The organism is Paenibacillus radicis (ex Xue et al. 2023) (assembly GCF_024722015.1).
Lineage (GTDB): Bacteria > Bacillota > Bacilli > Paenibacillales > NBRC-103111 > Paenibacillus_S.
This window is the reverse complement of the sequence record NZ_JANQBD010000008.1, coordinates 1-230,686: the sequence shown is the minus strand read 5'-3', so window position 1 is coordinate 230,686 and position 230,686 is coordinate 1. Positions and strand designations below refer to the sequence as shown.

At 43.3% G+C, this 230,686-nt stretch carries 204 protein-coding genes, 9 pseudogenes and 1 riboswitch (1 of these 214 cut by a window edge); of the genes and pseudogenes, 175 read left to right on the top strand and 38 right to left on the bottom strand.

Going from position 1 to position 230,686, the window contains the following annotated elements; all coding sequences use genetic code 11:
- The 4 genes from NV381_RS13175 to NV381_RS13160 form a co-directional block, all read left to right on the top strand.
- Positions 1-212, top strand: partial view of a carbohydrate ABC transporter permease gene (locus NV381_RS13175; RefSeq protein WP_258213746.1) — the final stretch only. Its footprint begins 658 nt before the window's first position; 212 of the gene's 870 nt are visible here — the last part of the coding sequence; the start codon falls outside the window, past its left edge; it ends in the stop codon at positions 210-212.
- A gap of 131 nt (positions 213-343) precedes the next feature.
- Positions 344-1,357, top strand: coding sequence for a helix-turn-helix domain-containing protein (locus tag NV381_RS13170; RefSeq protein ID WP_258213745.1), 1,014 nt, complete (start codon positions 344-346; stop codon positions 1,355-1,357).
- A gap of 8 nt (positions 1,358-1,365) precedes the next feature.
- Positions 1,366-3,177, top strand: coding sequence for a sensor histidine kinase (locus NV381_RS13165; RefSeq protein WP_258213744.1), 1,812 nt, complete (start codon positions 1,366-1,368; stop codon positions 3,175-3,177).
- 21 nt (positions 3,178-3,198) lie between these two features.
- Positions 3,199-4,983, top strand: a complete 1,785-nt coding sequence (locus tag NV381_RS13160) for a sulfatase (protein ID WP_258213743.1) — start codon at positions 3,199-3,201, stop codon at positions 4,981-4,983.
- A gap of 321 nt (positions 4,984-5,304) precedes the next feature.
- Here NV381_RS13160 and NV381_RS13155 read toward each other — a convergent pair.
- Positions 5,305-5,555 (bottom strand): annotated as a pseudogene (locus NV381_RS13155) (PadR family transcriptional regulator); the annotation flags it as partial.
- Between the two features lie 454 nt (positions 5,556-6,009).
- On the opposite strand from NV381_RS13155, the gene NV381_RS13150 reads away from it, so the two are divergent.
- From NV381_RS13150 to NV381_RS13060, 19 genes are all read left to right on the top strand, one after another.
- Positions 6,010-12,861 (top strand): S-layer homology domain-containing protein, encoded by a 6,852-nt coding sequence (locus tag NV381_RS13150; protein WP_258213742.1) that lies wholly within the window; start codon positions 6,010-6,012, stop codon positions 12,859-12,861.
- 721 nt (positions 12,862-13,582) lie between these two features.
- Positions 13,583-13,780 carry a hypothetical protein gene (locus NV381_RS13145; RefSeq protein ID WP_258213741.1) on the top strand — a complete coding sequence of 66 codons (198 nt, stop codon included), beginning with the start codon at positions 13,583-13,585 and terminating at the stop codon, positions 13,778-13,780.
- 66 nt (positions 13,781-13,846) lie between these two features.
- On the top strand, positions 13,847-14,887 hold the full coding sequence (locus NV381_RS13140; RefSeq protein ID WP_258213740.1) for a zinc-binding dehydrogenase: 1,041 nt from the start codon (positions 13,847-13,849) through the stop codon (positions 14,885-14,887).
- 18 nt (positions 14,888-14,905) lie between these two features.
- A complete protein-coding gene (locus NV381_RS13135; protein ID WP_258213739.1) occupies positions 14,906-15,580 on the top strand; it encodes an orotidine 5'-phosphate decarboxylase / HUMPS family protein in 675 nt (224 codons plus the stop codon).
- Positions 15,581-15,597: 17 nt separating this feature from the next.
- Positions 15,598-16,500, top strand: coding sequence for a sugar phosphate isomerase/epimerase family protein (locus tag NV381_RS13130; protein WP_258213738.1), 903 nt, complete (start codon positions 15,598-15,600; stop codon positions 16,498-16,500).
- Positions 16,501-16,533: 33 nt separating this feature from the next.
- The gene (locus NV381_RS13125) at positions 16,534-17,565 is read left to right on the top strand and encodes a zinc-dependent alcohol dehydrogenase (protein WP_258213737.1); all 1,032 of its coding nucleotides are present in this window, start codon (positions 16,534-16,536) and stop codon (positions 17,563-17,565) included.
- A 37-nt stretch (positions 17,566-17,602) separates the two neighbouring features.
- On the top strand, positions 17,603-18,673 hold the full coding sequence (locus NV381_RS13120) for a Gfo/Idh/MocA family protein (RefSeq protein ID WP_258213736.1): 1,071 nt from the start codon (positions 17,603-17,605) through the stop codon (positions 18,671-18,673).
- A 91-nt stretch (positions 18,674-18,764) separates the two neighbouring features.
- Complete coding sequence (locus NV381_RS13115; protein ID WP_258213735.1) at positions 18,765-19,637, top strand: sugar phosphate isomerase/epimerase family protein; 873 nt, start codon at positions 18,765-18,767, stop codon at positions 19,635-19,637.
- Positions 19,638-19,741: 104 nt separating this feature from the next.
- Positions 19,742-20,476 (top strand): PHP domain-containing protein, encoded by a 735-nt coding sequence (locus NV381_RS13110; protein ID WP_258213822.1) that lies wholly within the window; start codon positions 19,742-19,744, stop codon positions 20,474-20,476.
- A gap of 289 nt (positions 20,477-20,765) precedes the next feature.
- On the top strand, positions 20,766-21,665 hold the full coding sequence (locus tag NV381_RS13105; RefSeq protein WP_258213734.1) for a dihydrodipicolinate synthase family protein: 900 nt from the start codon (positions 20,766-20,768) through the stop codon (positions 21,663-21,665).
- A 64-nt stretch (positions 21,666-21,729) separates the two neighbouring features.
- Positions 21,730-22,455 carry a histidine phosphatase family protein gene (locus NV381_RS13100; protein WP_258213733.1) on the top strand — a complete coding sequence of 242 codons (726 nt, stop codon included), beginning with the start codon at positions 21,730-21,732 and terminating at the stop codon, positions 22,453-22,455.
- A gap of 82 nt (positions 22,456-22,537) precedes the next feature.
- Positions 22,538-24,100, top strand: a complete 1,563-nt coding sequence (locus tag NV381_RS13095) for an extracellular solute-binding protein (RefSeq protein WP_258213732.1) — start codon at positions 22,538-22,540, stop codon at positions 24,098-24,100.
- Positions 24,101-24,207: 107 nt separating this feature from the next.
- Positions 24,208-25,113, top strand: a complete 906-nt coding sequence (locus NV381_RS13090) for an ABC transporter permease (protein WP_258213731.1) — start codon at positions 24,208-24,210, stop codon at positions 25,111-25,113.
- Positions 25,114-25,122: 9 nt separating this feature from the next.
- Complete coding sequence (locus tag NV381_RS13085) at positions 25,123-25,989, top strand: carbohydrate ABC transporter permease (RefSeq protein ID WP_258213730.1); 867 nt, start codon at positions 25,123-25,125, stop codon at positions 25,987-25,989.
- 42 nt (positions 25,990-26,031) lie between these two features.
- Positions 26,032-26,988, top strand: a complete 957-nt coding sequence (locus tag NV381_RS13080; protein ID WP_258213729.1) for an ABC transporter ATP-binding protein — start codon at positions 26,032-26,034, stop codon at positions 26,986-26,988.
- Positions 26,972-27,835, top strand: a complete 864-nt coding sequence (locus NV381_RS13075; protein WP_258213728.1) for an ABC transporter permease — start codon at positions 26,972-26,974, stop codon at positions 27,833-27,835. The genes NV381_RS13080 and NV381_RS13075 overlap by 17 nt, the downstream gene beginning before the upstream one ends.
- A gap of 2 nt (positions 27,836-27,837) precedes the next feature.
- Positions 27,838-29,277: a GldG family protein gene (locus NV381_RS13070; RefSeq protein ID WP_258213727.1), complete on the top strand. Its 1,440-nt coding sequence runs from the start codon at positions 27,838-27,840 to the stop codon at positions 29,275-29,277.
- Positions 29,278-30,753, top strand: coding sequence for a DUF4340 domain-containing protein (locus NV381_RS13065; protein ID WP_258213726.1), 1,476 nt, complete (start codon positions 29,278-29,280; stop codon positions 30,751-30,753). It begins immediately after the preceding gene.
- Positions 30,754-30,769: 16 nt separating this feature from the next.
- On the top strand, positions 30,770-31,489 hold the full coding sequence (locus NV381_RS13060) for a metallophosphoesterase family protein (protein WP_258213725.1): 720 nt from the start codon (positions 30,770-30,772) through the stop codon (positions 31,487-31,489).
- 332 nt (positions 31,490-31,821) lie between these two features.
- On the opposite strand, the gene NV381_RS13055 is transcribed toward NV381_RS13060, so the two are convergent.
- Positions 31,822-32,562 (bottom strand): class I SAM-dependent methyltransferase, encoded by a 741-nt coding sequence (locus NV381_RS13055; protein ID WP_258213724.1) that lies wholly within the window; start codon positions 32,560-32,562, stop codon positions 31,822-31,824.
- A 525-nt stretch (positions 32,563-33,087) separates the two neighbouring features.
- Between NV381_RS13055 and NV381_RS13050 the strand changes: the two genes are divergently transcribed.
- The 4 genes from NV381_RS13050 (at position 33,088) to NV381_RS13035 (ending at position 35,773) form a co-directional block, all read left to right on the top strand.
- Positions 33,088-33,510 carry a VOC family protein gene (locus tag NV381_RS13050; protein ID WP_258213723.1) on the top strand — a complete coding sequence of 141 codons (423 nt, stop codon included), beginning with the start codon at positions 33,088-33,090 and terminating at the stop codon, positions 33,508-33,510.
- A 435-nt stretch (positions 33,511-33,945) separates the two neighbouring features.
- Positions 33,946-34,164, top strand: a complete 219-nt coding sequence (locus tag NV381_RS13045) for a hypothetical protein (RefSeq protein WP_258213722.1) — start codon at positions 33,946-33,948, stop codon at positions 34,162-34,164.
- Positions 34,165-34,446: 282 nt separating this feature from the next.
- On the top strand, positions 34,447-34,740 hold the full coding sequence (locus tag NV381_RS13040; RefSeq protein ID WP_258213721.1) for a hypothetical protein: 294 nt from the start codon (positions 34,447-34,449) through the stop codon (positions 34,738-34,740).
- 460 nt (positions 34,741-35,200) lie between these two features.
- Positions 35,201-35,773, top strand: coding sequence for a beta-class carbonic anhydrase (locus NV381_RS13035; protein ID WP_258213821.1), 573 nt, complete (start codon positions 35,201-35,203; stop codon positions 35,771-35,773).
- A gap of 642 nt (positions 35,774-36,415) precedes the next feature.
- On the opposite strand, the gene NV381_RS13030 is transcribed toward NV381_RS13035, so the two are convergent.
- Positions 36,416-36,904, bottom strand: a complete 489-nt coding sequence (locus tag NV381_RS13030; RefSeq protein ID WP_258213720.1) for a hypothetical protein — start codon at positions 36,902-36,904, stop codon at positions 36,416-36,418.
- A gap of 539 nt (positions 36,905-37,443) precedes the next feature.
- On the opposite strand from NV381_RS13030, the gene NV381_RS13025 reads away from it, so the two are divergent.
- The 3 genes from NV381_RS13025 (at position 37,444) to NV381_RS13015 (ending at position 41,228) form a co-directional block, all read left to right on the top strand.
- Positions 37,444-38,283 carry a sugar phosphate isomerase/epimerase family protein gene (locus NV381_RS13025; protein WP_258213719.1) on the top strand — a complete coding sequence of 280 codons (840 nt, stop codon included), beginning with the start codon at positions 37,444-37,446 and terminating at the stop codon, positions 38,281-38,283.
- Positions 38,284-39,063: 780 nt separating this feature from the next.
- A complete protein-coding gene (locus NV381_RS13020) occupies positions 39,064-40,032 on the top strand; it encodes an aromatic ring-hydroxylating oxygenase subunit alpha (protein WP_258213718.1) in 969 nt (322 codons plus the stop codon).
- A 422-nt stretch (positions 40,033-40,454) separates the two neighbouring features.
- Complete coding sequence (locus tag NV381_RS13015; protein ID WP_258213717.1) at positions 40,455-41,228, top strand: HAD-IIB family hydrolase; 774 nt, start codon at positions 40,455-40,457, stop codon at positions 41,226-41,228.
- A 179-nt stretch (positions 41,229-41,407) separates the two neighbouring features.
- Here NV381_RS13015 and NV381_RS13010 read toward each other — a convergent pair whose 3' ends face one another.
- From NV381_RS13010 to NV381_RS12990, 5 genes are read right to left on the bottom strand one after another with little or no spacing between them, the layout of a single operon-like run.
- The gene (locus NV381_RS13010) at positions 41,408-43,093 is read right to left on the bottom strand and encodes a sensor histidine kinase (RefSeq protein ID WP_258213716.1); all 1,686 of its coding nucleotides are present in this window, start codon (positions 43,091-43,093) and stop codon (positions 41,408-41,410) included.
- A gap of 44 nt (positions 43,094-43,137) precedes the next feature.
- Positions 43,138-43,908 (bottom strand): response regulator transcription factor, encoded by a 771-nt coding sequence (locus tag NV381_RS13005; protein ID WP_258213715.1) that lies wholly within the window; start codon positions 43,906-43,908, stop codon positions 43,138-43,140.
- 20 nt (positions 43,909-43,928) lie between these two features.
- Positions 43,929-45,044 carry a peptide-methionine (R)-S-oxide reductase MsrB gene (msrB, locus tag NV381_RS13000; RefSeq protein ID WP_258213714.1) on the bottom strand — a complete coding sequence of 372 codons (1,116 nt, stop codon included), beginning with the start codon at positions 45,042-45,044 and terminating at the stop codon, positions 43,929-43,931.
- 29 nt (positions 45,045-45,073) lie between these two features.
- On the bottom strand, positions 45,074-45,628 hold the full coding sequence (locus NV381_RS12995; protein WP_258213713.1) for a redoxin family protein: 555 nt from the start codon (positions 45,626-45,628) through the stop codon (positions 45,074-45,076).
- Positions 45,629-45,660: 32 nt separating this feature from the next.
- Positions 45,661-46,371 carry a cytochrome c biogenesis CcdA family protein gene (locus tag NV381_RS12990; protein ID WP_258213712.1) on the bottom strand — a complete coding sequence of 237 codons (711 nt, stop codon included), beginning with the start codon at positions 46,369-46,371 and terminating at the stop codon, positions 45,661-45,663.
- Positions 46,372-46,778: 407 nt separating this feature from the next.
- Between NV381_RS12990 and NV381_RS12980 the strand changes: the two genes are divergently transcribed.
- Together NV381_RS12980 and NV381_RS12975 are read left to right on the top strand one after the other, a co-directional pair.
- Complete coding sequence (locus NV381_RS12980; RefSeq protein WP_258213711.1) at positions 46,779-47,600, top strand: SDR family oxidoreductase; 822 nt, start codon at positions 46,779-46,781, stop codon at positions 47,598-47,600.
- Positions 47,601-47,722: 122 nt separating this feature from the next.
- Complete coding sequence (locus NV381_RS12975) at positions 47,723-48,313, top strand: TetR/AcrR family transcriptional regulator (RefSeq protein ID WP_258213710.1); 591 nt, start codon at positions 47,723-47,725, stop codon at positions 48,311-48,313.
- A gap of 288 nt (positions 48,314-48,601) precedes the next feature.
- Here NV381_RS12975 and NV381_RS12970 read toward each other — a convergent pair whose 3' ends face one another.
- Entirely contained in the window at positions 48,602-48,721 is a 120-nt protein-coding gene (locus NV381_RS12970) for a YjcZ family sporulation protein (protein ID WP_258213709.1), read from the bottom strand.
- Between the two features lie 318 nt (positions 48,722-49,039).
- A complete protein-coding gene (locus NV381_RS12965) occupies positions 49,040-49,945 on the bottom strand; it encodes a TetR/AcrR family transcriptional regulator (protein WP_258213708.1) in 906 nt (301 codons plus the stop codon).
- Positions 49,946-50,098: 153 nt separating this feature from the next.
- On the opposite strand from NV381_RS12965, the gene NV381_RS12960 reads away from it, so the two are divergent.
- The 3 genes from NV381_RS12960 (at position 50,099) to NV381_RS12950 (ending at position 53,746) form a co-directional block, all read left to right on the top strand.
- The gene (locus tag NV381_RS12960; RefSeq protein WP_258213707.1) at positions 50,099-50,827 is read left to right on the top strand and encodes an MBL fold metallo-hydrolase; all 729 of its coding nucleotides are present in this window, start codon (positions 50,099-50,101) and stop codon (positions 50,825-50,827) included.
- Positions 50,827-51,954: an AbrB family transcriptional regulator gene (locus tag NV381_RS12955; RefSeq protein ID WP_258213706.1), complete on the top strand. Its 1,128-nt coding sequence runs from the start codon at positions 50,827-50,829 to the stop codon at positions 51,952-51,954. Before NV381_RS12960 ends, NV381_RS12955 begins: the two co-directional genes overlap by 1 nt.
- A 601-nt stretch (positions 51,955-52,555) precedes the next feature.
- Positions 52,556-53,746: an oxalate decarboxylase family bicupin gene (locus NV381_RS12950; protein WP_258213705.1), complete on the top strand. Its 1,191-nt coding sequence runs from the start codon at positions 52,556-52,558 to the stop codon at positions 53,744-53,746.
- 253 nt (positions 53,747-53,999) lie between these two features.
- Here NV381_RS12950 and NV381_RS12945 read toward each other — a convergent pair whose 3' ends face one another.
- From NV381_RS12945 to NV381_RS12935, 3 genes are all read right to left on the bottom strand, one after another.
- Positions 54,000-55,373 (bottom strand): hypothetical protein, encoded by a 1,374-nt coding sequence (locus tag NV381_RS12945; RefSeq protein ID WP_258213704.1) that lies wholly within the window; start codon positions 55,371-55,373, stop codon positions 54,000-54,002.
- A 160-nt stretch (positions 55,374-55,533) separates the two neighbouring features.
- The gene (locus NV381_RS12940) at positions 55,534-56,394 is read right to left on the bottom strand and encodes a carbohydrate ABC transporter permease (RefSeq protein ID WP_258213703.1); all 861 of its coding nucleotides are present in this window, start codon (positions 56,392-56,394) and stop codon (positions 55,534-55,536) included.
- 19 nt (positions 56,395-56,413) lie between these two features.
- A complete protein-coding gene (locus tag NV381_RS12935; protein ID WP_258213702.1) occupies positions 56,414-57,376 on the bottom strand; it encodes an ABC transporter permease in 963 nt (320 codons plus the stop codon).
- A 216-nt stretch (positions 57,377-57,592) separates the two neighbouring features.
- Between NV381_RS12935 and NV381_RS12930 the strand changes: the two genes are divergently transcribed.
- The 25 genes and pseudogenes from NV381_RS12930 to NV381_RS12815 all read left to right on the top strand — a co-directional run bounded on the left by NV381_RS12930 (position 57,593) and on the right by NV381_RS12815 (position 79,813).
- On the top strand, positions 57,593-59,737 hold the full coding sequence (locus NV381_RS12930) for an AraC family transcriptional regulator (protein WP_258213701.1): 2,145 nt from the start codon (positions 57,593-57,595) through the stop codon (positions 59,735-59,737).
- Positions 59,738-59,884: 147 nt separating this feature from the next.
- Positions 59,885-61,426, top strand: coding sequence for an extracellular solute-binding protein (locus NV381_RS12925; RefSeq protein ID WP_258213700.1), 1,542 nt, complete (start codon positions 59,885-59,887; stop codon positions 61,424-61,426).
- A gap of 43 nt (positions 61,427-61,469) precedes the next feature.
- Positions 61,470-62,855 carry a hypothetical protein gene (locus NV381_RS12920; protein WP_258213699.1) on the top strand — a complete coding sequence of 462 codons (1,386 nt, stop codon included), beginning with the start codon at positions 61,470-61,472 and terminating at the stop codon, positions 62,853-62,855.
- A gap of 279 nt (positions 62,856-63,134) precedes the next feature.
- A complete protein-coding gene (locus tag NV381_RS12915; RefSeq protein WP_258213820.1) occupies positions 63,135-63,455 on the top strand; it encodes a PadR family transcriptional regulator in 321 nt (106 codons plus the stop codon).
- A 4-nt stretch (positions 63,456-63,459) separates the two neighbouring features.
- Positions 63,460-63,816, top strand: a complete 357-nt coding sequence (locus NV381_RS12910) for a DUF1048 domain-containing protein (RefSeq protein ID WP_258213698.1) — start codon at positions 63,460-63,462, stop codon at positions 63,814-63,816.
- Positions 63,817-63,952: 136 nt separating this feature from the next.
- Positions 63,953-64,123, top strand: a complete 171-nt coding sequence (locus NV381_RS12905) for a hypothetical protein (RefSeq protein ID WP_258213697.1) — start codon at positions 63,953-63,955, stop codon at positions 64,121-64,123.
- Between the two features lie 234 nt (positions 64,124-64,357).
- Positions 64,358-64,504, top strand: a pseudogene (locus tag NV381_RS12900) (glycoside hydrolase 43 family protein); the annotation flags it as partial.
- A gap of 6 nt (positions 64,505-64,510) precedes the next feature.
- Positions 64,511-64,660, top strand: a complete 150-nt coding sequence (locus tag NV381_RS12895) for a hypothetical protein (RefSeq protein WP_258213696.1) — start codon at positions 64,511-64,513, stop codon at positions 64,658-64,660.
- 142 nt (positions 64,661-64,802) lie between these two features.
- Complete coding sequence (locus NV381_RS12890; RefSeq protein WP_258213695.1) at positions 64,803-65,771, top strand: ABC transporter permease; 969 nt, start codon at positions 64,803-64,805, stop codon at positions 65,769-65,771.
- Between the two features lie 13 nt (positions 65,772-65,784).
- Entirely contained in the window at positions 65,785-66,645 is an 861-nt protein-coding gene (locus tag NV381_RS12885) for a carbohydrate ABC transporter permease (protein WP_258213694.1), read from the top strand.
- A gap of 77 nt (positions 66,646-66,722) precedes the next feature.
- Entirely contained in the window at positions 66,723-68,327 is a 1,605-nt protein-coding gene (locus NV381_RS12880; RefSeq protein ID WP_419182267.1) for an extracellular solute-binding protein, read from the top strand.
- Positions 68,328-68,654: 327 nt separating this feature from the next.
- On the top strand, positions 68,655-70,100 hold the full coding sequence (locus tag NV381_RS12875; protein ID WP_258213692.1) for an MFS transporter: 1,446 nt from the start codon (positions 68,655-68,657) through the stop codon (positions 70,098-70,100).
- A gap of 272 nt (positions 70,101-70,372) precedes the next feature.
- On the top strand, positions 70,373-70,993 hold the full coding sequence (locus NV381_RS12870; RefSeq protein WP_258213691.1) for a nitrite reductase: 621 nt from the start codon (positions 70,373-70,375) through the stop codon (positions 70,991-70,993).
- A gap of 105 nt (positions 70,994-71,098) precedes the next feature.
- Positions 71,099-71,587: a DinB family protein gene (locus tag NV381_RS12865; protein WP_258213690.1), complete on the top strand. Its 489-nt coding sequence runs from the start codon at positions 71,099-71,101 to the stop codon at positions 71,585-71,587.
- A gap of 334 nt (positions 71,588-71,921) precedes the next feature.
- Positions 71,922-72,326 (top strand): NUDIX domain-containing protein, encoded by a 405-nt coding sequence (locus tag NV381_RS12860; protein WP_258213689.1) that lies wholly within the window; start codon positions 71,922-71,924, stop codon positions 72,324-72,326.
- A 44-nt stretch (positions 72,327-72,370) separates the two neighbouring features.
- The gene (locus tag NV381_RS12855) at positions 72,371-72,916 is read left to right on the top strand and encodes a 5' nucleotidase, NT5C type (RefSeq protein ID WP_419182264.1); all 546 of its coding nucleotides are present in this window, start codon (positions 72,371-72,373) and stop codon (positions 72,914-72,916) included.
- Between the two features lie 125 nt (positions 72,917-73,041).
- Positions 73,042-74,328 (top strand): IS110 family transposase, encoded by a 1,287-nt coding sequence (locus tag NV381_RS12850; protein ID WP_258213687.1) that lies wholly within the window; start codon positions 73,042-73,044, stop codon positions 74,326-74,328.
- Positions 74,329-74,945: 617 nt separating this feature from the next.
- Positions 74,946-75,254 (top strand): hypothetical protein, encoded by a 309-nt coding sequence (locus tag NV381_RS12845; RefSeq protein ID WP_258213686.1) that lies wholly within the window; start codon positions 74,946-74,948, stop codon positions 75,252-75,254.
- Positions 75,244-75,600, top strand: a complete 357-nt coding sequence (locus NV381_RS12840) for a CPBP family intramembrane glutamic endopeptidase (RefSeq protein WP_258213685.1) — start codon at positions 75,244-75,246, stop codon at positions 75,598-75,600. Before NV381_RS12845 ends, NV381_RS12840 begins: the two co-directional genes overlap by 11 nt.
- 257 nt (positions 75,601-75,857) lie before the next feature.
- Positions 75,858-76,403 carry an AraC family transcriptional regulator gene (locus NV381_RS38195; RefSeq protein WP_308861841.1) on the top strand — a complete coding sequence of 182 codons (546 nt, stop codon included), beginning with the start codon at positions 75,858-75,860 and terminating at the stop codon, positions 76,401-76,403.
- 8 nt (positions 76,404-76,411) lie between these two features.
- Positions 76,412-76,837, top strand: coding sequence for an AraC family transcriptional regulator (locus NV381_RS38190; RefSeq protein WP_308861839.1), 426 nt, complete (start codon positions 76,412-76,414; stop codon positions 76,835-76,837).
- 119 nt (positions 76,838-76,956) lie between these two features.
- Entirely contained in the window at positions 76,957-77,616 is a 660-nt protein-coding gene (locus NV381_RS12830; protein ID WP_258213684.1) for a peroxiredoxin-like family protein, read from the top strand.
- 294 nt (positions 77,617-77,910) lie between these two features.
- Positions 77,911-78,366 (top strand): GNAT family N-acetyltransferase, encoded by a 456-nt coding sequence (locus NV381_RS12825; protein WP_258213819.1) that lies wholly within the window; start codon positions 77,911-77,913, stop codon positions 78,364-78,366.
- 111 nt (positions 78,367-78,477) lie between these two features.
- A complete protein-coding gene (locus tag NV381_RS12820) occupies positions 78,478-78,828 on the top strand; it encodes an MmcQ/YjbR family DNA-binding protein (RefSeq protein WP_258213683.1) in 351 nt (116 codons plus the stop codon).
- A gap of 421 nt (positions 78,829-79,249) precedes the next feature.
- A complete protein-coding gene (locus NV381_RS12815; RefSeq protein WP_258213682.1) occupies positions 79,250-79,813 on the top strand; it encodes a dihydrofolate reductase family protein in 564 nt (187 codons plus the stop codon).
- A 449-nt stretch (positions 79,814-80,262) separates the two neighbouring features.
- On the opposite strand, the gene NV381_RS12810 is transcribed toward NV381_RS12815, so the two are convergent.
- From NV381_RS12810 to NV381_RS12800, 3 genes are read right to left on the bottom strand one after another with little or no spacing between them, the layout of a single operon-like run.
- Positions 80,263-80,775, bottom strand: a complete 513-nt coding sequence (locus NV381_RS12810; protein WP_258213681.1) for an SRPBCC family protein — start codon at positions 80,773-80,775, stop codon at positions 80,263-80,265.
- 44 nt (positions 80,776-80,819) lie between these two features.
- Positions 80,820-81,158, bottom strand: coding sequence for a DUF1801 domain-containing protein (locus NV381_RS12805; RefSeq protein ID WP_258213818.1), 339 nt, complete (start codon positions 81,156-81,158; stop codon positions 80,820-80,822).
- Positions 81,158-81,781, bottom strand: coding sequence for a TetR/AcrR family transcriptional regulator (locus NV381_RS12800; RefSeq protein ID WP_258213680.1), 624 nt, complete (start codon positions 81,779-81,781; stop codon positions 81,158-81,160). The genes NV381_RS12805 and NV381_RS12800 overlap by 1 nt, the downstream gene beginning before the upstream one ends.
- A gap of 522 nt (positions 81,782-82,303) precedes the next feature.
- Here NV381_RS12800 and NV381_RS12795 point away from each other — a divergent pair.
- The 3 genes from NV381_RS12795 to NV381_RS12785 all read left to right on the top strand — a co-directional run bounded on the left by NV381_RS12795 (position 82,304) and on the right by NV381_RS12785 (position 84,117).
- Positions 82,304-82,741 carry a GNAT family N-acetyltransferase gene (locus NV381_RS12795; protein WP_258213679.1) on the top strand — a complete coding sequence of 146 codons (438 nt, stop codon included), beginning with the start codon at positions 82,304-82,306 and terminating at the stop codon, positions 82,739-82,741.
- Positions 82,742-83,142: 401 nt separating this feature from the next.
- Entirely contained in the window at positions 83,143-83,514 is a 372-nt protein-coding gene (locus NV381_RS12790) for an iron chaperone (protein ID WP_258213678.1), read from the top strand.
- A gap of 189 nt (positions 83,515-83,703) precedes the next feature.
- A complete protein-coding gene (locus NV381_RS12785; RefSeq protein ID WP_258213677.1) occupies positions 83,704-84,117 on the top strand; it encodes a hypothetical protein in 414 nt (137 codons plus the stop codon).
- Positions 84,118-84,603: 486 nt separating this feature from the next.
- Here NV381_RS12785 and NV381_RS12780 read toward each other — a convergent pair whose 3' ends face one another.
- A complete protein-coding gene (locus NV381_RS12780; RefSeq protein WP_258213676.1) occupies positions 84,604-84,981 on the bottom strand; it encodes a MerR family transcriptional regulator in 378 nt (125 codons plus the stop codon).
- 182 nt (positions 84,982-85,163) lie between these two features.
- Between NV381_RS12780 and NV381_RS12775 the strand changes: the two genes are divergently transcribed.
- The 3 genes from NV381_RS12775 to NV381_RS12765 all read left to right on the top strand — a co-directional run bounded on the left by NV381_RS12775 (position 85,164) and on the right by NV381_RS12765 (position 88,296).
- Entirely contained in the window at positions 85,164-86,012 is an 849-nt protein-coding gene (locus NV381_RS12775) for an SDR family oxidoreductase (protein WP_258213675.1), read from the top strand.
- 218 nt (positions 86,013-86,230) lie between these two features.
- Positions 86,231-87,175 carry an alpha/beta hydrolase gene (locus NV381_RS12770; protein ID WP_258213674.1) on the top strand — a complete coding sequence of 315 codons (945 nt, stop codon included), beginning with the start codon at positions 86,231-86,233 and terminating at the stop codon, positions 87,173-87,175.
- A gap of 164 nt (positions 87,176-87,339) precedes the next feature.
- The gene (locus NV381_RS12765; RefSeq protein ID WP_258213673.1) at positions 87,340-88,296 is read left to right on the top strand and encodes an MBL fold metallo-hydrolase; all 957 of its coding nucleotides are present in this window, start codon (positions 87,340-87,342) and stop codon (positions 88,294-88,296) included.
- An 858-nt stretch (positions 88,297-89,154) separates the two neighbouring features.
- On the opposite strand, the gene NV381_RS12760 is transcribed toward NV381_RS12765, so the two are convergent.
- Positions 89,155-89,553, bottom strand: coding sequence for an SRPBCC family protein (locus tag NV381_RS12760; RefSeq protein ID WP_258213672.1), 399 nt, complete (start codon positions 89,551-89,553; stop codon positions 89,155-89,157).
- Positions 89,550-89,868, bottom strand: a pseudogene (locus NV381_RS12755) (ArsR/SmtB family transcription factor). The gene NV381_RS12760 and the pseudogene NV381_RS12755 overlap by 4 nt, the downstream one beginning before the upstream one ends.
- 319 nt (positions 89,869-90,187) lie before the next feature.
- Between NV381_RS12755 and NV381_RS12750 the strand changes: the two are divergent.
- The 7 genes from NV381_RS12750 to NV381_RS12720 all read left to right on the top strand — a co-directional run bounded on the left by NV381_RS12750 (position 90,188) and on the right by NV381_RS12720 (position 93,685).
- Positions 90,188-90,517: an ArsR/SmtB family transcription factor gene (locus tag NV381_RS12750; RefSeq protein ID WP_258213671.1), complete on the top strand. Its 330-nt coding sequence runs from the start codon at positions 90,188-90,190 to the stop codon at positions 90,515-90,517.
- Complete coding sequence (locus NV381_RS12745; RefSeq protein WP_258213670.1) at positions 90,514-90,915, top strand: SRPBCC family protein; 402 nt, start codon at positions 90,514-90,516, stop codon at positions 90,913-90,915. Before NV381_RS12750 ends, NV381_RS12745 begins: the two co-directional genes overlap by 4 nt.
- Positions 90,916-91,030: 115 nt before the next feature.
- Entirely contained in the window at positions 91,031-91,498 is a 468-nt protein-coding gene (locus tag NV381_RS12740) for a phage tail protein (RefSeq protein WP_258213669.1), read from the top strand.
- A gap of 183 nt (positions 91,499-91,681) precedes the next feature.
- Positions 91,682-91,852, top strand: a complete 171-nt coding sequence (locus NV381_RS12735) for a hypothetical protein (protein WP_258213668.1) — start codon at positions 91,682-91,684, stop codon at positions 91,850-91,852.
- Positions 91,852-92,223: a DMT family transporter gene (locus tag NV381_RS12730; protein ID WP_258213667.1), complete on the top strand. Its 372-nt coding sequence runs from the start codon at positions 91,852-91,854 to the stop codon at positions 92,221-92,223. Before NV381_RS12735 ends, NV381_RS12730 begins: the two co-directional genes overlap by 1 nt.
- Positions 92,224-92,393: 170 nt before the next feature.
- Entirely contained in the window at positions 92,394-92,945 is a 552-nt protein-coding gene (locus NV381_RS12725) for a dihydrofolate reductase family protein (RefSeq protein WP_258213666.1), read from the top strand.
- Positions 92,946-92,989: 44 nt separating this feature from the next.
- Positions 92,990-93,685, top strand: coding sequence for an aspartate/glutamate racemase family protein (locus NV381_RS12720; protein WP_258213817.1), 696 nt, complete (start codon positions 92,990-92,992; stop codon positions 93,683-93,685).
- A 429-nt stretch (positions 93,686-94,114) separates the two neighbouring features.
- Here the strand turns inward: NV381_RS12720 and NV381_RS12715 are convergent, their stop codons facing one another.
- Complete coding sequence (locus NV381_RS12715; protein ID WP_258213665.1) at positions 94,115-94,732, bottom strand: SCO family protein; 618 nt, start codon at positions 94,730-94,732, stop codon at positions 94,115-94,117.
- A 251-nt stretch (positions 94,733-94,983) separates the two neighbouring features.
- Between NV381_RS12715 and NV381_RS12710 the strand changes: the two genes are divergently transcribed.
- From NV381_RS12710 to NV381_RS12700, 3 genes are all read left to right on the top strand, one after another.
- Entirely contained in the window at positions 94,984-95,370 is a 387-nt protein-coding gene (locus tag NV381_RS12710; RefSeq protein ID WP_258213664.1) for a DUF6262 family protein, read from the top strand.
- Between the two features lie 154 nt (positions 95,371-95,524).
- A complete protein-coding gene (locus tag NV381_RS12705) occupies positions 95,525-96,868 on the top strand; it encodes a c-type cytochrome (RefSeq protein ID WP_258213663.1) in 1,344 nt (447 codons plus the stop codon).
- Positions 96,869-96,896: 28 nt separating this feature from the next.
- Positions 96,897-97,925 (top strand): cytochrome c class I, encoded by a 1,029-nt coding sequence (locus NV381_RS12700; protein ID WP_258213662.1) that lies wholly within the window; start codon positions 96,897-96,899, stop codon positions 97,923-97,925.
- A gap of 71 nt (positions 97,926-97,996) precedes the next feature.
- On the opposite strand, the gene NV381_RS12695 is transcribed toward NV381_RS12700, so the two are convergent.
- Positions 97,997-98,362, bottom strand: coding sequence for a c-type cytochrome (locus tag NV381_RS12695; RefSeq protein ID WP_258213661.1), 366 nt, complete (start codon positions 98,360-98,362; stop codon positions 97,997-97,999).
- Between the two features lie 207 nt (positions 98,363-98,569).
- Here NV381_RS12695 and NV381_RS12690 point away from each other — a divergent pair, with 207 nt between their 5' ends.
- From NV381_RS12690 to NV381_RS12675, 4 genes are all read left to right on the top strand, one after another.
- Positions 98,570-99,391 (top strand): sensor histidine kinase, encoded by an 822-nt coding sequence (locus tag NV381_RS12690; protein ID WP_258213660.1) that lies wholly within the window; start codon positions 98,570-98,572, stop codon positions 99,389-99,391.
- A gap of 23 nt (positions 99,392-99,414) precedes the next feature.
- Positions 99,415-100,047, top strand: coding sequence for a response regulator (locus NV381_RS12685; protein ID WP_258213659.1), 633 nt, complete (start codon positions 99,415-99,417; stop codon positions 100,045-100,047).
- Between the two features lie 20 nt (positions 100,048-100,067).
- On the top strand, positions 100,068-100,415 hold the full coding sequence (locus NV381_RS12680) for a c-type cytochrome (protein ID WP_258213658.1): 348 nt from the start codon (positions 100,068-100,070) through the stop codon (positions 100,413-100,415).
- Positions 100,416-100,733: 318 nt separating this feature from the next.
- Positions 100,734-101,525 carry a hypothetical protein gene (locus tag NV381_RS12675; RefSeq protein WP_258213657.1) on the top strand — a complete coding sequence of 264 codons (792 nt, stop codon included), beginning with the start codon at positions 100,734-100,736 and terminating at the stop codon, positions 101,523-101,525.
- A 53-nt stretch (positions 101,526-101,578) separates the two neighbouring features.
- Here the strand turns inward: NV381_RS12675 and NV381_RS12670 are convergent, their stop codons facing one another.
- Both NV381_RS12670 and NV381_RS38445 read right to left on the bottom strand, forming a co-directional pair.
- Complete coding sequence (locus tag NV381_RS12670; protein WP_419182266.1) at positions 101,579-102,067, bottom strand: DMT family transporter; 489 nt, start codon at positions 102,065-102,067, stop codon at positions 101,579-101,581.
- Positions 102,044-102,238 (bottom strand): annotated as a pseudogene (locus NV381_RS38445) (EamA family transporter); the annotation flags it as partial. The gene NV381_RS12670 and the pseudogene NV381_RS38445, both read right to left, overlap by 24 nt.
- Positions 102,239-102,808: 570 nt before the next feature.
- Between NV381_RS38445 and NV381_RS12665 the strand changes: the two are divergent.
- Entirely contained in the window at positions 102,809-104,548 is a 1,740-nt protein-coding gene (locus tag NV381_RS12665; protein WP_258213655.1) for a Rieske (2Fe-2S) protein, read from the top strand.
- A gap of 418 nt (positions 104,549-104,966) precedes the next feature.
- The gene (locus NV381_RS12660; RefSeq protein WP_258213654.1) at positions 104,967-105,929 is read left to right on the top strand and encodes a right-handed parallel beta-helix repeat-containing protein; all 963 of its coding nucleotides are present in this window, start codon (positions 104,967-104,969) and stop codon (positions 105,927-105,929) included.
- A 531-nt stretch (positions 105,930-106,460) separates the two neighbouring features.
- Here NV381_RS12660 and NV381_RS12655 read toward each other — a convergent pair.
- The gene (locus tag NV381_RS12655) at positions 106,461-107,207 is read right to left on the bottom strand and encodes a class I SAM-dependent methyltransferase (RefSeq protein WP_258213653.1); all 747 of its coding nucleotides are present in this window, start codon (positions 107,205-107,207) and stop codon (positions 106,461-106,463) included.
- A gap of 626 nt (positions 107,208-107,833) precedes the next feature.
- Between NV381_RS12655 and murD the strand changes: the two genes are divergently transcribed.
- The 3 genes from murD (at position 107,834) to NV381_RS12640 (ending at position 111,108) form a co-directional block, all read left to right on the top strand.
- Positions 107,834-109,165 (top strand): UDP-N-acetylmuramoyl-L-alanine--D-glutamate ligase, encoded by a 1,332-nt coding sequence (gene murD, locus NV381_RS12650; protein WP_258213652.1) that lies wholly within the window; start codon positions 107,834-107,836, stop codon positions 109,163-109,165.
- 649 nt (positions 109,166-109,814) lie between these two features.
- A complete protein-coding gene (locus tag NV381_RS12645; RefSeq protein WP_258213651.1) occupies positions 109,815-110,255 on the top strand; it encodes a GNAT family N-acetyltransferase in 441 nt (146 codons plus the stop codon).
- A gap of 322 nt (positions 110,256-110,577) precedes the next feature.
- Positions 110,578-111,108 carry an NUDIX hydrolase gene (locus NV381_RS12640; RefSeq protein WP_258213650.1) on the top strand — a complete coding sequence of 177 codons (531 nt, stop codon included), beginning with the start codon at positions 110,578-110,580 and terminating at the stop codon, positions 111,106-111,108.
- Between the two features lie 162 nt (positions 111,109-111,270).
- On the opposite strand, the gene NV381_RS12635 is transcribed toward NV381_RS12640, so the two are convergent.
- Positions 111,271-111,675, bottom strand: a complete 405-nt coding sequence (locus NV381_RS12635) for a VOC family protein (protein ID WP_258213649.1) — start codon at positions 111,673-111,675, stop codon at positions 111,271-111,273.
- Between the two features lie 502 nt (positions 111,676-112,177).
- Here NV381_RS12635 and NV381_RS12630 point away from each other — a divergent pair.
- The 4 genes from NV381_RS12630 (at position 112,178) to NV381_RS12615 (ending at position 116,051) form a co-directional block, all read left to right on the top strand.
- The gene (locus NV381_RS12630; RefSeq protein WP_258213648.1) at positions 112,178-113,173 is read left to right on the top strand and encodes an aldo/keto reductase; all 996 of its coding nucleotides are present in this window, start codon (positions 112,178-112,180) and stop codon (positions 113,171-113,173) included.
- The gene (locus NV381_RS12625; protein ID WP_258213647.1) at positions 113,170-114,075 is read left to right on the top strand and encodes a creatininase family protein; all 906 of its coding nucleotides are present in this window, start codon (positions 113,170-113,172) and stop codon (positions 114,073-114,075) included. Before NV381_RS12630 ends, NV381_RS12625 begins: the two co-directional genes overlap by 4 nt.
- 221 nt (positions 114,076-114,296) lie before the next feature.
- Positions 114,297-115,013, top strand: coding sequence for a phytanoyl-CoA dioxygenase family protein (locus tag NV381_RS12620; RefSeq protein WP_258213646.1), 717 nt, complete (start codon positions 114,297-114,299; stop codon positions 115,011-115,013).
- A gap of 186 nt (positions 115,014-115,199) precedes the next feature.
- Positions 115,200-116,051, top strand: a complete 852-nt coding sequence (locus NV381_RS12615) for an AraC family transcriptional regulator (protein WP_258213645.1) — start codon at positions 115,200-115,202, stop codon at positions 116,049-116,051.
- Here NV381_RS12615 and NV381_RS12610 read toward each other — a convergent pair.
- Positions 116,046-116,900, bottom strand: a complete 855-nt coding sequence (locus NV381_RS12610) for an AraC family transcriptional regulator (RefSeq protein WP_258213644.1) — start codon at positions 116,898-116,900, stop codon at positions 116,046-116,048. The two genes, NV381_RS12615 and NV381_RS12610, sit on opposite strands and share 6 nt — an antisense overlap.
- Positions 116,901-117,126: 226 nt before the next feature.
- On the opposite strand from NV381_RS12610, the gene NV381_RS12605 reads away from it, so the two are divergent.
- The 19 genes from NV381_RS12605 to NV381_RS12515 all read left to right on the top strand — a co-directional run bounded on the left by NV381_RS12605 (position 117,127) and on the right by NV381_RS12515 (position 140,602).
- Positions 117,127-118,161, top strand: coding sequence for a Gfo/Idh/MocA family protein (locus NV381_RS12605; protein WP_258213643.1), 1,035 nt, complete (start codon positions 117,127-117,129; stop codon positions 118,159-118,161).
- A gap of 104 nt (positions 118,162-118,265) precedes the next feature.
- A complete protein-coding gene (locus tag NV381_RS12600; RefSeq protein WP_258213642.1) occupies positions 118,266-119,627 on the top strand; it encodes an ABC transporter substrate-binding protein in 1,362 nt (453 codons plus the stop codon).
- 92 nt (positions 119,628-119,719) lie between these two features.
- Positions 119,720-120,664, top strand: a complete 945-nt coding sequence (locus tag NV381_RS12595; RefSeq protein ID WP_258213816.1) for a carbohydrate ABC transporter permease — start codon at positions 119,720-119,722, stop codon at positions 120,662-120,664.
- A gap of 1 nt (position 120,665) precedes the next feature.
- Complete coding sequence (locus NV381_RS12590; RefSeq protein ID WP_258213641.1) at positions 120,666-121,505, top strand: carbohydrate ABC transporter permease; 840 nt, start codon at positions 120,666-120,668, stop codon at positions 121,503-121,505.
- A gap of 509 nt (positions 121,506-122,014) precedes the next feature.
- Positions 122,015-122,986, top strand: a complete 972-nt coding sequence (locus tag NV381_RS12585; RefSeq protein WP_258213640.1) for a helix-turn-helix transcriptional regulator — start codon at positions 122,015-122,017, stop codon at positions 122,984-122,986.
- Between the two features lie 92 nt (positions 122,987-123,078).
- Positions 123,079-123,597, top strand: a complete 519-nt coding sequence (locus NV381_RS12580; protein ID WP_258213639.1) for a DinB family protein — start codon at positions 123,079-123,081, stop codon at positions 123,595-123,597.
- A gap of 291 nt (positions 123,598-123,888) precedes the next feature.
- Positions 123,889-124,866, top strand: a complete 978-nt coding sequence (locus NV381_RS12575; RefSeq protein ID WP_258213638.1) for a hypothetical protein — start codon at positions 123,889-123,891, stop codon at positions 124,864-124,866.
- Between the two features lie 713 nt (positions 124,867-125,579).
- Complete coding sequence (locus tag NV381_RS12570; RefSeq protein ID WP_258213637.1) at positions 125,580-126,719, top strand: WD40/YVTN/BNR-like repeat-containing protein; 1,140 nt, start codon at positions 125,580-125,582, stop codon at positions 126,717-126,719.
- Between the two features lie 210 nt (positions 126,720-126,929).
- Positions 126,930-127,571, top strand: coding sequence for an NUDIX hydrolase (locus tag NV381_RS12565; protein WP_258213815.1), 642 nt, complete (start codon positions 126,930-126,932; stop codon positions 127,569-127,571).
- A 598-nt stretch (positions 127,572-128,169) separates the two neighbouring features.
- Positions 128,170-130,452 carry a helix-turn-helix domain-containing protein gene (locus tag NV381_RS12560; protein ID WP_258213636.1) on the top strand — a complete coding sequence of 761 codons (2,283 nt, stop codon included), beginning with the start codon at positions 128,170-128,172 and terminating at the stop codon, positions 130,450-130,452.
- Positions 130,453-130,603: 151 nt separating this feature from the next.
- Positions 130,604-132,121, top strand: a complete 1,518-nt coding sequence (locus NV381_RS12555) for an extracellular solute-binding protein (protein ID WP_258213635.1) — start codon at positions 130,604-130,606, stop codon at positions 132,119-132,121.
- Between the two features lie 15 nt (positions 132,122-132,136).
- Positions 132,137-134,272 (top strand): alpha-amylase family protein, encoded by a 2,136-nt coding sequence (locus tag NV381_RS12550; protein WP_258213634.1) that lies wholly within the window; start codon positions 132,137-132,139, stop codon positions 134,270-134,272.
- A 107-nt stretch (positions 134,273-134,379) separates the two neighbouring features.
- The gene (locus NV381_RS12545; RefSeq protein WP_258213633.1) at positions 134,380-135,933 is read left to right on the top strand and encodes an extracellular solute-binding protein; all 1,554 of its coding nucleotides are present in this window, start codon (positions 134,380-134,382) and stop codon (positions 135,931-135,933) included.
- Positions 135,934-135,954: 21 nt separating this feature from the next.
- Positions 135,955-136,782 carry a phytanoyl-CoA dioxygenase family protein gene (locus NV381_RS12540; protein ID WP_258213632.1) on the top strand — a complete coding sequence of 276 codons (828 nt, stop codon included), beginning with the start codon at positions 135,955-135,957 and terminating at the stop codon, positions 136,780-136,782.
- A 131-nt stretch (positions 136,783-136,913) separates the two neighbouring features.
- On the top strand, positions 136,914-137,864 hold the full coding sequence (locus NV381_RS12535; protein ID WP_258213631.1) for an ABC transporter permease: 951 nt from the start codon (positions 136,914-136,916) through the stop codon (positions 137,862-137,864).
- A 16-nt stretch (positions 137,865-137,880) separates the two neighbouring features.
- Positions 137,881-138,762, top strand: coding sequence for a carbohydrate ABC transporter permease (locus NV381_RS12530; protein ID WP_258213630.1), 882 nt, complete (start codon positions 137,881-137,883; stop codon positions 138,760-138,762).
- A 310-nt stretch (positions 138,763-139,072) separates the two neighbouring features.
- Positions 139,073-139,612: a hypothetical protein gene (locus tag NV381_RS12525; protein WP_258213629.1), complete on the top strand. Its 540-nt coding sequence runs from the start codon at positions 139,073-139,075 to the stop codon at positions 139,610-139,612.
- A gap of 278 nt (positions 139,613-139,890) precedes the next feature.
- Entirely contained in the window at positions 139,891-140,373 is a 483-nt protein-coding gene (locus NV381_RS12520; RefSeq protein ID WP_258213628.1) for a DUF2975 domain-containing protein, read from the top strand.
- Positions 140,374-140,383: 10 nt separating this feature from the next.
- A complete protein-coding gene (locus tag NV381_RS12515; protein WP_258213627.1) occupies positions 140,384-140,602 on the top strand; it encodes a helix-turn-helix domain-containing protein in 219 nt (72 codons plus the stop codon).
- Between the two features lie 166 nt (positions 140,603-140,768).
- Here the strand turns inward: NV381_RS12515 and NV381_RS12510 are convergent, their stop codons facing one another.
- Positions 140,769-141,545, bottom strand: coding sequence for a lipase family protein (locus tag NV381_RS12510; RefSeq protein WP_258213626.1), 777 nt, complete (start codon positions 141,543-141,545; stop codon positions 140,769-140,771).
- 629 nt (positions 141,546-142,174) lie between these two features.
- Positions 142,175-142,357: riboswitch (cyclic di-AMP (ydaO/yuaA leader) on the top strand.
- Positions 142,358-142,476: 119 nt separating this feature from the next.
- On the opposite strand from NV381_RS12510, the gene NV381_RS12505 reads away from it, so the two are divergent.
- The 10 genes from NV381_RS12505 to NV381_RS12460 all read left to right on the top strand — a co-directional run bounded on the left by NV381_RS12505 (position 142,477) and on the right by NV381_RS12460 (position 155,536).
- Positions 142,477-144,303 (top strand): APC family permease, encoded by a 1,827-nt coding sequence (locus tag NV381_RS12505; protein WP_258213625.1) that lies wholly within the window; start codon positions 142,477-142,479, stop codon positions 144,301-144,303.
- A 613-nt stretch (positions 144,304-144,916) separates the two neighbouring features.
- A complete protein-coding gene (locus NV381_RS12500) occupies positions 144,917-145,282 on the top strand; it encodes a hypothetical protein (protein WP_258213624.1) in 366 nt (121 codons plus the stop codon).
- 353 nt (positions 145,283-145,635) lie between these two features.
- A complete protein-coding gene (locus NV381_RS12495) occupies positions 145,636-146,301 on the top strand; it encodes a MerR family transcriptional regulator (protein ID WP_258213623.1) in 666 nt (221 codons plus the stop codon).
- 559 nt (positions 146,302-146,860) lie between these two features.
- A complete protein-coding gene (locus tag NV381_RS12490; RefSeq protein ID WP_258213622.1) occupies positions 146,861-148,765 on the top strand; it encodes an ATP-dependent nuclease in 1,905 nt (634 codons plus the stop codon).
- A gap of 301 nt (positions 148,766-149,066) precedes the next feature.
- Positions 149,067-149,474 carry a DUF7674 family protein gene (locus NV381_RS12485; RefSeq protein ID WP_258213621.1) on the top strand — a complete coding sequence of 136 codons (408 nt, stop codon included), beginning with the start codon at positions 149,067-149,069 and terminating at the stop codon, positions 149,472-149,474.
- A gap of 254 nt (positions 149,475-149,728) precedes the next feature.
- Positions 149,729-150,181 (top strand): DinB family protein, encoded by a 453-nt coding sequence (locus NV381_RS12480; RefSeq protein WP_258213620.1) that lies wholly within the window; start codon positions 149,729-149,731, stop codon positions 150,179-150,181.
- A gap of 177 nt (positions 150,182-150,358) precedes the next feature.
- Positions 150,359-152,185, top strand: a complete 1,827-nt coding sequence (locus NV381_RS12475; RefSeq protein ID WP_258213619.1) for a copper amine oxidase N-terminal domain-containing protein — start codon at positions 150,359-150,361, stop codon at positions 152,183-152,185.
- Between the two features lie 432 nt (positions 152,186-152,617).
- Positions 152,618-153,250 carry a LysE family translocator gene (locus NV381_RS12470; protein ID WP_258213618.1) on the top strand — a complete coding sequence of 211 codons (633 nt, stop codon included), beginning with the start codon at positions 152,618-152,620 and terminating at the stop codon, positions 153,248-153,250.
- Between the two features lie 198 nt (positions 153,251-153,448).
- A complete protein-coding gene (locus tag NV381_RS12465; RefSeq protein WP_258213617.1) occupies positions 153,449-153,997 on the top strand; it encodes an aminoacyl-tRNA deacylase in 549 nt (182 codons plus the stop codon).
- A gap of 288 nt (positions 153,998-154,285) precedes the next feature.
- Positions 154,286-155,536, top strand: a complete 1,251-nt coding sequence (locus NV381_RS12460) for an ankyrin repeat domain-containing protein (RefSeq protein ID WP_258213616.1) — start codon at positions 154,286-154,288, stop codon at positions 155,534-155,536.
- Positions 155,537-155,918: 382 nt separating this feature from the next.
- Here NV381_RS12460 and NV381_RS12455 read toward each other — a convergent pair whose 3' ends face one another.
- Positions 155,919-156,533 (bottom strand): isochorismatase family cysteine hydrolase, encoded by a 615-nt coding sequence (locus tag NV381_RS12455; protein ID WP_258213615.1) that lies wholly within the window; start codon positions 156,531-156,533, stop codon positions 155,919-155,921.
- A 317-nt stretch (positions 156,534-156,850) separates the two neighbouring features.
- Here NV381_RS12455 and NV381_RS12450 point away from each other — a divergent pair, with 317 nt between their 5' ends.
- The 5 genes from NV381_RS12450 (at position 156,851) to NV381_RS12430 (ending at position 161,143) form a co-directional block, all read left to right on the top strand.
- A complete protein-coding gene (locus tag NV381_RS12450) occupies positions 156,851-156,985 on the top strand; it encodes a hypothetical protein (RefSeq protein WP_258213614.1) in 135 nt (44 codons plus the stop codon).
- A gap of 68 nt (positions 156,986-157,053) precedes the next feature.
- Complete coding sequence (locus NV381_RS12445) at positions 157,054-157,476, top strand: MerR family transcriptional regulator (RefSeq protein ID WP_258213613.1); 423 nt, start codon at positions 157,054-157,056, stop codon at positions 157,474-157,476.
- A gap of 187 nt (positions 157,477-157,663) precedes the next feature.
- Positions 157,664-159,094: an aldehyde dehydrogenase family protein gene (locus NV381_RS12440; RefSeq protein WP_258213612.1), complete on the top strand. Its 1,431-nt coding sequence runs from the start codon at positions 157,664-157,666 to the stop codon at positions 159,092-159,094.
- A 26-nt stretch (positions 159,095-159,120) separates the two neighbouring features.
- Complete coding sequence (locus tag NV381_RS12435) at positions 159,121-160,212, top strand: MBL fold metallo-hydrolase (protein WP_258213611.1); 1,092 nt, start codon at positions 159,121-159,123, stop codon at positions 160,210-160,212.
- A 121-nt stretch (positions 160,213-160,333) separates the two neighbouring features.
- A complete protein-coding gene (locus tag NV381_RS12430; protein WP_258213610.1) occupies positions 160,334-161,143 on the top strand; it encodes an SDR family NAD(P)-dependent oxidoreductase in 810 nt (269 codons plus the stop codon).
- 188 nt (positions 161,144-161,331) lie between these two features.
- Here the strand turns inward: NV381_RS12430 and NV381_RS12425 are convergent, their stop codons facing one another.
- Positions 161,332-161,733 (bottom strand): VOC family protein, encoded by a 402-nt coding sequence (locus tag NV381_RS12425; protein ID WP_258213609.1) that lies wholly within the window; start codon positions 161,731-161,733, stop codon positions 161,332-161,334.
- A 245-nt stretch (positions 161,734-161,978) separates the two neighbouring features.
- Between NV381_RS12425 and NV381_RS12420 the strand changes: the two genes are divergently transcribed.
- The 12 genes from NV381_RS12420 (at position 161,979) to NV381_RS12365 (ending at position 183,661) form a co-directional block, all read left to right on the top strand.
- Positions 161,979-167,672 carry an S-layer homology domain-containing protein gene (locus NV381_RS12420; RefSeq protein WP_258213608.1) on the top strand — a complete coding sequence of 1,898 codons (5,694 nt, stop codon included), beginning with the start codon at positions 161,979-161,981 and terminating at the stop codon, positions 167,670-167,672.
- A gap of 526 nt (positions 167,673-168,198) precedes the next feature.
- Positions 168,199-168,666 carry a DUF2691 family protein gene (locus NV381_RS12415; RefSeq protein WP_258213607.1) on the top strand — a complete coding sequence of 156 codons (468 nt, stop codon included), beginning with the start codon at positions 168,199-168,201 and terminating at the stop codon, positions 168,664-168,666.
- Between the two features lie 147 nt (positions 168,667-168,813).
- Positions 168,814-169,395: a hypothetical protein gene (locus NV381_RS12410; RefSeq protein ID WP_258213606.1), complete on the top strand. Its 582-nt coding sequence runs from the start codon at positions 168,814-168,816 to the stop codon at positions 169,393-169,395.
- A 542-nt stretch (positions 169,396-169,937) separates the two neighbouring features.
- Entirely contained in the window at positions 169,938-171,473 is a 1,536-nt protein-coding gene (locus NV381_RS12405) for an extracellular solute-binding protein (protein ID WP_258213605.1), read from the top strand.
- A gap of 26 nt (positions 171,474-171,499) precedes the next feature.
- Complete coding sequence (locus tag NV381_RS12400) at positions 171,500-172,462, top strand: ABC transporter permease (protein WP_258213604.1); 963 nt, start codon at positions 171,500-171,502, stop codon at positions 172,460-172,462.
- A 1-nt stretch (position 172,463) separates the two neighbouring features.
- Complete coding sequence (locus tag NV381_RS12395) at positions 172,464-173,333, top strand: carbohydrate ABC transporter permease (protein WP_258213603.1); 870 nt, start codon at positions 172,464-172,466, stop codon at positions 173,331-173,333.
- Positions 173,334-173,390: 57 nt separating this feature from the next.
- Positions 173,391-174,407, top strand: a complete 1,017-nt coding sequence (locus tag NV381_RS12390; RefSeq protein ID WP_419182263.1) for a LacI family DNA-binding transcriptional regulator — start codon at positions 173,391-173,393, stop codon at positions 174,405-174,407.
- Between the two features lie 67 nt (positions 174,408-174,474).
- Positions 174,475-176,652: an ADP-ribosylglycohydrolase family protein gene (locus NV381_RS12385; RefSeq protein ID WP_258213601.1), complete on the top strand. Its 2,178-nt coding sequence runs from the start codon at positions 174,475-174,477 to the stop codon at positions 176,650-176,652.
- Positions 176,639-178,186: a sulfatase-like hydrolase/transferase gene (locus tag NV381_RS12380; RefSeq protein WP_258213600.1), complete on the top strand. Its 1,548-nt coding sequence runs from the start codon at positions 176,639-176,641 to the stop codon at positions 178,184-178,186. Before NV381_RS12385 ends, NV381_RS12380 begins: the two co-directional genes overlap by 14 nt.
- A gap of 71 nt (positions 178,187-178,257) precedes the next feature.
- Positions 178,258-179,715, top strand: a complete 1,458-nt coding sequence (locus tag NV381_RS12375) for a sulfatase-like hydrolase/transferase (protein WP_258213599.1) — start codon at positions 178,258-178,260, stop codon at positions 179,713-179,715.
- 81 nt (positions 179,716-179,796) lie between these two features.
- Positions 179,797-181,710, top strand: a complete 1,914-nt coding sequence (locus tag NV381_RS12370) for a X2-like carbohydrate binding domain-containing protein (RefSeq protein ID WP_258213598.1) — start codon at positions 179,797-179,799, stop codon at positions 181,708-181,710.
- A 4-nt stretch (positions 181,711-181,714) separates the two neighbouring features.
- Entirely contained in the window at positions 181,715-183,661 is a 1,947-nt protein-coding gene (locus NV381_RS12365) for a hypothetical protein (RefSeq protein WP_258213597.1), read from the top strand.
- A 380-nt stretch (positions 183,662-184,041) separates the two neighbouring features.
- Here NV381_RS12365 and NV381_RS12360 read toward each other — a convergent pair whose 3' ends face one another.
- The gene (locus NV381_RS12360; protein WP_328517113.1) at positions 184,042-184,248 is read right to left on the bottom strand and encodes a hypothetical protein; all 207 of its coding nucleotides are present in this window, start codon (positions 184,246-184,248) and stop codon (positions 184,042-184,044) included.
- Between the two features lie 324 nt (positions 184,249-184,572).
- Between NV381_RS12360 and NV381_RS12355 the strand changes: the two genes are divergently transcribed.
- The 7 genes from NV381_RS12355 to NV381_RS12325 all read left to right on the top strand — a co-directional run bounded on the left by NV381_RS12355 (position 184,573) and on the right by NV381_RS12325 (position 192,808).
- Positions 184,573-185,079 (top strand): SRPBCC family protein, encoded by a 507-nt coding sequence (locus NV381_RS12355; protein ID WP_258213595.1) that lies wholly within the window; start codon positions 184,573-184,575, stop codon positions 185,077-185,079.
- 574 nt (positions 185,080-185,653) lie between these two features.
- The gene (locus tag NV381_RS12350; RefSeq protein ID WP_258213594.1) at positions 185,654-187,234 is read left to right on the top strand and encodes a multicopper oxidase family protein; all 1,581 of its coding nucleotides are present in this window, start codon (positions 185,654-185,656) and stop codon (positions 187,232-187,234) included.
- Positions 187,235-187,465: 231 nt separating this feature from the next.
- Positions 187,466-189,805 carry a xanthine dehydrogenase family protein molybdopterin-binding subunit gene (locus tag NV381_RS12345; protein ID WP_258213593.1) on the top strand — a complete coding sequence of 780 codons (2,340 nt, stop codon included), beginning with the start codon at positions 187,466-187,468 and terminating at the stop codon, positions 189,803-189,805.
- Positions 189,792-190,625: an FAD binding domain-containing protein gene (locus NV381_RS12340; RefSeq protein WP_258213592.1), complete on the top strand. Its 834-nt coding sequence runs from the start codon at positions 189,792-189,794 to the stop codon at positions 190,623-190,625. The genes NV381_RS12345 and NV381_RS12340 overlap by 14 nt, the downstream gene beginning before the upstream one ends.
- Before the next feature lie 3 nt (positions 190,626-190,628).
- The gene (locus NV381_RS12335) at positions 190,629-191,099 is read left to right on the top strand and encodes a (2Fe-2S)-binding protein (protein ID WP_258213591.1); all 471 of its coding nucleotides are present in this window, start codon (positions 190,629-190,631) and stop codon (positions 191,097-191,099) included.
- Between the two features lie 42 nt (positions 191,100-191,141).
- The gene (locus tag NV381_RS12330; RefSeq protein WP_258213590.1) at positions 191,142-192,182 is read left to right on the top strand and encodes an XdhC family protein; all 1,041 of its coding nucleotides are present in this window, start codon (positions 191,142-191,144) and stop codon (positions 192,180-192,182) included.
- The gene (locus NV381_RS12325) at positions 192,179-192,808 is read left to right on the top strand and encodes a nucleotidyltransferase family protein (protein ID WP_258213589.1); all 630 of its coding nucleotides are present in this window, start codon (positions 192,179-192,181) and stop codon (positions 192,806-192,808) included. The genes NV381_RS12330 and NV381_RS12325 overlap by 4 nt, the downstream gene beginning before the upstream one ends.
- Here the strand turns inward: NV381_RS12325 and NV381_RS12320 are convergent.
- Together NV381_RS12320 and NV381_RS12315 are read right to left on the bottom strand one after the other, a co-directional pair.
- On the bottom strand, positions 192,766-193,803 hold the full coding sequence (locus tag NV381_RS12320; RefSeq protein WP_258213588.1) for an FUSC family protein: 1,038 nt from the start codon (positions 193,801-193,803) through the stop codon (positions 192,766-192,768). The two genes, NV381_RS12325 and NV381_RS12320, sit on opposite strands and share 43 nt — an antisense overlap.
- Positions 193,804-193,875: 72 nt before the next feature.
- Positions 193,876-194,121, bottom strand: a pseudogene (locus NV381_RS12315) (SDR family NAD(P)-dependent oxidoreductase); the annotation flags it as partial.
- A 268-nt stretch (positions 194,122-194,389) separates the two neighbouring features.
- Between NV381_RS12315 and NV381_RS12310 the strand changes: the two are divergent.
- The 8 genes and pseudogenes from NV381_RS12310 to NV381_RS12280 all read left to right on the top strand — a co-directional run bounded on the left by NV381_RS12310 (position 194,390) and on the right by NV381_RS12280 (position 199,875).
- Positions 194,390-194,899 carry a GNAT family N-acetyltransferase gene (locus NV381_RS12310; RefSeq protein WP_258213587.1) on the top strand — a complete coding sequence of 170 codons (510 nt, stop codon included), beginning with the start codon at positions 194,390-194,392 and terminating at the stop codon, positions 194,897-194,899.
- A gap of 299 nt (positions 194,900-195,198) precedes the next feature.
- Positions 195,199-195,537, top strand: a pseudogene (locus NV381_RS12305) (NUDIX hydrolase); the annotation flags it as partial.
- A 30-nt stretch (positions 195,538-195,567) separates the two neighbouring features.
- Positions 195,568-195,680: pseudogene (locus NV381_RS12300) on the top strand (GNAT family N-acetyltransferase); the annotation flags it as partial.
- Positions 195,681-195,847: 167 nt separating this feature from the next.
- Positions 195,848-196,453 (top strand): DUF1349 domain-containing protein, encoded by a 606-nt coding sequence (locus tag NV381_RS12295; RefSeq protein WP_258213586.1) that lies wholly within the window; start codon positions 195,848-195,850, stop codon positions 196,451-196,453.
- 454 nt (positions 196,454-196,907) lie between these two features.
- Positions 196,908-197,096 carry an immunity protein Imm33 domain-containing protein gene (locus NV381_RS38440; RefSeq protein WP_419182262.1) on the top strand — a complete coding sequence of 63 codons (189 nt, stop codon included), beginning with the start codon at positions 196,908-196,910 and terminating at the stop codon, positions 197,094-197,096.
- An 86-nt stretch (positions 197,097-197,182) separates the two neighbouring features.
- Complete coding sequence (locus NV381_RS12290) at positions 197,183-197,647, top strand: hypothetical protein (RefSeq protein ID WP_258213585.1); 465 nt, start codon at positions 197,183-197,185, stop codon at positions 197,645-197,647.
- 583 nt (positions 197,648-198,230) lie between these two features.
- Complete coding sequence (locus tag NV381_RS12285; RefSeq protein WP_258213584.1) at positions 198,231-198,794, top strand: ATP-binding cassette domain-containing protein; 564 nt, start codon at positions 198,231-198,233, stop codon at positions 198,792-198,794.
- A 619-nt stretch (positions 198,795-199,413) separates the two neighbouring features.
- Positions 199,414-199,875 carry an NUDIX hydrolase gene (locus NV381_RS12280; RefSeq protein ID WP_258213583.1) on the top strand — a complete coding sequence of 154 codons (462 nt, stop codon included), beginning with the start codon at positions 199,414-199,416 and terminating at the stop codon, positions 199,873-199,875.
- 12 nt (positions 199,876-199,887) lie between these two features.
- Here the strand turns inward: NV381_RS12280 and NV381_RS12275 are convergent, their stop codons facing one another.
- Complete coding sequence (locus tag NV381_RS12275) at positions 199,888-200,769, bottom strand: DMT family transporter (RefSeq protein ID WP_258213582.1); 882 nt, start codon at positions 200,767-200,769, stop codon at positions 199,888-199,890.
- Between the two features lie 129 nt (positions 200,770-200,898).
- On the opposite strand from NV381_RS12275, the gene NV381_RS12270 reads away from it, so the two are divergent.
- The 3 genes from NV381_RS12270 to NV381_RS12260 all read left to right on the top strand — a co-directional run bounded on the left by NV381_RS12270 (position 200,899) and on the right by NV381_RS12260 (position 203,547).
- Complete coding sequence (locus tag NV381_RS12270) at positions 200,899-201,777, top strand: AraC family transcriptional regulator (protein WP_258213581.1); 879 nt, start codon at positions 200,899-200,901, stop codon at positions 201,775-201,777.
- Positions 201,778-202,374: 597 nt separating this feature from the next.
- Entirely contained in the window at positions 202,375-203,082 is a 708-nt protein-coding gene (locus NV381_RS12265) for a DNA alkylation repair protein (RefSeq protein ID WP_258213580.1), read from the top strand.
- A gap of 201 nt (positions 203,083-203,283) precedes the next feature.
- Positions 203,284-203,547 carry a hypothetical protein gene (locus NV381_RS12260; RefSeq protein ID WP_258213579.1) on the top strand — a complete coding sequence of 88 codons (264 nt, stop codon included), beginning with the start codon at positions 203,284-203,286 and terminating at the stop codon, positions 203,545-203,547.
- Between the two features lie 120 nt (positions 203,548-203,667).
- On the opposite strand, the gene NV381_RS12255 is transcribed toward NV381_RS12260, so the two are convergent.
- Complete coding sequence (locus tag NV381_RS12255) at positions 203,668-204,072, bottom strand: VOC family protein (RefSeq protein ID WP_258213578.1); 405 nt, start codon at positions 204,070-204,072, stop codon at positions 203,668-203,670.
- Positions 204,073-204,698: 626 nt separating this feature from the next.
- Between NV381_RS12255 and NV381_RS12250 the strand changes: the two genes are divergently transcribed.
- The 3 genes from NV381_RS12250 (at position 204,699) to NV381_RS12240 (ending at position 206,675) form a co-directional block, all read left to right on the top strand.
- A complete protein-coding gene (locus NV381_RS12250) occupies positions 204,699-205,352 on the top strand; it encodes a zinc dependent phospholipase C family protein (RefSeq protein WP_258213577.1) in 654 nt (217 codons plus the stop codon).
- A 209-nt stretch (positions 205,353-205,561) separates the two neighbouring features.
- Positions 205,562-206,110: a hypothetical protein gene (locus NV381_RS12245; RefSeq protein ID WP_258213576.1), complete on the top strand. Its 549-nt coding sequence runs from the start codon at positions 205,562-205,564 to the stop codon at positions 206,108-206,110.
- A gap of 166 nt (positions 206,111-206,276) precedes the next feature.
- Positions 206,277-206,675 (top strand): NUDIX domain-containing protein, encoded by a 399-nt coding sequence (locus tag NV381_RS12240; RefSeq protein WP_258213575.1) that lies wholly within the window; start codon positions 206,277-206,279, stop codon positions 206,673-206,675.
- A 126-nt stretch (positions 206,676-206,801) separates the two neighbouring features.
- Here the strand turns inward: NV381_RS12240 and NV381_RS12235 are convergent, their stop codons facing one another.
- The gene (locus NV381_RS12235) at positions 206,802-207,728 is read right to left on the bottom strand and encodes a helix-turn-helix transcriptional regulator (protein ID WP_258213574.1); all 927 of its coding nucleotides are present in this window, start codon (positions 207,726-207,728) and stop codon (positions 206,802-206,804) included.
- 100 nt (positions 207,729-207,828) lie between these two features.
- On the opposite strand from NV381_RS12235, the gene NV381_RS12230 reads away from it, so the two are divergent.
- The 3 genes from NV381_RS12230 to NV381_RS12220 all read left to right on the top strand — a co-directional run bounded on the left by NV381_RS12230 (position 207,829) and on the right by NV381_RS12220 (position 210,145).
- Positions 207,829-208,293: a VOC family protein gene (locus NV381_RS12230; RefSeq protein WP_258213573.1), complete on the top strand. Its 465-nt coding sequence runs from the start codon at positions 207,829-207,831 to the stop codon at positions 208,291-208,293.
- A 65-nt stretch (positions 208,294-208,358) separates the two neighbouring features.
- Entirely contained in the window at positions 208,359-209,534 is a 1,176-nt protein-coding gene (locus NV381_RS12225) for an MFS transporter (RefSeq protein WP_258213572.1), read from the top strand.
- Positions 209,535-209,575: 41 nt separating this feature from the next.
- Positions 209,576-210,145, top strand: coding sequence for a YdeI/OmpD-associated family protein (locus NV381_RS12220; RefSeq protein WP_258213571.1), 570 nt, complete (start codon positions 209,576-209,578; stop codon positions 210,143-210,145).
- A 606-nt stretch (positions 210,146-210,751) separates the two neighbouring features.
- Here NV381_RS12220 and NV381_RS12215 read toward each other — a convergent pair.
- The gene (locus NV381_RS12215) at positions 210,752-212,437 is read right to left on the bottom strand and encodes a M56 family metallopeptidase (protein ID WP_258213570.1); all 1,686 of its coding nucleotides are present in this window, start codon (positions 212,435-212,437) and stop codon (positions 210,752-210,754) included.
- Between the two features lie 2 nt (positions 212,438-212,439).
- On the bottom strand, positions 212,440-212,847 hold the full coding sequence (locus NV381_RS12210) for a BlaI/MecI/CopY family transcriptional regulator (RefSeq protein WP_258213569.1): 408 nt from the start codon (positions 212,845-212,847) through the stop codon (positions 212,440-212,442).
- Between the two features lie 105 nt (positions 212,848-212,952).
- Here NV381_RS12210 and NV381_RS38435 point away from each other — a divergent pair.
- The 11 genes and pseudogenes from NV381_RS38435 to NV381_RS12155 all read left to right on the top strand — a co-directional run.
- Positions 212,953-213,152, top strand: a pseudogene (locus NV381_RS38435) (N-acetyltransferase family protein); the annotation flags it as partial.
- Positions 213,153-213,335: 183 nt separating this feature from the next.
- Positions 213,336-213,758: an arsenate reductase ArsC gene (locus NV381_RS12200; protein WP_308861817.1), complete on the top strand. Its 423-nt coding sequence runs from the start codon at positions 213,336-213,338 to the stop codon at positions 213,756-213,758.
- 19 nt (positions 213,759-213,777) lie between these two features.
- Positions 213,778-214,089, top strand: a complete 312-nt coding sequence (locus NV381_RS12195) for an ArsR/SmtB family transcription factor (protein WP_258213568.1) — start codon at positions 213,778-213,780, stop codon at positions 214,087-214,089.
- Between the two features lie 13 nt (positions 214,090-214,102).
- Positions 214,103-215,514: pseudogene (locus NV381_RS12190) on the top strand (arsenic transporter).
- Positions 215,515-215,553: 39 nt separating this feature from the next.
- On the top strand, positions 215,554-215,979 hold the full coding sequence (gene arsC, locus NV381_RS12185; protein ID WP_258213567.1) for an arsenate reductase (thioredoxin): 426 nt from the start codon (positions 215,554-215,556) through the stop codon (positions 215,977-215,979).
- Positions 215,980-215,989: 10 nt separating this feature from the next.
- Positions 215,990-216,460, top strand: a complete 471-nt coding sequence (locus NV381_RS12180) for an ArsI/CadI family heavy metal resistance metalloenzyme (protein ID WP_258213566.1) — start codon at positions 215,990-215,992, stop codon at positions 216,458-216,460.
- A gap of 3 nt (positions 216,461-216,463) precedes the next feature.
- A complete protein-coding gene (locus tag NV381_RS12175; protein WP_258213565.1) occupies positions 216,464-216,907 on the top strand; it encodes a protein-tyrosine phosphatase family protein in 444 nt (147 codons plus the stop codon).
- A 509-nt stretch (positions 216,908-217,416) separates the two neighbouring features.
- Positions 217,417-217,638, top strand: coding sequence for a site-specific integrase (locus NV381_RS12170; RefSeq protein ID WP_258213564.1), 222 nt, complete (start codon positions 217,417-217,419; stop codon positions 217,636-217,638).
- Between the two features lie 256 nt (positions 217,639-217,894).
- Positions 217,895-218,536 (top strand): pentapeptide repeat-containing protein, encoded by a 642-nt coding sequence (locus NV381_RS12165; RefSeq protein ID WP_258213563.1) that lies wholly within the window; start codon positions 217,895-217,897, stop codon positions 218,534-218,536.
- A 33-nt stretch (positions 218,537-218,569) separates the two neighbouring features.
- Positions 218,570-219,517 carry a DMT family transporter gene (locus NV381_RS12160; protein ID WP_258213562.1) on the top strand — a complete coding sequence of 316 codons (948 nt, stop codon included), beginning with the start codon at positions 218,570-218,572 and terminating at the stop codon, positions 219,515-219,517.
- A 160-nt stretch (positions 219,518-219,677) separates the two neighbouring features.
- Positions 219,678-220,640 carry a DUF2167 domain-containing protein gene (locus NV381_RS12155; protein ID WP_258213561.1) on the top strand — a complete coding sequence of 321 codons (963 nt, stop codon included), beginning with the start codon at positions 219,678-219,680 and terminating at the stop codon, positions 220,638-220,640.
- Between the two features lie 383 nt (positions 220,641-221,023).
- On the opposite strand, the gene NV381_RS12150 is transcribed toward NV381_RS12155, so the two are convergent.
- A complete protein-coding gene (locus NV381_RS12150) occupies positions 221,024-223,306 on the bottom strand; it encodes an Ig-like domain-containing protein (protein WP_258213560.1) in 2,283 nt (760 codons plus the stop codon).
- Positions 223,307-223,722: 416 nt separating this feature from the next.
- On the opposite strand from NV381_RS12150, the gene NV381_RS12145 reads away from it, so the two are divergent.
- The 5 genes from NV381_RS12145 (at position 223,723) to NV381_RS12125 (ending at position 230,484) form a co-directional block, all read left to right on the top strand.
- A complete protein-coding gene (locus NV381_RS12145) occupies positions 223,723-224,400 on the top strand; it encodes a helix-turn-helix domain-containing protein (protein ID WP_258213559.1) in 678 nt (225 codons plus the stop codon).
- Positions 224,358-225,278, top strand: a complete 921-nt coding sequence (locus NV381_RS12140) for an IS3 family transposase (RefSeq protein WP_308861851.1) — start codon at positions 224,358-224,360, stop codon at positions 225,276-225,278. The genes NV381_RS12145 and NV381_RS12140 overlap by 43 nt, the downstream gene beginning before the upstream one ends.
- Positions 225,279-225,994: 716 nt before the next feature.
- Positions 225,995-226,273 carry an S-layer homology domain-containing protein gene (locus NV381_RS12135; protein ID WP_258213558.1) on the top strand — a complete coding sequence of 93 codons (279 nt, stop codon included), beginning with the start codon at positions 225,995-225,997 and terminating at the stop codon, positions 226,271-226,273.
- Between the two features lie 319 nt (positions 226,274-226,592).
- Positions 226,593-228,905 (top strand): hypothetical protein, encoded by a 2,313-nt coding sequence (locus NV381_RS12130; RefSeq protein WP_258213557.1) that lies wholly within the window; start codon positions 226,593-226,595, stop codon positions 228,903-228,905.
- Between the two features lie 952 nt (positions 228,906-229,857).
- Positions 229,858-230,484 carry a histidine phosphatase family protein gene (locus NV381_RS12125; RefSeq protein ID WP_258213556.1) on the top strand — a complete coding sequence of 209 codons (627 nt, stop codon included), beginning with the start codon at positions 229,858-229,860 and terminating at the stop codon, positions 230,482-230,484.
- Positions 230,485-230,686 lie beyond the last annotated feature (202 nt).

Sequence of the window (230,686 nt, the reverse complement as noted above, 5' to 3'; positions counted from 1 at the left end):
GTGATTCTCAAAAAATGCCATTACAAGTATTTTTAAGACAAATTATTTTGGAGTCGAGCAATTCTCTCGAAACAACAATAAATGGGTATGAGTATGGACAGCCCGTGCAGATGGCAGTTGTTGTCGCAGCTTCAATCCCGATGCTGATCATGTATCCATTTTTCCAAAAATATTTCGATAAAGGCATGCTGGTCGGCTCCGTAAAAGGATGATCCATAGAGAGCCAATGACATGACATGGTATACTTAAATTGCGTGTTCAAAAGAGTTTTTTTGAACAACCTCTAAACATATAGTGTCGGAGGTCACGGAGCCAATTCATTAAATTACTGGATGGTGTATCTATGTATCAGATCATGGTTGTCGAGGACGAGCACTGGATTCGAGCTGCAGTCGGAAAAATGGTTGAACAAAAAGGGGAAGCCTATCAAGTAGTGGCGGAAGCTGGAAATGGGGAAGAGGCTCTTGAGCTTATTTATACGGTTTGGCCAACCATTGTTATTACCGATATTAAAATGCCTGTTCAAGACGGGCTCTGGCTGGTTCAAGAGATCTTCGAGAGGCAACTGCCGATCATATCCATCATTCTATCTGGTTACAATGAATTTGAATATGCCCGACAAGCAATAAGGTATAACGTAAGTGATTATTTACTTAAACCTGTATTGGAGGAAGAGCTTAGCAAGGCGTTGGATCAAGCTCGAGAAAGGGTTCCGCAATTCGAAAATTTAAGAAGCTTCTTTTTAATGATTCAGCAGTTTTTCGACAAAATTCAGGACATGGGTCCCCAGACGGTTTTTCAAGAGCAAGCTGAAATCGTACAACTGATATCTTGCGCTCCTACATTACAAGACAGTGAGAAGATCATTTTATTCAAAACGTTTTCCAATAAATATAATGATTTGATTCAAAGTATGAATCCTTCTTATGAACGCCTAACAATCGCTCAAAATAGAATGGAGCATGTAAACCTTCATTTTCTTAGTTTGACGGAGCACTGGCTGACATGCTTTAAGACTCTATTAAATGGAGGGATGCGTCAGATCATCCGTAAAGCATGCGAATACATGCAATCCCATTTTTTTGAAGATTTATCTGTCTCCGATATGACAAGTCGCTTCCACATTAGCGTTTCTCAGTTTAGCTTGCTATTTAAAAAATATACAGGACAATCATTTATCATTTATTTAAATACGTTGAGGATAGAAAAAGCTAAGCATCTATTGATGAACGGTGACCTGAAGATCTATGAAGTAGCGGAGAAGGTTGGGTTTAATTCACTGCCACACTTTAATCGTGTGTTCAAACAATTCGCAGGAGTTTCGCCTAATGAATACAGAAAGTGTATGAGTATATGAGACTGACCATGAAACAAAGAATAGCTAATATTCACTCCCGATTTTCAATCAAAACAAAGTTGACAGTTGCTTTTCTTCTGGTGGGTCTTCTCACCATTTTAATAATGGGTTATTTATCATACACCTATTACACCATTGGTATTAAGCGAGATTTTTACCGCATCTCTCAAGAAGCAACGATTCGTCTTAATCATCATATCGAGTTTTATATTTATCAGCTGGCGAAATCGACCTCGTCCGTTGCAAAAGATGAATTAATTCAGAAGTGGCTGCAAGGCGAACAGGCGCTTTCCCTGGAACAAATAGCGGATGTTCAAAATCTACTGCGAAAACATGTGGCGCTTAATTACTCCGAGATCGTTGGGATTTTTCTTCTGACTCCGGATGGACGCAAGTTGGCTATGTCTACTTTGGCATCGACATCCATGGATCTATTTAACGATGAACCTTGGTTTAATAATGGATTTCCGGAAAAAATTTCGGTTCTTTCGACACATACGGTAAAGTATTATCCCGGTGACGTGCGTGTCCTTTCGTTAGAGCTACCGATATATAGTATCGCAAATATGGATTTTTTAGGGAAGATGGTCATTGATTTTCATTTAGACGAAATTCAACGTACATTCGAAAAGACTAACTTGGCTCCAAAGGGCCAATTCTTTATCGTCTCAGATCAGGACTCGATCGTCTATCATCGAGAATATAAATGGCTAGGGGTTGCCCGCAATGAAACAGAGCTTGGGAAATTGGATCTTTCGGATAATGAAAGTGCATCTATCCAACAATGGGACGGTAAAAAGACCCTAGTTGCTGTGACAAAATCGGCTGAAATCGGCTGGAATTTCGTGTCTATCGTTCCATTTGACGAGATGGCGTCAGCCACAAAAAATACCCCTAATGCTATGCTAATTGCTTTTATGATTATTGCTGTATGTATTATTTCGACCGTTCCGTTTTTATCTGGAGCTTTCATGAAGCCGATTGTCCATCTTCGACAAGTCATGGGAAGTGTGGAGCGGGGGGATCTAACCGTTCGGGCTTCCTATATATCGGGTCAAGATGAATTTCAATATTTAAACCGCAGTTTTAACAATATGATTGATAGAATCAATGACTTGCTGGAGACTGTTTCCACCCTGAAGTTGAAAGAAGTAAGCCTTCAGCTCAGGGAAAAGGAAGCTCTGGTTAAAGCGTTACGAAACCAAATTAATCCTCATTTTTTATATAATTCGTTGGATATTATTAAAAGCATGGCTTATTTGGAGGATATGCCGGAAATTGTAAAGATGGCCCGCAGTCTAGCTGATTTTTATAGGTATACCGCACAGGATACGAATGGGATTGTAAAACTTGAAGAGGAATTATCTCAATTAAAAGATTACTTATCGATTATCCACATTCGTTTTCCAGGGACTTTCCGGAGTAAATTTAGTGTAAATGAAAAATTCATGAATTGCCTGATACCCAAATTAATCATTCAACCTATTGTAGAAAATGCCGTTAAGTATGCAATCGAACCTAAAGAGGGACAAGGGACTATTATTATTAATGCATTTGATGACCGCTCCGATCTTGTCATAGAAATAGCAGACAACGGGCCGGGGATCGAAAATAATCGGCTGATCGAGATTGAAAAATCACTTTCTCAGTTTAATGAAGGCTCTCATTTCGTAAATGGAATACAGCAATCACTGGGTATAGCTAATGTGCATGCACGTATAGTTTTAATGCATGGAACAGATTATGGCTTGAGGTTGGATTCTTTCGAGGGTCGCGGGACCGTTGTGTCCATTCGTTTGCCGTTAAATTTCATTAAATAATATAATTGGAGGTAGAACTTTATGCGCGCTATCATGGTCATGTTTGATTCACTGAATCGCCATATGCTCCCAAATTACGGATGTGACTGGACACATGCACCGAATTTTAAACGACTGGCAGAGAAAACGGTAACCTTTGATAATTGCTACGTCGGCAGTATGCCCTGCATGCCAGCTCGAAGAGATTTGCAGACAGGACGTTACAATTTCTTACATCGGAGCTGGGGACCGATTGAGCCTTTCGATGACTGTATGCCTGAGAGGCTTAAGAATAACCAGGTGTATACACATCTTGTGACCGACCATCAGCACTACTGGGAAGACGGGGGGGCTACTTACCATACTCGGTACAGCTCCGTGGAATTCGTCCGTGGACAGGAAGGCGATCCTTGGAAAGGTGAGGTTAAGGACCCTGATATGGCAGAAACGGAAATTCCCCGTCTCAAGGCTCCTGTGTTTCAGAAAATGGCTCGGCAGGATACGATTAACCGCAAGTATATAGAGGCGGAGGAAAACTTCCCTCAGGCGATGACCTTTAATCTGGGTTTGGAATTTATGGAGAAGAACAAGGAGGAGGACAAGTGGTTTTTGCAAATCGAAACGTTCGATCCGCATGAGCCTTTCTTCAGCTGCCAGCATTACAAGGATTTATATCCTCACCCCTATAATGGGAAGCATTTCGACTGGCCGCCTTATTATTTTGTACAAGAATCCGAGGATGTCGTTCAGCATGGCAAATATCAATATGCGGCACTGCTTAGTATGTGCGATCATTACTTAGGACGTGTACTCGATCTGATGGATCAACATGATATGTGGAAGGATACCATGCTGATTGTCAATACTGATCACGGCTATCTACTCGGTGAACATGGCTGGTGGTCAAAGTCGGTGATGCCGCTGTATCAGGAAATTGCCTACATACCGTTTTTTGCTTGGGATCCTCGATTGGGTATTAAAGGGGAGAGAAGATCGGCTCTTGTCCAAAATGTCGATGTAGCCCCAACGCTGCTTGAATTTTTCGGGGTACCGCTTCCGGAAGGGATGAGTGGAAAGCCGTTGAAGGATACGATCCTGACGGATGCTAAAATCCGGGATGCAGCTCTGTTCGGCTTCCACGGCAGCAGTGTTAACATTACAGACGGACGGTATGTGTATATGAGAGGCCCGGTATCTCCGGACAATGGTCCTTTATTCGAATATACGCTTATGCCTACGACCATGAGGAGCTTTTTTGCCTTGCAGCAGCTTCAAAATATTGAACTGCAGGAGCCATTTGCTTTTACCAATGGCTGCCAAACCATGAAAATTCGTGCAGGGTCAGGCAGGGTGAGTCCTTTTCAATACGGTTCGAAACTGTTCGATCTAGCGAGTGATCCGCAACAAATCCAAGAAGTGGAAGATAGCGACACCGAATTGCGACTGATTCACAGGATGGCCGAGCTGATGAGTGAAAATGATGCTCCGCTGGAACAATATGAGCGGTTGGGCATACCTAGGGATGGAATCTTGAGCGTCTCCCAATTAACAGAGCAGAAACAAGAAGTAGAGCAAGCCATCGAGATTCCGGTCCTACAGGAGCGTTCTTGGACGCGGGGGGCTCAGCTTCAAATGTGGACGCTTCTTAATACGATACCAAAGGAAATGCGAGATCAGACTCTAGAGAGCTTCAAGCAATATGTAACCGGTTTAGCCCTTATGAACATTGAAGAAGAAGCTATTCTTGGCTTTATCAACGTGATGCTGCCTTCTGAAAGAAGAGAAATGGCCTTATACTTTATCAGGCTGGCGGGGCGAACTAGTTAGGTTAATTATGGGATTAAAGGGATAATCTAGGTTAAAGTCGTGTAGATGGTCTGTCGTACGAGTTGATATTGCTAAACATGGAGTAGTTTGCTGTAGCAGCGGACTGCTCCTATTTTATTGAATATACGAGCGCATTGTCTTCAATAGATCATTCTGCAAAACTCGTACTAGCGACAAAGGCTCTGATTCAGGGCTAAGCGAGCTTCTAAACTATGAGGATAAGTACTAGTTGCATTGCCACGACGCTTTTTACCCCATCGTACGGTACGAAAACGCCGTTCAAATAGTTGTTCAATTTCTCATTCATAACATCAAACCTCCCTATAATAAGTTTTCAAGCACGCGTTTTGTATACCCCAATTGCTATTGTTGCGGGAGTAAGTCGCCTTACCCTTTTCGGTAATCGTAAAATATTTATGCCATCCGCCTTGAGATTCATCGCCCCAATACCACTCGATATCACCGTCCACCTCAAGCCGCCGGACACTGGAGTACATCGTGGCTTCCTTTAATTCATACTCGTCGCCCGGGCGCTCGGCAATCAGTTTGACAATCTCGTACCCGTAGCGGTCACCTCCGCATTTTTATAATACGAAAGCTACTATGACTATCTAGGTAGTGTGTCAAATGAAATAGTTTGTTTGAAAATTATAGTATCTATTTATAATGATATCTAATAAATTCGGTCTATAATGATTATATTTCTGCTCCATATGGACAAAGGTTAATATATGTATATTGTTTGCAACGACCTAACCCCATATATTTATCTGTGTAAGTGCTTTCATTTTTGCTATGAAGGGGGATGCAATTGCTCGTTATTGGTTATTGATTTTTCCCGAACGTGTTTTCCTACAACAGACAGCCGCAACTGGTGCACTGCCAGATAAAAGACTGCCTAGCTGAGTTTTTATTCTGGTGCCGCCAGTCCACCCGCAGCCACGGCGCCATACGGAAGGGGGAAGCATTTATTATTGCGGGTGTGAAGGGACAGCCTTCAAATATAAAAATATAAGAGGTGTATGTATGATTGTAGTAAAGAGAGTAGTCAACATTCTGATCAGCGTTCTTCTTGTGCTCAGTATGTTCCCGGCAATCGGGTTTGCAGAGACAGGCGACGGTGTAGCTGCACCCACAGGTACTGCGCGCGCAGGCACTTGGTTTGAAACTGCGTATGCCACTTGGACAGGTAAATCCGTCGGTGGATACCGGGCTTACGTCCGGACTTTGGGCGCTAAAGACTGGAGAGATAACAGCCCAATCACAGGCTGGCTTGTGGACTGGAAAGAAGTGGACGCCCAGCTTGTCCGCAAGGTGGATCCTGCCCGCAACACCTGGCGTGTGGATATTCCCGGCCTTCCCAGAGGAGAATACGAAATCCAAGTCAGGGCGACTGACGGGACGACCGTTCTTCACTCATTCACCGAACTTAAAACTTCGTCTTTCCCGCGTAATGGCGCAGCATTTGTGCCTTCCAACGTAAATACTTTCCCTGGAACCCACAATTTTGCTCTCAATGGGGCCATAGGGGGATATTTGCCGGATGGCAGAGAAGATCCTAATGCTAAAATAATCTATGTAACCCATGAAAATGTAAAGACTTCCCTTCCGGCGGATGTATTCACAGCAGGCAGAGGATCTACTGCAAATGCGAGAACACCTCTTGTCATTCGCTTCTTGGGTACTGTCGGCTCTTTTAATGCGGTCACCACAAAAGTTGCCGACTCAGGCCAGGTTGGACCTTCGTGGATGAATGACAGCCGTGAGATTTTGATCGGAGCGGGTAACGGCAATGTAACCTTCGAAGGTATTGGCCCCGACGCTACGATCTTTGGCTGGGGCATATCCACCAACGGTGCCCATAACTTGGAATTCCGCAACCTTCATTTCGACCAGTTTTATGAAGACGCCATAGAGATTCACGGTGGCGGTACAAGTGTAAGGGCTTCTAATGTATGGGTACATCACAATACATTTGGATACGGGCAGAACAAGTATCTCAATCTGAATCAAGACCCAGACCAGGCAAAGGGTGACGGTGCTACAGACATAACCAACCACGCAAGAAACTATACGGTTTCTTACAATAAATATGTCGAAAGCAGCAAGGTCTTGCTGATTGGCGGCGGCACCACTTCTATGAGCAATCACTATGGAACCATAGATCACAACTGGTTCTCTGGCACGGGGGAAAGAACCCCTCGTGTGCGAAACGGCAGGGTGCACGTGTTTAACAACCTGTATGAAGATGTCCAGGGGACAGCATATCATAATCAGCTCTTGGACAGAAGCACGGGGTATGGTATTGGCGGGGCCCACAACGCCACCATATGGGCGGAAGGCAATATCTTTGTCAACGTAAACTACCCTTTCCTTAGAAGCCGCCAGGGCCATGCGAGGGGCTCTCAAGCCATTGATTATATGCCCGGGCCCGGCGAAACCAGCACCGCTAACGCCGGATTTAACCATTTCTTTGGAGACGCTCCCGGCTTTATTATCGCAAAAGAGGATGTAACTGACGGCGACTTTCCTAGTAGTATAGCTGGCTTTAGAAATACCTCAGATTATATGCCCGGTCTTACAGATCAAGGTCTTCAGGACCTTAAGACTGCTGTGCAAAGCCTTCAGCCAAATATTCTTGATGAGTCTTCTCGTATGAACTTTGACCCGAAGCTGGATATTGGCGTTGTAGTTGCTGCGGGTTCGACCACTACGAATCCGGCTATGACCACAAGCCCCGCATCGCAATTGGATTGGTCATTCAGGCCAGCAGATAATAATGTCGTATGGCCGACAGGAACCGTGGAACAAGCGGATGCTTTGAAGAACGAAATTAAGGCCTATGCAGGCGCATTGCATGCAGTAACTCCCGATTCGGCTCCCGCAGCCCCTGTAATTTCAAACGTCAAAGTCAACGACGAAAAGCGTTCTGCTTTCAGCGATGCTGCTGGTACATTTATACCTTCACCCGGAAAGATTGTTGTCTACAAAGACACCTTTACAATCGGTTGGGTCAACAAGGATGTTACGACAGACCATTATGAAATTCAGTGGGATAAGGGAAGTAACAATTGGGAAACCCTTGGAACCGTTACAGCGAATTCCAGGCCAACTACCTTTATCACTCAGAGTATTGACCAATTCGCCAACTTGAAAAGCATTTTGGCACAGGCCGACAACAGGAACGCAACATATGCCTTTAGGATAAAGGCGGGCAATTCCTTCGGAGAAAGTGATTGGTCTAATATTTACGCGATAAGCGGCGATGATCTGTTGGTGACGTTTAACACCGACGGCGGCAGCACGGTTGCTCCGCAACGCGTGCGTGTCGGTGACGCAATCACTGTTCCAGCGCGTCCTAAAAAGGACGGTTGGGTATTTGTGGGCTGGTACACGGATAAAACCACCAGTGTCCATATGTGGGACTTTTTGAACGAAAAAGTGGCTGGTTCCACGGAGCTGCACGCCAAGTGGGTCAAGGTGGACGCGACGCATCGCCTGCTGAACGCCTACGCCTCGGCTGAAGAGCTTGAAAGCCCTTACGTCGCGGCGACGCTGCAGACCTTGGGAACGTTGTCCACAAACGGACGCGATCTGACGCTGCCCGCGGGCACGACAGTGTACGTTGCCCCCGGCGTGTACTGGACAGATTTGACGTATAAGGAAGGCGGCGTGATTGCATCTCCGAATATCGGGCTCAGCATTCAGGGCCAAAACATATCTTTCATCGGCCTTACCGCGGATGCTACTGAGACGATCATCTGCGGCAACCGCGGTGAGGGGGGCGAAACCGGCTTAGGCGCGAATGGCAGCTGGTATTCGCTTGGTATCTCATCTGGCTTCCACAGTGAGAACATCACAATCGCAAACTACGCGCAGCAGGATTTGGTTTATCCGCGCGATCCGTCACAAAATATCAGTAAGCGCATAGACTCCAAAAACCACGCCGAGGTTTTAACGAGAGCCAACGGCACGGGCGCGCCAGACAAGCTGTACTTTAAAAACACGCGGTTCGTCGGCTATTTGAACATGATGCTTAACCTTGCGCCCACCCGCGCGTATTTCTTAGACAGCTTTTTCCAACAGACCGACGACTCCATTTTCGCCGGCGGTGTCAATGTGTACGAGAACAGTACCTTCAACTTCTTCGGCAACCACCCGTCTGTCAGCGGCGCCGGTAGCGGCGGCATCAACGCCCTGCTGGGCAGCACAATCGTCGGAATGCCGCAAATGACGAGTACGGATGTTTATCTTGCGAAGACGTCCAACGCAATCGGCTCTAGCGCGACCGGTATCTACGCCATCATCGATACCAAGTTCACCGGTCGTATTCAATCCGTCGAATGGGAAAACGTGGTGCGCGAGGACGCCCGACACTTTGTGTCGAACAACACAATCGGCGAAGGAAGAACGCCGCTCGTAATCAGCCCGTCCCAGCCGCAAACCTCCGTTTCGCTTTCTGGAGACGCCCTTAAGGCCTTTAAGGTAGGCGAGGAATACAACGTGTATAACCTCTTAAAGGGTACTGACGGTTGGGACCCTAAAGGCCAGAACAACGCTGATTGGGCACCTTACACCAACCTGCCGTATCGATTCTTAATCGGAGCAACGGGTAAAACGATGTATTCCGACAAAACAGACGCCACCAATAAGGCCGTATTGACGCCCGCACCGGCACCGGCGAATTCTGTCGACGTAAAAAATACCGCTTGGTCGTACGATACGAATCTATTGAACGGCACAGTCAATGCCACGACCGGCGTAATTACGCTGACTGCCAAGCCCAACAATACCGGCGCTATCGTTAAGACGATTGTGACAGGCACGCTTCCGAGCGGTATGTCGGCCGGCGCTACGCTGTACATTCGCCCGCTACCCGTCCCTGCGCCTGTAGTTGCAGTGACTGCGATCAATATCAGCGAAAACCTTGCGAAGCTCAGCTATACGCTGGATCAGCTTGGATACAAGGATACGTCCGTCATCGAATGGTACCGCGAGACGGGTCCCGATACTACAAATGGCATTCATATCGGCACGATGCGCAACGACGCTAACGAATTGTTCGTAGACGATCCGTTTAAAAATTACGCTCTTAATAAGTACGACGTAGGTTACTACTTGCGCGCCGTTATCACACCGAAGTATGAGTTCAGCTCCACCGGCGCTCCCATCACGGTATACACTACACGTGCAGTCACGTCGGCCGACGTAACGGAAAAGTCGCTCTATACCGACTTTAAGAATTTGTATGTTACCAATGAAAACAATACCACCACGAAGGGCAGATGGTTCTTTGACCGCGTGAGCGGTACAGCAGTGCCGTGGGGATGGGGTATCGGCAGCAACGGCACGGATAAGATTTGGGGTCTTCAGAACAATTCCGGCGGTACGAGCACCAGATTCGTGTTCGGTCAAACCGGCAGCTACGGTGACATGTCGCTAATCCTGAACTACTCCACAAGCAAGGTAGAGGGCCAGGGCTTCGGCGGCAACACCCAGTTCATGGATATCTATGTTAAATACGATCCGGCGACCCGCACGGGATACTACCTGCACGTAGAACGTACCGCTGCCGGCGGCTCTAATGCTACGATATGGACGCTGTATAAAGATGACGGCACCACTCAGACCGCGTTGAGCGAGCCACTTAAGACAGCCGCGATGATGCCGAAGAGCACCATTACCGTTTCCGTAACGGGCAGCACCCTTCGCGTACAGGCTTCTACACTGTCCGAGAAGACGCCGCTGCAAACCGAACAAAATCTGCCCAATTCGGTTGACATCTCGTGGACGGATACTACCGGCGCATTGGGTAATAACATGTTCGGCGGATTCGGTATCCGCATTAACAACACTGGCAACTCCGCTTACGACTATGGCAACACGGGTACCAATAACACAGTCATGCTGCACAACGTGCGTGTAAACACCACCGAACGTGCTGCAATTGATACGACAGCACCAGTTTGGCCAGTTGGAAGTACTCTTGCCTCAAGTAATACGACACAAACAGGTACAACGCTTACATGGACTACAGCAACAGATAATGTAGGTATTACAGGCTACAAAATATATAATGGTACATCCCTTTTGCAGACAGTAACATCAAATGTATATTCATATGCAGTAACAGGGCTCACCGCAGGTACATCCTATACCTTCAGTGTAAAGGCTGTAGATGATGGTAATAATTTGTCAGAAGCAAAAACGGTTAATCTTACCACACTTGCTTCAACTGATACGACAGCACCGGTTTGGCCTGCTGGAAGTACGTTCACTGCAAGTAACACAACCCAAACAGGGACAACACTTACATGGACTACAGCAACAGATAATGTAGGGGTTACAGGCTACAAAATATATAACGGTTCGTCCCTTTTGCAGACAGTAACATCAAACGTATATTCATATGCAGTAACAGGGCTCACCGCAGGTACATCCTATACCTTCAGTGTAAAGGCTGTAGATAATGTAAATAATTTGTCAGAAGCAAAAACGGTTAATGTTACGACTCTTGCTTCAGTTGATGCGACAGCACCGGTTTGGCCTGCTGGAAGTACGTTCACTGCAAGTAACACAACCCAAACAGGGACAACACTTACATGGACTGCGGCAACAGATAATGTAGGGGTTACAGGCTACAAAATATATAACGGTTCGTCCCTTTTGCAGACAGTAACATCAAACGTATATTCATATGCAGTAACAGGGCTCACCGCAGGTACATCCTATACCTTCAGTGTAAAGGCTGTAGATAATGTAAATAATTTGTCAGAAGCAAAAACGGTTAATGTAACGACTCTTGCTTCAGCTGATACGACAGCACCGGATTGGCCTGCTGGAAGTACTCTTGCTGCAAGTAATACGACACAAACAGGTACAACGCTTACATGGACTGCAGCAACAGACAATGTAGGAGTAACTGGCTTTAAGGTATACCAGGGCTCAACACTGCTTACAACAGTAACGAGCGCAGTAAACAGCTTTAATGTAACAGGGCTCACGGCAGGAACCACCTATACTTTCGCAGTACAGGCAGGGGATGCGGCAGGCAACTGGACTACCAGCGGGCCGAACGTGACAGTGACAACAGAGGTGATCCACCGATCGGGAGGCAGTTCCACAACGTCAGCATCACCATCTTCACCAGGAACACCGGCAGAACCGACAACGCCAGCATCACCATCTTCGCCAGAAACACCGGCATCAGTGGTATCGACTACCCCTGGCCAACCGGTATTCGATCTGAGCAAACCCGAGTCGGTTTCCGTATTGAAGGAGGTTTTGAAAGAAAAATTAAAATCTTCTAATGAGTCTGTAACGTTCAAAGATGTATCCGAACATTGGTCAGCCGAAAGTATAAATGTGTTCTCGAAGCTTGGGCTTGTTAATGGTTACGAGGATGGCACATTTAAGCCGAATGCTCCTATTACTCGCGGAGAGTTTGCTGCTATCGTTGCCAAAACCTTCAATATCGGTACTGGCGAATTGAAGACTGCTCAGTTTAGTGATATCAACGGAAGCTGGGCTAAAGAAGCGATCTTGGCACTTGCATCAAATGGTATCATCAACGGATATGAAGATGGCACATTCTACCCTGAATCTAATATCACCCGTGCAGAAATGATCGCCATTATCGCCAGAATCATTAACCTGACTACAGTTCAAGGAACAAGCAGCACTGCGTTTACCGATATTGGAAATTCATGGAATAAAGGCCAGATCGAAGCAGCAACAAAGGCCGGCATTATTAACGGTACGGGTGAAGGTTCTTTTGCTCCAGACAAAAACTCGACTCGTGCCGAAGCATTGACCGTATTGCTTCGCTCCTTAAAATTGAATCCTGAAATTGCTTCTTTGATTAATTCTTTGAAATAGAAACAAAACAAAAAAGGTGTTGGGGCATTTCATCCCAACACCTTTTTTAAGTACGTCCAGTATGGACGTGAGGAGATGACTTTCGAATCATGGTTGAAACAAGATTTATCATGAGAAGTCAACAGAAGCCGTATTACCTCATAATATTTTTCGCCATTTCATATTACAGAAATAAGTTTAAGATTCCATTTAATGGTATTATTTATCAGGAGAGAAATTTAGCAGTTTACCATGCATGATTCTCGAGCAAAAGTTTTTCCTCAATGTTGAGACCAGCAACATCTGAATGAAAGCGCTTATAATTAAGTTTACATACAAAAAAACGTTTGCTATAATCATATTATCTTAATCATTAAAGTATATAGTGAAGTACGGGAAGCACATCCTTGAAATGCTTGAATTCAATGTTGCTGACTGAGAAGAAGTTGGAGAGACGGATTACGGAAGTGCAGCAATACGGAGTTGGACTGGATGGTTGCACTCGTTGATGTGATTGGTGTCATTGATCAAGTCGATAACGGGGGCGTGAATGACTTAATATTGGAAAGTTTGTAATATTAGTCGGTTCAAGGGAAGCTGATTGTCGTCAATAGCCGCAACAGAATTAGCTTATTTCACGGATTGATTGTAAAAACCAATGAAGTCTAGGTCATGCGAAGTATAAATAAGAATTTCTCTCTCCTACAAGAAAGTCAACACGAATAGTTACAGCAGGGTTCAATTGTCGGATCAAGTGGGCAAACCCTGCTGTATTTGTTTAGGTGATAAAGGCGCAATGTGGATTGAAATTCAATTGTGTACATTTGTTCCGACAGAAGCTGTTGCGCCACCCATCGATATCACTGAAGCCGGAGATTTGTTCAATGCAGCTGTTGGCCGTCCGATTTTGCCGCTTGGCGGAAAAAATCAGAAGCGATAGGTACTTTGATGAATTGCATTTTGTGGTGAGAAACTTTGTTCCTTATTTTTTCAAGGGGGAATTGAAATGAAAGCTGTTGTCAACTATCAATCCGGACCGGGAATGGTTAAAGTATGTGACGTCCCGGCACCTCTCGAACTGAAGCCGAAAGACATATTGATTCAAGTGAAAGCTGCAGGTGTCTGCGGTAGCGATCTGCATATGTATCACGATATACAGGGCTTTCCAGTTAAAAGGCCGGTTACGCTCGGTCACGAATATTCCGGTATTGTATCAGCCGTAGGCTCCGAGGTCACCCAATTTAAACAGGGAGACCGCGTCGTTAGTGAAACTCCTGCCTATATATGTGAAACATGCATTTATTGCCGTACCGGTCAATACAATCTTTGTCCGGATCGTCGGGGGTTTGGCGTACTCGAAGACGGTGCAATGGCTGAATATGTAAAAACAAGAGAAGCCATCGTTCATCATGTGCCTGACAATGTTTCTTTTGAGAAAGCGGCTATGACAGAACCTACCTGCGTTGCTTATAACGCGGTGGCCCATCATTCCCACATTCGCCCCGGCGACTATGTTGTCGTATTCGGGCCGGGACCGATAGGTTTAATGTGTGTCCAAATCGCTAAACTGTTTTCGCCCGGGAGACTGACCGTCGTTGGAACCAGCAAGGATAAAAATCGTCTGGAAATCGCGAAGCAATTCGGAGCGGATACGGTTATTGTCGGCGATGAACAGGATGTGGTCAAAGAAATTCTCTCATTCGGAGACGGATTCGGTCCTGATCTGGTGCTTGATGCTGTGGGCATATCCACAACGCTAAAGCAAAGTATTGAAGTCGTTCGGCCAGCCGGACAAATAACAAAGATTGGATGGGGCCCGGCTCCGATTGGATTTTCCCTGGATTCATTAATTCAAAAAGCGGCTCGTCTTCAGGGCTCCTTCAGCCATAATTATCCGATGTGGGAAAAAGTGCTGTTGATGATGGGCACTGGAGAGATTGATCCGCTGCCTATGACGAAGTCGTATGGTATCGATCAATGGAAAGCAGCCTTTGATGAAATGGATTCCCTAGTACATGCCAAGTCCATCATTTTACCCCATTCATAAAACTTAGGAGTGAAGCAAATGGAGCCTATTGTACAAATTTCACTGGATCTAACCAACATTAAGGATGCACTTGAAATGGCCAAAATCGCCGTGGAAGCCGGTATCGATTGGATTGAAGCCGGCACCCCGCTGCTCCTTGGCGAAGGACTTCACGCCGTAGAGGCACTGAGGAAAGCGTTCCCAAATCACCCAATCGTTGCAGACTTAAAAACGATGGACGGAGGCTATTTGGAAGCGGAGATGATGGCAAAAGCAGGTGCAACCCACGTCGTGGTAATGGGAGTTGCCCATCCAGCTACAATCCGAGCGGTGGTGAAAGCAGCCAGAGATTATAACATCCAAGTAATGGGGGACATCATGGCTAGCCCGGATAAAGTGGCTTGTGCCAAAATGCTTGAAGCGAACGGTGTTGATTATATCATCGTTCATACCGGCTTCGACGAAAGAGGAGAAGACCCAGAACGAAATCCGTTTGATCATCTTCATGAGGTGGTAAATGCCGTCTCCATTCCTGTTCAGGCTGTAGGCGGTCTTTCCGTTGCACAAGCGGCTGAAATGCCTAAACACGGTGCCCCATTGGTAGTTGTCGGTGCTCCTCTTGTCATCGATAAGAAAGAGTTCCGCCCAAGTACAGACAAATCCGAATTAAAAGCCATATTACAGGACCTTGTAGCCAAAGTGAAGACCGCCTAAGAAAAGAGGGGTTGGAAATGAACGCGGGAGATCGAGCGAAAATAGCTGTATTTCCAAAAGGATATATCGAAGAATTATCCAACGGATCCATGTCATTGGAAGAGTGGATTGAAATGGCCGGCACACTCGGTGCAGACGGCTTGGAATTATATCCGCTATTTCTGAAGCGACAAGATGAGGACTATTTGCAATCCGTAAAGGAAGCGGCGGCAAAACAAGGTTTGGACATTCCGATGATGTGTGCCTCACCAGATTTTACCCATCACGATGCCTCATTTCGGACGCAAGAAATCGTCAAAATGAAGCAAATGATCGATGTAATAGCTATTCTCGGTCCGAAGCAATTCCGAAGCTGCCGGGTACTGTCAGGGCAAAAACGGCCTGAAGTGTCTAGAGAAGATGGGATTCGTTGGACAGTTGGGTGCATCGAACAACTGATTCCATATGCTGAAGAGAAACAGGTTTTCTTGGTGATGGAGAACCATTACAAGGACGGATTTTGGATTTATCCCGAGTTTGCCCAACAATCCGATATATATTTGGCGATCATACGGCAAATATCTTCTCCATGGTTCGGCGTCAACTATGACCCTTCCAACGCGATTTTCGCCGGAGAAGATCCATTAAAGCTATTGAATGAAGTTAAACACAGGATGATTACGATGCATGCGAGCGATCGCTACCTGAAGGCAGGGTATACCCTGGAAGATTTGAAGGAGTATTCCTTGCAGGGCTATTCCGAAGCATTGGCTCATGGGGTGATCGGGAAGGGCATGAACGATTACGATGCCATATTCACAGAGTTGCAAAGCGTTCGTTTTCGAGGCTGGATTTCGATTGAAGACGGAGTAAACGGTCTAGAGGATTTGCGCAAATCTGTTATTTTCTTGAGGGAAAAAGTTGCCGAATATTTGATGTAATAACAGTAATCGAGATTGAAAAGGAGAGCAACCATGAAGGCATTTATGATACATGAGCCCCATAAATATTCCATTGTGGAAACACCTGTCCCCGAACCGGGGGATGGAGAGGTGCTTGTTCGTTCCATGTATGCCGGCATATGCGGGACGGATGTGGAGTTGGCTAAAGGGATGGTTCGCGCTGATGCAGTTAACTACCCGTGCATACCTGGACATGAATGGAGTGGAATCATTGAGAAAGTCGGATCTGGTATCACCGGCCTCAAGCGCGGGGACAGAGTCGTTTCTGAAGGCGTGCAGCATTGTGGATATTGCAGGTATTGCAGGCAGGGGCAAAGCAACCTTTGCGAGAATATGAAGGAATTGGGCTTCACCATTCCGGGCGGGTTATCGGAGTTTGTGGTTGCAAATTCCAGGATGGTTCATTGTCTGCCGGATGATTTTCCTTTGGATATGGCCGCTTTAATTGAGCCGACAGCAGTAGTCACCCGAGGGGTGTGGCGCGCAAAACCAAAACCGGGTGAGACGATTGCGGTGATCGGTCCCGGTACCGTCGGTCTCTTGGCAGTTATGATTTCTAAGTTGTTTTCACCGCGTAAAATAATTCTGATCGGGGTTACCGACGAAACCTTAAAGCTTGGCCAAAGTCTGGGTGCTACAGATATCGTAAATTTAACACATGAGGAAGCAGCAGACAGGGTGTCCCAGTTGGAAGATGGATTGGGAGCCGATATCGTGTATGAATGTGCGGGAAAAAGTAGTGCTGTGGGTATGGCCTTCTCCATTGTTCGCAGGGGCGGGAAAGTCGTTCTACTTGGTGCAGCCGGCAAGGATGCGAAAATGGAGCTTTTCAGTGACTTATTTCATGTAAAGGATCTCGAAATCCACGGGATTCTATCTTACACCAAAGAGACCTGGCAGGATGCTGTTAATCTCGTTAGCAATCGCCTGATCCCCGTAGATAAATTGATTCAGCATCGATTTTCGCTTGGAGAGGTTGACAAAGCACTTGATGTTTTGGATTCCGGGAAAGGCATCGGGAAAACGCTGATCGAGCTTACCTAATAATTGAATGATAAATTTGAATCGAGGAGACAGAACCGTGACAAAAACAATTCGTGTTGGAATTATAGGCAGCGGAAGCGTCGCTAGAGCGCATGCGGCCAATTACAAAGCACTTCCAGGAGTAGAGATAGTCGGGGTGGCGGATATTGTTCCCGGCAAAGCGAAGGAATTTATCGAGGTTAGACAGTTGAACGGTGCTTCAGCGTTCGAAAATCATCTCGATCTACTGAACGAAGATATTGATGCTGTCAGCGTATGTACGCCGCATGTCGCGCATCATCGTACAACAGTCGATGCACTTCTCGCAGGTAAACACGTGCTTGTTGAAAAACCGATGTGCTCATCTTTGGAGCAAGCGGTGGAAATGGTTGAGGCCGGCAAAAAGTCCGGGAAAATATTAACGGTTGGCTTCCAACCACGTTATGACCCTAACCATAAGGCAATGAAAGAGATCGTAGAATCGGGGCAGCTCGGTAAAGTGTATTATGTTCAGACTGGTGCCGGTCGCAGACGCGGTTTGCCTGGCGGAACGTTTATAAGCAAAGAAATATCGGGTGCTGGAGCAATATTCGACATTGGCTGTTATTCCCTTGATATGGCACTGAACACGATTGGTTATCCGAAACCGATCACTGTTTCGGCCTATACGTCTAATTACTTCGGAACTAATCCGAAATATCACAATCAATCGGAAAAATTCGAAGTCGATGATTTCGGCGTTGCAATGATCCGTCTTGAAGGAGACATCCTTCTCAACTTCAAAATATCTTGGGCGATGCATGCCGATTCCTTTGGGCCGACTTTGTTCCTTGGTACGGAAGGCGGTTTGAAAGCGAATCCATCGGGGCAGACATGGGATAGTCCGGTTGCAAGCATGACTTTGTTCCACGACCTGCTAGGACACCAAACAGACACTTCGATTCCGGTTAAACAGCATAAAATTGATGTATTCCATGAAAAAATTCGCGATTTTGTAGAGGCAATTCGTGAAAACCGTTCTGCTCCGATCCCGGGTGAACAAATTATGATCAACCAAGCGATTCTTGACGGTATTCTCCGTTCTTCTAAACAGGGCCGGGAAGTTGAAGTTCATATCCCCAATTTTTAATGGCTATTCGATTCGAGTATTTCACATCAAGACGGGATCGCCACGGGCTGAAACCGCTATTCAAATATGACAGATAGGAATGGGTGACCATATGAAATGGAAAATCGGTATGCGTATTCCTAGGATGATTGGGGAGCAAGGTTTTGATAATACCGCGAAATGGGCTGCAGGTGTAGGGCTCGATGTACTGGATATCGGGGGGACCGAATTGGCTGCAAAGAAGGAAATATGCGATCGATACGGTCTGGAGATCGGTTCCGTAGACGCGAGCCTTGTCGGCCATTTGCTGAGCGCGGACGAGAGTAAGCGAGAAAACGCTCTCGAGTCCATCAAGAGACAAATGGATGACATGGCATCTATCGGGGCAAGCGTCATGTTTATGTGCCTCGTTCCAGAAGACCGTAAAATGCCGCGTCACGAAACATTTGCCATTTGGAAGGAAACCTTTCCTGAGGTCATCCGGTATGCAGAACAGAAGGGTGTGTACATTGCCATCGAAGGATGGCCGGGCCCGAGTCCGGAACTTCCTACGATTGGTTGTACTCCGGAGATGTGGCGCGCCATGTTCGAAGCGATCCCTTCCAAGCATTTCGGACTGAACTACGACCCTTCTCATCTCGTTTGGCTTCGCATCGACTATTTGCGGGCTTTGTCGGAATTCGGGGAGCGGGTAAATCACTGCCATGGCAAGGATACGGAAATTTTGTACGAGGAGTTATACAATTCCGGTGTTATATCGCCAACCTTAGGCTCTAAATATCACTATAGCGGCGGCTCCTGGAGGTATACCATTCCGGGCCACGGAACGGTGGAGTGGGATAAAGTAGCGGTTCGACTCGATCGTCTCGGCTACAAAGGAGCGATTTGCATCGAACTTGAGGATCATCGGTTTCATGGTACCATCGAGAACGAACAGCAAGGCATTGTGAAGGCCTACGAACATTTGACGAAATACTTTAAGTGATTTTTATAAAAAGACTCCTAGGTTTTGACATGGTGAGTGTTTTCACATGAAATTATCTTATTGATTAAGTAGAAAGAGTGAAACGAGGCGCGCCTGTGTACAAAATGGAGCAAACCTACGATTTGGAACGATTAATCCAACAAAACCTGCATATTCACACTACGTATTCGCCTTGTGCCAAACCTGAAATGCATGCTCGCGATATCGTGAACATGGCAGTGAAGGACGACATTCGGGTTATCGCGTTCACCGACCATTATAACAGTGTAGATTTTCCGATACTGGATACGAATCGCAAGTTAAAGAAACAAGTGGAGGAATGCGGTACGGATCTAAAAGTTTTGTACGCTGCCGAGTTATCTGCATACGGTGTCGGCAAATTTCTCGATACGCCTGACATTAATGAAGCTTTGGATTACCGCCTTTATGCCTACAATCATTATCACCTCCATTACTGGGAGCACCCCGAAGACAAGTCACCGCGAGGGTATGTGCAGCATGCATTACAAGTACTGGATTCGTTATTTGCTACGAGTCGGGCTGATTGCATCGCCCATCCTTTTATCGGCCGATTTATTCATTGTTTCGAAGACAAGACACTCGTTACGAAGGAAATCACTGATAACGAACTGGGGGATATACTGGAAAAGGGGAAACGAAGCCAGGTTGCCTGGGAATTGAACGTGCCGGCTTTGTTCGCCGATCCGGAATTTTCAAAGCGGTACTGGCGTATAGGCAAAGAGGTTGGCGTTGTGTTCCATTTGGGTACTGACGCCCATTCGATGGCCGCCGTCTCGACGTCCCAGCACTTGGAGCGATTGAAACAGTTATTGGAGTAGACCGAATCAAGCCTCCAGATACGTTGCTCCAGGGGTGGATCATACTGCGTTGAGTGGCTTACTCTAAATAAATTAACTTAATGAATAAGATTACAATGTGGCGACTGAGTAAGAACTATAGGCTGTAACGCGTATATCGGACCGTTTGAAATGAATACGTCCCGAAATGAATTGGATCGTAGCCCGCCAAAGGAGAATCTTTTCTATGTTTATCTGACTTCAGTCAGCTTAACGGGCGGGCGGAGATGCACTTTGCAAGTTAAATTTCGAATATTGAGGGAGTGTTAGTATGTCGAACGTTCATAAATTGAAACATAACCATCCATTCTCCGGTGTATATTCATTGCTTCTTACCCCTTTTCTGCAAGACGGAAGTATAGATTGGAACTGCTACGATAAATATGTTGATTGGCAGCTCTCTATGCAGCCAAACGGCCTATTTGCCGTTTGCGGCAGCAGCGAGATGGGGATGCTGACCTTGGATGAACGGTTGTCCCTTGCGGAAATTGCTGTAAAGCGAGCAGGCAAGATGCCGGTTGTCGCTACTGCCAACGTCAGCCCCGACACCGGCAGCCACGCTGAAGAACTGCTCCGTATGGAGAATGCTGGTGTGTCAGGTGTGGTTTTTATTCCTCCAAAAGGAATGGGTGAAAATCAGGAACGGCTTGGTGCATATTTTGCGGATCTGGCCGACCGATCTTCGGTTCCCGTCGTTTTATACGAGTGTCCGTCAAATAAGCCGCATCTTATCGATCCGCATGTATACAGCAGCCTTGTTGTTAATCATGGAGTTGTAGGGATAAAAGACACGACTTGTACGATCGAAGGTATAGAGGCGAAAATAAAAGGTGCTCCAGATAGTATCGTCTACCAAGCAAATACGCAGCACATGTTGGATGCAATTCATCTCGGTGCAGGAGGCATTATGGCCATTACGGCAACAGCTGCGGCTGACGTCGTGATACAGCTATGGCGCGAAGCGTCATGCCAATCTGACGAGGCTGTCAAGACACATGAGAAGCTTGTAGCTTTAGATAGCGCGCTTGGCTTGGGCTATACAGCAACCGCGAAATATCTTGCAGCCTTACGTGGAATACCCATGAGTAATGTAACAAGGACAAACAAGAGCCTGAGTGAAGAAGCAGCAGCAGCGATACGCGCATGGCACAGTTCAACCATGAACCTATGAAGAAATGGCAAGATGTCATTCGCAGAAAAGTAGGAAAGGTTCGTGAAGGAGTATGACCATAAGGATGTATATAGTCAGGCATGCACAGCCTGCTAATCAAGAGCTGGGCTATACAGGCGGGCCTAATTACCCGCTGGGCAAGCTTGGAATGGAGCAGGCGGCGTGTGTAGGAGAACAATTCGCCAATTGGCTGCCACTGGATGTTATGTATTCCAGCTCCCTACAAAGAGCACTTCAGACCGCAGAAGCAATCCATAAAAGGAGGAGCGTACCTTGGTATGTGTATCCGGCGTTGTCTGAAACCGATCGCAGAGGCTGGCCACTGATGCGTGAATTGGTAGGTGCAGGGAGCTATCAGGTCCATGCTGAAGAAGCGGCTGCCAACAAAGCCGCCCAAAGCGAGCATTACCCGTTATTATCTAAAGTAGGAGAGCTTTTCCCCGGTGTACAAACAGGACGGGATTTCGATTGGCCGGATATTTGGCAGCCTGCGCTAGAAGCGGAAACGAGAGAGAAAACCTATGATCGTGCGAGACGTGTGATGACGACAATCAGGAAAATTCATGAAGGCACAGATGTCACGATTGCTATTGTCTGTCATGCGGCGTTTGGCTCCGTTATGCTAAACGACCTGCTGGGATGCGATCCGTGCGACCATAACCGGTTCAGCTTCTCACATGCAGCCATTGCCAGGGTTGATATCGAGGATGACGATACGGTAAGCCTCCGACTGTTAAATTATGTTGGGCATCTTCGGCCGGAAATGGTCACTGAAGGTCTGGAATTGTAGATGTAAGACGGTTTCAGGAGCCATTGGGAGTAAGTCAAAACAATCGTCAAGCTATAACAAATATATTACTGGAGGAATCAAAATGAGTAAGTATTTCAATTTATTTGGTAAAGTGGCTACGGTTGGATTAACCGTTGCTATGATGACATCATGTTCAAGCTCAGGAGGTACTACAGCTTCACCTGCACCTTCTGGATCATCTTCAACGCCTGCAGGGCCTGCGCCAACAATCAATATAGGTTTCAAAGGGGTGTTTACAGAGGGAGACAGAACCAAAAACCCGGTATTAGACGAATGGATGAAAAAAACCAACACGGTCATTAAAGTTCAAGAGATGCCGGATGACGGTTATGTTCAAAAAATCACTTTGCAATTCAACAGCGGAACCGCGCCTGATGTCGTTCATTCCAGCACTGATACGACAACGATCGGGATGATTAACAATTTTGGTGCCAACGGTTTGTTAAAGAAAATGTCTGATCTATTACCTAAAATGCCTAATGTTCAAAAGTTTTATGACAAAGAGATGCAAAGCAAATTTGTAAATGCTGACGGCAGTTTATATATATTACCTACACCAAGAGATGTTGGTTATGGAGCAGTATTTATTAGACAAGACTGGTTGGATAACTTAGGTTTGAAAACTCCAAAAACATTTGATGAATATAAGGAAGTTTTAAAACAGTTTGCAACAAAAGATCCTGACAAAAATGGCAAAGACGGTGATACTTACGGCGCTGTATTTGATAAATCAGGCAGTTTGGAACCGGCATTAGCACCTTTCGGTGTTCCTACCGCAGATTGGATGAAAACGGCTGACAACAAATTAGTTTGGTCGCAGATCACTCCCGAATATAAGAAAGCTATCGGGTTTGCAAGAGAACTGGTTACAGCCAAAATAGTTGACCCTGAATTTGTGACCTATCAACCCAACAATGGTAAATCTCAACTTATAAGAAACAGCAAAGTTGGGGTGTATCAAGGGGTTTCCTCTGGTGCTGCTGCTGACTTAGCTATTATCCAGGAAAAGGCACCTAATGCTAAAGTCGTTGTTTTAGAGGTTCCACCTGCGCCTGGAATTGCAAAAAGTGTATCAGCTTATGGAAACATTATTAAAAAAAATAAAGATGGTTTGCCTGTTGGCTTCTCTAGCATCTGGGCTGTGAATTCAAAAGTAAATGCCGAAGTTTTAGATGGTATTACAAGAATTTTTGACTTTACAACTAAAGACCAATTAATGACAGTTGGTGTTGAAGGTAAAGATTACACAAAATCAGGTAATGAATATAAATTATCTAAAGACTTAAAAGGTTTAAGACAAGATGGTGCTTGGGACGTATACACCATCGGCAATATGGAGGGGCAAAGAGAGTTCTGGAAAGACCTGTGGCCAGCAGAAACTGCTGCTAACATGGCTAATACAGGATTATCCACTCAGCCAAGGGTCATCTATTTCTCAACTCCTACAACGGATGCACAATTAACACAAATTACAGCAAAGGCAACTGAATTATTTACACAAATTATTTCAGGTAAAGTGGAATTAGAAGCAGGTTGGGCTGAATGGGAAAAACAATTTAAGTTGTTAAAAGGCGATGTCATGACTCAGGAAATAAACGAAAGATATGCTAAAAATGCTAAATAAAGCAAGCGTATTATTTTAAATATTACAAGTGCAAGGATAAGGAATTTCTTTTCCTTGCACTTATTGACAAGATATTAAACTCCGTTTAGTAAAGAGGAGATGCCGAAATGTTTGTTCAAAATATCAAGAAACACTTTTCATTATATATGCTTTTATTGCCTGGGCTTGCATTTTATATCATTTTTAAATACGTGCCTATTGTTGGTTATTTGATGGCTTTCCAAGATTTCAAAATAGGTAAAGGTCTATTCGGGAGTCCGTGGATTGGCTTAGATAACTTTCGCTTTATGTTTCAAGACAATAATTTTGTAAACGCTTTAAATAACACGCTCATAATTAGTGTATATAAACTTATTTTCGGAACTGTCGGACCCATTATTTTAGCATTGTTATTAAATGAAGTAATAAGTACTAAATTTAAAAAAGTAATCCAAACCATATCTTATTTGCCTCATTTTATTTCATGGGTCATCATTGCCGGTATATTGACAGGGATCCTATCTTCTAAAGGTATAATAAATTATGTTTTAGTTGAAATGCTTCATCAAGATAAAATTATATTTTTGGCAGACCCCAATTATTTTAGAAGCATTATGGTCATTACTGAAGTATGGAAAAACCTGGGCTGGGGTACCATTATTTATTTGGCTGCCATATCCGGAATAGATACAGAAATGTATGAAGCGGCAATTGTTGATGGGTGTTCCAGATTTAAACAAGCCCTGTATATAACATTACCTTGTATGATCCCAACGATTATTATACTGTTGATTTTGCATTTAGGAGGTATTCTTAACGCAGGGTTTGAGCAAATTTACTTGTTCTATACTCCACCTGTATATCCTGTTGCGGATATTCTGGATACACTCGCTTTACGTATTGGTATCCAAAATAACTTTAACTATGGAGTTGCAACCGCTATAACCATATTTAAATCAGTTGTAGGTTTACTCTTGATTATTGCAGTAAATAAAATAGTCAAATACGTGGATAAAGATCATGGCATATGGTAGGAGGATAAGATGACAAGACGTACAACAGGTGAGAAAATATTCGGTTACGTTAATGGGTTGCTACTAATCATTTTCAGTATAACAATTTTATATCCATTTATTAATATTATTGCCATATCTTTTAGTTCTACGGCTGCTGCTAACACAGGATCAATAACTATATTTCCTATAGGCTTTAATATAGCAGCATATAAATATCTGGCTAATTACAGTCAACTTTTGACTGGTTTTAATGTAACTATGTTTGTGACGGTTGTAGGTACAGCTTTAAATTTGATTTTTACAGTAGTTACGGCGTATCCGTTATCAAGAAAAGATTTACCTTACAGAAAACCTGTTAAATTTTTCTTATTACTTACTATGCTTTTTCCACCAGGTATTGTGCAGCTCTATATTCTTTATATAAATTTAAACTTAATCGATTCGATATGGGTTTTAATTATACCGGGACTTATTAATACATTTAACGTCATTGTTATGATTAGCTTCTTCGAAACTATTCCACAAGAAATTATTGATGCTTCCAGAATTGATGGGTTATCAGAGATACAAATGATTTTCAGAATTATATTTCCGCTATCAATGGCAGCTATAAGCACAATTGGCTTGTTCTATGCTGTAGATCACTGGAATGCTTGGTTTAATGGATCTATTTTTATAAACACCAAAGACAAATGGCCTTTACAGCTAGTGTTGAAAAATATTTTAAGTACTACGATAGCCGCCGACTCTAATGTTGATACGGGTACAATTCCTCCAGCCTATCAAATTCAAATGGCCATGGTGTTTATTACAACATTACCTATTTTGCTTGTATATCCATTTATCCAAAAATACTTTGTAAAAGGCGTTATGATTGGTGGTATAAAAGGCTAATCTCCATAGTCTATTTCTTAGTGTCTAATTCAGGAGGTACTTATGATAGAAGTGAGAAATCTAACGAAACATTACGGAAAACATGTAGCGGTAGATCATGTAAGTTTTACAATAGCCGATGGAGAAATTGTAGGCTTTCTTGGACCCAATGGAGCAGGCAAATCTACTACAATGAATATAATGACCGGATACATGGCTTCAACAGAAGGAGAGGTTATCATATCGGGACATAATATTTTGGATGAGCCGGAAAAAGCAAAATCCAAAATAGGATATTTGCCTGAACAACCACCGCTCTATTCTGACATGAAAGTAGATGAATATTTAAATTTTGTAGCTGATATAAAAAAAGTCAAGTCAAGTCAAAAAAAGGCAATGATCGAAGAAATAAAAGAAATGGTACGGATTACGGATGTGTCTAATAGGTTAATAAAAAATTTATCTAAAGGATATAAGCAACGAGTTGGTTTAGCACAAGCTATGATAGGTAATCCCGAAATCATTATTTTAGATGAGCCTACAGTAGGTTTAGACCCTAAACAAATTATTGAAATGCGTGACGTTATTAAAACATTAGGTAATAAACATACCGTCATATTAAGCTCACACATACTTTCAGAAGTTAGTGCAGTTTGTGACAGAGTTATAATTATTAATAAAGGCAAAATTGTTACTAGCGAGACTCCTGACAAATTGTCAAACAACTTGATACAAGGGTCTAAATTGTTGTCTCGTATTAAAGGGACAGAAGCAGAAATTAAAAATGCGGTTACTAGTTTTCCATTAATAAAGCATGTAACAATAGTGGGAAGCAAAGAATGCGATACGATAGATGTTCTTTTTGAGGGAGACGGTCACACGGATATAAGAGAATCTATTTTTAATGCTATGTCAAAAAGTAATTTACCGATATTAACACAACAACCTCTTAATCTTTCCTTGGAAGAAATTTTCTTAGAAGCAACAGGGGAAAGGAACAATTATGACAAGCATAATTAAGAAAGAATTAAGAACCTATTTCACTACTATGTCAGGATATATTTTCTTGTCATTTTTATTATTACTTTCAGCGGTATATTTTGTAATTGGAAATATAAGTGCACAATCAGCAGATTTTTCGGGAGTACTAACAAGTATTGCTGTTTATTATTTGTTTTTAATTCCCATATTGACCATGAGGTTATTTTCGGAAGAGGCTAAATTAAAAACAGACCAATTATTATACACATCGCCTGTTTCAATAACGGATATAACTGTAGGCAAATTTATAGCTGCTTCAATTGTATTATGTATAGGTACGGTATTTACATTCATCTTTCCTATAATATTATTACTATTTTCAGATATTAACCTGATGCTCATCGTTGTTAGTTATTTGGGATTTATATTGTTTGGTTTAAGCTTAGTTAGTGTTGGAATGTTTGTATCGTCTTTAACAGAAAACCAAATCATAGCTGCAGTTATAACTTTTGCTACGGCATTTTCGTTCTTTATAATGGACGGTTTAGCAAGAGCGCTGCCAGCTGATAAAATGAGCTCCCTATTTTTTATTACAGCAATAGTAGGTTTATTTGGCATCATCGTGTACGACAGTACGAAAAATAAAGCAGTGGCCGTTTTTATTAGCCTTTTATTCATAGTAGTAGAAGCGGTTTTATATTTCATAAAGCCAACCTTTTTTGAGGGTACAATTGCTTATGCTCTACAATGGTTTTCTGTGTTTAACAGATTTACAAATTTTCAACGCGGCGTTTTAAATATATCTGACATTATTTATAACCTTACATTTATTATTGCGTTCACCTATCTAACCATAAATGGAATTGAAAAGAGAAGATGGAGGTAATAATGAGTAATTTAATTCATGCCCTGAATAGTAAAAAATTTAGATATGGAGCATTTTCAACATTAACAGCAATTGTTGTTATAGCGGTGTTGATCGTTGTAAACTTAATTTTTTCCAGTTTAAATTTAAGCTATGATGTTAGTAAAAACAAATCGTATTCCATATCAAAATATTCAATAGATATTATTAAAAAAGTACAAGATCCAATAAATATTTATGTTTTGGCTAAGACTGGGAGTGAAAATCCTGATTTTAAAGCTATTATCCTCGATTATACAAAATATAACCGTAATATTAAGGTTGAAGTAAAAGATCCCAATTTATATCCGCAGCTTGTGGACAAATTTAAATCGGACCCTTCGCAATCGGTTTCAAGTAACAGTGTTGTGGTGGAAAATGAAAAAACAAAAAAGTTCAAATTAATAGATGCCGGGCAAATGATTACAATAGGATTTGACCAGCAATCATATAAAGAATATGTGCAGTCAATCGATGTTGAGCCTCAAATTACTAATGCTATTGAAAATGTTACAGGTGATAAAACACATAACATTTATAGTATAACGGGTAATGGAGAGCTATCTTTGCCAGAAAAACTCATTCATGCTATTAAACTTGCCAATTATGAGATGAAAGATATAAATGTATTAACAGAAGAGGTTCCAAAAGAGACAAACTTAATATTTGCAACAACACCTGCTAAAGACTGGACACCAGAGATGGCAAATAAAGTGAAAAACTATTTGCAAAATGGCGGACATGCGGTTTTTGCACTTAATTTTACTACTTCTGGTTTTCCTAATTTAATGTCAGTGTTGGGTGCTTATGGAGTGTCTGTAGATAATAAAGTAATAATAGAAGCAAATACAAATAATTCTTTACCAAATCAACCTACGGTATTGCTACCTAACCTGGAAGCAAATGAAATTACAAAAAATTTAGCAGACAAACAATACAAAGTATTGTTGCCGGTAGCAACTGGCATAAAACAAAATAATATTAAAAGAAATTCATTAAGAGTTAATCCGTTATTAACCAGTTCAGCCAAGTCATATGCTAAAAATAGTTCAGCCCAAAGTGTTGAAAAAGTGAATGGCGATATTTCTGGGCCCTTTAATTTGGCAGTAATGATTACGGATTATACGAATACGAAAACTTATTTCGAAACAAAATTAGTCGTTATTGGTACAGATACGTTAATTTCACCTGAATCAAATTCGGTATCCGGAGGAACAAATTATAATTTTATAGTAAATTCAATAAACTGGACTCAAGGCAAAGAAAGCGGAAGCTACATCCCTCCTAAAGCTCCTAATGCTGCTACTCAGTTACAATTAAGTGGCGGACAAGCGGTTATCATAACATTAGTGACCGTAATTATAATTCCTTTGACAATATTAGTTATTGGTATTGTGGTTTGGGCTAGAAGGAGAAATAGCTAAATGAAAAAAAAAATCATATTTTTAAACGCGGTAGTAGTAGTTTTGATAATCCTGCTGATTATTCAATTTGCAATTCAAAATAACAAAATCGAAGGCACTCACGCAGCGGAAACAACCGTATCAACACCTGCATTTTCGATTAGTAGTAGTGAAAGCGAAGTAAAAAAAATCAAAATCGTTAACACAGCTGGTAGGTTTGAATTGGTACCTACTAAGGGAATTTCGGGTAGCGAGAGTATAGATTGGGTTTTGGAAACCAAGCCTGACTTTCCGGTTGACCCGAATTTGTTAAACAATATTGCTGGAAGTGCTACATTAACCAAATTCAATTTGCTTGACGAACATGCAACAAATTTAGAACAATTCGGGTTAAACCCTGCAAATGCTGAAGTGATTGTTACTCTTAATAATGGTAGAGAACATACAATAAGAATTGGTAATCCAACTCCGGATCAGGCGAATTTTTATGTTGCTATTAACAATGAAAAAGCAATTTATTTAATGAATAGCGGCATTGCAAAAAGATTATTGGTAAGTTCAAACGAGTTGTTTGACAACAAAATTCCTGAAATTAATTTGAAAAACTTAAAATCGATTGAGATCCTTAAATCAGGAAAACTTTTTTTAGATCTTAAAGCAAAACAAAATAAAGAGTCTGTACCTGCATCTTTACCTGGAGCACATCTTTTGCCAAGTAACAATTTAGTTATGAAGTATCCTGTACCTGACAGAGATGTTTATATGGAGGATTTTGCTAAAAGTACTTTTGGATTGCCTAAGGGCACTTTCAATTTAACTAATAATACGATAAAAGTATTATCCATAGTTGATGAGAAGCCGTTAGACATGGGACATTACGGACTTTCGGTGCCTGCATTAGAGCTTAAAATTCAAGATGATAAAAAAGATTACCATCTAATGTTAGGTAATGCTAGTGGTGATATCATTTATGCTAAATTTGCTGACAAGAACTATATATTTTCGATAAACAGAGAAAGTATCCATTCAATACTTACATTTGAGCCCATTCAGTTTATAGATCGCTTTTTAGCTTTAATCAATATTGTTGATTGTGATCAAATCTCAATAGAAGCTTCATCTTCGAAATTCAACGTAAAAATTAATCATAAAGAATTACCCTTAGCAAGTGGACAATTAACTCAAAGAGAAGAACAAAGCGGAACATTGAACGGTAAAATGGTCGAGGTTGATCAATTAAGAAAGTTTTATGAAATGATAATAGGACTAAGTTTTGATGCGGTAATAGAACCTGTAGAAAAGCCCGGAAATCCATTAACTACGATAAAATATACAACTAAAAAAGGAGAAAAGACAGTAACTTTCTATACATATAATGATAACTTCTATTTAGTAAAAGTAGGTGATGGACCTGCTCAATATTTAATAAATGAACAAGCAGTTGATGAAGCAATAATGGCCTGCAATGATATTATGTCAGATAGATTTATCAAATAATTAGGAGATGACGCTCGTGAAGGCACTGATTATTTCTGATATCCACGCCAATATTTATGCATTAGAAAACATATGGAAACAAGAAAAAGATAGTGATGTCATTTATTGTGCTGGAGATTTGGTAGATTACGGACCTTTTCCCAAAGAAGTACTACAGTGGATTAGGGAGCATAAGGCTTTGTGCGTGAAAGGTAACCATGACGAGCGTGTAGCTGCCTTATATCGCAACAAAGATCAATTGTGGAATGTTTCACTTGAGGAGCGAACTTGGGCGCATGACAATGCTCAAAAGCTTAGTGAGATGGATATTGAATTTTTGGAAAACCTGCCTTATTCTATGGCATTCACTATGGATTCTATTGGCTATAGCATGCAGCATATGTATAACAATTACGAGACCATTCCTAGTCTCCATCATTATTACAGCTTCTGGGAACAGCAGACCAAGGAACCGATTACGAGCATGAAACATAAACGAATGATATTTGGTCACACACATCGGAGAGCTATTCATTATCTCAGCAACCATGAACTGTGGATGAATCCCGGAAGTATCTCGTATCGCAGACCTGACGATCCATGTAAAGAAGCACATTATATGACGATTACAGATGGACGTATCGATATGAAGAGCTTACAGTACGATCGCGCACCCCTGCTGCAGGCAACCTTGTCCACAACACTTAAGAAAAGAGGAGAACTAGATGTAGCTCTTGTCTTTTTCGGGGAAAACTAGAGGGTAGACAGGTTCTGGAATCTGATCGGGTGACTTGGAAATGGTTAGTCGTCATTGGTCCGATTTGTTCTACTGATCCTCAAGCATTTCAATAGATGCGAACAAACGTTTGATCAACTTTTAATGTGAACACTAGATGTATCCACTTCATGTGAAGAAAACTAAATAACAGAATTTGGAACGGGGAGACCTTTAGTCATAGGGCCTCCTTAGTTTTGGAATATTTTAACATATTTATTGGAGTTGCAGTAGTCAGTAACAGTGAAAATGTTGAATTTGAATGGCGATGTATTAAAAATTTGCTAGTCAAGTCATAATTATGCTATCGGATACTATAGTTTTCTTGCTTTGACTACAAAAGTTACAGGAAGCATCTTTGCTTTTTTTGCAAAATCACTGTTTTCATCCCGCGATTGCATAATTTCATCATCAGATTGCTCAATCATTTGCTCAATTACAAATCCTGCTTTTGCCAACGCATTCACATATGTTGATAGTTTACGATCCGACAATGTTAGCGCGCCTTCATCAAGAGATACCGAATACCAAGATTCATCGAAATAACATTTTTTAAAAGCAAGCATATTATTTTCTGCAACAACACATTTGTGTATAGGATGAGACCAACTGAAAATAAATACACCGTCTTTTTTAAGATAAGAAGCGATTCGGCAAAAAGTACCCTCAAGGTCGGTGGTCCAGCCTATGGCATAAATAGAATAAACAAAGTCAAAATAATCCACGGGTATGCCACATTCTTCTTCCATGGGAGAACAGATTATTTTTGCTGAAAGACCGCATGCCTTCAAATGTTGCGTTGCCTTTTCGATTTGTTTTTCTGATATATCCACAGCCCATAGTTCAGATGCTTTGCGTTCCCCCTGATATTGCAAGGATTGACCATTTCCACAGCCTATTTCCAGCATCTTTTTCCCTGATACATCGCCAAAAAGCTGGCATTTTTCTTCTGAGACAAATGCTCCATAAAAAGGAAGCACGATTGCACCTAAAAAGTCGTTTCCTTTTGTATCCCAATAGAAGCTGTTTGTTTTATAAACAGAATTCTTGTCCATGCCGACGCCCTCCCCAAATATAAATAATATGAGCCTAAACGTATATCCCGACTTGCGCGTTATCTCAATAACACATATCGAACACGAACACTCTGCGCTATTACTCCCCAAATAATATACCGTTTTTCTATAAACAAATCCACCTAAAATCTTCCATCCAGCATCCATTTGATCTCGTAGACATGACCGACCCGGCCTGTGGCATGGTACCGGCCTGCGAGGCGTCCAGCGCCACATGCTGGTAATATGCCATATCGTATTTTTTATCCGATATTAGTCTTTGCTAAGCATTTGTGGCAGAGCGGTGATAGATTGGGAGTTTCAGCCATCCCGCGGCCATAAATAACACGATCATTACCCGTTATTTTACGGCTACAGAGCGGAAGAAAATGTTCGGGTTGTTACATCGGCATTTTCTTTTGGCGTTCTTTTTTTATTATTCATAATTAATGACAATTGCTGTCACTATTATTGGCTAAGCTAAAGTCAGGAACAAATAAAATAAACCTCGAAGGAGAGATCTACATGACAGTGCAGTTGATTCCCTTTTTAATGTTTAACGGTAACGCCAGTGAAGCAATTTCGTTTTATGAAACGGCTCTGGAAGCCACGGTGCTTTTTAAGCAAACGGTTGACGAAGGCCCCCTGAGTCCTGAAGTTCAATTAACAGAAGAAGAGAAGGCACAAATTTCCCATTCCATTCTAAAAATTGGGGAAACTAATGTGTATGCCTCCGATATAATTCCGGGTCAAAAGTTGCAATTTGGCAATCAAGTTACAATATGCATTACCACCAATGATGCTGGAAAGGCTCGCCAATATTATGAAGCTCTGCTGCCAGGCGGGGAGGTGCTGCAGCAGTTAGGAGAAGTTCATTTTAGTCCAGCTTATGGTATGCTAACGGACCAATTTGGTATCACATTTCAAATATTTACTACAAGACATTAAAAAAGCCATGATTTCCAGGGGGAATGGCTCCCTCAAAGGGTTGTTGAGAGTCTGTAGCTGTTCGTTACATGGAAACAGGCATTTTTGTACAAGATACTCGATGCGACCGGTGGAGCGCATTTGTAAACTTGCCGTTACAGACAGCGCGGAGAAGCGTATTGTAGGTTAAAGAATGACGCTCGCTCAACTAACGGAGACTTTAGTAACATGGCAAACAGGCTGCCGGCATCATCGGTAGCCTGTTCAATTTGGGCGGAAATCCTATGCGAATGCGCATATTTTGCAGGAAAGCACGAAAAATGCCCAAGATTGGACAACGGTGTCTAGTATATGTGAGATAAACTTTTAAAACCGTGGGATGGGCAGGATTCTTCTAGGGTTATATTGAAATATTAAAATGAATATTTAGAAGTAGTATGCTAGGAAGGTGAAGAAATGGAGCTATCCAAAGAAATACTAGATTCATTTATTCTTAGTGGGGATATTGTGTCATTGAGTGGTGGTCAAAATACATCAGTAAGAATTAGTAACGCTGTATTAAAGACTGTGGATGACATACATCATTCTGAATGGTTACTGAATATTCTTTACAATTTAAACCCTAAAGGTTATAGGGTATCTAAGCCTATAAGAGTAAATACGGTACTTTTGTAAGCGGAGGATGGGCTTGCACTCAGTATGAGATAGGTAAGGATACAAAAGGGCGAATAGAAGAAAAACTTCAGGTATCGAGGTTATTTCATCGCGATTTATCTTCCATTAATTTTAGGGACTTCCCTCATACGGATAATCCTTGGTCAAAGGGTCATCGTATAGCATGGCAAATAGATGAATTGCCCGGGGAATTGCCAAGAGAGACACAAGAAATAATTAATAATTTACTTAATTGTGTAAGCCTAAAAGAGCAAATATAAGGTACAGATTGTTCATAGCGATTTGTCGGGAAACATTCTTTTTGACCAAGTTTTGAGTCCTTTAGTAATTGATTTTTCTCCAACAATTGCCCCAGTAGAATATGCAGAAGCCATTTTAGTTTGTGATTGTATAGCATGGCAAGGAAGCAAAGTATCTGAGATAGACCTGCTTCCAGATAATGAACTATATAAAGAAATGATTATACGAGCTATTATTTTCCGTTTAGCGGTTTCCGGTATATTTTCAAAAGGCGATTATAATAAATTTTTCCAAGAGTATCAGGCATTCAAACCCATAATAGAATATATAAAGTAGCATTCATGTATTCAGCTAACGGAGAATGATAATGGAGGGGCTTGCTTCGCGGCAGTGAACTTTCCTGTAGGACCTAAAAAATGGTCTTTGTCAAAAAAGGAGCACCTCGATATGATGGGTTTGTCCAAGGGTTTGAACCCCAACACCATCAAGGAGGTGCACTTATTATGAAGTTTTAAGCAATCAGATGAACAAAATTAACGGATAGAACGTAAGAAATGTGCAGATGGAGTAGCTGTTACATACGGAGAATGGGAAAAATTGAACACCCGAGAGTATTAAAATGCCTAGCTTATAAAACTTTGATGTATGAAGCTTATGAAGCACGATGGCAGGTAGCCTACGTACTTGGAGAAATTGATGATACAGGCTTAATAAGAATATAGTTTGGCATGTTGAGGGTTCTTCGTAAGTTATGATAAGATAATAAGATATCAAGAGAGAAATTGAGGTGAGAAGCTTGGATAGACTTTATGATATTTTACACTTTAACTCGGAATTTGTAGAGAAGAAGGAATTTGAAAAATATAAAACATCTAGATTTAAAGATAGAAAGATGGTTGTTGTAACTTGTATGGACTCAAGGCTTACCGACCTTCTTCCCCGAGCATTAAATATAAAGGATGGGAATTCTAAAATAATCAAAGATGCTGGAGCGATTGTTTTGCATCCATTTGGCAGCGTTATGCGCAGCATTATTGTCGCTGTATATGAATTAAATGCCGATGAAGTGTTTGTGGTCGGACATCATGATTGCGGGATGAGCTGTATTGACCCTGGCGAAACCATTAATAAAATGAAGGAGAAAGGCATATCTTCCGAAACTATCGACACCCTCGAAAGTGCCGGAATTAATTTGCAACAGTGGCTACACGGTTTCGATAGTGTTGAAGATTCCGTCAATGGAAGCGTGCAAACGGTCAAGAACCATCCCCTCCTGCCAAAAGACATTCCAGTTCATGGCCTTGTAATCGATCCTGAAACAGGAAAGTTGGATTTAATAGTTGACGGTTATAAACATAAGGAATCGTAGGGAAACCCGAATTGATTGAAGCCTTCCTGGATCACGAAGCGCTATTCAGAGGAATACTTATCTATCGAGAAACTATAGCTCAATGAAGACACGAAGGCAGCCGATAGACGATTGGCTGCCGTTTCCTTTGAAGTGACGGGCAGTTTAGTTAAATATTAAATTCGGTGAACCGTATCACAAATATCGGCAACTTTTTAATGAACAGCGAACGAGTGGGGCGTGTAAGCGAGCCTTTTGGAAATATATGGTGGGTACATCAGCAGCTAGAAGAACTAGATTACGGAGAAATGTCCAAACGTGCTGGGCAAAAAGAATAGATCGAGGCAATAAAGTATGTTCAAGGATCCTAAAAATTGCTTTAAAGGAACACGATATTGAAATTGAGCAGACTGCCGGGGTCCGGGGTGGTCTGCTTCGTCGTTGAAGTAACTGGCACGATAACGTAGGGAAGTGGAATAAAATAAAGGAAAACCTGACTCAGACTGAAACAGATCTTGCAAGACATCAGGGGACTTTCTTGCTGTTAACAAAATCAGGCAAGATCAGACAGTTAAAACAGTAGGGCGCACGTCCCCTTGTGAAACTTCTATTCTCTACTTTACTATATCAAATAAGCATAAATCCTAGTAGGAGAGTTGTGATTCAGCAGTTGCCTTTGCAGTTATTGTAGATGGCTTCTGCTTCCCGCAAACATTCCAGAGCGGGTCTCCCCCTGAGCCTGCAGGCTACGATGTATTGGGAGTATGTCAAGCGGCATAGCGGGATCCTAATAAAGCAAGGCAGTCTTAGCGTAACCGATTTTTTCTTTTCGAATGCGATCAACTCTTTTCTCAGCTTGCCAAAGGCCCGAGCCAAATCTTCGCTAAGTTCGTTAACCTTGTCGCCATCGTAGACTTTGAATTGCTGCTGGATAATTTTCGATTTGCCCTCATATGATTTCGGCATAACGCTGCTCGAAGTGATAAGCAAAGGTTTTCCATTCAAGGAAATCTGCATTACTCCGTTCAAATTTCCGTTAGGAATACGCTGAGTTTCCACGAAACTGACCTCCAGGACGCCATCTTTAGTCTTGACTTCGGCATCCGCGGAGAGTATAGCCGTCTCCTCCACTTTTTTGAAAATAACCGCCATCCTAGTTCCCCTCCCTTATTCATCCATACTTTCATATAATGCAGGACAAGGCGGGAAGAAAACTGGTAAATGATCTATTTTTAAGAGAAAAGGCTTACAACCAGGAGCTATCAATTCCAATCAAGAGGATTCCACAAGTCGTTTAACCAGGTAATAGAAATATGCTGGAATACATTGATGGAAGAAACTATAGTAAAGGGTCATTCCGCTAACTGGTAACGTTAGTTCAACCATATAAATAGGCTACTGGCGTGATCGGCAGCCTATGGGAGTAATTATTAGTTAAGGGGCTAGCTTCGCAGTAAGCTCTCTTTTTGTTTCAAGTAACGGCTAGATTAACGCAACAAGGACAATAACAATCTAATCCATTATTATAGTAAAATAGATGCATACCGTTAAAGTCTGGAGTGGTGCCTAATGTTTGAAATTATAACAGGAACTATGAACCCGGGGACCAAAGTGCATCAAGTATTTCATTAACTGCAGTAGTTTTATTCTGAAGTTTGCGCTTTCTCATAAAACTATTAGGAGGATGTTTTGTGAAAGTTGGATACGGAAACTATGGGATGCCTAAGACACCATACCCGACGGTCGTTCAGCAGGTGAAAGAAATTGGATTCGATGGATTAGAAATTTGTGTGAAGCCCGAGTGGCCTACATCACCTCAAAGATTGACGAAAATGGATCGCACGCAGTTCAGTAGCATGTTAAACGATATTGATCTGGACATCATCGCGTTTATGGGTACACCAGGCAAGCTGACGGAAACAGACCCTGCACAGCACTCCGCCAATCTGGATGGACTGCGGCGGGTTCTGGAGTTAAGCGCGGATATGGGAGTGGAGCGAGCGGTTGTAATCAAAACGGACGATGGAAAAATCGGCGATTGGGATCAGTTACGTAGTCGCACAGCGGAGAATTTATTCGAATGGGTTCAAATATGTTATGAGGCAGGGGCGGTACTTGCACTTGAGCCTCACGTAGGTCAAATGTTGTATAACCCTAATCGATCATTATGGATGTTAAAGGAGGTCAATCATCCCGCTCTTAGGTTGAACTTTGACTTCAGTCACTTTGAGGCTATTGGTGAGTCCTTACAAGAGTCGATTGATAAATTGATCCAATATACGGATGCCACACACCTCAAAGATGTAGTGGGACGTTACCCGAACTCGCGCTTTGCACTCCCAGGTGAGACCGCGTTTGATTATGCTGATTTTGCCCTGCGAATGTATAGAGCAGGCTATAACGGCTATCTTACCTCGGAAGTGTCTATGTTAGTTTCTAAGTCTCCAAACTATGATGCTCTTATAAGTGCTGAGTTCTGTTACAAAACGATTAGTATAGCATTGACCAATGCTGGTATTCCGCGTGGATAGAAACTTGAGACCTTAATGACGCCCAAAGAATCGTCTTGCCCGTATTTTGTTGAGTAGTCACCTAAGACGAGGGATCAAAATCTTAATTTTCAGTCACGGTAAACTACCATTTAGCTTAATGGCCATGTGGATAATACATTACAAATCCAACCTTACTATCACCGCGATTATGCGCATATGTTTGTGTCGGGCCTCGCGACACATGGGAGAGAAACGGTCAGGAAGTCGATTTGTTAAGGCCGTTGAGAATTTAAGAAAACAAAGCAGAATGTGATTTTCAAGTTAAAGTGATGTATTGAAGGGAAGACATTCGTGTTAGAAGCTATGCAATCGAAGATATTGAAAATTGCTACATTATCTTGAAAGTAAAACTTACTGGAGACATGAAACTCTTTAAGAAAAAGCAAGGTAAACAGAAAACATTAGTGTTAAATAAATAATAGCGGCGACAGTCTAGGACTTTATTTCTCGTCCCAGACTGTCGTTGTGTTTTGTCTAAAACTGTATGTTAGGTCAACACTCGACACTAAATTTTTGTAAACAATTCTAATAAATATCTTCGTATTTGGTTGTTCAAACAAAATATCGCCATCTATATTGCTCGTTGAAATAACGCAGTAGTAAGATTTTATTAGTACGTAATGATAATTGACACTAAAATGATTCTTAACCATACGAATGGACAGTGAGGTGAGCTCGATGATGATATCTGAAAACAAGAAAATGAGCGTATAATCCCAACTTCCCCGAGACTGTACGTTCACTCCTCAGGATTGGCATGTGCTGGCCCAATATTGGTATCAAATTGCTCGAGCAAGCGAAGTCACAGAAAAGCCGATTGGTGTAAAGCTATTGGATGTGAAACTCGTTTGTTACCGTAGCAACGATAGAGTGGTCATTGCTCGTGATCTTTGTTTTCATCGAGGTGCTCCCCTTAGTAAGGGCTGGGTTGAGAACGGGGAAATCGTTTGTCCTTACCACGGATTCCGTTACAACTGCGAAGGCAAGTGTACGTCCGTTCCGGCGCATCCAGATGCTAAAATTTCGCCCAAATTAAAATTAATTGTCTATCCGGCAGTTGAAAAATATGGCTTGATTTGGACATCTATTCTATCCAGTGAAGAACAGATACCAGAGTTTCCTGGATGGGATGATCCAGACTATTTAAATGTATTACCCCCGAGTTTCGACATTGCCGGTTCGGCGGGGCGTCAGATGGAAGGCTTTTTAGATGTATCGCACTTTGCTTATGTTCATACAGAAACATTCGGAGATCGTAATAACACCGAAGTACCGCAATACAAAGTCAAGCGGGAAGGGAATGAATTACTTGCCGAGTATTGGAGTACGGTTAGCAATTACGGAAAAGGTCAGGATAATCCTGCACCCGAGGGATTTGAATGGCTTAGAGAATTCCGTGTTTTTCCTCCGTTTGCGGCTTCACTAAGCGTATACTTTCCAAACGATGGAAGGCTGATGATCTTGAATTGTGCAACGCCGGTATCCGCTCGCTATACACGTTTGTTTTGTCCGATTTCACGGAATTTCGATAAAGATGTTCCTATTGAAGATACCATCAAATTTAATTTGCAAGTGTTTCAAGAGGATCGCGAAATGGTCGAAGCACAGACTCCGGAAGATTTACCGCTTGATCTGCAGGCCGAAGCTCATATTCCGGCTGATCGCACATCTATTGCTTATCGGCAACTTCTTAACGAGATAGGACTGGGAAGATCCTACACGGCATAAGGTGCTGCTTCTAGTCGAGAGAGATGCGGTTGCTGATCCTATCATTCAGATTTAGGTTGTGTATAAGTGATAACTTCTGGGAAAATCCTAAAGAAGAGTAAATGAGCTCATTCATAAACTAAGTGATCAAAACTAACTAGCTGCCTTGTATCGGGCAGCTTTTTTAGCTTATGGAAAGTAACTTTTAATGAGTAGGTTTCAGTATCCGAAATAGAGTCTTGAAAAGGGATGCAAATCGAAGTAGTATCATGCTTGTTTCCAGTTATTGAAATATATCATTAAACGATATATATTGTTATAAATAGATTGATTTAGATATAATTGGTACCAAAGAAATCGCAGAAATGATGAAGAGAAACTTGAGATAACCAATAAAATCTATAAAATACATTTAGTACAAAGGATAAGAAAGGGAAAATGAAATGAAATTTGTTTTTGATTTGGATGGTACGATTTGCTTTAAAGGACAGCCGATTTCAGATAGATTGGTACAATGTTTAGAAAAACTAATAGAAGCAGGACATGAAGTTATATTTGCTTCGGCTCGCCCGATCCGGGACATGCTCCCAGTCATTGATGAAAAGTTTCACAATTTCTGTTTAATTGGAGGTAACGGTTCACTTGTAACAATTGATGGTGCTAATGTACAAGTTAATTCTTTTTCAGACGATCAAGTTCAAGCAGTTATAGGACTTATTCAAGAATATCAAGCTACCTATTTAATTGATAGTGATTGGGATTATGCTTACACAGGGCCATCAAATCATCCTATTTTAAATAATGTAGACCCTATGAAATTGGCAAACAGTGTAACACTCGAAACACTTAAACGAATTGTTAAAATACTCATTCTCTCCAGTACAAACATGGAACGAATGTCTGAGCAACTAGTTTCATTAGATTGTGTTGTTCACAGGCATGTAAATGAGAATGTTCTTGACGTCAGCCCCCAAAATATTCATAAGTGGAGTGCTTTGCAAAAAGTAGGCCTCAAAGGAAAAGAGTTCATCGTATTTGGGAACGATGCGAATGATATAAGCATGTTTAAAGAAGTACTTCATTCCGTTAGAATCGGCAATCATACAGAACTGGAGAAATATTGTACTGAGAGCATACCACTAGAAGGTGACTATGAAACCAGCATTATTTGTAAAATAGGTCAATTGTCAAACGTATATCGTCCTAAAGCAATTTAGGCAATCGAGTAGGAGGGGGCGATTAACCCCGGTCCTCTCACACCACCGTACATGCGGATCCGCAATAGGAAGTCGGAAGGGCATTATTTATGTTTCAACATTTGATGCCGAATCAAACCAAGACGCGGCTGCCAGCATTGTTCTGCAGCCGCGTTTCGCTTAAGATTAAATAATCACTCCTACTTCCTAATTTTTGATGGAATCACGACCCTTACTGTTGTCCCTTCTCCCAGTTGGGATTGAATAGCGACACCATATTCCTTGCCGTAATATAGCTTTAAACGATCGTCTACATTGTTGATGCCGACACCACCCAGTTTCGGCAGGGAAGATGGCTGTTCGGGAGCCAAGGCTTGCGAGTGCGAGTCAGGCTCGAATCCGACACCATCATCCTTCACGACGAACATGATGTCACCGCCATCTGTCTTTCCGCACGTAATCTCCAGAAAGCCGGAGCCTTCCTTTTCCCGAATTCCGTGATAAATCGCATTTTCTACAAGAGGTTGCAAAATGATTTTGGGTATCACTTCTGTGGAAAGCAGCGGATCAAAATGGATTTGATAATGAAGCTTTTCTCCATAACGTTCCTTTTGGATATATAAATATTGGGATACATGGTTCATTTCATTTTCAACCGTCGTTAACTCACTTCCGCCACTCAAAGACAATTGAAAAAATTTGGCCAGCGCTTTGGTCATAGAAATGACGCGTTCACTCTCGTTAAATTCTGCCATCCAGACAATTGCGTCCAATGTATTATACAAAAAATGAGGATTGATTTGGCTGTGCAGTACACTTAATTCATAGGTGTGCAGCGCTTTCTCCTTCGTTTCTATCTCCTGCATCAACCTCCGTATCTCTGACACCATCGTATTGAAATGCTGCGCAAGCCCTTGCACCTCCGCCACGCCGGTTTCCGAAACACTGACTTCCAATGTGCCTGTTTTCACCTTTTGCATCGCCTGTTCCAATTGATGGATCGGACGCGTAATACTTTTGGCTATGAAGGGAGACACCACCATAATAAGCAACAGCAGCCCTAAACCGACTACAGCGAACGATTGGAGCAATTGGTAGCGAATTTGCTGTAGGCCATCCAATGAGCTGACACCGACCAGCGACCAATCGGAATTTTTCAGTTCTGTTTTGTACACAAGCAAATTTTGCGAATTGTCGAAGCCTTCCTTCGTCAAGCTTATTTTCCTTAATTGCTCTTGCTTAGCAGGATCGGTAAAATAAGCAGGATCTTTATGGTAAACAATGTTTCCCTTACTATTAATAATAAAAGCAAAACCTTTGCTTCCAAGCTCCAAATCGTTCAAGTAATCCTCGATGCCTTTATATTCGATGTCCAACAGAACAACGCCAAGATTGCGGTTGTCTGCATCTTTAATTTCCTGGCTCATGGAGATGACCCAATTATCTTTGTCCATCGAAAATTTTTGCATCCGGGCAGAGGTCAACACCGGGTTGGTACTATTGATCGCTGCCACATACCAAGGCTCATCCATCATTTTGGAAGAACGCCTCATGTTCAGTTCCTTCTCATTGGAAAGCACATATCCATCTTTGCCGATGACCACAACGGATTTAATATAGGGATCGGACAGCAGCACATTATTGATAAATTGCAGCTCGTCTTTCTCACCGGCCTTCGTTGGAGAGGAGAGGGTTTGGATCGTCTGGGGATTACGGGCAAGCAGGGTGGTTAGAACTTTCAGCCGATCAATATACATTTCAACTAACGTCCCGCTTTTTGATATCGCCATATTGGATGATTGGATCGAATCCTCTAGCACCACTCGGGAAATCCCGACATACAGGACAGCGCCGATGATTCCGATCATTACAAAGCTGATCAGCATATAGATCCATGAAATCCTAGATTGGAGGGAGTGGGTAAATCGTTTCACGAGTGTTTGGTCCTTTCTCTGTATTGCAGGGGGGAGAGCCCGAATTTCTTCTTGAAAGCGGCGCTGAAATAATTCGGATTGTCGAAGCCTACGGCCGATGAGATTTCATATACTTTCAAGTCGGACATCAGGAGCTGAAGCTTTGAGCGCTCCAAACGGGCAGCCAACAAGTAGTCCTGGAACGACACATTGAACAATCTTTTAAACAAGACACTCATGTACCCTGAACTAAACCCTTTCTGACTCGCAAGAATGGCCAGCGAGAAATCCGGATTGGCTATGTTTTCCTCAATGATTTGTGCTATGGATGCCTTATTGCCAGATTCGTCCGTTACTTGCAGCGCAGTTTTATATTCGCTAAAAAGATGCTGCAGCTCTGATTGCTGCAGCTCGCCCTGGAGCTTTTCCACTAATTTCTTCAGCACTTCATACACGTCATTTTTGGAAACCGGTTTTAGAACATAGTCATCGATACCGATTTTCAAGGCAGTAACAGCATAATCATAATAGTCATATCCGGTAATGACGGCAATCTTGACATTTGGCTTCAGTTCTTTGACTTTTCTAGCAAAATCCAACCCGTTCATCCTCGGTATATTAATATCCAGCAGCACGATATCGGGACGGTGGGTGAGGAAAAGCGTGAGCCCTTCCTCACCATTGCCAGCTTCCATGATATTCGTAATGTTAAACGCCTCGAAAGGCACAAACTTTTTGATTCCCTTCCGGACCAGTTCCTCATCCTCTACAATCAGTAATGTGTACATCGGTTTAGGCCCCTTAACATTTATTTGACCGCTGATTGTAAATATCCGTAGCCTTCCCGCTGCATATCGTTTAACGGAACAAATCGGATGGAAGCACTGTTAATGCAAAATCTTTTACCAGTCGAATCTGCAGGTCCGTCATCGAACACATGGCCCAGATGAATATCACCTACACGGCTCCTGACCTCCGTACGGATCATATTATAGCTGGTATCTTTCTTGTACGTCACTACAGCCGGATCGATTGGCTTCGTGAAACTAGGCCACCCGCAGCCGGCATCATATTTATCGCGGCTGGAGAAAAGCGGTTCGCCTGTTGTGACATCGACGTAGATGCCTGGATTGAACGTATCCCAGTATTCATTGGAATAGGCAGTTTCCGTATCTTGAAGGACTGCCACTTTGTATTGGATATCCGTTAATTTCGTTTTCAGTACCTGGTCAGTCGGTCGGGAATACAGGGCAGGGTCAACTTTTGTTGGCTGATCCAGTATCGTGAGATCGACATGGCAGTACCCATCCGGATTTTTTTTCAAATAATCCTGGTGGTATTCCTCAGCCAGATAGTAATTCGTTAACGGCAGCACTTCGGTGACGATCTTTTTTGTATATTTTTTCTGTTGATTGGCCACCACTGCATTAATAACGGAGGCATCGTTGCCATTTACATAATAAATGCCTGTCCGGTAATTGATACCTTCATCATTTCCTTGTTTGTTCACACTAGTTGGGTTGATCACTTTAAAGAAATCGGTCAACAGGTCGGTCAGTTGGATGCGTTCCGGGTCGTATTTCACCTCAACGGTTTCGGCAAACCCCCGGTCTCCGCGAACTACATCTTCATAGGTTGGGTTCACTCCTGTCCCGTTAGCATATCCGGAGGTTACATCCTGTACACCATAAATCCGCGAAATGTAGGCTTCGATCCCCCAGAAGCAGCCCCCCGCCAAATAGATCGTTTGCAAGTTGCTGTGTGAGTAATCTACCTTGTCATTTGGGTTTTCGGATCTCGTAGTCGTGTGTCCCGCGCCAGCAGCTGTTGTCAGGTTGCTTTTGTTAACGATCCCATTTTGACCGCTATAGGCTATAACAAGCAGAAAAAATAGCAAGGAACCTGCATATAAAAGTCGCTTCAAGTCATTCCCTTCCTCTCGGTTAGTAATACTTAAGAAATCACTTTAAATGTATCTTTTATGACATCATTGGGATTGTGGCCTGGCACAGAATTAACCAAAACGCCATCAGAGCCGATGTAAAGCGAGGTAGGATATCCTCTTATTCCGAATTTCTGGGCGAAGGTTCCATTTTCATCTAACAATACTTTTATGTTATTACCTGTATGATCAGCCTGAAGCGCCTTAAACCACTGTACAAAATCTTCTGATGATTGTTCCCCCTTAAAATTAGGACTGACGATCGTGATCACCTTGAACCCATTGCTTTGACCGGCTAATGTGTTTAATTCATCCATCCCGGCCAAACAAATCGGACACCAGGAGGCCCAGTACTTCACATATACCTTTTCACCGGCAAGACTGGCCAATGTGACCTTGTTACCATCCAGATCTTTGAGGTCGAACATCGGGGCAGCAGATCCTTTGTTCAGTGTAGTTTGTCCTGCCTGTGCTGTCAGAGCTGTCTCCTTATTCCCGCAAGCTGCGAGGATCAACAGCAGGGAGAACAAGGTAATAATGGCTATGGGCCATTTTCTTATAAGCATGGGAAACCTCCTTTTATCTTTGCAATTTGCCACTAAAACGCAGGTGTAATCATGTTCAAATTATTCGTCATAAGGAGTACCCCCATAACAACAAGCAGGATACCGGAGATCACTTTTAACATAGGCATATGCCTATTGAATGCTCTCAGACGTCCGATCAAAAGATCTGAAAAGAGCGAAAGGAGCAGGAAGGGAATAGCTAGACCGCTCGCATAAATGAGCATAAAGCCACCGCCCTGTACCGACGAACCTTCACTGGCAGAAAGGCTGAGCACAGCAGCGAGTATCGGACCGATACATGGCGTCCAACCAAAGCTGAACGTGAAACCGAGCAAAAATGAGGCTACAAAGCCCTTTTTTCCCTCCCATTCTATCGTCATTTTTTTCTCTCGTTGCATGAAAAGCAGCTTAACTACACCCGTTTGAAAGATCCCCAATAAAACTACGACTACCCCGCAAATAACGATAAACCAAGAGTTGTTAATAATGCTCCCTAATGCACCCGCACCAAATCCGAGCAACACAAAAACAAAGGATAATCCGAGAATAAAAAACAACGTGTTGCCAATAAGGGACGGATGAATCCGTATTTTTCCTAATTGGATTGCTTTCAACTCACTCCCCGGGGTCGCGCCGCCGAGATGGGCGACATATACAGGCAATAATGGAAAAATACACGGGGAGAAGAAGGAGAGCAGACCTGCAATAAACACGCTTCCAACGAAGACCTGCTCCGTCAACATAGCAACGACCTCCTTGACTACTTCTATTTTACGATTTTTCCGGCAAAAAGAGTATGTACTTTGATGATCAGTTTCTATGAAATGATGATGCCTTGTTATAAAGCTTGAGTAAAAATTAAAAAACTTCAAATGAAGCGGATTATTTGACTAAATAGATCCTTTATCTAGAATTCGCTTTGGGTAAATATAAAAGAAGCCTTTAATCAGCCGATGCAACATTCAATTCGAAGAAGATTTCCTTTGTTTTTTGACGGAACCTTTGAAATTGAATTACATAGGAATCAGGACGATAATCTTTGTCACGTATTTGACAGAAAACAAATCTTATATCATAATAGAATGAACATTCGATCTAAACCATTTAATTGTTATAAATAACGTTCAATTTATAATTTGGAGGTATTAACATGAGTAAAACAGTTTTTATTACGGGAACGAGTTCAGGTTTGGGAAAACTTACGGCGATTCGATTTGCTGAAATGGGCTGGAACGTAGCCGCAACCATGCGTACACCCAATAAAGAAACCGAGCTTACAGGTTACGATAATATCAAAATTTTCAAACTGGACGTCACCAATGTGCATGAAGTTCAAACATCGGTAGATCAAGCCATAGCCGCGTTCGGTAAGATCGACGTCGTCATCAATAATGCCGGTATGGGGACTTATGGTCCGTTGGAATTAGCCCAAGAAGAAGCGATTGACTGGCAATTCGCCGTTAATACGCGAGGACCGATCAATGTCATTCGTAAATTTATACCACATTTCAGAGCCAATGGCGGAGGCATGTTCATCAATATCAGCTCTTTCATGGGAATCACGACAGCGGTGCCACTCGGATCTCTCTATAATATGTCTAAATTTGCTTTGGAAGGACTGACGGAAGGTCTTTATTACGAACTGAAGCCGTTGAATATCGAGCTTAGATTGATCGAGCAGGGAGGTTCTACAGGAAATAATTTCAAGAACAGTATCACTTGGAACCGAGATGATAACATACAGGATTACGAAAATCTGATGACGAAAGTGCAGAATTTAATGAATCATGCAGAATCCAGCTCTTCATTGGATGATCCTCAAATTATCGTGGATGCCATAGCCGCTTTGGCGACTGGAGAGAGCAATAAATTTCGCACTGTCATCGGAACAGCAGGCAATGATCTGATGGCGCTTAGAAATTCTGTGTCCATTGAAGAATATTTGGAGACCATTGCTAAGAATTATATGTAAGCCCATTATGAAACGCTTCGTCATAACGACAGGTCGATCTGACAATCTTGACTACGGATTGCATAAGGTGTATGTTAGATTAGAATGATCATTCGATCTTATGGTGGGAGCGGGATAACCAAATGTTTGAGAACTATAACAGGGTGCAGCAGGCTGTCCTTGAAACAACACTTAATATCATCATCCGAAAGGAATTACAAGCTACCTCAATGGCGCTTATCGCCAAGGAGTCTGGTGTATCGACCGGGAATATTTATCATTATTTCAAAAGTAAAGAAGATATCGTTAACGAATTGTACAAAGCCATTGTTACGTTTAACGGAGAGTATGTGCGAGTAGGCTTGCTAAAGGGCACAACGATTCGTGAAAAGTTTGAATTTGGTTGGAATCGGGTTATCGAATTGGGGAAAAAATATCCTCAGGGCTTTCAATTTATAGAGCAGTATTCGTTCTCGCCTTACATTTACGAAGAGGTAAAGCAAGAAGTTTATACCGGCGGATGGTGTGGGCCAATGAACGAGTTATATCGAGAAGCCATTCAGGAGAAGCTGTTTATACCGATGAATCCGAAAATTATGGTGCAGATGCATTACGGCACATTTGTTTACATGCTGAAGGCCCACCTGCACGGAATCTTCGAGTTAAGCAATGAGAGCGTCAGCGATGCAATCCGTTCGTGTTGGAATGCTGTAACTCTTAGAGATGTAACGTAGATAGATTGCCATAAGCCGCCCTCAAAGGAAGTTCGATAACAACCTTTGAGGCGGCTACTTTTTTATGGGTGAGGGAACGGGAGACCATAGTTGAACAATAATAAGGTTACACAAGATGATTCTATAACCTGATTAAACGAAAAAAGCCCTTAATCCCGAAGGAATGAGGGCATAGCTCTTAGGATATTATGAGGTGTGGGTGGCGAGTCTAATATCCAAAATTAATAGTTACCAAATACGCAGAAAATAATATAATCTTGAGTCCAAGCATAATTCTTTTGGACAATACTAGATAAATGAACGAGAAACAATGACCAACAAAATGAAAAGTACAAGAATCACACCAGTAGATGTAAAAAATCCACCGCAGCTACCTACACCACCAAGTCCTCCAACTCCAAGTCCCATGGTTTCTGCCTCCTTTCGTTTAACCTTCTGTATTTTATGAACAGGTCGAGTTAAAAGATTGGGCTGTCCCAAAATTAGACACTTGCAAGGGAAATATGTCGTTCCAATTTTAATAGAATTTCATATGATATGATGTGGAGCATTCTCCAAGTAATTCCACATCCCATAGTTCTCCTTCTGAATAGACGGTTGCATTTATTGCGCCGTCTATTGTTATTAGGGCCAAGCCCTAGACAACAAGGAGCTCCGGAAGATGTAGTTGATGGTAAAGAGGGTGGGACGTTTGGTAGAAACTTGCGGTGGAGGAACTCACTAGATTTAAGAAATAAGGAAAGTATTAATATTCAGCAAAAGGACGAGCTGGTGTACATAAGGCTTCAAATCGCTGACGGTATCTAAAAAGGTGATGTACACTCTTAAAAGGGTGCCATTCGGCTCAGGTTGCTCAAGCTCACGCTGCAGTAGATCGATTACCTCGAGCAGCTCATTCCGAATACGTTCTGGCTGGGGCAATTCCTCAATCTTAACGACAAAGAATTTTAGAAACTCTTTGAGGTTGGTCTGTCTGGTCTCGTCATTCAATGGGCTGATGTCGTTGAAATAAGCACTCGAAGCCTTGAGTATTGGCTCTGCACTGCTTGTGATCAAATCCCCGACGATCACATCCATCCGATCCACGAGAAATCCGGCCAATTCAGATGTGGGGACCGCAATTACGGCTTGGACCAAATGAGTTAAATATTCTTTCAGCATGCCGCGGAAGATAGCCACCGTATCTCCAAGATAGGGGACAATGGGCTCGCCATACGCTTCATGGAAGCAGTCATGGTGCATGGCTAGCAAAGTAGCTCGTTTTTTACGCCATTCATTCAGGAAGTTCTCGTTGCTTGTAATTGGCAAGTCTTTGAATTCACTGGTGAAAAAGTAGTTTTCGAGCATAAATTGCAGCTGAAAAGCAATCTTGCGACGCAAATTTTCCTTAGGTGGATGACCTTCTAACCTAAGCGTGCGTTCCAGCGAGCGGGATTCTTCGAACAGTGTCCGGTGAACCTCGACGAAGATTCCAGTAAACAAATCCTCCTTCGAGGGAAATACTTTGTAGATGCTCGCTTTGGCCATGCTGCAAGCTTCTGCGATGTCCTGCATGGAGGCTGCGAAATAACCTTTTTCCTTGAAAATGTGCATTGCCGTATCGACGATTTGTTGTCTTTTGAATTGTTCCATCTTTTATCACCTCTACACATTCTGACATGCCCCAGCCTGATGGTCAATAAAGGAATTTACACAAAAAACTTATAAGTCATATAATGAACTCGTGAGTTTTATAAATTATTAAATATGAAGGAGGTGTGCCAGAGCACTAAGCTTTGGCGTAACATGAAAATTAATGAACATATTGAAATGCTGGAGGTCACCATTCAAGTAGGTGCAAACCAAATGGTCATCAACCCTACGGTCATCCGTGACGAACACGCTTACGTATTGGTAGATACCGGAATGCCTGGAAGTTACGGTCTCATTAAGAAGCTCTTGACCCAAGCGGGAATCGATCCGAAGGCACCTTATTCCATTATTCTTACCCATCAGGATATCGATCATGTGGGCGGCCTGCCGGAATTTAAAGGCGAAAGCGTGGACGTATACGCGCACACAGATGACCAACCTTATATCGATGGATTGAAGCCGATGATCAAGTTAAATGAAGAGTTTAAGGAGAGGTTGATTGCTTCTTTGCCGCGTGACCTTGCTTCCGCATTTGAGACCAACTTTTCGGGAAAAGTAAAAAATGTAACTCGCCTTCTGGCTGACAGAGAGAAGCTGCCTTTCGGCGGAGGTCTTACGGTCATTCATACGCCTGGACATACGCCGGGTCATATTTGCTTGTACCATGAGCTAAGCAAAACTCTCATTGCCGGAGATGCGATGGTCATCGAGAAAGGGAAACTCCACGGTCCCAACTCAGCAGTTACGCCTGACATGAAGACAGCCCTTGCATCGCTTCGCAAATTCAAGGATTATTCAATCGACAATGTGATTTGCTATCACGGAGGCGTATTTCAAGGTGATGTCCGAGCAGCAATTGACGAATTGACGGAGAGCCTGTAATGGATGGCACAGAGTATTCACACCAGAGTTCATCCTGGAAAGAGAGCAAGTGGATCCGCTTCTTGACGGCTTGCACCATTGCAGTTTTGGGGGGCTTCTTCTTTCAACTGATCCACATGCCGCTTCCATGGCTATTGGGCTCGATGGTTTTCGTCTTAATTGGCTCCAAAATATTTAGGGGAATAACGTTCTTCTGGCCCGTACAAATCCGCAATACCGGGATGATTATTATCGGTTACACGCTGGGGCTGTCGTTCACCGCTTCGACCTTGGCGCAAATTGGACAACAGTTGCCGACGATGGTTCTGTTTACGGCACTTTTGCTCGTGTGCGCCGGAGGCATTGCATTCATCATCTCGTTGTTGTCTGGCATTCCTTTTCCGACCATCCTTATGGGAAGCATTCCCGGCGGGCTCAGTCAAATGGTCTCGCTGGCTGAGGAAATGAAGGGAATCGATCTGACGATTGTTACCTTTTTGCAGGTATCCCGGCTGATCATGATCATGTTTTGCGTACCACTGCTCATTTTTAGCCCGCTGTTTCACGTTACAATCAACCACAGCGCCGCAATCGCAGCTACCGGATCCAGTGGTGGGTATGCAGCGTTGTTCCCACATATCTGGCTATTCGCTGTCGTATGCGTGCTGTTAGCGCTCATTGGGCAAAAAATCAGGTTCCCGACGGCATTTCTGCTTGGGCCGATGATCGGCACAATGCTGCTGAATTTGTCTGGTTATGAAGGCCATTCGTTACCGATACTCGTACTTGACTTGTCGCAGATCATGATGGGGAGCTACATCGGTCTGCTACTGAAGCCGGAAAACTTGAAGCATAAGCTCAAAATCATTTTGCTGGCGCTATTTAACGGGGTGGCGCTGATTGGGTGCTCGATCTTGTTGAGCCTGCTGTTGACTAGGCTGCATGATATAACTGTAGTCACTTCATTTCTAAGTCTATCGCCAGGTGGCATGGATCAGATGGCATTCATTGCCAAAGATGTGAATGGAGATTTATCGGTGATTACCTGTTATCAGTTGTTCCGAACTTTGTTTATCTTTTTTGCGGTGCCGCCTTTACTTAGGGTAATCTTCCAGTCGGTGATGAGGGAAAAAAGAATGGCCCAGTAGTTGCATGCAAGCCAACGCTTAAATGCCTTCAGACTGTTTAGAAAAGCCATTTTTTCGCCGCTGATTGACAAAGAGAGAAAATAAAATTAAGTCCAAAGCGATTTTCTAAACAACAATCGCCCTTTAATCGGCCTTCTTGGCCAAGTGGAGGGCGATCTTCTTTATGTTTTTGCCGTTGTCAAGTTGTTCTTTAAGATTGGATGGAATTATGAATGAAAAACGGATAAACAGGGACGATTTTTGCCTGTTCAGCCTAAAGACGGTTACCTGTGGTGGTTTGAAAATGATACTTTTTTAGTTATGTAGTTATGAAGTAATTAAATCAACAATCAAAGGGACTCGATAGTCAATGGTCGAATAAGCAAGTAACAGAAACGAGGCTGCCGGAATCAATGGGCATACTTGTTACGTGGGCAGGATAGCGTGGTAACATTCTTGAATAATTGAAGTTTGGAATCAGTACGGTTATTTCAAACAAGGTCGAGAGCAGTTTAAGGTTTAAAGTGGACATGTTTCCAATTCCTGTTTCTATTCATAACTTACATTAGGCATTTACCCAGTCACGATTATGAAGTGAATAGATCGAGGGGAGTAAATAATTATGAAAAACGAAACACGGAATGGAAATATACCACAACCGATAAGAAATGATGGTGCCGGTTGGTGGGATTTAGGACCACGCGACATCATGCGAGACATTGAGAACCCTGACATGCTAGTATCGCCTGCCACCGATGCCGGGTCGTTGTCCAATATGAAGTTCTCTTTCTCCGACACTCATATGCAGTTAAATCATGGTGGCTGGTCGCGGGAAATTACGGTTAGAGAACTGCCGATTTCAACCACGATTGCGGGGGTGAATATGGCTTTGACTCCGGGTGGTGTTCGCGAGTTACATTGGCATCAGCAAGCGGAATGGGCTATCATGCTTGTGGGGCGAGCACGCATTACATCAGTTGACCAGAACGGGAGGAACTTCATTGCCGACGTAGGTGTAGGCGACTTGTGGTACTTCCCTCCCGGAATTCCGCATTCTATTCAAGGGTTGGAAGAAGGTAGCGAGTTTTTGCTCGTCTTCCCTGACGGTAATTTCTCTGACCTCAATACTATAACTATCTCCGATTGGTTCGCACATACACCAATGGACGTACTATCGACGAATTTCGGTGTGCCAACAAGCACTTTTGCCCATATCCCGAACCATCAACTATACATTTATCAGGGAACTGTTCCCGGTCCAATCGAAAGTCAGCAGGTACCAGACCCGCAAGGTACGATACCATTATCCTTTACACATCGACTACTCGCACAAAAGCCGATTGTAACTCCGGGCGGCACTGTGCGTATAGTCGATTCTACCAACTTTCCGATTTCCACTCAAATTGCCGCATCGTTATTGGAAATCAAACCAGGAGCGATGAGAGAAATGCATTGGCATCCAAATAATGATGAATGGCAATATTATATCTCAGGTACGGCTCGTATGACGGTATTCGCAGCCAATGGCACTGCTCGCACTTTCGATTATCGAGCTGGGGATGTAGGATATGTACCGCGTGCATTTGGTCACTATATTGAGAATACCGGTGATAAAACCCTTTGGGCTATGGAGATATTTAAGAGTGACCGCTTTGAAGATGTTTCGCTTAATCAGTGGATGGCACTTACACCTCATCAATTAGTACAGGGGAATCTTAATGTAGGACCAGAATTAATAAACGCATTGACAAAAGAAAAACAATATATAGTAAAAAATCCGGAATTTTCTTACTACCCAAAAACTGATAAATAGATACATCAGCATTGCTAGGCTCCTCAACGAGTACGATAGCTTAATAAAACACCTACCTAAAGGAAACATCACAAAGCTGATATCGGTGTGACCTAGTGAAATATTTCCCTTTATCCAACAATGGGCACACGAATATTTAGACGAAGCTTATTTTTTGGGTTCATGTCGGGTGACAAAAACATTATCATATTAATAGCCGCGAATATCGCGGCTATAATGTTTTATGGGATCAAGCAAGGAGCCGGTAGCCTTTTTATAGCCCGCACATGAGGCATAGATTATAACCGACACCGGTTAACCGTTGGCTGTTGGTATAGAACGGGTCGCGATAACGCCGGAGCGCCCGCTCATTGTCTTTGGCGTTTGCATCGGCCCAGATGCGAATCATGCCTTCCGGGTAGAAGCAGAGCAGCTGCTCACCCGGCAAATCCATGAACCGTGACGCCATGGCCACGGTTCCGCCGACGTGCCCGCAGGAGCGTCCGCTGCGGTCGAGCACTTCGCCGTCGCCGCCAGGCACGCCGCGGACGAGCTCATGGAACCCGTCGCCATTCAGGTCGACGGGGATGGTTTGGTACACGCTGAAGGGCAGCGTGTAGGGCTGGCCGTCTGCGGTATCGAAGACGAATTCATCGCGGTCCTGATGAAAGCGGCCGTCCGGCCCGCAGGTTTTTTTCCCGATGCGGATCGCCATCGCGACATGCCCGCCGTCGTCTTTCAGACGAGCGGTCCAGCCCATGTCCATGTGGCCGTAATCGACGTCGCCCCACAGCCTTTCACCCGCGGTGTCGTACAGAAGCACGCGCGGCGATGCTTCAGGGTCTCCCTCTCGGATCGTATAAAAACTCCATTCACCCGTAATTGGATTGCGCATCGGCTGGATAATATCGGAATGCCCGCGGTAGGTATCGCGGTCGGCGCAGAACAGCTCTTGGCCGGTATCGAGTTCGATACAGCGTTCCCCCCAGAAAATCTCATCAATCCCATCCTGATTGATATCCACCACAGGGCACAGATGGCTCCCTCTGGCACCTGCTTCGTCTTTACCTACCTTGAATTTCCAACGAAGGCTCATGTCCTTATTCCAGCCTTGAAGGTACATATTGCCATAGGTTCCCTGCGCTGTTACTAATATAGGGTCACCGTTCACGTGCCCGCCTGCAATAAAATTGCGGAATTGGGTGGATAACGTTTGCTGGACATCCTGATAGATCCACGGATATTGTCCGATTGTTTCACCAGTCCGTCCATCGAGCCGTTCCAGACAGCTGTTTTGCAGGCTTAGCTGATGCTGCTGGTTCAGGTTGTTGACATACCAGATTTCATCCACACCATCGCCGTCCAGATCGAAAGGAAAGACAGGGCAAAACCAGATGCCCGGAATAACCGTTTTGCCGAAATCACGAGTCCATAATAGATCCCCCTCCTGCGTGAATAGCGTCAGCTTCAAGGTATCCGTTGGAAAGAAAAACATTTCATAATATGGGTCAATATCGAAATCAGCACTGTAAACTACCGCAATGGCATGGTTACCTTCGCCAAGCCGCACTGGGAAAGCACGTAGCATACCGATAGGGGACCCCAGCGAAAGCTCCAGGACTTGCTTTAATTCGATTTCTTTGGTCATTGATTAAACCTCCTACATTTTTTATAAGAGCTAAGAAAGCATAACCTCACCTAAAGTGCATGTTGAGCTTTCTGCTAGCAAGAAAATCTGCATTTGATCTGCGGTCCTTCATCCTTGAGAGATCTCGATATAGCTTTTCTTTACTGCCCGCTTGAATCTTCTATCCTTTAACTGCTCCCACCATGACCCCTTTTACGAAAAACCGTTGGATAAATGGATAAATCACAATGATTGGCAGTGATGCCAGAAAGATTGATGCCGTGCGGATAGAAAGAGATGAAACCTCGCTCATGGCCGACATGTCTCCCATTAAAGCTGCCATTTCCATCTGGATAACCATATCCCGCAGAAAGAGCTGCAGCACTTTGAGATCGGCGGAGCTAGTATAAATGACCGCATCCATAAAAGCATTCCAATGATGGACAGCTATGAACAGACCGATGGTCATAATGGCTGGCAGGGACAAGGGTAAATAAATTTTGGCGAAAATAAAAATGTCGTTAGCTCCATCCATTTTGGCGGATTCTTCTAGGCTGTCCGGTACGTTCTCGAAAAAGGTGCGAAGCAGTATAACGTTCCACGTACTGATAGCTGTTGGAATGACGAGAGCCCAGATCGTATCCATTAATCCAGTTGCTTTGACAATCAGAAAGGTGGGCACGATGCCGCCATTAAACATCATCGTAATGATGATGTAGATCATAAATACTTTTCGGCCCGGCAAATACCTCTTGGAAAGCGCATAGGCTATCGTTAGCTGCAGCAGCAAATTGACTGCAAGCCCAAGCACGGTACGTGTTACCGTCACCATAAAGGAATGCAGAAACTGCGGATTATCGAAAATCAGGCCGTAGGCCTTCAGATTGAAGCCTCTGGGCAGCAGCATAAGCTCGCCTTCTCGAATTAGATTGGAATCACTGATGGACGCCAACATAACGTAATAAAAGGGGAGGAAGGTCAGGATAGCAAAACCGATAAGCACAGCACCGATTCCTGCATTCGCAGATAGCTTCATGGACATGGTGGTTGCTCCTTTCTGTTTACCATAAGGAAACTTCGCTGAATTTTTTTGCCAACCGGTTGGTGCTCCAAATCAGGAAGAAGCCAATGACCGACTGGAACAGCCCGATTGCGGCGGTAATGCTGAATTGGGCGCTTTGCAAGCCGACTCGGTAAATATAGGTGCTTAATACATCGCCGACATCGTACACAGACGGATTGTACAAGATGTAAATTTGCTCAAAGCCTACATCGAGCAGATAGCCGATTTTCAAAATGAGCATGATGAGAATCGTATTGCGTATGCCCGGCAGAGTGATGTAAACCAGCTTTTGCCAACGGTTGGCTCCATCGATGGTTGCAGCCTCGTATTGCTCGGTGTCGATGGAGCTTAATGCTGCTAAATAAATGATAGCCCCCCAGCCCGATTCCTTCAGAATGGATGAGATAACAACAATAGGGCGAAAAAATTCGGACTTGCTCAGAAAAAAGATCGGCTCCATCCCTAAGGAACGCAGCATGTTGTTGACCAAGCCTTCATTCGGGGACAGCAGTTGGATAACAATGCCTCCAAATACAACCCACGACAAGAAATGCGGGAAATAAACGACCGTTTGAATAGCTCTTTTGAACAGCAGATTTTTCATTTCATTCAGTAATAGGGCAAGGATGATGGGGACGGGAAAAGCGAACGCTAGCTCGTATAAATTGATGACCAGCGTATTTCGGACAATGGCATAAAAATCCTGATTGCGAAATAAAAACTCAAAATGCTTAAGTCCCACCCAGGGGCTGCCCCAAATGCCTTTGGAAAAATTGTAATCCTTGAACGCGATCATGACTCCATACATAGGCATATAACGAAAAATGAAATACCACAGCAGCCCGGGAAGCAGCAGTACGTACAAATACTTATGTTTCGTTACGGTCAGCCAAGCGGCCGTTAGCTTCTTGCGTTTAGCTGTTTGCATGACGCGGCTCTGTGACTCCGTCCAAGCTCTCATGATCTATCGCCTCCCTCATTTGATATTGGCTTTATTATAGGAGCGCAGCGGCACCTGGAAAACTTACATTATAACGGATCGTGTATATATTTCTAGCTTTGGACTGAACAAATTTTTGAGTCAAAGAAATGTACCTTAACCGGCATGTATAAAATGTTATAATCGGCATGACAGCGTTTACTTTTAAAAGGACAACATTATCGGGGGGATAGTCAAATGAGGCTCGCAAGGCTGAAGCTGCCGAAAAAGAAGCTTGTGCTGTTACTAATGGTTGTCGTGCTGATGATTGTGCTTTCCTATGGGGTGAATCTGATTAAGGTCCATAGAGATACTTCGGAACGGTTCGTGGAATCGTTTCATGTGACCCATGAGAACCTGGTTTCCCTTTCATTGGTTTTGGAAAAGCAGATTAACTCTATTTATTACCAGCTGACCTTGGAACGCGTCCTCAGAGACTGGTTATCCCAGCCCAAGCCCCTCATTACAAATATGTACATGTTGGGTGAGGTGCAGGAAAACTCGCTCAAAATTATTAACAGTAACCCACTAATCGTTTCCGTGTATATATACAGCAAAGTAAACCGAATGGTACTGGCTTCCAACCATGAATTCACAACCCTTGATCATTTTCCCGAAAAGGAGCTGTTCTCCGAGTTTAATGAAAGAGAAGGTCATTGGGTCGGCAAACGTGAGGAGAAGGCCGGGTATGTCAACAAAAAGAATATTATTACGTTTGTCGGTCCATTAGGGGATACAGGGCTTGTAGCCATTAATGTGGATGAGCAGAAGCTGTTTGCTACAACACCGGATAATTACGCTATGTTTCTGATGGGCAAAGGGGACCGCATTCTTACAATAAGAGCCGGCAAGGATGTGAATGTGGACACACTGCCGCTCGGTCAACTGCCTGATCTGAACAAGATATCGGATAAACCGGTCCAATGGGGGGCCTATTACATGTCCGTTTCCGGGCAGCCGGGCGGCGAATGGAAAATGGTTTCGTTCACACCGCAGATTGAGCTGTCCTCCTCCTGGAAAAACCGCAGGAATATGATATTAGTTGTAGCTGTTTTATTAATAGGATTAATTATTATTATTTACGGATATATTCGAAGATCCTATTTTCAACCGATCGAGAGGCTGGAAGTCTCATTTAATAAAAATCTGGAGGATCTCAAGCATCATCTGGTGCTGAATGTAGTGACTGGAAAGCTGAAGGAAGCCGATATTCGGGATAAAATGACGGAGATGGGGCTGAGATTTCCGACCGATCGGTTTATGGTGATCGTGTTCCAGATTGATGACTTTTACAATTACCTTCTCAGCATGAAGCAGGATGAACGCTTTTTCATGGACAAAACGATCTATAATGCCATTAAGTGGACATTCATGACAACCTATGCCTGCTATCCGGTTAAAGCTGAGCTGGAGAAGATCGCCATTCTTGTTGCTGTCCCGCGGGATGTGGAGGAAAGCGCGATGCTCCAGCGTTTGGAAGGAACGGTAAGATATTTGCAGAATGAAATCCGGGACAGCTGTAATTTAACGATTTGTGCTGGGATCAGCCGGATTCAGGATGGGCTTAATCGTGTGCACCACGGGTATTATGAGGGGCTCCAGGCCGTTGGGTTCAAAACCATATATGGAAAGCACAGCATCATTCATTATCGGGACATTGCCGCCAAAAAGACGGAGGAATCTGCATATGGGGTAGACGATATAAGCAAGCTGTGTCTGCTTCTTAAAGAGGGGCTGACGAACGAATTTGAAGCGCAGCTGCAGCAAATGCTGGATGGACTGGTAAATGAGGAAAGGTTCTCGTTGGATCGTGTAAATGCATTTTTTTCCAATGTTCTGTACGGAATTGTGAAAATGATGCTGGAGCTTAGACTTGAAATGAATGAAATTGTTCAAGGCGATATTTTTATGAATATGTACAGCTATGAATTTGTACAGGATAAAACGGAGTACGTAAAGCAGGTGGCTGGTAAGGTATCGGCTTGCGTGATGTCACGAAAAAATTCCAATAATAAGACACTCCAGCTGATTGTCGACTACATTCATGCCAATTATGACAAGACGATATCGCTGACGACCATATCGGATTCGCTCGGCATTAACTCTTCCTACATTAGTACGCTTATGAAGCACGAGTTTGGCTGTGGTTTTGTTGAGTATTTGAATCAGCTCAGGATCAAAAAGGCTCAGCTTCTGCTGGAAAATCCTGATCTGGCCATTAAGCTCATATCAGAAATGTGCGGCTATGATACGGTTCATTCATTTATTCGCAATTTTAAGAAGCTGAATCTGTTTACGCCTAGTGAATACCGCAGTAAATTGTTGGCCAAGAGGAATGTATAAAAAAATGAACAGAGCTGGTTTCAAAAGTTTATACATGACTCGAAATATTGTAAATTGCGATTCTTTCCAAGGCATTCAACAATAAGGATAACGTTCAGCACTTGTTGACGGACGGATGCATCCTACACTTTTGAAGGAGGAAGTCGCATGAAAAGGAAAAGGGTCTCTTGGCAATCTATCTCGGTCCCCATGCTGCTGATTACCGCTGCGTGCACGGCTATAGCCGGCTGCAGCGCAGGTGGATCAACTACTGGAGGAACAGCCGATACCCCAGACAAAGCAAAGAGCGCGGGGCCGGCCAAGTTCAAGGTTATGTTCGATTATAATGTAGATCCGAAGGGAATGTCTTTGACAGATAACGAATACATTCGGTTTCTTAAAGAAAAGACGGGTGTCGAGGTTGTGCTCGATTCGCCCGGGACCGCCGGATATGTCGATAAGCTGAATGTTCTCATGGCTTCTGGCAGCTACCCGGATGCTTTTGCCGTAGGGGACCGGGACTTAATAATGAAATATGCCAAAGACGATCTGTTGGCTGATCTGAGTCCTTACATCAATGACACCTCCAAGTATCCTAATTTGAAAAAGGTTATGCCTGCTGACTCGTGGCTGCCGGTTACAGAGAAAGGGAAGGTGTTCGCCATTCCTTACAGCCGCCCAGACGGCTTGAGCCAGGTTGTTTATATCAACAAAGTGTGGCTGGATAAGCTGAAGCTGCCCATTCCGAAAACGATAGATGATTTTTATAACGTAATGAAAGCATTTACATTAAATGACCCTGACGGCAACGGCAAGAATGATACCTTCGGCTTACTGACCACTAACAATATAGATAATGGGGCCAGAGCTTTCAAGGCGGCTTATAATGCAGAGGCTTATTCAATTAGAGATGGCAAGGTAACGCCTCCGGAAATTACTACGGAATACAAAGATTTCTTGAAGTTTATGAACAAGCTGGTGAATGAGAAAATTTTAGATCCTGAGTTTCCTACCGTGACGTCGCCGATTTTTCAGCAAAAGTTTAAGTCGCTCAAGTACGGTGTGATCTCCGGCTTTTGGCATTATCCGTCCGGACTTGAAATTCCGAAAGAAGTAATGAGCCAGTATATAGCTTTACCACTGCCACTGCAGCCGGATGGCAAGCCTGCCAGCTTCTCGTACCCGAGCTTGAACCGACATTACGTGGCCATTCCTAAAACAACTAAAAATATCGATCAATTAATGAAGTTTATGGATTGGGCTGTGTCGCCTGAGGGGATGAAATTCTCATTTATCGGCGTACCTGATTTCAACTATAAGGAAGTGGGCGGCAAAATTGAGCTGACCCAGCAGCAGCTGGCTCCTATCCACTGGTCGTTCTCGCTGGTGAGAACAGGACAATTGACCGATGATGTAAAGAAATACATTGGGGTCGTTTATCCGAAGGAAGCGGTAGATAATCTGGAAATGGCGGCCAAAATCGGTAAGGCCGATCTGCTTCGTGCGGCATTGCCATACTACCCGGATTTGATAGGGTTTAATCTAGGTAAAATTACAAGCGAGTATACGACCAAAGCGATTCTTGGCAACGCTGATGTGGATAAAACATGGGACGATTACGTAAAACGGTACAATTCAGCCGGAGGAGACAAAGCCATTCAATTCTGGACCAATTGGTATAACACGGAAGGAAAGACCGTTCTTAAATAGGGCTGCAGCAAATCACGCTATTATAATCGAGGAGGCTTATTAAATGACCAATTCTACAAAACAAGTTAAGCTGGAGAAAATAATACAATTTTCGGTTGGCCAAAAGCTTGGACAGCTTAGAGCTATTCCCGTTCAATTAGGAGGAGGCAAGCAAGCCTTTCTCGCCGTATATTCGGCTGACTTCGATGTGGATCCATCGGTTAATATGTTTTTTTATCCTACGGACACGTTGAAAATGATGTTGTTCGATGAAACAGGGGAAGTGCTGTGGAAGCGGGAGCTGGGGAAGACGGTCGTACCCGGTATTTGGTTTTGTCCGGTGTATCCGTTTGACCTCGATGGAGATGGTGTCGATGAGCTGTGGTTCGTCAACAATTTAAATGAGCAGCATCCGTTTGCCCTTCCTTTTTATCGGCTGGAGCGGTTGGATGCAACGAATGGGGAAACGACCGGACAATGGCAATGGCCAAATGATGGAGGTAAGGAGGAGCCGCTCAGCTGCACCTTCCGTAACTTTATTGTTGGGGGCTATGCCAACGGCGAGCCTGTACTGGTGACGGCACAAGGCACCTATTGGGGCATGCATCTGCAAGGCTGGAAGCCGGATATGTCATCGCGATGGGAATTGAACATCAAGAAGGAGGATCCGGGGGCTCGGGGCAGCCATGTCACTCCGGTCATTGATTTGAACGGAGACGGTGTCGACGAATTAATGTGGGGAGAACGCTGCATCGAGCTCGATACAGGAAAAGAGCTGTTCTGCGCTGACCGGGATGTATATGCGGGCCACTCGGATGTGGTTCAGCCGGTGCTTAATCGGAATAATAACGAGTGGTCTCTGTTTACAGTTCGGGAATCCGAACCGACTGCTACTCCACGTGTGGCCACGTTTGATGATCAAGGGAACCGCAAATGGGGAGATGTGGAGGCAGGACACATGGACATCGGATGGGCGGCCCGGCTTCAGGATGACCGAAGTCACGTGACCATGGCTATTCGGATCGGCGCCAAAACATGTGGACCTGATGGACGTTTTCATCAGAATATGGACGAATTTATATATGATGCGGAGTCAGGCGAGTCTTATGAGCTGCCATTTAGCGTTTATCGCACGATACCAGTTGACATTAATGGTGACGGCTACCATGAGCTTGTACGGGGGATGCCTGCCGGTGATGGAGAGGTGTTCGATCGTCATGGTGTTTCCTATGGGAACGTGGGAGGTACCGTGGCTATGGCATCGAAGCTATTGGATTTGCCTGGCGAGCAAATATTATCGTTCAGTCCTGATGGTACGATCACCCTATGGGCTGACCGAAATGCAGAGGATGGCCCGGAGGCGATGGCCCGGTATAAGGATCCTTATTACAAGGCATGCCAAAGATTGTATGCAGTGGGTTATAATTTATATATTATTGCCGGCTTGTAAGGTGCGGCAAAACACCAAACACCGCGTTCCCAGCCTTGGGCTGAGAACACGGTGTTTGGTTTAGTTTGTTGGACACAAATGTGCCAACATAACATATGGAAGAAAAGCTTGAGGAATCAGGCTTTTTATTTTTTATGTAGTTAGCGGGCGGATTAGTTGAAAATGTAAAATCTGTGTCAGAGCAAACGCTATTGAAAAAGCAGCTATTTAGTGTTACTATATAGCAGTAGTCAGTATTACTGCATACCAGTCATACTAAATAGATAAGGAGGTATTGTTCTGGAAAACCTAACGGAAATGCTCAAAGGCGTGCTTGAGGGTTGTGTCCTTGAAATTTTAAGCCGCAAAGAAGCCTACGGCTACGAAATCACGCGGCAGCTGAACGCCCTCGGCTTCACCGATGTGGTAGAAGGAACGGTATACACCATTCTGCTCCGGCTAGAAAAAAACAAGCTAGTACATGTCGCCAAGAAGCCATCCGACAAGGGGCCAGCACGAAACTTTTTCACTCTCAACGACGCGGGGCACGAGGAACTGCGTCGGTTCTGGAAAAAGTGGGACTTCGTCGCGTCGAAAATTAATCAATTGAGGGAGGAATAATCAAATGTCTGAGTTCTTCGATAATTATTTGAATATCAAAAAAATGATTGAGAGCAAGCGTGAATACAAGCAACAGATGGCAAGGGTGGAGGCTCTGCCGAAAGACTATCAATATGTATTTAAGAAAATACAGGGACACATGTGGATGTTCGCGGCGGGATCCGGATATGACATGATGAAGATCCATTATGGCCTAATAGAACTGTTTGAGGCTGGTGCGGCGGACGGCAAGCATGTTTTGGAGATTACTGGCGAGGACGTGGCCGCGTTCTGCGACGAGCTTTTACGCAGCGCCAGCACATACACGGAAAACTGGCGCGAGGCGTTCAACCGCGACATTCTAAAAAAACTCGGAAAGTAAAAGGATTTAACATGGCAGAAACCGCAATTCAACTTTATGGGAGTAGTTTAGTGTCATTTATTAATGACATTAAATTACTCCCATTCTCCGTTATTGACAACAAAATCCCCCCTTTTCCGCAGCGGAGATTTATTGCTTGAATCCTGAGTTTAAAGCTGAGCTTGATAGCTTAAAGACAGAATATTATGGAAATTCTGATGAAATTAATGCAATGCTAGTCCCTGAATATATATTTTTCGGGGTGGGAGCAATTTGTTTCAAAAAATATACTAGAATACAAGAATACAAGAGGGTTTACATCGGTTAAAATCTGAACTACAATTAGGGTATGAAAACGTAAACAACCCCTCCATAGAATAGGAGGGTGGGCATAGCCTCTGCCATTTAGTTTATTCATTGAATTAACCAAGTGAACTGCGAGAGCGTGATGTCCGTGTCAAACATTCAATATCCGGTACTGGGGGGGAATCCCGATCAGAACTTTTGTAGGGTTGAAGAAGATTATTACATAGCCGTTTTGACTTTCTTCCCGGGTTATGGGCGCGCAGCCACTCTGGCCAGGTCGAAAACGAATGATGATCCTTATGAACTGCATCCGGACAATCCCTCCCTTACGTCATGGCACGTCCCGAGAAATCCGCTGAAAAAGTGCGGGTATGATTCGATTGTGCAAACGCATACAGGAGAATAGTGTTTGGCACATTTTACAGACAGACAGTGGGTGGAAGCCCCTGATATGGAGGAAGTCAATTGCTATCGATTTTTCATAGATCGACCATTCGCGTTCAAAAACTGCAAGGTCAACGATGGCCTGCTCAATGTACTGAAGAAATATACAAATTGAAATAGTCAGGTTGAAAAATGTGCAACCTTAGTTCGTATCGTACCGAGCTAAAACCCATGAAAAAAGACGGTTCATTACCATCCGTTGAACATAACTTTAGTTACGAAGTATAGCGAAGAGCCGTAAATGGAGGTTGTAGTTTATGAACGCAATGAATAGTAGTGTTGCTCTGGATAAAAAGCATAGTGTTGGAAAGCCGCTGAAAAAAAAGAAAGGATTTTTTTACTATATAAAATATGATTTTATACTTTACCTTATGTTGATTATCCCTGTTGCATATTTATTGACATTTAAATATGCTCCCATGTATGGCATACAGATTGCTTTTAAGGATTACAACATTTTTCAGGGAGTCAACATGAGTCCCTGGAATAATTTTGAAACATTCAAGCAAATTTTTGCATCACCACAATTCTTTCAGGTTGTTAGAAACACTTTGATGCTTAACGGTTTGGATTTGCTTGTGGGATTTCCAGCACCGATTATTTTGGCTATTTTAATAAATGAACTGGTATGGAATAAGTTTAAGAAGGTAAGTCAGACAATACTGTATCTGCCGCATTTCCTTTCCTGGGTTATTATCGGCGGGATTGTTGCTCAGTTACTTTCTCCTACAGGGATGTTAAATACATTAATTAGCCATATGGGTGGACAACCGTTACCGTTCCTCACGGACAAATATGCATGGGTTGCAACTTATGCTTTAGTTGGAGTATGGCAGAATGCAGGATGGGGTACAATTTTGTATCTTGCTGCTATGACGGGAATTGACAAGCAGTTGTATGAAGCAGCTGACGCAGATGGTGCAGGAAGATTCAGGAAGATTTGGCATGTTACGCTGCCAGGTATCAGACCAACCATTGCGATCCTTCTGATACTGCAGCTCGGTAATATTATGGCTATTAACTTCGACCGTCCATTTACCATTCAAAACAACCTTGTTATGGACTTTGGTGACGTTATCAGCACCTATGTTTATCGTGTAGGTATCCAATCTGCGAACTTTTCTGTTGGTGCAGCTGTCGGCCTGTTCCAGTCTGTAATTTGCTTAATATTTCTGGTAACTTCCAACTTTATTACACGCAAATTAGGCGAAAATGGAATATGGTAAGGAGGAACTGACAATGTCACAAAATATAAAAAATAGAATTGTTGATTATACAGCAGCATTTGTAGTTTTAATTGCGGTTTTTATATGCCTGGTTCCTTTTCTCTATATTCTTTCGCAATCACTGAGCTCAAATAGGGCAATTATATCCCAGGCAGTTACCATCTATCCTATAGACTTTAATATAGAAGCTTATAAAGTTGTTTTCGGTGATGCCGGTATGTTGTACTCATTGTTTTATACGGTGATCCTGACAGTTGCATTTGTGCTCCTTTCATTGACGGTTACAATATTGGCGGCTTACCCGCTGACTAAAAAAAGACTCAAGGGCAGAAATACTTTATTGCTAATGATGCTGTTTACCATGTATTTTAGCGGTGGTTTAATTCCGGATTATCTGAATGTAAAGAATCTGAATCTTTTAAATACTCCATTTGCACTTATTCTTCCGGGTATGTTGAGCGTTTACTATATGATCATTTTGAAATCGTTCTTCCAGAGCTTACCTGATAGCTTGGAGGAAGCTGCACACCTGGACGGATGCAACGAACTGCAGATTCTGCTTAAGATTGTGCTGCCTCTTTCTAAGCCAGCACTTGCCACAGTCAGTTTACTATATGCGGTATTCAGGTGGAATTATTTTCAGGATGCTCTTTTCTACATTACAGACCAAAATCTGTATACGATACAGCTTAAGCTGTATAATGTCATCAATATTTCGCAGCAAATGTCGGGCGAGAATGTCAATGTAAATCTGCCTTCAGAGGCATTGAAAGCGGCAAGTATTATGTTTGGTACAGTTCCGATTCTTTTAGTATATCCGTGGCTCCAGAAGTACTTTGTATCTGGCATTATGATTGGTGCCGTTAAAGGTTGATGTAGGTAAGTGAAATGGAGTATTTAATCTATTTCGCGAATTTATATAAATTGCTAAATTACAAATTTACAAAAGGAGTGGTTTCTTTGAAGGTAACGGCACAAAGATCTATCTGTGTTTCTTTGGCAGCGCTAACAATTGCGTTGGCCGGCTGTCAGAGTAATTCATCAAGCGGCACACAAAATGGGGCAGCAGTCACTACAAAAGAACATCGAACATTAACTGTCGAAGTTTTCGACAGAGGCAAACCTGGTCAGCCGGATTTGAATAATAACTTCTGGACAAAGTATATCAACGATAATTTCGGCAAGCAGTTTAATGCCACAGTAAACTTTGTTTCAGTACCTAGAGCCCAGGAAGTAGACAAGTTGAACGTATTGATGGCAGCAGGCCAGGCACCTGACATTTCCTACACATACAACCAGGGTGTTGTTTATAATTATGTACAGCAGGGTGGTTTGGCAGAGCTTGATTCAGTACTCAAGCAGCATGGACCTATTCTTACAAAGTATCTTGGCGATGATGTATTAAAGTATGGCAAATTTAATGGCAAGCAGTATTCTGTACCGGGCAAGAGAACTGTTCTCGCAGGTTCAAATACTTTTATCCGTAAAGACTGGCTCGATAAACTGGGTCTTCCTGTTCCCACTACACCGGAACAGTTCTATAACACCATGGTTGCATTCAAAGAGAAAAACCCTGGAAATGTAACCGGTGTTATTCCTTATGGTTATTCCCTACAACCTTTAAATCCCGGATTGAGCTATATCCCAGAAGCCTTTAGACCATCTAACCTTACTGAAGAACAGTTTGCTACACTTCAACCACAACCTATCTGGTTAGCAAACTGGAATATGCCAGGGTTTGATAAAGCTGTTCAATATACGAACAAGATGTATAATGCAGGCTTGGTTAGCCCGAATTTCGCAACTGACAAGGATGGAAAACTGTTGGATGCAGATATTTCCAATGGAAAAGTCGGAGCATTCCAGACTAACTGGGATGGTCCGTACAGGACAGCTCCCGGCACCTATGCCAACCTTGTAAAGAACGTTCCTGGTGCTCAGCTTATTCCTATCGATCCATGGCAGAATGATGCAGGCAAACATCCTAAAAACGGGTACAGCCCAAATGGTGTTTATATGATTATTCCTAAAACAAGCAAGAATATTGACCTTGCAATACAGTACCTCAACTGGATGGCTGACCCAAAGGTAACCCTATTCCTCCAGAACGGTCAAGAAGGCGTGGACTACAACATGGTTAATGGTGTTCCAAAACAGACAGGAACAACAAATACAGGCGATAAGATGATGACTGTTGCAAACAACCTCGACTATGATATTCTTACAAACGGTATCGAACTTGGTGATCAGCAGAAGAATAATGCTGCAATTTCTGCAGGATATCCTGGATATGAAAAGGATGCTGAGAATGCTTTAAAGGTAGGTATGGTGGACTATTATACTCAATACTTCTATTCATTACCGAATGCAGCTGATGCAAAAAACAATGCAGCACTTAAGAATCTTTCAGCTCAAATGCTTGCAAAACTAATTGTTGCTAAGCCAGCCGAAGTGGATAGCCTGTACAAAACATTAGTACAACAGTACATGGATCAGGGTGGCAAGGCAGTTCAAGACGAGTATGTAAAAAATTACAAGGCTCAGAATGGTAAATAATAAGGGCTCTTCGCTATACCTCGTAATTAATAAATACTTTCAATAAATGAATAAGTGATAATAAAGTGGCAGCCAGGGTTTTAATTCCAAGGCTGCCACTGTTTTTTGCTTTCTGCGGAGGTATGCAATTAACTAATTATTTGTCCAATGACACAATTTAGTACAAACTACTCAGTTAATGTGTTGACAATATAGGTAACGGGGGTATACTATATTTAATGTTAATACATGGTTGGAGAGTTGATTAATGGGCTCGGCAGGACGGCCGTCACGAGACTCTGTTGTAAACTCGTAACCCCGTATTGATAAGAAAAGGAGGTAATTATTATGGCGAATCAAGCGCAAGCAGCGGGATTACCTGATCCACGGCGTTGGAGTGCTTTGGCGTTATTATGTCTGGCTAATTTCATGGTTATTATGGATACGTCCATCATCGGGGTTGCATTACCTGCTATTAAAGATGCTCTAGGATATACACAAGCAAGTCTTCAATGGGTTTTCAACGCCTACGTTATTTTCTTTGGCGGATTTCTGTTACTTGGCGGAAGGCTATCGGATTTATTCGGACAACGGCGCATCTTTATGCTCGGCTTCCTGATTCTTACGGTAGCGTCACTATTAGCAGGTGTCGCATGGAATGAAGGATCATTAAATGTAGGGCGTGCTTTGCAAGGATTCGGATCCGCATTGATTGCGCCAGCAGCGCTTACCATTGTGATGATTCTATTTAATGGTAACCCGAAGGAACTAGGTAAAGCTTTAGGGTTTTGGGGTGCTTCGGCAGCAGCAGGAGGAACAGCGGGTGTGTTTTTAGGAGGTATCATCACAGAATGGTTAAGCTGGCAGTGGACTTTCTTAATCAACGTCCCAGTTGGACTTATCGTTCTTTTGATGTCATCCAGACTCTTGTCTGCGGGTGTACGCAGAAAGGGCACTGTTGATATGACCGGAGCTTTATCGGTTACAGGTGCTTTAGTCATGGCGGTATACGGTATTGTTACTGCAGAGCATAATGGATGGAGCTCCTCAACAACCGTTTGGTTCTTAGGGATATCAGTTGTTTTATTCATATTGTTCCTTATTATTCAATCAATAAAAAAAGAACCATTAGTACCTCTCCGTATTTTCTCCGTTCCGAATTTATTGGCGGGTAATCTTGCATTAATCGCACTATCGGGTGCCTGGATCCCGTTATGGTTTTTTCTGAATTTATACTTACAGCAAGTATTAAAGTATTCTGCATTTGCTGGGGGACTCGGTTTACTCCCCATGACGGTCTTCATTATGATTCTCATGGTTGGACTCATGGGCAAAATGATTGCAAAATTCGGATTTAAAATGAACATGGTGTTAGGATTAATTGCACTCTCCGTTTCCTTGTTCATTTTCGCCGGAAATACACCGGTAGGCGGGAATTTTGTTTCTCATGTGTTACTTGCATCATTGCTTGGTGCATTAGGAATGTCGCTTGCTTATATCCCGGCGACGATAGCTGCCATGTCGGGTGCAAAACCGGAGGAAGCCGGTCTTGCTTCAGGTTTGGCGAATACCAGTTATCAAATAGGTTCCGCGATCGGACTGGCAGCTATGGTCGCCATCGCTGGAGCGACTACTGCGACAAACGAAACCTTAGATCAGGTTGTAGCGCTAAACCTCGGATTTCAAGCTGCATTTTTCTGGTCAGGTGTAATAGCAGCAGCAGGAGCCTTGCTTGCCCTATTGTTTATTCGTACTCCGAAACATGCAGATCACAGTACATCCTCAGCGATGTAAGAGTTAACGACTATACTACCGGCCAAACACAAGTTTGGCCGTGTTATAGGATATGGGAGTACACTTGCGGCAATACGAACTCAAAGGAAGGGATGAACGGCATGTGCACCCACTGGAGGAAAAAGCGACGGGGCCTGATGCCAAATTTGCGACATCCTTCCCGAAAACTGGAATTTATAAGATATGGGGACAGTTCCAGCACAATGGGGAAGTTTTCACAGTCAGTTTGTTGTGAATGTGCAATTAATAAATATAAAAAGGAGGATGAACGCATGGGAGAGAAAATAAAAATTGCCGTTTCACCCCCGATTCAAGTCGGAGGAAGCCTGTTTACAGCGGAGCAATTAGCCGCGATTGGTACACTTGCAGGACCCGGCAGCAAGATTGAAATGACTTCATTCAAACAAATGTATGTAGAAGTCGATACCGATAGGGTCGAAGACGTTAAAAATAACCTACAAAAGATCGGATTGGAGATCTACTCTGCAGGTTTTAGTGTTAAAAGTCTAATTGCCTGCAATTTCTGCAGGGGCGCTGAAGAAGCAGGGTTGGAGATGGCACACATACTGAATAAAGCAGTCGCCGGGATCGAAACGCCAATTCCTATCAAAGTAGGCTATGCAGGGTGTGCACTCGGTACAAGCGAACCGATGCTTAAAGATATTGGAGTTGTAAAAATGAAGGAGACCTTTGATGTTTACGTTGGAGGTGAACCTAAGAGCCTAAAAGCATCAGTAGGAAAGCTTCTTTTGTCAGGGATCGCCCAAGAGCAGCTTGTGCAGTCCGTTACCAATATCATTAGTTTTTATAAAGAGAATGCTAAAGGAAAAGAGAAGTTCAGTAAATTTGTGGACCGGGTAACACTGGAGGTCCTTAAGCAAATCGCCGCGTAATCTCAATCTGCTGGAGACGAATTTCGCAATCCGTAAGAAACGTTCGCGCGCATGACGTGATAGGATTGAGGTGATGAACGGCCTTGGCCAGAGGAGGATATTATTATGAATGTTATTGAGGATTGGAGCGGCGAATTGAAAAGGGAAGCCGAATCGACGCGATCGCTTCTCGAAAGGCTCCCAGAAGACAAATTCTCTTGGAGACCGCACCCGAGATCGATGTCTTTAGGACAGCTCGCCCTACACGCAGCAGGCGTGCCCGGAGGGCTGGCTCTATTATTGGACGAGGCGGTCAGCGAAGTTCCGGTCGTTCCGCTGCCGGAGCCGACCACACGGCAAGAACTGCTCGAAGCGCTGGAATGGAGTGTGTCTCTCGCTGAAAGCAAGCTTCGGGAATGGAGAGAAGACGGGCTAAGGGATACCTGGAAGCTCGTCAGCAAGGGGGAGACCGTCTTGGAAGCGCCCCGGATCGACATGGTGCGTACACTGATGTTCAATCACGTTTATCATCATCGGGGTCAGTTGACGGTCTATCTCCGGTTGCTCGGAATACCGGTTCCAGGGATATACGGACCCAGCGCGGACGAACAATAACGGTGATTCAGTGTATGACTCTAAATTAAATCAATAAATCTAAAACTCCTTGCCTAGCAGGGAGTTTTAGATTTATTGATGGCTCGAGAGGTGTCGGACGACTATATATAATACAAGGATTAATTTCATTGGGATTGTCCCGCCAGATGAATATAAAGAAAAAATAGCAGCATATCGTATTCGTTGGCCTAGTAATCGTCTTAACGATGTTGTGGAGCCTCACATTACTGTCAAAGCGCAAGGTACGATAGCACAATCACAGCAGGCTGCCGGTGACAAATCAGTGGCAGTGCATGTTGTTTTTATATTTGCAACTTTGAAGGAGGAGAAGCTTATGAACGGCGAAAGACCCCGAGCATTTGGAGCTATCATCAAAGATAATGATATTCTTATGGTGCAGGAGGTATACAAGGATAGGGAATTTTGGACCCTGCCAGGTGGTGGATTGGAGAACGGTGAGACATTCGAACAAGCCGTTATTCGTGAAGTGAAAGAAGAAGTCAACTTATCTTGTAGAGTAGTGAAGTTTCTATTCACCCATAGATATACTGGAGGAACGGAAAATTGTTATCTGCTTGAATTAATTGATGAAGACGAGTTACCTAGTCTGGGCTTCGACCCCGAATTACCCGTTGATAAGCAAACTCTCAGTGATGTCAGATGGAGATCAATTAATGAATTAAAAGACGACTTGCACGTATCTAAGGTAATCGAAGCTTTAAGCCTTAAAGTCACTTAACTAATGGGACACAGATAGCCTAATTACATCGGTAGCCGCAGGGGGTGTTGACGTTGAAACGGATAGCAATAGATATGGACGAAGTAATCGCAGACTTTCACTTTAAGCATTTGAATTTATACAATAAAGATTTTAGTGAAACTTTGACTAAAGAAGATTTGTATGGAACAAGACTTTGGAACATACGTCCTCATATTTCTAAGGAAATTCTTGCATATGTTGATGACTCAATATTTTTCCGTGATTTGGCCGTCATTGATGGAAGTCAAGAAGTTATCAAAGACCTAAGCGAGCAGTATGAAATTTTTATTGTAACCGCCGCTATGGAACATCCTTCATCGTTTACAGCAAAATATGAATGGCTTAAAGAACACTTTCCCTTTTTAACAGATAGGAATTTCGTGTTCTGCGGTGATAAAAGTATCATTCGTGCGGATTATCTTATTGACGATAGTCCTAAAAATATTGAGCGATTTATTGGACAGGGACTTTTATTTACTGCACCGCATAATATCCATGAAACAAGGTACTTACGAGTTAATAATTGGCAAGAGGTAAAGAAACTTTTGTTAAACGACAAGTCAAAATAGGAGTATGATTCAACTAAACATTCCTGTATAGCCTAAGAAATGGGCTTTGTCAAAAAAGGAGCGCCTCGGTATGATGGGTTTGTCGACGGGTAAATACCCAACACCATTAAGGAGGCGCTCTTATTATGAAGTTTAAACAATCGGATGGACAAAATCAACGGATTGAACGAATTACCACTTCTCATCTTATTGTGGGTATCGATATGGCAAAGGAAACCCATGTCGCTCAAGCAACTAACTACCGTGGAATTGTCCTTACAAACCAGCATCTTTCGCTCAAAAACACAATCCAGGGATTTGAAAAATTACATCGATGGATAGGTGGCTTGCAACAAAAACACCGGCTAAATCGCATCATAATAGGCATGGAACCGACGGGACATTACTGGTATAACTTGGCCAATTGGCTTGCCCAGAAAGGAATACACGTTGTTTTAGTGAATCCTGCAACGACAAAACGAAACAAAGAGAACCGAGATAATTGTCCTTCCAAGAGTGACCCGAAGGATGCTCTTGTTATTGCAGATGTTGTTGGCCGTGGCTACTACTATGAGTACACTCGGCAAGCAACCCATTTTCAACGGTTACGTACCGTTATGAGCGATCGTGAATTTTGGGTCACGAATAGTGTTCGAATGCAGAATCGGATCATCCGATGGCTGGATATTCGCTTTCCTGAGTATGCCTCGGTGTTTAAAGATTGGACTTGTCCGCGATCCATAGCGACACTCAAAGCGTTTCCGTCCCCGTTAGATCTAAAAGGTCAATCAACGGTAGAGACTATTACAGGATGGAGAAAATATATGAAACGAGCTGGTGGATCCACGGGCATTCAGAAGGCAGCAGAACTCCTTGCTAAAGCAGAACAGAGCGTTGGGGAGTCTGTTGCACTCAGTGAGGCCAAGCAGGACCTACAACGCTTACTAGAAGAGTACGAGCGTATTGTCGGTATACTGAACCAGCTAGAACAAGAAATTGCTGGTTTACTTGGTGAGATTCCAATTGCTAGCCAACTTCGATCCGTTAAAGGTCTAGGCACGATTTATATCGCAGCAATTCTGGCTGGTGCAGGGGACTTGAAAAAGTATGTTCACGGTCGTCAGCTTCTACGTAAAGCCGGTTTAAACTTGGCAGAAAGCATGTCGGGAAAGAGGAAAGGGCAGATCGTGCTCTCTAAACGAGGAGATTCCACACTACGAAAATATATGTATCTGGCCACCCTTACATTAGTGGGGACAAACCCAGTTTTTCGGCAATTGCATGAGAATAATGTGCAGATCAAACATATGAGTAAGCAGAAGTCCATATTCAAACTGCTAGGAAAATTGGCACGAATCTTAATCGGAATGGTACAGCATGAGGAATCATTTACTCCAGAAAAAACGGTTCTTACATACGTTCAGGCAGCCTAATATTTTGAAGTAACGTAGATTGATTCATTCGCAGGATTTCGAACAAAGAAAGCACCGAGGACCGAGTTCGTTCTCCAAAAGGGCACAGACCCATCCGCTAAACGCTATCGGTCTCCACACCTTGGATAGGTGTAACGAAGGAATGAAAGGGCAACGACCCGTAGAGCCTTGGGATGGTCAATCTTCAGGGAAATGTGGAGTATGCGTGCAGTAGATTTCTAAAATGGAGAAATGTTCCAACTATTTCTTCTGTTCCCGCATGCCTTAAATGGCCACCTTAGGATCGAATTAGTCCAATTTTATTTCGTTTACGATAACCAAAGTGATGAAATCCTGCGAATGAATGAGTATTCGTGAGATAAATCCTTAATACTGAGGGACGGAGAACTATATCTTAATAAAACAGCGGCATACTTAGACTTTTTTAAAGTCTTAAGTATGCCGCTGTTTTATGTTTGAAGCAAGTCAAATACTACTTTCTAAAGAAACAGATGCCGTTTGTTAATAGGAAAATCTTATCGGTACTATATGATATTAGTACTATACTTGCCGAACAGTTCCCGATATGATATTCCCATCAGAATTTGGAAAATGTCTCAATTAGGGAGAAGATTATTATGAACCGTTATGTGATAGGACTGGCCCCAACTGTATTGGTGGCACTCGGACTGGGGCACAGCGTAGTACTTACGTTTGTGCTCTTTTACAGTTGGTTAGGTACAGTACCGTTTTTAGATTACCTACTGTTTCGAGAACAAAGTCTGACTCATACGATCCGCAGTTGGGGGTTGACTGTAAACGCCCGGCAAACGATAGTCGGACTTGGCTTAGGACTCTCATTTTTGATAGCTCTCCTAATTGGCGCTTATTATTTGCACGACATGTTGTTCGATATCGTGCGATTGAGAAGCTTGTTTGGAGAGTGATTTTTTCGGTGACCAGTCTGTTCTATTGCTGCTCGTATTGGTGTTGCTCAATCCTATTTTGGAAGAAATCTATTGGCGCGGATACTTATACCGCAGGATTGGACAAACCCCAGGTTCTGCGAAAAGCTTGCTTCATGCTTCTTTTTGGTTTACAGCTTATCATCTTGTTGTCATTGTACCGGTTTTCAGTTGGCCGCTTAACGTTATTGCTGCGGTTCCTATTTTTGCAGCAGGTGTACTATGGGGATGGATTCGTCATCGAACGCGATCTATGCTCACCCCAATTGTAAGCCATATGTTTGCCGACCTTGGAATCGTGATTATATATATGCAATACATAAAATAATATCTCTTCAGCAAGCATGATTTGGATCTCAAAGAAGGAGAGTATAGGTATTCGAAGGGCTGAGCGTTCTCCAAACTAGCAGTTTAGTAAAACAATTGGTTAGCGCCGAGCGTCTATTTGAATTATAGAAAGTTGTGTCTATGTCGGTGGAAATGGTTCATCTGAGATAGGTTCGAGCATCACTAAACAGAACTATCTGAAAATCACCCGAACAACACATATAATTAATTATTATTTGCATGAGGGGTGTCTGAGCTATGGGTATTACTGACTTTCATCAGAACTTTAATCTTCTCTTCGACGGTCTTCAAATACACAGGTTTACGTATAACCGGACTGAACTGATGAAGCTCCATTCAAGGATAGGAGTGGGCTCTGTTCACCGATTTGTACCCCGTTCTGATTTAGGGGTGGCTATTGCTGAGTTTAAGCTGCATCACAACAGTAATGTGAATTTTCACACAGATGCACCCATGGTTGAGTTGAGCTACTGCTTAGAAGGTACTAGAGAAATCCAAGTCGCCGGTGTGCAGTACGAGGTAGCCCCTGGTAGCCACACTCTGCAATTTGCTAATCCTGCGGAGGCCAGCATGCATTTTAAAAAAGATCAATCTGTTAAAATGCTGAGTATCGGTATCCCTGTGTCGACCTTTCATCAGTTTATGGAAGAGACTGGCGGTGCTCAATCGGTCGAATTTAATCGAATCATTGGTGAGAAGCCGTACCGCATGTTCCAGGAGACTATAGATCCGGCGACGTTCGTCCTCCTCAAACATATGATGCAGTTCGAAACCTCGAGATAGAGTGTAAAATGCTCGAATTGATGTCTTTAGCCTTCGGCTCCTTCTTAATGGACGATAAGTCAGCATCAACCAAGTTATCCAAGACCGATATGGCAAAAATTGAACAAGCTCGGGCAATAATTTTGGAGCAGATGGTGGAGCCGCCCTCACTTATGGATCTGTCTCGAATGATTGGCCTGAATGACTATAAATTAAAGATTGGCTTCAAAGAAATGTATGGCAAAACGGTGTTCGGTTACTTAAAGGATCAACGTCTGGAAAAAGCGTATCGCTTGCTGCAGAATGGTAGTACCAGCGTGATTGAGGTGTCTTATGCCGTGGGTTATTCGAATCCCAGTTATTTTGCGGAAGTTTTCCGCGAAAAATATGGCGTCAACCCTGGCGAGTTTGTTCGACGTTCGCTAAGTTCTTCCCCTAATCACTCTTTGAAATAGTTTTTTGGATTGTGATGATGCGGATAATCCCGCAAACCAGCACCGGTCTCCGCCCACTGGTAGAGGCTTGGTTATGAGAGTGCTACGATTGTCATATATTAGGGAAGGAGAGATGGACAGTGGCAAACTCGCAATATCTAAAATTACAAGATGAGCTGGATGCACAGGCGAAGCATGGTTTGGAGGTTCTTCCTAAGGAGGTCGTAGAAGCCTTCGTGCATTCGACCCAGGAGCTCCGGGAATCAGGCACTGCTAAAGGTTTGGCTGTTGGAGCAATGGCGCCTGACTTCACCTTGGGTAACCAAATAGGGAATAATATTACCTTGTCGGAAAAAACCGCGAAGGGTCATGTTATCCTTACCTTTTACCGTGGGGGCTGGTGCCCGTTCTGCAATCTAGAATTAAGAGCTTATCAGCGAATCATTGACAACATTCATGAAGCCGGCGCTCAACTGTTGGCTATCAGTCCTCAAACACCGGACCATTCGTTAAGCGTCCATGAAAAGAACGAATTGAGCTTTCATGTCTTGAGTGATTTGCACAATCAGGTAGCGAAGATGTATCAGCTCAAATTCAAGCTCCGGGAAGATCTGCATGATTTTCATCGATCACTTGGAGCTGCATTAGATGAACATAACGGCGACGATTCATGGGAGCTTCCTGTACCTGCAACTTATATTATTGATAAGCAAGGTGTTATCCGTTTTGCGAGCGTTGACCCAGATTACACAAAACGGACGGAGCCAAAAGAAATATTGAACATTCTTCAATCTCTATAACAGCCTGATAATACGAGTTTTCTATGCATCCTTCCAAATAAGTCGGATCGCCTCGGTGTTTAAAGATTGGACTTGTCCGCGATCCATCGCGACACTCATAGAGTTTCCGTCCCCGTTAGATCTAAAAGGTAATCAACGGTAGAGATTATTATAAGATATTTCAGTATTATATAGTTGAGGATCTGCAGCTGTGCAGTTCCTCTTTTCTTTATTGAAGTACATGCAGGATAATTAAGAAAGAATGTGGAAATTGAAACTAGCAAATAAGTAAATACAGGAAATGGAGTGGTATTTCTGATTATCTTATTAGATGATTTAAGTGGACCTGAAGTGGCTTCATTAATCGGCGAACACCTTCAAAGTATGACTCTTCATTCTCCACCAGAAAGTATACACGCCTTAAATCTTGAAGGATTGAAAAAGCCAGATGTTACATTCTGGAGCGCGTGGGAAGAAGATCAATTAGTGGGTTGCGGAGCACTTAAGGAAATTGATGATCAACATGGTGAGGTAAAGTCAATGCGTACTTCTACACAACATCTTAGAAAAGGGGTTGCGAAGGGAATCCTTACACACATCATTGAAGAAGCCAAGCGACGTGGCTACCAACGATTAAGTTTGGAAACGGGATCGATGGAGGCTTTCGAACCGGCTAGAAGACTCTACGAAAGTTTCGGGTTTCAGTATTGTGAACCATTTTCAGATTACATTGAGGACCCCTATAGTGCATTCATGAAATTGGAATTATGAAGTTTGAGGTGACTCTACTGGGAATATTGGCAAACGGTTTGAGTTATAAAATCTACTTCAGTGACAGTAAATTTATTCAAGTTGATTCAGAAGAGAAGAAGAGGTGCTGATTTGAAGAATAAAATCATCGAATACTGTTTAAAGAAGAAAGGAGCGACTAAGGATTATCCCTTCGGACCCGATCCATTGGTGCTAAAAATTTCGGGTAAAATGTTCGCTCTTTTTTTTGAGAATAAAGGGTACTTAAACCTAAAATGTGACCCGGTGATTGCGGAAAACTTAAGAGAGCAACATGAGACCGTTCGACCAGCGTACCACATGAATAAACAGCACTGGAATACAATTACAATCGATGGTTCCTTGCCAGTATCGGATGTCTTTGCAATGATTGATCACTCTTACGATTTGGTTGTTAAAAATCTTCCAAAGAGTCTCCGAGAATCTATATCGAAAATGAACTAGCTGATCAATGGTGTAGCAATCGACCGGGTCTGCAATTGGGTAAGATTACGGAGTACAAAATAGAATTTTTGACTAAGAGGGTCGTTAAGGAACAACTTTCATTTGAAACTGAAATTAGAACTATATTAAACGATGATGGGTATAAGGTATTTGACGCATTGTTTTACTGGGAAGATTAATAAAAAACAATACTGTCTTTTATACAAAAAAAGAAACACAAATTATGGGTTGGTAAGGGATTCTAGCGGGACACGATAGCAGAGGAGCTTGCAGCGATGCGGGGTATTTTTCGATTCTCATTGAAGTAACGGGCAGGATACTTCCAATATTTGTCAATATGGAAATAGATATTTCTTTGTTCAAATTCAGAGAGGCAGGCCTTGGTCTCGTTGGAAACTGAAAATTGGAGGGCGTTATTGAAATGGCTAAACTGATCTACGCTGCTAACGTATCTTTGGACGGTTACATTGAGGACGAGCGCGGCAATTTCGAGTGGACGATCTCTGATGACGAGGTGTTTGCGTTCTGGACTGACTTCGAGCGGCCGATTGGCACCTACCTATTCGGGCGTCGAATGTACGAGTCGATGGTGTACTGGGAGACGGCGAGCGCCAAGCCCGGCGATCAACCGGAGGTAATGCGGGAGTTCGCGCAGATCTGGCGAGCGGCTGAGAAGATCGTGTATTCCAGGACGCTTCAGGCGGTTTCAAGCGCCAGGACTAGGATCGAGCGCGAATTCGATCCTGATGCGATCCGGAGGCTGAAGGAGTCTTCAGGAGCCGACATTACGATTGGCGGCCCCGAGCTTGCTGGGCAGGCGATGAGCGCGGGACTGATCGACGAGTGTCATCTGCTTCTAAATCCGATCGTCTTGGGCGGAGGTAAGCGAGCATTGCCGGACAACCTCCGCATGCGGCTCGAGCTGCTCGGTGAGCGCTGCTTCCGAAGCGGCGTTGTTCATCTTCACTACCGCGTGATCGTCTGAACGCGACGCTAGAGTGAAATTCAGGAGATACATATTCGGGCTTACTATAAACAAGTGAAATTACGGAAGCCGGAAGTTATGAGCCGCTTCCATTTGTTAAAATACATGTGTACCAGTTAACCTCTGAGTCTAATGTGGAGCATTGAAGACTTCTATAAAGTATTTGTAGTGGCATTCTTGGTACTGCACAAATCCATGAATCATTAACCTGTCTAAATGACAGGTTTTTTGCTATATACAAAGAACTTAATAGAAAGAAGGAAATTGTTCAATTCGTCAAACTCCGAAAAATAAGTATTAGACTGACGCGAAAAACGAAACAGCAGTAGCCATGGACGAGAAAATAAAGTCCTAGACTGCTGCTCTTTAATTGAACAAACGTTCCCAGCTGAAACGTAATGCTCAAAGTGATTAAGGTTTTTTTGGCCGATTAACTTTTTTATCGCATTCTACTTCAGGGAGACAAGATAGTCGGCAAGTTGATTGAAAGTACCCTCAAGACCTTGTTGAAGCATTGGAACCATACCGTTGTAGGTTTCTTGTTCCTCAGCGGAAGCGTTCACAGGGCCACCTTTCAGTTTTAAAACAGTTTTACCTTCGTCATCTTCTAGCATGATGATATTCATAATTTCAAGAGGCCAGCTCGCGCTAAAAGGCGCTCGGACCGTATTGCCTTGCTCATCGGAAAAGGATTGGATAAAAGCCACTTTCTCAGGTTCGACAACCTCTTGGTATGCAAATTTTCCCCACATAACGTGATTTCCGTCAGGAGAAGTCTGAAAACCTAAAAACTCGCCACCTGATCGAGCGTCCATTTTAATGACTTCGAGGGTGAACCCCTTTGGTCCCCACCATTTCGCGAAATGCTCGAGCTCTGTCCATGCTTTAAATACGAGTTTGCGAGGGGCATCGAATACACGTGTAAAAGCAATTTCGAATGATTGATTCAGATTGTTATCCATGAAAATCCTCCTTGTTTTTTGAAGGGAACTATTCCCCTAATTTACTACAGAGTGCTTGAAGCCTGAACCAGAAGATCGGCCAGGAGATCGTAATCGGGTGTATCCTCTTTACGGATTTTTAGCCATTTCCTCTCGTCTGGCCCTTCAAATCCTTTCGGAAACGTAAGGCCGGAAGAATTCATGATCATGAATGCAATAGTATCTTTCGATGGTGATATAACCGCCGCATAGTGTCCATTTTTCAGGAAATGGGGCTTCTTGTACTGAATGCGTTCTTCGGCTTCTGGAATAACCTGATGGACCATCTGGCGTAGTTGGTTGCTGACCTCGATTTGCCATGGTTGACTAAGGTTCTCGATAAATGCGGAAACTTCCTGATTCATCATTTCTTTTGCCGCTCCTTTTCACAGCTTGTTTTGGAAAGAGTTAGAGACTGGACGAAGATTATCACGTTCTCTTGTATGAACTGATCGAGACTGATATCAGGATAATTGTTACCAGCTTCCAAATCGTTAATGAACGCGCCATATTGAGCCATCAAGAATGTAAACGCCTGCATGGTGGGGTTCGTACAGACTATTTTTCCTTTTTCGCACATCGTTATAAAGTAATCTGTCAGATACGTCAACAATTGGCGGGGATGTTGCAGTCGACGTTCTTTAAAGCCGGGGATATGGACCTCATCTTTTAAGGCGATCAGAATCAGCTTTCGGTCTCGGTTCATGATGTCATGATATTTTCTGCTGATGGCTAGTAGGTCGACCTCTAACTCCCATACAATCTGCTCGTTGAAGAGTACTCGCATCTCTTCGGCATACTGAAATCGTTCAAGGGCGGCTTCAAGCAAATTTTGCTTGCTACCGAAATGTCGAAAAAGCGTCTTTTCGCTTAAATCGGCATATGAAGCGATTTCCTCTGTCGTGACGCCGTGGTAGCCTTTCTCCGAGATTAGGTCAATCGCAGCCCGTAACAATTTCTCCGCGCTCCCTTGCTTAGTTTGACGCATGATCAACTCCCTCCCTTTCTGTAGAATATGAAATGTCTGTCAGTGGTGACTGACATTATATTATTACAAATTTATCCTCTCGTCAAGAGGCCTGCACCTCGCTTGTAATGAAAAAACCTCCCGCAAATCGTAAAGCTATTAGTAATGGCCTATGTATGCAAGATTTCTCGAAGCATTTGCTGAGAAGGAATAGTGGTAAAGTGGAAAATAGAGTTGAATGTTGAAGTATCGACGTTAGACATTATAGTGGGTGTTTGAGTTTTATGCATTCGACCATGTGGAGACGATAGTGTTGCTACAACGATGAACTATGCAGAAATCCTTAAATTTAGGCACTTTTATAAACATACTGTGTTTATTTTAGATGTTATAAAATACAGATATAAAGTTAAACAAGATTGCATTACCGTTTCTGTAGTAATAGACCTCTTTATCTAGTGGATATATTTTATTTTCTGTATAATAATTCAGTTAGTAGTTAATATTTGAAAATTTATAATTTGAATAGGAAGGAAGTCAATCATGCTGTTTCGAAAAGCTATTACTACCGATATACCGCAGTTAATTAAATTTCGTAAGATATTGCTATGTCATGAGAACAACAGTAGTATGGATGAAACATTTAGAAACTACTTTGATTCTTCATTATCAGACAAGTCACTCGTTGTATGGGTTGCTGATGATGACGGAGTAGTTGTATCAGCAGTATGTTTTTGCTTATGTCGATTTGCACCACGATTTGAAAATCCTTCTGGATTAGTTGCATACATGACTAATGTTTTCACAATCCCAAATTACCGTCGTCAAGGTATAGTATCCAAACTTATTAGTGAAGCAATAGACGATTTGAAGACACAGGGAATTAGAAAAATCCTGCTACATTCGTCTGATATGGCTAAAGCGATGTATGAAAGTCTTGGTTTTGTTGAAGGAAAGAACTATATGTCAATAAATATTTGATCCAGCAGCTCCTTATAGGAATTTAGAGATTCGTCAGAGGAAAATGCTTGCTCAATGGTCTATAAATCATGGATAAGTGGATACCCTTCGGAAAAATAAGACTGAGTTCTAGAAAATAACGTTAAGCTAACAGCTAACGGGAGAACGAGAGTGCAGGAGTTGCTTGTAGTGGCTCCTTTTTTATTTCCGTTGAAGTATGGGCAGGATAGCTGAATGGGAATCGCATGTTTTATGATATATTAATAGAAGATTAGACCCTGAAGAGAATCAGTTGAACGTTGAACATAGAGAGTATTCAATTAACCGGGGGGAAGTGTTTTAGCGTTTCTGTATGGAGTTTTAACGATGGAAGGGATTGAGGAATTTCTCTGAATGACATAGTTATTTTAGGAGGGTACAACGTGGAAGTTTTTTACGAATATTTAGCGCGTATTGATAACTCCGACCATCGCGACCGAACGGAGGAGATTTTGGCGTGGGTCGCCAACAAATTCCCGAATTTGGAAGGGCAAATCAAGTGGAATACGCCAATGTATTCCGATCACGGCACATTTATTATAGGCTTTTCCACAGCGAAGCATCATTTGAGCGTTTCACCCGAAGAAGTATGCATCGCGCACTTTGCCGATAACATTGTACAAGCTGGCTATAGCGCTACCAAAGGATTATTTAGAATACCGTGGAATGAGCCGGTGAAATACGAATTACTTGAGAAAATAATCGAGTTTAATATTTTGGATAAAGCAGACTATTCAACTTTTTGGCGGAAATAAAAAAATGTTATTCAACTAACGAGAAACGGTAGTGGAGGAGTTTGCCGCCAAGCAGCTCCTCTTTTGGTTTATTTAAGTAACGAGTAGTTCTATAACTACATTATGGTACAATTTAGGGATATATATAGAATTCCTGCTCTAATTTTATTGTTCGTGACAGATAGGAGTTTATTTAATATGGAGGTCTTTATGTTTGCAAAACAGCCAAATATGAGTCTTTATTTATTAGCAGTATCCATAGTGATTGTATTATATTTAATCTTCGTAGTAATCCCATATGGGGAACAATATCATTTTTTTAGTGAAGGAGGAGATCCGCAAGAGGATAAAATTTTACCATATTTTTTAATGACTACTCCAATATTAACAGGCTATCTTATCTTAGTAGTTATAAATTTTAAAAAAGTAATATATTTATGTTGTTTGAATTATCCTTTAATTATTTTTAATATATACGTATTCTCATTTATGTGTTTTTCAGTAATAGGCGGTGCAGTTTTATGGCTAATGGTTTTTACAGCTTTAATTCCTTTGATACTGGTTCCTGTTAGTTTTGTATTGGGTTTAATTAAGGATATAAAATATAGCAAGAAAGATTATTAACACTTAGGTGAGCACGGAAACAGTTTAGAGTATTTTGCCCGACAAAAGGATCGTTGTTCTTCTCCACTAAGTATCAGGAATTATAAAGGCAAAGTTTGATGAATTTCATGCACTTTGAGATTGTCCAATGACACAAATAATAACATATGGAAGAAAAGCTTGAGGAATCAGGCTTTTTTTTATGTAGGGAGATTTGTGTCATTTACAAAATGATGATATGGAATTTGCCATAGAATGGCTAGATGAACGCGGTTATGAATGATCAATGGATTTCGATGATGATGTTAACGATGGCTGGAGAAAAGGTGAATTTATACTCAAGTATGATGTGATGGCTGGTAGTTTGGAGTAATAAGCTGCTATTGTTCTGGAGTAAAGGAACTTGGGGTAAGCTCCAGTTTATGCGTTAATTCCAACTAAAGTAGATGAGGTATTTAGGGAGAGAATATCTGATTTAAAAGGATACGATTCAAGCTGCCCTTCATATTACGGCAGCTTTTCAAATTTGTTATCTTGGACATCGATTAACGCCACCTTGTAATTGATCTTTTCCAGTGTTTTCAATAAAAGTGTTATTTGTTCCTCCACTTTGCTTTTCTGGAGTACCAGCAACTTTCTCCTTTCTTGCAATGTACTATCCCCACTCTTATAAAGCTCCACATATTGTTTTATTTCTGCTAGTGGTAAACCTGTTGAACGCAGGGCTTGTACCGTCTCAATACAATCGATGTAGTGTTCACTAAACATGCGGACCCCATTCGCATCTCGTTCAACAATTGGCAACACGCCTTCTTTCTCATAGAAACGAAGTGTATATGGAGTAATGCCCATTTTTTCGGAAATTTCCTTAATAGAATAACCCATAAGATATCATTCACCGCCTGTTTTGATTAGAGTTACTCTAACATATTTTACAATCAGAACTTACATCGAGTCAAATACAATCCTTTACCAATAAGGAGTAGATATATGCAATTGACTTAGAGTCACTTCAACCATGTAAGCTTAGAAAGAAAAACAAAAAATTATTCGAAGGAGATAGTTCTATGACAAAAACCGTATTGATCACCGGGTGTTCGACCGGATTAGGAAATACTACAGCCAGGAAGTTTGCTTATGAGGGATGGAACGTGGTTGCGACGATGCGCAAACCGGACCAGAGCTTGGTAGCGGAAAATCCCGAGCGGATTTTTGTAACGGAGCTCGATGTTACAAATCCTGCGAGCATAGAGGCCGCGATTTCGGCAGGAATTTCCAGGTTTGGCCAGATAGACGCCGTTGTGAACAACGCTGGAATCAGCATCCTCTCGGTGTTTGAAACAACACCTATGAATGCAATCCGCGGGGTTTTCGAGACCAATGTCTTCGGTACCATGAACGTCATTCAGGCGGTTACACCTTATTTTCGCGGGCAAGGCGGCGGAACCATTGTAAATATCACTTCGAACTTGGGCTTTGCGTCAAACCCGCTTCTTACGATCTATGCCGCGACAAAGCATGCAGTCGAAGGGCTTTCGGAATCACTAGCGTACGAGCTTGAATCGCAAAATATTTCCGTCAAACTGGTGGAACCAGGTGCCATGCGAACAACGAGCTTCGCGTCGAACACCATGTCCGCATCCCAAGATGTGTCTGTTCCACAATCGTACAAGCTCTATTTTGATCACATGATGCAATCTATGATGAACTATCCATTTAATAATGCAGATGAAAACCAGGTTGCCGATCAGATTTACGCTGCTGCCAGCGATGAGTCTGAACAACTACGTTTTCTTGCAGGTCCGGATGCGGAAGAAACTGCTAGACTAAGATGGACCACGTCGGAAGAAACGTACATGACTACCATGCGCGAATTGATGGGGCAAACAGCATGGAGAAATATGCAAGGAAAGTAAGGATTTAAATAACCAAAACCAGCACTTGTCCTTAAAATGAAAAGCGATAAATGCCTCAGTGATGTACCACGTGCAGATTCTGAGGGTTTGTTGCTCATTATGAAACATTCGCGTAACAGCAATTTGAGAGTGGACATTTTCAACTATTGCCAACAAGGACAAGGCATGGATCGGACTAAAATTGATGTGTGAAACTATAAACGAAGGATGATTGGATTATGGAGAGTAAACTAAATCCGGAAATTAAAGAAATGTTTTCTTATATACCAGAAGTCATTTATACCCAAGAGAATTTAGGTGCCAAAAGGAACGAGATGAATGAGATGTTTGCTGGTATAGCTGGATCGCTGCCCATTAATGATGCAGTTTTAACATTAGAGAAACATGTTCCAGGAGCAGAAGGGGATTCAGATGTTCGGATCAAAATTTATGAACCAAGAGTGAAGGATGAAACCCTTCCAGGTGTTCTATATATTCATGGCGGTGGCTATATCCTTGGATCTGCTGATATGATGGACCCTGCTTTGCAACAACTAGTAACCGAACTCAATTGCGTCATCGTTTCAGTGGATTATCGGTTGGCTCCAGAACATCCTTTTCCGGCCCCACTCGAAGATTGCTATGCTGCACTCAAATGGTTCTCTGAAAATGCTGAAGAACTGGGGGTTGATTCATCTAGAATCGCAGTAGTTGGTCCCAGTGCCGGAGGTGGATTAACGGCTGCAGTATCCCTTTTGGCAAGAGATCGAAAGGGGCCTTCTATAATATTCCAAATGCCTCTATACCCAATGATTGATGATCGGAACATTACTAAGTCCAGTAATGAAATAACAGATGAAAGAGTATGGAATAAAGCAAAAAACCAATTTGGATGGAAAATGTATTTAGGGGAAATAGATGAAGTATCCCAATATGCTGCTCCAGCACGTGCAAACGATTTGACAGGACTTCCACCCACATACACATGTGTTGGTGACTTAGATCCATTTCGTGATGAAACCATCGATTATGTATTAAGGCTAACGCAGGCTGGTGTGCCAACAGAGTTTCATTTATACCCCGGATGTTTTCACGGCTTTGAAGAATACTTTCCTACTGCTGAAATCAGCCAGAGAATTGTAAAAGGATATACTACGGCTTTAAAGCATGCCTTACACAAATGATCGGTTATCCAATTTATGACTCTTATAGAATTAATATGAACGAAACGACGGTCAATAACTAGTAAAATGATGGAAGGGATGAAGGATAAACAATTCATAGAATAGAAATAAACAGAGTATAGAAATACGTTGCGAAGATAATGATTGAATGAAAGATGATAACCATGAAAAAATATGAAAATCAGATTCCGACCAATATGAGAATGGGTTTAACGAAAATATTCAGTATATTAAGGGATACTCTATTAGGAAGAGCGAAACTAAAGCCTGCAGCTAATGTTGATGTAGAGACTTTTCGGTTAGCTGATGAAATTACTGTTCCGGATGCTGCACGTGTAACGTGGTTTGGCCATTCGGCTTTTCTACTTGAAATAGAGAGTAAAAGACTTCTCTTTGATCCGATGCTAGGCACTCGAATTCCGTGGGCTGGTGCGAAACGATACAGCAAGAATCTGCCTCTTCAGCCAGAGGATTTTCCCGCGATTGATGCGATCATTTTATCCCATGACCACTATGATCATTTGGACTATTCTTCAATTCGTAAACTAAATGACAAAACCCGTCAATTTATCGTGCCATTAGGAGTAGGTCGGCATTTGATTAAATGGGGTGTCGCTCCAGAAAAAATTTCCGAGCACCAATGGTATGAAGAGCTAGTGATCGATGGTCTCACGTTGGCTTGTATGCCGGCGAGGCATTTCTCAGGAAGAGGGTTATTTAATCGTAATTCAACATTGTGGTGCTCATGGGTGATCGTCGGACGTGAGACGAGGGTTTACTTCAGCGGAGATAGCGGCTATGGTCCTCACTTTAAGGAAATCGGTGAAACATACGGACCGTTTGACTTGACCATGATGGAATGTGGGCAATACGACGAGCGGTGGTTGATTCATATGAAGCCTGAAGAAACGGTGCAAGCTCATCTTGATCTTAGAGGACAGCTCTTGATTCCCATTCATTGGGGAGCGTTCACGCTAGCCTTTCACTTATGGACTGATCCTATAGAACGGGTCACGAAAGCGGCTTCAGCACAAAAGGTCATCATTGCAACTCCAAAAATCGGCGAAACTGTTGTGATAGCTTCTAAGGAAATTCCGACGAGCACTTGGTGGAAAAAATAGATCATGTTATGGAACATCACCTTCACATAGCATTTTGTTACGTGGTACTTGTCCACGTACTTGACCAAGCTATTACATATGATACACCATAATTTAATTTAATTAAGAGGGTGTATCAGAATGTCATGTTCGTGTGGATCTTGTGGATGTGGAGGAAGAAAGCGCCGCGAGAAGAGACGGAATAAAATCGTAAAGACTAGTAACATGATTAGTACTCGAATTGGAAATTCAATGCTGTCTGTTCCATCATTTATATGTAAAGGTCGTAAACGTCGTCGCAGAACAGAATTAGATTCTGTAAATTTATTCCACGATCGCCATTTTAGGATCACCCAATTCACAATCACAGGAAGTGCCGAACCATGCACTCCATTAATCACTGTAGGAAAAAGCTTTACCGACGCCAGAAATTATCTGTTGGCAAATGATTTTGTAATACAGGACTCAACAGAAATAAGAATGAGATTTGTAAGATTCCGCTCCAGTATGGGTCGGAAGTGAGATTGAAAACTTGCTGATGCGAATTGGGACCGATCTGACAATCCCATTTACAGAAGTAACGTGGAACCTATGAACGACTACTTTTCGTTCGATGGAGCGCGGAATGCTTTGGAAACTGGCACGCTCCGTGCGGAGCAGGGGAAAAGCTGGCGATTACATCAAAGGATTACCTAAAGCTACAATAACGCAAAAGACTGAATGTATTCATTCAACAAGCATATTGTCCAAAACAAACAATAAACCGACTGCAAACGGCATGCAGCCGGTTTATGTTTTCCAGCAACTACCATGAAAGAACGGACTATCTTTCATGCTCTGTGGTGCAACGCAGAGGATGCATGGGAGGCTAACGGGAGGTTATTCTGCCAATACCTTTTCAAGCGTGCCGCTCATTGCAGCCCAGCCACGCTTCGCGTTTTCGAGTACATACTCATTCGTGATTCCGGATTGTTCGAGATAAAGGTTCACCTTGACGTTCCCCAGGTCCTGCAATGTCCAGGTTACTGTGTTATTCTGTCCACCGCTGACCCAAGTGTAGGACAACCGATTAGGTGCGTCCAAAGTCAGCACTTCGCAGTCAATAATTCCATTCCACCTTTCGGCCGGCTGAGTGCGAAACTGAAACCGATGTCCTACTTCGGGTTTAAAATCATTGTCCATGACCCACTGGGCAAGCTTGTTTGAATCGGTCAAAGCGGACCAAACCTTCTCGATCGATGTGTTGTACTGAAAATCCATGATCAAGGTTTCTCTCATTTTTCTTCATCCTCCAATAATCGTTTCAATCCCAACATGCCTTTGCTCCAGAACTTGTTGTAGGAAGCCACCCAAACCTGAATTTCTTGAAGAGGAGAGGCGTTCAGCCTGAATCGCGTTTCTCTGCCGACTTTTCGATCAAGCAAGCACCAACCTAGCCGCTTTAAGGATTTTAAAATGCTTGGATACCGCAGTACGGCCCATAATAAATTGTGCCGACAATTCATGAAGCGGGATCTCCTCCGCCTCTGCCAGAAAGTATACCGGATACCCTAATATATCCACCGTCTCGAGTGTCCCCCATTGATTGGTTATATCCTCGATTCCTCCGCTCCCAACAACGAATGCAAGCAGCGCCGTTGTAACACAATAAGTGATAACTTTTCCCCGGGAATGGGTTTCTTCTTTCGCGGTTGGTTTCCGCACCGACAATCTCGATCATTTGTTTCCTCCTCACAATAAATATGGATACCATTTGGTGTCGTGTCAATAGTATTTTTTCATCTTCGCATGAAAACGGTTGATTAGCTAAGGAAAGAAGGTGGATGCTTCTTGTTGACAGGACTCTATATAGTGTCATAAAATAAAGACACCATTTGGTGTAATTTCATTTCATGCGAAGGAGTGGATGATGATGAGCGCAGTTGCACAGACACGGGATGTCTATTATGCCGTGGCCGATCCGACCCGGCGTGAAATCATTCGGCTGCTGGCGGATGCCGAAGAATTGCCGCTCAATCGGTTAACTCCGCATTTTGCGATGGGCCGAACCGCAGTCTCCAAGCATTTGACGATTTTGAAGGAAGCCGGCCTCGTGAGTGAGCGTAAAGTTGGCCGTGAGACGCGAAACAGTCTCAATCCCGCACCGCTGAAGGAGCTTCAGGATTGGTTGTCGTACTACGAGAAATTTTGGAAACAAAATATGGTTCGTCTGGATCAACTTCTTAAGGAGGAACAGGAATGAAGCAGGATCTATCGCTCGACTTTCAATTCAAAAGTTCAATCAAGCAGGTGTGGAACGCCTTGACCGACTCCGATAAGCTGGCGAAATGGGTCATGGACAACGATTTCAAACCTATTGTCGGCCACCGTTTTCAGTTCCGAAGGGAGCCGGTCGAAGGGTGGGATGGCATCATCCATTGCGAAGTGCTGGAAGTCGTCGAGCCGCACCGTTTGTCATATACTTGGGACAGCGGCGGAGAGAACACTACGATCATCTGGACATTGCAAGAAAATAAAGACGGAACTGTCCATCTGCATCTTGATCACAACGGCTTCAGCAAAGTTCAAGCGCTCGGAGGTGCAAAATACGGCTGGACGAGCATGTGCGGACAGCTTGAAAAAGTATTGGTTGAATTGTAAAACAATTCTGTTTCAGATATTCAATGCTTTGACTCGAATCAACATAATCCGAACGGCTTAGTTTTTAGTGAAATGTGGATTCCTGTATAAAAAAGTGATAAAAGGAGCGATAAAAATGTCCTATATCGTTGATTTTAAAAATGTGTCTACGGTTGGCTTAGAATCTTCACCTGTAGCAGATGCGCTTGCTGGTTTACGTGCGAATGAAGCTCGTTATTTCATGAACAAATACAAGCATGAATTTACAGTGGTACCAGCTAGTGAAAGCCAGGAGACCCTCGATTATGTGAACCGAATTTTGAAAGAAGAACGTGATATTGAGTTTGCGGCCAAACCTTTAGAAACGACATGTCTTCAAGTGGAAAATATCAAATGGACCTTCGTCTTTTATGAGGATGGTCTAGCGGTCAACGTCCTGTATACCCTTGATAACCCTAAGAAGCGGGCCGTTGGTTTTAAGCTTTCTGAGGGGATGGAGGTACCAAAAGAGTTAGAAGAGAAGAAGTTTAAGTTTGCTAGACAGAAGTCAAAACTAGCTGGAACAATTCGAGGCACGTTTTTTGTAATTAAGCGAGAATATTAAAAGAAGCAAAACGCAAGTGTAGCGGTTGATCCGATATTTCGTTCGCAACGCCGCGCTACACCACATTGCGCTAAACATTCCTGTATAGCCTAAGAAATGGGCTTTGTCAAAAAAAGAGCGCCTCGGTATGATGGGATTGTCGACGGGTAAATACCCAACACCATCAAGGAGGCGCTCTTTATTATGAAGTTTAAACAATCGAATGACGGATTAGACCCTGTTCGATCGACGATGATACGTTTAGCAATAGATGGATTATGGTTTGCTGAAATGTTTGGGCTGGCTCCCCCAAAGGGAGAACTAAGACAAAAAATTATTGATGGACTGAAAGCAAATTTAGAGGAGGAAAAATAATGGCATATTTTTTCTTGGCAATCTCTATCATTGGTGAGTTGATCGATACATCGATGCTTAAGGCATCACAAGGATTCACTAAACTATATCCAACTCTATTCACGCTAGTTGCCTTTGTTACCTCGTTCTATTTTCTCTCGCTTGCACTCAAAGCACTTCCCTTAAACATGACTTACGCTATCTGGTCAGGGGTAGGCGCAGTAGCAACGACGCTTATTTCGGTCCTAATTTGGAAAGAAAAAATAAACACTGGAAGCATTGTAGGTATATCTTTAATCGTAATTGGGGTTGTGATTTTGAACTTGTTCGGTGCAGGACATGGTGAGGCACAAAATGAGAAAGAAACGGTAAGTTCAGTTGTCCAAAAATAAACTCTTGATAGAGTAGATCATTGTGCTAACGGAAAACGATAGTGGAGGACTCGCTTCGCGGCAGTTCCTTTTCCATAGTTGAAAAGTTACCTTTCCGGTACTAATATGACACAAGGTGACATATTTAAGGTCTATAATGAATGGTAGATCAACGAAAGGAGTAACAAATCATGAAACGAAGAATAATTTTAGATTTAGCAGTTACTTTAGATGGTTTTATTGAAGGGAAAAATGGGGAAGTTGATTGGTGCATTATGGACTCTGAGATAGGGTTTATTAATTTCTTGAATCAAATTGATACTATTTTATACGGAAGAAAAAGCTATGATATGTGGGGACAATTTACTCCAGAAATTGAAGATACTGAAACTGAAAAAGAAATGTGGGGATTGGTTCATAGTAAAGAAAAATATGTGTTTTCCAGAACGCAAAAAGGGACTGATACTAAAGCATTATTTATAAATGATAATATTCTTGAAGAAGTAAATAAATTAAAGAATAAGCCTGGTAAAGACATCTGGTTATATGGCGGAGCGAGTCTTATTACAACTTTTATCAATTTAGGGCTTGTTGATGAATTTAGATTATCTGTTCACCCTGTTATTTTGGGAGAAGGAAAACCGTTGTTTATTGATATTAAACAGAGGTTGAATTTAAAAATGGTTAATACAAGAACGTTCTCCTCAGGCGTTGTGCAACTAATCTATCATTTGAATGGGTAATAATGTTAATATGTAATAAATATTTAATTCAGAGGTGTTTAACTATAAAAACAATTGGGCTAATAGGTGGAATGAGTTGGGAGTCATCTTTGCTTTATTACCAAATCATCAATCAGCGTGTAAAGGAAAAATTAGGCGGACACCATTCTGCAAAAAGTCTTATGATTTCGGTGGATTTTCATGAGATCAAGACTCTCCAATATGAGGGAAACTGGGATGAAGCCACAAAAATCATGACTGATTCTGCACAAAAACTCGAATCTGGCGGATCAGATTGCATTGTCATATGCACGAATACCATGCACAAGATGGCAAATGAAGTAGAAGAATCGGTCTCAATACCATTACTGCATATAGCTGATGCAACGGCAAATGAAATTGTTGAATGTGGTATTAAAAAAGTCGCTTTACTCGGTACTGCTTTTACGATGGAACAAGATTTTTACAAGGGTAGACTTATTGAAAAATTTGGACTTGATGTTATCGTTCCAGATGAAGCAGATAGGAAGATTGTACATGATATCATCTATGAGGAACTTTGTCTCGGAATTATTAATGAAAATTCGAAACAGTCCTACTTAGAGATAATTAATAGTCTTGTCCATGACGGGATAGAAGCCGTTATCCTTGGCTGCACAGAAATCACCTTATTAATATCTCAACTGGATTGCAGTGTTCCTATATTTGATACAACGAAAATCCATGCTGAATATGCAGTGGATTTTGCTTTGAAAGATTAAATAGATGATACGTAAAGGAGCAGCGAAGCAGTTTCGTTTTTAGGATTTTGGTTAAAAAATACCTTATATATGTTCCAAGGCAGCCGGCCGGAATTGGATCGGTTGCCTTTTGTGCTAACAGAGGATACTGGTAAACTTTATGCATACTTAATATAGTCATTCGTTCGGTACTGAGTGGAGTCTATTTCCATAGCCACCTCCGACAATATAACAAAGGATAAACCAGATATCTCCATTTCGTGGCTGACTTCGATTATGGATCAGCGACAGGAGGGGTCGTGATTAAGATTGTTCAGGAGATAGCTTACGGTACTATACTTGGCATATGTATTCTTTCAATGGTACAAGAAGGAAAAAGAAGAAGCAGAGGATCCCGAGGACCCTCTGCTTGTATAAGTAAACCTGCTTTGTTATTAAGACAATATTCCGTTACTTGACTGATCCGGCAATTTGCCGGATTTTTTGTAGTATATCCTCATTGTCCATACCTTCGCCCATAGCAAACACTTTTCGAATTTTTCCTGCTCCATCGACGAGAAACAAGGAGGTCACGGTATGGACAAATGAGCCATCCGGCATCTTCTGTACCATGACACCAAAGCTTTTGGCAACCTCTCCGGTTTCTGCCTCAGTCCCAGTCAACAGCTTCCATCCATCATAGTCCATCCCCATACGATCCCCATACTTCTTGAATTCTTCAGGTGTGTCCTTGAGCGGATCAAAGGTAATTGATAAAAATTGTACCTTGTTTCCCCAAATCCCTTCCTTTTTAAGCTCATTCTGCAGCTTCACCATATTGTAAGTGGTCATGGGACAAACGTCCGGGCAACTGGTAAATAAAAACTCGATCAGTCGTACTTTTCCAGCAAAATCGCTTAATTGTACCTTTTCTCCTTTAAGACTGTTTAAAGTAAATGAGGGAGCCTGCTTGATCACGGGCAGCGCGGGACTATCTTGATTAAGCCATGAAATGACACTACCTATAAACAGAGCAAACAGCAATGTAACCAGCAATTTAAATCCATTCTTTCGTAAAAAAGCGTTCATCGTTATCTCCTTAATCGATGTATTCATCGGACTGTTGTAGAATCGGCCTCATTATAGCACAGTCCTTACAGAAGCCCCATAACTCGAAAGGGCTAGATTGTCATTACAAACTTGAAAGTATGTCCAAGAACTCCTTATTTTTGCCATAACTAACCTGGCTTTGACACTTTGTAGTCATTTTAATCATGAAACGTTTGGCTATAATAGGAATGGAGATCGACTATATACATGTCTTGAAGGAGGGTATTAGGATGAATAGAAACATACGACTAAGTCAGGAAGATACGACCGGTAGATCAAAGCGCAAAATAAGAAATACAGATGGTATCAAACAATTCAGCAATCAAAAAACGATACACGCCTTTAAGAAGGCACAAGAAGCTATAGAAAGGCTAATGAAGCGGAATCAAAAAATTAATTTTAATACGGTTTCCCTGGAAGCTGGGGTATCCAAGCCCTTTTTATATACTCAATCAAACCTTCGCCAACAAATCGAAAGCCTTAGAGAACAGACTGATCAAGCACCGCTTCCGGAACTCTCCCTCATGATTTCCTTAAAACAAGAAAATGAGAAGCTAAAACGTGAGGTAGATAAGCTACAGAATCTAGTAAGAAAAACCACAGACATTATCTCTTGACAAAAATATATAGTAAACAGCGTGGCCTGTTCAAATACATTTCATAAATGTAGCTCTAACGAGGCATTTTGAGGAACCACGATTTAGATATAATCATCCTTGTCGTTTACGGCAAGGATTTTTATTTGTTTAAGGAGAGGGGATTGAATGCATTATGGATTTTCCGACAATAGATTTCGGTTGGATCGGAAATGGAAACTTGATTGGTATGATGGCGGTTCTGCACGTCATGATCAATCATGCGGTCGCAATTGGAGGCTCAATACTTATGGTCTCTATCGAATACGTTGCGATTAAACAGCAGAATGAGCGTCTCGAGGCTTTTTCAAGATGGCTTAGCAAATGGGTTTTGATTATTACAACCACACTTGGGGCCATGACGGGGGTAGGCATTTGGTTCACGACGACAATCATTCAGCCTTATGCGATTGGTTCGCTGATCCGTATTTTCCACTGGGCCTGGTTTACGGAATGGCTCGTATTTGTCTCCGAGGTTATTCTGATCCTGATGTATTTCTACACATGGGACCGATGGAGCGGGGATAAGAAGAAGCTGCATTTGCGCACAGGAGTCGCTTTATGCGTAATGTCCTGGTTAACTATGGTACTGATTACGGGTATATTGGCCGCACAAATTAATCCTGGGAATTGGGCCGAAACCTTATCCTTTTGGAGCGCCTTTCTTAACGAGACCTGGATTCCTTCAACTTTGTTCCGAACCTTCACGGCTATAACACTTGGAGTCGCTTTGCTTGCTCCAGTTACGAGATGGTTTGTCAAAAACAGACTGGACCGTGTAACCGTTGCAAAGCTCTTTGGAAAATGGCTGCTCCTTTCAGTTCCTCTTATGCTCGCATCTGGGATCTGGTATCAACGCACTTTACCTGAAAAGGCACAATCGCTCGTTGTGTGGGGCTCCGGTATGAGCGATTTCACCTTCGCAATTATTAACGTAACCGCCTTATTGCTGATTTTTGTGTTAGGGATTATGCTCCTTGATGGAAGAGCGAATTTCCCTATCGGTCTAACTCTATTTACTGCGTTATTTTCCCTGCTGCTGCTGGCCGAATTTGAAATCATCCGCGAAAATATTCGCAAGCCTTATGTCATTTATAATTATATGTATGCCAATGGTGTGTTGAAATCGGACTTGGAACGCTACAAGAAAGAAGGTATGCTAAGAGAGTCTAGATTATCCGGGATTCAAAAGGTAACGGAGACGAACAAGCTGCAGGCGGGTGAGGAGCTGTTTCGGATGCAATGCATTTCTTGTCACAGTATAGACGGAGCACGTCGAAGCAGAGCTATGGCTGTACGTGTCAACGGATGGAGCGAAGACGCCATCGCGTCCTTTATCCCCAATATGCACCAAGTGCGCTCAGCTATGCCTCCGTTTGCCGGCAATGAAGAGGAAGTAAAAGCGTTGGCTGCATATATTCATAGCGTTGTGAATGAGAAACAGGTGCAGGCTGGCAGCAACGCTGCTTCACAAAAATAGAATCAGTAAATGTGAGAGGGGATCATATATGGGGAATCACGCATGGTTACGAATGGAATCGCCTGTACCGAATGATTTGGGTCTGGCTATACCGGGCAATCTGCCGATGTTTGAGGTTATAATCGTTGTAGGCTTTATCCTTCATATCCTGTTTGTCAATCTATTAGTCGCGGGAACCGTATCCGCTGTCTATCTGGAGATTAAAGGAATTGTCAAAAAAGAACGGATCTATGACAGTATGGCTTACAAGCTGGCAACACAAATATCCATCTTTAAAAGCATTGCAGTGGTGCTTGGAGTAGCACCCTTATTAATCATTAGTACGATCTACACGCAGTTCTTTTACCCTTCAACCATATTGATCGGGCATATGTGGCTCATGATGATTCCTCTACTAATCGTCGCTTTTCTGGCCTTGTATGTGTATAAGTTTACATGGGAAGTATGGCGCGATCGTAAAAGGATGCATCTATTTTGGGGTCTGTTAGGTATGGGGATTCTCCTATTTATTCCGCTTTTGTTTATTACTAATGTTGCTTCCATGCTGCAACCAGAGCTATGGGACGTAACAAGAGGTTTCTGGGGGTCGCTGTTTCATTATCCAACTATTTGGCAGCGGTATATGCATTTCATGGCTGCGAGCTTTACCATGACAGGTATGTATATGTATTGGTGGTGGGGAAGATCGCATCGCCATTCCCATGATCCGGTTGCAAGAGAAAACAGACGATTCGGAAAAAGACTTGCAGCGAGCTTTACCTTGCTGCAGGTTGCAGCAGGTCCACTATTGTTATTAAGTATGGATGCCAGTGTCAAGAAGGCTTTCATGGGTGGATCATTATTTCATACAGGTTTGCTCGTTTTGGCAATAGCATTGGCTGTTGTTTTAAGCTGCATGCTTCTCAAATTGATGAAGGCTGATAATCGCCGGCTGTTTGTGTCGTCTTTGGTATTATTGCTAATTGTTTTAAGTTTAATGAGTTGGATCAGGCATGAGGTAAGAGAGCTTTACCTGGCTCCATATGTTAAGGAATCTCCGCGAAATGAACAGAATTAATCAAGCATGTATGTAGATTACAAGTAACAGGCCGCAAAGCTGATAAAGCTTTGCGGCCTGTTTACTTCATGTTATTTTTTCTCGGCCAACCAACGAGCCAGATTGGCTATTTCTTCATCTTTAATCGTTCCTTTAAAAGCAGGCATTCCGCCTCTACCGCTTTGAATGAGCTTGTAGAGCTGTTGATCCGACAGCTTGCCGCCAACCTTCTGGAGGTTGGGACCCATTTTCCCCTCCAAATCCGTTCCATGACATGCGATGCAGGATTGCTTGTAAATCGCCTCTGCCGCCTGGGCATTTAACGGAGCATCCGGCATTGCGGGTGCCGTGGCTGCCTGTTGTATTTCCCCTTGATGGTTGTTCACTTGGATGAACAGTACGCTTATCCCAACCACACAGGCAATGCCGCATAGCAAAGCCATTGTCCACTTGAGCATAGGTAGTCTCCCTTCGGTTTTTTCTCGAATATACTAGCATTTTGCCTGAATGCTTGTATATAGCACTTTTGAGTCAGGTTGAGATGCTATCAGGCCACTTCGTTACAGTCAGGTGAAGAACTCGATAACAGATAGCTCTTACGAGTCATAGGTTTTTATTGAAAATTATGGTTAGATTAAAAAGAAGATTAAGGAAGGAGTAGTACTATGCTGTATAAAAACATTAAAAGTCTTATTCTGATCATACCCACCCTAACGATCGGCTTATGGGAGTATGTACGTCATACGTTTTTATTACCCTATATTTCTATGGAGCTTGGGAACTGGCTGGCTCCCCTGCTTGTATTCGTAGTGACCATGACTTTATTGCGCAAGCTGTTCTGGATGCTGGAGGTTCTTCAAGAAATGTTGCAGCAGGAAAGAAGCGATAAAGCGGCTCTTATGGAACGCGAGAAAATATCTAGGGAGCTTCATGATGGCATTGCTCAATCCCTATTTCTGCTTTCTGTTAAGGTAGACCAAATGGAGCAGGGAAATGAGAAGAGGAAAGAACCGTTAAACAGCTTCCGCAAAACGGTCCATCAAGTTAATGAATATGTCAGACATGCCATTGCCAGCTTGCGTTATCCACCTGTCGCCGATTCCAAGCCATGGGGAGAGTCTATTCACAATCTGGTCCTTGATTTCAAGAAAGATACAGGCATTGCAGCTGAATTGAACTGGCAGCTTCGTGAAGAACGACTTTCATTAAAAGAAAAGGTGGAGCTATACGCAACCTTACGGGAAGCACTCATTAATGTGTACAAGCATGCAAATGCACGACATGCATGGGTAATCGGGGAAGAAGAAGCGGACGGCTGGAGATGCAAGGTTACCGATGATGGAACCGGCATTCAGGTAGACAGCATGGCGAATCCCAAGGGGTTTGGTATTACTATTATGAAGGAGAGAGCACAGGAAATGGGCTGGTTCTTAGCTTTTAAACAAGAGAGTAGTGGAACAACGGTCGAGGTTGGAAGGAGGGGCTAGCTATAATTCAACCCATACGATTGATGTTGGTCGATGATCACGCGCATGCACGTCAAGCCATGCGGGCAATTATTCAGATGGAACCTGAGTTCGATATTGTGTGTGAGGCTACGAATGGTCGGGATGCTATTGCGTTGGCTGAACAGTGGATGCCCGATCTTATATTGATGGATATTAATATGCCGCAGCTAGATGGTTTAGAGGCTACCAAAATTATAAAAGAGCGGTTTCCTTATGTAAAAATTGTAATGGTGACCGTATCTGATGATATTACACACCTTTTTGAAGCCTTGAAGAAGGGAGCACAGGGATATTTATTGAAAAATTTAAATCCTGTATCCTGGCATGAATATCTTCGAGCGGTGGCTATCGATGAAGCTCCCATGTCAAGGGAAGTCGCCGTGCGTCTGCTTCAGGAGTTTTCTTCCATCAAAACAAGCGTTCCCGAGCATTCACCGCTTACAGCGCGTGAAAAGCAAATATTGGAATGTGTGGCCCAAGGCAAAAGCAACCGGGAAATTTCAGAATCACTTGCTATATCAGAGCATACGGTGAAAAATCATTTGAAAAATATTTTACACAAGCTTCACTTGGACAATCGGGTGCAGCTTATGCGATACGCATATGAGAAGGGCTGGTTCAGAGGACGTACCTAAACTAAAGGAGGAAGAGTCTTATGATTAAACAAGTGATGCTAGTTTTAGTCGGATGTATGGTACTTGTCGGAATGACGGCATGTGGTAGCACCCAAGGAAGTACTATGGACAAAAAGCAGACAGCTGCTACTACACAAAGTGGTGCTGCAGATGCAGAGACTATTTACAAAAGCAGTTGTATGGCTTGTCATGGAGTCAATCTGGAGGGCAAAGCTGGACCCGGCTTACAGAAGATAGGGGCCAAGCTTGGTAAAGAGCAAATTGCGACCAAAATTCAAAACGGAGGCGGAGGTATGCCAAGCTATAAAGGCAAATTAAAGGATGAAGAAGTACAGTCGCTCTCGGAGTGGTTGTCGGCGAAAAAATAAGCTCCCATGGCCATGAACGCATTTGCTCATGACGGCTGGACTCAAACCAGCTTACGGGTCAGTAAAGTCCGGATTACTGTCGGGTGACAAGTACTTTATCCCATTCCCGACAATGGTTACATAACGTGGGTATATACTGGCCAAAACAACGCAATCATCAATTGGACAGAGTATTAAGCTAACGGACAGATTTATAAAGGTAAAATAAGGAAATTAAATATTTACATTCACGAACATTTGTTCTAATATTAGATAGACCTATAGTGTGCTCAGAAATAGAATCAACGGTTATGCCATAAATATTGGGAGGTATTTAAAATGAAACGGATTAGCGAGCTTACATTTGTTTTCCCGCAGAACACGGAAGAGGAGCGAGAGTGGGGTACCCATTTTCTCCATCTACTAGAATATATCCCCTCGTTTAGACAGAGCAGTACGGCTTTGCCTAGGGTCGGATTCCGGTGGGACAATGGGACCTTACCCGCCGTATATTGGAGCACTAGTGAAGATTCGGATAGACCTATTCCTCTAGGTTACGGTGTCGAAAGTATCGAGTCCGTACAAGAGGGAGTGCTTTCGATGGAGCAACTGTACAAGATACTTGAAGGTAGGTTGATCGGAATGGATCACGCGGGCGTGAACATCCCTACGGCTTCAATCACACCTTCGGATTGGACGGTATTGTTGTCGGAATTGGCTGAAAGGGCGAATCTTTATCGTTACCCAGGCGAGGACTGGCCGTTCATTCTTCCCGCTGAGGAGGGCGAATTCGAGACTGATATTACCAACTTCTCTGTCAAGAGAACGCCTAAGTTTGAGCTTGTTCACGATAAGTATACGAAAAGTCCGATTTTCCAATTCGCATTGGAGACAGATCTATCGAGGAAGGAGTCCGAGGCGCTTTTCCCTGACCCGATCGGCTTCGCGATCCCAGGGCTGGACGAGATTTTTCGATCATTATTCATTCGTCATCCCTGGGAAAGGGAGATGGCCATCCGGTTCGATTTATACTATAAACCGGCAAGCCTGGAACTGTCGGATTGGGAGACCGGGGAATGGCTGGTTATGAATGGCGGACGAATGGTGGGAGATACCCCTAAGAGCCAATGAATTGGTTAAATCATTTATCGTATTACGCTAACGTGACATTTGTGTGAAAGTGATCATTTAGACTTAACCCAAAAATAAAATCCCATTCCTACTATTGTAAATAATCCTCCAAAGATTTGGAAAGAGCTAACGGCTTCTCCCAAGATAAAGTAAGCAAGAATTATGGCAAGAACAGGTTCACCAATAACACCCACTGAAACAGTAGTTGCACCGATTGATTTTAGCAACAGATTAAATATAAGATGTCCAAATATAGTTGGAATTAAGGCAAGTAATAAAAAGTACATCCAATCAGAGGAACTATAGTCTATTAAAGTAAAATGGTTCATTAGGCTGTATATCAGCATGACGCTACCACCAATGAAAACAATAACGCTGTATACATTAGCTGGAATTTTATGACTCACTTTTTGCCCTGCTAGCATATAAGCAGAAATAGCGACAGTCCCCAATAAGGAAAGTAAATCTCCAGTCAGCGCTTCTCTTGAAACGCCTATATCTCCCCAAGCTATAATGATAGATCCGAAAACAGCAGTTATCATACACAGTACCATTAATTTGTTTACTCGCTCTTTAAATATTAAATAAGATCCAATCATTACGAATAGAGGTTGTAAAGTCAAAATAACCATTGAACTTGCTACCGATGTATAAAATAAAGACTCCATCCAAAATAAAAAATGTAATCCAAGAAAAAAACCAGCCGATAAAACAAGAAGCCAGTCGTACTTAGTTCAAGAATACTGATAAACAGCAAACAATACGGATTGACTGCCACATTTGATTTATTTAGTTTCATGGGTACCTCCACACTTGGATCATGTGTTCAACGTATTCTACAGAGCGGCCTGTCTTCCTTCACCGCAGGGGCAGACCTGGCAACGGTTTTGACAAAATCATAGCAAGCAGAGTCAATTTTTTGCTGCAATACTAGCGAATTCAAAATTGATGAAATTCAACAAATCACATCGGTCATGATAGAAGAGATCGGAACAGTTACTTTCCGCTTGGGGAAAGGGCCGGCTGAGGATAAAGATATTGTTTTAGTTTTGTTTTGTTGATTAAATATTAATTAATATTGTTAAATATTAATCAGACTAAATGCGCATCACTCGTATTGTAGACTAGTAATATTGCCATTTAATGTCGAAGGATGTTTTTCGGTGAAGATACAAAGTAAAAGAGTGATTCGACTTTATAAATATACATATTTATAAAGTATCCAAAGTATGGTATTGTATAAATAAGGAAATTACATTATACCAAGAAATGGAGGCGTTTTCATGAAAGGTTGGATCCAGGCGGGTACAGTAGAGGAACTTCGAGAGCAAGGTCCGAAACTGATCAAGGGGGGCATTGTAGTTTTCTATCACGAGGAGGAAGTGCATGCACTTGACAACCGATGCCCTCACCTCGGTTTTCCCCTCCACATGGGAAGTTTGTGCAACGGAATTTTGACATGTCATTGGCATCACGCGCGATTTGACGTATGCAGCGGTGGAACGCTCGACCCTTGGGCCGACGATGTTCCGGTACACGACATAACCGTTCATGATGGATTAATATGGGTAAACCCGAATTCCCGGAACGGCAATCAAATACAGCTGTATAAAGACCGGCTTCTGAGCGGCCTTGAGCAAAATATCGGCCTTGTCATCGCCAAGGCCATAGTCGGATTAATGGAGGCGGGCGTTCCCGAAACGGAAATCACAGCGATCGGGATCGAATTCGGGGTCAAACAGCGGAGGCAAGGGTGGGGTTCCGGATTAACGATTCTTACCGCGATGGCTAACGTCCTGCCCAAGCTTGATAAACAAGGCCGTATCCTTGCGTTGTTTCAAGGGTTGCTGCGTACGGCGCGTGACTCAGCCGGAAGCGGAACGCGCTACTTGCTCGATCCGCTCCCGAATACGGGCGTCTCCGAAGAACGGTTGTCGGGATGGTACCGCGATTGCATCGAGGTTCGGGATACGCGCGGTGCCGAACGGGTGCTGTTGACCGCCGTTCAGGCGGGGGCGGATGAGAAGCGGTTGTTTTCAATGATGAGCATTGCGGCGACGGAACATTTCTATATTAATGGAGGCCACACACTGGATTTCCATAATAAAGCATTCGAGAGCTTGAAGTATGTCGGGCTTGAGCAGCGAAAATATGTCCTCGCTTCGCTCGTTCCGATGTTTGGAGACGCCTCTCGCAGCGAAGAGCTTCACAGCTGGCAGTCTCCGGTCAATTTGGTTCAACCGTTGAAGGAAGCGTTCGAAGATCTGTCCAATAAGGGTGTTTCGTCAGATAGCGGGGGCTCCGGCTTCGACGACGAGGTGCTTCTCCAAACGCTGCTCGGAGACGAACCGTTGCGGACCGTTCGCGTGCTAAAGGAAGCTTTGCTCGGCGGCGCCTCTCCAGTGCGCATCTCGCAAATTGCAGCATTGGCTGCGGCGGAACGGGTCGTCCGCTTCCATACGCAGAACGATTTCGGGGACTGGATTTCGGTGCTACACACGTTTACACATGCTCACGCCGTTCACGAAGGCTTGATTCGTTCCACCGACCCATGGCTGGTTCGCGGCATTTTCCATACGGCGGCTACGATTTACCTCGACCGGTTTTTGAACATCCCGGCTGCCCCGAGACCGACTGCAACTGGCGCGGCTGAGGAAGTGCCACAGCCCGCGGAGCTGCTTGAGATTCTCGACAAACAGCAGCAGGTGGCACCGGCAGCGGCATGGGTGATCCGCTATCTGCGCAGCGGCGGAAAACCGGAGCCTTTATTTAGCGTATTGGGTCATGCGCTGCTTCGAGAGGATGCGGAATTCCACTCCTTTCAAATGTACGAGGCGGCCGTATCGGAATATGACCGCTGGACTTCCGAGTCGGGTCCGTTCGCTGAGAAAGCCCGGGAAACGCTGATCCTTGCGGTAACCCGTTATTTGGCGGCTCATGCTCCGACTTCCCGCGAGACTCCTCATACGGCGAAAATTGCATGGCGCCTCCATCGCGGCGAGAAACTGTTCGAAGAAGAATAAAGTGAGATAGCCAGGCCGCTGTGATTATTGCAAAAGTATTTTCATTTGTAAAGTGAAATGTTGTCTGTTATTACAATGTAGGGAGATTTGCAAAATAACTGTCCAATGATACAAATGTGCCTACATAACACATGTGCGTGGGCTAACGATCGAGGAGGCTGGATGAGCTGGAGTAGGGATAGCGCTTATGCAGGATGGGCGGGGGCAATGACCTAGCTGACCGACAAACAATACTCCCGGAGCAGCCGCCACAAATAGACGTGCGATGGCTGCAATCGGGAGCGTTTTCTACGAGTTCGAGGTTGTGATATAGACATGAAAATAATTGAAACTCAGTAGTCAATTGTTCGGTGCATAATAACATTGGTTAGAATTTACTGTTACCAGCTAGTAGATTCTAATGAATGGTGGTGATAGAATGGCGATCATTGACGTGTATCCTAACAGTTCGACAGCTATTCAAGATGCTGTTACTTTGTCCAACCCTGGGGACGTTATACGGGTGCATCCAGGTGTTTATCGTGAAGATGTTCAAATTGCTAGTGAGAAAAGCAACATTCGCATCATTTCTAAAATCAGACAGGGTGCGATTTTAGACGGAAGTCATACTCTGCTTGAAGCCTTTGCGCTGAATGACGTGGCAGGTGTCGAAATTGAAGGATTTATAATAAAGAACTATATTTCCGGAGGTATTCGGATCTTTAGTGGAAAATCGAATCGGATTCTTCATAACAAAATCAGTAAGATAGAAGGGACCAGCCAACCAGTTGGTATATTTGTAACGAATTCCGTGGGTAATTTTTTCATGAAGAATACGATCGAGCGAATTGGCAAAGCAGGAACAGGCACTGGGATGAGTTTAAATGTGGTTACAGGAAACTGGGTCATTCAAAACAAACTACAATATAACGCCGCCCACGGGATCGAAGTCCTAGACAGTATTCATGATGCGATAGTAGATAATAAAATTTCCAAAAATAAGGGAGTGGGGATTCAGATCAGAGGATCTGAGAATCACCTAATCCTAAATAATAAGTTATACTCAAATGGATCTAACGCCGTGGATGCACAAAGCACGAATAATTATATTGTGAACAGTAAGATAAAAGGAAATCGCGAGAATGGCTTGTTGCTCTCATTTAATTATAACTTTGCAGGACTTAACGAAATTAAGGATAATCATCAAAGTGGCATTCAAATTGACTCTGATTATAATGACATTCAGGGAAATGAAATTAAGAAAAACATTAACAATGGAGTGATTATTCGAGCATCGCATACTGGGAGCATGGTATTTGGTAATGAGATTAAAAAGAATAAGTCGCATAATATAAAAGACTTAGGGGTAAACAATAACATTTTTCAGAATAGAATCAATTAGCCTCTGAGCGCTCATGTTACTGGTCGGTGAGATTTCACCTTCAGTGACGTGAGCGTTTGGCTGCATAAAGAAGATTTGTGAGAAGCAAGAGATGGTGTCAGGTGACAAGAACATTATTTCATTAATTGCCGCGTAAATCGCGGCTTTTATTAATTTAAGGGATCAAGTTCTTGTCAAAACTGGATTAACTGACATTTCAATTATTGTACAATAACATCCATATTTTACCATATATTTAGACAATAAAATGGCAAATATAAAAACAAGGAGCATCTTGTGAAATGAAATAGGTCTACTCCTTGTTTTTATTGCGTTATTTTTACAAGATTGATTATACTGGACAGTGGAAAGTTCTTGTCGAAAAATAGCTGAATAGAAAATAACCTAATCAAGCGAATAGATGTTTGGCTGACGATGAGAAAGTAATTCCCACCGATGAATTTCTCCGTCGCATTGAACGGGGACACGAGATATTCACTTGGTTTATATAAATCATATCTGTTTCAGGGACATGCTTCCTGTTGTGCTGCATTAGACAGTCTTGGACCCTACCCCATACTGGAAGTACGTAGGGGTACAATGCACATGCAGTTCAATTCCCACTTTAGATGCAATTTGCTGAATATCCTTGTCGCCAAAGAAATTCTTCACTATAATGGCATGATCACCATTGTTAAGTTTCCGAATCATCGTTTGCCCAGATGCCCCCACTACATGAGACTCACGGGTTCCTGCTACTTCTCGATCATCGACAAAGAACATTTTCCCGCCGGTCTTCAAACAGCGTGATACCATGGTGAAGAAGCCAACCAGTCTCTCTCTTGGTAAATGCGATATCCAAAAAGTAAAAGCAACTGAATCATATAACTGATCAGGAGACCAACTGAAAAGGTCAGCAATGATCGTCCTCACATTGGGTTCAGCAACTACCGGATTATGCGAAAGCATTTCTACGGAGCCGTCTACAACTGTCAGTGTCCGGGCTTCTTTTAAAAACAGACAACTCCAAGTGCCGGTCCCCGCCGCAAGTTCAAGGAAGTCACCCTCAAAATGTTCAGCTTTAAAAGATTCCTTAACCATGCTGACCTCATCGAACCAGATTCGGTTGGCTTCGTCTCCGTGATTAAATGTGCCACGACGGTACCACCAGTCGTCATACTCTGGAGCGCGTTCTCGATAATAGTTCAACTGATCTTGAAGCTGCTGATCTGTCACACGTTCGTACGAAGCACCTTCGCGCTCTTTGCTGTTCATGCAAACATCTTTCCTTTCTCTCATCAGGGCCAGAGCCTATGATTTCTCCATTGACCATTATCCCATTAAAATTGAATTCTCACTTGCTTTCGTGGATATCTCCCTACCAAATATACAGCTTCCTATTCGGTAACGGCGTAAAGCGTCCAACTGGAAGCAACCACTTCTGGTTCGAGTTTGATCCGTTCTCTCTGTAACGCTAGCGAATTATCCAGATCACCCTCTTGCTCCAATTCCCTGCTCTGATACTCTGTAAAGCATTGTTATTATTGTAATCTATGTATAATCGTAGATATAATATATCTTTATGAACTATCCATATATTTAATATATAAGTGACCACAGTTGCCGCTCATATTCGCGTAATTTTTGCTTGAATAGTTTTTCATATGGACAAGCATCCGCTCGATCCATAAAAGGGAAGGAACCACTCAAGATCATTTCGTGGAGGTTCACGAACTTACTTCCGCTGTACAGGGAAAGAAAATGGCGGGTTAAACTGATGTAGCTTACTTTTTTGATCTTTTATATTGTATCCCGCAATTGAGGAATCATCTCAAAATGATCAGTTATTCATTGAGCTAACAGGCAGGATCGTTCCAATATGTGGTATATTTGATTAAAATGACATTTTCTAAGCGGAGGTACCTATGAATCCTGCTTTTGACATCTATATCCAATCACTGGCCGGTCGGGACGTAACCGTCATCGGCGCCGGTGTTAGCAATTCACCCCTGATCCGCATGCTGTGCTCGGCAGGGGGGCGCGTCACCGTGCGTGACCGCAATCCGGCCCTGCCCCGGGAGGAGTGGGACAATCTAGGCGTCGTGTTGCACTTAGGGGAAAATTATCTGGATCACGTTGGGGGCGACGTGGTGTTCCGCACTCCGGGCATGCGCCCAGACCATCCGGCGCTGGAATCGGCCCGCGCTGGTGGCAGCCGTGTGACCAGTGAAATGGAGGAGTTCTTTGCGCTGTGTCCTTGTCCTATTTTCGGCGTGACCGGTTCGGACGGTAAGACAACCACCACATCGTTGATTGCAGACATGCTGGCTGACGGAGGGCGTACGGTTCATATGGGCGGCAACATTGGCACTCCACTTCTGACACGCGTGGGAGAGATGTCGTCGTTGGATGCTTGTGCGGTCGAGCTATCCAGTTTCCAGCTGATGGATTTGACGCGCTCTCCCCATGTGGCGGTGATTACCAACCTCTCGCCCAATCACCTCGACTGGCACCGTGACATGGATGAATATACCGCCGCCAAGCGCCGCCTGCTAGATTTTCAGAGTGCTGACGACTTTGCCGTCCTAAACGGCGACAATCCGGCGACCGCCGCACTGCGCGGACGGGGGCAGACCAAGTATTTCGGCAGGCACACTCTCCACGATGGCGTGATCGACGGTCTATTACCCATCAGTGACATTCGTTTGCCGGGTTGGTATAACGTGGAGAACGTTATGGCTGCTATGACCGCCGTGCGGGGGGCCGTGTCTGATGAGGCAATCCTGGAGACGGTGCGCAACTTTGTCGGCGTGGAGCACCGAAACCAGTGGGTGACAACTGTGGGCGGCGTGCATTATTACAACAATTCAATCGGCTCAAGCCCCTCCCGTACCATCGCCACGCTGCATGCGCATGTGGGCCAAGTGCTACTGATCGCCGGCGGGCGAGATAAGAAAGTACCGTTTGACAAGATGGCCAAGCTGCTGCCTGATCATGTCAAGGTGCTGCTGTTGATCGGAGAATCGGCCAGTCAAATCGAGGCAGAGGCGCGCAGAGTACCGAATTGCCCGCCTATTGTCCGCTGTGAAGGCCTGGCCGAGGCAGTGACGCAGGCGCACAAGCTGGCCACACTGGGCGACACTGTGCTGCTGAGTCCTGCATGCACTGCGTTTGACCAATATCGTAACTTTGAAGAGCGCGGGCGTCACTTTGTAGAACTGGTCGGAGCGCTGCACCGGTCAGAGGGAAAGGATTGAACATGACAAGTCGCTTTCCGTGAAAAGCTGATTTCCCTGATGTATTTATAGATAGTTTTTAAGAGAACTGATTGAATGGATTCACTACGCTAATGGAGAAGGGTAGTGAATCCATGAATAGGCTACCGGTGCGATCGGCAGCCTATTCAACTATCGGGCAGAATACTTGAATAAGCTGGAATTATTAAGGAGAAGATTGCAGAGTATAAAATTGAATTTTTGACTAAGAGGGTCGTTAAGGAACAACTTTCATTTGAAACTGAAATTAGAACCATATTAAACAATGATGGGTATAAGGTATTCGACGCATTGTTTTACTGGGAAGATTAATGAAAAACAATACTGTCTTTTATACAAAAAAAGAAGCCACAAATTGTGGCTTGGTAAGAGATTCTAACGGGATACGATAGCAGAGGAGCTTGCAGCGATGCGGCGCCTTTTTGATTCTCATTAGAGTAACGGACAGGTTAGTATCAATGGACGATGTGTTCAAATATAATCATTTTTTATCATGTTAGTTCATACCAAGTGTTGTACTGTTAAGTTATGAATAAGAGTTGAACACTTGTTTTGAAAACGGAGAGCAATTAAAAAAATAAAAAACAAAGGGCTATCCAGTGGATGGCTGCCTTTAAGAAAGAGAGCATTTATGCAAATAGAATCGCTCATTTATAGCGATAAGTTGTGGCAAGTCGTTGCTGAATATGCGCAGAATTGTTCATGGAAGGCAGGATCCAATTTAGCGGAACAAATGAAAAAATGCCATTTTTCAGACTGGGAAAGAGTTTTTACAGCACTTGATGGTGATCACATTGCTGGTTATTGCACTTTAGCAAAAACCGACTGCATACCTGATGTTTCCTATACGCCTTATATCGGGTTTGTGTTTGTGGGAGAGCAGTACAGAGGCAATCGATTAAGTGAAAAGTTGATTTTATCTGCCTTGGCATACGCGAAGGAACTGGGTTTTGATAAAGTATACCTTGTTAGTGACCATGTTAATTTGTACGAAAAATATGGTTTCGTGAAGATAGATGAGAAAGAAGCACCTTGGGGAGCAATGGAGACCATTTTTATGCACCTGACCTAACGTGCTGCTATCTAGCAAAAAAGTGAGAGCCTTAAAACTTGCCGTTACATATAGCACGGTGAACCTTATCGAAAATAAGGTAAAGGTCATTCGGCTAACGGGCAGATTTACGTAGGAATTCCGCTTATCCGGTGACTACCCAATATGGTAATATAAACTAAAGATAAAGTCCGCAAATTGGTAGTAAATCTGTGTGAAATATTGGGGAATTTTCGTGAATGTTAGAAGTATCAGTAAAGGTGATTCCGCTTTTTCAACTTCAAAAAGTGGGATTTTTATGTATTCTAAATATCATTGAAACCATCGTTGGGGTGAATTATTCTTGGAAGAAAAATTGATTTTTGGAGAGAAAGTTAAACACCTTAAATATCAAAGAAGAGATGGCAGTTATGCCGTTATTATAAATGCTAATAAACAACAAGTTGCCGCAATTTTTACGACTAAAGGAAGCTGTTTTTTGCCTGGTGGTGGGATTGAAGAAGGCGAGACACCCGAAGAATGTCTAAGACGAGAACTATTAGAGGAAACAGGTTATGAAATATACATTGGTTCTTGTATCGGCAAGGCACAAAGATATTTTATCAGTCCTCAAAATGAATCTTTATTAAGCAATGGAATTTTCTTTTTAGCAGAGTTTATTGAAAAAGTACAAGAACCGATAGACGACGACCATCATTTAAAATGGATAAACTTAGATGAAGTTGATACTATTTTTTTTCATGAACATCAGTCATGGGCAATAAAAAAAGCAATCACTATATTAGGCCAACCAATGATAAATAAACTCGGCAATAAAGTTGGAGAAGGCGGATGTGCAGAAGTAATTGAATGGGAAAACGATAGCAGGATGTAGCAAAGCCCAACACGAGTACTGCCGCCTAAAAAGTACAAAACAAACAAAGCTGACAAAACCGGCACGATCTGCAGCCTATTCAACTATCGGTCAGATTACCGGTGGTAGCAACAAAGCCCCCCGATATTATTTTCGGGCGGGCTTTTGCTCTTGCTCTTATTTTTAGGCCGTCGGTCCCACGGTGGTGATCATCCACATTACGCCGTATTTGTCTTCGATGTGGCCGTACAAGGCGCCCCAGAATGCCAGCTCCAACGGGCACTTCACATTGCCGCCTTCAGCTAACTTATCGAATGCATCGCGGGCATCGGCTTCTGTTGTGAACTCGAGACTCAGATTTATGGCGTTCCCCCGAATGATCGGCTCAAATACGGAATCGGACATTAAGAAGTTAATTCCTCCGGCCATTAGACTCAAGTTAACGACTTTGTCCTTGAGCTCTTCCTTTGCTTCAGGAAGCTGTCCATGCGTCATAATGGACAGGATCTCTCCGCCTAGCGCATAAGTGTAAAACTCAGCTTGAGCTCTTGCGTCCTCCGACATAATATAAGTTGTTTGTTTTGCCATCTTATAACATCCTTTCATCCCTTGGTTTCGACTGTTCGAACTCAGTCTCTATTAAGTCAACGAATGAGAAATAACTAAATCGACAGATTCAAAAAAATATTTTATCTTTTTTAGCATTTCAATTTGGTCTCGAAGATCGGCCTCCAAGGCACATGTTTATGGATTTCGCACCGATTAGTACCATTCCCTCAATCGTTCAAGGAAATGGGGGCTGGCTATAGCGCTACAAAAGATTGGCTGAAATAAAAAAATGTTATTCAATTAACGGAGAACCATAGCTTAATAAATAATAATAAAGACGCGGCTGCTGGCATGGATAGGCAGCCGCGTTGTGCAAACGGGCAGGGAAATGGAGTAATGATCGAGAACCTTCCTTTTCTTCGTGAAGGTTTGCTGAACCTGAACAAAAGTACAACTTTTACTACAGGTTTGGCGATGTTTTCAATTCTTTTCCATGATACAAATAAGTCAGGACTGGATTCGCTTAAGAAGGGAGACATTTATGCAATCGTCCATGTTCGCCCGTTCGGGTGAAACCATTAGCAGGCTTGGCTTTGGCGGTATGGGTTTAAATGGTATTTTTGGGCAGCAGGATGATGCTGCAATGATCCGTTCCCTTGTATATGCACTTGAGAACGGGATTAATTTTATTGACACGGCAAGAGTCTACGGAAGATCGGAAGAGCTCATAGGCAAGGCTTTAAAGGAGTGGAGCGGCGAAAAACCGTTCATTGCAACGAAAGCGGCCGCGTCGGCACCACCTCATTCGTTACCCGGTGCAGGCTTTCACTTTCCGCTGGATGTACAATCCACCTATCCGCCCGGATCGATTCGGGCAAGTGTTGAGCAATCACTGCAGGCCATGGATATAGAGACACTGGATCTGCTCCAGCTTCATGTGTATTGGCCTCAGTGGGATGCTGTAGATTATTGGATGGAAGAGCTCCTTAGGCTGAAAGAGGAAGGGAAGGTTCGCTATTTGGGTGTTTCCCTGCCAGACCATCGGCATGATCATGCGATTTCATTGGTTAGAGCAGGAGTGATCGATTCAGTGCAGACAATCGTCAATATATTTGACTCGGTGGCGCTTGATTGTCTGGTTCCGATCTGTCAGGAAAATCAAGTGGCAGTCATAGCAAGGGTAATTCTGGACGAAGGAGGACTGACCGGATTTTTGAAGGAAGATACAGCCATTCCCGAGTCCGATTATCGTTACAATTACTTTGACTGTCAGCCTAGAAGCGTTTACCTGGACAAGGTGAATCGTCTTTGCCAATATATTCCTCAATATGCAAGCTCATTAACCGAGCTGGCGATTAAATTCGTGCTGAAGGACCCAGGTGTGACGGTTGCGATTTCTTCGATGCAGGTACTGGAATACGCAGTGGAAAATATTGCAGCATGCGACAAAGAAGCGTTGCCGGATGAGCTGTTTGAGCTTATTAAAATACGAGAGCGCTGGATCCGACATTTCTATCATGCAAGGAGACATTTATGAGCTATGCCTCTAAAGCCATGTCCAAGGTTCTGTGGGCCGAGCTGTTCCCAGCTGAATTCATTGCCCGTCAGCAGGAGTGTCCCATCGTGTATGTACCGTTGGGTTTATGTGAGCCGCATGGTCAGATCAGTGCTTTTGGTTTGGATACTTTCAAGACGGAATATTTATGCGCGAAAGTAGCCCGTCAGGTGGGCGGCATCGTCGCTCCCAGTATGGGCTATCATGTGCACGAGGCAGGGCCTTCGGCCAAATTTCTGGAGGAAAACGTTGGAGAGCATAACCCCTTTATGTCTTCGGTTCCTCCGTACGTATTTTATCATTTCTTTTTATATCAGCTGCGCTCGTTCTATAATGCGGGCTTTCAATCGGCAGTGATTTTGTCCGGACACGGTGGAGCGCATGTGCACGATCTTCGACAAATTTCCCGGATGTTTCAGGAGCAGACTGGGATGAGCATTTGGTATGGAACGGATTTTGATCTGGTCGAGGGTATGTATACCGGAGATCATGCCGGAAAATACGAGATTTCCATGTTGATGCACATTCGTCCCGATCTGATTGATCCTTCAAAGAAAGGATTGGAGGAGCTAGACGGGGCTGGTGGACGACTGGCGGCTGCACATGATGCCAATGAGGCGACTCGGGAGTGTGGTGAACAAATTTGCCATGCATGCGAACTTGCTTTAAGTCGCATCGCAGCTGATCTTGGAGAACGATCCCAAGCTGTAACAAATCGAATGCCGCTTCCCTATGAAGTGGTTGAGGATCTATGGTCACAGATTGTACAATCCGCCGAGATGGGTACTGAGCATTGGGCAGCCTTGCAGCCAAGGGCAGGTCAATCCCCTGTCTCCGAGCAATCCCGATGGAAGCCTTACGAGCATATCCGAATGCGTGACTAGCCTGCAATCATTTATAAGCGCAGCGGTACTTATTCACCGGACGGTGGAATACCATACTTTTCTCAGAACGAATGAATATCTATTCACCCATTTGGTTTCGTCAGACAGACTACTAGGGATGGAAGGTTGAACAAATGTACAACTAATTGATTGAAATGAAGCAGTGAAGAAAATGTTTTTTCGATATAGTTATAGCATACCATCCAAGGAGGGCTAAACCCATGTTAATGACCAACACATCGAATTTTGTATTGACTGAAGATATGATTGAAGAATTTTACCGCGAAGGCTATTTCTACGCACCCGGCTTCTTGACCCAGGAAGCGGTAGATAAAATTAACAAAGAGAATACCGAGTTTGCTACCCAGCAATCCAGTGATGGCAAATGGAAGTCCAACGCTACATTGAACTTGGCCAAAAGTCAGGAACAGTTCCCGGAAACAGTCAATTTCCTCAGCAATACAAGGATCATTGAAACCTTTGAAAGCATTTTGGGTGATAACGTTAAGCTATGGATGGGGATGTATGCAGTCGTTCCTCCGCATGGTGAAGGCTTAGCCTGGCATCAGGATAATATGTACACTCATATTCTGGGGCATATGCTCAATGGTTTTGTCGCTCTGGATCACATCACTCAAGAAAATGCTGGTTTGTGGTTGGCGCCAAGATCCCATCGATTGGGTCGTCAAAAGGATCTGAATGAAGTCGGAGAATCGCATCGCCGTGCAGCAGACCCGGACAATGGAGCACCATGCAGACCGATGGCACCCGGAGATGCTGTCATCTTCCATAGGGAAACATTGCATCATAGTAAAACGAATCATACGGATCGGCCAAGAAGAGCGTATGCCTTTCAGGTGGCATCAGCCGTCTGCCGGTATGCCGAGACTGGCAAGTTGTTGACAGACCGCGAAGATCTGTCATCGTACAAGAAATAATGTATACGGTTTGTGGTTGACACAGGGGTGTTTCCATGAATCGGTAATCAACAAGAACCGGAAGCCAAGCGCTCTCGGTTTTTTTAAAAGCTTATATTTGGATCCGCTTTCATAATACTAGGACGTCTGCTATATTAATGGTTGACAAGTATTCCAGGTTCTGCTGGGGAAGACGGAGGGGCAGCTATGTTTTACGATGATATTCGTTTGGACGATGAACTTAATTTTGTCAAGAAAGTCGGTACCTTAACCGAACATGAGATGCATCTTCATGATGCACTTGAGATTAGCATCGTGCTAAAAAATAATGTGAAATATCATCTGTGTGACCGTGATTATCATGGCAAGCCTGGTGACGTATATGTGTTTCGTCCTTTTGAGCCGCACTATAACCTGGCTGAGGATAGCAATAAACCGGTAGAGTGGACGATGGTGTTATTTGCCCCGTCAATTGCGAGGTCGATCCCGGAAGGACATAAGCTGCTGACGCCGTTCTATGCCGCCGACAAGTTCTCACCATTAATTCCTGCTCATACGACGTTTGCTCAAGCTATACAAAATGCTTCCAAGCTGGCCATTGCAGAAGGGGAGCAGCAGCTTCCTGGATGGAGGGCCAAGCAATTTCTTTATTTTATCGATATTCTGGTCATGATCTTCCGATATTATGAGGCTGTGCAGCAGGATGAGTTATCCAATTCCAAAACCGATCAGGGGATTATTAATGTTATTCAATATATGCTGTCCCATTTCTCCGAAGATATCGATACTAATGAGATGATCGTGATGTCCAATCTGCGAAAAACGATGTTTTTTAAAAAATTCAAAGGCATTACGAGTCTTTCACCGAATGAATTTATAAGCCGTCTTCGACTGCAATCTGCAGTTTATCTGCTGGATCATACGACAAAATCGATTACCGATATCGCTTTTGAGTGCGGATTCCATTCGTTGAGCTACTTTAATAAACAATTCAAGCTGTACAGAGGCATTTCGCCAAGAGATCAACGCAATCATTTAAAAATCAGAAGAGAACTATAGGTCCAAAAACTGTTTTCGGTATTGATAAGGCGTAATACTCATTCTTTTTTTGAAAAACTGGCAAAAGTAAGACAAATTTGCGAAACCGCTTTCTAAACAAATCTCACTGATTGTCTTGGAGGAGGTTTTTAATAATAAGCACGCCTGATTCAGTCGCTTGGCCATCAGATAGTCGGTAATGGTTCCTCCGGTTTTTTGCTTGAACAGTGCAGAGATATGCTTGTGGGACAGATGAACCTCTTTGGCCAGCTCGTGGATCGAAAAGGGCTCCTGATAATGCTCCTCGACCCAATCCATAATGCGCTCCGCATGATTAAGCGATCTGATTGAAGCGCCATCGGAGCTATTATATTCCGACCACAGGGGACGGAGCAAGCAAAGAAACCGAACGAAGAACAATCCATACTCCTCAGCCAACGTGTTTCGGGGAACCTTGCTGCAGCGCTCATGAAGCTCCTTATAGAGCAGGACCAGCGGATGCTCTTCACTCAGCTCGAAAATTTGCTTGGTAAGCTGATCCTTCCACAGATGATGGAAAAAGCTGCGTAATACCGGAAACGGCGCCAAATACGTATCAAATAGAGACGGCTCAAATACAACATAGGAACGAATATAATCTGAAGTGTTGTCCTGTCGGATACAGTGAAGCTGAAAAGGCTGAAAAAAAATCAACTGACCGCTTTTAAACTCATACATACGGCTATCCAGCATCAAATGCCCCTTCCCTTTGTATATATACATAAACTCCATCCCTCTGTGGGCATGAAAATGGTTAACCATCTGTTGATCCGCATGATACTTTAGAACAAAGTGGTTATCGGTCAAATCCAAGTGCTCAATAACTGCCATTCGGCACCTCCCATTATCGTACTTTAACAACATTATAACCGTTATTAATGAAAGTTTAACCCATTTTTTTATGATAAGCTTTATGAGTAGACTCAGTATGATTAAGGGAATGAAATGTACTTTGCAAGCGCGTACATGCCGTGGGGACAATGGAATCGCCTGAACGCTTAAGAGCCTTGCTGCATGAACTAACAGGCTCATAGCTTTCTAAAAGGAGGTTAACAGAATGACGGTGCTAAAGGCTGCATTAATCGGTATCGGTGGCATTGCCAAAGCACTTCATCTTCCTGCACATCAAGCGGTGAATGGTTCCAGACTCAAATGGCTGTGTGATCCTAATATCCATAAAGCGCATGCCGCAGCTCAGCAATTCGGTATCCCGTATTGGACTGACGATCCTGATTCCGTATGGTCCGATCCGGAAGTGGATTGGGTGGATATTGCCGTGCCCAATCGTTTTCACGAGGCTGTAACAATAGCTTGTCTGGAATCCGGTAAGCATGTTTTATGTCAAAAGCCGATGGCAGACACCCTAGATGCCGCACGGAGAATGGTGGATGCATCCATTCGCTGCGGACGTCAGCTGGGCATCTATATGTGCTTTCGAGGTGATCCGGGTATTCAGCAGCTAAGGCGGTTGATCCGGCAAGGAAATTTTGGTGAAATGATTTCACTGCGGGGCAGGATGATCTCTTCCAACGGGTTTCACATTCAGAAGGGTCAATGGCGAATGGAGGAGGCTTCAGGAGCTCTGGATTTGCTTGGAGTCCATATGATTGATCTATTTGCCTGGCTACATAGCGATATCGAATGGGTGCAAGCGTACTCCAATACCTTGCATGCCCCGATGAAAGGCGATGATGTGACAACGGCGATATACGGTTTAGCCGGAGGTGTAACAGCGGTCCTTGAAACGACCTATAGCTCGTTTGTTCACACGGATACTCCCTTATACGTGCTGGAGATCAACGGAACAGCAGGCTGGGCCCGATATGTGCTGGATAGTGGGCAGCTGACGATGCAACTACAAGACAGCTATACAGATGGTCAGCTTGTCTATATAGCAGGAACCGTGTCGGAATCAACATTTCCACACACACTATCTGGTGGCGGTGCACTTCCGAATGTGCATCAATCCTTTGTCGATGCTTTGCGAGAGGATCGACCTTTCGAGATCGATGGTCATTGCGGTGCACGAGCCCTTCACGTTATGTCCTGTACAAGGCAAGCGGCGACTGCACATGCGAGGGTTCTTATATAGCCATAATGTAAGGAGAATTAAACGACTTTGTTGTTCATGAACGTTACGTAAGCGCTATCTTGATACACAAATCATTATGTACACAGGAAAAGGGAGGTTTCAATATGAAGCGAAGTATGGTAGCAATGATGTCCATGATAATATTGGCAGGGGGAGTTGTAGGGTGTAGCTCGGGAGCTAACAGCGGTAACAATGCCTTGGCTCCCAAGGCGGAAGCGCCAAAGGCAGATGCTCCCAAAACAGATGCTCCCAAGGCAGATCCTGCAGCCAAGGCCAAAATTCGTGTTGCCTGGTGGGGTTCTCAGGACCGGAACGATAAAACGCTAAAAGCGATCGATTTATTCATGAAAAAAAATCCGAACATTGAGGTGCAATCTGAATTTATCGGGTTTGATGATTACTGGAATAAAGTCAATACGCAGGCTGCCGGAGGCAACTTGCCGGATCTGATGCAAATTCATGAGGGCGTCATTAACGAGTACGTATCCCGTAAATTGCTTGTCGATTTGAATCCATATGTAGACAAGGGAACGATTAATCTTAAAAATGTCGATGCTAACTATTTGCCGGATAAGGTGAATGGCAAGCTGTGGGGCGTCAATCTGGGTACCAATACGATGACAATGGTCTACGATCCGGCTTTGTTCGAGAAAGCGGGTGTCGAAGAATTAAAGCCGGGCTATACGTATGAAGATCTGGCCATTACTTTACGTAAAATGAAAGCTAAGCTGGGCAAAGATTTTTACGGGATTACTCTTGATAACGGTTATGATGGATTCAAGCATTTTGTCAGACAGAATGGAACGATGTTTTACTCAGAAGATGGGAAAAAGCTCGCCTACCTGGATGATAAGGTATTTGTTGAATACTATACGTATTGGCAGAAGCTGATGAAGGAAGGTTTGGCCCCAGGGCCAGAGATTCAATCTGAATTTAAACAGCTGGAAAACTCACTACTTGTTCACGGTAAAGCAGCGATTCAGCCGGTTCAAAGCAACCAGATTGTCGCCTTAGTGGCGGCCTCCAAGCGTCCCTTGAAAATGACCGTTTACCCTACACACCCCGGCGGTAAGGAAGGGCACTTCCTGAAGGCAGCGATGTCATTCGCGATCACCAGCCATTCGAAAAGCCCGGAAGCCGCAGCGAAGCTGATCGATTTTTTCACCAATGATGCTGAAGGTAACGATATTTTGGCGGCAGAACGGGGAATTCCGATCTCTTCTGAAATCCGTAAATCGGTTTCCGCGAAACTTCCGGATACCTCCAAGCAGATGTTCTCCTATGTTGAAGTCGCACAAAAGTATGCTCGTGAAAGTGAAGCGCCATCTCCTGCAGGAGACAACGAAATCAGAACGCTGCTCGGCAAGCTGCAGGAGCAAATCAACTTTGGCAAGCTGACTCCAGAGGAAGGCGCGAAGCAATTCCGTAAGGATGCTGAGCAAATTCTAGCCAAAAGCGCAAAGTAATTAGCAGTTGTTCTGTTATGATTATTTCAAATTAAGTAAACATCAGCCGTTCGGCATCGGACGGCTCATCTTCATATAGGGGGCAATTCGTGATGCGCCAGACAGTAGCAACAGACCGCCATTCTATCGGGGTGAATAAGCTTGCGGCTATACGGGAATGGAAAAAAACGATCATTGGTTATGCTTTTATTTCACCGTGGCTCATAGGCTTTATCGTATTCATTATCGGCCCGATGCTGGCCTCTTTGTATTTCTCCTTTACGCAATATGACATGCTGTCCAACCCCAAATGGATTGGCCTGGATAATTATATCGAGATGTTCACCAGTGATAAGCGTTTCCTTACTGCACTCAAGGTGACCCTGCTGTTCGTGCTTGTATCGGTTCCGCTTAAATTGATGTTTGCCCTGCTGGTGGCGATGATTTTTAACGTGGATCGAAAAGGAGTTACCGTGTATCGCACCTTGTATTACATTCCTTCGATTCTTGGCGGAAGTGTCGCGGTTGCCGTGATGTGGAAGCAGTTATTTGGCTCCAAGGGAGCAGTTAATTCACTTCTTGGCTTAATCGGGATTAAAGGCATGAGCTGGATTGCGAGTCCCGACTTTGCTTTATGGACGTTGATTCTGCTCGTGGTATGGCAATTTGGCTCGCCGATGCTTATTTTTTTGGCTGGACTTAAGCAGATTCCGACTGAATTGTATGAGGCTGCCAAAATGGATGGAGCCGGAGCGGTCATGCGCTTTTTTCGTGTTACATTGCCCATGCTGACGCCTATCATATTTTTTAATCTGGTGATGCAGACGATAGGAGGCTTTATGACCTTCACCCAAAGCTTTTTAATTACAAGTGGCGGACCGATGGATTCAACTTTATTTTATGCGGTATATTTGTACGAAACGGCATTTACGCACTTCCACATGGGTTATGCATCGGCGATGGCCTGGGTGCTGCTGCTCATTGTAGGCCTGTTTACAGCATTGATTTTCAAATCCTCTTCCTCATGGGTACATTATGAGACCGAAGGAGGGAAATAAGATGAACAGCATAATACGTACCTTTTTATTTCATACAGGTGTTGTGCTGCTGGGGATATTCATGGTTTACCCAATACTGTGGGCGATTTCAAGCTCAGTGAAGCCGGAACCGGAAATTTTCCAGAATGCCTCATCGTTGCTTCCTTCAAGCTTTAGATGGGATAACTATGTGAAAGGATGGGCTGGCTTTGGGAACTTCCATTTTGGACTGTTCTTTCAGAATTCCTTAATCGTGACATCAGCGATTGTTGTCGGGACACTTGTTTCCTCGAGTCTGGTAGCCTTCGGTTTTGCGCGTCTGCAATTTAAGCTGCGCAAGCTGCTGTTTGCTTTGCTGTTGATGGCGATCATGCTGCCTGCTCAAGTCACGCTGATTCCCCAATATATATTATTTCACAAGCTGGATTGGGTGAATACGTTCCTGCCACTGATCGTTCCCGCATTTGTAGGAGGAACTCCGTTTTTCATCTTCCTGCTCATTCAATTCATTAGAGGTATTCCCAAGGAGCTGGATGAGTCGGCAGTGATCGACGGCTGCTCAACCTTCGGGGTGTTTTGGCATATGATACTTCCGTTGATGGCTCCGGCTTTGGCGACGGTGGCGATCTTTTCCTTCTATTGGTCGTGGGATGATTTCCTCGGTCCACTCATTTACTTGAATCAAACGAAGCTCTTTACCGTTTCGCTCGGTCTACGAATGTTTGCAGACCCGTCCTCGATGTCACAGTGGGGTCCGCTGTTCGCCATGTCCGTACTGTCGATTGTTCCGCAGCTGCTCGTATTTTTGTTTTTTCAAAAATATTTGGTTCAGGGACTTGCTACAACGGGCTTGAAAGGATAAGGGAAATGGATGCTTAGGTTTGTTTTAGACAATATCAAACTAAAGGAAAGTATCGCTCAGGAGCTGAATTGATGCAGCTCTTTTTTTGATTTCAATGAAGTAATGTGCAGGATAGCGTAACTTTCCAATACATGGAAACGTCTAAAATATAGACTAACGACAAAAGAGGCAGCAGCTTTTCTAGTATGTTTCTTGGGTCTTTCTTTATTTATGTTGTTAATGCAGAAGAAATAAATGATATTAACCGGCTTGGCATATCGCAAGGAAGATTGTAGTCATTGAAGGGACGGGTAGTAGTGTTTGATGTGTATAGATATTTGATACTTATACCTCACAAAAGGAAACGTATGTTCTAAATTATGGAGCGGTGTTATTTCCATTTTATAGGAGGTTCGAATTTGAAGAAAAAATAACTTTTTGCTCCAAATGGAGTGAACATAATCAATCGTCAGGACGTATTTGAAACCTTATGTACAAAATGATATTCACCTAGAAAGAAGGTGCTCTCGATGGCAAAATGGGATAACATGCTGTCCATGCTTTGGATGCTGCGATCCGGAAGAAAGCTTACCGCCGCGCAGATCGCGGACAGTTTGGAGATCAGCGTCCGGACCGTGTATCGGTATATCGACGCATTGTGCGCCAGCGGCGTGCCGGTCGTGGCGGAATCGGGCCACGACGGCGGCATTCGTATTCTGGAAAGCTTCAAGGAGACGCCATTGTTCTTCAACTCCGTTGAGCTAAAGGCACTTGTGGACGCGTTTAAATTTGCGCGAGGCGCTTGTTACCCGTATACAGAGGAGTTGGAAAGCGCGTTGAAGAAGGTGGAGAACGGGCTACACGAAGAGCAGCGCCATGATCTGTCCCATCAGACGAGCGGCATGGATGTGATTTCTCCGTCGCGTCCGCCTTCCGTCGTACCGTTGTTGCGGGAGCTGGAGCAGTCGGCGAAGGAAGGGCGAACGGTCCGCATCGCCTATCGCAAAGCGAATGTGGAGCAGGCCGACGAACGTGAAGTCGATCCGTACGGGTTGGCTTTCGACCGAAACGAATGGTACGCTGTCGCGTTCTGCCATCAATCACAGACGTTGCGGACGTTTCGCGTGGACCGCATTTCGCGGCTGGAGCCAACCGAAGCGCGGTTCGAAAAGCCGGAGCGTTTTTCCACATCCGCCTATTTCCGCAACCAGTCCGAGCGGGAACGAGAAGCGGACGGACCACTGGCGGTCATCCGCATTGAGGGGGAGCCTGATACGCTGAACGCGCTTTGCGGCCACTGGCATTTGCGCCACTATTTGACGGAACGGACCGACCGGGAAGCGCGGTTTCTGATCGACGTCCCGACGATGAACAAGTACCTTCCGATGTATCTGATGACGTTTGGCACGGCCATTCGCATTCGGGAGCCGCTGGAACTGAAGCGTAGGATCCAAGAAATGGCATACGGAATTGCAAAACATTACGAAAACGATCCCGATTGAACTTCACTGACAGCGGTTGTCAGCAAACCCGGTATACGATATAGACAAGGCTGCGCAGTCAAACGACGAATAAAGGGAAGGTGAATTCATCCATGCTTCAACACCCTCATAAAATGTACGACTATCATGTTTGGGCGAATGATCGGCTATTTGCCCACTTGGATCAGCTTCCGAAAGATGCGTTCCACGCGGAAGTGACGAGCGTGTTTCCGTCCGTGTCGCAAACGTTCGGGCACTTGTACTTGTTCGAACAGCTCTTTATGACAGTGCTCGCGGAAGTTCCGAACGAAGACATTTTTCCGAAGATCCCGGGCTGGACGGAGGAAGCGCAGGGCAAAACAGTGGACGAGATGCGGCAACTGTTCGCCGGTGTTGCCGAACATTTCCGCGATTTACTGAGGCGTACGCCCGACCCGGACAAAACTATGACGATCCAGCATCCGCTGTATGGTCGAATCGATACGCATTTCTCCGAAATCCTGCGGCATATAGTTAACCACGGGACGTATCACCGGGGCAATGTGACCGCCATGCTGAGGCAGCAAGGGTATTTCGGAGTCCCGACCGATTATATGTTTTATTTGGTGGAACGGCAGGAAGGTCAGCGATAAACGGATGTGAGGATGTTTCACTATTTAGCAGATGAGAGAATTGATTCGTTCAACTAGCAGGCACGATGGCAATTAAAACGACCGGGTTTCCTTGATAGTTAAGGGGTTCCGGTCTGATACTTTATTATCACCGATTAAAAAGTCATTCTGATAACGGGAAACGATAGCTCAATAACTAACAGGATGAGGCTGCCAACAAAGATCGGCAGCCTTTTCTCATCTAACGAGCAGGATAGATTTGTAGTATGATAAAATTTGGAAAACACTTAAAAACAGTAGGAGGCAATGGACATGCATTGGAAAGCCAAGCTGTATGCAACCGCGAATCACATTGCAGCAAAATATGTTTCTGATCCACGGGTTCTAGGTGTAGCTTTTGGAGGAAGCATCGGGCGCGGTGTTGCCTGGAAGCATTCTGATCTGGAATTATGCCTACTAGTTGAGGAACGAATCGAGGAGTTCCAGCATTTTAACGTGATCGAAGGAATGGGAGTCGAGATATTTCAGTATACGAAACCTCGTTTGGAGAATTTTTTGGCGCAAGTCAATGAACCGGACGAGTCGGTGCTAGAATTTCGTATTCAAATTTACGGGTGCAGGATTGTCTATGATCCAACTAACCTGCTGACTACTTTCAAAGAAAGATTTGATCGGATCCTGTTTCATGAAAAGGTAACTCATATGAAATCTACCCAGGCGCTGGGGCAAGCTGATACCCGACTTGAAAAGGCGAGAGAAATGCTTGAAAAAGGCTGGTTCCGAACAGCTATAGCTCATTTGCGTATAGGATTAAACGATTTAATTTTGGCAACGTATTGGCAACACCACATGCTACCGAGGAGTCAGAACCGTACTGAATATTTTCTTAAAAAGAATATCGGCGTATTTGGGCATGACCAATTGTACAGAGCATTTATCAGGACTTTTTGTCTTGATCAACCGCTTGAGCAGATGAAAAAGCGTCTATTTGCATCTAAAAGTGAGATTCACATACTGGCTGAATCCCGTATGGGGAGCAATTCACCCCATTTTTTTCATACAGCGGTTGATGGAAACTTAGAGTGGGGATATGAAAAGAGCATTCTTTACGTTTACAAATACTGCCTGCATCGTATGCAAGATTCTGACCTTCAGGTGATCGGTCTGCTTGATGAAGATGTTTATTCTAAACAATATGTTAATCTTTATCGCTTTTTAGATCTGGAGGAGATGAATATTCAAGATGTCGAAGAGATGGTATATCTTTTTGAAAAGGCTAGACATGCTTGATGCCTATTCTTCACTCTCAAATGAAAACTAATTTTGAACTTAGTCCACTGGAGAAAGAGTTGATTAGGGGCACGCGCGCGTAAAAAGCAAGCGAGCGGCTTTTTTGTTGTATTATGCTGTCTGTGCAAGAAGTAAGTAACGGGAAGGTTACTTTAGTACAACCTTTGCAGGAAATAGCAGTGCTTATGAAGAAATTGGTAATAAAATAAAGGGGGAGAAAGCTAAATGTCATTTGTTAATGTGCTTAATGAAAAGTGGTGTCCGAGAATCTGGAATTAGGTAAACATTATAGAATTATATTTGAGAATGGATCGAAGATCTCTGGTGAACTTACGGATATTAAACGGATAGGATCGGAGATATTTTCACTCTGGATTGATATAGGAAGGCAACCTGTGTACATTGCTTATCGTGAAGTTAAAGAATTTATGCTAATTGATAATTACGAAAAAGACAAATAATTTGATCAATCGCTCAGCTAACCGGGAACTATAGCTCAATAAGAACGCGGCTGCCGGTATGGATCGGTAGCCGCGTTGTGCTAATGTTTTTTTAACAATCAAATGGGGGTTGAAATCTTTGGTGAATGGAGCAAAACGTTAGTTCAATAAAAAGAAGGGCTGTCCACGTACTCGGAAACCTCTTCAAGTAACACCACTTATTCATTAAATGAAGTTGGAGCGACGAGGCAAATAAAGGAGGACAGGCACGAATTGAAAATACATTTGATCATCCAAACCTTGATGCTGGTTACCATACTTACTGCAGGTTGTGATAATTCTAAACCGGAAAATGTTCAGTCTTCCCAGAAAACTCCTGCGTCAATCGAAACTCTTAGCCAGGATCCTGTCGAAACTCCTGAGACTATGCCTACCCCAGTCGTGTTGAGTGGTTTTCCCATGCCATTAACAAGCGGAAATCGGATATATTTTTATAATGAAGGCGATTTGACAGGATGGACGGTCGACCGACCACCAAATGCCAGCATCAAGACGGGGCTCCAAGTCTATCGTACGGATAACCATGGGAAAAATTGGAACTCCAATCAACTACCAATCGAGCAGGCATGGGAGGCTGAAGTAGATCAAGATCATATCCTGGCATCACTTCATCAAAATGGACCATCTTGGATCATGCTGCAATCGGAGCCAGAAGGGGATTTAGCCAAAAAAACGCTATATTTATCAAAAGACGGCGGAACAACATGGACCTTAAATTGTGACTTAACATCTAGTATCAGCGGGTATGTCACTTCAATGATGATTCAAGAGAATGGGGTAGGTTATATAACTTCTTCCTACAAGAAGAAAGATGTGATTCCCTTCTATCGTACAACTGACAGCGGGAAGAACTGGAGATTGCAAGAGTTTCCACATAAGAGGGACTTTCAATTCGGGATGGCATATCCACCACAAATTAGTAAGGATGGGATAGGAACGGTCAGGGCCGATTTTATAAAGGAAAAGGAATCAGATACCATTTATTACGAAACAACAGACAACGGCTCAAACTGGCATCTCTTCAAAACGGCATCCATCCTGCGATTTCATGGCGATCCAGCGGCTCTTGACATCATAAAACGCTTTGCCGATCACTGGTTAGCTCAAGATGAGCAGAAAATCGGTAAGCTGTTTGTACAGGGGGCATCCGAATCGTGGATTGAGCCAATGAAGAAGCACAGATATACTTTTATCGGAGCATATCCGCCATCAAACGAAGAAGCTACTCAGGATCAGTTTTGTGTGGGGCTTCGATATCAAACGGATGATAAAGATGATCCAATCGGAACTATAGCGGTCTGTGTACGAAAGCAGCAAAGTAGCAAAGAGTGGAGAATCTACATGTTGGATTGATGGGAATATTCTGACCAAATGAAGATTAAGACGATAATTAAATAAGACATGACGGCAGCCGACACCAAACGATCGGCTGCCATTTTCGTTGAAGTAACTGGCAGGATAATGAAGTAATAATATGGAATATAATGGTGATAAAAAATTTACTTGCTTTGATATACAGTCAGAACAAGTTCATCGCGAAATTTTGATGATGATAAGAAACCGATAGGTGTAGCTACTAGAAGTGAAGTTCATAAAATCGGCTACTGGCATGAAACATTCCATTGTTGGTTCATATATAAAGAGGCAGGTCAAGATTATATTTATTTGCAGATTCGTAGTGATACAAAAAAGGACTATCCATCCCTTTTTGATATTACAGCAGCAGGGCATATTTTAGCTCATGAAACGATAGAAGATGGTGTCCGGGAAGTTCGAGAAGAAATCGGCATTAACGTATCCATAACCGAACTTATATCATTAGGGGTTATAAATTATTGTGTTAAAAGAAAAGAACTCATTGATAAAGAGCTAGCTCATGTTTATCTTTTTGAATCAAAAAATTCATTTGATGATTTTACTTTGCAAAAAGAAGAAGTATCAGGAATTATAAAGGCTAACTTTAATGAATTTCATTCACTTTGGAAAAATGACATAGACGAAATTAATATTGAAGGTTTCGTAATTGATGAGCTCGGAAATAGGGTGTGTTTTGATGAAAATGTGGGGAAAGATCGATTCGTTCCGCATGAAGAATCTTATTATGATAAGGTGTTAAGTTTGATTTACAGTCATTTACAATCTCATGAAAGACAATACAAGTTTAATAGCGTTCAATTGGTGTGGGCGTCGCCAAACAAGGGTTAAAGGTGTTAGGGGAGTAGTTTTATATGTAATTGAGAATAAATGGACACGAGATCTGAATAACAACAAGATGAAGCTGCCGGGAAATGACCGGCAGCTTTATTACGCTATCGGGTAGTTTTGCGTAGTTGAAATTACATAAAAAGGAATTTTTTTCTGGTGTCAAATATAATATTGCTACTGATTTTTATGCAACACATCATTATAGAAGATAAGATCACTGACTCGGGGATTAGCCGAAAAATGAAGTAATCAATAAATAAAATATATGGGAAAGCTAATCGCTCTAGGTACTCATTGGAACATACTGACGATTATCATGGGCTATAACGATCCTAAATACTATTTTACATTACGCTAAACCCATAAGGGGAATTAATGAGTGAGCAATAAAGTAAATATTAACAGCCGTTTTCCGCTTGATACGGGGGGCGGCTGTTTTCATTTTATTTAGGCGCCATAAGGTGTAGCCCGGGAAATTTAATAGGACAAGCAGCAATGAGCTTACTTTACAAAATTTTTCTAAACTGGAAAAGGTGATGCAATTAACGACGTGGAAAGTATTAGTAAGACATGTTTTTCTTATGGAGGTATTATGAGTATGAGTCGGTTCGATGCGCTAAGGCAAAAGAAATATTTAAGCCGGATTATTATTTTTGGATGTATTTCGGCCTGCGTTCCTATCATATTAATTGGAAGCGTTTACTATCATTTTGCGATGAAATCTGCTATGGAGAACATTGTTAACGATGCTAAAGCTTCCTTGTTGATTTCCAAGGATCGGGTAGAACGTATATTTCAGAACCTTGAGCTCGATTCCTATTCAATAGCATCCAGTCCTATCGTAACCAACTCTATGTATGATCAAGATTTCACAAACAATGTGCTAGGCCACGGAGAAATTAATGAAATGCTGGACAAAAAGAAAAACTCCAATGACTTCATTGTGGACATTGTTTATTATAACAGCAAAGCAGAGGGAGCTATCTCTAATAACTACGGATATATCCCCGAGCGTTTCTATAAGGATAATCAAGATTTGAGGACAGCTATGAGCTGGGAAGCATCCTCTAAGTGGGGATATTTGCCTTATTCGGGGAAGAAGGGGTACCTGACCTTTGTGAGGCAGCTGCCCGTGGTTAACGGCAATAATAAAAACTTGGGTGCGCTTTTGATTCATGCCGATACTCGTGAAATAGCCAAATATATCGATAGCCCAACGGTGGAATCTGTACTCATATTAGGCCCGCAGCAAGAGGTGCTTCTCAGGACAGGGGAATATGGCGTATTTGATAATATGAGCGCCGCACACTTCATGCAAACCATCAGGGGAATCGAAGACAGCTCGGGGTCCTTTTTCCAGGATGAAGTGCTATACACCTATTTAAAAACCTCCTTTGATCGAACTTATATTTCTATGATTCCCCAGAAGGAAATTGTCAGCAGCATTAGCTGGATACGTTCCTTTGTCATAATTACGGTCACCTTCTTCTTCGTATTAAGCATTTTACTGACGTTGTTAACCTCATTTAATGTGTATAAGCCGATTCGTCGCCTCATGCATTTGGGCAAATCGTTAAATTCTTCCAATGCGAAGTCTATCCATACGAATGAAATCTCATTTATTGAACAATGCATGTCTTATCTAAAGCAGCAGTCCGACCAATTAATTCATGATGTGGACGAGCTGAAGCCGGTTCTTAAAGAAAGGTTTTTCCAACAGTTGGTTGAAGAGAGCTATGTGAATGACAAGCTGATCCGTTCCCATCATCAAATCCATGAAATTATGTCCCATCGAAGCTATCTCGTGTTGGTGGTGACCATTGGTGATCTGCATAAGGATCGAAGGTTTAGCTCTAACGATCGGGCCATTATTGCTTTCATGATGAAGAATGTGATGAATGAGCTTCTGGTAAAGGTCGATCGGTTTCAAGGGGAAGTTATTCAGGACAGCCAGAATCGAGCTGTGGCCGTTATTTTCTCGGATGAGGAGCTATCGGCTTCTGAGCTTCTTGATAAGGTGATGGAATTTGGCCAATTAATTGTGGAGTCTATTCAACATTATTTGAAGCTGTCTGCTTTTGTAGGAATTGGCAGGGTACATTCTAGCTTTACCGATATTTCGTCATCCTACCGGGAGGCTCTGCTGGCTTTGCAAAACCGCACTTATCTTGAAAGTGTTTCCGTTATAAACGCAGAAGAGGCACAACCGGTAAAAAAGCACGGAAATTATTATTATCCATCTCATCTTAAGCAGTCTGTCGTAACGGCATTGTTAAATGGCGATTTAAGTACGGCAAAATCTAATCTGTCCGAATATGTGCGGGCCTTACGTGCTTCCGAGTCGTATATCGTAATAACCCATGGTTATTTTACTTTATTGCACTCACTTATGGAATCCTTAGAACAGCAAGATACCGTCGCATACGTGGAATTGATCGAGCATGATTTAATCGGTCAATTGAAAGAACGGCAAACCCCGGGCGAGGTGTATGATTGGTATGTGTATGAGCTGTTTCCGCTGTTCCAACAAATCCGAAACCGTAAATCCAATGTAGCAAGTGCCATCCAGCTTGTCGTTCAATATATCCATAACCACATCTACGATGATATTTTGCTTACACATATTGCAGAGATAGTAGACATGAGCCCTTCCTATTTAAGCCGTTTGTTTAAGAAAGAGAAAGGAGTCCAGTTTCTGGAATATGTGCAGGAATGTAAAATTAAGGAAGCCAGCCGATTGATGGATGAAACGGGCATGAGCATTGGAGAAATCGCATCCAAGATCGGATATTCGGAAAGGAATCTAACGCGGATGTTTCAAAAGCATACTCATATGACACCTGGACAATACAGAACCAAGCAAAGAGAGTTCGTTAAATGACAGACAATATTTTCCTGAATGGGTCATTACCCCCTAATATCCAGCTTTGCGAGGACAATTTTTGATAAGTCAATGATTGTCTCTTTTTTTATCTGCTTGGTTGCTTATCATTAGGGATAGGCGCCGACAATCCATTAAGCGGAGGGTTAACATGCTAATTAACTCCTATCGAATAAGAATCTGGGTTATCGTATCCGCTTTGGTGCTCTTGATCGGTGGATGTTCACCGGAGCTGCCGCCGCCGAGGACAACGGCTAATGGGGAAGCCGACAACGGTCCCCTACATGTCAGAATCATAGGAGGATTGTACAGCGAATTGCCGGACATGAACAATGCATTCTGGACGGAGCTGCAAAAGCGCCTCCACATTAAGCTGGATCCGGAATGGATACCTTCAGGGGATTTCAATACCAAGATAGACTTGATTCTCGCTTCCGGAAATTTGCCGGATATCATTGCTTATCCAAGCCAGCAGCTGTCCCCTTCAATGCAGAGCGCCATACAAAACAAAGCATTCTGGGATCTAACGCCGTTTCTAGGCGATCTGAGCCAATTTCCTAACATTAAAAACAATACGCCTCCAAATGCTTTGAAGGGTCTATCCATGGACGGGAAAATCTATGCGCTTCCGCGGTCCCGATCAAGAATCGACCTGTCGCTTAACATCCGTAAAGACTGGCTTGATCAATTAAATATCCCTGTTCCAACTACTTTGGACGAATACCGTGATGCGCTAAAAAAAATAGTCGACCATAATCCTTCGAGAGTCGGTACGATTGGCCTAATCGGACATGGCGTCATCATAAATGATGGCGACGGGGTGTTTGAAGCTGCTTTTGGCGCATTCACAGCAACCTACGACCGTGAAGGGGGGATGATCTGGCATCAATTGACGGACTCCTATACGGAAATGGTCGGCTGGTTCCGTCAATTGTACAGCGATGGTATTCTTGCCAAAGAATTTCCTACCATGAAAATCAGTCAGGCGCAGGAGGCTGTTTCAGCTGGAAGGGCGGCGTCTTACGTTCGCGGCACACGTTATCACTACGACTTTGAGACAGCCGCCAAGAAAGTACAGCCAGAGGCTAAATTTATTGCTCTTCCACCGCTCAAGGGACCCAATGGCTACGCCGTTGAGCTGTCGAGCGGGGTTAACGGCGGCTTCTATATTTCAAAGAAAGTCCCGGAAGCGAAGGTGAAGAGGATCTTGAAGTACTTGGAGGCGAGCGCCTCACAGGAAATTACGGATTATGCCTACAACGGTGTTGAGAACGTCCATTATAAAGTGGTGAATGGCCAAAGAGTTCCAACAGAGCTTGCCAGGAGAGAGATCAATACAACAAGTCTTGGAGTGACCGTCCTGGCTTATACCAAGTGGGGCAAGGTAGATAATCCGGCCGCTCCCAAGGAATACAATGATTCCAAACATCGTGAGGTCGCTGATTATGAAAGCTTTGGCTTTGTAAATCCGTTCACAGGTCTTTATTCAAACGGTTGGACGGAGGTCTGGCCTAAATATGCCGATGAATGGAAATCGAATATGACCAAGGCTATTATTGGCAAGATTTCCATGGACGAGTACAGAGCTTACGTAAGCAAGCTGAACAGCATGCCGGAATTTAAGAAAGCCTATCAAGAGCTGGCGAAAGCTTACGAATATATGAAATAGAGGAGATTTGCGATCATGTCTAACGATGCAGCCCTACCCTGGTACCGAAAAACCTATCGCTGGGGCCAAACCAACCTCACGGAAATGGATCCTGTTTACGGTGACTTATCGTGGTGGAAGGAATATTGGCGCAAGACAAGAGTTCAAGGTGTAATCATTAATGCAGGCGGAATTGTCGCCTATTACCCGAGCTCCCTAAAGCTGCAATATCGGGCGGAGGGCTTGGGCGAGCAAGACTTGTTCGGAGATTGGGCAGCTGCTGCCCGTCAGGAGGGGCTCTCTGTTCTCGCCAGAATGGATATTAACCGGGCAACCAAGGAGTTTTACAATGCCCATCCTGACTGGTTTGTCGTCAACAGCGAGGGTGAGCCTTTGATCGTGGAGGGACGTTATTTTTCCTGTATAAACAGCGACTATTATAAAAAGTACATACCGGAAGTACTGAAGGAGATTATTGTCAATTACAGACCGGATGGTTTTACGGATAACAGCTGGACTGGAGTCTCACGAAAAAGTATTTGTCATTGCCTGAATTGCAGGGCTAAGTTTAAGGCTGAGGTTGGGCTTGAGCTCCCCACAGCCTCTAATTGGAATGATCCGGCTTACCGCAAGTGGATTAAATGGAGCTACAGCTGCCGTACAGAGAACTGGGATTTGTTTAATCAGGTTACGCAAGAACATGGCGGGGCCGATTGCTTGTGGCTGGGAATGGTCAATGCCAATCCGGTAAAAACACATGCATCCTTCTGCGATCTTAAAGAAGTTGGGGAAAGATCGGTCATTATGATGTGTGACCATCAATCGCGGGACACCTTGAACGGTTTCGAGCAGAACAGCCTCAACGGCCATTTGCTGCATGGGGTTGCCGGCTGGGACAGCATCATACCTGAAAGCATGTCTAACTATATTCGAGGCGAGCGAAGCTTTCGTCAGGGGAGCAACCCGGCCAACGAAACCAGACTGTGGATGGTGGAAGGTATTGCAGGGGGAATATCTCCTTGGTACCATCACGTCGGTGCGGTTCAGAAGGATAGACGCCAGTTTGACAACGCGCCTCCGGTCATGCAGTGGCATGAGGAGAATGAACGCTATTTATATAATCGACGGCCCGTTGCCAATGTTGGCTTAATTTGGAGTCAGGAGAATATCGAGTTTTATGGGAATGATGATACGTACGAGAAAGTGGAACTTCCTTGGCATGGCTTTGTTAGAGCATTGACACGTGCAAGAATTCCCTTTATTCCCGTACATGCAGATCATATTGCAAGAGAGGCTGCAAATCTTGAAGTGCTGATCCTACCGGATCTGGCTGCGATGACGGATTCTCAATGTCTGGCTGTGCAGAGGTTTGTAGAGTCCGGAGGTAATCTTGTATTTACCGGCGCTTCCGCAACCTTGAACGAGTGGGGCGAAACGCGAGCCCGGTTTCCTCTCCAATCCATAACCGGAATGGAACATTTGTTTAAAGTTGAAGGCGCCGTTGGTAAGCAATCGTCGGATTGGGCATTTTTTAATGCACATAATTATTTCAATCTTCCGGATAATCGGCATGAGGTGTTAGCCGGCTTCGAGAATACCGAAATCCTCCCATTCGGCGGGCAGGTCCATAGGGTTCAGATAGTGGACGAAAGCTTGACAGAGCTTGCGACGTACATCCCGTCCTATCCCATTTATCCTCCGGAATTTAGCTGGGTGAGAACACCGCAGACGGATATTCCCGTTATGCTTGCCGGTCAGCATTCGTCGGGAGGACGCCTGTTTTACTTTGCCGGAGATGTCGACCGTTGTTACGGCCGCACCCATTTGCCGGACCTGGGCGAACTGTTGGCAAACGCGGTAAAGTGGGCTGCGGCGGATAAGCTCCCATTGAAGGTGGAAGGCCCTGGTTATTTGGATTGCAAACTGTATCGACAAGAGAACAGATTAATTCTCCATATTGTGAATCTTAGCGGTGCTAATCAACATCCTGGTTATTTGGAGGAATACTTACCGGTGGGGCCAATTACAGTTTCACTGAAACTAGAGGGCCTACAGCCGAGCAGTGTGCAGTTAAAAGTAGCTGGCCGTGAAGCTATTCCTACTCTTGATGATTCATGGATAACGGTTCGAGTGGATTCAGTAGCGGATCATGAACTAATTATTATCGAATAGCAGCACAGAATCATGAAAGCGCATTTATTTCCTTGAGATTTAAGATGTTTGCAGTGTGTATGTTATTCATTTAACACGAAGCTCATTAAGTTAAGGAGGAGATTGTATTGAATTCAAAGAGGAATTGGCGGAAAAGAACGAATTGGGCGATCACGTTAAGCTGTGTGCTGGCTTTGGCAGCCAGCGGATGCTCTTCAGGCGGCACGGTGGCAACGGATAACGGTGTCGGATCGAAGGATAAGCCGGGCACGGCCCCTGCGAATGACAGCAAACCGTTGCAAATGCAGATATTCGGCGGATTATACAACGAGATGCCTGACATGAACAATGCGTTCTGGACGGAATGGCAAAAGCGGTTAAATGTGAAGCTCGATGCCAATTGGGTTCCTTCGGGTGACGTCATTACCAAGCTGGATCTGGTTCTTTCCTCCGGAGATATCCCTGAAGTTATCGCTTACCCAAACCAAGGCTTAACGGTCACCATGATTAACGCCATTCGTAATGGAGCATTTTGGGATTTGACTCCCTTCCTAGGAGATATGAGCCAGTATCCGAATTTGAAAAACAACACACCTCCCAACTGGCAGAAGTTTCTTGCTGTAGACGGAAAAACATATGCCTTACCGCGATCCCGCTCGCTTATCGATAATTCGATCAATATTCGGAAGGACTGGCTAGATAAGCTGAATATTCCAGTCCCGACAACGTTAGATGAATACCGAGATGCATTAAGGGCCATTTCCAACGGAGATCCGGACGGCAACGGCAAGAAAGACACCATGGGAATTGTAGGAACCAATGAAGGCGTAAGCCCCTTTGAAGCCGGCTTCGGTGCATACTCTCCGCATTACGATAGCGAGGGAGGACTTATCTGGCATGAGTTGACCAATGAATATACAAATTTGGTTGAGTATTTCAGAGGTCTGTATGCAGACGGAAGTATGCCCAAGGAATATATGACGATGAAAAGAACACAGATGGAAGAAGCTATCGGAACTGGAAAAGCGGCAACCTACATGCGGAGCACCCGCTATCATTATGATTTCGAATTACAGGCTAAAAAGGTGCAGCCCGAAGCGAAAATTATCGCATTGCCTCCTTTAAAAGGGCCGGGCGGCTATGCAGTCGATTTGTCAACAGGCGTTAACGGTGGCATTTTTATCTCGAAGAAGGTACCTGAAGCAAAATTGAAGCAAATGCTGAAATATTTTGAAGCAACGGCGTCCCAAGAGATCACGGATTTCGGTTATAGCGGTGTGGAAGGAATTCACTACAAAATGGTCAACGGTCAGAAGGTGCCTACAGAATTGTCAGTAAAAGAAGTCAATACGACAAGCCTCGGGGCCGGTGTATTCGCCTACGTGAAGTGGGGAAAGGTCGATAATCCGGGTGCGCCTAAGGAGTATGTTGAGCAGAAAAGAAAGGAAGTTGCCGAGTATGAAAAGATTGGCGTATACAATATTTTCACTTGGCTGATATCGAATGAGTGGGTAGACACATGGCCTAAGTATTCCAATGAATGGCAGTCCATGATGACTAAAGCGATTGTCGGACAAATATCAATGGATGAATATAAAACGTATGTGAGCAAGCTTAATAATCTTCCGGAGTTTAAGCAGGCTTATAAGGAATTTGCGAAGGCGTACAGCTTCTATAAATAATCAATCGGGAGGGTTTACTATATGGAAACATCAAGTTTGCAGAACAGATTGACTGAAGAGGAACGACGCGCTTTTAATGAGACAGGGTACATTATAGTAGAGAATGCGCTGTCCCCTGAGCAGGTCACTGCACTAACGGCCGAAGTCGACCGGCTTTACGAGAACAAGCTGCAGGAGGGCCATGATCCCCAGAAAGCCTTATTCTATACTGATTTCGTGAAGGATCATCCATTATTCATGGATCTCGTAGATTATGGAAAAATTCTGCCAAAAGTATGGGATATTCTCGGCTGGAATATTTATATGTACCATACGCACATGATCATTACTCCACCCTCAGGACAGGAGAAAAGCGATAAGACCTTCGGCTGGCACCAGGACAGCGGCAGGGTTAATCTGGAGATGGAGTCCCATCCGCGTCCGAGGCTGTCATTGAAGGTAGCTTATTTCTTGTCGGATCTCTCCGAACCTGGACGAGGCAACTTCTGGATCGTGCCCAACAGCCATGTGCAGGATAAAATACAAATTCCCGACAATGGCCATGGCCAGCCGGAGGGAGCTATTCCTGTATGCGTGAAGCCTGGAACAGCCGTGTTCTTTGACCGTCGTCTATGGCATGCGGCCAGCACCAATTGGTCCGATATTACGCGAAAAGTGCTGTTCTACGGCTACGGGTATCGATGGATTCGGAGAAAAGATGATATGACTATGGATGGTCTCTTGGAGAAGTCAGACCCTATCCGCCGCCAGATGCTGGGAGATGGCTTGAACTGCAACGGCTATTATACACCAACCGACGCAGATGTCCCACTTAAGGTATGGATGAGAGAGCAAGGCCTACCCGTTTAATCATAAATTCGTAAACGCACAAACCCTTAGGCTGTCGAGAAGGCTCGGCAGCCAAGGTGCTTTATACGGAGATTACGGAGAACGCTACTTGGAAATAACAGTTCACAATGAGAAGGCAGGTGCTAGACACAATGCAATCCTCTGTTCTAACTAAAGCTGCGGGCAAAACACGCAGGGAGTCCAAGCTGTGGATCCGTGTGCTGCAGCATAAGTACATGTATGTGCTCGCATTGCCCGGGATCCTTTATTTTATTGTGTTTAAATTTATTCCGATGTCGGGACTCGTTATCGCATTTATGAAATACAATCCCTATGCTGGAATTAGCGGCAGTGAATGGATCGGAATCAAAAATTTTATTGATCTGTTTGCTGACAGTAAATTTTATCTCATGCTTAGAAATACATTTGCCATTAATATCTTTGGGCTCATCTTTATGTTTCCGCTGCCGATTTTCCTAGCTCTAATGCTGAATGAGGTCCGGCATGACGTGTTCAAAAGAGTGAATCAATCGATTGTGTATTTGCCCCACTTTCTTTCATGGGTGGTAGTGGCTAGCATGACGTTCTTTATCCTCTCCTCTGATGTCGGAATCGTTAACAAGCTGATTGCCGAAGCTGGCCGCGAACGCATTACCTTCCTATCCAACCCCAATTACTTCTGGGCGCTGCTGACCTCTCAAAATATGTGGAAGGAAGCAGGATGGGGCACCATTATATTCCTTGCGGCAATGGCTGGCGTTGATCCTCAGCGTTATGAAGCGGCCGTCGTCGATGGAGCCAGCCGTTGGAGACAAATTTGGCATATTACATTGCCGGCGATCCGTCCCACGATCATTATTCTACTCATTCTAAGACTTGGGCATATGGCTGACGTTGGCTTTGAGCAGGTGCTGCTGATGACGAACCCTCTGGTTATGTCGGTAGCGGAAGTGTTTGACACATACGCTTACTCGATCGGTATTCTGAAGGGACAGATCAGTGTCGGAGTTACTGTCGGTATGTTCAAGGGCATCGTAGGCTTGGTACTAGTGATGGCTTCCAATTACATTGTTAAGAAAATGGGACACGAGGGCATCTATTAGGAGAGGGGAGCAAGACATGAGTTTGGTAAGCACTAAAAGAATGACAGTATTCGATTACGTCAATTATTCGCTATTGGTACTGATCTCGCTCGTATGTGTGTTTCCGTTCATTTACGTGTTCAGCGTCTCCTTTACAGATCCTAAAGTGTATATCCCGCTAAAATTTTATTTGTTTCCGGAGCAATGGTCGCTTGCGGCGTATAAATACATTTTATCGACCAACAGCTTCCTGAATGCCTTGAAAAGCACGGTGTTCGTAACCTTTATCGGAACGGCCCTCAGTGTAGTTACTTCTTTCACATTCGCTTATGCATTGACTAAGAAAACGATGCCGGGACGTTCGGTGATGCTGAGCGCGGTTGTATTTACTTTGGTATTCCAAGCAGGTATTTTACCAAGCTATATTCTGGTAAAATCGCTTGGCTTGCTCAACTCTTATTGGTCGCTGATTTGGCCAAGCTTAACAAGTGCCTGGAGCTTAATAGTGATTAAAAGCTTTCTCGAATCACTGCCCTCGGAGTTGGAGGATTCCGCGCGTATGGACGGGTGCTCGGACATGGGGGTGTTCCTGAGAATCATTATTCCTTTGTCTATGCCGGCCATTGCGGCGTTCACGCTGTTTTTCGCTGTGTCTTATTGGAATACGTATTTCAACGCGCTTATTTATATATCCGATTCTAAGAAATGGACGCTGCAGGTTTTGGTCAAAACATTGGTAATCGATTCGGACTCAACGGGAGTCGGTCAAGCGGGAGCCGGCGGAGATGATCGTATAGTGCCTCAGGAAACGATACGAATGGCTTCCATCATGCTCGCCATGGCCCCGATTTTGGCCGTATATCCGTTTCTTCAGAAGCATTTTGCTAAAGGCGTCATGCTTGGCTCTATTAAGGGCTAAGGAGGAAATCGGAGTTACTTCCCTATGGATGCTCCTTTTTGTGAATCTCGGTTAATAGATAGCACATAAACTATGTCGAGCAGATGTTTTCAGTCTCAACGGATGCCATTTTTTATAAAATCAAGATGGTAAAGTAACCCCTAAGGTGAAGCTGCTGCGGAAAAGACCGGCAGCTGGTACAGTGAGAAAATATAATAAGCAGAAGCACTCCATCGTGGGTGCTTTTTTATTGGCATTTCAGCAACCTTCCTTGATGCTCAACGTCTAATCATAATAAATAGCCATAAAGAAATGGGAGAGGTTGTGATATGTGAATAGATTTATTGTTATTGTTTTTATCGCATTAGTTTTCATGATTTCTGCGTGTTCTAATCCTAATTCGCAATTACCTAAGGGATTAATAACTAAAGTGAATGGAGAGTCTACTAACGAGATTGTAAACAATCAAGATAGTTTAGCATTATTGAATATTGTGTTACCTAAAGATTGGAAGCTTGATAAAAGTGAAAATGCTGTATATAAATTTTTAGATGAAAATGGCGAGAATAGAGGAACAGTTAGTGCAATTAACTACATGGATAACTTTAATTTTCTTACACAAATGCCTAATCATAGTAGCGTAACTAATAATGAATATATTGATTTACCTTTGGGTAAATCTGGATTAATTACATTAGATTCCGATAATGGTACTGCTGCCTCAGGTATTGCAGGAACACATGATACTTATTATGCATCATTACCTATAAAAGGAAAGGCTATTTATATGTTAAACTTCACAAAAAATGATAAGAAGCCTGAAACTAAAAGTCAATTTATAGAGATATTAAATAAGTTAAGTTTAAAGTAATTGGAAAAGCATTTATAACTCAATCTCAAACTAAAAAGAACTATTACGCTAACGGAGACAGCCGCATTGCGCTAACTGGTAGTTTTGTTGAACAAGATGTAATAACTTTTTAAAGTAAGAGCATTTCTTTGTAATGAGAAATGCTTTTATTTTTTTGCTTAAAATAAAAAGGATATTCCATTAACAATAACAAAGTAATAAATAACGATATTAATTTATTGTAAAACAATAAATTTTCTGTTAAATTCATTTTATATTAAATTAGCGAGGTGCTCTTAATGAAACGGGGAACAACACTCTTTTTGAAGATGGCTGTTATTTTTATTGGAATCCCAATTCTTGCTTTGTGTATATTTTTAGTGCCTAAGATCGGGAATTTTGCTGGAGAATTGTATCCAGATATCGTTTATATGAAATCTCTCGTTTTAATCGATATGTACGCGGCAGCGATACCTTTTTACTTTGCTCTGTATCAAGCTTTTAAACTTTTAAGCTATATTGATAAGAACCAAGCGTTCTCGGAATTATCCGTAAAGGCTTTAAAGAATATAAAATACTGTGCCATCACAATCAGTACCTTGTACCTGCTAGGTATGCCACTCTGCTATCTCATGGCGAGGAGAGTTGACCCTCCAATTATCACAGTCACCGGATTGATCATTATTTTCGCTTCTATTGTGATTGCAGTTTTTGCTGCTGTTCTCCAAAGACTTTTACAAGATGCTATAAATATAAAATCAGAAAATGATTTAACGATCTGAGGTGAATAATATGGCGATTATCATCAATATTGATGTGATGTTAGCAAAACGAAAAATGAGCGTAACGGAGCTTGCGGAGAGGGTTGGAATTACTATGGCGAATCTTTCCATTCTGAAAAATGGGAAAGCAAAAGCGGTTCGTTTTTCAACATTAGAAGCGATATGTAAGACTTTGGATTGTCAGCCAGGCGATATTTTGGAATACAAAAGCGACGAAGACACTCAATAAAAACAGACAACAAATTTATTTAACTAACGGAACACGAAAGTTCAGGGAGTTAGGAGGGCCACCTCCGGGAAGGGCTAACAGCTTCAGGAACGACCAAGCGAGCTCCCTGTTCTCGCAATAATGTGTAACCATATATTTGTCGGGTGACAAGAACATTGGTTTGGAGTTATGGACACAACCCGGGATTGCCCGTGCACAGCAGCTGCGCATAAGTGGGATCCTGCAGTGCAAGCTCGGTGAAGTAGTTGGCAATTTCGTGATTGGCGGCGACAGAGCCCTTTTGGAAAGGCAGCTCACGGCTTTTTTTGGCGTGTAAATAGGTGTAGGTTTGGCCTGTTTTCGGAGATTTATAGAGAATGGGCGGCAGCTGCGGGACGAGATCGAACGGGTTGTGAATTCGATGCCGGTCGAATATTTGGTTGAAGGTGCCGGAAAATTCAGCGTTCCCCACACGTGGTGAAGCATACGTATAAACGATAGGATCGCTGAAGCCGCTATTCACTGCGGTATCAACGGCGCATAGATGGGCAAGCGCACCGCCAAGGCTATGCCCTGTAATATAAAGCGGCTTATGGTGGGAAAGAGACTGTAAGGCTGACAAAACGGGTTGCCGAGCCGATTCGTAAATCCCGAGAAACCCCTGGTGCACGGAGCCGCTGTTCTTCACATAGGGAAACGCGCTCTGTCTGGCGATTGCATCGGATATCCAGTCCGATTTGGTATTCGTTCCGCGAAACACAAGGACGATCCGGTCCGCTGCCTCGGCGATAAAGCCGAACGGTTCTTTTCTGCCTGTAAATGACGCGGCTTTAAATTCCGTAACCAACTGGTAACGACGCGGCAGAACAAATGTTCCATCGGCGCTTTCAAACTGTTGATAGCTTTGGCTGCAAAGTGCGGACAATAAAATGGCGGTCTGGATATCAAACAGATTCTTGCTCATAGATCTCCCTCTTCTGCTCACACATGTTTTATGTATGTATATGAAAATGATGGGCATACGTCCACGGGCATATGCCTAACTTAGTGACACATTTGATTCAAGCCAGGCCGCGTTACCCGTCCCCTCAGCTCCAGAGGAGGAATTTAATTAACAACTCGAACTGATTATTGTCGACCATAATGATGGTAGATTACTCTTACAGGTTGCTGCCCAAAAGGATGGTACTGTGCAGGTGAAGGGCAGCTATGACGGGTTGTCTTGTTCGAGTACTATAAACAAGTGGATTTTGGGGAAATTAGACTCCAGTTGATCGTATCAAAAGTAAAAGTGTAGCTCACTTAACTAACGGATAACGAGAGAGCAATGGACGTACTTAGGAAGCTACTTCTTCCTTCAGTACTTCGACAATTGTAGAACTTGAGTAAATAGTTAACCTTTTTATTAAAAGATTTATGATAGTTGAAGAAAGAACGCGATAAAGTGAGCTTATAGAACCTTGAACACCAAGTAATCGCTTACATGTGGTAAATATAAGATAATCCACCTTTTTCAATCCATATTTAAATTTTACAGTCACTGACAAAAGGAGTATTATTCATTCTTGTATCTATAACTAAATATAGTTTCCAATTCTAATATCGCTGAGTTTTCAGTAAATGAAAAGCGGGGGAACCAAACAGGTGTAGGGATGCCAGTTGTAAAAACTGTTGTCTGCTCACTTGGGGTGAATCCAAGGATTATTAATCCTGGTAGGGCGACTCTCAACGCCCGAATCCGACAGCTAACTTCGTAAGCGTAAATGGAGAGTGGAGGGTGAAGCTTCTGATCCTAGTGACCACAGGGCTGCATGCACCTGTGTTTTTTGTTGTTTACAATTATCAATCTTAATGAAAGAGCCCGCGAATAGGGTGTGAAATGGTGGTGAACACGAGTGTTATCTGCTCTAAAGAGATTTTTAATTGGCCGACCGTTAAAATCAAATGAATTAGGGGAACAAAAACTTAATAAAACTAAAGCTTTAGCCATCCTTTCTTCAGATGCCTTATCTTCAGTTGCTTATGGCCCAGAGCAAATATTATTAGTCTTAGTAACCGTTAGTGCCGTAGCATTTTGGTATTCCATGCCAATTGCCTTTGGAGTATTAATTCTGTTATTAGCTCTTATTTTATCTTACCGGCAAATTATTTTCGCTTATCCTCACGGTGGTGGGGCGTATGTGGTATCGAAGGAAAATCTGGGTATATATCCTGGGCTGATCGCCGGAGGCTCCTTGTTGGTAGACTACATCTTAACGGTAGCAGTAAGTGTGTCTGCCGGCACGGATGCTATTACGTCTGCATTTCCTAGTTTACATGCTCATAATGTAGTCATTGCTAGTATATTTGTCTTGTTTATTACAATCTTGAACTTAAGAGGCGTAACGGAGTCTGCTTCTATATTAGCCTATCCGGTTTATTTATTTGTTTTAGCTTTATTTATTCTAATTAGCGTGGGTATTTACAACATCCTCACAGGACATGTTTCACCTGCTTTACATACACCAATCGGTACACCAGTGGTTGGAATCAGCTTGTTTCTACTTCTAAGAGCTTTTGCCTCAGGTAGTTCTGCTTTAACAGGAGTTGAGGCCATCTCGAATGCCATTCCGAACTTTAAAAACCCTGCTCCTAATAATGCTGCTAAAACGTTAATTGCGATGGGTACTTTATTGGCTTTGTTATTTTCCGGAATTGTATACTTGGCTTATTATTATGGAATTTCTCCGAGATCCGAGGTAACAGTTGTCTCCCAAATAGCTGAACAGACGTTTGGAAGGAACTTTATGTACTTCTTCATTCAAGGAACAACGGCATTGATCTTAATCCTTGCTGCTAACACTGGGTATTCTGCTTTCCCCTTACTTGCCGTGAATCTTGCAAAAGATAAGTTTATACCTAGAATGTTCACGGTTCGAGGGGACCGACTGGGATACTCCAATGGGATCATCATTCTTGGGATTCTTTCAATCGTCTTAATTATTGTTTTTGAAGGACGGACGGAACAACTCATCCCGCTTTATGCTGTAGGTGTGTTTATCCCATTTACCCTCTCCCAAACAGGAATGGTTGTAAAATGGATACGTGAAAGACCAAAAGGCTGGGTTGCCAAACTCATTATTAACACAACAGGTGCTGGGATCAGCTTTATCGTCACCATTATGTTCTTTTTAACCAAGTTCTCACAGGTTTGGTCTGTATTAGTTTTCTTGCCTTTAATCATTTATCTCTTTCATAGAATTAGAAAGCATTATGAAGCAGTTAGCGACCAATTGAGACTTGCAACCTGTGAGCCTGCTGTGCCGATTGAGGGAAATGTAATCATTCTTCCTGTGGCGGGAATTACTCATGTGGTGGAGTACTCATTAAACTATGCAAAATCTCTTTCACCCCACCAGATTATTGCAGTATACGTCCCGTTTGAAAGAGAGGATGAAGCGGCGTTTGAAGAAAAGTGGAACAAGTGGCAACCTGATGTGAGACTGGTGACACTCCACTCTCCTTACAGAAGTATTATCCAGCCACTGACCAAGTTTATTGATACCGTTCAACGTAAAGCGAATGAGTCGAGCTATCAGGTTACGGTTATTATTCCGCAATTTATTCCTAAAAAAGGCTGGCATAATATCCTGCATAACCAATCCAGTTTACTGATTCGTACACACTTGCTATATCGGAGAGATGTAATTGTAACTACTGTACCGTATCATTTAAAGAAATAGAATCAACTAAGTCATCTAATATTATAAATCCATCTCAATCTGATAGAAAAACAGTTGCCTCCTCCAATGACACAATGTGCCTACATAACATATGGAAGAAAAGCTTGAGGAATCAGGCTTTTTATTTTTTATGTAGGAGATTTGTGTCATTTGAAATGCAACCTACATTGTCGACTAGTGACACAAATTCAACCTACATTGTCGCTAATTATAGTTGCACATGTTAATTGAAAATATTGTTGCTGAGTGAGAAAATAAAATATTAGATTGGCTGAGGCATTAAGCTAACTGGCAGGTTAGTTCAACAATAACAGCGTCATAGATGGAACGTGCAGAACCAGCATTACTTTCACTTTTTGTCATCTCAATGTTCTACTATTAACAATCGTCCTGCATTAGATAATAATGCAAGTCTGTTGGTTACGAATTCTGTATTTACTTCAACATAGATTTGGTTAAAGGTGGATTGAGATAACGGAGATCGCTAGCCGCCCTATTCGAAGTATGACAATTCCCACATTATGATACAACATTGCGAGTGAAATCAGGTTCTTAAAGATTTTATCAAGTATCAAACAAAATAATACAGAAACTAAGAAAGGACAGTACTAACATGGAAAATGTATTAAATGTAGATAAATTTGAATCAATAAAATCTTTACAATCGACAATAAGTAAACTCGAGAATGCCTTGTCCCAGATGACTCAAAATGGCGCAAATACTACTCTAGTAAAGAAACGACTCAAAGCTGTTTCCATCGGCTTAGCCATGCTAGAAAACATTTGGAATCAAAGACCCCATTATTACACACAGGAAGATTTAGCAGAAGCTCGCAATGTTATTACTGGTTTATTTCCATCAATTGAAAACAGTTATGCTAAGTCAAAGGCTGATAGCCCCCAAAGAACGCTTTTAGAAAGAAGAATTAAAGCGTTGGAACTAGCTGTCCAAGCGATTGACGATCTTTCCACTAAATAACTCATATTGTAAACGAAGCGTTAGGAGCAACCTTAGTTCACCTTATTGAACAAAAACTAACTGAAGCCTTTTTTAATCGATTCTGGAGTTGTTAAGCCACTCAACTCACGGAGAACGATAGCTTAATAAAGACCTCGAATTGTCTAGGACAAGAACATATATCTTAGCTGATCCGCGGAATTCGCGGATTTCTTTTCTTTAATGATATATGTTCTTCTCCAAAGCAACGGGCAAGAACATGAGAACCTCACATTTATGCAGAAAGTATAGTATGCGATGCAGAACAAATATTAAAAAAGCTTGAGTACGACGCAGCGTCATACTATAAATTGATGTGGAAAGGAGGATGTGGCTTGGATCAAGGCTATTACCATACGAACGAATTTGCCAAAAAAACGTCCGATACTGTTCGTACGCTTCAATATTACGATAAGAAAGGCGTTCTTTCCCCTTCGGAGTATACACAGGCTGGCTATCGATTGTATTCCAACGAGGATCTGGTCAAGATGCAACACATCCTGGCTCTGAAGTATCTCGGCTTCTCTCTCATCCAAATCAAGAACCTGATTCAAACAGGACCACAGCAATTTCCAGCCGCTTTGCAAACACAAAAAGATATGCTGTTGGAAAAACGTGCGCAGCTCGACTCCATCATACACGCGATCCAGGAAACAGAGAAGATGGTGGAGGGCGGCGAGGTCGACTACTACTCAATCGTCAAAATAATGGAGGTTATGCAGATGAAATTGAGACCGGAATGGGTCAATAAATATTTGACCCCCGACGAACGGAAGACGATGCGCAATCTGGCAGTAAATTCATATTCACGGGAGGCATTGAAGAAGCTAGCGGGCCAGGAGTTCGTCGAAGAATCACATCTCCAATATACCCAGTTCAGGGCTGAGCTCAAGCGGCTCGTGGCAACCGATGCCGATCCGGGTAGCCCGGAATCTCAAAGCCTAGCACGGTCCCTAACGGATAAACGCGCGCCGATCGCAGGGAGACCCAGAAATCCTTAAAGGAATGAAACAGGCCTGGGTAGTTTCAACACGCTGCCCGACGATATGAAGCCACAGATGTACACGCTGTCCATGGAAGAGCGGGAATTCATCAAACAAGCGTGTATCATAATGTACAAGCAGTCCGCTGAATATTGATAGCAAGTGCATCCGAACGGCAACTCTCAAAAACCAGTCTGTAGCCCACCTAGGTGTTACGTCCCCCAGAAATAATTATTTATTTTACGGGAATTCAAACGGAGACCATACTGCAATACAAACATGAAGCAGCCGTCCAAAATCAATCGGCTGCCTTTGTATGGATACCGCTATTGCCTTTAATTCATGTAGTGGTTGTGATTCTAGTGGGCTACTTATGGGGTTTCTTAGAAAAACAACTTTCTTGGCATAAAGTAAAGGTAGGGCAATTGCGCTAACGGGTACGATAGCTCGGCAAACCAGTCCTTTTAAAGGACTGGTTTTTTCGATACATAAGATAAGTTATGTGTTGAATCTCTCGTTATGAGTAATAATGTTTACTTCCATATAAAGGAGACAAGTAAAAGAATGTTGGATTATAATGGTAAAGAGAACATTCCATAAAATGGGGGTGCTAGATATTAACAATCAGATGGGTATTTTAGAAGAAGTTGTTACTGCACGACCACGCCTTAAGCAATTAATTATTAGAAATTTTCGAGCGATAGGTAATAAGCCTGTTACAGTTGAGTTGGATAAGATAGTGGTTCTAGTTGGTCCAAACAACGTGGGTAAGAGTTCTATCCTACGCGCATACGAAGTTGCGATGTCGGAAGGCTCTAATGAAGCTATACTATTGCTGGAAGATTTCCCAGGTGGTAATGTCAAAAGTGATGCTTTACCCGAGATAGAACTGCACACAGTTGTTCATGATAATGCACCTGGATCAAGATGGATTTCGATAGATCCCATTACACATGAGAAGGTAGTGATTGAGAAATGGATATGGGCTTCACCTGGTGCTCCTAAGCGGCAGGGATACGATATAAATAAGAGCGTGTGGGCTGATGATGGTGTTCCTTGGGGAGCTGCGAACATAGCCAATTCCTATCGCCCTAAACCGCATCGTGTTGATGCATTTTCAGATCCAAAATTGCAAGCGGATGCTATTGTTAAATTGCTGTCGGATGTTATTAAAGAGAGAGTGAAAAATGTTCAAGAACAGTCTGAGGAAGAATCTCAGTACAAACAACTTCTAAGAACGATAACAACTTTAAGACAGCAAGTGGTTGTTGAATCTAACATTCATATTGAGAAAATAGAACAACAGGTCTCAGAATTACTGAATGAGGTTTTTCCTGGTTACATAGTTAAATTTGATCCTCGAACTGAGGAAGATGCGGAAAATGACCTTAATTTATTTAATAAACTTAGCAACGCACAGCTGAAAATGGGCTATGCTAATAGCGGCTATTTAAGCACACTAGATCGTCAAGGAAGTGGAGCACGACGTACATTATTATGGAGTGCCCTAAGAATGATTGCAGAATCTAACTTAGCAAAACCAATAAAAAAAGGTACAAAGAAAGAATTACCTGAGAATGGGGCAATTCGACCTCATGTTCTTTTGCTAGATGAACCAGAATTATGCCTTCATCCAAATGCAGTAAGGGAAGCATGTCGTGTATTATATGATTTACCAAACGCAGGTAATTGGCAAGTTATGGTAACAACACACTCGCCTGCTTTTATTGACGTCTCTCGAGATAACACGACAATAATAAGAGTTGAACAAAAAAATGGTGATATTTCAGGAACAACTGTGTTTCGTCCAGAAAGAGCAAAATTAGACAATGAAGATCGAGCACGCTTAAAGCTGCTGAATATATTTGATCCATATGTTGCAGAGTTCTTTTTTGGAGGGCGCTGTATAATCGTTGAGGGTGATACTGAGTATACAGCGTTAAAACATGTAATTGCTTCAAAACTGGGGATGTATAAAGATGTACATATTATTAGGGCAAGAGGTAAGGCGACTATTGTATCTCTGATTAAAATACTTAATCATTTCGGTTCCAGTTATTCCGTTTTACATGATAGTGATACCCCAATTACAATGCGAAAAGGTAAACAAATTAAAAATCCAGCTTGGGCTCTTAATGAGAAGATATACAAAGTTGTTACTGATCGACCGGAGTCTTCAAAAGTAAGGCTTTTATCTTCGTTGGGGAATTTTGAGAAGGCTTATTTTGGGGAAGAAGTAAGTAATGAGAAACCTTATAACGCAATTTTGAACCTTCAGCAAAACAGCAGTGCATTCAAAAAAGTTGAGTTGCTTCTTGAGGCTCTACTTGATCACAGCAAGGAGCCACCTCACGGGGCACTTCAATGGACAAGCATTGATCAATTAGAGGAGTTTGTTTCTGCTTTTACGAGTTCAGATTTAGTTGCAGCAGCAGATGAAATTACGCAGGATGATATTGGTTCTGACAAGTTAAGCTACTGAAAGCATAAATCACCAACGGAAATGATAGTGCAATGATAATATCTGCGAACCAGTCCATTGAGGAGCTGGTTTTTTCAGTACATAAGATAAGGTATGTGTTGAAACTATCGTTACGCTAACGGATAACGATAGTGGAGGAGCTTGCCGCGTGGCAGCTCCTCTTTAGTTTATTAAAGTAATGGGCAGGAAAGTATAATTTACTTCACGAATACCTCAGTAATATAAAAGACTTAGCAATTATTTATGAAACAAATACAAACCGAAAATAAAGCTCTTTAATAAACCATAAGGATGAACGATTATGAGTACTTGGAGAAGAAAGGGATTAGAATTATTCTATGATATAAGATTTAGTTTCGTAGGTAAGGATGACACAGTTTACTCTTTAATATTTGAACTTAGACGCAGGGTTATTAAATCTCATTTGAAAAACGATAATGTAGATCTTGATAAGATCTATAATTTCGCAGAATGGTGTTTTTATCAATATCGAAGAAGTAACTATTTAAATAATGCTATATGTGTTGGGTTTTATGAACATTTAGTTGACGATGAAATTACTCGGAGAGAAATACCTTACAGAGTTAAACCAGATATTTTCGAGAGCGTTAAAACTTTATTTGAATGGATGTTACGAAAAAATAAGGGTCTCTATGAAGAATTAATTGAAGAATATAATAGAATTAATAACACCGATTTTGTTAGTTAATTCGAAGAAGTCTAGCCCTTTATTACCGAGAAATTTCGACGCACCGAAAAGCTCTCGTCGGATCGCTATATCATTTAACTAACGAGGAACTATAGCGCAGGAGCTGAGCAGTTCTTTTTTGATTTCATTGAAGTAGCTGGCAGTGATAGTTTAACTTTAACTTAAGGAACAAAAGACAGAACGAGCGTTCTTTACATATATACAATTGATGGATAAAATTAACATATAACCAAATGAGAAATGGAGGTTAATAAATGAGTAATAAAGCAGCTTTGAATTATGGACAGACAGCAGAAGAAATACTAAAGTATAAAGAATTCGATGAACAACGCCTTCACGAGCCGATAAGTGAAGGTAAGTGGTCAGTTAAGGAAATCATAGGCCATCTATATTATTGGGATAAGTTCATTTTAGAGAAGCATGTTCCATTTATGAATGATGGTACAAACTTGAATGCTTTCCCTAATCATGACCTACATAATAGAGAAGCCATCGAATACATAAGTTTTTTTACAACAACAGGTTCTTTAATAGAGGAATTTGTCCTGAATAGAAGACTGTTAATTGAAACGATATCTGGAATCGACAGTAATGTTAAGTTCACAATTGGTTACGGGAAACGCCAATCTACAGTTGATAATTACTTGAAGATATTTATTGACCACGATATACATCACCTCAAACAGATGAATGAACGACTAAGCTAACGGAAACTATAGTTGAACAAAACAAGGAGCAGTACTGTCTCGGCAGCCGCTCCTTGTTTTTATTAAGCTAAGGGCAGTAAGGTTAATCAGGCCAGAATAAGGAAAATATTAGTATTTATCTGCAACTAAATCAAACCAATCACGTCTAAGAGTATAGACAAAATAAGAGGTGCGTTAATGAAAAAATTTGTGTTGGGCTTATGCTGTGGTTTATTCATTGCATGTTCATCTATTGCATTCGCATCAGATTCTATCCAAGCGTTATTATTTCCTGCCCATTTCGAAATAAATGGAAGTAAAATTTTCATGAACGATGAGTATAAAGTACTTAATGTTGACGGTCATGCGTACGTACCAGTTCGATTCGTAGCCGAGCAATTGGGCGCAACGATCGACTATGATCAGGAGCAGCAAAAGATTTTTGTCAAAAATCGAAAGCTTGACTTATCGGATCCGGATTACAACGGGATATTGGTTGGCAATTTAATCTTAACGAAAAACGGCAGCAACACCAAAGTTACCGGTCAGTTGCAAATCGAAGGTGTAGGGAATACAAAAAATACCGTTGAGACAACCCTTGCTTTTTACAATGATAACAGTGAAAAAATTGGCGAAGTTGCGATTCATGGAGATGATTTTGGGGTAGATGCTCAAACGTTCGTTTCAGAGGGCTTAGGGGATTTTAGAGCTTATTCGACGGTTAACCTCCATGTTGGTCATGTAAATGGACATATCATTCCTGCGGTTCCAAGTATCGTGTATGAAAACAGGAAAAACAACTTCACCCTCGATCTTCCTAAGAGCTGGGAAGGGAAGTATGATGCGGTGGAAACCGTAGATAAAGCCTCCAAGTTCGAAACTATTACTTTTATTGACATAGCAAACAAAGAATATGGTGGAGTTGTTTTTTCTATCGGCATATGGACCAAAGATAATTGGAGCCATGATGGTCAAACAGCTATAGAGGTCGGTCATATATCGAAAATTGGAGAACTCGGAGACAGAGTGTTCACAATAAGCACTCCGAGTGATGTACAATATGATCCACACAATGAGAAGTTAACGGCAGAATATAAATCCATGTCGAAATACATAAATACGATTAAAACCAGTTTTCAAGCAAATGTGAATCTCACTGAAAATGAAGTAAAAGATATTCTCAATCAGCTTATACCGAAGGCAGCAGGCGTTTATGGAATGTTTAACGGATCTTCATGGTTTGCAGAAGATGCGACGAAAACGATTCCGGGTGATGAAGAGTACTTACTTGTAACTGGGCCAAGAGGGAAATCGTCACTGAATACCGAGAACGTCAAATCCATAGCGGATTTAAAAAAAGTAGTAGAGGATGTATTTACAAAAGATATGGCTCAAAAGCTATTTTATAATGGTTATTTGGAAACGAAAGATATACGTCTTCCTCTTTATAAGGATTATGAAGGGCGGCTTTACGTAAATACATATAATGGAGGACACGGGTCGGCATCAAAGTATTTCATTGATACCGCCAAGATCATCAGCCAAGAGGGTAATGTTGTTGTCGTTGAATTTATTACGACTGAATATGATTTTCCGTACAAAATGACCGTAAAAATAGAAAAGGTAAACGGCAAATGGTTGCTTGCATCGGGAGCTAGCTTTAATAATGAAGTGGAAATAAAATATGATTATATTTTGAAATACCAAGGTGAAAGTAGTCTCTGGTCTGCTGCGTTAGAAGATACGGTTTGGGACTTCGGAAATGGAACAAATAAGGTTCACAGCAGGATTGTACTAACTTATAAAGGTTCCGATATCAATAATGTTGGCAAAGTAGACTTTACTTATGGGAACGAAGCGAATCGCAATAAATGGACTTTTATAGGATCTAACTATTCCGAAGGAATAATCATATATGATGAGTTTGATGATAATATCGTATTACCTGCAAAAGATGACGTTGTGAAGGTAACATTGGAATGGGATGGAAAACAAGATTCTTTTGTTATGAGCAATTCTAGGTAAAACAATTTAACTAATTTGGAAAATCAACCGAATATCACTCAATAAATAACGTAAGTCAATCGGTAGGCCGTTGAACTACCATGAAAAAACGGATTAACTTTCATGCTCTGTGGTGCAACGCAGGAGGATGCATGGACGGCTAACGGGAAACGATAGTTCAATAAACAACCACGACGCGGCTGCCGGCATAGATCGGCAGCCGCGTTGTAATAACGGGCAGTTATGTGCAAAGAAACTCAAAAAAAGATTTGTATAAAAATTCAATGTTGTGTATATTTATGATGCGTAGGTACGAAAGGAATCGTCCGTGGGAAAGTGGTGACGACTATCGGAATGAAAAAAGCGCTGAAGGAAATGTTCTGTCATGTTGAGATTCTTCCACATATTGTTTAAGGCCAATTCTACGGCCTAGCCTGAGAGGAGTAATGTACTTTGGTAACTTCCGGTACTTTGATTGCTTTTGCAGTAGTTTCGCTCGGCATGGTTTGTTCTCCGGGTCCTAACATGATTTATCTGATTTCTCGTTCCATTTTGCAAGGACGCGCAGCGGGGGTGATTTCGCTTCTAGGCGTTATTCTTGGATTCTTGATTTACATTGTCGCAACCATGTTCGGTCTTTCAGCGCTCTTCCTAACCGTCCCTTTTCTTTACGTATTAGTAAAATGGGCGGGGGCCGGCTACTTGCTTTGGCTTGCTTGGAAAGCAATCAAACCGGGAGCCGTTCCGATTTTTGCGCCTAAGCAAAGTCTTTCCATTGATCCTCCGAAAAAGCTGTTTTTAATGGGATTGATGACAAATCTGCTAAACCCCAAAATTGCTCTTTTATATGTATCACTATTGCCTCAATTTGTGGATCCTACCCGGGGTTCGGTGCTGCTCCAAAGTGCAGCTTTAGGTCTGACACAAATTACCGTCAGTTTTACGGTAAACCTGCTTATTGTTCTTGCGGCTATCAGAATTGCTGAGTGGTTCGGCACACGCCCAACGTGGCTGAGGCTGCAACGCTGGTTGATGGCAAGTGTGTTAACAGGACTTGCTGCTCGTCTCGCATTTGAGCGCAAATAGCGAATCATTCGCTAAGCTAACGGGACACGATATCGCGGCGATGGAACCGATCCATCGCTTATTTTCTTCGTTTCGGTGGTTTTACACAAACTGGTAGGAAAGTGTAAACAAGCTTGTACTATAAAAAGGAAATCGTCTATTGCTGACGAATAGTTTTGTATGAAGGTAGCCAAATTTCAGTATGAATGAGGGAAGTATATGGAGGAACTAATATCCATTTTAAATAATGAGCAAATTGAATATGAGATCATTGAACATAGCATACCAATTAACACAGCACAGGAAGGTGCAGATTATTTTGGTATTCAGATTGGACAAACTGCCCCAACACTCATACTGAAGACCGAAAAAGGCTATTATTCGTTGATAATTTCTGGAGATTATGGTCGAGTGGAGTTTGATTCGTTGAAAGAGATATTAGAAATTCAAGAAATCAAATTGGCAAAGCCTAAAGAAGTAGAACAAGTAACTGGCTGTAGGATTGGTAATGTGCCATTAATAAATCCAAATATCCCAACAATTTTAGATAGAGAGTTATATCGATTTCCTTTTGTTTATGGTGGTACAGGGTTATCGCAAACGACTTTGAAGATTCAACCACAAGATATAGAAAAATTGTTACTTAAGGTAATGAAGATGAGCTTGATGAAAGGATTTATCGCTAAATGCTCAACTAACGGGACACGAATGTTAAATAGCAACAAAAAGAGCGGGGGCCGGGGCATCCTGTTTTTTTGTTTAAACTAAGGATAATTAAACGCTTATATGGAATATAACTGGAAACGAGGACACTATAGCGCAGAAGCCGCATTGTAGCAACTCTTTTTTAAATTCCATTTAAGTAAAATAGCCACTTTTAAAAATGTCATAATTTGCTATGTAGTGGAAATTTTCATACTTTATTTTGGTGGAGCGTTATTATGTTTAACTTTAAAAACACGACAACAAGGTATCATTTATAAAACTACCTATCTACAAGAAACAAAGTTTGGAAATTTTAGTATAACTAAATGAGAATCTAAAGGGGGGTACGCATTGAAAAAATTAGTGATTGGCATGATTTTGGGTGCCGGTTTGACCCTATCAACGGTAGTATATGCGTCAGATACGATACAAGCTATCAAGTTTCAGGTTAGCTTTTTATTTAATGGTGTCTCTAAACAGGTAGATAGTGAATACACAGTTTTGAACTATAACGGGCATGCTTATGTGCCCATTCGGTTCGTTGCTGAAAGCATGAGAGGGCAAGTCGAGTACGACGAGACGAAGCAGCAAATATCGATTAAGTATGGGACACCGACCGAGCAGAAACAAACAAGAGTCGAAATGACGGCTCTCCAATTATTTGATGTAGCTGGACATGGCGATTTAATAGAAACAAAGAAATACGTAGATGCTATAGCTCCAGAGGATCTTAACCCTATTTTTCTCCAAATTCTAAAAATTGCTCATATGTTTCAAGGGAAGCCGCACGTTGCTGATTTAGTTGATCTATTAATTGGGAAGAAAGTTGACCTCAATATGGTAGATGAATCAAATGGGTATACGCCACTGCATTATGCAGCGGAACGAGCCATTGATTTAACGGGAAATCTATTGGATGCCAAAGCCAACGTGAATGTTAGTGCCAATGGAATGACACCGCTTATGCAAGTAGCAAGCAAAAAAAAACTAGGGTTAGTCAACAAGATGCTTGCTATGGGAGCGGATCCGAATCTAGGTGGAGGGGCTCTGCTTTCAGCGCTTCATCCTTTCGCTCATTCGGGATTAACCGATGAGAGCGTAGAAATTGTAAAGTCTCTACTCGCGAACAAAGCTGATGTGCATACTGCTGGTTTTGAGGGGGAAACGCCGCTGTTAGCAGCTGTAGATATGAGCATGCCGCAAAATCTGCAAATTGTGAGGATACTGATCGAGCACGGGGCAGACCCTAATCAGAAGCCCAAAAGTAATTGGAACGGTACCACTCCATTAATGAGAGCAGTTAATCCTTTCGGATATGACACCCTCCAAGGTGTCTACGAAATGACCGAGTTGTTGATCGATGCGAAGGCGGATGTCAATGCAGTAGATGAGAAAGGAAATACGTCACTCTCCTATGCGGTTGAGTTTAATCAGCATGCGCTAGCAAGTAATGAAGAGGTGACTAAGGTGATTCAATTGTTGTTGAGAAAAGGCGCTAATAAGGAAATGAAAGACAATAATGGCCTCACACCGCTCGATAAAGCGAAGGAAATTGTAGATGAGAAGAAAAGATCAGAAATTCTAAAACTCTTAGAGAAGTAAATGAAGTGGAAACGAGCAAGTATTCTAAATAGAGAGGAGGGGCATGATGGAGTGACATCATGTCTCTTTTGTTTGTCGAGTTTTTTGATTCTGCTAGGCGACATTTATACATATGTCTCATAAATACCCCCTAGTAATTTCGTTCTTGTATTTCAATGTAAGAGGACTAGAACGTATATCTATAGAAATCCACGTGCTGCGCGTTTTTATTATTTTATGAATGTAAGTTCTTGTCCCGCAAGAAAAGAACTTACATCCTTTACTGATACTGGACAAGAACATTATCCTTTGCCATGGTTAGTTCAACACATAATATTTTGCATTTAAAGAGTGTTATGAAAGGAAGTCATTTTCGAGCCGATTGACGGGTAGATCAACAACCTCACAGTTGAGCAAGAAGTTCTTCCGTTGATACAATAACGTGAGCAAACGTAGGCCCATTAACTTCATGCGCCGAGTGCATAGCCTCTTTACTATAAGCCGCTGTAGCATCTTTAACCAGAGTAACATGGTAACCCAACTCCGAGCCGAAGCGTGCGGTCGCTTCGATGCATGTGTTGGCTAACAAACCGATAATGATAACCTTTTGTAAGCCATGCATTTTCAGCTGATAATCCAAGTCTGTGTTCGCAAATCCGCTGCTAGACCAATGCTCTTTGATAATCACGTCGCCCTTTTGAGGTTGAAAATCGGGATGAAATTCCCCACCCCAAGTACCTTTTGCAAATATTTGTGATTTTTTGGCTCTGACCTGATTGGGATTTGGATACAACCAAGTATCGAAATCATCCGGTTCAGATCGGTGATGGGGAACAAAAAAAACACGGATGCCGGCTTTTCGAACCTTATCAACGATCGCTTTTAGATGTTCGAGCAGGTTTACGGATTCCGATATTTCTTTGTGACGAGGATAAGCTTTACCTTCCGTAGATAAGAAATCATTATAGGGGTCAACCAATAATAAGCCCGTAATTCCTTTATCGTAGGTTTTTGTCATCAAGGCAACATTCCACACTTTCCTGTCAGAAGTACATTTCGTTATAAGTTTCGTCAATTTACCATACTTTATGCACTTGACGGCCGTGTGGAGAAACTAGAGTGGCTTTTACTGTATCAAATCGGTATGACCCTCAGTTGAGCCGATAGGCGGCGGTCTCCAAAGGTCCGATTTTAAGCGGGCCTGTTGGAACAGAGAAGTCGTTAACAGCCGATCTTGCTTTCTGAAATGACATGCAATATTATCATTTTGCATAGTAAACAAAGGCTTGCCCGAAAATAATTTAAGGTTCTATATTGTAAAGGAGAGCTGCGAAAATGAATAAAATGGAAAAGAAATTGTCGGGAGATCAGGTGAGTTCGCAGCGTACTCGTTTTTCGTTCAGCTCCTGCAGGTCATGCAGCAACGGGAAGAGGGAGCCAATCAGCTTGTCGAACAGCGCATTTGACTAACTGACCGCTTATGTTATAATTGCGAAATCCAAAGGTGAATAGACGCTTGGGAATGGGGGGAGAGCGAATTGTTTACAATAAAGGAAGCATCGGAAAAATTAAATTGCCCTGCACATACAATACGATTTTATGATAAAGAAGGACTATTGCCGAATATTCGCAGGGATGACAACGGCAACCGCCTGTTTGATAAAAAGGATTTGGACTGGATTCGATTAATGACTTGTTTTCGCGCAACAGGAATGAGCATAGCGGGTATAAGAGAAATTGTCGAGCTTGCCCAGCAGGGAGAAGCGACGATTGCGCAGAGAAGGGCCATATTAGAAGAGCATCAAGCAGAAATCGTAAAAAAGCAGCAGGTGCTGAACGATGCTTTTGAAGCGGTGAGTCAAAAGCTGGAGGTGTATAATAACCTCCAAAATGGCAATCCGGAGGATAGCTTTCTCGAATATATTAATAAGTTGGATGAGCCAACGAATGAAGGTTTCTAGTGAATACGAGCGAAATTCTGCTTTGAAATTGTATAAGCGAAGCCCTGATCCATTATTTCTATCGATAGAAATAATGGATCAGGGCTTCGCCAATTTTATGTAAAGCTATTGACTTAAAGTGGACTTTAACGTTTACAATATAAATGATTTACGCTAAATAATCTGAAAGGATGGGGAGGAAACACTAATGAATGTGTACGATAAGATTTATATAAATGGACAATTTGTCAAACCGGTGGGTACGGAAGAGCTGGAGCTGATCAATCCCGTAAACAAGCAACCAGCCGGCAAAGTCGTGCTCGGAAACGTTGAGGACACTCGCAAGGCAATAGAGGCAGCTAAAGCTGCATTCAAAACGTACTCTAAAACGAGCGTTGAGGAACGCTTGGAAATGCTTTCGCGGCTGCATGAATCGCTGTCGCAACGATTCGACAGATTGACGGAGGCGACTGTTTCGGAATACGGCGCGCCGGTTACAGTGGCTAAAATGCTGACCCAACTTGCGATCAACGCCTTTTTGCATATGAAGGAAACGGCCCAATCGTATCCCTTTATACGAGCGGCCGGCACAGCAAAGGTCCGAATGGAGCCGGTTGGCGTTGTGGGAGTCATTACGCCTTGGAATGCCAATGCAACGCATCTTGCCAATAAAATTGCGCCGTCGCTTGCAGCGGGCTGCACCGTGGTTGTCAAACCGAGCGAGTTTAGCGCGGCGCAAACGGAACTATTTATGGAAGCCGTCCATGCGGCGAATATCCCGGCTGGCGTTATCAATATCGTTAACGGCAAGGGAGAAGTAGTCGGCGAAGAGTTGACTCGCCATCCGGACGTTACCGGCATCACGTTTACAGGCTCCACAGCAATCGGAAAACGAATCGCGGCAGGCGCGGCGGCTAACTTAAAAAGGGTTACGCTCGAGCTTGGAGGAAAATCGCCTACCGTCATTTTGGATGACGCCGATTTAACGAAAGCCGTTCCGCTTGCGGTAAGGGCTGGATTCATCAACAGCGGTCAGGCTTGCCTTGCCGGTACTAGGGTGCTCGTTCCGGAAACGCGTCTAGAGGAGGTCAAACGTTTAATGGCTGCAACCGTCGAGGCGTTAAAAGTGGGCGACCTCTGGAACGAAGCCTCTGTTATTGGGCCAATGGTGAATCAAAAGCAGTTCGAAAGGGTTCAGCACTATATTACCCAGGCGATCAATGACGGAGCTGAAGTGGTTGTTGGCGGCGCAGGCAGTCCTCAAGGGCTCGAAGACGGTTACTATGTTAAGCCGACGGTTTTTTCCAATGTGACGAACGATATGACTATTGCGCAGGAAGAAGTATTTGGTCCTGTCCTATCGATTATTACTTATAAGACGGAAGAGGAGGCTATTGAAATCGCGAACGATACACCATATGGCTTGCAAGCATTCGTCTTTTCCGGAAGCACGGAGCGGGGCAATCCGGTCGCCGAGCAAATCATGGCCGGACGGATATCAGTCAACGGCTTACACGACGAACCGAAAGCGCCGTTTGGAGGGTTTAAAAGCTCAGGCATAGGCAGGGACCACGGCACGTACGGAATCGAAGAGTATTTGGAGCCTAAGGCGATTCTGGGTCACAGTTCCGTTATGTAATGAAGAGAAAGTTGGGAACAAACAGAATGAAATTATTAATTCTAGTCGTTATAGCAGTTCTAGTCATCTTTTTGATGCTGAAATATTATCCTCCGCTTGGCGGCAAAAGCTCGGCGGAAAGTCAGAGAAGAATTCAGGCTTCCCCTCAGTTTATCGACGGGAAGTTTCGCAATCAAATTCCAACGCCGATGGATTACAGTTTAAAAGATACCGCTGATGCGCTGATAAAAACAATAAAAGGGACTCCGAACAGCAGGCCGAAGGGGAGCGTGCCGGTTGATTCTTTTGATTTGAAAGCTTTTAAGGAAAATAAAGAAGATCAAGTGATCTGGTTTGGTCATTCGACGCTATTGCTGAAAGTAAATGGGGTGAAGCTGTTAATAGACCCCGTATTTAGCGATTATGCTTCACCTGTTCCTTTCTTTGGTCCCAAACGTTACAGTGACAAGCTGCCGGCAGAAATACAGGATTTGCCTGAAATAGACGCTGTTATTATATCGCATGATCATTATGATCATCTGGACTATGGATCGATTCGCAAGCTGAAAGGAAAGGTAAAGCAGTTTATAGTTCCCTTGGGGGTTGCCGGTCATCTGACGAAGTGGGGAGTCGAACCTGAGTTCATTAAAGAGCTTGATTGGTGGGATAAGGAGTCCGTTGAAGGACTAACGTTAATCAGCACGCCGGCAAGACACTTCTCTGGTCGGGGCGGAAGCAGCGGCATGTCTACCTTATGGAGCTCCTGGGTCATTGTTAGTGATCAAATGAAAATATATTATAGCGGGGACAGCGGATACGGGCCGCATTTCAAGGAGATTGGCGATAAATACGGACCGTTTGATCTCACGCTTATCGAAACGGGTCAATATGATGAAAAGTGGGCAAATATTCATTTGACTCCTGAAGAGTCGGTGCAAGTTAACCTAGATGTGCAAGGTAAATTGATGATCCCTATACACTGGGGAGCTTTTACGTTAGCGTTGCACAGTTGGACAGACCCTATTGAACGGGCAAAATTAGCGGCAGAGCAGCTGAATGCAGCTTTGGCGACACCTAGAATAGGAGAAACCGTAACAATAGGAGCTACGAAATACCCTTATGGAAACTGGTGGGAATAACTTTTAGGCGTATTGTAAAAGAATGATTTTTTTCTATAAACTAGCACTTGACTTAAAGTCGACTTTAAGATTTAAGATCATTCTCGAGCGACGCTCAAAACACTATCGGGAGGCAATACAGATGAGTAAAACGATTTTAATTACTGGCACGTCAACAGGCTTCGGCAAGGAATTGGCCCTTCAATTCGCCAAGCGTCATTGGAATGTAGTAGCAACCATGCGAGATCCGCAGAAAGCCGGTCCTGCATTTGATCAATACCCTAACATTCAGGTGCTGGCATTAGATATAACGAATCAGGAAATGGTTCATCAGGTTGTCCACACGGTAACGAGTCAATATGGGCGAATTGATGTTTTGCTCAATAATGCGGGATACGCTCAGGCGGGCGTTTTTGAAGAAGTAACAGTCGAACAAGCTCGCTGGCAATATGAAACGAATGTATTTGGCGTCATGGGTACGATTCAAGCTGTGCTTCCGCAAATGAGGAAAAATCGTTCCGGACATATTATCAATATATCATCTATGGGTGGCGTACAAAGCTTGCCGACCTTGCCTATCTATTGCAGTTCAAAAGCGGCTCTTGAAAATCTTAGCGAAGGTCTGGCTGCCGAAGTGAAGGAACTCGGGATCAATATCACGCTTGTCGAGCCGGCAGGCTTCAAAACAGGCTTTCAAGGAAATACGCAAGAAGTTAAAAGCGATATACCCGATTATCAAGCGGCTTATGATTGGTACAATGAGCTTGCCAAAACCGCGCCTTACGGCGATGTAGAAAAAGCAATGTCTGCGGTCGCCGATATTGCCGGCACAGACAATCCGCCAAGAAGACTGGCTTTGGGGAGCATGGGACTCGTAATGGCTCGCACTCAGCTCAATTCCATGCTGGAGGAATATGAAAAGTGGGAGCATATTACCGCAAGCGCAGATTAATTTAAATATTTTCAAGCCTAGGAGAACTTGCTCTTCACACGCAGGAATGAGCAAAATCATGGAAGAATCGCCATGATTTATGGTGATGATAGGCTGCTCACCCAGATTTTGATTTGAATGACAGATATGAGATTATACGGGGTGTAAAAAACGCCGGTGACCTTAAGCAGGTGACCGGCGTTTCCATATTAGCGTTTCGGCATTTTGCTCTCATCCATGTACAGCAGGTTCCAGCGGTGACCGTCCAGGTCGGCAAATCCTGCGCCGTACATCCAGCCGTCAATTTCGCTCGGCTTGCCAAAGATACTTCCTCCGGCAAACTCTACTTTTTTAATAAACGCATCTACTTCTTCTCTGCTTTTCGCACCAATGGAAAATATTACTTCTGCGCTATGGGAAGTATCTGCGGTTTTTGAACCTGTAAATTTCTCAAACGCCGCATCCGGGAACAGTAGAATCGTTGTTTGTCCTATGGCAAGCTTGGCTCTCTCGATACCAAAGCTCACTGCATGGAATCCAATCTCATTGAAAAAAGCAGTTGACCTCTCAACATCTTTGACCGGCAGGTTAATCCAAATTTCCTGTGACATGACTATAGCCTCCTAGAATATATTTTCAACTATTCCTACTATACTCTACTTCTGGCAGCAGAAGCGAATCTTATAAAAGAAACCACAAGGTATGACATTCCTGTCATGCATCCTGCAGTTTCTTAGTAAACTTATTTACTTGCGATACCAGATGATTAATCATTTCAAAGCTCCAATTTTCCATTGACTATCATGGATTTTATGTTACTATAATGTGAAAACGCTTTCTTGAAGGAGGTTGTCAAATGAAACTAAAAAGAAGTATGGCGCTACTATTAGTACTGGTAATGATCGTATCGCTTATACAAGTTCCCGTATTTGCTGGTACGGGCGCACTAAGCGGACATCCGCAACCGAATATCACCATTTCTGGTGGCAACACATTTGTCAAAGGAGGTTCCTTCTCCTTTGGCGTAACCAGTGATATGGGCGGTTCTTTGACCGTATCAGTCGGCGGTTTAGCCGGCATGGCGGTGGAATCACAGCCGATAACGGCTAATTCCGAATTCACAGTCAATGTCCCAGCAATGCCGGATGTTTCCTCGTCTGAAATCGCAGTAATAGTTCGTCCGGACAATCCATTGGATGTTGACCTAGAAAAAGCTGCTGTTACAGGAATGAAGATATTCACTGTGACTGCAAGAAGTGGCGGAGTGGCAAGTAGGTTATTCAGCCTTGCTGCTACTCAAACGGTGGCTTCACTAGTAAAATGGACAAGTATGGTTTTTGGCCAAAGTGTTGAGAATTCTGGTAAAGATGCAGGTAGTGTTACTAGCTCTGTTTACAATCCCAATAATACTCTTGCAATTGATCAAAATACTGGTAATATTACACTTTCTTCATTGAATGACAAAGGCAAGATTCAAAGTGCATCGGATGGTATTAATTATTACTATACGACGGTAGACAGCTCTAAAAATTTCCGTATTTCAGCAATTATGAACGTTAGCGATATAAGCTTGAGTAATCAGAGTGCAGCAGGCTTAATGATACGTGACGCATTTGGGGCTAGTGCTACACCACCTTATGATGGTGCATCAAAGATGTTGATGGGTGGATGGCTCCAATTCAGTACTACAGGTTCAGTATCCGGAGATAATAATTCAGCTAATCCGGCTGTTTACAGGGGTGCCTCATTTGCAAGGGGGTCAACCATTAATATGAAAACAGGTGTAGATTATAGGGTCGAGATTGTCAAGGTTGGCAATAGCTATACTGTTTATGTTTCTTCCGGAAATAAAAAGGATTCAGCAACAATGGTTTCTACTATAGGCCTCCCAAATAGTTCAGGAAAGGACCTATATGTGGGGGCATTTACTTCTCGTACTGCAACAGCAACATTTAAAGGCCTTACATTTGAGGAGTTGACCGATTCAACAACTCCTGCGAGTCTTACTATTACACCTCCAGCAGCAGCATCTTTCATACAGAATACAACACCTGACTGGTCGGATATGGTGGTTAAATACAACACGGTTTCAGATGCAACATACTACGCAGCACCTTCTACTGACTACTTTATCTCCGGATATGATAATCTTGCTGTAGGCACAAACAAAAGTGCAACAGTTTATTATCGTGGGGTATCTGCAATATTAACTTATACAGTTAGATATGACTATAGTGTTAACATGTATGTTTCCATTCCACCTCTGAAAAATACTTATGCTGTTGGAGAGGCATTTGATAGAACCGGACTTGAAATAAGGTCCAATAATGCCTCAGGCATGCAGCCAGTAATGAACGAAGGTTCGGCGCAAGGAAATTACACTTTAAACGTACCTGCCTTCGATACACCTGGAAAGAAAACAATCACTGCTACAAGAAGTGGGGCTAATACCGGTGGTGTTAATCCGTTGACGGTAACCTTCGATGTGGAAGTTAAGGATCTTACCGTAAATAGTCTAGAGATTTCTCAACCGCCATTAAAAGCTTCTTATTATGTAGGTGATACATCATTTGACGCTTCAGGCACTGCAGCTGCAACTAAAAAGCTCCTCTCAGGTATTATTGTCAAAGCGGTTTTATCTGATGGTACAAAGAAAATAATACCTACGGATACTGGAAATGGGGCTGGCTATACTGTCAGTTACACTACCCCAAGTACAGATTTCGTAAAGAATGCCGGCACAAGCAAAGTAACTTTATCCTATGCAGGAAAGAGCATTGATGTAGACTTCAATATAATCAGTGTTGCTAAATCAAAGCTTGTTGCTACTGCCTATCCTAAAACAACCTACAACATTGGTGATACTATAGATCTCACCGGTCTGGTTGTCAAAGCGCAAAATAACGATGGCACCTACGGCTCGGTGCTTGCAGCCGGAGCCGACTACAATGCTGTTACAACGGCGGTAGATATGAGTAAAGCAGGCCTGTACAATATCACTCTTCAGGGAATTGGTTCATACCAAGGCGTAACTGGTACTGTACCGGTTTCTGTGAGGGTGGCGCAGGATTATACAAAAGGCTGGAAGCAGGTTACATTCGGTCAGTCCGCTGGTAAGGGACCTAATAACGTGTATACCGTAACTCCGAAAGCTAATGACGGAACCATTTCACCTGGTACTACTATAGATCTTGAAACTAAAAACGGCGCAGGTAAGGTCGCTGACGGACATGACGGTATAAATTATTATTATCAAAGACTAAGTAAGGATGATAACTTTAAGCTGACCGCGGATGTAAAAGTTATTACGTTCAGTAATCCGGATGGAGTAACTGCCATTTATGGTCAGGAAGCCTTTGGACTTATGGCACGTGACCGAATTGCAACAGATGGCGATACAAGCGTTTGGTCGTCTTCCATGTTTATGGCCGGTGCGAGGGGCAGTACTTCCTGGAATGCTCTCTACCGTGACAATCGGACGGAATATATCGAAGGAGCTACTGCTACTAACCAGAACATGCCAACCGATAACGTCACTCTTAGTCCGTTTGATAGATCAGGGAAGACAGGTACTGGTAATACATCTACTATTACTATTGAGCGTAAGAATAATATCTGGTCTGCAACCATTAAACAAGGTACGAATGTGAAGACCTACTCAAAAGAGAACGACATCCCGCTGGACTATTATGATCCGGATTACATTTATGTTGGATTCTTTACAGCACGTAGCGCTCATATAGAGTTCTCCAACATAGAATTATCAGTAACATCATCAGCAGCTGATATACCAGGTCCGATTATCGCTCAGGCAGCTGTTACTCCTGCGATAACAGTTCGCTCGGCTGCCAGCACTACATCCTCAGACTATAACTTGGTTTATACCTCCACTGCGGAAGGTACAGCTAATATTTATTTGAACAGTAATCTCGTTGCGTCGCAGGAAGTTAAGGCTAATGTTCCAATGACTCAGCCGGTGAAACTAAGCGGTGTAGGTTCTACAAATGGTATTATTGTAGAGTTCTTCCCAAGTACTTCTAAACAATATTCTAGTTATGACAGAATCGTTTCACCAATTCCGGTATCTGTAGTACAGGGCTTTGACACGCTTTATGTCTCACCTGCAGGGGGAGGAAATGGGCAGACCTCAGCAGCGCCTACTACTTTTACAGATGCGGTATCAAAGCTGGCCCCAGGCGGGACCATTTACCTTTTGTCGGGTAATTACGGTGGGTTAACTCTCCCGCGTTACAATGACGGTACAGCGAAGGCCTATAAAAAGGTTATAGGACAGGCTGGAGTTAAAGCTACATCTCTCGCTGTCCAGGCAAACTTCTGGCACGTGAAAAACTTTGAAGTCGCAGGCGGAAGTGTATCTATCAGCGGTAATGACAATATTATTGAAATGATTAGTCAGCACGGCTCAACAAATGCAGGTATACAGATTTCACGTGGAGATGCAGCCACACAGCCTTCACTGGCATATTGGCCTTCACGAAATGTTATATTAAACTGTGAAGCATATGACAACAGGGATGCATCCGAAAACGATGCTGACGGGTTTGCTGCCAAGCTGACCAGCGGAAGTAATAACAGATTTATTGGAGATGTAGCGCACCATAATATTGACGACGGATGGGACTTATATGCTAAGAGTGTTCCCATAGGTCCCTCTATTTTGGACTTCTGTATTGCCTATGCTAACGGGCATACCTTATCGTACCCGGATACAGACGGGGGAGATGGAAACGGATTCAAGCTTGGTGGTGAAGGCGTTCCGGTCGCACACTCCATTTCTAACTCAATAGCTTTTGGAAATAAAAGTGCGGGCTTCACATCTAACTCAAATCCGACGTTGATTGCAACAAATAACGTATCCTTCGACAATAAGGGAGCTAATATTAACTTTGTAAGCTATAGTAATGTCCCAGTACGCGGATATGTCATAAATGGTTTCTACTCATATCGCAAGGACACTGCTTCTACTGTAACTACGAGTGATGTTATTGAGTCAATGAAAGATTCGGCTATTGTAAAAACCGATGGCAGAAAGCAGTATACAAACAATCCCCATTCAATATATTTATGGGATGGAACTACGAAAACATCAACAAACGATATAGGCCGTAAAGCTTCAGATAATTTCTTTGTTAGCTTAACAATGCCGGTTGGTTATCAGACAGCAGCACCGTCAGTGTTTGAAAGAGATAAAAATGTGAAGAATGAGGTTCCGTCGGGAACTTATTCATCCAATCTACTATTTGGGGATTTCTTAAAGCTTACTTCTCTTGCTAAAGACCATACACATGTAGGTGATGTCACATTTGATGCTAATGGTGGTGCCTTTGACGATAGTACAATAAAAGGCAAATCCCTTCCGGCGTATTATGATGAAGCTAGGGCTAATGCTTTTGTAACCCAAATATTGCCTGTTGTGAGTAGACCTGGTTATGCTTTTGCAGGATGGTCTACAAGTCCAGATGGATTAGGAACTCAGTTTACAAGCAGTACACCAGTTAGCAGCAGTGGTCTGGTGGTTTATGCAAACTGGGCACCGGTTGTACCACCACAAGGTCAAGCTCCTACAGCTCCATCGGGACTTACCGCAACTGCAACCGCAGGGAATAATCAGGTTAGCTTAACGTGGAATGCAGTAACTGAGGCGACTGGATATAATGTATATCGATCCGCAAGAAGTGACGGGAATTACGAATTAATCGCTTCTAAAATCAAGAATTTAAATTTCTTGGATACAGGCGTTTCTATCGGGTTGACCTATTATTATGCAGTTACTGCTGATAATGCGTATGGAGAGAGCGCGAAATCCGTTCAGGTAAGTGTAACGCTTCATTCCAACAAAAAGTCGAGTGGAAGCTCTGGGGGGGGCACGACAACACCTGCGACGCCTACAGTACCAACGCCATCGACAGAAACGACACCAACAGAAGCAGCACCATCGAAACCATCGACGAATCCTAGCACACAGCCATCTTCTGAAGGTAAAAAATTCACCGATGTGAGCACAAATTATTCATGGGCAAAAGAAGCGATTGAGTTACTAGCTTCAAAGGGGATCATTCAAGGCACATCTGACACCACCTTTGATCCGGATAAAAAAATAACAAGAGCTGATTTTATCACCTTGTTGGTTAGAGCGCTTGATATGAAAGCTGAGTTTAGCTCTAATTTCAACGATGTGAGCAGTAGTGACTATTATTACCAGCCTCTAGGTATTGCTAAACAACTTGGTATTGCCACTGGAGTAGGGGATAACCTCTTTAATCCAAAACAAGAAATCTCCAGACAAGACATGATGGTACTGTGTGCAAGAGCGCTTCAATTATCAGAGAAGCTCAAGCTTACAGGAAATACCTCGGATCTTGCCAGCTATAGCGATAAAGGATCTGTTGCTTCTTACGCTGAAGAAGGTGTGGCTTCCATGGTGCATCAAGGGATTGTAGAAGGAAATGGAGCTGGCCTCAATCCTCTCGGAAATGCTACAAGAGCGGAAACAGCGGTAATCATCTTTAGAATCCTTAAGAAATTGTAAAAAAGAAAGTTATAAACTGTAAGATTTGTTGTGAATAGGTGTTTGCATGGTTATGGAGGCTGTCCCGCAAGGTTGGTAGGACCTGGGGCAGCCTCTTTGGCTATTTAAAAATAGCAAAGAATTTTATGTGCCGATTTTAGCAAAAATGACTTTTTAATAAAAGAGGATAGCATTGGCCATCTCGATAAAATATTGATGCAAAATTTACTCGACGGGGAACGATAGCTTAATAACTTCGAGCGGCAGCCTAGTTACGATAATTGGAAGTTTAATAAAAAAGTTTCGTTAGGGAGATCCAGTGTAACATTCTTGTTGTATCTGCTATTCACCATAAGGAACATACGTTCTATAATATTGCTATCCATAATTTGTTACAAAATTTTGTTATTAAAAAGGCAGTAGTTGCAGGAGATTATGTATTTATTGGTTTACATCGGGGGTTTTGGGGTAGTTTTACCGAACAAATACATAGTGCATTTTCAGAGTTAAAAGAAACAATAGTTGAATAGTTAAGGTGTGGTATATTATGAAGAGAGGAATTTGTTTCGAGATTCCAAATGAGTACGGAAGTTTTCTTGGAGAGATGTTGGAGCCTTTCGATGTGACAGCATTCAATTGGTATATTGGAGACGAGGAGTCATATTTCGTGGATGACAATACGTTAGGGGAGTCACTTTTTCCTGAAGAGATAAACGGTATGGACGGCTTACTGTTTAAAGGCATTGTAGAAAATAATAAGTATTATGTAATATTTGCAAATTTAAAAGCTTATCCGAAAGACAAGAATGTAATAGATATTGGGACGTATGAGGATTTTTTAATTAGCGACTGTCAACTTGTACTTTTAGTCGTTGATTGTGCCTATGTCACGATTTACTGTAAAAATAAAGACATACTAGAATGCCTGTATCAAAACGCAATAAGGAATGGATATGATGATGTTCAGTTTATTACTGACGAAAATGACGGGCGAACAAGATTATCTGTTTGGTAGAAACGCTGTACTAACGGAGAACTTTAGCTCTATCAATCATATATATTGACAAAGCTAAAAGAAAACCATGGTATGCTCAATCCGGGTTAATTCTTACATTAGATTCTATGTTATCCCCACATCGGGGGCTTCAAGGAGGCGAAAGTGTTGAGTCGCTTTTATTACATCGCATCAAGTGATCCTTTGCCGTTAGGTGCGAGAGGGGAAAAGAAATCGAGTTTAGATCGAAGTGGGGAATTGCCACCAAAAGCTTTTCGATTCCTATCATATGAGTTACCTGATGGGGCAACCTCGTTAGAGGATATCTTTGATCTATCTTCGATCAACGAAGAGGAGACTGCGGTATATGATTCTATGGAGGATGCGGCAGGGATATATATCTACGAGTTGGGGCAGGAATTCGAAGCGATCAGAAGACACTTTTCTCAACCTTCTCAACCGCATGTTTATGGAATTGCCCCTAATTGGGGTAAGTTTTACTTCAGTCCTATGATGAAGGAACAACTACCTGAAGATTATAAAGCATGCGTTAAATGTGTCACTACTCTATTCGATTTACTACGGGAAATTGGCAATGAACACACAAAGTTTGAGTTATACTCTTGTTGGGTTGAAGAAGAACAAGAAGCGAGAAACGACGAGCTTACAATGACGATAAAACTTTCTACCTTTAAATTAGGTGATAGTTTTGAGTTAATGGAACGCCAATACATCTTTATAGAAAAATGATCATAGATAAATTTATTAATGCGGTTATTATATAACAGGCCTTCACCAATTCTAATAGCGGCTGGATTGAAATGAACGCGGCGCGGCCAATGCTCTCGTCGGTGCGGATCGCTCCTTTCCCAGGAGCCTAGCTTGAAGTCGTCTTCTCCTTCAAGCCCCGCTTTTTCACACCCAAACACCCATCGCATAGACGCCAAAAAAACTATTGACGGTTTAAAGAGAACTCGTTACAATAAAACACAGTAACTGGATTGGAATTATAAGCTATCTACATATCCTTGTTGACCGGATCACCGGAGACACGCATGTTTAATTTGCGTAGTCTCCTTTTTTGCGTTTCGGCATCGAAAAGGAAGATGCTACATAGATTAAAATCGAACCGGTTCCAATGTTGCAGCTTTGTTCCATGGAGATTTGACCTCTCGATAGAAACACTCTGTATGCAGTTCTTTTCGCCTTAGCCATCGGCAGCGGAATGAGAAGGAGGCAGCCAGCGGGGGGATTCATATTTTATATTTCAATTTACTGGAGGCGTATTAAAAATGAAGCAGTGGATTCCAATCACTTTAGCTGTTCTGTTCGCGACAGGGGCGGTTGCAGGATGCTCCAGCGGCACAACGGCAAGCCCGGAAGCGGGTAAAGCAGCAGCCGATCAAAGCACCACGGATGATCTGAAGGATAAGCTGGAACTGAATATTATGGCAATCAGCTACGAAGGAGGGGGATGGCCGACCAGCAATCCGATGATCGATTATCTCAATAAGAAATTTAATGTGGATCTTAAGTTCCAGTGGGTTTCACAGGATAACTATAAAGAGAAGATGAACGTGCTGGCCGCCTCAGGGGATTTTCCGGATTCGTTCCTGCTTATGAAAGATGACTTTTTGAAATGGCGGGATAAAGGTGTGTTTCTTGATGTCAAACCGTTTCTCAGCAAATATCCGAACTTGGCCAAACAACTAGGCGGAGAAGAACAGCTGCAGTTTATGAGCCCGAAGGGCAAGTATTACAGCTTTCCTTATTATCAGATCGAAACCCAGACTTCGTTCGGCATTCGAAAAGACTGGCTGGATAAGCTCGGACTCAAAATGCCGACGACGGTCGATGAATTTTACGACGTCACCAAAGCATTCGCCAAGCAGGACCCTGACGGAAACGGGAAGAACGATACGTACGGTTTCTCGGTTTCGCTGGCACCGAATAAAACGGACTTCAAGCATATCGATCCGATTAAGGCGGCATTCGGCCTCGTCAATATTTGGGGGTTGAAGGATGGCAAGCTGATCAGCTGGCATACGCAGAATAAAGAGCTGAAGGACTTTGCCGCCTTTATGAACAAAGCGTATACAGAGGGCGTGATGGACAAAGATTTTGCCATCAATAAGGTGAAGGACCCGCAGGACAAATACGAGGCGGGCAAAGTCGGTATCGATGATGTCGTGCCGAATGTGTTATATCAGACCATTGTACCGAATGTGAAGAAAATTGATCCCAAAGCGGAAACCGTTCAGCTCCTGCCGCCTAAAGGGCCTACGGGACTGCAAGGAACATCGACAAATTCAATAACCCAAAGAATCGTTATTAATTCCAAGATTGATCCGAAGAAACAAGAAAGACTATTGAAGCTGTTTGATTATCTGGTGTCCGATGAAGGGAATATCTTGACGAAGAACGGGATAGAAGGAGTCCACTATAAAAAAGACGGCGACAAATATACGAAGCTGGATGCATTCGATAAGGACCGTCCGATCCTGATTTCAGCATGGTATTTGCGCCGATTCGACCTTAATACGCAAATTCGTCTCTGGGACGATAAAAAGACGGCTGACGACGTCAATCAATGGTTCAAAAATAGCGAACCGTTCAAATGGACGAATGTAGCGGCTGGACTGGAATCACCGACCGATGTCAAAAGCGGAGCGACCATTGATCAGAAATTTATGACCGCTTTAATCAAAGTCATTATGGGCGAGCAGCCGATCGATTCTTTGGATCAAGCTGTGGAACAGTGGAAGAAGGACGGCGGCGACAAGATTGCCCAGGAATATAACGAAGCCTATCAGAAATCTCAGCAATAACATGACATAGTTCAGAGGTAGATGAAATGAGAAGCGTAAAACAAACCAGTGCAGCCTCCCAAGCATATGTCCCCGTTGTAACGAACAGGATTCGGCGGGTGAATTGGAAACGCGGCATTCCTCTATACTTGATGATTTTCCCGGGTTTTTTATACTTTGTTATCTTCAAATACATTCCGATGGGCGGATTGGTGATTGCATTTCAGGAATATGATCCGTTTTCGGGCTTTATTGAAAGTCCCTGGGTCGGTCTGGACCATTTCCAGCGGTTGTTTACGGACGCGGACTTTTGGACGCTGCTCCGCAATACGCTGATGCTGAGCGCGCTGAATTTGTTTTTGTTTTTTCCCGCACCGATCTTGTTCGCCATTCTGTTGAACGAGGTAAGGAAGTCATGGTTCCGAAGGATCGTGCAGACCGTTATTTATATGCCGCACTTTTTATCCTGGGTCGTTGTCGCCAGTATCACGGTGCTGCTGCTTGCCACGCAGGACGGCGCGATCAACAATTTGCTTGCGGATATGGGGTATGAGCGAATCGAATGGCTGACGAGCTCGGATTATTTTCGAGGCGTGTATGTGGCCCAAAATATTTGGAAAGAAAGCGGCTGGAATGCCATTATTTTTCTGGCTGCCCTTGCGGCCGTAGATCCGACACTCTATGAGGCGGCCGTCGTAGACGGGGCAAACCGCTGGAAACAGGTATGGCATATAACGCTGCCGGCGTTAAAATCGACGATTGTCATCCTATTTATTTTGCGTCTGGGGCAGATCATGGATCTTGGCTTCGAACACATTCTGCTGCTACAAAATCCGGTTAATCTGGATGTGGCGGACGTGTTCGATACGTATGTATACCGCAATGGCGTACTGCAGGGCAATTTCAGCTATTCCACGGCGGTAGGCATATTTAAATCGGTGATCGGGCTGCTGTTGATCGTCTTGGCCAACCGTTTGGCCAAAGCGTTCGGTCATGAGGGGGTGTACTAGGATGATGGGCTTTCATATCCGCGATAAAGATCTCATGTTTACCTTCTTATCCAGGGGAATATTGGTGATCAGCCTGATATCCGTGATATTTCCTTTTCTATATGTGGTGCTGACCTCGTTCGCGCCGAGAGAAGAGATCGTTACCCGCGGATTTTTTCTGATCCCTCATCAATGGACGATCAATGCGTACGGCTATCTGATGAACAGCGAGCAATTCATTATATCGTTCAACAATGCGGTATATATCACGCTCGTCGGCACGACAGTGAACATGACGCTGACCTCTCTCATGGCCTATGGGCTTTCCAAGCCATGGCTGGGCGGAAGGCGGGTGCTCAATTTCATGGTGCTGTTCACCATGCTATTCGGGGGAGGAATTATCCCGACTTATCTGGTTGTCAAAAGCTTGCATCTGCTGAACAGCTATTGGGCGCTTTTCTTATCAGGAGCGATCGCGCCGTTTCATTTGATCGTCATGCGCAGTTTTTTTCAGAATATACCGATAGAGCTGGAAGAATCCGCCCGTATCGACGGCTGCGGTGAACTGCGGCTGTTCTGGCAAGTGATCCTGCCGCTTTCTTTACCGGCGGTAGCTACGTTTACGCTCTTCTATGCGGTGCAGAACTGGAACGCCTACTTCAATGCCGTCATGTATTTGAACGATTCGGATAAATGGCCCTTGCAGGTATTCCTGCGGCAAATGATGAACGAAGCTAACGGCAGCATGGAGACTATGGCAACAACCTTTCAGTACAGTCCGGCAGTGAAGATGGCTGCGATTGTTTTGACCGCGTTACCGCTATTGGTCGGCTATCCATTTATGCAAAAATATTTCAACAAAGGGATGCTGATGGGCTCGGTCAAGGGATAGCTCCATCATCATGAATATGAAAATCGAATCGATTCCAAAGCGGGTTCGGGAGGGGGAATGACATTGGAAACTAGACCCAAGGTAACCATTGATGACGTCGCCAGGACGGCGGGGGTTGCCAAATCTACCGTTTCTCGAATTATTAACAACGCCCCCGGGGTAAAACCGGTTACAAGGTTAAAGGTGAACCGGGTGATTGAAGAGCTTGGCTTTACGCCAAATATTGTGGCGCGAAGCTTGAAGACCAAGCTGCGCCGCCAAATTGCGCTCGCCATTGACGATATTCGCAACCCGTATTATCCGGAGCTTGCGTGGGGCGCCGAACAAGTGGCGAAGCAAAACAACTTTCGCTTAGTGCTGATCAATCATTACGGCAACCCGTCCGAGGAGCTGGCAGTCATCAAGGAAGCAAGCGATATGCATGTGGACGGGATCGTCCTGCTGTCGATCAGCCATCCGAAAACGTTAAGCAAGATTATAAAAAAAGCGAACGTTCCCGTTACCCTGATCGGAAATTACGAGGACGATATGCCGGCAGATACGGTGGGGCTGAGAGAAAACGAAGGATACATGGCGATGGATCATCTGATCCGCATCGGCAGAAGGCGCATTGCTTACGCCGGTAACATGACGGTACACCGCGGAGCCCGCTATGCAGCCTACGAGCAGTCGCTTGCCTCCCATTTTATGGAGTTCGACAGCGCTTTAGTTTATACCGGGGAAAGACTGGCCATCGATACCGGCCTCGAAGCAGCCCGTTATTTTTACAATTTGAACGAAATCCCCGATGCGGTGTTCGCAGCCAATGATCTTGTGGCCATCGGTGTCGTTCAAGGTCTGATCGATCTGGGGCTGCGCGTACCGGAGGATGTCGCTGTAGTGGGAATCGATAATATCCCATGGTGTAATTTAACCAGACCTAAAGTGAGTTCGGTTTCCAATTTAGTGGCGGAAATGGGGCGTATTGCAGTAGAGAGGCTGCTGCTCCGTATTGATGATGAGGCTCGAGCCTTTGAGAGAATCACCTTGGAGCCCCGGCTGATTGTCAGGGAATCCACCGTCAAACAGAGGTAGGGCTTACCGCATGGCGGTGGTCGAACCCGCGTTTCCCCAAATCTAACGAGCGAAGGTGAAGTGATTCATGACCATACCAAACGATTACGTAGAAAGAGTGTATGCCAGTTGGCTGGCCAAGGTGATCGGCGTCAGGCACGGCGGAAACATCGAGAACTGGACATATGACCGGATCGAGCGGACGTTCGGCGAAATTACGGAATATTTGCATGAATTTAAAAATTTTGCAGCGGACGACGATACGAACGGTCCGATATTTTTCCTGCGAGCGCTAGAGGATTACGTATGTGGAACGGAGATTACTGCGGAGCAAATGGGGCTGACCTGGCTGAATTACGCCCCGGACGGCCACGGCTTTTATTGGTGGGGGGGCTACGGGAAATCAACCGAGCATACCGCCTACCTTAATTTGAAAAACGGCATCATGGCCCCGCGTTCCGGGTCCATCGAACAAAACGGAATCGCTGTCGCCGAACAGATCGGCGGGCAGATTTTTATCGACTGCTGGGGACTGATCGCCCCTGGAAATCCCCAAATGGCGGCGCACTTTGCGGAGAAAATCGCTTCGGTGTCGCACGATGGGAACGGCAAATTCGGCGGGATGTTCATAGCTGCCTGCATCGCCTCCGCTTTTGTTGAGCGGGATATCGAGCGAATCATCGAGACGGGGCTGGCGCATATCCCTGCGGATTGCGAATATGCGCGAGTGACACGCGACGTCATCGCCTTTTATAAGGCGAGCCCGCACGCTTGGCGGGAAGCGTTTCAATTCGTCAAGGCTCATTACGGCTACGACAAGTACCCCGGACACTGTCACATTATACCAAACTCGGCCGTTATGATTTTATCGCTGCTGTACGGTGAAGGCGACTTTTCCAGGACGATCAACATTTGCAATATGTGCGGCTGGGATACGGATTGTAACGTTGCCAACGTGGCTACCATTATGGGAGTACGCGGGGGGATTGAAGCCATCGATGACAAGTGGCGGAAGCCTATTAATGACTTCCTGTGCTGCTCAAGCGTCATTGGGTCGCTGAATATACTGGATATTCCATGGTGCGCCACCTATATCGCCAGACTTGGCTACAAGCTTGCGGGCGAGGAGGCTCCGGAGCGCTGGTCTGCGATCTTCGCGGAGAAGAGCATGAGGTTCCACTTCGAGTACCCCGGTTCCACGCATGCGTTCCGCCTGGAGCACAACGACCCACTGCCATTGACGGGACGGATCGTGAACACGGATCAGTTTGCCGCTTCCGGCGAAAGGTCCTTAAAGGTGCTTTTTGACTGCGTTCAAGGAGGTTGCGCTTATCGGGTGTATCATCAAACGTATTACCGCCCCGATGATTTCAATGACAGCCGTTATGACCCGAGCTTCTCGCCTATTTTATACCCCGGCCAATCGGTGGAAGCCCAAGTCATGCTGCCCGGTTCCACAAACCAGCGTGTGACGGCTCGACTGTATGTCAAGGATGGGAACAGCGGCACGCGACACTACGGTGACACAGTCTTATTGAGCGCCGGCCAATGGATTCGGCTTGCATTCCAAATTCCCCGATTGAACAATTGCTGCCTGGAGCAGGCGGGGATCGAGTTCATTCCGATGGATGGTAAGGGCGCCAAAGGACCGAGTCTCGTCTGTTATATCGATGACGTAATTTTTGGCGGGAAGCCGGATTATGCTATCGATTTTGCTCAAGAGACGCTCGAAAAGTGGAATGGCTTGCATATCGAAGTCAGCCAAATGACTTATTTGCGAGGCATCTGGACGCTGGAGAACGGCGAATTGAGCGGAAGCTATTTCGGTGAGACGGCGGAAAGCTATACCGGCAGGCTCGATTGGGAGGATTATGCGTTTGAGACGGTTGTCGTTCCACAGCTGGGGGAACACCATCGGATCAATTTTCGCGTGCAGGGAGGCATTCGCTCCTATGCGGTAGGATTTGCCCCGGAAGGCAAGCTGGTGCTGTATAAGAACGATAACGGATACCGGGTGTTGTCCGAGAGCCATTATGATTGGAAATTAGGAATCGCTTCCACCTTATCTGTGAGGACTGAAGGCAATCGATTCCAAGTATCGGTGAATGGCACACCGGTCATCGACTATTCCGATGACGACCGTCCTTATTTGAACGGCATGATCGGGTTTTCGAATGCGGAAGGCAGTCATACCCATTACCGAAGCTTTTCGCTTACGAGTATAGGATCAACCTTGAAAGGGGCATCGACCTATGAGCCAACCTAATATTGTAGTCATTTGCAGCGACCAGCATCATCCTCTGATCATGGGATACCGCGGACATCCGTATATTCAGACGCCGAATCTCGATCAATTGGCTGCAGAGGGGACTTACTTCAGCAGAGCTTACAGCAACTGCCCTGTATGTACGCCAAGCAGAATGAGCTTTGTTACAGGCAAATATCCGAATCAAATCGACAGCTGGTTTCTCGGCTGCCCTCTGGACCGCGAGGAAATGACATGGTCGCGAAAGCTGGATCAGGCTGGAATTCCATCAGCGATGTTCGGAAAGATGGATTTCTGCGGTGACTATCAGGATGGGGGATTCAGCGAGTATAAGATTATCAAGAAACGTCCGGCGTTTACCCCTTATCCGCGGACCACACCGCTGTATTCCAGACTCGAAGGCCATGTAAGGGCTGACAAGCGCAAGACCATTCTCAATGCGGGTATACGCGAAGATATCATCACGGACGGCGACACGGGATACGATAAGGATCTCGGCTTCTACGATCACGACCGGGTGGTCACCGATTGGGCAATCGATTACTTAAAGCGCAAGGGGAAGAACAAGGAACAGAAGCCATGGGCCATGTACGTCGGACTCATGTTCCCTCATTGGCCGTACAGAGTGCCGAAGCCGTATTACGAAAAGTATTTTCCTGACAACGTGGTCATGCCGCATGACGCCCATTTTCCTAACGACCGGCTTCATCCGCAGGTACGCAATATGCAAAATGCTCTCGGTCTCGGGGAAATCACCGAACCTGTGCTGCGCAACCTCCTTGCTTCCTACTACGGGATGATTACTGCATTGGATGACAATATCGGCAGAATTATTGCCGAACTGAAAGCGCAAAATTTGTACGATAACACGTATATCGTCTACATGTCCGACCACGGCGAAAATCTTGGCGAGCACGGGCTCTTCTTTAAACAATGCAGCTACGACGCTTCTGTCGGGGTTCCTCTTATCGTCAAAGGTCCAGGGCTGCCAAGCAGGCAGCGCATCGATCAGCCGGTCACCTTGGTTGATCTGTATCCAACGCTCATGGATATCGCAGGATTGGAGACGGAGCCGGACCGCCCGGGAATGAGCTGGCTTCCTCTAATCAAGGACGGCCGTCAGCAGGGTAGGCACGATTACGCGTTTTCCGAGTATCACGGCAATTTCTTTAAACAGGATTGGTATATGCTCGTGAAGGACGGCTACAAATTTACCTACTACGTCAATGACCGGCCATCGCTGTTTAACCTGGAGGAGGACCCGCAGGAAATGACGGACCTGGCAGGGGAGGAAAGCTACCGGGAGCTTCTCCAACAATTTGAAGCTTTGCTGAGAGAGATTGTCGATCCGGAAGCGGTTTCGCTGAGAGCGAAGCGCGATCTGGGCCTGATCGGCAGCAATGGCGAGGATTATACGCTAACGTTGACGGACCCTGAGTGCAAGGAATGGATTAAGCAGGGCATCTTTCAGGATGAAGCGGAATTTCCGAAGTGGGAAGGGCGTGTGGGGATTCTGCAAAAGGGCGGCGTCTGACGCCGGACTGACTAAGGCTGTGACACTGTGACACGTCCAGCATAAATAAAGGGAGTTTTGGAGGTAATGACATGACCAAAAAGCCGAATTTACTGCTCATTATGTGTGACCAATTGCGTTTTGATGCGCTGGGGTGCTACGGTAATCCACTCGTGAAGACGCCGAACATCGACCGGCTTGCCCGGAGGGGGATATGCTTCGATCAAGCTTACAGCCAAACGCCGGTTTGCGTCCCCGCCCGTCATGGGCTGATTTCCGGTCTCAATCCATTTGAATTGGGCTTGCTCAAAAATGAAAATTTGGCAAAGGAGATCGATCATCCACTGCCCGAGCTCGTTCGTAAGCAGGGATATTTCACATGCGCTGTAGGGAAGATGCATTTTCAGCCGGAAAGAAAGCATTACGGCTTTGACCGCATGCTGCTATCGGAGGAAATTCCTTCCCACTTTGCCGATGATGAGTATTTGCAGTTCTTAAGGGAGCAGGGGTATGGTCATCTGACCGAACCCCACGGCAAACGGAGCGAGCTGTATTACGTTCCTCAAATTTCGGAGCTGCCGGAGCATTTGCATACAACCGCTTGGACGGGGGATACGACGTGCCGCGTCATTCGTCAAAACCAAAACCGGCCGTTTTTCATCTTTTCTTCTTTCATTAAACCTCACCCTCCGTTCGATCCTTGCGTTCCGTACGATACGATGTACGCGCTGGAGCAGGTTCCGCTGCCTGTTCGCAGGGAATTTGAACGTACACCCGACGATTACGCCATCGACGTGATGAACGATTACAAGGTTAACGGCATAGATAGCCTGACGTTGGAAGATGAATTGAAAATGCGGGCCTACTATTATGGCAGCGTATCGCAGGTGGATAAGCAAATCGGGCGCATCCTCGACACACTGGAGTCGTGCGGATTAATCGACGATACCCTCATCGTATTTACATCGGATCACGGAGAGATGCTGGGTGATCATTATTCCTACGGTAAACGCACGTTCTATGAAGCGTCAGCCAAAGTGCCGCTTATTGTCAGCTGGCCGGCGTCGGTGCCACAGGGGGAACGAAGGGAACAGCTGGCGCTGCTTCAGGATATTTACGCTTCCTTCATCGCCGCATCCGGCGGAAGCGTACCGGAAGCTTCTTCGGGATTAAACCTGCTGGCTGCCGCTTCGGACCCGGACCGGCCTTTGCGGGACCGCATCTTCGCTGAGGTCGGCCGCGGCCGAGTGATGAAGATGATGCTGCGCTGGGACAATTACAAATTTATTTACCATACTAATGGCGGCAAGTATAACTTGTTCGATATGGAGAACGATCCGGAGGAATTTACGGATATCTCAGCGGAGCATCCTGAGCTGTGCCTTCAATGCCGCGAAGCCATGGCGCAATATTATCAATCGTATGGATTTACCGAAGCGCTGAACGGCGATCAATTGGTAAGCTATGATGCACAGCGCCACGTGCCGCAGGGCTATCTCGATCAGTCGCCTAAGTGGCCAGGAACCGTTGTTGCTGCAGACGGCGATTGAATGAAACATCCGAGGGGCGTTACTGCATGCTTACATGACGCCTCTCAAGCTTTTTTCTTTTTTATAGTAGGAGGCGAATTTATGTTCAAAAAGTCTTTATGGCTTGCGATGTTCCTATGCATGTTCATGTCAGCTGTGGTTACCGTCAACGCCAATACCTATTCCATAAACGATCATTTTGAAAGTTCCACTTCGGTGGGCGATAGCGGTTGGACAATAACGGGGAATCCTTCTGCGAGTATCACTACGGTTACCGATGGGAGTAATAACGCAGCTAATCATGCGTTAAGTATGGTTCATCCGGCTGGCGGAAGCTTCACTGCCAAAAAAATGTTACCGGCTGCCATTACATCAGGCGAGGCTGTAATCAGCTTCGACATCCAAAGAAGCGCTCAAGTAGCGGATTATTTTTACGTGTATAATTCGGATGGCAGCGAGAATTTTCACATACTCATTCAAGGCTCTAATGGTAAGGGATTTAACATGTCAGCCCCTTCTGCAACAAGAGTAAGTCCAGACGTCACGGCCTTTAGAGATCAGACGAATACCGCTATACAATCCGTGTTTGGAGTGAATACCAATATACCTGCTACATGGATTCATCTGATGTTGAGTATCGATATGACCAACAAGCAGGTTCGAGTATCTGCCAGCATCGGCAATGATCTTACGCCGCATCCGGTGAAGCTGATGACATCCGCCGGTGAGCTTGCCAATGATACCTATCTGCTGAATAGTCAGTCAAGTATAGGCTCCATTGCCTTTAACAGTACAGCAGTCAATGCACATGTATTCCATATAGACAACGTACAAGTCAGTACTCCGGCAGGTCTGTCGATTAGCGGTCCAAGCCCTGTGTTTATCCCTGCTTCAGACACCGCAACATTCCAGTATACAAGCGCCTATACGAGCGGTTCGGGAGCCGTTGACAACTCCCCGTCCGTGACATGGTCTACTATTCCAGCTGTCATAACGGGTGTCACGATGGATTCAAACGGTATGCTGAGTGTGGACAGTACCGCTTCGCCAGGAAACATCACCGTCCAAGCAGCCTTAAATTCAGACCTCACGGTTACGACTGAGAAGACCGTTACCGTATCCGGTTCCGGGGATGCGACCACAAATTATATGGCATTTAGCTATAGTAAAGCAAACGTATTGACGAATATACCGGTCACTTTGACCCCGAACGGCAACACGCTCTTATCGGTTCTTCATGGCTCAACGCCGTTGAATCCAAATACAGATTATACATTTGAAAACAATATAGTAACGTTTTCATCGGCCTATCTGAACAGCTTCCCATCAGGCTCATTTCTTACCTTTACACTGAATATGAGCGGTGGATCTGACCCCACCGTGATAGTTTCGGTACTTGACCCTGGCGCTTCGCCGTCTATGGCAACCATCAGCAATGCTATGGCAGCAGTAGATACGGCCTCAGGTCAAATAAAGCTTACCGGTAACCTAACTTCTGGAAGCGGCGTCGAAGTTACTGCCCGCGGAGTGAATCCGCTAGGTAAGCTTGACTATGCCAATCAAATCACCACGACAACACCAACCGGTGAGATTTCTTTTAGCTATACACCTGCATCCATCCCATCAGGCAAATACAGCTTTGGACTTGGCGGGACCCAAACTTCTGAAGTGACGATACCAGTATATGTACCGTCTATTGACTGGGCGGACATGAAGCTTACCGGTCTTAGCCCGAATACAGTTTACAGTTCCGTATACAACTCCGTGTACAGCTCCGTTTACAATGATAACCTTACGTTACAGATCGATGCATCCGGAAATTTGGCTATACCAACGACTTGGTTCGGTCGAACCGTAACTTTAACTCATGTTGTTGATCCGGCCATAGGCTCGAGCGCTGCCGTTACGATGACAATACCCGCACGTGCGCCAGCCCCTGCGGTTAGCTCAGTGAATGAAACATTGGCAGGAAGCAGACCAGCACGTGCATTGGAACGATCAGACCGAGAGAGGTGACTTTATGAGAAATTTGGCGCAAATCCTTTTCACGTTAACCCTATTTTGTGTTGCAGTTATTTGTTTCGGCAAGACAACGGTGCACGCAAGTGTCGTTACTTACAACCCGAACGATCCTTCAGCACAAGTACAAGTACCTGTACAAATGACAGCCTCCCCTAATTATACGGTGAGTGTCAGTCAAAGCGGAGAAGCTGTCCAAAACAGCTTTGTATATTATTCCAAAAATGATAGAGCAAGCGGTGACGGTGCTTCTGCCATCTACGAAGACGATACTTCATGGAGTACCTTTTCCTTTTCAGGACCCGTTACGGTAACGGTCACCTCACTACTACCCGAAGGCATTAACACGTGCCAGATTTTGCCTGCCAGGTTAGGCATTACGCCAACCTTCACTCCAGGCGGGAATACGGTAACCTTTACGATCGATCATCCTGCGAAATTATCTGTGGAAATGAACGGAATCATGAATCAGAACACCGGTGCAGTATCCATTAAAAATCCTCTGCTTATTTTTGCAGATGAGTTAGAGCAAGATGTACCATCACCCACCGATCCTAATGTCATTTACATTGGTCCGGGATACCATAGTGCCACTACCAATAATGTGGACAGTCTAGGGCGGCCAATTCTGGACACGACGCTGACCCCAGCGGGCCAGCCCAGCGGCCAGCTTCATGTGAACTCGGGACAAACCGTGTATATCGCAGGCGGGGCATTTGTTCACGGTTATATTAACGAAATGGATAAAACCAATATAACCATTCGTGGACGCGGAATACTATCAGGCGCCGGATATAACGGCGATCTCAAGTATCCTCATAAGTATCAGCATTCCATCCAATTTGTTAACGACGGTGATTCCAACCTCAAGATTGAGGGGATTACGATTTCCGACTCCTCATGGACCAACATGCGTTTTACAGGCAATCATAATGAGGTAAGAAACGTAAATGTCATCGGATGGTTTTTTAATACGGACGGTTTGCTTTTAGGAGGTAATTCCACAGCTGAAAACTGCTTCTTCAAAGTCAATGATGATACGATAAAGTTATATTTTTCGAATATGACCATTAACAATATTGTGATTTGGCAGGAAGTAAACGGTGCGCCCATGCAGCTGACATGGAATGTATCTGTTCCCACCTCCAACAATCACGTCAGTAATGTAGATATCATTCGCTGCGAACACATCCTGGGCAATATGACCAACCAGACTAAGGGGATTTTTAACTCTGTCCACGGAGGCATTGGATTGCTTTCCAATTATGTCTTTGAAAATTTCACTATCGATAATTCCGACGGCAGATTATTCCAGCTGTGGTTCGTTAAAACTTCGTATAATACAAACCAGACGGGTGGAGGAAATATTAAAGATATTACCTTCAGAAACATTAAAGTCCTTAACTCGATGACCCAACCCAATCTCGTCAATAATGAAAGCTTAACCAATCTGGATACCGGTATCTACGGCTTCGACCGCATCCGGTTTGAAAATGTTTCAGTACACGGCGTTCCTTTGTCGCTTTCAACATTTAATTTCACACCTAATTCTACACAAAATCCAGGTTATACGACTCCGTCTAACTTTGCTAAAAATTTTGCTGCCTCCAGCTTTATGGCAGGCGGTAACGTGAACCCAACAGCCCTTACACCGGGACAACAGCTAACGGCTCAAGTCAGCCTTCGCAACGGAACGTCAACCTCCCAAGATTATGTTGTCATCTTGGCGCTTTACGACAGCAGCGGCAATATGGTGAATGCTTCACAAGCAACAGCCACGGTAGCCGGCTACAGCGATTCACAAGACCTTTCTCTGACAGGCTTCACATTACCCGCCGATACAACAGGCATGAGTGCAAAGATCATGATTTGGACTGGCAGCGATGCTTCAACGTCGCCGATGATGCCGCCATATGGCGCACCGGCGGTGTTCCCCGCATCGGTATAACCATGCCGGGAGCAGCTTAATCGAACGCATCTGGGTGGATACCACTGCTTATAGGAAACGATCTTAGGTCGATCATTCGGCACAGGGGGGGGCCACAGTGTGCAATGTCTATGGCTTCAAATGGACCCAACCAATAAACCAGCCTAGCCAGCAGGCAGCGAATGCAAGTCCGGCCGGATCAACTAAGAAAAAAGGAGCGGGTAGGGCCGTAAAGAATTAATTGGTTCAGATGAATTCGATGAGAATGACTCAGATTGGGCTTGTACCGACTATTTTAGTATCCAAACATCCTCAAAAATGCATCTACAATTGGAATTGGATTTGAAGATGGGGATATTGATATTCTATTTCGTGCTTAATTAACAGGTGTCGTCGCTAAACTATCGGAGAACGTCAACGTAATAAGCAACCAAGACGCGGCTGCCGACATCGATCGGCAGCCGCGTTACGCTAATGGGCAGTGCACGTTGAAGCAGAATATGCATCTCCGACCAATTCCGCTTGCGCTTCCAGTGTTTGTTATTCCAAAACAGTCTCAATCTCCTCAGGATGTACCAGTCCACTTTCGCAAGGAAGCGGTTTGCCATACTTCGATCCACTTCCTGATGAGCGTAGAAGTTACGCCATCCTTGGATCATAGGATTCAGTATACAGGACTGAAAACATTATGCACATGGAAAAAACCGTACTGCCCTAGATGAAGAACGTCGGAAAGCCGTATGCGGGAAAACCGCACGTCCGGTTTGACGAGGAGGGGCTGGCATTTCCAGCCCTTTACTCTACTTAATTGAAGAATAATTCCGGTAAAGAATGGTACCCCTTTATTACGCATATTAATATTCCTTGACCGGAATATTCTAATTGAGGTATATTTTAATCAAGGGTTTATATTGAGTAATGGAGGAATGGATATGACAGTGAAATCGGAAGGTAAGGAGTTAGTCATAACACGTGTACTCAATGCGCCGCGCAAGCTTGTATTCAAAGCATGGTCCGAAGTCGAACATCTGAAGCGATGGTGGGGACCGAAAGGATTTGAAATAAGTGTCGCGCAATTGGATTTCCGTCCGGGCGGTTTTTTCCACTACAACATGCAATCTCCTGATGGTAATCAAATGTGGGGTAAATTTGTGTATCAGGAAATCGAAGCTTTCGAAAAGATTGTCTGGCTCAACAGCTTTTCAGATGAGGCGGGCAACATTGTCCGGGCTCCATTTAGCGATTTGATCCCGCTGGAAATACGCAATGCGGTAACCTTTAGTGAAAATAACGGTAATACCACAATGACCTTGTGCAGCGGACCGTTCAACGCAACTGAGGAAGAGAGAAGCTTTTTTGAAGGCATGTTCGAATCAATGCATGAGGGCTTCCGAGGAACTTTCGATCAGCTCGAAGAATATTTGTCAGCCCATTCTTAACCAAGATAAGTACGAAGAAGTTGTCACCCAAATCTTAACAAGCATTCGTTCAACTAACGGCGAACGTTTGTTTAATAAAAGAAACTAAGACGAGGCTGCCGGCATGAATCGGCAGCCTTGAACCTTCCTGTAGGACCTAAGAAATGGTCTTTGTCAAAAAAGGATCGCCTCGGTATGATGGGTTTGTCCAAGGGTTTGAAACCCAACACCATCAAGGAGGCGCTCTTATTATGAAGTTTAAGCAATCAGACGAACAAAATCAACGGATAGAACGTATTACTACAACTCACTTAGTAATTGATATCGACATGGCGAAGGATGCCCATGTCGCATAGGCAACGAAATTTTCGCGGAATTGTTCTTTCTAAACGCAAAATTGGAACTGGATATTCTAGCTGTGAATAGTCGAATGATCGTAGCTGATACGGATCCCAATGAGCCTGAAATAGCACTTGGAGATATTGTACAAATTTTTAGGGAATAGATTAAGGAAAAATCCAAAATTAAACATAGTGGGACATTTGTTGTTCATATGCTTTCTTAAGGTATTAACCATGAGGAGGTCTATACTCATATGCCCGTAAAAGTAAGACTCCAAAAATTCGTCGATAAACTGCCGATTCCAAAAACCATTTCCCCGATCAAACGACACAAGAAAGGTTCGTATTATGAAGTGACCATGAGGGAATTTACCCAAAAACTACATCGTGATCTAAAGCCTACCCGTTTATGGGGCTACAACGGAATGTACCCTGGCCCTACTTTCGACGTGATGAAGGATCAAACGACATATGTCAAATGGATAAATGATCTGCCCAAAAAGCATTTTCTCCCCATCGATACGACCATACATGGTGCAGAAAAAACAATTCCACAGGTTAGGACTGTGGTTCATTTACACGGTGGAAAACAGCATGACCATAGTGATGGATACCCTGATGCTTGGTTTACGAGAAATTTTGAACAAACAGGACCCATGTTTCAAAGAAAAGTATGCGAGTATCCCAACCTTGAAGCCACTACGTTATTTTATCATGACCACACAATGGGCATTACAAGATTGAACAATTATGCGGGACTTGGAGGTTTTTTTATCATTCGTGATGAGCATGAACAATCCCTGAATCTACCGACGGGAAAATATGAATTCCCTCTTATGATTCAGGATCGCTCGTTTAACCCGGATGGCTCACTCTTTTACCCCGATACTCCTGATAAAGACAATCATCGTCTTCCTTATCCTTCAATCGTCACACCTTTTGACGCGGATTACATTTTGGTAAACGGCAAAGTCTCCCCCTATCTTGAAGTAGAGCCGAGAAAATACCGATTTCGTATGTTAAATTACTGTAATAGTCGAGCCATGACATTCAAACTGGACTCTGGACAGCCATTTTATCAAATTGGAACCGATCGCGGATTATTGGAGAAACCAGTGATAATGAATGAGATCCTCCTTCTAACGACCGAACGTGCGGATGTGATAGTTGATTTTTCTCGATCCTACGGCAAGACGGTCATTCTTAAAAATGTCTTCAAAGGTGCCTCCCCCGAAACAACCGATGTGTTGCAGTTTAGAGTAACTACTCCGTTAAAAGGCAAAGATACTAGTTCACTTCCGGATCAATTAACGAAAATTGATTTCCTTTCTAGAGAGATGGCAACAAAAACAAGAGATCTAACACTCGTTAGGGTGGAGGATAAGTATGGAAGATCGTTGAATTTACTTGACGGTAAAATGTGGAATGATCGTATATCCGAGAAAATGGACTTAGGAACTGTTGAGATATGGCGATTACTAAATCTGTCGGCTGATGATCACCCCATACATCTACATGTCGTTGATATGCAAATTCTAGAGCGCCAGCCTTTCGACGTTGCTCTTTACCAAGCCTCAGGAGTACTCAAGTTTATAGGACAGGCAACTCCTCCTGATCCGAATGAAAGGGGATTTAAAGATACGATTCGTGCTCCCGCTGGTTACGTTACCTCTTTTATCGCGAAATTTGATCCTTTCGTTGGTCTTTTTGTATGGCATTGTCACATGCTTGAACATGAAGATTACGAGATGATGCGACCATTTGAAATCCTGAAGAAAAAAAATGGACTTAAAAATTTATTAATGAGATTGTTTTACCCTTCACGGTATCAATGATTTGATGTGTTTTTCTTAAACTTTTATTATACATGAGCAATGAGGTTGAGGGGCTTGCTTTCGCGGTAATTCTCTTTTATTTATTTAAGTAATGGGCAGTTTAATGTCATTACCAGTGATGTAGGTTGTCCTAATGATGGAGGTTCGTTCTTTAAAATAAATAATATGGACAACGAGTCCTGTATATATATAGGCTATGAAGAATTTGAACGTTGCAAGATCATTTGGGAAATGGAGGGGGTCAAGATCAGTCAATCGGTTGGGAAAAGCGTTCCCAGAAAGGAAACATGGGAGAAAGTTACAGGGACAGCCAAGTATATGAATGATATCACAAACCCAGGGCTACTACATGCCAAAATCGCTATCAGTCCACATGCTCACGCTAAAATAAAATCAATTGATTCGTCCGAAGCCATGAAAATTCCGGGTGTAAGGGCGGTCATAACTGGACAAAATTACCCGAATTTGACCGGGTCGCCATTGGCTGACCGTCCACCAATTGCAATTGATAAAGTGAGATATTATGGCGAGCCCGTCGCCCTTGTTGTCGCGGAACAAGAGTATATTGCAGAAATGGCGGCTCTCCAAATCAAAGTGGAATATGATCTTTTACCAGCTGTCCTTTCTCCAAGCGATGCATTTCAGAAAAATGCTCCAATCATACATGAGCATCTTGCCGAGTATAAGCGGAGCGAAGATGTTTACCCGGAGCCGGGAACTAATATCGCCAACCGAACAAAAATACGCAAGGGGAATATGGAAGAAGGATGGAAGAATAGCGATCATACCATTGAGGTCGAGGTCACTTTACCGCAATCAGATCACGCTGCAATGGAAGTACGTTGCTGTACGGCACAGATTTTACCTGACGGAAGAGCAGTCATCCATTCCGCCTCACAATCGCCCTTTGTTATCCGAAGAGCAATCAGCCAATCGTTTCATATTCCGCTTCATAAAGTGATCGTTCACACGCCTCTTGTCGGAGGTAGTTTTGGTGGAAAAGCTGCGATTCAAATGGAATTTCTTGCTTTTTTAGCTTCCCGTGCGGTAGGAGGAAGAACTGTAAAATTGGTGAATTCCCGTGAGGTGGACATGATCTCTTCTCCAGTCCATATCGGGTTGGATGCTAAAATCAAGCTTGGCTGCACTCAAGAAGGGAAAATAATGGCCGTCGAAATTTTGCATCTGTTTGATGGCGGGGCATATTCAGATCGAGGTGCGGTTATGAGCCGAGCTGGAGCCGCCGATTGCACGGGACCGTATCGTATCGATAACGTTCATTGCGACTCTTTATGCATGTATACGAACCATCCTTATTCGACTTCATTTCGAGGATTCGGCCATCCGGAACTGACATTCGTCATAGAAAGAGCGATGGATCTATTGGCGGGTCGAGTGGGTATGGATCCTTTGGAATTTCGTTTTTATAATGCGATAGGGGTAGGGGATACATCCCCGACACAAACTTTACTGGATAGAAGTAATCTGGGCGATTTGCCGATGTGCATTGCAAAATTGAAAACATTAATCCATTGGGACGACCATCTGCCACGTGAAATCGAAGGCCATCTCATCAAGGCGAAGGGGATATGCTGTTTCTGGAAAAACTCAAGTACGCCGACAGATGCAGGAGCAGGAGCTGTTATCGCATTTAATCCCGATGGAAGCGTTAATCTGCTTTGTGGTGCAGTAGAAATCGGCCAGGGTACAAGGACGTCGCTGACTCAACTTTTGGCCGAACGGTTGCACATGGATGATCAGATGATACATATCTCTGCGGAAGTCAACACCGGTACCGATCCCTATCATTGGAAAACGGTAGCGAGCCGCAGTACCTTCTTAGTTGGCAATGCGATTCTGAATGCGGCCGACGATGCCATCGTACAGTTAAAAAACATAGCTGCAATCGTATTGCAATGCTCACCGACAGACTTGGACGTCGGAGCGGGCAAGGTTTTCTTTAAAAATCGCCCTGATAGGGGGATAGCAATTGAAAAAATCGCTAACGGCTTCAATTCTCCAAATGGGAATACCATTGGTGGTCAAGTCATCGGACGAGGGAGCTATGCGATGCGTAATTTAACACCATTAGATCCCGAAACCGGTAAAGGAAATCCCGGTCCGGAATGGACGGTAGGCGCTCAAGCGGTAGAAGTGGAATTGAATACGAGAGAATATACATACAAAATCGTTAAAGCGGCAACAGTCATCGATGCCGGCAAGGTGATCAATCCCGAATTGGCCCGCAGCCAAATCACAGGTGCTATGAGTATGGGCTTAAGTTTTGCAAGCCGGGAAGCTTTTTTATTCAATGACAAAGGTGCTGTATTAAATCCACAATTTAGAACCTATAAATTAATTCGTTATGGAGAGCAACCAGAGTACTTGGTTGATTTCGTCGAGACGCCTCATTTGGAAGCGCCTTACGGATTACGCGGAATCGGTGAGCATGGCTTAATAGGAATGCCCGCAGCATTGGCAAATTGCCTGTCCATCGCCGCTGGAATTGAGCTTAATCATCTGCCTCTGACTCCCGAGATGATCTGGAGGACGATCCATGATTCCGTTTGACTTTGAATACTACAAACCTTCTTCCGTTCAGATGGCTGTGGAATTGTTTCAGTTTCTACAAAAACAAGGGAAGAAACCGATGTATTACGCCGGAGGGACGGAGATCATCACATGGGCTCGAACAAACTCCATTCAACCAGGAGCTGTTATCGATTTGAAGTCTATTCCGGAGTGCAGCGTAATGGAAATGCAGAAGGATAAGCTCGTTATCGGATCTTGCATCACGTTATCGGCTTTATCTGCGGCGAACCCGTTCCCGCTGCTCAGTGAAACGGCACAGGGAGTTGCCGACCAAACAGCTCGGAATAAGATCACGCTGGGCGGAAACATTTGCGGAAACATTTATTACAGGGAGGCCGTACTCCCGCTTCTGCTGGCTAACAGTCGTATGGTTATAGCAGGAATACAAGGGATAAGAGAAGCCTCGATTCACCATGTATTTTTACAACAATTGAGACTGGAAAATGGAGAATTTCTTGTACAGACCTTAACAGACCGAGGCTATTTACAGCTGCCGTTCGTTCATTACAAGAAACGGCAAATAGGCAACGTTGGCTATCCTCTCGTAACAGTAGCTGCTTTTAAGAAAGATAATCAGATTCGCTCAGCATACAGTGGCGTCTGCTCATTCCCGTTTCGATCCGCCCAAATCGAGCAGGCGTTGAACGATTCCTCGATACCATTGGCAGCAAGGATGGAGCAGGCGATCGGCAGCCTTCCTGGTCCTTTAGTACATAATGCGGAAGGTTCCGCCTCTTATCGGAAATTTGTACTTAAACAAACGATGGCTGACATGGTACATAAATTGGAAAGAAGGTGAAGCATGTCAGCCAACGATACTGCTATGTATCCTGTTGAATTCGATGTTAACGGTGAGAAGCGAACGATTCGAGTAAGAGCGGCGGATATACTCCTACATATACTACGAGACAAACTCGGACTGACGGGAAGTAAATCCGGTTGCGAGAACGGTGACTGTGGTGCATGTACAATATTGGTAAACCGCCAACCCATGAAATCGTGCCTTATGCTCACCGTGGAAGCCGATGGAAAACAAATCACAACGATCGAGGGGTTGATGAACTCACCGGTACAAAAAGCCTTTGTTCAGAATCAGGCATTCCAATGCGGTTACTGTACCCCCGGCTTTATTGTAAACTGTGAAGGCTTGTGGAATGTTCACCCGCATGCAGATGAAGAAACCATTAGGGTATGGCTGGAATCCAATATATGCAGGTGTACGTCCTATGAAGAAATTCACCATGCAGTGAAGGACGTTTTTACACCGAAATAAGGATGGGGATCCCATGCCCTCTGGCGTTGAGGAGGGGCGAGTTTGGAGGAAATACACCGTATTTTGGAAACCATTCAACGTACCGGCTTAAGAAGTGTGCTTGCGACGATTACCCAAGTGGAAGGGAGTGCTTACCGCAAAGAAGGAACCTCGGTGTTGTTCCTTGAAGATGGTTCACAAATAGGGGTATTAAGCGCTGGCTGTCTGGAGGCTGAACTTTCGGTCAGCGTGCCGAATATTTTGGAAGCAGGCATTGCTCGCAGCTTTGTGTTCGACATGCAATCATCGGATCCACTCTCTTGGGGGGAAGAACCGGGGTGTGGCGGCATTGTTCATGTAACAATGGAACCGGTAAATGATGAGTTTGTGGATCATTTATGTACATTGAAGTATTATTTGGATCATAAAGTCGAGGTTATGCTCATTAAAAGATTCGGCTCGAATGGTTCTGTTACCGATTATAGTTTCTTCACTAGAGATAGGCAATTGTTCGGGGAGTGGAGGGGAGAATTTCCGCAGGCACTCTTAGATTTGATGTCGTCCGAGGATTCGTGCAAGAGTGGAATGAGATTTCTCTCCTCTATTCAATCGGATGTTTTCGTTCATACCTACTATCCCAAACCGCGTCTTCTGATATTTGGTGCAGGACCGGACGCCAGGCCACTTGCCGCATTTGCAACAGCCACCGGTTTTTCCGTTATCGTCTCCGATTGGAGACCAGCCTTATGTGATCGACGTTATTTTCCGGATGCTGAATCTTTTTTATTGGGGTTTCCTGAGGAAACGATAAGGATGATTCATTTTACACCTTACGATTATGCTGTTGTAATGACTCATAATTTTAAGAGGGATCAGCAGTTGGTTCGACTTCTTTCTAAGCAGCAGCTTTGTTATCTCGGCATTCTCGGGTCGAAAAATAGAAGGGAACGTTTACTATCAGGTGAACCGGTTCCGATGCAAGTCCATGCTCCCGTTGGCCTTGCAATTGGGGCAGAGGGACCCGAGGAAATCGCTGTTAGCATTCTTGCAGAACTCATACTTACTTTTAGAAAAAATAGAAAAGCAAGTAGTTGTTATCTATGAGGTGGAATAATATTGTTGGCATTTATTTAGCGGCAGGTCAAAGTACCCGAATGGGTTCGGATAAACTTCGACTTCCAGTGGGGCCTATGAACTTGGGGAACTATGCGTTGGCGGCGGCTTTGAGTTCCAGCTTGGATTATGTTTTGGTAGTATCAAAGGACGCTGAGACAGATTGGATGGACAACAGATTTTACCGGGACCCGATCAAACGGAAATGGTCCGTTATTTACTGTTCTGAAGCGCACTTGGGGCAAGCGCATTCCTTGCGATGCGGTGTACGGGCTGCACAAGTGATGGAAGCGGCAGCCGTGATGATAATACTGGCGGATCAACCTTTCATTACAAAAGAGATGATGAATGAGCTGCTTAATCGTTTTGAAACAAACAGCAGCATTGGTTTCGTAGCTTCAAGTTACGACGGTTTGGCTAGGCCACCGGTTATTTTTGCACAGCGAATGTTTCCGGAGCTCCTGCGATTGCAGAACGATCAGGGGGCGAGACATCTTATTCGAAAAGAAACATCGGGAATTTGCATCGATTTTGCAAATCCGGACCTGTTCATGGATGTGGATACTGCTGAAGATTACAGGATATTATTGGAAAAATCCGCCTTTTGGAAATCTTGAATGACTTGCTCGGCGTGCATATACAACGCAAGCGGGTACTGGTACTGGTAGTTCGCCATATGAGCAGGTGCTTTGATTTGAAGAGCGGATCCGTTAGAAACCAAGGTAAACGTGTCTGGATTATCCAATACGTTGTTCCATTCCTTGATAAGCTTCGCTAACGCGTTTAAGTGATCGGCCCATATTCGTTGATTCTCTTTGGCAAAATTGCCGCTTTCGGACCAATTTGTAAAAACGCGGATCATGTCGGTAAGATTGGCATGGCCAGATCGAAGTCGATGCATTTGCCGGGTTAATTCATTTAAAGCATTGCGTTTTTTGGTCCCTAGTGGATTGTAACGCAAACTTTGCTCCGCTTTATCCAACTCGGTTGTCGTTTGATGAAGTTCCTGGAACAAGGATTCTAATCTTAATTGCAAAGTTTGAGCTTTACTTGAGGAACAGCCCTCTGTCACCCATAGAGCGGTGTTTATAAAATGATTGGATAGATGATCCGCGAATTGGATCATCTTTTTTTTGGCTTTGTTAACGGAATCGGGAGGGAAAATCATAATATGGATCACGATGGCGACGATGGCGCCGATAATAGTATCGCGTATCCGATCCAGGGAGTAACTCGGCATCTTGCTTTGAAAATACATGACCAATAAAATGCTGAGAGCAACTTGGACCATTATTGCATGATCCAATTTCAGCCACGTTACGATAAATGCCCCAACAAGTAGAAGAAGTCCTATACTCCAGCCGTTTAAGCCTACATAAGGTGTTATGGAAACAGTGAAAAGTACGCCGGCTATGGTCCCCACGATGCGCTGCCACGCAAATTGTATGGATTTGTCAACGGTTAATTGGATAGACAAAATGACCGTCAGAGGAGCTAAGTAAGGATGCTTAGATCCGGCCCACTCCGCAAGTTCCCATGACAGTGCTGCAGCTAATGGGGTTTTCCATACAACCCCTTGGTATTTGATAAAATCCATCATTTTATTCGTCATTTTGTTACGCTCCATCTTCATCTTATCCGTTCATAACTACTACGCCAGTGACATGAATAAATTGCCCTGAAACACTTGATCCGCTGGGAAAGAAGTAGGGTTGAGCGGGGTCCAGATTGTTCCGGGAACAACACTATTAATGCGAATGCCCCTGATTTGCAAGGATTTAGACAGGGAGCACGTGAAAGCAACGATCGTACCCTTAGTTGCAGAGTAATCCATCAACTGTTCATTTCCTTCGTATGCCGTCAATGATGCCGCATTAACAACAGTACCTCCTTGCTTCATAAGAGGCAAAACCGCAGACTGACGAACAAAAATAGGAACTCGTTCAATCAACCACGTACACCAATTCATGCTGTGTCCTCTTTTCCACATGCAGTTTAGTTGATTCCATTATTTCCTAGGTGTTGTAGAACTATTCCACATAATAATAAAAAACGCAATTGAACTTTATCTCATTCCCGACGGATGGCAGGGAGGAGGTCACCAAAAAATGAGATGGAAAAATTTCTGACTTGCTGCTGAAACTTATGATATTGTAGTGAAAAGCAAATCAAAAGATTTGGGAGAGGCAGGGCATGTCATGAGTCTTAAGTTTACACTCGTTAATGGAGTGGAAGAAATCGCAGAGGTTGCTCAATTAGCGGCAGAAATATGGCGTGAATATTACGTATCCATTATTACAATCGAGCAGATAGATTACATGATAGGCAAGTATCAAACGGTTCCTGCGATTAAGGATCAGATTCATCATCAGAACTACGAATATTTCTTAATTCAACAAGATGGCTCCACCGTGGTAGGATATTTGTCGGTCAGACAAGAGGGAGTGAAACTTTTTCTGAGCAAGTTTTATATCGGAAAGGAGCACAGGGGACGCGGTTATGCTAGCCAAGCGATGGCATTACTAGAAGAGTTATGCAAAGACCGAAACTTAAGCAATATTTGGCTTACTGTCAATCGGAATAACGAATCCAGTATTGCGGTATATAAGAAAAAGGGCTTTCGAACCATACGAGAAGAAGTTTCAGATATCGGAAATGGATTCATAATGGATGATTATATTATGGAAAAAGAAATTCCGGGTCACTAAACTAACGAGACACGATAGTTTAAATGGACTTACACAGGAAGTAACTGCTTCCTTGAGTACGTTCATTTTTTGTATAGTTTAGCCAAGGATCCTTCGTCCCTTAAAACTAACGAGCAGAATACTTTAATTCATTCCGAAACAAATTTAAAACATTTATCGTTTATTTAGATGGAACATTTTTACATGAAAAATTTAGGGGGATGGATATGTCTAAAAAGCCTGTAGGAGCAGCTGCGGTCATTATGGATTCAGAAGGGCGATTTATTTGAGTAAAACATAACTACGGAAAATACAACTGGGAACTACCTGGTGGGCTATCTGAGCAAAATGAGTCTGCGGAGAATACCGCAAAGAGAGAAGTGCTTGAAGAGACGGGGCTTGAAGCTACTGTAGGTCGTTTGACTGGCGTGTATTATGAACCCATTAATGATATGCATCACTTTGTTTTCGCTTGTAAGGTGGTCGACAATCAGCAACCACAGCCAGATGCGGAGGAAGTAACAGAATGTAAGTTTTTCAATGTGGACGATTTACCTAAGCCAATTAGTGATTTTACAATTTCACGTATAAAGGATGCTTTGAATACTGATAGTGATCATTTATTCCATATCATCGGACCAAAGCAGTGGTTTGAATAATTTATGTTTTTACATAGATCCTTTCATAATATGACTCTTCATTCTCCACCAAAAAGTATACACGCCTTAAATCTTGAAGGTTTGAAAAGCCAGATGTTACATTCTGGAGCACGTGGGAAGAAGATCAATTAGTGGGTTGCGGTGGTAATGTTATTGACTTGGAATCCGTACTGGTACGATTTAGAGCAAACTGTAATAGTTGGAAAGTTGGAAATTAATACTTGTTTTAGTTGAAGAACAAATTAACAGTTGTGATCGGATTTTATTTTCTCTAAGGACAAGCACTTCTCTTAACAAGGAGGTCGTAACGTTGACGAAGAAAAGAATGAACTGGGACAAAGGAACATGGATCAATTTACCTCATTCTGCCCGAGGTGAAGGGGAATTTCTTAAGGTTGTGCCTGAAAAGGGAAAGGATTTCTGGAGAAAGACTTTATATGGTTTTGAATTCGAGGATGGCGCAGCATTATTGGCGGATTGGGATAACAACACTGCGGTGGAGGTTTCATTTCAGCTGGGGTCCTTTACAGAGCTTTACGATCAGGCAGGTATCATGTTGTATCATGGACCTGGAAAATGGATTAAAACCGGGATTGAAATTAACGACGGCATTCCTCATCTTGCGGCAGTCGTAACAGATGGTTATTCCGATTGGTCGCTCGCTGGTGTGCCAGAGTGGGTCGGGGAAGAGGTCACATTACGTGCGTCTATTATGAAGGATGCCGTTATTATTCGGGCAAGGACGGAACATCATGGATGGCGTACAATTCGTGTTGCTCGATTTCCTTACGAAAGCGGAAATCAGGCTGGTCCCTATACTTGTTCCCCAACCCGTGCTGGCTTGGAGGTGACTTTCACTCGATGGGTCTTAACGGAGCGTGATCAAGACCTACATGTGGACCCCCCCGTCGAATAAGCAAATAGTTATGAATCTAAAGGTATTTAGGGGAAAGAATGAGTAAAAGATGCTGGCGGATCTCCATTTATCTCTGAGGAAGGGTCCGCCTACGTCCCATTCCGTCTCGTCAGCGAAATACTGGGGGCGAAGGTGCGGTTGGGCTTGAACTCTGGACGGTGGTTATTGATAAGTTGAACAGCGCGTTATCTCTGCTTATTTTAAGTCATCAAGATGGAGATGATCCTCGAGCAGAGAGGATGTGGCTCTCTATATTAAATCACTCAACGTAGGAGAAATAATTGAATTTGAACCTAAGAATATTGCTAGAGTAATTTTTAAAAAAGACGATCCGCACTGCTTAGAAATCGGGGAGGATAAGGCTCTAATATCAAAGAAGTGTTTGGACGAAGGATGGACAATTCGTTGGTTATATCGCGAGCAAACATACCGGAAGGAAGACAGTGGATGGTGATTGTTCGAAGGAACAGTACCTGAAGAATATAATAATGATCCTTCCAACACAAAAATCATTGATGTCTATTATCTATGTGAAAAAGACCATACTCTAATCTCGATTTTCAAAAATGACTACGGATCAGCATTCGAACGAGAGGATAGAAACAGCCCGTGGATAGAAATAAAAGATTGGCACTTCGATTAGCACTGGCCAAACTTACTAATAGAAAATGCACCTATCTTCTTTAACCGATTAGAACATCATAACTTAACGCATTAGGGGAGACAGGAATGAACTCAAACCTATTTGATGAAGCATTACGTAAAACAAAAATTGCATTAAGAACTCAAGAACCTTCGCAAAAAACGGCTGAATTTCTAAAAAAGTATATTAATAACAAAGATATCTTCAATTTCTTTTTATCCCATTCTTATCACCAAGAAATCAAGTTTAGATACAATGTTTTCTATAAGGTGAATGACTTGTCAGGAGAAAATAGCGCTCACCCTAATGAAAAATGCATCAACGAAAGTTTACTTATTGTTGGTCATGGGCTTAATGGAGATTATATTGTTTTAAATCTTACTACATATACGATGGGATATATTTTCCATGATGAACTATGGGAAAATGATAGTGTTAGTATTAATGAGATTTACATTGACATGAAATATAGTATTGGTGAATTTTATCTGCGATCATTAGAGTACGGATTTCCAGTAGATGGATTTCAAGCAGAAAAGTTCATGGTATGAGAAAGTTCTTTGAGCTAACGTATACAAGAGTTCAATAAACAAGGAAGGCAGCCGATACAGATTGAACGGCTGCCTTTTCTTGTAATCAGGCAGGAGGTCGTGCAAAGTAAGTAAAATAAGTAGTAACTAATAATCATCTCAGTAGAGGGTTGGAATTTGGGGGCACGCAACGACATCAATTATTCTTGGATCAATGCCATAAAACATCCAAAACGCTCCATTCCACCTATAACCTGAGACTTCACCGTACTCTACACGAGTCGGATAAAACCAGAAATTGTCTCCATTCAGCAGCCAGACATATGTGTATTCATATAAACAGTCAACTACATAAGACACCTCAGGTTTTTGGGGGATGAATGCAGGTGGAGGAGATTGCGGTTGTCTCATGTACACCTGTGGTTGTGGGATAAAGAACATTGAATTCCACTTCCTTTTTAGAAGTTTAAATTAAATCGTATTTCATGCTATGTGGGTTAATAACTATTTGACTGCACAGATGCCTAAGATGATGAAGAAGTCATTTGAACACATGTGGTTCGTCCCCCTGTAATTAAACTAACGGATAACTGATTATAGCTCAATGAGCACGGAGCTAAGTGCGGAATTATCGATAAGATTAAGGGGAACCGTAGGTTATGTCCCTCAGGACCCATTCTTATTCCAGTCCACGATTAAAGTAAATTTTTATGCAGCTGCCCCTAGTGCAAAGGATGAAGAAATGTGGGAGGCGCTGCGATTCGCAGCATCTGACGAATTGATACGGCAGCTGCCTGATGGACTGGAAACGGTGATCGGTGAACGTGGCGTACGGTTGTCGGGGGGAGAACGTCAACGAATCGTATTGGCTAGAGCGATACTTCGGAAGCCGACTATTCTTATTCTGGACGAAGCTACAAGTGCACTTGACAGCGATAATGAAACGATTGTTCAAGAATCGATCGAGAGATTGAGAGGAAGCATGACGATTATTGTCATCGCTCATCGATTGTCCACACTTCGACATGCAGATCAGGTTATCGTACTAGATAAGGGCAGACTCATCCAGCAGGGAGGCTATAATCAGCTATCCACGGAGATGGACGGATTGTTTCGGTCAGTTACTGGAAATCCAGAAAGTAAAATAAGGAAGGAGCGATCCAAATAGAAATAGGACGATCAGGGCACTGCCACTGCTTCGTCCTATTTCTATACGCAGTAATTAAGCTGACAGACGTCTTGACTTTGGACCGCGCCTTAGCGAACAATGTACTTCTCCAACACCGTAATCGCCACAAAGAGGTAGTTTGATTACTCCTGAGGACGAGTGCCGAGCACCAAGCCTGTAGAAGTCGCTATCTTGATAAGCCGAAGAAGATGATGATATATATAATAATGATTGTTTTCATATAAGATGAAACGCTGCTGCAGCCCTGAGTGAAGCAGTATAGCATTGACTAGGTATAGTGCGAGTTAAGAGAAAGCAGCCAGCCTCAATTGAAAGAAAAGCTTGAGGAATCAGGCTTTTTATTTTTTATGTAGGGAGATTTGTGTCATTTGAAAATGCACAATTCTCCCTACATTGTCGCGAAGTATAGTTGCAGATGTTAAATGAAAATATTGTTGCAGAGTGAGAAAATAAAGAATTAGACTGGCGGATGGATTAAGCTATCGGGCAGTTATGCTCAATAACAAAACTCCATATTAAAGTCATAAAAATCCATTTATAACCAGTACTAAGAAGAATATAATAAGGTCACTTATTCTATGAATTACGAGGTATAACTATGGCTGATTACATTCAAGATTTACGGCAGTTGGTTGGTCATACAAAAGTGATTATGGTGGTAGCAGGGGCTTTTGTTTTTAATGAAAAATACCATATATTATTACATCGTCGTTCAGACAATGGTTATTGGGGACTTCCAGGTGGTTTCATGGAACTTGGTGAGAAAATTGAAGATACTGCAAGAAGAGAAGTATTCGAGGAAACTGGAATACGGCTTGGAACAATGGAATTGTTCGGCATATATTCAAACACTGAAAAAGTTTTCGGTAATGGTGACCAATCATCACTGGTTCAAATCATGTTTACTTGCAAGGAATTTGAAGGTGAATTACGAACTTCCCATGAATCGTTGGAAACTAAATTTTTTCCGACTCATTCGCTACCAAAGAATCTCTATCCCGACCACAAACTTTTCTTTGAGGATTTATTGTCCGGCGAAAAGCCACCTTTTGTTAAGTAGATGTGTAAGTGATCATTTAGACTTAGCCCCAAAATAAAATCCCATTCCCACTATTGTAAATAATCCTCCAAGGATTTGAAAGGAACTTACAGCTTCTCCCAAAATAAAGTATGCAAGGATTATGGCAAGGACAGGTTCACCGATAACACCGACAGAAACAGTAGTTGCACCGATTGATTTTAGTAACAGATTAAATATAAAATGCCCAAATATAGTTGGAATTAAGGCAAGTAATAAGAAGTACATCCAGTCAGAGGAACTATAGTCTATTAAAGAAAAATGGTTCATTAGGCTGTATATCAGCATGACGCTACCACCAATGAAAAAAGCAATAACGCTATATATATTAGTTGGTATTTTATGGCTAACTTTTTGTCCTGCTAGCATATAAGCAGAAATGGAGATAGTCCCCAATAAGGAAAATGTATCTCCGATTAGCGCTTCTCTTGAGACGCCTATATCTCCCCAAGCTATAATAATAGAACCGAAAATCGCAGTTATCATGCATAGTACCATTAGTTTGTTTACTCGTTCTTTAAAAATAAAATAAGATCCAATCATTACAAATAGAGGTTGTAAAGTCAAAATAACCATCGAACTTGCTACGGATGTATAAGATAAAGACTCCATCCAAAATAGAAAATGTAATCCGAGAAAAAAACCCGCAAATAAAACAAGAAGCCAATCATACTTAGTTAATCGTATTAATCTAAGCTTTTTCCAAGACACAAAAGGAAGCATGATCAATACAGTTATATATAACCTATACATTCCTGCAACAGACGGGGGAGTATTTGATGATTTAATCATAATTGATGATATGGCAATAGCAAGAATACTGATACATAGCAAAAAATACGGATTGACTGCCGCATTTGATTTATTTAGTTTCATGGGTACCTCCACTTGTAGTATTGAAAAGATCTAACGGTATATAATAATATCATCATCCTCAATATAATTCTGTAATAATATCTTTAAAAAATATAGATATATCGTCATATTCGAAAGGGAGAACTATATTTGATTAACAAATTACATGAGATCAATCAATATCCCGATACTTCTTTTCCGTATGCTATGTATACCGTAACCTCTTTAAGCTGTATTCCTAAGGGACGAGGCTTTAATGAATTACACTGGCATGAAGAACTCCAGTTTACATTGGTAACTGAAGGCAAGATTTTTATACAAGTCAATGGTGTAACTCATGAGCTAAAAGCTGGACATGCAATTTTTATAAATAAGGGAGTATTACACGTATCTACGCAAGTTGATAAAAATAGTGAATACGTAAGCTTTAATTTCGCGGAGAAATTACTTGCTTTTTATTCTGATAGCCAAATGGAAAAAAAATATGTACTCCCTTATACCAACTCTTTATTTTTATCACTAGTAATAAGACCTGAAACAACATGGCAAAGCACTATGTTGGAGATCCTCTGGAGGTTAAAAGATAAGTTCAACGTTAAAGGCTGGGGCTGGGAATACGAGGTTTCTATTATGACTGTACAACTATGGTTGACCATGATAACAAATATCTCAATGACTAGCGTAGAATCACCCAAACACATAAAACAGCAGCAAGAACGAATTCAATTGATGATTAGTTATATCCATCAGAACTATGTTAATAACCCATCTCTACAAGAAATAGCTGATGCTGCACACCTTAGTGTTTCTGAGTGCACTCGAAGTTTTAAGAAAACACTTCATACGACTCCTTATGACTATTTAATTAAGTATCGAATCAAAAAAAGTGCTGAGTTATTAAACTCCACTGAATACACAATAACCGAAGTAGCTAGTAAAGTGGGTTTCAATCATGTTAATCACTTCATTCAATCTTTTAAAAAACAATATAATAAGACACCTAAAGAGTATCGGAGTTTAAAGGATTGATTGAAAAAAATAGCGAAGTAGCTTATCAAGCTCCCATGAAAATTAAATTAGCTCAAAACCAGTAAAAGAGCATAGGAAAATAGACCCAGCATTACACTTTTTAAAAAAGGCTGAGCCACGTGAGTAATCATATAAGTTGGAGCAAAACGATTTACTGACAACAAGTAAAGGCAAGGCTGGTGCAACAACCAAAAAAAGATTAATCTCCCATAAGTGCTACCCATATCGGGTGCGACATTCTGTGATGCACCGTGGTGGTCGGAGTCAGACTAACGGTTGGGCTCTATGGCACCATAGCTTATCGACCTTCTTCGCCAGCCCTACAAGCAGTATAGACTAGGGAATCCATTTTCATCCTCTGTGGTGCAGCGCTGATCTTGCGCTGCATGATTGGCTAACGGGAAACGTTAGCTTAATCAACAATAATGACGCGGCTGCTGGCATGGATCGGCAGCCGCGTTGTACGAACGGGCAGGATTGCGTGGTGGCAGTAGGCGGTTTTTTATGGGCTATAGTTCCATGTTAAACTACTTAAAGTGTAGGATTCATCAAAGTGCCGGATAGGGCAAAACTCCAAGTAGAAGGAAGTGTTAAAGAATGAATCTAGAAATGGTTATGCAGGAGCTTGAAGCTCTTGCCAAGGAACGAATCAAGAAAATCTACATATCCAATGGCGCGAGAGAGCCGCTTCTTGGGGTAGCGACAGGCGAGATGAAGCCGATTTTCAAGAAAACTAAGCTCAATCAATCTTTGGCGGAACAGCTTTATGCCACAGGGAATTACGACGCCATGTACTTTGCCGGTATCATTGCTGAACCAAACGCAATGACTGAGGCAGATTATGATCGTTGGATGGATTCAGCGTATTTTTATATGTTGTCCGATTTTGTGGTGGCTGTTACTTTATCGGAAGCGGATATTGCGCAAGATGTTGCCGATAAGTGGATCGTAAGCTTCGAAGATTTGAGGATGTCAGCAGGCTGGAGTTGTTATTGCTGGCTGTTGGGTAGTCGTCCGGACAGTGAATTTTCCGAAAGCAAGCTCGCCTTGATGCTTGAGCAAGTGGAAAATACGGTTCACGAGGCTCCTGAGCGAACGAAATATGCCATGAATAATTTTATATACACAGTGGCGACTTCCTATTTGCCACTCCATGATAAGGCGGTCGCAACTGCGAAGGCAGTATGCCCAGTAGAAGTCAAAAAAGACAAGGGAAAAAGCAAGTATCTAAATGCTTTCGAAAATATTCAAAAGGCAGTAGCTAGAGGGCAACTTGGTTTCAAACGCAAACATGTAAGGTGTTAAAATATTATTTTGCATAATCAGGTGTAAGCCATATTGTCAAAAGATGGTGTCTTTAACAGGCACCACCTTTGTCGAGTGACAAGTGCCCTGTCCTGGGGAATGCTGGTGATTATGATGCATGGCGTAAAAAATGATTGAATTAACGCAGAACGATACTTGAAACTGCTGCCGATCATTATCAGTAGCCCTGGGGGCAAATAAATGGGTTGGAGACCTGATCTTTCCACACCGTTATTAAATCGGAGAGATACTCGCCCAAAAAAGGAGGCGTTTAACATAGAGGATAAGTCTCCAAAAAAAGAACTCCAGGAGGACGTTCGTAGTAATTCCAATAACCACTTTATTACCGGCTGGGAAGGCTATTTGAGATTAAAACAAATATTTTTTTGGAGCTATACGGAAGGCGATAACAAAATATATTTAGACAAAAAGGATCGCGAAATAGATCCATTTCTCAATAAATAATGAAGAACCTAGATAAAATGAAGAGACCATAGCTCGTTGCTATGGTCTCTGGTCTCTTTCTATGAAGCGGTTAGTAAAATTACTAACTATGAAATTTGCCTCACTCACTTCAACTGTCCGTCAACGCCTACCGCTGAACCGTTTGATCGCTTCCTCGGTCACCGGCGCGAAGAGGTTAACCAGGTTGCCGTCGGGATCGCGAAACAGCACAGCACGGTTCCCCCACGGCATTGTGGTTGGTTCCTTTACCCACTGGTCGACAAACGGCTTCAAGCGCTCGTATTCGGCATCGACATCGTGGACGCGGAACTCGATGATGACAGTGTGATTGTCGGCCGCCACTGCGGAACCAGCGCCGAACAGTTGCACCGTCTGGGAGTGGCCGATCGCCAGGGTGCACGATGGCACAATGAGTTCGGCAAAGACGGGCGCGGGGCGTTCCGCCGAAACACCCATGACTTTCTCATAGAACTCGACGAGACGATCCACGTCGTCGGTAATGATGCGTACAGAAGCAAAATTCACGAGATACCATCCTTCCTATAATAAATTATACAATAACGTATCATATCATTTTGGACCAGATACTTCGCATTTATCCCCCACTCCCTTACGGTTACTTACTTCGATTATAAAAAAATGCTACTGACAACAGTATGTCAGTATTGTTTTTAAATTTTTTTGGCTTCCTCCCGAATTCGATTTCGGAATGCGTCAAAGGTTAAAAAATAATGCCTATTGATTAAACTAAACGGGACACGATAGTTCAATAAACAACCAAAACGCGGCTGCCAGCATCGATCGACAGCCGCGGTACGCTAACCGGCAGGATAACGTAACTTCTAGTGCATGAAAACGTATAGATGTTAGTGAAAACATTAATCGGATGTGATTTTATGAAGTATCTTAAAGAGAACTTCGGTGACATATTAATTGGTGGATTTGGGTTATACGCTCTATTTGAAGTGATAATGGGATGAAAGGTCATTAAACTACCATGAAAGAACGGATTAACTTTCATGTTCTGTGGTGCAACGCAGGAGGATGCATGGATGGCTAACGGGCAGTTTAACGCAGCTTAGATTCGGTGTGCCACTGCTAGGAAAATAGTGGTAATATCGTATTATTAATTGGATAACGGGGGCGATAGTGTGGGTTCAAGAATAATGCATTTAATTATTGCAAATAAAATTGCAGCGCGTCTGACGATAGAAGATAGAACGTCTTTTTTACTTGGAAGTATTGCTCCAGATGCTGTTGCAACTAAAAACGAATCGCATTTTTTTATAGGTGAACATCAAGACTATTCTAGAAGTGTTGATTATAAAGGATTTTTGAATAAATATAGTTCGCAAGCAGAAAGTCTTTATATATTGGGATACTATACACATTTGATTGCTGATGAAATATGGCTGAAAGGTTTTTACCTACCTTGGCTGAGAAACAGAATGGATGCCGATAAAGAAATACATGGTTTATACCATAATGATTTCAGATTATTAAACGGAAAATTACTGGAACACTATGGTCTTAGTGATGAATTGAGAAAGACGCTATATTACATCCCAACAATCAATGATTTACAAGAGGTTAAGTCCAAAGATGTAGAAGAGTTTGTTCCTTTTGTATTGGGAGATATGGAGTACGAAAAGGAAGTAATAAACCAGAAACTTAATGTTTTTATGTTTGATCAAATTGTAGGTTACATAGAAACATCAGTTGATATAGGGTTATTAAATTTAAAACAGGCTGCCATCCTACATCGGCTGCACACTGCTCGCGAATGGTTAACCGCTCATCATTAACGACTTTTAGTGTCTCTTATAGTGTAGGTCGCTGAACTAACGGATACGATAGAGGAGGAGCTCGCTTCGGGGCAACTCCTCTTTGGTTTATTGAAGTAGCGGGCAGAATAGTGGAATAACTTGTTGCACTTGTTCGTTACATAAAAAGGTGTTCTTGGTATGTGTCGAGAATATATTTTACAATCCCAATTCGTAATAAAAGAGGAAAAATGAAAATCAAAAAGATTCTTATCCCATCGATTCTTACCCTATTAATTTGCATCATGTTTCTGTTATTTTGGTGGCTTCAGCCAAATAAATCTTTATATGACCAAATTGATAAAGCAGTACTAGAAGCTGATTCAGATTTTAGTAAATTAATACATGTTCATGTGGATAGAGAAAGGACAGTGGCGTTCTACATGACAAACAAGACAGAATTAGGCATAGTTCTACTACAGGAGAAGTTTCGTGGATATAAAGTGAAAGACTACATAGATAAAAGTTTAATGTTTACGGATAAAGGAATTAGTTGGCATGGATCTGAAGTACAAAAGTTGAATATTCATTTGCTATATGGAGTTGTTCAAGATCCAGAAATAACTCAAGTTATTCTAATAAGTGAAGGGAATAAAGCCGCACATATAATAACGGAAGGAAGCCGTATATGGTACGCTTTGATCGATGAAACATTGAAAAATCCGATTACCATTCGAGCAACAAATAAAGCAGGAAAGATATTGTATGAAACAGGTGATGTTGAGTTTTGGAGTAAGTAAGTGTGAAGCCAACAGCGTGCGAATGCTAAGCTACAATGAATTTTAGTTTGTTGTACTAACGGAAAACGATAGCATCATGACGAACAGGCAACCGGCATCACTGGCTACCTGTTCAGGTATCGGTTTTCTTGAAATTTTACATAGATTATTTCGGGGGTGATGAGGCTTGCCAATGTCTGAATACTACACGCAACTGCGTGATAAAATTGGGACTCAACTAATATTTAGCCCAAGTGTTGCTGGAGTAATTCGTAACCAACAGGGTGAGATCTTGTTTCAGCGTCCATCTTTAGAGAGTGCTATTTGGAGTTTGCCAGCTGGTGCAATTGAGATTGGAGAAACTCCTGCAAAAGCAGTCGTTCGAGAGGTTTTTGAAGAAACTGGATTAAAGATCATTCCCAAAAAATTATTAGGTGTCATCGGAGGAGGGGAATTAGAAGCAGTGGACGGGGAATCAGCTCAACTACGTTTTTTTGGGGTTGATTCAATGCCACAATTAGCAATCCCGTATCCGAAAGAAATCTTTTATTCAAATGATTCTGACCTAACATTTTTTCAAGTATGATTTGTCTACTCCGTTGAACTAACGGAAAACTATAGTTGAGGATCTGCAGCTGTGCAGTTCCTCTTTTCTTTATTGAGGTAACGGGAAGATTTGTTTAAGAATATGCGCGCCGCCAACATTTTGATGTTAATGGGAGCCTTTTGAAGTATAAATCTCCACCATTTTATTCAAATAATCTTGAAATTCTTCAACATAGGTTTTGGGCTCTACGATTTTCAGATTTGTACCGAAGCTCGCTAAAAATTGAAATCCATTACTGTTTTGCGGAACATGGATTGTTGCTAATAAATAATTAGAGCTATAGTTTTCAATGCTCTTTCGACCGTATCTTTCAATGAATTGATCTTTTATGCCAGGCGAAATCAACGCCTTGACTGCGACTAGTTCCTGTTGATAACTTGCTTCCTGCTCTTGTTCCAACAAATCATCTCTAGGGCTAAACGTTTGTTCATTTATATTAAGATGATCGATCCGAGATAATTTAAACATTCTATATCCCATACGTTGTAAACAGAATCCTTTCAGATACCAACTCGTTTCGCTAAAATGAAGCTGATAGGGCTCGACAGTTCTTTTCGTCGCAGTGCCATTTTTATCTATATAATCAAATGAAACTAATCTTCTCTTTAATATGGCTTCCTGACATGTCTTCAAGGTTTGACGAATCTCAGACCGACCCTCCCAATCATAAAAAGACAGTTGAATTGAACCTTTCGGAGCCAATGGGCTAACCATGGCTTCTATTTTTTTGATCGTCATTTCAACTCCTTCGCTAATTAGAATTTGTTCCAATCCGCCGAGCGCAGTCAATATATTCTCTAAGTCGGAGCTGCTTAAAAGACGTTTATCAACCTTGTATTCATCCATAATGCCGTAGCCGCCATGAACTCCAATGACCGAATAGATCGGGATGTTTGATAAACTCAAGGTTTCCATATCGCGAAGAATCGTTCTTTTGGAAACGTTAAATAATTGCGCGAATTCTTTGGTGGAAACGACATCTTTTTTCAGCAAGATCATAATGATAGAGATTAGTCTTTCAACCTTTTCCATCGGTTCCCCTCTTTTTTAAAATTTAGTATGAAACGGTGACATATAGCTGTCACCTATTATAGATTATACTACATTTATAACAAGAAGGAGGTTATGCTTTATGTCAGCTATTGCATATTTAAACTTTGATGGAACTGCAGAACAAGTGATTGAATTTTATTCGGAGGCTTTAAACGCAATTGAAGTAAAAAAAGTGAAATTTGGGGATATCCCCCAAGATCCAAACTACCCAATGCCGGAAAATGAGTTAAATATGATCATGGAGTCTTCCATAGAATTCACAGGCGGGAAAATCATGATGTCGGACATTTTGCCTTCAATGAAGGCGGTAACAGGTGAGCTGGTGAAAGGAAATAATATTCTGATTAGTCTAGTGATCGATGATAAGAAAAAACTAAAAGAATACTTTAGTCATTTGTCCCTTGGCGGCCATGTCATCATGCCGTTATCCAATACTCCTTGGTCTTCGTGCTTTGGAATGCTAGTTGATAAATTTGGGATTAACTGGAAATTCAATAGCGATGCAGATCAGTTTCTTGATAACGTAATATCCAACAAACAGTAACTCATTATGAAAAATGGTCTTACAACTGAAGGCCATTTTTTTATACATCGATGGAGGCACGATTTATGAAAAATAGCTGTTCTTCGCTTATCTTTTTTCTGGCTTTAGGTATATTTGGCATCATAACAACTGAAATGGGCATGATCGGAGTTCTTCCCCAAGTCACTCAAAAGTTTCACATAGCGCCCTCGGAGGCCGGGTACCTTGTGAGTGCATTTGCTTTAATCGTTGCCATTACAGGCCCATTCCTAACATTACTCGCTTCCGGCATGAATCGAAAAGCGATCTTACTATCCGCTATCCTGATGTTTGCCATCTCTAATTTGGTGTATGCTTATACTACAAGGTTCGAAGTTATGCTGGCCTTCCGGATTGTTCCTGCGTTTTTTCATCCTGTCTTTTTTTCGATTGCGCTTGCGACCGCTGCCAGCCTTGTTCCTCCCGAAAAGAGCGGCAAAGCGGTCACCCGGGTTATGGCCGGAGTAACCGTTGGATTCGCTTTTGGCGTGCCGATTACATCCTATCTCTCCACAAAAATTTCGCTGGAAGCCGCTTTCCTGTTTGGAGCTATTGTGAGCGTCATTGCCTTTATAGGCATACTGGTCTGGCTGCCTTCGATGCCTGTTAAGAAAAGAATGTCTTTCGGCAAGCAGCTCGGCATATTGCGCAAACCTCAATTGTGGTTAACGATCTTGATCGTGGTGATAATCTTTACAGCGATGAGTTCGGTTTACAGCTACTTTGCCGAATATCTTGGAGAAGTCACCCAAATGAACGGTACCTGGATTAGCGTGATGTTAATGATCTTTGGCGTCACCATGATTGCAGGGAACTTCTTATTCGGGTTCTTTCTGAACAAAAGCATGACAAAAACGGTTATCTTGTTTCCTCTCGGATATGCGGTCATTTACTTATTTATTTATTATTGGGGTTCTCATTTTTGGCCGATGGCGGTCATCGTATTTGTGTGGGGAGCTGTGCATTCCGGGGGGCTTATTCTAAGTCAAGCCTTGTTAATGACTGATGCGAAAGAAGCTCCCGAATTCGGTAACAGCTTATTTGTTTCCTTTTCTAATGTTGGCATTACGGTAGGGACATGGATCGGCGGCTTGTTTATTTCTCAATTGGGCGAGCATCAACTTATCTGGAGCGGTATTATACTTTTGTTGTTTGCTTTCTTATTGATCATGATAAAAGCAGCAATTTTCAAATCACATGTTGAGAAAGTAAGCATGAATTAACGGATATATGATAAATGTAGAAAGGAAATCTTTTTTCAAATATGGAAATGGATAATTTAATTCCCCTAAAATCGAGAGAAGAGTTGATGTTTTGGCTACAGGAAAATAGTAAGACTGGAAAATCTTGTTGGGTATTGGTTAGTATGACACCCAAATCGGATACGCTCTTATATTTGGACGTAGTCGAGGAAGCTTTGTGCTATGGATGGATCGATGGAGTCAAGAAGAAAATATTTGAAACGGAGCTGGCTCAGAGACTGTCCCCTCGAAGCAAAAAAAGCTCATGGACTGAATTGAATAAAGAACGTGTCCGCCGTCTCGAAAAGTTGGGGTTGATGACAGACGAAGGAAGAAAGGTACTTCCTGATATGGATTACGATTCTTTTCGAATCGATCCGGTTATAGAGCAAAGGCTGAAAGAGGAGAAGCAAGTATATGAGAATTTCAAGGCATTTCCGGATCTGTATAAAAGAGTTCGGATCGACACGATACAAAGCATAAAAAATCAACCGGAATTATTTGAGAGCAGATTAGACAAATTCATAGCAAACACGAGAGAAAACAAAATGTACGGTCAATGGAATGATAATGGACGTCTACTAGATTATTAAGATGCTCTGGGGCAATTATCAAACTTTTAAGCCAGCCAGATTATAGCTGAAAGAGATCTCGCCAACACTTTAACAGTTAACGTCACATCCAACCCGTCTTCAACCGCGCGTTCACATGAGAACATAGAGGCAATCCGGTCGAGGAGGTTGCCTGTATGCCTATGAAAGGACACCCCCGTTACAATGGTGCGAGCGCATCGCCATATTCTGCGCAAGGGACTGAAAGAATTCATACCACGCAGTCCTGTTCTCTGATTGGCGTCCACACTGCACCTTCTGCATCCAAGCAGATGCCATCGGCCCCAATCCTCGGGTCGATAAACTGAAGATGCATGAACATGGCTTGTATCTGAGAGGATTTAATGAATGCTGGCCAATGAATGGGAAACTATAACGCAGGGGCTGAACATAAGCAGCTCCTTAAATAGAATGATTGTTGTGAAATCATTGTGGTGTTTTACTAAGGTTCAACTTATGAAAAAAACCAGTGCGACAGCCTGATGTTCAGACTGCTGCACTGGTTATTTAACTATCGTTCTCCGGTTGCCCATTTGATGCCCTACGGCCCTGCGGTAGCAGTTGATAGCCTCCAGTCGTTCAGCTCATTCACAGAAAAGGGTTAATATTCATGATAGCTCCAGTGGATCGGTCCAAAGTTACATGAAACCTGCCATCGCTAGTAAGATTGCCTTCGGAAGAAGGGATAATATCAAATACAATAAGCGAGTCATTGTAGGGATGCGCTGTTGTTGTGATTTGTACTTCTTGAACACTAACGTCGAGGAATGGTTGAGCCAATTGAATCGCTTTCTCTTTACTTTGATCAATTGAAATCCATTGTTCTTTTTGTGTTTCATTTCTATTTTTTAATTCTTTCCATGCCTTCATGTTGTCGAGACCGATTATTTTTTTATTATTACCAACCCATACACGCATACTGTCGTTTGTGGTTACATAAGATGCAGTGGGTACTTCTCTCTCATCTTGCATAAGTGGAAATCCAGTCAGGTTAAAATACTTCTCTAATACCAGAGCAGCTTCTTCCGCAGTATTGACTGTCAGGCTTTGGATTTGACCGCCTCCAGGCTTCGGTAGCTTTGCCACTTCCACTTTTTCCTTTAATTGGGCATTCATTGTTTGATCTGTTATTGCAACACTTCCGGTTGGTGCCCCTTGAGCATTTACTAATGAGAATGAGCAGACAGTTAATACCGTTGCAATTCCTAGTACAGATAAGCCAAAAGAATTTTTCTTAAAATGTTTAATCATGAGTATTCTCCTCTTGAGATGCTTGTAATTGCCCGATAATCCGACCAAACCTGGATATCTCCGGGCTCCTGCATAATGCTCCAATAAATTAATGATCGTCTGGCCGTACGCTACTTTCTGTTCAGCATGGATGTGGGACAAGGCTAATGCATCACAGGCTACCTCTTGATCCGCCCGCATTCGTGCGTTGACAATCCACATAATCGGATTAAACCAATGTAAAATAACCAGAACGTGCATGAGCCAATTCATCGCAACATCTCTGCGCTTGATATGTGCCAGTTCATGATTGAAAATATAACGGAATTGATCGGCATCCATCGAACGAATCAACGAACGGGATAATAAAATCCTTGGTTTCATAAACCCATAAACCGCAGGACTCGGCACTGCATCTGTTACGGTCAGAAGAATCGGTTGTTTGATCGACATTTGGCGCTTGCATTGCTCGAATACTTGTAATACCGCCGGATTGTTTACATTGGGTTGTTTTTTAATTCGTCTATACACGTTGATATTGGCTATAAGGGTTACAAGACTCAAGACTATGACCCCTAGCAACCAACCAAACAACAGGATGTCTCGCAGCGTTATTTTGGATAATAGATCCACAAACGATTGCTTTGCATGGACGTGCTTCTCGGGAACGTTCGCAGCGGATTGAACCGTGACGTCGGATGGACCTTTGAGTGTCCATTCGCTCGGAGAATCCACGTTATTCTTCAACTGATTTCTTCGTTCATAACGATTGGAAATATCATCGAGCGATCCTAAAAGGGATTCATTAGACAACTGCTGCTTAATTGGCAATAGATTGTACACGCTGAACGAGCTCTCTGGTGCCCAGGGTAATACGAGCCGGATGACAACAGGCAACCATAGGAGATAATGCCACTTCGGCAGCAACTTGTTTCTGAGCATCCATTTGATCATGACAATGAGAACAACCAGCACACTTGCCATCAGCGAAGCCCGAATCACCCAGTCGAAAAAAACCTGCAAATACATCTGCACATATGTCATGGCTATATGCCTGTCTTCGATTTGTTATCATCGTTCTTGTTATCATCGAATAATTGTTTCAGCTCATTGATTTCCTGTTCCGTCAGTTTTTTCTCCTGCAGGAAGTTGGCAAGCATCGGTTTAATGGCTCCTCCGTACAATTTTTGCAGAAAAGTTTTGGTTTCACTTTGCAAATACTCATTCTCTGAAACCAATGGATAAAACATTTGGGCTCGTCGCGATTCGTCTTTGTTGATTCCAACCGCTTCTTTCTGCACCAGGCGGTTAAGCAGCGTACGAATCGTCTTCGGACTCCAGTCCATTGTTTCCGTTAGTTGTTTAACAATTTCGCTGGATAGACATTCCTCTCTCGCCCAGAGGATTTTCATAACTTCCCATTCTGCATCTGTGATTTGTGGTAATTTTTTCATGCCCGAAACCTCCTGTTATATTTAAAAGGATCACGATCGTAGTCCTACAACCCATATACTACACGCGTAATCCTATTTTGTCAACGAACGTCTCGTTTCATTTAGATGAAAGAATTAATTGATCTCTCAGAACAAAATGGATTCTGGACCCTACAAGCAGGGATTTTTCCGGAGAATATCCCGAGTATTAAACTGCACTATAAATGTGGATTTCGAGAAGTTGGCAGAAGAGAAAAACTTGGAAAAATGAACGCCAATGGAGAGACGTAATTTTATTAGAAAGTAGAAGTAATACTTTAATATAAGGATCCCAAAGTCAGCGGACAAACCTTTTTGCGGTTCGGAAATTCTAAATTCAAACTCTTAAAGCTTCCAGTGGAAGCTTTAATTTATTTATCGTTTACAAATATTTAATAATATAATCAGTTGTTTATATAAGTGTATTCGTATATATTTATTACATAATTCATTTGGGGAGAGGCGAGTATATGGATAAGCCTTGGCGGATGTATTTCTTATGTGTTCATAATCGGTGTAGAAGTCAAATGGCTAAAGCGTTTGCTAGACATTTTGCAGGAAATAAAGTGATTGCTAATAGTGCGGGCGTAGAAGAAAGTCAGATTCACCCCTTAACGATTGAGGTCATGAAGGAAGTAGGTATCGATATATCGGATCAGCAATCGAAGCGTATTGATATGAAAGTCTTCATTAGCTCCCAAATTGTCATTAAACTTTGCGAGCAAGTGAATGAAAAATGTCCAATTGTGCCATTTGGCATAACGAATGTGCAGTGGGATATCCCTGACCCAACGCCAAAGCAAGGCGGAGGAACCATTGAAGAATTCCGGGTTACACGGGATTTGATTCGAGAAAATGTGTTGCAGCTGTTAAAAGAGCATAAGGTGGTATAGCATTCAAGGGAGGGTTGATATGGAACAAATCAATGAAATGTCAGAAAATTTAAAACTGCTCGGTGACAAGACCCGGCTGACGATGCTGGCCTTATTGAAAGAACGATCCCTTTGCGTTTGTGACATTGTGGATTTATTGGAAACGTCACAGCCCAACGCAAGCCAGCATCTGCGTAAATTAAAATCGGCAGGGCTTGTGAACGAAACGCGTAAAGGTCAATGGATTTATTATTCCTTAAATATTGAAGACAAACCTTACATTCAGGCAGTTTTAGGATATATCCCATCCTTAAAAGGAAAAATCGATCAGTTAAAAAATGACTGTGAATAGTGTGGAGGATTACATGGCTATTACTGCTTTTCTTATTTTTTTAGTAACTCTAACGTTTGTCATTTGGCAACCAAAGGGATTAAATATCGGTTGGTTGGCAAGTGCTGGAGCCATCCTCGCGTTAATTTTCGGCGTGGTCAGCTTCGCAGATGTTGGGACTGTCACCGGCATTGTCTGGAATGCAACCTTGGCGTTTGTGGCCATCATTCTAATCTCATTGGTGCTTGATGAAATTGGATTTTTTGAGTGGGCGGCGTTACATATGGCACGGCTGGCACGTGGGAGCTGTCTACTCATGTTTGTGTTTATTATCCTGCTTGGATCGGCGGTCGCTGCTCTATTTGCCAACGATGGTGCAGCTTTGATCATCACGCCCATTGTATTAGCGATGGTTCGGGCGCTTAGGTTTGATGAAAAGTTGATCCTGCCGTTTATTATGGCTAGTGGATTCATTGCCGATACAGCTTCATTGCCGCTTGTCGTAAGTAACTTGGTGAATATTGTGTCTGCCGATTATTTCGACATCGGATTTGCTGAATACGCGAGTCGTATGATTGTTCCGAATTTCTTTTCGATCATCGCAAGTCTGCTGGTGTTGTATCTGTATTTCCGCAAAAGCCTTCCAAAGAGTTATAATCTCACTCAGCTAAAAAGCCGAGTGAAGCCATTAAGGATATGAGGCTGTTTAAATTATCTTGGGTCATTTTAGCTGCGCTACTTGTTGCGTATTTCGTCAGTGAATTTTTATCCATCCCTGTATCAATTATTGCCGGTGTCGCAGCCATTGCCTTTTTGTTCGCCGCTAGAAAAAGCCCTGCGATTCATACCTGGAAGCTTGTGAAAGGCGCTCCTTGGGCCGTTGTGATTTTCTCCATTGGCATGTATGTGGTCGTTTATGGCTTGCGAAACGCGGGGCTTACCGATGCGTTAGGCAGCGTCATACAAGCTGTCGCAGACAAGGGGCTGTTCGCGGCGACGGTAGGCATGGGCTTCATCGCAGCGATCCTGTCGTCCATTATGAACAACATGCCAACGGTCATGATTGATGCACTGGCCATCAAAGGAACAGAAACCCAAGGATTTATTCGTGAAGCGCTTATTTATGCCAATGTGATCGGGTCAGATTTAGGACCGAAAATTACTCCGATCGGATCATTGGCAACTCTACTTTGGCTTCATGTGCTATCCACGAAAAACGTGAAAATCAGCTGGGGGTATTACTTTAAAATCGGGATTATCTTAACCGTTCCAACGTTATTGTTTACCCTCACCGGTCTTTACTTATGGCTCTATGTCATCCAAACATGGAACGTGAATGTATGGTTATGTATTGTTTCGATTGTCGCTGTGCTCGTTGTTGTTGCGATGATCATTAAGTCTTTTTTGGGAAGTAAACAAACCAAAAGAGGACATCAAGGTGCTTAAATCGTTTCACCATTTGAACGAACAAAGGAGATTTTAATCATGGAGAAAAAAACATTAATTTACTTTTTGTGCACCGGAAATTCTTGCAGAAGCCAAATCGCAGATGGGTTTTTGAACGCTCTTGGCAACGACAAATACGAAGTGAAAAGCGCGGGTCTTGAAGCGCATGGACTCAATCCGCGTGCGGTTCAAGTCATGAACGAAGCTGGAGTGGATATTAGCAAAAACTCCTCCGATGTGATTGATCCGGACATTTTGAATCGTGCGGATTATGTCATTACCCTGTGCGGCCACGCTGACGAGCATTGTCCTGTGATCTCCAACAAGAATGTCACCAAATGGCATTGGGGGTTTGATGATCCAGCAAAGGCGACTGGAACGGAAGACGAAATCATGAATCAGTTCCGCATCGTTCGTGATTCGATTAAGAGGCGGATTGAACAATTCGTCAAAGAAGGGAAATGAGCTGGCTCCTATGATCAAAAGAATGCATGTCGCTTTAAACTGCACCGATCTCAATAAGTCACTCGATTTTTATCGTGCCTTTTTTGGGGCAGAACCAAGTAAAATCAAAGATAATTATGCAAAATTTGAGTTAGAAGAACCGGCGCTTCACTTTTCGTTAAATGTCCGTCCCTTTGAACAGAAGGGTATATTGAATCACTTGGGTTTCCAAGTGAATAACACCGAAGAAGTACTGGCCATGGGTGAGCGGCTACGTCAAAGCGACTTGCTGCTGATTGACGAGATGAATACGACTTGCTGCTATGCGGTACAGGATAAAGTTTGGGTGTATGATCCAGACGGAAACGCTTGGGAGATTTTCTACACAAAAGAAGATTCGGAATTTGAATCGGCCGGAGAAACCAAGGATTTATCCTTGTGCTGCGCTCCACCATCAGCTCCGGTTGCAATTGAATTTGGATCATTTAAAAAAGGAGTTTAGTCCATGTCGTCTGAAAAAAACTATCATGCATTGATTCCGGATAAAATTTTCATGGGCGCGGCCACTGACGTTGAATCTATGGTGAAAAATGAAGGTATTGACGTAATCGTGGATCTTCGCGGCGAAGCAACGGAATGTGCTTCCTTATCGGCGAATGCGAAATGGATTCAAATACCGTTAGCGGACAACTCTGCCGTTCCGCAAGAAAAGGCCTTTGAGCAAGCGATCCAGGCCGTCACCGAAGCTTACCAGCAAAACAAGAAAATTGCTTTTCATTGTGGTGGAGGAAAAGGCAGAACCGGTATGGTAGCCGCTGGCACCTTACTTGCTTTGGGCTTAAGTGATACGCTCGATGAAGCCGAGGCCAAGGCAAAGAGCATTCGCAACATCATTGATATTAAGCCATCACAGAGAGAATCCCTGAACAAATTATATCCCGGTAAATAAATTGCTCAAAAGAACCACTCAGGCCGAGTGGTTTTTCTTTTTGCTGCTATACAATGTAGGGAGATTTGTGTCATTAATGTGGGCACATTTGTGTCTTTAGACAATACGAGTGGTTGCCAAACAAGGAGTTTCATCGATATATAGACATATGTATAAAATACAACGTAATATTAATTTACAAGTTTCGTTGACGAGTCCATAATTCTACTGTATTTTCATATATTGTTACACATCATATGTGGACATCCGTTCAAAGAAACGGACTGTCCACTTTTTTTGTGAAGGGTTTTATAAGACAATGATTCGCTTAAAGAAGTATTCCTATGCCAATCCGCTATCGATTTGGAATTCAAAGATAGTCTTTCTGAGCAGCCGGGGGAAAGGGGAAACCGACCAAGAATGCCAAAGGCAGCCGGTACTGAGGAACCACTCTCCTTTAGAAAGCAAACGGATTCTTACTTTAAGATCATTAATGAAGAATGGGTTCCTGAGATCATCGGTGATGGGATGTGAACTCCGAGCGGCGTCAATCCGCAAACACACAAGCAAAGTTCAACGACTTGCCTGACCGCGAATCATTATTTTTATCAACTAGAGGTACTCCATACACATACTCAGCGTTTTACTCAAATTGGACCACGATCACCAAGCACGCCGGAATCAAACTAAATCCGCATAAAGCAAGGCACTGCTGTAGCCACTTTTTAACGCAAAAAAGCCTCCATCTCTAATAAGAGACGAAGGCCTATAGCACTCGCGGTTATGCAGTTGTAAGGCTCCAATAGAAGTTTTTATTAGCATACCCTCATTTTGGAAAAAATCAACCCGGAATTTCGCCTGTTAGGAAATATAGCAAAAGTATAGCCTGCTTAATGACGGCAAGAGTACATGCAGAGTATTATGAAGATATGCTTTTTTGATAATGCTAGCTTGTATTCACAACTAATAGTTGATGGATAACTAAATGTCTAATAAATGGAGGTATCCATGAAAAGTAAAATTGAATTGCCCAAGATCCCTTTAAATTTACCGGAAGTAACTGAACAATTGCACACTCTCCAATCAAGAGACGAATTCAGCACGGGGTCTGTAGACAATACGACAATAAACAATCAGAAGGCTTCCAAGGTTTCGTTTGAAAAAATGGTTTTTACTAAGGTAACAATTATGGAGTCGTCACTGCCGGAGAGCGAGCTTACAGACATTATTTTTGAAAAATGTGATCTCTCCAATGTTGATTTTTCCGGTTCCTTCGTTCATCGGGTAGAGTTCAGAAATTGCAAGCTCATAGGTACGGACTTTTCCAAAAGCAGATTTCAAAACGTTCGTTTTCTAGAGTGCTTAGGGGACTATTCCCTGTTCCAGCTTGCAAAATTCAAGCAAGTCGGTTTTGAGGATTGTTCATTAATTAGTTCTGATTTTTATCATTCCACGCTGAATCCATTATTTTTTTCCAGATGCAATATGGATCAGGCTGTGCTGTCGGGGACGAAGCTGGAGGGAGTTGATCTGAGTGATTGCGAATTTGACGGATTGCATGTGGAAATAGAGGATTTGCCCGGTTGTATCGTGACACGGCGTCAGGCGGCTTCCTTAGCGGGGCTTTTAGGGCTAGTTATTAAAGGATGAATTGTTTTTGTGTAGTGAAAAAGGAGGCTTCCGGTGGGGGAACTATTAGCTATTCTATCGCTGCTTATGTTTTCTTTAAATGTTATCGTTACCAAGACCGCCAGTGGTCGGCTTAGTTTAGATGTTGGTTTTATGATTTCGATTTCGGTTAACGTGTTATTTTCCTTTGGTTTATTTATTATCCGTCTGGTTGTGGATAGCGATCCTCTCGAATTTCATAGTCTTGGCTTTCTTATGTTTGCAGCATCCGGAGTTTTTGCTTCTTATTTAGGACGTTCCTTGTATTTTGATTCGATTGCCAGGTTAGGGCCGTCTAAAGCCAGTACGTTTATGGTCAGTAGTCCATTGTTCACTTTTCTTATGGCCTGGCTGTTTTTAGATGAGACCTTGTCATATTGGGAATCATTGGGGGTCGTCGTCGTTTTGTTGGGGCTTTTTGCGGTAAGCTACAATCCGTCGCGTAAATATGCCGCTGCAGGACAGCACGGGGAAGTGGCCTTGCCACATAGTGAAGTATCCAAATGGCAAAGATGGCGTGGACTTGTACAGCCGGGAGCTGCGTTAGCTTTGTTAGGGGCAGTATCCTATGCGTTAGGAAATATTACCCGCGGAACCGCTATTCAGGATTGGAACGAGCCTGTGCTTGGGGGCTTGCTGGGGGCGTTGACGGGAGTGATCCTGCAATTCATATTTAACAAAAAAGCGAGACACATCATCTCTTCCTTGCATAATGCGGATTCCAAAGCGGTACGGTTATATGTAATCAGCGGGGTGCTGACCATTTCAGCGCAAATCGCCCATATTGCTGCGATGCACTACATACCGGTTTCAATTGCGACTCTAATTACGACAGCCCAGCCCCTTCTGGTAATTCCACTCAGCTATTTTTTGCTAAAAAATCAGGAGGGCATCAATATCCGAATTATTGCAGGAAGCTTATTAGTGCTTCTCGGAATTAGCACGATCTTATTATTGCCGTAGGTGATGAAAGGGAAGTTATTAAAAAGGCAGTATGCTTTCCCTACCTGGTTTCATAAGCTGGCCGGCTGTCTTTTTACAATATTTAGATTCCATTTTAGCGAAATGATGGTAAAATAATACTATTCTGTCGAATGTAATCGAATAGAGAAGAGGACTATGAATGAAATTGGGGAAGATGCTTCTTGCCGCTGTTGTTTTATTAAGTATTATGAAAGGTCAAGTGTGGGCGGAAGGGGATAGCACCAACAACTCCAAATACAACTGGGTCAAGGGCGATACGACGGTTGATCTTGGTACCACCTCGACCCTCGATCTGGGGAAGGATTTTGTATTTTTGAATGCGGTTGATACAAAGCAACTGCTTTCCGACAGCCATGACAAACCAAACGGCACTGAAATAGGGAGTGTCTATCCAGCTGACACGAAGCAAAACTGGTCACTGTTTCTTGAATATCGGGATTCCGACCATATAAAAGATGAAGAGAAGAAAAATATTGATGCGAATGCTCTATTGCAAAGTTATCGGGATGGAACTGAGCAACGTAATAAGGATCTCCCTGCTGAAGAGCATTTACGAATAACGGGCTGGGACGTGAAGCCGTTCTATGATGGGATCACGCACTATCTCACCTGGTCAATTGCTGCTGCCGACGCCAAAAATCGCCCGCTAGTTAACTATAACGTACGGATTTTAAGCCGAACCGGATACATTTCAGCCATACTGGTTTCCGACCCGGAGCACCGTGCAGAGGATGAGAAGGTTGTGTCCTCTCAAGTACTGAGTGCTATAAAAATGAAGACAGGCCAACGTTATGAGGACTTTGATGAAAGCAAGGATAAGGTATCCGAGTATGGATTAACAGCCCTAATCCTTGGTGGTGCAGGACTGGCCGTTGCCAAAAAGGTTGGGATCTTGGCTGCTCTGGTCGTGTTGCTAAAGAAATTTTGGATCGTGATTGTATTGCTGCTCGGTGGTGGTTGGCGCTGGTTGAAGGGACACCTTGCAAGACGCCGCCTCTTAGCTGAGGATGCTTTGACGCAAGTTTCGCAGCAGGTGCCAACTGCTCAGGATCAATCTATTCCCGAAAAGACAGCGTTACCTGCTACAAAAGACGTTGCTTGAAAATGCTGATAAAGCATACACACCACCAATGCCGACCGTCGATACTTCTAAAACGGGGGTAAAAGAAGTGGCTCTCCAAATAAGTGATTGGGTACGTGGACATATCATCAACTAAGGGACGGAGAACAATAGTTGAATAAGAAACCAGGGACGAGGCTGCCGGCATAATCGGGCAGCCTCGTTTACGTCTTGGGATATGAGGGTGAACCGATCTATTGAGGTGAACGGTCACCAACTGCAGATGAAAATCTCATCTATTCATCTTGGCTTGCGGTTGCAGCGCGCCGGAGCTTGGGGGCCGCGATCCAATTGGGGTTTTTCAGCAATGGATATATGTTCTTGAGGTCTGCGTTTGTGGGGCTATCTAATGGCGTAGGAAATCATCAAAGTCTAATATCGAGCATCCTGACGATGGCGGTTACAGCCTCGGCACGGGTAGCCAATGTTGTGGGTGCAAAGTTGTTTCCAGTCGTACCACCAAGCAGATTGTTCTTACTGGAGATCGAGGCAGCAGGTTTGGCCCAATCGGGAATATCGGCATCGTCGGCATAATCAGTCGTCGCACCGGGAGTGAGAGTTATGCCCAGTCCTTTTACTACCATAGACATCATCTCCTCATGGGTAATGTTCGCAGTGGGACGGAAGGAACCATCAGGGTAGCCGCTAATAATGCCAAGCTTCACGGCTTGCTTAACGGACTTGGCCGCCCAGTCTTGGATCTGACCCGTATCAGTGAACGTGAGATCCGCACCTTCAAACGCCGGCTTCAACCCATTCATTAGCATAACAGTGAATTCTGATCGAGTAATGTTCGCATTCGGCTGAAACGTGAAGTCTGGGTAGCCGCTGGCTACTTTTAACTCATAAGCGCGCAGTATCTCAGGAGTCGCCCAATTTCCCTTGATGTCAATGAACGGGCCGGAGTCTGCGGAAGTTCCTGCCGTGACGACTACCTTGCTCCTGGCAATAAAGTTACCGTCCTGTGTGGTGACTGTAATGTCTGTCGAACCTGGGGAGAGTGCGGTTACTTTTCCATTAAGGTTCACAGTAGCTGCTCCCGGGTTGCTGCTTACCCATGTCACATTCTGATTCGTAGCGTTATCTGGAATTACCTTTGCCATGAGAGAAACGCTATCTCCGGTACGAAGGAATAGTGCAGTTTTGTTCAGGACAACACTGATTACTTCGGTTGTCGTGACCGTTCGAGCTGTGACGGTAATCTTGCACTGTGCTACGGGACCGTCACCAGAAGTTGCCGTAACGGTTACCGTACCGGATATGAGGGCACTCACGTTGCCCTTATTATCCACGGAAGCTATGTTCGGATTGCTGCTTTTCCACGTGACGGTGGAATTGGATGCATAACTTGGCGTAAAAGAAGTCGTAAGCTTGCTCGTCTGCCCCTCAGTTAGGGCTAGAGAAGTTTGATCCAAGGTCATCGTCTTGACAGGTACCTTGAGGGCATACATGTACATCACATAAGTATGTTCCATGTCGTTGGTGTCAACGTTTTTCATATCGGGATAGTTGGTGGATACATCATACAAGGTGCCGTCATTTCCGACTGAAAGGGGTTGCGGGTTGTCTGTTACGAATCTATATTGCCATTGAATGGCGCCATCTGGGTTAAGCGCATAGATTGCCTTATTGGAAGAGGAGTGGGTGTAGACCAGCCCATTCGGCGCCAGCACGGGTGGGACAACGAAGCCGCCTGAGGCAAACTGCCACTTTAGACTGCCGTCAGAACGAATAACGTTCAGTTTGGAGTCCTCTGACCCTATATAGACGTCACCATTCTGCGCGACCGATGGAGCGAAGACGTTGCTCCCTTGATCAAACTTCCATTTGAGCCCCCCGCTAGGCAGGATGGCGTATAAGTTGTGATCGGCCGATCCAGCGAAGATCGTACCGTCTGGTCCTACAGCGGGTGCAGAGCTCACAACCCCGCCGGCTTGGTACGTCCATTTTCTCGTTCCGTTGGGCTTGATCGCATACAGGGATGAAGTGCCGTTGGCCGCATATATAGTCCCGTCAGGAGCCGTCGCTAGGGAGGCTTGACCTCTAACCTCCATATCGTACAACCAGTTTTCGGATCCGTTCTGAGGATTCAGAGCATGGAGGATGCCATCACGGGACGCCGCATACAGGATGCCATCTGATCCGAATACAGGAGTTGATCTAATCTGATCCCCGGCTGCGAATGCCCACTTCTTCGTTCCATCCGGACGAATGGCGATCAACTCACCCGGATTATCGTGTGCATTACTGACATAAATCGTGCCGTCTGGCCCAACGATAGGTGGTGTTAAAAGAATGTCTTTGAGCATGTAGCTCCACATTTTCGTCCCATCGGATTTAAAGGCAGAAACGTATGATACAGAGCCAAGAAAAATAAACGTATGCCCCAAGTAGATTGTCTGATCCGGTCCTATTGCTGGAGCGCCCATATATCGGCTAGCGAGCGTCGGAGCTTTCCATTTCAACTGAACGTCGTTGGAGTTTTGGAAAATAATCAAATCTTTGATAATGGGGAACTCGATAATGTGGCCCGGGGTTAGTATCGTTGAAGGATCAAGCTTGATTTCAGCTGAGACGGATATATTCAGGCACCCGAAGCACATGGATATTCCCAGTAAGCCGGATATCCAACTCCTGTACATCCGCATGGAAAAAACCTCCTGTTTTAATTTGATTATTCCTTTTCCCGTCTTACGATTCAATAGGACTTCTCACTCAATTATGATACGAATCGTGTCGAATCGAATAGGACTTTTATGGCAAAAAAAACATGATGACTTGGAGAAATTTCAGGCAGAGAATTGAGTTTTGTTTAAATGAAGAACATCATCCATTTTATGTTGAATTTTGAATATGTCATTCCGCTAACTTAAAACGATAATTCAATCATTTGGAGAGCAGGTCGCCGTCGGCAGTTGCTCCCTTTTTCATTAATGTAACTGCAGGATAATGCAAAACTAAAAAAAGGCTGTCCCAAAAGTCATGAATATGTCTTTGATATGCTCCCCATACGGTAGACAGGTGAAATAATAAAACCTGTATTCCGTGAGGGGGAGCATTTTTCATGTCTAAAACAGAACATACGGCGTCGGAGAAATTCGCCATACTCCAGCAGATTGAAAGTGGTCATATTGGTGTGAAATCTGCGGCTAGAACTTTCGGCATTTCGAAAACAACCTTGGCTAAGTGGCGACGCCGTTATCGGATTTATGGGTATGAGGGCTTAGAGATCCGCACTCGCAATCGAAGTTATTCTGCGGAGCTTAAGCATCAAGCGGTCAAGGATTACCTTTCCGGAGCATTTTCGCAATACGAGGTTATCGATAAGTACAAGATCGCCAGTAGAACCCAACTATCTCGTTGGGTTGACATGTATAATGGTCATAGCAGCTTAAAAATCTATACAGGGGGAACAACGGCTATGACCAAGGGACGCTCTACAACATTACAAGAACGGATTGACATCGTCCAATACTGCCTATCTCATGGGCGGGACTACAGGAAGACAGCGGAACAGTTTAAGGTTTCCTACCAGCAAGTGTACGGGTGGGTAAACAAGTTCGAAGCAGGTGATCAGGAGGCATTGCGAGACGGTAGAGGGAGATCGAAATCGCCGGAGGAGCTAACAGAAGCGGTTCAACACAAGCTGGCCATGAAGAAACTGGCGTACGAAAATGAGCGCCTTAGAGCGGAGAACGCATTCTTAAAAAAGTTACAAGAGTTCGAAAGGAGGCGTCTCTGAGCCAGCATCGCCAGGAGAATGTCTACCTTTCGATACAAGCCGTTGGGCAGATGGAGTCACTTCCTATACAGCTTCTGTGCGAGATTGCCGGTGTTCCTAGGTCAAGCTATTACAAATGGCTAAACCACAAGCCTAGCTTGCGACAATTGGAGAATCAAGAGCTGACAGTGGTCATGATGTCCTTGTATGAGAAGGTCGAAGGCATTTTCGGCTACCGTCAACTCACCCTACATATGCGCAGTAAAACCAAGAAGCGGATTAACCATAAGCGCGTACAACGCCTTATGAAGCGAAAGGGAATCCAGTCGATTATCCGTAGAAAGAAAAAGCGATATGAACGTTCTACGCCGCAGCAGGTGGCCGAGAACGTATTGAACCGCAAGTTTCAAGCGGAAACGCCAAATGAGAAGTGGGTAACGGATGTTACGGAATTTAAGTATGGCAATGGTCAGAAAGCGTATTTAAGCGCGATTCTCGATCTTCATGATAAATCAGTTATCTCCTATGTACTGGGGCACTCCAATAATAATCTGCTCGTATTTAAGACGTTGGAACTGGCCTTGGAGGCCGCACCAAAGAGCAAGCCACTGCTTCATAGTGACCGGGGCTTCCAGTATACGTCTCTGCGCTTTAAGGAGATGTTGGATGAGGCTAAACTAAAGCAGAGTATGTCTCGAGTTGGACGTTGCATCGATAACGGACCCATGGAATCATTCTGGGGAACGTTGAAATGCGAGAAGTATTATTTGCATACCTACCAAACCTTTGAGCAACTGCAGAGCGACATCGATGACTATATTCACTTCTACAATTACGAACGATTGCAAGCAAAACTAAACGGCCTCAGTCCCATGGAATTCAGGACAAAGGCCGCTTAACTGATTTCATTTTTTATACTGTCTACTTGACGGGGTGCAGTTCACTTTTGGGACAGCCTTGATGTCTTATTTGTAAGTTTCCTCCGATGAATTTAATTTATCTGTACATATGAGCTACTGAAATTTCCTAAAAGCAGGCTGTAAATCTGGATGTGCGTTCATAAGAAGTCATAACACCGTATCAAAAAGTTGAATTTAACGGGCAGTATAGCATGGTTATGATCTCTTAACTTATGGTGTGCCCTATCTTGAAAATCTAAGTACGCACACAATAATTTTTCATGGACACATATTTTGTGGCTTTTTTTAATAATTTTAAACTTGACGGCGGTTTTATTATAGTTCCATAGGATCGAATCGAGGAGGGCGTTAATTGGTATAGGGTGCGCATGGGTTGGCAGTTGAAAAATGTTGTTTTGACTCGAGTAGGAAAAAAAGCATTTTTCATAATGCCTAACACCGGACAAGCCAATTGAAGTCTTTCCAAACGGATCTCGATCCTTTACCCAGGACGGATACGAGGAAGGAAGCTGCCGTTTTTGCTTCTGCATCGCGGATTTGAACGAAACTCTTGCGTATTTTACGGAACGGAACGTAGAGTGCTCGAGTCTTATCATCAACTGCCGGACGGCTCCTTAGCGGCGGATATAAAGCTTTTATATGAGTAAAATTGACAAAATCACAGGTACTCACGCGGCAGGAATTGGCAATTCTGATTGTTAGAGCGAGTGGATGGGGCAATCGGAAGACACCGTCCCCCGAGGGAAGCCGGTGGGCCGATAACTTCCAGCGGAGCTTACCCGAGTTATACGGACTGCGATACAAATAGACTCTTGGGCGCTTGGGCCGTTGATTATGTGAATATAGCCAGCAGCAGCGGTTTGGCAAAAGGTGTAGGTGAAGGCCGCTTTGCCCCGGGTATGGCTGCAACTCGAGCTCAGGGTGCGGTTATTATCCTGCGAGCCTTGGTGAAACTGGAGATGTTGGGCAAGTGATGTCAAGTAATGTTCAAGAAGGGGCGGGGAATAGTTAAAGCTGCTTGAACCTATTCTTGTATGCTGTCAACCAGATGACTCCTGAACTTTATCAGGAGTCATTTGGTTTATGTTCAATGAAGTATGCGCTTCGCCTTAATTATCATCAACTATGAAATGTTTTTCATAGCTGAGATTTTCAGTAGCTGGGGAGGTACCTCTTCCTCATGCAAGAAATACTTCACCCATCCGTTGTCATTTACTTATTGTCCTGAATAATATGATACAGCTAATGCCTAAGCCTAATGGACATAAGAAGAAAGGACGACGATAGATAACAATGAAGAGAACATACAAGCTCACCGAGATCGCCAGTAAAATCGGAAAAACGCGAGCAACTATGGTGGAATGGTCTAATCACTTTCGTGAATTTCTTCCAACCATATCTGTTGGTGGAACCCAAAGATACACAGAAGAAGCCAACGAAATTTTTAAGATTATTTCCAAGATGAGAGATGCCAATAAACCGCATAAGCTAATAAAAGAATATTTACATGAAATGCAGCTGAAGGCAATTATCACATTTACTGAGGAAGAAAAGCCTTTATCACCTACACCTGCATCCTCACCTGACTCCCATTTAGCTTCAGTCATAAACAACTCAACTTTACCTCTAGCTGTGAGCAGCTCCAGCTTACAGTTAAGTAAAGAAACAATTGAATTACGAAACATGGTGCAGCTCCTCACACAAAAGATAGAAGCAAATAAAGCTGCAAGGAACGCAAAGGACAACAACCACTTAGTTGACTTGAATCAAAAGGTGGGTATATCCTCTACAGCAGGCAGCATGCTTTTATCACAATCACCTGATACGGATCAGTCAACCTCTCAGTTTGTTCAGCTAACTAATGAGGTCACGGAGCTATGTAACACAATCCAAGCTCACACGCAAAGGGTTATTGAAGTTTCGGAACAAGCCATTAATGGTGAAAAATTTACGGCAACGGTTGAAGAACTGAACAATCGCTTTAATGGTGTTTCGGAAGAAGTAACAGTACTGCGTAACTTGACCCAGATTCTCACCCAGAAGGTAGTAGAAATATACGAGCATGACATCGGAAGTGAGGTTGCTGAATCGATAGAATTAATGAACAGACAATTTATGAGTATATCTGCAGAAGTTACAGGATTGCAAAAAGCGATCGAAACCGTTCAACACAAGGTAACCGAAGCAACTGAACAAGATATCAAAGGAGAAATACTTACTGCCACAGCGGAGATACTGGATGAACGCTATGAAGTCATTTCGGAAGATATAAAGGAACTAAAAAACGGGATTCATCTCGACACGCAAAAGGTAACAGAAGCAATGGAACAAGAAATCCGAAGTGACATGAATGCCACTGCAGAATCACTGGAGCAACGCTTTGACGCCATTTCGGAAGAAGTAACGAAGCTGCGTAGCTTGATGCAGGTTCTCAGCGAGAAGGCAGATGAGGTTTTCGAACAAGATATCAAGAGTGAGGTTACTGACACAGTAGAATTGCTAAGAAGGCAATTTGAGGGTATATCTGTAGAATTAACATGGCTACAGAAAACGATCCAAACCATTCAACACAAGGTAGCTGAAGCTTCGAAGCAGGATATCAAAGGAGAAATACTTATTGCCACTTCGGAGTTGCTGAGTGAACGTTTCGAAAGCGTTTCGGAGGAAGTAAAGGAACTACGCAATGTGATCCATCTCCATATGCCAAAGGTAACCGATGTGCTGATGAAAGAAATCCAAAGTGAAATGAATGCCACTACAAAATCACTGAGCCAACGATATGACGGCATTTCTGACGAAGTAACAGAACTGCGTAGTGAGATTCGGACACTCAGTCAGAGTGTAGCCGATGTATTCGAACGAGAGAACGAAAATGAAGTTGCTGATACGATAGAATTACTGAGCAATCAATTTGACGGTGTAACTGAAGAAGTTGCCGGATTGTACGAAGCAATCCAAATCATTCAACGCAAGGTAACTGAAGCTTCGGAGCGGGATATCAAAGGAGAAATACTTACTACCACTACGGAGTTACTAAATGAACGCTATGAAAGTGTTTCGGAGGAAGTGAAGGAACTACGCAATGTGATTCATCAACAAACGCCTCTAAAGGCAACCAAGGTTCTGGAACAAGAATTCCGAAGTGACATGAATGCCGCTGCTGAATTAATGGATCAACGATATGACGCGATTTCGGCAGAAGTATCAGAAATGCGTAACGCTATACAGATTCTCACTCAGAAGATAAGTGAAGTAATTGATCGAGAGGTTAGAAATGAAGTTCTTGCAAGAGAAGAATGGCTAAACAAAAGTATTGAGTATTTATCTAAAGAAGTGACCGAGCTGCGTAATATTATCCAAACAATAGAATTACAGAGCAAGCAATATGATGGCATTTCTGAAGAAATGTCCGAGATGCAAAATGTTTTCCATATTCTCAATCAAAAGGTAACTGAAGTTTTAGAACAAGACATCATCAGCAACATTTCTGACAAAGAACAATCACTAAACCAACGATTTGACGACATATCTCAACAATTGACTTCACAGCAACGACTGCTTGACATGATTGCCAAATTGTTAGGGTACCAGGGTATTTATTCATAAACGGCCATGAGAGGGGGCGGCACTGGTCGCCTCTTTTTTGTGGCTGCTGAGCCCGCCCTGAAAAGAAGAAAGATATACTAATACATTAACGCTTTACAGAGACATATGTATAAAATACAATAATTTACAAATGACCGCTAGGGAACTATGCAGTGACGGAGTTCGGCTCGAACCATGGTTTTTGATGGTTGACCGTTTGTGTTGTCATTAGACAATAATAAATCATTAATGTCGGACGACACAAACATTATCCGTTTCAAGGTCGCATATAATGAGGCTTTATTTTGTAATGGGACAATGTTTATGTCGTGAACCGACGACAAGAACATTGTCCCATTCTCAACTCAGGACACAAACATTGTCCGTTTTTCGGAGTCGAAGAAAACTTCACCGTAAACGTCCCTAGATTAGCAGGCAGGATTGTTTACGTGTATGATGAAACGCTGCGGCAGCTCTGAGTGAAGCAGTATAGCATTGACTTGGTATAGTGCGAGTTAAGAGAAGGCAGCCAGCTTCAATTGAAAGAAAAGCTTGAGGAATCAGGCTTTTTATTTTTTATGTAGGGAGGTATAGTGAAAATATTGTTGCAGAGTGAGAAAATAAAGCATTAGACTGGCGGAGGCATTAAGCTATTCCAGCTAATAGCTTGTCAATATTTAATTATTAATCAATATAATAAAGGATGCTATACATTGTGGAGAATGCGTGCAGTGAATGGAATTATGAGGAAATTAAGGCTTATCCTCTATTTGCGTATGCCTTCATGGCCATTCGGTGGTGCCACCACCATTACTAAACCGTTGTATCTTTTTACAAAGAGGGATGTAATCCTGCGAATGAGCGAGTAAACGTGAGAAAATCCCTTAATACCGAGGGAAGTAACGGGCAGGTTAGCTCAATTTCCTGGCGAATACTACAAGTATTGCGATGGAATTGGAAGGGGAGAGAGGAAATGAGAAGTATTATTCTCGTTCAACACTGTCAGTCGGAACATCATGTAAATAATATGTCTGGCGGTTGGACTGATACACCTCTTACTGATCTAGATAATAAACAGGCAGAGTGTATTGGTCAGAAATTGAAAGATAGCATTGATACTGATGAATATGTCATATTTTCATCTGATTTAATGCGAGCAAAGGGAACAGCCGAGATAGTTGGTAAGCATCTAAGCCTAAGTGTCCATGAAGTCACTGATCTGAGAGAGATAAACAATGGAATTTCAGCAGGGAAAACCAAAGAGTGGGCTAAGGAAAATAGAAATCCCAGAACAAGAAGTGGATTTGAACTAGATTACCAAGAGTTCAAAGAAGGTGAAACGTGGAGGCAATTTTATGAACGTGTTTGTAATTGCATGGATAGGATATATAGTACCGAACATAAAAACTTAATAATAGTCACTCATGGCGGGACATTAGCATACATCATCGCTTGGTGGTTGAAACTACAGCCTGCTGCATTAGAAAAAGCTTATTTTTCTGCATCTGTAGGTAGTATCTCATCACTACATGAAAACAAATATCAGCAAAATGTTTTATATAAGTTGAACGATACTTCACATTTATCAGAGTTAGAGTGAATATTTGTGTGAACCGTTGAACTAACGGATACGATAGAGGAGGAGCTCGCTTCGCGGCAACTCCTCTTTGGTTTATTGAACCTTCCTGTAGGACCTAAAAAATGGTCTTTGTCAAAAAAGGAGCACCTCGGTATGATGGGTTTGTCCACGGGTTTGAAACCCAACACCATCAAGGAGGAGCTCTTATTATGAAGTTTAAGCA

Coding starts and splice junctions, on each gene's coding strand:
- NV381_RS13170 (WP_258213745.1), top strand. CDS start 344: ATGTATCAGATCATGGTTGTCGAGGACGAGCACTGGATTCGAGCTGCA.
- NV381_RS13165 (WP_258213744.1), top strand. CDS start 1,366: ATGAAACAAAGAATAGCTAATATTCACTCCCGATTTTCAATCAAAACA.
- NV381_RS13160 (WP_258213743.1), top strand. CDS start 3,199: ATGCGCGCTATCATGGTCATGTTTGATTCACTGAATCGCCATATGCTC.
- NV381_RS13150 (WP_258213742.1), top strand. CDS start 6,010: ATGATTGTAGTAAAGAGAGTAGTCAACATTCTGATCAGCGTTCTTCTT.
- NV381_RS13140 (WP_258213740.1), top strand. CDS start 13,847: ATGAAAGCTGTTGTCAACTATCAATCCGGACCGGGAATGGTTAAAGTA.
- NV381_RS13135 (WP_258213739.1), top strand. CDS start 14,906: ATGGAGCCTATTGTACAAATTTCACTGGATCTAACCAACATTAAGGAT.
- NV381_RS13130 (WP_258213738.1), top strand. CDS start 15,598: ATGAACGCGGGAGATCGAGCGAAAATAGCTGTATTTCCAAAAGGATAT.
- NV381_RS13125 (WP_258213737.1), top strand. CDS start 16,534: ATGAAGGCATTTATGATACATGAGCCCCATAAATATTCCATTGTGGAA.
- NV381_RS13115 (WP_258213735.1), top strand. CDS start 18,765: ATGAAATGGAAAATCGGTATGCGTATTCCTAGGATGATTGGGGAGCAA.
- NV381_RS13110 (WP_258213822.1), top strand. CDS start 19,742: ATGGAGCAAACCTACGATTTGGAACGATTAATCCAACAAAACCTGCAT.
- NV381_RS13105 (WP_258213734.1), top strand. CDS start 20,766: ATGTCGAACGTTCATAAATTGAAACATAACCATCCATTCTCCGGTGTA.
- NV381_RS13100 (WP_258213733.1), top strand. CDS start 21,730: ATGTATATAGTCAGGCATGCACAGCCTGCTAATCAAGAGCTGGGCTAT.
- NV381_RS13095 (WP_258213732.1), top strand. CDS start 22,538: ATGAGTAAGTATTTCAATTTATTTGGTAAAGTGGCTACGGTTGGATTA.
- NV381_RS13090 (WP_258213731.1), top strand. CDS start 24,208: ATGTTTGTTCAAAATATCAAGAAACACTTTTCATTATATATGCTTTTA.
- NV381_RS13085 (WP_258213730.1), top strand. CDS start 25,123: ATGACAAGACGTACAACAGGTGAGAAAATATTCGGTTACGTTAATGGG.
- NV381_RS13080 (WP_258213729.1), top strand. CDS start 26,032: ATGATAGAAGTGAGAAATCTAACGAAACATTACGGAAAACATGTAGCG.
- NV381_RS13075 (WP_258213728.1), top strand. CDS start 26,972: ATGACAAGCATAATTAAGAAAGAATTAAGAACCTATTTCACTACTATG.
- NV381_RS13070 (WP_258213727.1), top strand. CDS start 27,838: ATGAGTAATTTAATTCATGCCCTGAATAGTAAAAAATTTAGATATGGA.
- NV381_RS13065 (WP_258213726.1), top strand. CDS start 29,278: ATGAAAAAAAAAATCATATTTTTAAACGCGGTAGTAGTAGTTTTGATA.
- NV381_RS13055 (WP_258213724.1), bottom strand. CDS start 32,562: ATGGACAAGAATTCTGTTTATAAAACAAACAGCTTCTATTGGGATACA.
- NV381_RS13050 (WP_258213723.1), top strand. CDS start 33,088: ATGACAGTGCAGTTGATTCCCTTTTTAATGTTTAACGGTAACGCCAGT.
- NV381_RS13045 (WP_258213722.1), top strand. CDS start 33,946: ATGGAGCTATCCAAAGAAATACTAGATTCATTTATTCTTAGTGGGGAT.
- NV381_RS13030 (WP_258213720.1), bottom strand. CDS start 36,904: ATGGCGGTTATTTTCAAAAAAGTGGAGGAGACGGCTATACTCTCCGCG.
- NV381_RS13015 (WP_258213717.1), top strand. CDS start 40,455: ATGAAATTTGTTTTTGATTTGGATGGTACGATTTGCTTTAAAGGACAG.
- NV381_RS13010 (WP_258213716.1), bottom strand. CDS start 43,093: ATGCTGATCAGCTTTGTAATGATCGGAATCATCGGCGCTGTCCTGTAT.
- NV381_RS13005 (WP_258213715.1), bottom strand. CDS start 43,908: ATGTACACATTACTGATTGTAGAGGATGAGGAACTGGTCCGGAAGGGA.
- NV381_RS12995 (WP_258213713.1), bottom strand. CDS start 45,628: ATGCTTATAAGAAAATGGCCCATAGCCATTATTACCTTGTTCTCCCTG.
- NV381_RS12990 (WP_258213712.1), bottom strand. CDS start 46,371: ATGTTGACGGAGCAGGTCTTCGTTGGAAGCGTGTTTATTGCAGGTCTG.
- NV381_RS12980 (WP_258213711.1), top strand. CDS start 46,779: ATGAGTAAAACAGTTTTTATTACGGGAACGAGTTCAGGTTTGGGAAAA.
- NV381_RS12975 (WP_258213710.1), top strand. CDS start 47,723: ATGTTTGAGAACTATAACAGGGTGCAGCAGGCTGTCCTTGAAACAACA.
- NV381_RS12970 (WP_258213709.1), bottom strand. CDS start 48,721: ATGGGACTTGGAGTTGGAGGACTTGGTGGTGTAGGTAGCTGCGGTGGA.
- NV381_RS12965 (WP_258213708.1), bottom strand. CDS start 49,945: ATGGAACAATTCAAAAGACAACAAATCGTCGATACGGCAATGCACATT.
- NV381_RS12960 (WP_258213707.1), top strand. CDS start 50,099: ATGAAAATTAATGAACATATTGAAATGCTGGAGGTCACCATTCAAGTA.
- NV381_RS12955 (WP_258213706.1), top strand. CDS start 50,827: ATGGATGGCACAGAGTATTCACACCAGAGTTCATCCTGGAAAGAGAGC.
- NV381_RS12950 (WP_258213705.1), top strand. CDS start 52,556: ATGAAAAACGAAACACGGAATGGAAATATACCACAACCGATAAGAAAT.
- NV381_RS12945 (WP_258213704.1), bottom strand. CDS start 55,373: ATGACCAAAGAAATCGAATTAAAGCAAGTCCTGGAGCTTTCGCTGGGG.
- NV381_RS12940 (WP_258213703.1), bottom strand. CDS start 56,394: ATGTCCATGAAGCTATCTGCGAATGCAGGAATCGGTGCTGTGCTTATC.
- NV381_RS12935 (WP_258213702.1), bottom strand. CDS start 57,376: ATGAGAGCTTGGACGGAGTCACAGAGCCGCGTCATGCAAACAGCTAAA.
- NV381_RS12930 (WP_258213701.1), top strand. CDS start 57,593: ATGAGGCTCGCAAGGCTGAAGCTGCCGAAAAAGAAGCTTGTGCTGTTA.
- NV381_RS12925 (WP_258213700.1), top strand. CDS start 59,885: ATGAAAAGGAAAAGGGTCTCTTGGCAATCTATCTCGGTCCCCATGCTG.
- NV381_RS12920 (WP_258213699.1), top strand. CDS start 61,470: ATGACCAATTCTACAAAACAAGTTAAGCTGGAGAAAATAATACAATTT.
- NV381_RS12910 (WP_258213698.1), top strand. CDS start 63,460: ATGTCTGAGTTCTTCGATAATTATTTGAATATCAAAAAAATGATTGAG.
- NV381_RS12890 (WP_258213695.1), top strand. CDS start 64,803: ATGAACGCAATGAATAGTAGTGTTGCTCTGGATAAAAAGCATAGTGTT.
- NV381_RS12885 (WP_258213694.1), top strand. CDS start 65,785: ATGTCACAAAATATAAAAAATAGAATTGTTGATTATACAGCAGCATTT.
- NV381_RS12875 (WP_258213692.1), top strand. CDS start 68,655: ATGGCGAATCAAGCGCAAGCAGCGGGATTACCTGATCCACGGCGTTGG.
- NV381_RS12870 (WP_258213691.1), top strand. CDS start 70,373: ATGGGAGAGAAAATAAAAATTGCCGTTTCACCCCCGATTCAAGTCGGA.
- NV381_RS12865 (WP_258213690.1), top strand. CDS start 71,099: ATGAATGTTATTGAGGATTGGAGCGGCGAATTGAAAAGGGAAGCCGAA.
- NV381_RS12860 (WP_258213689.1), top strand. CDS start 71,922: ATGAACGGCGAAAGACCCCGAGCATTTGGAGCTATCATCAAAGATAAT.
- NV381_RS12850 (WP_258213687.1), top strand. CDS start 73,042: ATGAAGTTTAAACAATCGGATGGACAAAATCAACGGATTGAACGAATT.
- NV381_RS12845 (WP_258213686.1), top strand. CDS start 74,946: ATGAACCGTTATGTGATAGGACTGGCCCCAACTGTATTGGTGGCACTC.
- NV381_RS38195 (WP_308861841.1), top strand. CDS start 75,858: ATGGGTATTACTGACTTTCATCAGAACTTTAATCTTCTCTTCGACGGT.
- NV381_RS38190 (WP_308861839.1), top strand. CDS start 76,412: ATGCTCGAATTGATGTCTTTAGCCTTCGGCTCCTTCTTAATGGACGAT.
- NV381_RS12815 (WP_258213682.1), top strand. CDS start 79,250: ATGGCTAAACTGATCTACGCTGCTAACGTATCTTTGGACGGTTACATT.
- NV381_RS12810 (WP_258213681.1), bottom strand. CDS start 80,775: ATGGATAACAATCTGAATCAATCATTCGAAATTGCTTTTACACGTGTA.
- NV381_RS12805 (WP_258213818.1), bottom strand. CDS start 81,158: ATGAATCAGGAAGTTTCCGCATTTATCGAGAACCTTAGTCAACCATGG.
- NV381_RS12800 (WP_258213680.1), bottom strand. CDS start 81,781: ATGCGTCAAACTAAGCAAGGGAGCGCGGAGAAATTGTTACGGGCTGCG.
- NV381_RS12795 (WP_258213679.1), top strand. CDS start 82,304: ATGCTGTTTCGAAAAGCTATTACTACCGATATACCGCAGTTAATTAAA.
- NV381_RS12785 (WP_258213677.1), top strand. CDS start 83,704: ATGTTTGCAAAACAGCCAAATATGAGTCTTTATTTATTAGCAGTATCC.
- NV381_RS12780 (WP_258213676.1), bottom strand. CDS start 84,981: ATGGGTTATTCTATTAAGGAAATTTCCGAAAAAATGGGCATTACTCCA.
- NV381_RS12775 (WP_258213675.1), top strand. CDS start 85,164: ATGACAAAAACCGTATTGATCACCGGGTGTTCGACCGGATTAGGAAAT.
- NV381_RS12770 (WP_258213674.1), top strand. CDS start 86,231: ATGGAGAGTAAACTAAATCCGGAAATTAAAGAAATGTTTTCTTATATA.
- NV381_RS12765 (WP_258213673.1), top strand. CDS start 87,340: ATGAAAAAATATGAAAATCAGATTCCGACCAATATGAGAATGGGTTTA.
- NV381_RS12760 (WP_258213672.1), bottom strand. CDS start 89,553: ATGAGAGAAACCTTGATCATGGATTTTCAGTACAACACATCGATCGAG.
- NV381_RS12750 (WP_258213671.1), top strand. CDS start 90,188: ATGAGCGCAGTTGCACAGACACGGGATGTCTATTATGCCGTGGCCGAT.
- NV381_RS12745 (WP_258213670.1), top strand. CDS start 90,514: ATGAAGCAGGATCTATCGCTCGACTTTCAATTCAAAAGTTCAATCAAG.
- NV381_RS12740 (WP_258213669.1), top strand. CDS start 91,031: ATGTCCTATATCGTTGATTTTAAAAATGTGTCTACGGTTGGCTTAGAA.
- NV381_RS12735 (WP_258213668.1), top strand. CDS start 91,682: ATGAAGTTTAAACAATCGAATGACGGATTAGACCCTGTTCGATCGACG.
- NV381_RS12730 (WP_258213667.1), top strand. CDS start 91,852: ATGGCATATTTTTTCTTGGCAATCTCTATCATTGGTGAGTTGATCGAT.
- NV381_RS12725 (WP_258213666.1), top strand. CDS start 92,394: ATGAAACGAAGAATAATTTTAGATTTAGCAGTTACTTTAGATGGTTTT.
- NV381_RS12715 (WP_258213665.1), bottom strand. CDS start 94,732: ATGAACGCTTTTTTACGAAAGAATGGATTTAAATTGCTGGTTACATTG.
- NV381_RS12710 (WP_258213664.1), top strand. CDS start 94,984: ATGAATAGAAACATACGACTAAGTCAGGAAGATACGACCGGTAGATCA.
- NV381_RS12705 (WP_258213663.1), top strand. CDS start 95,525: ATGGATTTTCCGACAATAGATTTCGGTTGGATCGGAAATGGAAACTTG.
- NV381_RS12700 (WP_258213662.1), top strand. CDS start 96,897: ATGGGGAATCACGCATGGTTACGAATGGAATCGCCTGTACCGAATGAT.
- NV381_RS12695 (WP_258213661.1), bottom strand. CDS start 98,362: ATGCTCAAGTGGACAATGGCTTTGCTATGCGGCATTGCCTGTGTGGTT.
- NV381_RS12690 (WP_258213660.1), top strand. CDS start 98,570: ATGCTGTATAAAAACATTAAAAGTCTTATTCTGATCATACCCACCCTA.
- NV381_RS12685 (WP_258213659.1), top strand. CDS start 99,415: ATGTTGGTCGATGATCACGCGCATGCACGTCAAGCCATGCGGGCAATT.
- NV381_RS12680 (WP_258213658.1), top strand. CDS start 100,068: ATGATTAAACAAGTGATGCTAGTTTTAGTCGGATGTATGGTACTTGTC.
- NV381_RS12675 (WP_258213657.1), top strand. CDS start 100,734: ATGAAACGGATTAGCGAGCTTACATTTGTTTTCCCGCAGAACACGGAA.
- NV381_RS12670 (WP_419182266.1), bottom strand. CDS start 102,067: ATGATAACTGCTGTTTTCGGATCTATCATTATAGCTTGGGGAGATATA.
- NV381_RS12665 (WP_258213655.1), top strand. CDS start 102,809: ATGAAAGGTTGGATCCAGGCGGGTACAGTAGAGGAACTTCGAGAGCAA.
- NV381_RS12660 (WP_258213654.1), top strand. CDS start 104,967: ATGGCGATCATTGACGTGTATCCTAACAGTTCGACAGCTATTCAAGAT.
- NV381_RS12655 (WP_258213653.1), bottom strand. CDS start 107,207: ATGAGAGAAAGGAAAGATGTTTGCATGAACAGCAAAGAGCGCGAAGGT.
- murD (WP_258213652.1), top strand. CDS start 107,834: ATGAATCCTGCTTTTGACATCTATATCCAATCACTGGCCGGTCGGGAC.
- NV381_RS12645 (WP_258213651.1), top strand. CDS start 109,815: ATGCAAATAGAATCGCTCATTTATAGCGATAAGTTGTGGCAAGTCGTT.
- NV381_RS12635 (WP_258213649.1), bottom strand. CDS start 111,675: ATGGCAAAACAAACAACTTATATTATGTCGGAGGACGCAAGAGCTCAA.
- NV381_RS12630 (WP_258213648.1), top strand. CDS start 112,178: ATGCAATCGTCCATGTTCGCCCGTTCGGGTGAAACCATTAGCAGGCTT.
- NV381_RS12625 (WP_258213647.1), top strand. CDS start 113,170: ATGAGCTATGCCTCTAAAGCCATGTCCAAGGTTCTGTGGGCCGAGCTG.
- NV381_RS12620 (WP_258213646.1), top strand. CDS start 114,297: ATGTTAATGACCAACACATCGAATTTTGTATTGACTGAAGATATGATT.
- NV381_RS12615 (WP_258213645.1), top strand. CDS start 115,200: ATGTTTTACGATGATATTCGTTTGGACGATGAACTTAATTTTGTCAAG.
- NV381_RS12610 (WP_258213644.1), bottom strand. CDS start 116,900: ATGGCAGTTATTGAGCACTTGGATTTGACCGATAACCACTTTGTTCTA.
- NV381_RS12605 (WP_258213643.1), top strand. CDS start 117,127: ATGACGGTGCTAAAGGCTGCATTAATCGGTATCGGTGGCATTGCCAAA.
- NV381_RS12600 (WP_258213642.1), top strand. CDS start 118,266: ATGAAGCGAAGTATGGTAGCAATGATGTCCATGATAATATTGGCAGGG.
- NV381_RS12595 (WP_258213816.1), top strand. CDS start 119,720: ATGCGCCAGACAGTAGCAACAGACCGCCATTCTATCGGGGTGAATAAG.
- NV381_RS12590 (WP_258213641.1), top strand. CDS start 120,666: ATGAACAGCATAATACGTACCTTTTTATTTCATACAGGTGTTGTGCTG.
- NV381_RS12585 (WP_258213640.1), top strand. CDS start 122,015: ATGGCAAAATGGGATAACATGCTGTCCATGCTTTGGATGCTGCGATCC.
- NV381_RS12580 (WP_258213639.1), top strand. CDS start 123,079: ATGCTTCAACACCCTCATAAAATGTACGACTATCATGTTTGGGCGAAT.
- NV381_RS12575 (WP_258213638.1), top strand. CDS start 123,889: ATGCATTGGAAAGCCAAGCTGTATGCAACCGCGAATCACATTGCAGCA.
- NV381_RS12560 (WP_258213636.1), top strand. CDS start 128,170: ATGAGTCGGTTCGATGCGCTAAGGCAAAAGAAATATTTAAGCCGGATT.
- NV381_RS12555 (WP_258213635.1), top strand. CDS start 130,604: ATGCTAATTAACTCCTATCGAATAAGAATCTGGGTTATCGTATCCGCT.
- NV381_RS12550 (WP_258213634.1), top strand. CDS start 132,137: ATGTCTAACGATGCAGCCCTACCCTGGTACCGAAAAACCTATCGCTGG.
- NV381_RS12540 (WP_258213632.1), top strand. CDS start 135,955: ATGGAAACATCAAGTTTGCAGAACAGATTGACTGAAGAGGAACGACGC.
- NV381_RS12535 (WP_258213631.1), top strand. CDS start 136,914: ATGCAATCCTCTGTTCTAACTAAAGCTGCGGGCAAAACACGCAGGGAG.
- NV381_RS12530 (WP_258213630.1), top strand. CDS start 137,881: ATGAGTTTGGTAAGCACTAAAAGAATGACAGTATTCGATTACGTCAAT.
- NV381_RS12520 (WP_258213628.1), top strand. CDS start 139,891: ATGAAACGGGGAACAACACTCTTTTTGAAGATGGCTGTTATTTTTATT.
- NV381_RS12515 (WP_258213627.1), top strand. CDS start 140,384: ATGGCGATTATCATCAATATTGATGTGATGTTAGCAAAACGAAAAATG.
- NV381_RS12510 (WP_258213626.1), bottom strand. CDS start 141,545: ATGAGCAAGAATCTGTTTGATATCCAGACCGCCATTTTATTGTCCGCA.
- NV381_RS12500 (WP_258213624.1), top strand. CDS start 144,917: ATGGAAAATGTATTAAATGTAGATAAATTTGAATCAATAAAATCTTTA.
- NV381_RS12490 (WP_258213622.1), top strand. CDS start 146,861: ATGGTAAAGAGAACATTCCATAAAATGGGGGTGCTAGATATTAACAAT.
- NV381_RS12485 (WP_258213621.1), top strand. CDS start 149,067: ATGAGTACTTGGAGAAGAAAGGGATTAGAATTATTCTATGATATAAGA.
- NV381_RS12480 (WP_258213620.1), top strand. CDS start 149,729: ATGAGTAATAAAGCAGCTTTGAATTATGGACAGACAGCAGAAGAAATA.
- NV381_RS12475 (WP_258213619.1), top strand. CDS start 150,359: ATGAAAAAATTTGTGTTGGGCTTATGCTGTGGTTTATTCATTGCATGT.
- NV381_RS12465 (WP_258213617.1), top strand. CDS start 153,449: ATGGAGGAACTAATATCCATTTTAAATAATGAGCAAATTGAATATGAG.
- NV381_RS12455 (WP_258213615.1), bottom strand. CDS start 156,533: ATGACAAAAACCTACGATAAAGGAATTACGGGCTTATTATTGGTTGAC.
- NV381_RS12450 (WP_258213614.1), top strand. CDS start 156,851: ATGAATAAAATGGAAAAGAAATTGTCGGGAGATCAGGTGAGTTCGCAG.
- NV381_RS12440 (WP_258213612.1), top strand. CDS start 157,664: ATGAATGTGTACGATAAGATTTATATAAATGGACAATTTGTCAAACCG.
- NV381_RS12435 (WP_258213611.1), top strand. CDS start 159,121: ATGAAATTATTAATTCTAGTCGTTATAGCAGTTCTAGTCATCTTTTTG.
- NV381_RS12430 (WP_258213610.1), top strand. CDS start 160,334: ATGAGTAAAACGATTTTAATTACTGGCACGTCAACAGGCTTCGGCAAG.
- NV381_RS12425 (WP_258213609.1), bottom strand. CDS start 161,733: ATGTCACAGGAAATTTGGATTAACCTGCCGGTCAAAGATGTTGAGAGG.
- NV381_RS12420 (WP_258213608.1), top strand. CDS start 161,979: ATGAAACTAAAAAGAAGTATGGCGCTACTATTAGTACTGGTAATGATC.
- NV381_RS12415 (WP_258213607.1), top strand. CDS start 168,199: ATGAAGAGAGGAATTTGTTTCGAGATTCCAAATGAGTACGGAAGTTTT.
- NV381_RS12405 (WP_258213605.1), top strand. CDS start 169,938: ATGAAGCAGTGGATTCCAATCACTTTAGCTGTTCTGTTCGCGACAGGG.
- NV381_RS12400 (WP_258213604.1), top strand. CDS start 171,500: ATGAGAAGCGTAAAACAAACCAGTGCAGCCTCCCAAGCATATGTCCCC.
- NV381_RS12395 (WP_258213603.1), top strand. CDS start 172,464: ATGATGGGCTTTCATATCCGCGATAAAGATCTCATGTTTACCTTCTTA.
- NV381_RS12390 (WP_419182263.1), top strand. CDS start 173,391: ATGACATTGGAAACTAGACCCAAGGTAACCATTGATGACGTCGCCAGG.
- NV381_RS12385 (WP_258213601.1), top strand. CDS start 174,475: ATGACCATACCAAACGATTACGTAGAAAGAGTGTATGCCAGTTGGCTG.
- NV381_RS12380 (WP_258213600.1), top strand. CDS start 176,639: ATGAGCCAACCTAATATTGTAGTCATTTGCAGCGACCAGCATCATCCT.
- NV381_RS12375 (WP_258213599.1), top strand. CDS start 178,258: ATGACCAAAAAGCCGAATTTACTGCTCATTATGTGTGACCAATTGCGT.
- NV381_RS12370 (WP_258213598.1), top strand. CDS start 179,797: ATGTTCAAAAAGTCTTTATGGCTTGCGATGTTCCTATGCATGTTCATG.
- NV381_RS12365 (WP_258213597.1), top strand. CDS start 181,715: ATGAGAAATTTGGCGCAAATCCTTTTCACGTTAACCCTATTTTGTGTT.
- NV381_RS12360 (WP_328517113.1), bottom strand. CDS start 184,248: ATGGCAAACCGCTTCCTTGCGAAAGTGGACTGGTACATCCTGAGGAGA.
- NV381_RS12355 (WP_258213595.1), top strand. CDS start 184,573: ATGACAGTGAAATCGGAAGGTAAGGAGTTAGTCATAACACGTGTACTC.
- NV381_RS12350 (WP_258213594.1), top strand. CDS start 185,654: ATGCCCGTAAAAGTAAGACTCCAAAAATTCGTCGATAAACTGCCGATT.
- NV381_RS12345 (WP_258213593.1), top strand. CDS start 187,466: ATGGAGGGGGTCAAGATCAGTCAATCGGTTGGGAAAAGCGTTCCCAGA.
- NV381_RS12340 (WP_258213592.1), top strand. CDS start 189,792: ATGATTCCGTTTGACTTTGAATACTACAAACCTTCTTCCGTTCAGATG.
- NV381_RS12335 (WP_258213591.1), top strand. CDS start 190,629: ATGTCAGCCAACGATACTGCTATGTATCCTGTTGAATTCGATGTTAAC.
- NV381_RS12325 (WP_258213589.1), top strand. CDS start 192,179: ATGAGGTGGAATAATATTGTTGGCATTTATTTAGCGGCAGGTCAAAGT.
- NV381_RS12320 (WP_258213588.1), bottom strand. CDS start 193,803: ATGACGAATAAAATGATGGATTTTATCAAATACCAAGGGGTTGTATGG.
- NV381_RS12310 (WP_258213587.1), top strand. CDS start 194,390: ATGAGTCTTAAGTTTACACTCGTTAATGGAGTGGAAGAAATCGCAGAG.
- NV381_RS12290 (WP_258213585.1), top strand. CDS start 197,183: ATGAACTCAAACCTATTTGATGAAGCATTACGTAAAACAAAAATTGCA.
- NV381_RS12285 (WP_258213584.1), top strand. CDS start 198,231: ATGAGCACGGAGCTAAGTGCGGAATTATCGATAAGATTAAGGGGAACC.
- NV381_RS12280 (WP_258213583.1), top strand. CDS start 199,414: ATGGCTGATTACATTCAAGATTTACGGCAGTTGGTTGGTCATACAAAA.
- NV381_RS12275 (WP_258213582.1), bottom strand. CDS start 200,769: ATGAAACTAAATAAATCAAATGCGGCAGTCAATCCGTATTTTTTGCTA.
- NV381_RS12265 (WP_258213580.1), top strand. CDS start 202,375: ATGAATCTAGAAATGGTTATGCAGGAGCTTGAAGCTCTTGCCAAGGAA.
- NV381_RS12260 (WP_258213579.1), top strand. CDS start 203,284: ATGGGTTGGAGACCTGATCTTTCCACACCGTTATTAAATCGGAGAGAT.
- NV381_RS12245 (WP_258213576.1), top strand. CDS start 205,562: ATGAAAATCAAAAAGATTCTTATCCCATCGATTCTTACCCTATTAATT.
- NV381_RS12235 (WP_258213574.1), bottom strand. CDS start 207,728: ATGGAAAAGGTTGAAAGACTAATCTCTATCATTATGATCTTGCTGAAA.
- NV381_RS12230 (WP_258213573.1), top strand. CDS start 207,829: ATGTCAGCTATTGCATATTTAAACTTTGATGGAACTGCAGAACAAGTG.
- NV381_RS12225 (WP_258213572.1), top strand. CDS start 208,359: ATGAAAAATAGCTGTTCTTCGCTTATCTTTTTTCTGGCTTTAGGTATA.
- NV381_RS12220 (WP_258213571.1), top strand. CDS start 209,576: ATGGAAATGGATAATTTAATTCCCCTAAAATCGAGAGAAGAGTTGATG.
- NV381_RS12215 (WP_258213570.1), bottom strand. CDS start 212,437: ATGACATATGTGCAGATGTATTTGCAGGTTTTTTTCGACTGGGTGATT.
- NV381_RS12210 (WP_258213569.1), bottom strand. CDS start 212,847: ATGAAAAAATTACCACAAATCACAGATGCAGAATGGGAAGTTATGAAA.
- NV381_RS12200 (WP_308861817.1), top strand. CDS start 213,336: ATGGATAAGCCTTGGCGGATGTATTTCTTATGTGTTCATAATCGGTGT.
- NV381_RS12195 (WP_258213568.1), top strand. CDS start 213,778: ATGGAACAAATCAATGAAATGTCAGAAAATTTAAAACTGCTCGGTGAC.
- arsC (WP_258213567.1), top strand. CDS start 215,554: ATGGAGAAAAAAACATTAATTTACTTTTTGTGCACCGGAAATTCTTGC.
- NV381_RS12180 (WP_258213566.1), top strand. CDS start 215,990: ATGATCAAAAGAATGCATGTCGCTTTAAACTGCACCGATCTCAATAAG.
- NV381_RS12175 (WP_258213565.1), top strand. CDS start 216,464: ATGTCGTCTGAAAAAAACTATCATGCATTGATTCCGGATAAAATTTTC.
- NV381_RS12165 (WP_258213563.1), top strand. CDS start 217,895: ATGAAAAGTAAAATTGAATTGCCCAAGATCCCTTTAAATTTACCGGAA.
- NV381_RS12155 (WP_258213561.1), top strand. CDS start 219,678: ATGAAATTGGGGAAGATGCTTCTTGCCGCTGTTGTTTTATTAAGTATT.
- NV381_RS12150 (WP_258213560.1), bottom strand. CDS start 223,306: ATGCGGATGTACAGGAGTTGGATATCCGGCTTACTGGGAATATCCATG.
- NV381_RS12145 (WP_258213559.1), top strand. CDS start 223,723: ATGTCTAAAACAGAACATACGGCGTCGGAGAAATTCGCCATACTCCAG.
- NV381_RS12130 (WP_258213557.1), top strand. CDS start 226,593: ATGAAGAGAACATACAAGCTCACCGAGATCGCCAGTAAAATCGGAAAA.
- NV381_RS12125 (WP_258213556.1), top strand. CDS start 229,858: ATGAGAAGTATTATTCTCGTTCAACACTGTCAGTCGGAACATCATGTA.